The sequence below is a fragment of the Rhodococcus sp. A14 genome, from assembly GCF_011603105.1.
GTDB classification, from domain to species: domain Bacteria; phylum Actinomycetota; class Actinomycetes; order Mycobacteriales; family Mycobacteriaceae; genus Rhodococcus_F; species Rhodococcus_F opacus.
The window spans coordinates 1-230,686 of the sequence record NZ_JAAOQS010000003.1; the positions used below are offsets into that span (position 1 = coordinate 1).

Annotated in this window: 196 protein-coding genes and 16 pseudogenes (1 of these 212 cut by a window edge); 108 read left to right on the plus strand and 104 right to left on the minus strand. The window is 63.8% G+C overall.

The window, feature by feature from the left end:
• Positions 1-369 precede the first annotated feature (369 nt).
• Entirely contained in the window at positions 370-2,724 is a 2,355-nt protein-coding gene (locus G9373_RS02330) for an arylsulfatase (protein WP_167113753.1), read from the minus strand.
• Positions 2,725-2,942: 218 nt separating this feature from the next.
• Between G9373_RS02330 and G9373_RS02335 the strand changes: the two genes are divergently transcribed.
• The 7 genes and pseudogenes from G9373_RS02335 to G9373_RS02365 all read left to right on the plus strand — a co-directional run bounded on the left by G9373_RS02335 (position 2,943) and on the right by G9373_RS02365 (position 8,277).
• The gene (locus G9373_RS02335) at positions 2,943-3,599 is read left to right on the plus strand and encodes a hypothetical protein (RefSeq protein ID WP_043787570.1); all 657 of its coding nucleotides are present in this window, start codon (positions 2,943-2,945) and stop codon (positions 3,597-3,599) included.
• 5 nt (positions 3,600-3,604) lie between these two features.
• On the plus strand, positions 3,605-4,156 hold the full coding sequence (locus tag G9373_RS02340) for a potassium channel family protein (protein WP_005562167.1): 552 nt from the start codon (positions 3,605-3,607) through the stop codon (positions 4,154-4,156).
• A 79-nt stretch (positions 4,157-4,235) separates the two neighbouring features.
• On the plus strand, positions 4,236-4,649 hold the full coding sequence (locus G9373_RS02345) for a DUF1622 domain-containing protein (RefSeq protein WP_005562169.1): 414 nt from the start codon (positions 4,236-4,238) through the stop codon (positions 4,647-4,649).
• 224 nt (positions 4,650-4,873) lie between these two features.
• Positions 4,874-6,052: a DUF2254 family protein gene (locus G9373_RS02350; protein ID WP_005562171.1), complete on the plus strand. Its 1,179-nt coding sequence runs from the start codon at positions 4,874-4,876 to the stop codon at positions 6,050-6,052.
• 63 nt (positions 6,053-6,115) lie between these two features.
• Positions 6,116-6,475, plus strand: a complete 360-nt coding sequence (locus G9373_RS02355) for a hypothetical protein (RefSeq protein ID WP_054248419.1) — start codon at positions 6,116-6,118, stop codon at positions 6,473-6,475.
• A gap of 84 nt (positions 6,476-6,559) precedes the next feature.
• A pseudogene (locus G9373_RS02360) lies at positions 6,560-6,924 on the plus strand (ATP-binding protein); the annotation flags it as partial.
• 123 nt (positions 6,925-7,047) lie between these two features.
• A pseudogene (locus G9373_RS02365) lies at positions 7,048-8,277 on the plus strand (transposase family protein).
• Here the strand turns inward: G9373_RS02365 and G9373_RS02370 are convergent.
• The 6 genes from G9373_RS02370 to G9373_RS02395 form a co-directional block, all read right to left on the minus strand.
• The gene (locus G9373_RS02370) at positions 8,256-8,939 is read right to left on the minus strand and encodes a response regulator transcription factor (protein WP_167113841.1); all 684 of its coding nucleotides are present in this window, start codon (positions 8,937-8,939) and stop codon (positions 8,256-8,258) included. The pseudogene G9373_RS02365 and the gene G9373_RS02370 overlap by 22 nt on opposite strands.
• 122 nt (positions 8,940-9,061) lie before the next feature.
• Positions 9,062-9,214, minus strand: coding sequence for a DUF308 domain-containing protein (locus G9373_RS02375; protein WP_005562176.1), 153 nt, complete (start codon positions 9,212-9,214; stop codon positions 9,062-9,064).
• 159 nt (positions 9,215-9,373) lie between these two features.
• Positions 9,374-10,165, minus strand: coding sequence for an IS5 family transposase (locus G9373_RS02380; RefSeq protein ID WP_054248938.1), 792 nt, complete (start codon positions 10,163-10,165; stop codon positions 9,374-9,376).
• Positions 10,166-10,742: 577 nt separating this feature from the next.
• The gene (dmpG, locus tag G9373_RS02385; protein ID WP_054248939.1) at positions 10,743-11,771 is read right to left on the minus strand and encodes a 4-hydroxy-2-oxovalerate aldolase; all 1,029 of its coding nucleotides are present in this window, start codon (positions 11,769-11,771) and stop codon (positions 10,743-10,745) included.
• A complete protein-coding gene (locus G9373_RS02390; protein ID WP_043787598.1) occupies positions 11,768-12,751 on the minus strand; it encodes an acetaldehyde dehydrogenase (acetylating) in 984 nt (327 codons plus the stop codon). The genes dmpG and G9373_RS02390 overlap by 4 nt, the downstream gene beginning before the upstream one ends.
• 5 nt (positions 12,752-12,756) lie before the next feature.
• Positions 12,757-13,587, minus strand: a complete 831-nt coding sequence (locus tag G9373_RS02395) for a fumarylacetoacetate hydrolase family protein (protein ID WP_120660879.1) — start codon at positions 13,585-13,587, stop codon at positions 12,757-12,759.
• 146 nt (positions 13,588-13,733) lie between these two features.
• Here G9373_RS02395 and G9373_RS02400 point away from each other — a divergent pair, with 146 nt between their 5' ends.
• Together G9373_RS02400 and G9373_RS02405 are read left to right on the plus strand one after the other, a co-directional pair.
• On the plus strand, positions 13,734-14,501 hold the full coding sequence (locus G9373_RS02400; protein ID WP_082359769.1) for an IclR family transcriptional regulator: 768 nt from the start codon (positions 13,734-13,736) through the stop codon (positions 14,499-14,501).
• Positions 14,502-14,560: 59 nt separating this feature from the next.
• A complete protein-coding gene (locus tag G9373_RS02405) occupies positions 14,561-15,304 on the plus strand; it encodes an IclR family transcriptional regulator (RefSeq protein WP_005260582.1) in 744 nt (247 codons plus the stop codon).
• Here the strand turns inward: G9373_RS02405 and G9373_RS02410 are convergent.
• Together G9373_RS02410 and G9373_RS02415 are read right to left on the minus strand one after the other, a co-directional pair.
• Complete coding sequence (locus G9373_RS02410) at positions 15,267-16,511, minus strand: multidrug effflux MFS transporter (protein WP_167113754.1); 1,245 nt, start codon at positions 16,509-16,511, stop codon at positions 15,267-15,269. The genes G9373_RS02405 and G9373_RS02410 overlap by 38 nt on opposite strands.
• A complete protein-coding gene (locus G9373_RS02415) occupies positions 16,508-17,359 on the minus strand; it encodes an alpha/beta hydrolase (RefSeq protein ID WP_206031509.1) in 852 nt (283 codons plus the stop codon). The genes G9373_RS02410 and G9373_RS02415 overlap by 4 nt, the downstream gene beginning before the upstream one ends.
• 101 nt (positions 17,360-17,460) lie before the next feature.
• Between G9373_RS02415 and G9373_RS02420 the strand changes: the two genes are divergently transcribed.
• The 6 genes from G9373_RS02420 (at position 17,461) to G9373_RS02445 (ending at position 23,105) form a co-directional block, all read left to right on the plus strand.
• Positions 17,461-17,946: a hypothetical protein gene (locus tag G9373_RS02420; protein ID WP_054246831.1), complete on the plus strand. Its 486-nt coding sequence runs from the start codon at positions 17,461-17,463 to the stop codon at positions 17,944-17,946.
• Positions 17,943-18,362, plus strand: coding sequence for an acyl dehydratase (locus tag G9373_RS02425; protein ID WP_240482867.1), 420 nt, complete (start codon positions 17,943-17,945; stop codon positions 18,360-18,362). Before G9373_RS02420 ends, G9373_RS02425 begins: the two co-directional genes overlap by 4 nt.
• Positions 18,363-18,457: 95 nt before the next feature.
• Positions 18,458-19,774: a Rieske 2Fe-2S domain-containing protein gene (locus G9373_RS02430; RefSeq protein ID WP_167113756.1), complete on the plus strand. Its 1,317-nt coding sequence runs from the start codon at positions 18,458-18,460 to the stop codon at positions 19,772-19,774.
• Between the two features lie 125 nt (positions 19,775-19,899).
• The gene (locus G9373_RS02435; RefSeq protein ID WP_167113757.1) at positions 19,900-21,243 is read left to right on the plus strand and encodes a deacylase; all 1,344 of its coding nucleotides are present in this window, start codon (positions 19,900-19,902) and stop codon (positions 21,241-21,243) included.
• Positions 21,243-22,196 carry a catechol 1,2-dioxygenase gene (locus G9373_RS02440; protein WP_167113758.1) on the plus strand — a complete coding sequence of 318 codons (954 nt, stop codon included), beginning with the start codon at positions 21,243-21,245 and terminating at the stop codon, positions 22,194-22,196. Before G9373_RS02435 ends, G9373_RS02440 begins: the two co-directional genes overlap by 1 nt.
• A gap of 36 nt (positions 22,197-22,232) precedes the next feature.
• Positions 22,233-23,105, plus strand: a complete 873-nt coding sequence (locus tag G9373_RS02445) for an alpha/beta fold hydrolase (protein ID WP_005260591.1) — start codon at positions 22,233-22,235, stop codon at positions 23,103-23,105.
• A gap of 375 nt (positions 23,106-23,480) precedes the next feature.
• Here the strand turns inward: G9373_RS02445 and G9373_RS02450 are convergent, their stop codons facing one another.
• The 3 genes from G9373_RS02450 to G9373_RS02460 form a co-directional block, all read right to left on the minus strand.
• A complete protein-coding gene (locus tag G9373_RS02450; RefSeq protein ID WP_120660872.1) occupies positions 23,481-24,710 on the minus strand; it encodes a M20 family metallopeptidase in 1,230 nt (409 codons plus the stop codon).
• A 30-nt stretch (positions 24,711-24,740) separates the two neighbouring features.
• Positions 24,741-26,285: an AbgT family transporter gene (locus G9373_RS02455; RefSeq protein WP_206031511.1), complete on the minus strand. Its 1,545-nt coding sequence runs from the start codon at positions 26,283-26,285 to the stop codon at positions 24,741-24,743.
• A 681-nt stretch (positions 26,286-26,966) separates the two neighbouring features.
• Positions 26,967-27,137: a hypothetical protein gene (locus G9373_RS02460; RefSeq protein WP_005260595.1), complete on the minus strand. Its 171-nt coding sequence runs from the start codon at positions 27,135-27,137 to the stop codon at positions 26,967-26,969.
• Positions 27,138-27,424: 287 nt separating this feature from the next.
• Between G9373_RS02460 and G9373_RS02465 the strand changes: the two genes are divergently transcribed.
• From G9373_RS02465 to G9373_RS02495, 7 genes are all read left to right on the plus strand, one after another.
• A complete protein-coding gene (locus G9373_RS02465; RefSeq protein WP_346842792.1) occupies positions 27,425-28,378 on the plus strand; it encodes an ABC transporter substrate-binding protein in 954 nt (317 codons plus the stop codon).
• Complete coding sequence (locus G9373_RS02470) at positions 28,375-29,265, plus strand: ABC transporter ATP-binding protein (protein WP_005562204.1); 891 nt, start codon at positions 28,375-28,377, stop codon at positions 29,263-29,265. The genes G9373_RS02465 and G9373_RS02470 overlap by 4 nt, the downstream gene beginning before the upstream one ends.
• On the plus strand, positions 29,262-30,095 hold the full coding sequence (locus G9373_RS02475) for an ABC transporter permease (RefSeq protein ID WP_167113760.1): 834 nt from the start codon (positions 29,262-29,264) through the stop codon (positions 30,093-30,095). The genes G9373_RS02470 and G9373_RS02475 overlap by 4 nt, the downstream gene beginning before the upstream one ends.
• Before the next feature lie 228 nt (positions 30,096-30,323).
• Positions 30,324-31,334 (plus strand): NAD(P)/FAD-dependent oxidoreductase, encoded by a 1,011-nt coding sequence (locus G9373_RS02480; protein ID WP_005260599.1) that lies wholly within the window; start codon positions 30,324-30,326, stop codon positions 31,332-31,334.
• A gap of 2 nt (positions 31,335-31,336) precedes the next feature.
• A complete protein-coding gene (locus G9373_RS02485; protein ID WP_043787579.1) occupies positions 31,337-31,657 on the plus strand; it encodes a ferredoxin family protein in 321 nt (106 codons plus the stop codon).
• Entirely contained in the window at positions 31,657-32,487 is an 831-nt protein-coding gene (locus tag G9373_RS02490; RefSeq protein ID WP_005562211.1) for an alpha/beta hydrolase, read from the plus strand. Before G9373_RS02485 ends, G9373_RS02490 begins: the two co-directional genes overlap by 1 nt.
• Positions 32,488-32,576: 89 nt before the next feature.
• Positions 32,577-33,470, plus strand: a complete 894-nt coding sequence (locus G9373_RS02495; protein ID WP_005260602.1) for an IclR family transcriptional regulator — start codon at positions 32,577-32,579, stop codon at positions 33,468-33,470.
• 25 nt (positions 33,471-33,495) lie between these two features.
• Here G9373_RS02495 and G9373_RS02500 read toward each other — a convergent pair whose 3' ends face one another.
• The 6 genes from G9373_RS02500 to G9373_RS02530 form a co-directional block, all read right to left on the minus strand.
• Positions 33,496-35,040: an AMP-binding protein gene (locus G9373_RS02500; protein ID WP_005562215.1), complete on the minus strand. Its 1,545-nt coding sequence runs from the start codon at positions 35,038-35,040 to the stop codon at positions 33,496-33,498.
• A 40-nt stretch (positions 35,041-35,080) separates the two neighbouring features.
• Positions 35,081-36,025, minus strand: coding sequence for a zinc-binding dehydrogenase (locus G9373_RS02505; RefSeq protein ID WP_167113761.1), 945 nt, complete (start codon positions 36,023-36,025; stop codon positions 35,081-35,083).
• A gap of 54 nt (positions 36,026-36,079) precedes the next feature.
• Positions 36,080-38,422, minus strand: coding sequence for a CoA transferase (locus G9373_RS02510; RefSeq protein WP_346842793.1), 2,343 nt, complete (start codon positions 38,420-38,422; stop codon positions 36,080-36,082).
• 132 nt (positions 38,423-38,554) lie between these two features.
• A complete protein-coding gene (locus G9373_RS02515; RefSeq protein WP_005562221.1) occupies positions 38,555-39,535 on the minus strand; it encodes an ABC transporter substrate-binding protein in 981 nt (326 codons plus the stop codon).
• A gap of 31 nt (positions 39,536-39,566) precedes the next feature.
• Entirely contained in the window at positions 39,567-40,358 is a 792-nt protein-coding gene (locus tag G9373_RS02520) for an enoyl-CoA hydratase-related protein (RefSeq protein WP_005562223.1), read from the minus strand.
• Positions 40,359-40,890: 532 nt separating this feature from the next.
• Positions 40,891-42,135 carry an IS256 family transposase gene (locus G9373_RS02530; RefSeq protein WP_167113763.1) on the minus strand — a complete coding sequence of 415 codons (1,245 nt, stop codon included), beginning with the start codon at positions 42,133-42,135 and terminating at the stop codon, positions 40,891-40,893.
• 51 nt (positions 42,136-42,186) lie between these two features.
• On the opposite strand from G9373_RS02530, the gene G9373_RS02535 reads away from it, so the two are divergent.
• Together G9373_RS02535 and G9373_RS02540 are read left to right on the plus strand one after the other, a co-directional pair.
• Entirely contained in the window at positions 42,187-43,929 is a 1,743-nt protein-coding gene (locus G9373_RS02535; RefSeq protein WP_206031512.1) for a carboxylesterase/lipase family protein, read from the plus strand.
• Between the two features lie 306 nt (positions 43,930-44,235).
• Positions 44,236-44,588, plus strand: a pseudogene (locus tag G9373_RS02540) (transposase); the annotation flags it as partial.
• 115 nt (positions 44,589-44,703) lie between these two features.
• On the opposite strand, the gene G9373_RS02545 reads toward G9373_RS02540, so the two are convergent.
• A complete protein-coding gene (locus tag G9373_RS02545) occupies positions 44,704-46,110 on the minus strand; it encodes a DUF2252 domain-containing protein (protein ID WP_005562224.1) in 1,407 nt (468 codons plus the stop codon).
• A gap of 209 nt (positions 46,111-46,319) precedes the next feature.
• Between G9373_RS02545 and G9373_RS02550 the strand changes: the two genes are divergently transcribed.
• A complete protein-coding gene (locus tag G9373_RS02550) occupies positions 46,320-46,769 on the plus strand; it encodes a helix-turn-helix domain-containing protein (RefSeq protein ID WP_346842794.1) in 450 nt (149 codons plus the stop codon).
• A gap of 332 nt (positions 46,770-47,101) precedes the next feature.
• Here G9373_RS02550 and G9373_RS02555 read toward each other — a convergent pair whose 3' ends face one another.
• The 3 genes from G9373_RS02555 to G9373_RS02565 are packed head-to-tail and all read right to left on the minus strand — an operon-like array spanning position 47,102 to position 50,267.
• The gene (locus tag G9373_RS02555; RefSeq protein ID WP_054246808.1) at positions 47,102-48,292 is read right to left on the minus strand and encodes a YbfB/YjiJ family MFS transporter; all 1,191 of its coding nucleotides are present in this window, start codon (positions 48,290-48,292) and stop codon (positions 47,102-47,104) included.
• 41 nt (positions 48,293-48,333) lie between these two features.
• On the minus strand, positions 48,334-49,233 hold the full coding sequence (locus G9373_RS02560; protein WP_005562229.1) for a LysR substrate-binding domain-containing protein: 900 nt from the start codon (positions 49,231-49,233) through the stop codon (positions 48,334-48,336).
• A gap of 5 nt (positions 49,234-49,238) precedes the next feature.
• Positions 49,239-50,267: a nitronate monooxygenase gene (locus G9373_RS02565; RefSeq protein WP_054246838.1), complete on the minus strand. Its 1,029-nt coding sequence runs from the start codon at positions 50,265-50,267 to the stop codon at positions 49,239-49,241.
• Between the two features lie 105 nt (positions 50,268-50,372).
• Here G9373_RS02565 and G9373_RS02570 point away from each other — a divergent pair, with 105 nt between their 5' ends.
• Positions 50,373-51,242: a LysR family transcriptional regulator gene (locus tag G9373_RS02570; RefSeq protein WP_005260614.1), complete on the plus strand. Its 870-nt coding sequence runs from the start codon at positions 50,373-50,375 to the stop codon at positions 51,240-51,242.
• On the opposite strand, the gene G9373_RS02575 is transcribed toward G9373_RS02570, so the two are convergent.
• From G9373_RS02575 to G9373_RS02585, 3 genes are read right to left on the minus strand one after another with little or no spacing between them, the layout of a single operon-like run.
• On the minus strand, positions 51,230-51,919 hold the full coding sequence (locus tag G9373_RS02575; RefSeq protein WP_054246804.1) for a pyridoxamine 5'-phosphate oxidase family protein: 690 nt from the start codon (positions 51,917-51,919) through the stop codon (positions 51,230-51,232). The two genes, G9373_RS02570 and G9373_RS02575, sit on opposite strands and share 13 nt — an antisense overlap.
• Complete coding sequence (locus G9373_RS02580; protein ID WP_054246802.1) at positions 51,916-53,292, minus strand: MFS transporter; 1,377 nt, start codon at positions 53,290-53,292, stop codon at positions 51,916-51,918. Before G9373_RS02580 ends, G9373_RS02575 begins: the two co-directional genes overlap by 4 nt.
• Positions 53,293-53,350: 58 nt before the next feature.
• On the minus strand, positions 53,351-54,340 hold the full coding sequence (locus tag G9373_RS02585; RefSeq protein WP_005260617.1) for a nitronate monooxygenase: 990 nt from the start codon (positions 54,338-54,340) through the stop codon (positions 53,351-53,353).
• Positions 54,341-54,638: 298 nt separating this feature from the next.
• Here G9373_RS02585 and G9373_RS02590 point away from each other — a divergent pair, with 298 nt between their 5' ends.
• On the plus strand, positions 54,639-55,964 hold the full coding sequence (locus G9373_RS02590) for a hypothetical protein (RefSeq protein WP_167113767.1): 1,326 nt from the start codon (positions 54,639-54,641) through the stop codon (positions 55,962-55,964).
• Positions 55,965-56,156: 192 nt separating this feature from the next.
• On the opposite strand, the gene G9373_RS02595 is transcribed toward G9373_RS02590, so the two are convergent.
• The gene (locus tag G9373_RS02595) at positions 56,157-56,612 is read right to left on the minus strand and encodes a hypothetical protein (protein ID WP_005260619.1); all 456 of its coding nucleotides are present in this window, start codon (positions 56,610-56,612) and stop codon (positions 56,157-56,159) included.
• A 42-nt stretch (positions 56,613-56,654) separates the two neighbouring features.
• Positions 56,655-57,889, minus strand: a pseudogene (locus G9373_RS46155) (DUF6745 domain-containing protein).
• A gap of 202 nt (positions 57,890-58,091) precedes the next feature.
• Between G9373_RS46155 and G9373_RS48065 the strand changes: the two are divergent.
• From G9373_RS48065 to G9373_RS02620, 6 genes and pseudogenes are all read left to right on the plus strand, one after another.
• Positions 58,092-58,574, plus strand: a complete 483-nt coding sequence (locus G9373_RS48065) for a hypothetical protein (protein WP_346842795.1) — start codon at positions 58,092-58,094, stop codon at positions 58,572-58,574.
• A gap of 142 nt (positions 58,575-58,716) precedes the next feature.
• Entirely contained in the window at positions 58,717-59,313 is a 597-nt protein-coding gene (locus G9373_RS48070) for a hypothetical protein (protein WP_346842796.1), read from the plus strand.
• Positions 59,314-59,388: 75 nt separating this feature from the next.
• A pseudogene (locus G9373_RS48075) lies at positions 59,389-59,565 on the plus strand (FAD-dependent monooxygenase); the annotation flags it as partial.
• 38 nt (positions 59,566-59,603) lie between these two features.
• Positions 59,604-59,756, plus strand: a complete 153-nt coding sequence (locus G9373_RS48080; protein ID WP_005260621.1) for a hypothetical protein — start codon at positions 59,604-59,606, stop codon at positions 59,754-59,756.
• Positions 59,757-60,017: 261 nt separating this feature from the next.
• Positions 60,018-60,419, plus strand: coding sequence for an amidohydrolase family protein (locus G9373_RS45825; protein ID WP_240960314.1), 402 nt, complete (start codon positions 60,018-60,020; stop codon positions 60,417-60,419).
• A gap of 48 nt (positions 60,420-60,467) precedes the next feature.
• Positions 60,468-61,427 (plus strand): LysR family transcriptional regulator, encoded by a 960-nt coding sequence (locus G9373_RS02620; RefSeq protein ID WP_317612494.1) that lies wholly within the window; start codon positions 60,468-60,470, stop codon positions 61,425-61,427.
• A gap of 420 nt (positions 61,428-61,847) precedes the next feature.
• On the opposite strand, the gene G9373_RS02625 is transcribed toward G9373_RS02620, so the two are convergent.
• From G9373_RS02625 to G9373_RS02635, 3 genes are all read right to left on the minus strand, one after another.
• Entirely contained in the window at positions 61,848-62,282 is a 435-nt protein-coding gene (locus tag G9373_RS02625) for a MaoC/PaaZ C-terminal domain-containing protein (RefSeq protein ID WP_054247769.1), read from the minus strand.
• Positions 62,279-62,728, minus strand: a complete 450-nt coding sequence (locus tag G9373_RS02630) for a MaoC family dehydratase N-terminal domain-containing protein (protein ID WP_005260625.1) — start codon at positions 62,726-62,728, stop codon at positions 62,279-62,281. Before G9373_RS02630 ends, G9373_RS02625 begins: the two co-directional genes overlap by 4 nt.
• A 129-nt stretch (positions 62,729-62,857) precedes the next feature.
• Positions 62,858-63,100, minus strand: a complete 243-nt coding sequence (locus G9373_RS02635) for a DUF3263 domain-containing protein (RefSeq protein WP_005260626.1) — start codon at positions 63,098-63,100, stop codon at positions 62,858-62,860.
• A 389-nt stretch (positions 63,101-63,489) separates the two neighbouring features.
• On the opposite strand from G9373_RS02635, the gene G9373_RS02640 reads away from it, so the two are divergent.
• Positions 63,490-64,131 (plus strand): TetR/AcrR family transcriptional regulator, encoded by a 642-nt coding sequence (locus G9373_RS02640; RefSeq protein WP_162276224.1) that lies wholly within the window; start codon positions 63,490-63,492, stop codon positions 64,129-64,131.
• Positions 64,132-64,948: 817 nt separating this feature from the next.
• Here the strand turns inward: G9373_RS02640 and G9373_RS02645 are convergent.
• Positions 64,949-65,173: a hypothetical protein gene (locus G9373_RS02645; protein WP_147437010.1), complete on the minus strand. Its 225-nt coding sequence runs from the start codon at positions 65,171-65,173 to the stop codon at positions 64,949-64,951.
• Between the two features lie 134 nt (positions 65,174-65,307).
• On the opposite strand from G9373_RS02645, the gene G9373_RS02650 reads away from it, so the two are divergent.
• Both G9373_RS02650 and G9373_RS02655 read left to right on the plus strand, forming a co-directional pair.
• A complete protein-coding gene (locus tag G9373_RS02650; protein WP_240960315.1) occupies positions 65,308-66,789 on the plus strand; it encodes an MFS transporter in 1,482 nt (493 codons plus the stop codon).
• 464 nt (positions 66,790-67,253) lie between these two features.
• Positions 67,254-67,973: a strictosidine synthase family protein gene (locus G9373_RS02655; RefSeq protein ID WP_240960316.1), complete on the plus strand. Its 720-nt coding sequence runs from the start codon at positions 67,254-67,256 to the stop codon at positions 67,971-67,973.
• 187 nt (positions 67,974-68,160) lie between these two features.
• Here the strand turns inward: G9373_RS02655 and G9373_RS02660 are convergent, their stop codons facing one another.
• The 4 genes from G9373_RS02660 to G9373_RS02675 all read right to left on the minus strand — a co-directional run bounded on the left by G9373_RS02660 (position 68,161) and on the right by G9373_RS02675 (position 75,193).
• Positions 68,161-68,892: an SDR family oxidoreductase gene (locus tag G9373_RS02660; RefSeq protein WP_005260630.1), complete on the minus strand. Its 732-nt coding sequence runs from the start codon at positions 68,890-68,892 to the stop codon at positions 68,161-68,163.
• Positions 68,889-69,920 (minus strand): isocitrate/isopropylmalate family dehydrogenase, encoded by a 1,032-nt coding sequence (locus tag G9373_RS02665; protein ID WP_005260631.1) that lies wholly within the window; start codon positions 69,918-69,920, stop codon positions 68,889-68,891. Before G9373_RS02665 ends, G9373_RS02660 begins: the two co-directional genes overlap by 4 nt.
• A complete protein-coding gene (locus G9373_RS02670; RefSeq protein WP_005260632.1) occupies positions 69,920-73,477 on the minus strand; it encodes an indolepyruvate ferredoxin oxidoreductase family protein in 3,558 nt (1,185 codons plus the stop codon). Before G9373_RS02670 ends, G9373_RS02665 begins: the two co-directional genes overlap by 1 nt.
• A 276-nt stretch (positions 73,478-73,753) precedes the next feature.
• Positions 73,754-75,193 (minus strand): MFS transporter, encoded by a 1,440-nt coding sequence (locus tag G9373_RS02675; RefSeq protein ID WP_005260633.1) that lies wholly within the window; start codon positions 75,191-75,193, stop codon positions 73,754-73,756.
• Positions 75,194-75,504: 311 nt separating this feature from the next.
• On the opposite strand from G9373_RS02675, the gene G9373_RS02680 reads away from it, so the two are divergent.
• A complete protein-coding gene (locus G9373_RS02680; RefSeq protein WP_167113771.1) occupies positions 75,505-76,665 on the plus strand; it encodes an acyl-CoA dehydrogenase family protein in 1,161 nt (386 codons plus the stop codon).
• 103 nt (positions 76,666-76,768) lie between these two features.
• Here the strand turns inward: G9373_RS02680 and G9373_RS02685 are convergent, their stop codons facing one another.
• Positions 76,769-76,981: a hypothetical protein gene (locus tag G9373_RS02685; protein ID WP_005566777.1), complete on the minus strand. Its 213-nt coding sequence runs from the start codon at positions 76,979-76,981 to the stop codon at positions 76,769-76,771.
• A 173-nt stretch (positions 76,982-77,154) separates the two neighbouring features.
• Positions 77,155-77,946 (minus strand): N-acyl homoserine lactonase family protein, encoded by a 792-nt coding sequence (locus G9373_RS02690; protein ID WP_240482929.1) that lies wholly within the window; start codon positions 77,944-77,946, stop codon positions 77,155-77,157.
• 737 nt (positions 77,947-78,683) lie between these two features.
• On the opposite strand from G9373_RS02690, the gene G9373_RS02695 reads away from it, so the two are divergent.
• From G9373_RS02695 to G9373_RS02705, 3 genes are all read left to right on the plus strand, one after another.
• Positions 78,684-80,087, plus strand: coding sequence for an aldehyde dehydrogenase family protein (locus G9373_RS02695; protein WP_240960317.1), 1,404 nt, complete (start codon positions 78,684-78,686; stop codon positions 80,085-80,087).
• A 15-nt stretch (positions 80,088-80,102) separates the two neighbouring features.
• Positions 80,103-80,855, plus strand: a complete 753-nt coding sequence (locus G9373_RS02700; protein WP_167113773.1) for an SDR family oxidoreductase — start codon at positions 80,103-80,105, stop codon at positions 80,853-80,855.
• A 117-nt stretch (positions 80,856-80,972) separates the two neighbouring features.
• Complete coding sequence (locus tag G9373_RS02705; RefSeq protein WP_005260639.1) at positions 80,973-81,884, plus strand: IclR family transcriptional regulator; 912 nt, start codon at positions 80,973-80,975, stop codon at positions 81,882-81,884.
• A 51-nt stretch (positions 81,885-81,935) separates the two neighbouring features.
• On the opposite strand, the gene G9373_RS02710 is transcribed toward G9373_RS02705, so the two are convergent.
• Positions 81,936-82,856, minus strand: coding sequence for a PaaX family transcriptional regulator C-terminal domain-containing protein (locus G9373_RS02710; RefSeq protein ID WP_005260640.1), 921 nt, complete (start codon positions 82,854-82,856; stop codon positions 81,936-81,938).
• Between the two features lie 132 nt (positions 82,857-82,988).
• Between G9373_RS02710 and G9373_RS02715 the strand changes: the two genes are divergently transcribed.
• From G9373_RS02715 to G9373_RS02735, 5 genes are all read left to right on the plus strand, one after another.
• Complete coding sequence (locus G9373_RS02715) at positions 82,989-84,551, plus strand: AMP-binding protein (protein ID WP_005260641.1); 1,563 nt, start codon at positions 82,989-82,991, stop codon at positions 84,549-84,551.
• A gap of 129 nt (positions 84,552-84,680) precedes the next feature.
• Positions 84,681-85,592 carry a 4-hydroxyphenyl-beta-hydroxyacyl-CoA dehydrogenase gene (gene couN, locus G9373_RS02720; protein ID WP_120660846.1) on the plus strand — a complete coding sequence of 304 codons (912 nt, stop codon included), beginning with the start codon at positions 84,681-84,683 and terminating at the stop codon, positions 85,590-85,592.
• Complete coding sequence (gene couO / locus G9373_RS02725) at positions 85,589-86,479, plus strand: 4-hydroxyphenyl-beta-ketoacyl-CoA hydrolase (protein ID WP_120660845.1); 891 nt, start codon at positions 85,589-85,591, stop codon at positions 86,477-86,479. The genes couN and couO overlap by 4 nt, the downstream gene beginning before the upstream one ends.
• Positions 86,480-86,510: 31 nt before the next feature.
• On the plus strand, positions 86,511-86,984 hold the full coding sequence (locus G9373_RS02730; RefSeq protein ID WP_005565030.1) for a MaoC family dehydratase: 474 nt from the start codon (positions 86,511-86,513) through the stop codon (positions 86,982-86,984).
• Positions 86,985-87,134: 150 nt separating this feature from the next.
• Positions 87,135-88,346: a cytochrome P450 gene (locus G9373_RS02735; RefSeq protein ID WP_167113775.1), complete on the plus strand. Its 1,212-nt coding sequence runs from the start codon at positions 87,135-87,137 to the stop codon at positions 88,344-88,346.
• Between the two features lie 171 nt (positions 88,347-88,517).
• Here G9373_RS02735 and G9373_RS02740 read toward each other — a convergent pair whose 3' ends face one another.
• A complete protein-coding gene (locus tag G9373_RS02740; RefSeq protein ID WP_167113777.1) occupies positions 88,518-89,168 on the minus strand; it encodes a PadR family transcriptional regulator in 651 nt (216 codons plus the stop codon).
• A 126-nt stretch (positions 89,169-89,294) separates the two neighbouring features.
• On the opposite strand from G9373_RS02740, the gene G9373_RS02745 reads away from it, so the two are divergent.
• Genes G9373_RS02745 through G9373_RS02755 form a run of 3 tightly spaced genes read left to right on the plus strand, consistent with a single transcriptional unit; the run spans position 89,295 to position 91,865 of the window.
• Positions 89,295-90,416 (plus strand): aromatic ring-hydroxylating dioxygenase subunit alpha, encoded by a 1,122-nt coding sequence (locus G9373_RS02745; protein ID WP_167113779.1) that lies wholly within the window; start codon positions 89,295-89,297, stop codon positions 90,414-90,416.
• Between the two features lies 1 nt (position 90,417).
• The gene (locus G9373_RS02750) at positions 90,418-91,392 is read left to right on the plus strand and encodes a PDR/VanB family oxidoreductase (protein ID WP_167113781.1); all 975 of its coding nucleotides are present in this window, start codon (positions 90,418-90,420) and stop codon (positions 91,390-91,392) included.
• The gene (locus G9373_RS02755) at positions 91,389-91,865 is read left to right on the plus strand and encodes an HtaA domain-containing protein (protein ID WP_167113783.1); all 477 of its coding nucleotides are present in this window, start codon (positions 91,389-91,391) and stop codon (positions 91,863-91,865) included. Before G9373_RS02750 ends, G9373_RS02755 begins: the two co-directional genes overlap by 4 nt.
• Here the strand turns inward: G9373_RS02755 and G9373_RS02760 are convergent.
• Positions 91,855-92,538, minus strand: coding sequence for a TetR/AcrR family transcriptional regulator (locus G9373_RS02760; RefSeq protein WP_005254736.1), 684 nt, complete (start codon positions 92,536-92,538; stop codon positions 91,855-91,857). The genes G9373_RS02755 and G9373_RS02760 overlap by 11 nt on opposite strands.
• A gap of 152 nt (positions 92,539-92,690) precedes the next feature.
• Here G9373_RS02760 and G9373_RS02765 point away from each other — a divergent pair, with 152 nt between their 5' ends.
• The 7 genes from G9373_RS02765 (at position 92,691) to fdhA (ending at position 99,424) form a co-directional block, all read left to right on the plus strand.
• Positions 92,691-93,500 (plus strand): SDR family NAD(P)-dependent oxidoreductase, encoded by an 810-nt coding sequence (locus tag G9373_RS02765; protein ID WP_005254735.1) that lies wholly within the window; start codon positions 92,691-92,693, stop codon positions 93,498-93,500.
• A gap of 33 nt (positions 93,501-93,533) precedes the next feature.
• Positions 93,534-94,700 (plus strand): serine hydrolase domain-containing protein, encoded by a 1,167-nt coding sequence (locus G9373_RS02770; RefSeq protein WP_167113786.1) that lies wholly within the window; start codon positions 93,534-93,536, stop codon positions 94,698-94,700.
• Positions 94,701-94,712: 12 nt separating this feature from the next.
• The gene (locus G9373_RS02775; RefSeq protein WP_005254733.1) at positions 94,713-95,984 is read left to right on the plus strand and encodes a cytochrome P450; all 1,272 of its coding nucleotides are present in this window, start codon (positions 94,713-94,715) and stop codon (positions 95,982-95,984) included.
• A 36-nt stretch (positions 95,985-96,020) separates the two neighbouring features.
• A complete protein-coding gene (locus G9373_RS02780) occupies positions 96,021-97,001 on the plus strand; it encodes a PDR/VanB family oxidoreductase (protein ID WP_167113852.1) in 981 nt (326 codons plus the stop codon).
• Positions 97,002-97,062: 61 nt separating this feature from the next.
• Entirely contained in the window at positions 97,063-97,476 is a 414-nt protein-coding gene (locus G9373_RS02785; protein ID WP_167113789.1) for a hypothetical protein, read from the plus strand.
• Between the two features lie 172 nt (positions 97,477-97,648).
• Positions 97,649-98,065 (plus strand): zinc-binding dehydrogenase, encoded by a 417-nt coding sequence (locus G9373_RS02790; protein WP_081276639.1) that lies wholly within the window; start codon positions 97,649-97,651, stop codon positions 98,063-98,065.
• 135 nt (positions 98,066-98,200) lie between these two features.
• Positions 98,201-99,424, plus strand: a complete 1,224-nt coding sequence (gene fdhA / locus G9373_RS02795; RefSeq protein WP_167113792.1) for a formaldehyde dehydrogenase, glutathione-independent — start codon at positions 98,201-98,203, stop codon at positions 99,422-99,424.
• 731 nt (positions 99,425-100,155) lie between these two features.
• On the opposite strand, the pseudogene G9373_RS02800 reads toward fdhA, so the two are convergent.
• The 8 genes and pseudogenes from G9373_RS02800 to G9373_RS02835 form a co-directional block, all read right to left on the minus strand.
• A pseudogene (locus G9373_RS02800) lies at positions 100,156-100,671 on the minus strand (acyl-CoA dehydrogenase family protein); the annotation flags it as partial.
• Positions 100,672-100,967: 296 nt separating this feature from the next.
• Positions 100,968-101,915: a 3-hydroxyacyl-CoA dehydrogenase gene (locus G9373_RS02805; RefSeq protein ID WP_167113795.1), complete on the minus strand. Its 948-nt coding sequence runs from the start codon at positions 101,913-101,915 to the stop codon at positions 100,968-100,970.
• Positions 101,916-102,901: 986 nt separating this feature from the next.
• Positions 102,902-104,443: a long-chain fatty acid--CoA ligase gene (locus tag G9373_RS02810; RefSeq protein WP_167113797.1), complete on the minus strand. Its 1,542-nt coding sequence runs from the start codon at positions 104,441-104,443 to the stop codon at positions 102,902-102,904.
• Between the two features lie 186 nt (positions 104,444-104,629).
• Complete coding sequence (locus G9373_RS02815; protein WP_005565058.1) at positions 104,630-105,775, minus strand: zinc-binding dehydrogenase; 1,146 nt, start codon at positions 105,773-105,775, stop codon at positions 104,630-104,632.
• Between the two features lie 404 nt (positions 105,776-106,179).
• Positions 106,180-107,133 carry an alpha/beta fold hydrolase gene (locus G9373_RS02820; protein ID WP_005254725.1) on the minus strand — a complete coding sequence of 318 codons (954 nt, stop codon included), beginning with the start codon at positions 107,131-107,133 and terminating at the stop codon, positions 106,180-106,182.
• The gene (locus G9373_RS02825; RefSeq protein WP_005565062.1) at positions 107,130-108,677 is read right to left on the minus strand and encodes an NAD(P)/FAD-dependent oxidoreductase; all 1,548 of its coding nucleotides are present in this window, start codon (positions 108,675-108,677) and stop codon (positions 107,130-107,132) included. The genes G9373_RS02820 and G9373_RS02825 overlap by 4 nt, the downstream gene beginning before the upstream one ends.
• 136 nt (positions 108,678-108,813) lie before the next feature.
• The gene (locus G9373_RS02830; RefSeq protein WP_005565063.1) at positions 108,814-109,830 is read right to left on the minus strand and encodes an AraC family transcriptional regulator; all 1,017 of its coding nucleotides are present in this window, start codon (positions 109,828-109,830) and stop codon (positions 108,814-108,816) included.
• 340 nt (positions 109,831-110,170) lie between these two features.
• Positions 110,171-111,328 carry a helix-turn-helix domain-containing protein gene (locus G9373_RS02835; protein ID WP_120660840.1) on the minus strand — a complete coding sequence of 386 codons (1,158 nt, stop codon included), beginning with the start codon at positions 111,326-111,328 and terminating at the stop codon, positions 110,171-110,173.
• Positions 111,329-111,518: 190 nt separating this feature from the next.
• Here G9373_RS02835 and G9373_RS02840 point away from each other — a divergent pair, with 190 nt between their 5' ends.
• Positions 111,519-113,231, plus strand: coding sequence for an aldehyde dehydrogenase family protein (locus G9373_RS02840; RefSeq protein WP_167113855.1), 1,713 nt, complete (start codon positions 111,519-111,521; stop codon positions 113,229-113,231).
• 510 nt (positions 113,232-113,741) lie between these two features.
• Here G9373_RS02840 and G9373_RS02855 read toward each other — a convergent pair.
• Positions 113,742-113,906 (minus strand): annotated as a pseudogene (locus G9373_RS02855) (IS4 family transposase); the annotation flags it as partial.
• A gap of 13 nt (positions 113,907-113,919) precedes the next feature.
• Between G9373_RS02855 and G9373_RS02860 the strand changes: the two are divergent.
• Positions 113,920-114,411 (plus strand): annotated as a pseudogene (locus tag G9373_RS02860) (transposase); the annotation flags it as partial.
• Between the two features lie 385 nt (positions 114,412-114,796).
• Here G9373_RS02860 and G9373_RS02865 read toward each other — a convergent pair.
• Together G9373_RS02865 and G9373_RS02870 are read right to left on the minus strand one after the other, a co-directional pair.
• Positions 114,797-115,669: an enoyl-CoA hydratase/isomerase family protein gene (locus G9373_RS02865; protein WP_120660838.1), complete on the minus strand. Its 873-nt coding sequence runs from the start codon at positions 115,667-115,669 to the stop codon at positions 114,797-114,799.
• A gap of 12 nt (positions 115,670-115,681) precedes the next feature.
• Positions 115,682-116,842, minus strand: a complete 1,161-nt coding sequence (locus tag G9373_RS02870) for an acyl-CoA dehydrogenase family protein (protein WP_133986717.1) — start codon at positions 116,840-116,842, stop codon at positions 115,682-115,684.
• Between the two features lie 196 nt (positions 116,843-117,038).
• On the opposite strand from G9373_RS02870, the gene G9373_RS02875 reads away from it, so the two are divergent.
• A complete protein-coding gene (locus G9373_RS02875; RefSeq protein ID WP_120660837.1) occupies positions 117,039-117,710 on the plus strand; it encodes a TetR/AcrR family transcriptional regulator in 672 nt (223 codons plus the stop codon).
• 211 nt (positions 117,711-117,921) lie between these two features.
• On the opposite strand, the gene G9373_RS02880 is transcribed toward G9373_RS02875, so the two are convergent.
• Both G9373_RS02880 and G9373_RS46170 read right to left on the minus strand, forming a co-directional pair.
• Positions 117,922-118,281 carry a helix-turn-helix domain-containing protein gene (locus tag G9373_RS02880; protein ID WP_120660836.1) on the minus strand — a complete coding sequence of 120 codons (360 nt, stop codon included), beginning with the start codon at positions 118,279-118,281 and terminating at the stop codon, positions 117,922-117,924.
• Between the two features lie 643 nt (positions 118,282-118,924).
• Positions 118,925-119,122 carry a hypothetical protein gene (locus G9373_RS46170; RefSeq protein ID WP_166680577.1) on the minus strand — a complete coding sequence of 66 codons (198 nt, stop codon included), beginning with the start codon at positions 119,120-119,122 and terminating at the stop codon, positions 118,925-118,927.
• A 423-nt stretch (positions 119,123-119,545) separates the two neighbouring features.
• Between G9373_RS46170 and G9373_RS46175 the strand changes: the two genes are divergently transcribed.
• On the plus strand, positions 119,546-119,815 hold the full coding sequence (locus tag G9373_RS46175; protein WP_240960319.1) for a hypothetical protein: 270 nt from the start codon (positions 119,546-119,548) through the stop codon (positions 119,813-119,815).
• Between the two features lie 189 nt (positions 119,816-120,004).
• On the opposite strand, the gene G9373_RS02900 is transcribed toward G9373_RS46175, so the two are convergent.
• The 7 genes and pseudogenes from G9373_RS02900 to G9373_RS02930 all read right to left on the minus strand — a co-directional run bounded on the left by G9373_RS02900 (position 120,005) and on the right by G9373_RS02930 (position 128,691).
• Positions 120,005-120,604: a TetR/AcrR family transcriptional regulator gene (locus tag G9373_RS02900; protein ID WP_166680596.1), complete on the minus strand. Its 600-nt coding sequence runs from the start codon at positions 120,602-120,604 to the stop codon at positions 120,005-120,007.
• A gap of 483 nt (positions 120,605-121,087) precedes the next feature.
• Positions 121,088-123,392: pseudogene (locus tag G9373_RS02905) on the minus strand (FdhF/YdeP family oxidoreductase).
• 296 nt (positions 123,393-123,688) lie between these two features.
• Complete coding sequence (locus G9373_RS02910) at positions 123,689-124,771, minus strand: acyl-CoA dehydrogenase family protein (RefSeq protein ID WP_167113803.1); 1,083 nt, start codon at positions 124,769-124,771, stop codon at positions 123,689-123,691.
• 87 nt (positions 124,772-124,858) lie between these two features.
• Positions 124,859-125,626 carry a crotonase/enoyl-CoA hydratase family protein gene (locus G9373_RS02915; RefSeq protein WP_167113806.1) on the minus strand — a complete coding sequence of 256 codons (768 nt, stop codon included), beginning with the start codon at positions 125,624-125,626 and terminating at the stop codon, positions 124,859-124,861.
• Entirely contained in the window at positions 125,623-126,390 is a 768-nt protein-coding gene (locus G9373_RS02920; RefSeq protein WP_120660831.1) for an SDR family NAD(P)-dependent oxidoreductase, read from the minus strand. The genes G9373_RS02915 and G9373_RS02920 overlap by 4 nt, the downstream gene beginning before the upstream one ends.
• A 477-nt stretch (positions 126,391-126,867) precedes the next feature.
• The gene (locus G9373_RS02925) at positions 126,868-128,058 is read right to left on the minus strand and encodes a thiolase family protein (RefSeq protein ID WP_167113809.1); all 1,191 of its coding nucleotides are present in this window, start codon (positions 128,056-128,058) and stop codon (positions 126,868-126,870) included.
• A 165-nt stretch (positions 128,059-128,223) separates the two neighbouring features.
• Positions 128,224-128,691, minus strand: coding sequence for a PaaI family thioesterase (locus G9373_RS02930; protein ID WP_133984282.1), 468 nt, complete (start codon positions 128,689-128,691; stop codon positions 128,224-128,226).
• Positions 128,692-128,943: 252 nt separating this feature from the next.
• Between G9373_RS02930 and G9373_RS02935 the strand changes: the two genes are divergently transcribed.
• From G9373_RS02935 to G9373_RS02955, 4 genes are all read left to right on the plus strand, one after another.
• On the plus strand, positions 128,944-130,095 hold the full coding sequence (locus G9373_RS02935) for a CaiB/BaiF CoA-transferase family protein (protein ID WP_133984284.1): 1,152 nt from the start codon (positions 128,944-128,946) through the stop codon (positions 130,093-130,095).
• 182 nt (positions 130,096-130,277) lie between these two features.
• Complete coding sequence (locus G9373_RS02940; RefSeq protein WP_133984286.1) at positions 130,278-131,399, plus strand: acyl-CoA dehydrogenase family protein; 1,122 nt, start codon at positions 130,278-130,280, stop codon at positions 131,397-131,399.
• Positions 131,400-131,568: 169 nt separating this feature from the next.
• Positions 131,569-132,264 (plus strand): nitroreductase, encoded by a 696-nt coding sequence (locus tag G9373_RS02945; RefSeq protein ID WP_120660825.1) that lies wholly within the window; start codon positions 131,569-131,571, stop codon positions 132,262-132,264.
• Positions 132,265-133,738: 1,474 nt separating this feature from the next.
• On the plus strand, positions 133,739-135,235 hold the full coding sequence (locus tag G9373_RS02955; protein WP_133984290.1) for a carotenoid oxygenase family protein: 1,497 nt from the start codon (positions 133,739-133,741) through the stop codon (positions 135,233-135,235).
• Between the two features lie 1,678 nt (positions 135,236-136,913).
• Here G9373_RS02955 and G9373_RS02960 read toward each other — a convergent pair.
• From G9373_RS02960 to G9373_RS02990, 7 genes are all read right to left on the minus strand, one after another.
• A complete protein-coding gene (locus G9373_RS02960; protein WP_120660822.1) occupies positions 136,914-138,086 on the minus strand; it encodes an acyl-CoA dehydrogenase family protein in 1,173 nt (390 codons plus the stop codon).
• Complete coding sequence (locus tag G9373_RS02965) at positions 138,083-139,936, minus strand: NAD(P)/FAD-dependent oxidoreductase (RefSeq protein ID WP_346842797.1); 1,854 nt, start codon at positions 139,934-139,936, stop codon at positions 138,083-138,085. The genes G9373_RS02960 and G9373_RS02965 overlap by 4 nt, the downstream gene beginning before the upstream one ends.
• Positions 139,937-140,168: 232 nt before the next feature.
• Positions 140,169-141,233, minus strand: coding sequence for an LLM class flavin-dependent oxidoreductase (locus tag G9373_RS02970; RefSeq protein ID WP_120660821.1), 1,065 nt, complete (start codon positions 141,231-141,233; stop codon positions 140,169-140,171).
• 65 nt (positions 141,234-141,298) lie between these two features.
• Complete coding sequence (locus tag G9373_RS02975) at positions 141,299-143,032, minus strand: AMP-dependent synthetase/ligase (RefSeq protein ID WP_120660820.1); 1,734 nt, start codon at positions 143,030-143,032, stop codon at positions 141,299-141,301.
• Between the two features lie 53 nt (positions 143,033-143,085).
• A complete protein-coding gene (locus G9373_RS02980) occupies positions 143,086-143,517 on the minus strand; it encodes a MaoC/PaaZ C-terminal domain-containing protein (protein ID WP_166680599.1) in 432 nt (143 codons plus the stop codon).
• Positions 143,510-144,043, minus strand: a complete 534-nt coding sequence (locus G9373_RS02985) for a MaoC family dehydratase N-terminal domain-containing protein (RefSeq protein ID WP_133984292.1) — start codon at positions 144,041-144,043, stop codon at positions 143,510-143,512. Before G9373_RS02985 ends, G9373_RS02980 begins: the two co-directional genes overlap by 8 nt.
• Before the next feature lie 11 nt (positions 144,044-144,054).
• Entirely contained in the window at positions 144,055-145,212 is a 1,158-nt protein-coding gene (locus G9373_RS02990; protein WP_133986719.1) for an acyl-CoA dehydrogenase family protein, read from the minus strand.
• 426 nt (positions 145,213-145,638) lie between these two features.
• On the opposite strand from G9373_RS02990, the gene G9373_RS02995 reads away from it, so the two are divergent.
• The 8 genes from G9373_RS02995 to G9373_RS03030 all read left to right on the plus strand — a co-directional run bounded on the left by G9373_RS02995 (position 145,639) and on the right by G9373_RS03030 (position 153,291).
• Positions 145,639-146,802 carry an acyl-CoA dehydrogenase family protein gene (locus G9373_RS02995; RefSeq protein ID WP_120660817.1) on the plus strand — a complete coding sequence of 388 codons (1,164 nt, stop codon included), beginning with the start codon at positions 145,639-145,641 and terminating at the stop codon, positions 146,800-146,802.
• Positions 146,803-147,384: 582 nt separating this feature from the next.
• On the plus strand, positions 147,385-148,203 hold the full coding sequence (locus tag G9373_RS03000) for a hypothetical protein (protein WP_133984294.1): 819 nt from the start codon (positions 147,385-147,387) through the stop codon (positions 148,201-148,203).
• Between the two features lie 51 nt (positions 148,204-148,254).
• The gene (locus G9373_RS03005; RefSeq protein ID WP_120660815.1) at positions 148,255-148,740 is read left to right on the plus strand and encodes a nuclear transport factor 2 family protein; all 486 of its coding nucleotides are present in this window, start codon (positions 148,255-148,257) and stop codon (positions 148,738-148,740) included.
• Positions 148,741-149,038: 298 nt separating this feature from the next.
• Positions 149,039-149,866: an alpha/beta hydrolase gene (locus tag G9373_RS03010; protein WP_120660814.1), complete on the plus strand. Its 828-nt coding sequence runs from the start codon at positions 149,039-149,041 to the stop codon at positions 149,864-149,866.
• A gap of 97 nt (positions 149,867-149,963) precedes the next feature.
• Positions 149,964-150,719, plus strand: coding sequence for an enoyl-CoA hydratase-related protein (locus G9373_RS03015; RefSeq protein ID WP_259465789.1), 756 nt, complete (start codon positions 149,964-149,966; stop codon positions 150,717-150,719).
• 29 nt (positions 150,720-150,748) lie between these two features.
• On the plus strand, positions 150,749-151,234 hold the full coding sequence (locus G9373_RS03020) for a MaoC/PaaZ C-terminal domain-containing protein (RefSeq protein WP_166680601.1): 486 nt from the start codon (positions 150,749-150,751) through the stop codon (positions 151,232-151,234).
• Between the two features lie 432 nt (positions 151,235-151,666).
• Entirely contained in the window at positions 151,667-152,836 is a 1,170-nt protein-coding gene (locus G9373_RS03025; RefSeq protein WP_120660811.1) for an acyl-CoA dehydrogenase family protein, read from the plus strand.
• A gap of 32 nt (positions 152,837-152,868) precedes the next feature.
• A complete protein-coding gene (locus G9373_RS03030; protein WP_166680602.1) occupies positions 152,869-153,291 on the plus strand; it encodes a nuclear transport factor 2 family protein in 423 nt (140 codons plus the stop codon).
• 264 nt (positions 153,292-153,555) lie between these two features.
• Here G9373_RS03030 and cofC read toward each other — a convergent pair whose 3' ends face one another.
• Both cofC and cofH read right to left on the minus strand, forming a co-directional pair.
• Positions 153,556-154,257, minus strand: coding sequence for a 2-phospho-L-lactate guanylyltransferase (gene cofC, locus G9373_RS03035; RefSeq protein WP_133984296.1), 702 nt, complete (start codon positions 154,255-154,257; stop codon positions 153,556-153,558).
• Positions 154,257-156,587, minus strand: coding sequence for a 5-amino-6-(D-ribitylamino)uracil--L-tyrosine 4-hydroxyphenyl transferase CofH (cofH, locus tag G9373_RS03040; protein ID WP_167113812.1), 2,331 nt, complete (start codon positions 156,585-156,587; stop codon positions 154,257-154,259). Before cofH ends, cofC begins: the two co-directional genes overlap by 1 nt.
• Positions 156,588-157,799: 1,212 nt before the next feature.
• Here cofH and gnd point away from each other — a divergent pair.
• From gnd to G9373_RS03060, 4 genes are all read left to right on the plus strand, one after another.
• Positions 157,800-158,861, plus strand: coding sequence for a phosphogluconate dehydrogenase (NAD(+)-dependent, decarboxylating) (gnd, locus tag G9373_RS03045; RefSeq protein WP_120660807.1), 1,062 nt, complete (start codon positions 157,800-157,802; stop codon positions 158,859-158,861).
• Positions 158,858-160,492, plus strand: a complete 1,635-nt coding sequence (pgi, locus tag G9373_RS03050) for a glucose-6-phosphate isomerase (RefSeq protein ID WP_120660806.1) — start codon at positions 158,858-158,860, stop codon at positions 160,490-160,492. The genes gnd and pgi overlap by 4 nt, the downstream gene beginning before the upstream one ends.
• Positions 160,489-161,496, plus strand: a complete 1,008-nt coding sequence (gene fgd, locus G9373_RS03055) for a glucose-6-phosphate dehydrogenase (coenzyme-F420) (protein WP_120660805.1) — start codon at positions 160,489-160,491, stop codon at positions 161,494-161,496. Before pgi ends, fgd begins: the two co-directional genes overlap by 4 nt.
• 242 nt (positions 161,497-161,738) lie before the next feature.
• Positions 161,739-162,068, plus strand: a complete 330-nt coding sequence (locus tag G9373_RS03060) for a WhiB family transcriptional regulator (protein ID WP_166680603.1) — start codon at positions 161,739-161,741, stop codon at positions 162,066-162,068.
• On the opposite strand, the gene G9373_RS03065 is transcribed toward G9373_RS03060, so the two are convergent.
• From G9373_RS03065 to G9373_RS03110, 10 genes are all read right to left on the minus strand, one after another.
• Positions 162,023-162,664: a transposase gene (locus G9373_RS03065; RefSeq protein ID WP_206031517.1), complete on the minus strand. Its 642-nt coding sequence runs from the start codon at positions 162,662-162,664 to the stop codon at positions 162,023-162,025. The genes G9373_RS03060 and G9373_RS03065 overlap by 46 nt on opposite strands.
• 130 nt (positions 162,665-162,794) lie before the next feature.
• On the minus strand, positions 162,795-163,307 hold the full coding sequence (locus tag G9373_RS03070) for a winged helix-turn-helix domain-containing protein (protein ID WP_206031518.1): 513 nt from the start codon (positions 163,305-163,307) through the stop codon (positions 162,795-162,797).
• A gap of 144 nt (positions 163,308-163,451) precedes the next feature.
• Positions 163,452-163,865 (minus strand): WhiB family transcriptional regulator, encoded by a 414-nt coding sequence (locus G9373_RS03075; protein ID WP_166680604.1) that lies wholly within the window; start codon positions 163,863-163,865, stop codon positions 163,452-163,454.
• Positions 163,866-163,907: 42 nt separating this feature from the next.
• Positions 163,908-164,459, minus strand: a complete 552-nt coding sequence (locus tag G9373_RS03080) for a saccharopine dehydrogenase NADP-binding domain-containing protein (protein ID WP_265146125.1) — start codon at positions 164,457-164,459, stop codon at positions 163,908-163,910.
• A gap of 19 nt (positions 164,460-164,478) precedes the next feature.
• Positions 164,479-164,889 (minus strand): helix-turn-helix transcriptional regulator, encoded by a 411-nt coding sequence (locus tag G9373_RS03085; protein ID WP_120661450.1) that lies wholly within the window; start codon positions 164,887-164,889, stop codon positions 164,479-164,481.
• 208 nt (positions 164,890-165,097) lie between these two features.
• Positions 165,098-165,319, minus strand: a complete 222-nt coding sequence (locus G9373_RS03090) for a hypothetical protein (RefSeq protein WP_133984304.1) — start codon at positions 165,317-165,319, stop codon at positions 165,098-165,100.
• Between the two features lie 473 nt (positions 165,320-165,792).
• Positions 165,793-166,287 carry a DoxX family membrane protein gene (locus G9373_RS03095; protein ID WP_320443190.1) on the minus strand — a complete coding sequence of 165 codons (495 nt, stop codon included), beginning with the start codon at positions 166,285-166,287 and terminating at the stop codon, positions 165,793-165,795.
• A gap of 33 nt (positions 166,288-166,320) precedes the next feature.
• Positions 166,321-167,874, minus strand: a complete 1,554-nt coding sequence (locus G9373_RS03100; protein WP_120660802.1) for a succinic semialdehyde dehydrogenase — start codon at positions 167,872-167,874, stop codon at positions 166,321-166,323.
• 156 nt (positions 167,875-168,030) lie between these two features.
• Entirely contained in the window at positions 168,031-169,773 is a 1,743-nt protein-coding gene (locus tag G9373_RS03105) for an acyl-CoA dehydrogenase (protein ID WP_167113815.1), read from the minus strand.
• A gap of 237 nt (positions 169,774-170,010) precedes the next feature.
• Complete coding sequence (locus G9373_RS03110; protein ID WP_240960321.1) at positions 170,011-170,967, minus strand: helix-turn-helix domain-containing protein; 957 nt, start codon at positions 170,965-170,967, stop codon at positions 170,011-170,013.
• Positions 170,968-171,396: 429 nt separating this feature from the next.
• Here G9373_RS03110 and G9373_RS03115 point away from each other — a divergent pair.
• Positions 171,397-172,124: pseudogene (locus G9373_RS03115) on the plus strand (leucine zipper domain-containing protein); the annotation flags it as partial.
• Positions 172,125-172,214: 90 nt separating this feature from the next.
• Here the strand turns inward: G9373_RS03115 and G9373_RS46180 are convergent.
• Positions 172,215-172,351, minus strand: a pseudogene (locus G9373_RS46180) (IS256 family transposase); the annotation flags it as partial.
• Between the two features lie 331 nt (positions 172,352-172,682).
• On the opposite strand from G9373_RS46180, the gene G9373_RS03125 reads away from it, so the two are divergent.
• The 5 genes from G9373_RS03125 to G9373_RS03145 all read left to right on the plus strand — a co-directional run bounded on the left by G9373_RS03125 (position 172,683) and on the right by G9373_RS03145 (position 180,340).
• A complete protein-coding gene (locus G9373_RS03125; RefSeq protein WP_120660797.1) occupies positions 172,683-174,692 on the plus strand; it encodes a fatty acid desaturase in 2,010 nt (669 codons plus the stop codon).
• 26 nt (positions 174,693-174,718) lie between these two features.
• On the plus strand, positions 174,719-175,870 hold the full coding sequence (locus tag G9373_RS03130) for a hypothetical protein (RefSeq protein WP_206031519.1): 1,152 nt from the start codon (positions 174,719-174,721) through the stop codon (positions 175,868-175,870).
• Between the two features lie 37 nt (positions 175,871-175,907).
• A complete protein-coding gene (locus tag G9373_RS03135; protein ID WP_167113818.1) occupies positions 175,908-176,723 on the plus strand; it encodes an SDR family NAD(P)-dependent oxidoreductase in 816 nt (271 codons plus the stop codon).
• Positions 176,618-178,417 carry a GMC family oxidoreductase gene (locus G9373_RS03140; RefSeq protein WP_240960337.1) on the plus strand — a complete coding sequence of 600 codons (1,800 nt, stop codon included), beginning with the start codon at positions 176,618-176,620 and terminating at the stop codon, positions 178,415-178,417. Before G9373_RS03135 ends, G9373_RS03140 begins: the two co-directional genes overlap by 106 nt.
• Positions 178,418-178,504: 87 nt before the next feature.
• A complete protein-coding gene (locus tag G9373_RS03145) occupies positions 178,505-180,340 on the plus strand; it encodes an acyl-CoA dehydrogenase (protein WP_120660793.1) in 1,836 nt (611 codons plus the stop codon).
• 85 nt (positions 180,341-180,425) lie between these two features.
• Here G9373_RS03145 and G9373_RS46185 read toward each other — a convergent pair.
• Positions 180,426-180,578: pseudogene (locus G9373_RS46185) on the minus strand (IS481 family transposase); the annotation flags it as partial.
• Between the two features lie 126 nt (positions 180,579-180,704).
• Between G9373_RS46185 and G9373_RS03150 the strand changes: the two are divergent.
• On the plus strand, positions 180,705-181,031 hold the full coding sequence (locus G9373_RS03150) for a hypothetical protein (protein WP_206031520.1): 327 nt from the start codon (positions 180,705-180,707) through the stop codon (positions 181,029-181,031).
• Between the two features lie 601 nt (positions 181,032-181,632).
• Here the strand turns inward: G9373_RS03150 and G9373_RS46190 are convergent.
• A pseudogene (locus tag G9373_RS46190) lies at positions 181,633-182,131 on the minus strand (alpha/beta hydrolase); the annotation flags it as partial.
• 806 nt (positions 182,132-182,937) lie between these two features.
• The gene (locus G9373_RS03160) at positions 182,938-184,425 is read right to left on the minus strand and encodes an MFS transporter (RefSeq protein ID WP_037206655.1); all 1,488 of its coding nucleotides are present in this window, start codon (positions 184,423-184,425) and stop codon (positions 182,938-182,940) included.
• Between the two features lie 172 nt (positions 184,426-184,597).
• Between G9373_RS03160 and G9373_RS03165 the strand changes: the two genes are divergently transcribed.
• On the plus strand, positions 184,598-185,146 hold the full coding sequence (locus G9373_RS03165) for a TetR/AcrR family transcriptional regulator (RefSeq protein WP_206031521.1): 549 nt from the start codon (positions 184,598-184,600) through the stop codon (positions 185,144-185,146).
• A 523-nt stretch (positions 185,147-185,669) separates the two neighbouring features.
• On the opposite strand, the gene G9373_RS03170 is transcribed toward G9373_RS03165, so the two are convergent.
• A complete protein-coding gene (locus G9373_RS03170) occupies positions 185,670-185,957 on the minus strand; it encodes a hypothetical protein (RefSeq protein WP_133984314.1) in 288 nt (95 codons plus the stop codon).
• 122 nt (positions 185,958-186,079) lie between these two features.
• On the opposite strand from G9373_RS03170, the pseudogene G9373_RS03175 reads away from it, so the two are divergent.
• A pseudogene (locus tag G9373_RS03175) lies at positions 186,080-186,257 on the plus strand (ferredoxin family protein); the annotation flags it as partial.
• A 304-nt stretch (positions 186,258-186,561) separates the two neighbouring features.
• On the opposite strand, the gene G9373_RS03180 reads toward G9373_RS03175, so the two are convergent.
• From G9373_RS03180 to G9373_RS03190, 3 genes are all read right to left on the minus strand, one after another.
• Complete coding sequence (locus G9373_RS03180; RefSeq protein ID WP_005263069.1) at positions 186,562-187,395, minus strand: MBL fold metallo-hydrolase; 834 nt, start codon at positions 187,393-187,395, stop codon at positions 186,562-186,564.
• Between the two features lie 190 nt (positions 187,396-187,585).
• Positions 187,586-189,307: an acyl-CoA dehydrogenase gene (locus G9373_RS03185; RefSeq protein WP_133984316.1), complete on the minus strand. Its 1,722-nt coding sequence runs from the start codon at positions 189,305-189,307 to the stop codon at positions 187,586-187,588.
• Positions 189,308-189,320: 13 nt separating this feature from the next.
• Positions 189,321-190,103 carry an SDR family oxidoreductase gene (locus G9373_RS03190; RefSeq protein ID WP_120660788.1) on the minus strand — a complete coding sequence of 261 codons (783 nt, stop codon included), beginning with the start codon at positions 190,101-190,103 and terminating at the stop codon, positions 189,321-189,323.
• A gap of 268 nt (positions 190,104-190,371) precedes the next feature.
• Between G9373_RS03190 and G9373_RS03195 the strand changes: the two genes are divergently transcribed.
• A complete protein-coding gene (locus G9373_RS03195; RefSeq protein WP_037206660.1) occupies positions 190,372-191,196 on the plus strand; it encodes an enoyl-CoA hydratase/isomerase family protein in 825 nt (274 codons plus the stop codon).
• Positions 191,197-191,259: 63 nt separating this feature from the next.
• Here G9373_RS03195 and G9373_RS03200 read toward each other — a convergent pair whose 3' ends face one another.
• Entirely contained in the window at positions 191,260-192,243 is a 984-nt protein-coding gene (locus tag G9373_RS03200) for a zinc-dependent alcohol dehydrogenase family protein (RefSeq protein ID WP_167113827.1), read from the minus strand.
• A gap of 108 nt (positions 192,244-192,351) precedes the next feature.
• Positions 192,352-193,806 (minus strand): AMP-binding protein, encoded by a 1,455-nt coding sequence (locus tag G9373_RS03205; protein WP_167113830.1) that lies wholly within the window; start codon positions 193,804-193,806, stop codon positions 192,352-192,354.
• A gap of 451 nt (positions 193,807-194,257) precedes the next feature.
• On the opposite strand from G9373_RS03205, the gene G9373_RS03210 reads away from it, so the two are divergent.
• The 12 genes and pseudogenes from G9373_RS03210 to G9373_RS03265 all read left to right on the plus strand — a co-directional run bounded on the left by G9373_RS03210 (position 194,258) and on the right by G9373_RS03265 (position 206,513).
• The gene (locus tag G9373_RS03210; protein WP_167113833.1) at positions 194,258-195,043 is read left to right on the plus strand and encodes a crotonase/enoyl-CoA hydratase family protein; all 786 of its coding nucleotides are present in this window, start codon (positions 194,258-194,260) and stop codon (positions 195,041-195,043) included.
• Positions 195,044-195,157: 114 nt separating this feature from the next.
• The gene (locus tag G9373_RS03215; RefSeq protein WP_005263083.1) at positions 195,158-195,895 is read left to right on the plus strand and encodes an SDR family NAD(P)-dependent oxidoreductase; all 738 of its coding nucleotides are present in this window, start codon (positions 195,158-195,160) and stop codon (positions 195,893-195,895) included.
• A pseudogene (locus G9373_RS03220) lies at positions 195,892-196,348 on the plus strand (MaoC family dehydratase). The gene G9373_RS03215 and the pseudogene G9373_RS03220 overlap by 4 nt, the downstream one beginning before the upstream one ends.
• A gap of 482 nt (positions 196,349-196,830) precedes the next feature.
• Positions 196,831-197,736 carry an alpha/beta hydrolase gene (locus G9373_RS03225; protein WP_167113836.1) on the plus strand — a complete coding sequence of 302 codons (906 nt, stop codon included), beginning with the start codon at positions 196,831-196,833 and terminating at the stop codon, positions 197,734-197,736.
• Positions 197,737-197,953: 217 nt separating this feature from the next.
• Positions 197,954-198,832: an MBL fold metallo-hydrolase gene (locus G9373_RS03230; RefSeq protein ID WP_167113838.1), complete on the plus strand. Its 879-nt coding sequence runs from the start codon at positions 197,954-197,956 to the stop codon at positions 198,830-198,832.
• Positions 198,833-198,983: 151 nt separating this feature from the next.
• Entirely contained in the window at positions 198,984-199,628 is a 645-nt protein-coding gene (locus G9373_RS03235; RefSeq protein WP_240960322.1) for a hypothetical protein, read from the plus strand.
• A gap of 7 nt (positions 199,629-199,635) precedes the next feature.
• Positions 199,636-200,169, plus strand: coding sequence for a hypothetical protein (locus G9373_RS03240; protein WP_120660780.1), 534 nt, complete (start codon positions 199,636-199,638; stop codon positions 200,167-200,169).
• A 209-nt stretch (positions 200,170-200,378) separates the two neighbouring features.
• Positions 200,379-200,885, plus strand: coding sequence for a hypothetical protein (locus G9373_RS03245; protein WP_005265258.1), 507 nt, complete (start codon positions 200,379-200,381; stop codon positions 200,883-200,885).
• On the plus strand, positions 200,885-201,547 hold the full coding sequence (locus G9373_RS03250; RefSeq protein WP_005265257.1) for a hypothetical protein: 663 nt from the start codon (positions 200,885-200,887) through the stop codon (positions 201,545-201,547). The genes G9373_RS03245 and G9373_RS03250 overlap by 1 nt, the downstream gene beginning before the upstream one ends.
• Before the next feature lie 43 nt (positions 201,548-201,590).
• Entirely contained in the window at positions 201,591-202,130 is a 540-nt protein-coding gene (locus G9373_RS03255) for a hypothetical protein (RefSeq protein ID WP_100228469.1), read from the plus strand.
• A gap of 230 nt (positions 202,131-202,360) precedes the next feature.
• Positions 202,361-205,675: a protein kinase gene (locus G9373_RS03260; protein ID WP_133984330.1), complete on the plus strand. Its 3,315-nt coding sequence runs from the start codon at positions 202,361-202,363 to the stop codon at positions 205,673-205,675.
• A 106-nt stretch (positions 205,676-205,781) separates the two neighbouring features.
• Entirely contained in the window at positions 205,782-206,513 is a 732-nt protein-coding gene (locus G9373_RS03265) for a TetR/AcrR family transcriptional regulator (RefSeq protein ID WP_005265254.1), read from the plus strand.
• A 59-nt stretch (positions 206,514-206,572) separates the two neighbouring features.
• Here the strand turns inward: G9373_RS03265 and G9373_RS03270 are convergent, their stop codons facing one another.
• The 3 genes from G9373_RS03270 to G9373_RS03280 form a co-directional block, all read right to left on the minus strand.
• The gene (locus G9373_RS03270; RefSeq protein WP_005265253.1) at positions 206,573-207,607 is read right to left on the minus strand and encodes an AraC family transcriptional regulator; all 1,035 of its coding nucleotides are present in this window, start codon (positions 207,605-207,607) and stop codon (positions 206,573-206,575) included.
• 713 nt (positions 207,608-208,320) lie between these two features.
• Positions 208,321-208,728 carry an SCP2 sterol-binding domain-containing protein gene (locus G9373_RS03275; protein ID WP_120660778.1) on the minus strand — a complete coding sequence of 136 codons (408 nt, stop codon included), beginning with the start codon at positions 208,726-208,728 and terminating at the stop codon, positions 208,321-208,323.
• 307 nt (positions 208,729-209,035) lie between these two features.
• Entirely contained in the window at positions 209,036-209,383 is a 348-nt protein-coding gene (locus G9373_RS03280) for a hypothetical protein (protein WP_005265649.1), read from the minus strand.
• Between the two features lie 110 nt (positions 209,384-209,493).
• On the opposite strand from G9373_RS03280, the gene G9373_RS03285 reads away from it, so the two are divergent.
• A complete protein-coding gene (locus G9373_RS03285) occupies positions 209,494-210,627 on the plus strand; it encodes an IS630 family transposase (protein ID WP_120661449.1) in 1,134 nt (377 codons plus the stop codon).
• A gap of 153 nt (positions 210,628-210,780) precedes the next feature.
• Here the strand turns inward: G9373_RS03285 and G9373_RS03290 are convergent, their stop codons facing one another.
• From G9373_RS03290 to G9373_RS03315, 6 genes are all read right to left on the minus strand, one after another.
• Entirely contained in the window at positions 210,781-211,233 is a 453-nt protein-coding gene (locus G9373_RS03290; protein WP_166680607.1) for a hypothetical protein, read from the minus strand.
• 24 nt (positions 211,234-211,257) lie between these two features.
• Positions 211,258-212,292 carry a helix-turn-helix transcriptional regulator gene (locus G9373_RS03295; RefSeq protein ID WP_346842798.1) on the minus strand — a complete coding sequence of 345 codons (1,035 nt, stop codon included), beginning with the start codon at positions 212,290-212,292 and terminating at the stop codon, positions 211,258-211,260.
• A gap of 31 nt (positions 212,293-212,323) precedes the next feature.
• Positions 212,324-212,728, minus strand: a complete 405-nt coding sequence (locus G9373_RS03300) for an SCP2 sterol-binding domain-containing protein (RefSeq protein ID WP_005264917.1) — start codon at positions 212,726-212,728, stop codon at positions 212,324-212,326.
• A 157-nt stretch (positions 212,729-212,885) separates the two neighbouring features.
• Complete coding sequence (locus G9373_RS03305) at positions 212,886-213,323, minus strand: tautomerase family protein (protein WP_120660776.1); 438 nt, start codon at positions 213,321-213,323, stop codon at positions 212,886-212,888.
• 375 nt (positions 213,324-213,698) lie between these two features.
• A complete protein-coding gene (locus G9373_RS03310) occupies positions 213,699-214,862 on the minus strand; it encodes an NADH:flavin oxidoreductase (protein WP_167113866.1) in 1,164 nt (387 codons plus the stop codon).
• Between the two features lie 98 nt (positions 214,863-214,960).
• Positions 214,961-215,557, minus strand: a complete 597-nt coding sequence (locus tag G9373_RS03315; RefSeq protein ID WP_120660774.1) for a CGNR zinc finger domain-containing protein — start codon at positions 215,555-215,557, stop codon at positions 214,961-214,963.
• Positions 215,558-215,876: 319 nt separating this feature from the next.
• On the opposite strand from G9373_RS03315, the gene G9373_RS03320 reads away from it, so the two are divergent.
• The 5 genes and pseudogenes from G9373_RS03320 to G9373_RS03340 form a co-directional block, all read left to right on the plus strand.
• Positions 215,877-216,602, plus strand: coding sequence for an enoyl-CoA hydratase-related protein (locus G9373_RS03320; RefSeq protein ID WP_120660773.1), 726 nt, complete (start codon positions 215,877-215,879; stop codon positions 216,600-216,602).
• A 211-nt stretch (positions 216,603-216,813) separates the two neighbouring features.
• Positions 216,814-217,623, plus strand: coding sequence for a crotonase/enoyl-CoA hydratase family protein (locus G9373_RS03325; protein ID WP_005264912.1), 810 nt, complete (start codon positions 216,814-216,816; stop codon positions 217,621-217,623).
• Positions 217,624-217,671: 48 nt separating this feature from the next.
• Entirely contained in the window at positions 217,672-218,856 is a 1,185-nt protein-coding gene (locus G9373_RS03330) for an acetyl-CoA C-acyltransferase (protein ID WP_120660772.1), read from the plus strand.
• 217 nt (positions 218,857-219,073) lie between these two features.
• On the plus strand, positions 219,074-219,709 hold the full coding sequence (locus tag G9373_RS03335; protein WP_133984339.1) for a TetR/AcrR family transcriptional regulator: 636 nt from the start codon (positions 219,074-219,076) through the stop codon (positions 219,707-219,709).
• A 514-nt stretch (positions 219,710-220,223) separates the two neighbouring features.
• Positions 220,224-220,477 (plus strand): annotated as a pseudogene (locus G9373_RS03340) (chorismate-binding protein); the annotation flags it as partial.
• Positions 220,478-220,600: 123 nt separating this feature from the next.
• Here G9373_RS03340 and lipB read toward each other — a convergent pair.
• Together lipB and G9373_RS03350 are read right to left on the minus strand one after the other, a co-directional pair.
• Complete coding sequence (gene lipB / locus G9373_RS03345) at positions 220,601-221,068, minus strand: lipoyl(octanoyl) transferase LipB (RefSeq protein ID WP_206031522.1); 468 nt, start codon at positions 221,066-221,068, stop codon at positions 220,601-220,603.
• A 672-nt stretch (positions 221,069-221,740) separates the two neighbouring features.
• A complete protein-coding gene (locus tag G9373_RS03350) occupies positions 221,741-222,715 on the minus strand; it encodes an NAD(P)H-binding protein (RefSeq protein ID WP_005264908.1) in 975 nt (324 codons plus the stop codon).
• Between the two features lie 228 nt (positions 222,716-222,943).
• Here G9373_RS03350 and G9373_RS03355 point away from each other — a divergent pair, with 228 nt between their 5' ends.
• From G9373_RS03355 to G9373_RS46195, 4 genes are all read left to right on the plus strand, one after another.
• Positions 222,944-223,243 (plus strand): hypothetical protein, encoded by a 300-nt coding sequence (locus G9373_RS03355; protein WP_005264907.1) that lies wholly within the window; start codon positions 222,944-222,946, stop codon positions 223,241-223,243.
• 258 nt (positions 223,244-223,501) lie between these two features.
• Positions 223,502-224,281: an alpha/beta hydrolase gene (locus G9373_RS03360; protein WP_005264906.1), complete on the plus strand. Its 780-nt coding sequence runs from the start codon at positions 223,502-223,504 to the stop codon at positions 224,279-224,281.
• Positions 224,282-224,290: 9 nt separating this feature from the next.
• Positions 224,291-224,764 (plus strand): helix-turn-helix domain-containing protein, encoded by a 474-nt coding sequence (locus tag G9373_RS03365; RefSeq protein WP_133984341.1) that lies wholly within the window; start codon positions 224,291-224,293, stop codon positions 224,762-224,764.
• Positions 224,765-225,632: 868 nt separating this feature from the next.
• Positions 225,633-225,725, plus strand: a complete 93-nt coding sequence (locus tag G9373_RS46195; RefSeq protein WP_265146145.1) for an Rv1535 domain-containing protein — start codon at positions 225,633-225,635, stop codon at positions 225,723-225,725.
• 402 nt (positions 225,726-226,127) lie between these two features.
• Here G9373_RS46195 and G9373_RS03370 read toward each other — a convergent pair whose 3' ends face one another.
• A complete protein-coding gene (locus G9373_RS03370) occupies positions 226,128-226,940 on the minus strand; it encodes an oxidoreductase (RefSeq protein WP_133984343.1) in 813 nt (270 codons plus the stop codon).
• A gap of 177 nt (positions 226,941-227,117) precedes the next feature.
• Between G9373_RS03370 and G9373_RS03375 the strand changes: the two genes are divergently transcribed.
• On the plus strand, positions 227,118-227,696 hold the full coding sequence (locus G9373_RS03375; RefSeq protein ID WP_005264890.1) for a TetR/AcrR family transcriptional regulator: 579 nt from the start codon (positions 227,118-227,120) through the stop codon (positions 227,694-227,696).
• A 452-nt stretch (positions 227,697-228,148) separates the two neighbouring features.
• Here the strand turns inward: G9373_RS03375 and G9373_RS03380 are convergent, their stop codons facing one another.
• The 3 genes from G9373_RS03380 to G9373_RS03390 form a co-directional block, all read right to left on the minus strand.
• Positions 228,149-228,496 (minus strand): Lsr2 family protein, encoded by a 348-nt coding sequence (locus G9373_RS03380; RefSeq protein ID WP_133984345.1) that lies wholly within the window; start codon positions 228,494-228,496, stop codon positions 228,149-228,151.
• A 961-nt stretch (positions 228,497-229,457) separates the two neighbouring features.
• The gene (locus G9373_RS03385) at positions 229,458-230,540 is read right to left on the minus strand and encodes an IS630 family transposase (protein ID WP_133984347.1); all 1,083 of its coding nucleotides are present in this window, start codon (positions 230,538-230,540) and stop codon (positions 229,458-229,460) included.
• 114 nt (positions 230,541-230,654) lie between these two features.
• On the minus strand, positions 230,655-230,686 hold the end of the coding sequence (locus G9373_RS03390; RefSeq protein ID WP_133984349.1) for a hypothetical protein. The gene runs 448 nt beyond the window's last position; only the last 32 of its 480 coding nucleotides appear in the window; the start codon falls outside the window, past its right edge — the gene reads right to left on this strand; it ends in the stop codon at positions 230,655-230,657.

Sequence of the window (230,686 nt, forward strand, 5' to 3'; positions counted from 1 at the left end):
GAATTACGTGACGGCGGGGTGGGGAATTATGTGACGGACAAACCCCTCAATCTGGGGAATTACATGACCGCTGACATATGGCACCTTCCGGTACCGAAGCGTCGGCCGCCAGCTCGAGGCCGGGGTCTTCTCGAGGCCGGCGTTCGGCTCGATAGCCACGGCGACGTTACACGCGCTCATCGCAGTCGTGGTGCTGATCTGACGCGGCCGCAGCGACCGACGTCTCGAATCGAGTGTCACGCCGCCGCGGCCGACGATGGGCGGCGACGGACGACGCAAGAACAGTATGCGGACACGGCCGGAGTCCGATCCAGTGGTGCGGCGGCCAGCCGGGCCGGTGCTGATCGATCGACAATCGCGTGATCGCCGTCAGTCGATCATGAACCAGCCCCGGACCTGTGCCTCGTGGTCGACGTAGCGTTCGCCGGAGACGTCGACGACGACCTTGTCGATGGTGCCGCCGGTGAACGGGAACGGTGCGGTGTAGTCGGCGGTGACCGGGGAGGCGCTGTCGCGTCCCACACAGATACCGTCGCCGACGAGGCAGAACACGCCGGGCTGGGTGACGATCTCGCTGCTGGCGACCTGTTGGTCGTCGAGGTAGAGGTCGAGGGTGCCGGCGAATCCGGGCATGGTCGGGTCCTCGTTCTTGCCTTTCACGGTGAATTCGGCGGTGCACACGTGGGCGCCCGGGGTGAGGTCGCGGTCGGCGGCGACGTCCTCGATGCGGGTGCCGAGCCAGTTAAAGGTGTAGCGGAGTCGGTGATCCTTGACGTAGAGGCTGTGTCCGCCGGCGACGCCGCCGTGCGCGTAGAGCACGCCCTCCGCGTCGGGGGTGTCGACGTGGACTCCCGCCGCGATGGTGAAGGAGCGGCCGGTGATGGCGGCACCCGCGCTTTCGGGGACGTCCGCGCAGTTCGGGTAGTAGACGTAGTGGTCGCGGGGCTTGGCGGGGTGCGGGCGGTCCGAGAGGACCTGTTCGAGGGCGTTGCGGTCATCGAGGGGCAGGCCCTTGAAGACGCCGGCGTAGTAGAACCAGAGTTCCTTCATCTCGGCGAGGCGGTCCGGTTCGGTGTCGGCGAGGTTGTGGGACTGGGCTCGGTCCTCGTCGAGGTTGTAAAGCTCCCAGACGTCGTGGTGAAAGTTGCCCCAGCCCGAGATCGGCGGGTGCAGGGCACACGCGAGCCACCCCTCGTGGTACAGGGATCGCTGGCCGAGCATCGCGTAGAACTGCGTCTCCTTCCCCGGGGCGGAGGGGTCGGTCAACGATGCGGCGAAGCTCTCACCCTCGATCGGACTCTGCGTGTAGCCCTTGAGCACCGCGGGCGGGTCGATGTCGAGGAGTTCGTAGATGGTGGGCACGACGTCGACCGCGTGAATGTACTGGTGCAGCGGTTCGGGGCGGGGCGCCAGCTTCGCCGGCCAGGAGATCATGCACATGTCGGCGATGCCGCCCTCGTAGCCGGCCCACCGCTTCCAGTACGGGAACGGGGTGTCGAACGCCCAGGCCCATCCAGTGTTGTAGTGGTTGTACGAGGCGGGACCACCGAGTTCGTCGAGGTGCGGCAGTGTCACCTCGGTGGTGTCGGCGACTCCGTTGAAGAACCGCCATTCGTTGAACGACCCGTTCGGGCCGCCCTCGCCGCTTGCGCCGTTGTCGGAGATCACGACGAGCAGGGTGTTGTCCAGTTCGCCCGAGTCGGCGAGGAAGTCGATCACTCGGCCGAGCTGATCGTCGGCGTAGGAGATGAATCCGGCAAACACCTCGGCCATCCGGATGAACAGGCGCTGTTCGTCGGCGGTGAGCGAGTCCCACGGGCGGACGGTGTCGAGCATCGGCCAGAGCTGACCGTCCGGGCCTGTGGTGTTCGGCTCGCCGTGAGGATTGATCGGCGAGAGCTCGGTGTCCGCCGGTAACAAGCCCAGTTCTTTTTGGCGGGCGAGGATCTCGGCGCGGATGGCCTCGTAGCCCTGGTCGAATTTGCCCTTGTATTTGTCGGCCCATTCGGAGGGGACGTGGTGCGGGGCGTGCCCGGCCTGTGGGGCCAGGTACATGAAGAAAGGTTTGTCGGGGTTGACGGCCTTGGCGTCGCGGATGAACTCGATCGACTTGTCGGACAGGTCCTTTGAGAGGTGGTAGCCGTCCTCGGGGGTTCCGGGTGCCTCGATCGGGTGGTTGTCGTAGACGAGGTCGGGGTACCAGCTGTTGGACTCGCCGCCGAGGAAGCCGTAGAAGCGTTCGAAGCCGCGGCCGAGCGGCCACCGGCTCTTGACCGCCGACATGTTGCATTCCTCGCTCGGGGTCAGATGCCATTTGCCGACGCAGTAGGTGTTCCAGCCGCGTTCGGCCAGTACCTCGGAGATGAATCCGTTCTCGAACGGGATGTGGGTCGAGATGCCGGGGAACCCGGAGCTGAGTTCGGCGACCGTGGCCATCCCGTTGGAGGTGGCGTTGCGGCCGGTCAGCAGCGACGCACGGGTGGGCGAACACAGCGCCGTGGTGTGAAAGTTGGAGTAGCGCACACCCGCGTCGGCGATGCGCCGCATGGTGGGGGTCTCGATGGGACCGCCGAAGACGTCCATGCTGCCGTAGCCCACGTCGTCCCACGCAATGATCAACACGTTCGGGGCGCCCTCGGGGGCCTGGGCGGGCAGGTACGGCGACCAGTCCGCCACCGAGTCTCGAATGTCGACCGCGATCTTGCCCTTAAGGTTGCTGGCCATGGTGGTGCTCCTCCGGTCGACGGCCCGCTTGCGCACTTCTCGGCATGCGGGAACCCCACCTTTCAGCGTGGTCGGTGTGGTGTCAGGGCGTCTTCGCACCACCAGCACAAGCCGCGCGGGACTTATTCGCGCACAGTGCAGCAAAGCGCACCGCGGCCACGGCCGGGGTTCGGTGGCCCGCTGGCTTCCCACACCTGAGTTCGGTCATGATGGAACCCATGGCCCATCCGCGCAGCGAGGCCCAGTTCCACCACCTGCGGACGCCGCGGTCCGCGGCGATCGCGGGCATCATCTTCGGTGCGCTCTTCGCCACCAGCATTGTCCTACTGGTCACGGCGATGCCGACCACGCCGGGGGCGCCGTGGGTGCGCGGCGGTTCGAAGATCACCACCGCCCTGTTCCTCGCCCCGATCGCGGGCATCGCCTTCTTGTGGTTCATCGGGGTGCTCCGCGACCGGTTCGGCGACCTCGAGGACCGCTTCTTCTCGACCGTCTTCCTGGGCAGCGGACTGCTGTTCCTCGCCATGACCTTCGTGTCGATGGCGCTCGCGGGCGCACTGCTCGCCGTCTCCCGCCACTCGTCGGATGTCGTCGAGACCGACATCGTCTTCTTCGGGCGGGAGGTGATGCTGCACATCAACAACGTCTACTCCGTGCGCATGGCCGCGGTGTTCATGATCTCCCTGGCCACGATGTGGCTGCGGACCAGGCTGATGCCGAAGCCGCTGGTGATCGGGACGTATCTGCTCGCCGTGGTGCTCTTGGTGGTCGTCAGCTTCAGCTTCTGGGTGGCGCTGGTCTTCCCGGCGTGGGTGCTGGTAGTCAGTGTGTACATCCTCGCCACCGATCACCGGCAACCAGCTCGTCCGGACTGACACCGGTGGGGACGGCGCGTCGTCTGGCAGACCTGGATCACCGCCGCCGACGGTGGGCCGTCCTGCGTGCCGTCCTGGCGGTTGCGGCGACCTGGGCGCTGCTCGGCGCCGTCTACTACCTGGTGCCGGCGAGGAACTACCTCGAAGAGGGCGCCGGCGCCCGGGTGGTGGTCGGAGGTGCGCTCTTCGCCGGAGTTCTGGTGTGGCAGATCCGCCGGATCCTGCGCGCCCCGCTGCCCCAGCTGCGTGCGATCGAAGCCCTCGGCGCGATCATCGCGCTGTTCCTGCTCCTCTTCGCCACCACCTATCTGGCGCTGTCCCACACCAGTCCGGCCTCGTTCAACCAGCACCTCGACCACACCCGGGCCCTGTACTTCACCATCTCCATCTTCTCGACGGTCGGGTTCGGCGACATCGTCCCCAGAACCGACACCGCCCGCATCCTGGTCAGCGCGCAGATGCTCCTCGACCTGATCCTCCTCGGGGCCGTGGTGAAACTCCTCGTCACCGCCGCCAGGACCGGTCTCGGACGAGCACATCCAGGACCGCCTTGGTAGGTGGGTTTGCACCACATCGGGTCGCGCCCCTGAATCGGAAAAGCCGTCCCAGAAACGAACTCACAGGAAATGGACCGACATGAACACTGTCAGATTCTTCGAGCTGGCGACGGAATCGTTCGAGGTGTTGGGTGTTCTGTCGATGGTTGTCGGGTTCCTCTTCGCGTTCGTCCTCGCGGCGTGGACATGGAGGCGAACCGCTGATGGTGGTCGGGCGTTCACCACCCTGCGTCAATCACTCGGAGGGGCGATCCTGCTCGGTCTGGAGTTACTGGTCGCGGCGGACATCGTCAAGACCGTCACGTCCGCGCCCTCCCTCACGGACGCGGCCGTCCTGGGGGTGATCGTGCTGATCCGGACCGTGCTGAGCCTGTCCATCGAAATCGAGATCGACGGAGTAGCACCTTGGAAGAAGGCATTCGTCACCGGACCCCAGGTCCTCGCGCAGGCCACACGCCAGTCGACGCGACAGGACCCCGACCCGCACGAGTGAGGCCCGAACTGCCCCGAGTCTCGCACCCCCGCACCGACCGTGTGCAGGCATCGAACCCTCATTGCCGACCCTCGACGATCTGTCCTTCGGCGCCGCGGCGAGAGACGGTTCACCACCGCTGCTCTGGCCGACAGCGGGCTCGGAGTGCTTTGGTGGAACAGGAGGGGCACACCGATGCAGAGGCGGCTGGTCAGGTCGGGGTCCCCGCCCTAGGAGGGCAGGTCATGAGCAAAGCCGCCACCGCCGGTGCCTACCGTCATCGACGAATCCTGAACGCCGAACTCGCGGTGCTGTACATCCTCGCCGGGCTGGGTCTGGGACTGACCGTGCCGAGAATTCGGCGTGGACCCGACCTGCCGGCCCAACAGGTGATCGGCGTCCTGACCACGATCGGACTCGGCGTGCTCGGCCTGGTCGCCGTCATCTTTTCGCTGGGGATCCTGGTCGGACGGTGGGCGGCCTCGAACTACAGCCCGCGCCTGACCCAATTCCGCGACACCCCGATCTTGCGGCAGACCTTCGCGTTCGCCCTCGGTGTGACCGTCTTCTGCATCTCGGCGGCCTTCACCATCGGCCCCCGCGCCCGGGTATCGATGGCCGTCCTGATTACCGCCATCGTCTTGCTGGTTCTGATGGCGGGCCTGCTCCGGACACTCCAAGTGACAGTGGCAACCTCCATTCAACTCTCGCCCGTCCTGAGTTCCATCGCCGCCCGCGGCCGCAACCTCCTCGACGCCGCGTACCCGGACGACGCCGGCACCACGGCGTCACCCGCGGCGCCCCTGCCCGCGCCTTGCACGACGGTTACCTGGCCGAATCCCACGACCGTGCTGCAAAGAATCCAGGTCGACCGCCTCGTCTGCGCCGCGCAGGCCGCGAATGCGGTCATCGTCCTGCGCGCAGCCCCTGGCATCACCCTGCAGTGCGGCGTGCCCGTGGCCGACATCCACGGACAGCTCCCCGCCTCGGTAGTCCTCGGCGGGCTGGTCGTCGGCAGCGAGCGGACGTTCGAACAAGACCCGCTGTTCGCCTTCCGGCTGCTGACCGACATCGCGCTACGCGCCCTGCGGCCCAATGACCCGGCAACCACCGTCCAGGCCCTGGACTACATCGAGGACCTGCTCGGCCGGGCCGCCGCAGCACCGACCGAACCCCGCCGCGTCACCGACCAGCACCAGGTACTTCGGCTGGTGATCGCACGACCGAGCTGGGAGGAGTTTGTCCGGACCAGCCTCGACGATCTCATCCCCGCCGCGGCGACCACACCGAGTGTCCTGATCCGCCTCCAGCTACTGCTCGAACGCGTGCAGCATCGGGCCCACCCGGACCACCATGAGGTGCTCACCGCGCGGCTGACCCGGGTGAACGACCACCTCACCAAACTCCTTCCACCTCTCGCGTGAACAGCCTGGGACAGAACGAACCCTGGGCGGCACATCCAGTTAGCGACACGAAGCGAGGACATCATGACCGCAACCCGAGCCCGGCTGATTCGGTTCCTCGGCGTCACCCGGGCGACAGTGGGCGTGGCAGCCCTGGTGCGGCCCCGGCTGGTGTATCGCTGTCTCGGGGTCAGTGCCGGCGCCGACGGCGACACCGTGGCACGGCTGTTCGCCATCCGCGAGGTCGCAGTGGCCGCTGCGGCCCTGCAACCGGACCCCACCGGACGCCGGCTCGGATTGGCCGTGGGGGTGATAGTCGACTCGGTGGATGCGGTATCGGTAGCAATGGGCAGTCGGAAAGGCGTCAGCGCCACGGGTGCGGTACTCGTGGGAGGCGCGGCGGCTCTCTATACGGTCGCCGGCGCCTACGCGCTCATCAGCTGAGGACGTACGCGGTTCCGTGCACCCGACTCATCGAGGGAACCGACGAGATCGCCGCAGCGACATCACATATCTCGTACCGTCCGGGCCGGGGATCCGCAGCAGCTGGCCCAACTGGTCCGCAACCTCGTCGACAACGCCGCCCACCACGCCCACACCCGAATTTCCCTTGCGTGCCGCAGGTGCGAGGGAACGCCGTCATCGAGGTGGCCGACGACGGACCGGGCGTCGCCCCGGTGGACCGGGCGCGGATCTTCGAGGAATTCGTGCGCCTCGACACTCCCCGAACCCGCGAATCCGGTGGTTCCGGACTCGGTCTCGCCATCGCCGCCGAGATCGTCGCCGCACACCACGGGTCGATCGACATCCTCGACCGGGAAGGTGGGGGTGCGCAGTTCGTGGTCACGCTCCCGCTCGGCGACGACCCCTATATCTCTGAGGGCATCGAGTAACCCACGCCGCGCGTTGACTCACGAAAAATGCGCGCGTAACCCTATTCGTTGCCCCATCGACGAATGCGCGCGTACGGCGCGCCTACCCGGCCCGAGGATGGGTTGTCGGATAGGCCCGGGACGATGGGACTGACGATGAGTCAACGCAAGGCTGTGACGAAGACGGTCGCGACGAGGTACCGGCGGGCCGACAAGTCCGGGAAGGGCCGGATCCTCGACGAGCTGTGCGCCACGACCGGGTGGCATCGCAATCATGCCCGTAAGGCACTCGCCCAGGCGTGCACACCGCGGTTCGTCAGGCCCCGCGTCCCGCGGCCGCCAAAGTACGGGCCGAAAGTGGTGGCGGCGCTGATCTTCTGCTGGGCGGTGCTGGGTATGCCCGCCGGGAAGCGGCTGGCCCCGATCCTGCCCGAGCTGGTGGGAGTTCTGCGCCGCTTCGATGAACTCGACATCGACGACGGCACCGCCGCGTTGCTGGTGTCGATGTCGGCGGCCACCATCAACAGGCGCCTGGCCCCCGAACGGAAGAAGCACGAGCTGAGGGCCGCAGCCACACCAAGCCGGGGTCGCTGCTCGAGTCGCAGATCCCGATCCGCACCTGGGCGGACTGGGACGACGCGAAACCGGGGTTCGTCGAGGTCGACCTGGTCGGCCACGACTGCGGCAACGCTGCAGGTGAGCACGCCTACACGCTGACGGTGACCGACATCGCCACCGGGTGGACCGAGAACCGCAGCGTGCGCAACAAGGCCCGCAAATGGGTGATCGCCGCGCTGGACGAGATCGCGAAGATCATGCCGTTCCCGATACTCGGCGTGGACAGCGACAACGGTTCGGAGTTCATCAATCATCACCTGCTGGCGTGGTGCGAGAAGCGCAAGATCACCTTCACTCGGTCGCGGCCCGGCAACTCCAACGACGGCTGCCACGTGGAGCAGAAGAACTGGGCGATCGTGCGCACCGTCGTCGGCTACCACCGCTACGACTCCGAAGCAGAACTGTTGCTGCGGGGCAAGATCTGGGTGCTGCAGTCGCAGCTGGCGAACTACTTCTGCCCGCAACAGAAACTCGTCTCGAAGGGTCCGCAACGGCGCGAAGGTCGCCAAGAAGTACGACACGGCGACCACCCCACACCGTCGCGCCGAACACCACAAAGCGGTCGGGAAACACGACAAGGAGATCCTTGCCGACACCTACACCGGCATCAACCCTGCCGCCGGCCAACGGCAGATCCAGGCGCTGACCACGGAGCTGCTGACGCTCACCACCAGCAAGGCTGGGCCGGCCAAACGCCGCCCCTCCACGCGCGCACTCTCGAATGAGTCAACGAATCAGACTTCGCGCGCATCTTGACATGAGGCAATAGGCGCCCGGACGGTGTCGATGCTCGTCGTACCGAATGGGGCGTCGATCTTGCGCCGAAGATACCCGATGTAGACCTCCACGATGTTGTCGTCGCCCTCGTAATTGACACCCCAAACAGATTGCAGAATATCGTGTTTGGTGACGACCGCACCGGCGTGGCGCATCAGGTATTCGAGCACGCTGTACTCGCGGGGCGTGAGCTGGAGGCGGGTCTCCCCGCGGGTGACCCGCCGCATCGCCGGATCCAACGAGAGTCCCCCAGCGCGCAGGACCGGCGGCCGCGGCGGAGCCCCGCGCCGCACCAGCGCCCGCAACCGGGCCACCAGCACCACGAAGGAGAACGGTTTGACCAGATAGTCGTCGGCACCGAGGTCGAACGCATCGGCGAGGTCGTATTCGCCGTCCTTGCCGGAGAGCATCAGCACCGGCGTCCACACCCGCTGCTGACGCATCTCCCGCACCACGTCGTACCCGTGTTTGCCGGGCAACATGATGTCGAGGACCACCACATCGAAGCCGCCCTCTGTCGCGGCCGCCAACCCGGCGATGCCATCGTGTTCGACCTGCACGGTACACCCATCGGCCGTCAGGCCGCGGCGCACCGTCTCGGCCAGTCGCGTTTCGTCCTCGACCAGCAACACCCGCTCCACAACCTCCTCCACACCATCCCCGACACCAAAAGGCCAACGGTACGACCATCCACTGCCGACCACGCCGTCCACTTCACCGAGGCGGCCGACCTGAGGACGAGCGCCCGGGCAGTGGTGTCTGGTCAGCTCCGGATCCGCACCGCTCCGACGATCAGCACGACGCCGACCACGACGGCGTACCACGCGATGACCGGCACGATGCCCACGATGCCGGCGCCCGGGGCGAGCAGCAGCAGAACCCCGCACAGGGCCGCGAGGAGGCTGGCCGCCAGCATCCATCTACGCGCCGGCACCGAGCCGACTTAGGCGTCGTCGCCCAGATACAGGCGGTCGTAATACTTCGTCAGTGCCTCGATCGCCGCGACGTCTGAGAGAGTGTTTGAGAACCCGCGATGGGCGGGCGTGCGCCTCGCTGAGAATGTGATTGAGAACGGTCAGGTTCGGGCGAGTCGCCTGGTCATAGTCGCGATGGTGGCGACGAGAACCATCGCTTCGTGGTGTTCAGGCTTGGCTTCGTAGTCGCGGACACAGCGGCGATATTTAAGGAGCCAACCGAAGGTCCGTTCTACCACCCAAACTCGGGGCCGGACGTGGAATCCGGTATTACTGGGCTTGCGTTTGATGATGTCGACCCGTAGAGCCAGAACACTTTTCGCCCAGCCGAGCAGGCGTCCCGGGTAGCCGCCGTCGGCCCACACCAGCCGGATCGTGGAGAACGTGCCGCGCAGTATGGCGAGCAGCCGGTGCCCGGCGTCACGGTCCTGAATCGAGGCCGCGGTCACCACGACTCCCAACAACAGCCCGGTCACGTCCACCGCGATGTGGCGTTTCACACCGGTCGTTCGTTTCGCGCCGTCCCATCCGGTACCGGATCGGGGCACCGTGTCGGCGACCGGGACAGTCTGCGAATCGATGATCGCCGCGGTCGGACAGCGATCCCTTCCGGCTCGCACCCGCAACCGGTCGCGCAGGGTGTCGAGGATGCGATGCCAGACCCCGCCACGGATCCAACGCAAGAAGATCGCGTACACCGTCCCGACCGGCGGAAACTCCACCGGCAGTTGCCGCCACGCGATCCCACCGCGGACCAGGTACAGGATGGCGTCCAATATGATTCGGCGGCAATGCTTCTCAGGTCTGCCGCCGCGACCCGCGGTGTTGCCCGGCGCCGGCAGCAACGGTTGCAGGATCACCCACTGTGCATCGGTGACCGACGACGGGTACATCGCGCAACGGTGCCCGCCCGCCGCGTGGGGCGGACACGACGGCCACGGTGAGATGGCCGATGATGGCTTGGAAGTGGGCTCCTCGATTCGGCTTCGGGCGTCGACCCCACCAACTCAACCAGGAGCCCACTTCCACGCACCGACCACCGCAGACACACGCCGTCGACGAGTTCTCAATCACGCTCTGAGTGCAGCGGTAAACCACACCGAAACCGCCACGGCCGATCTCCTGAACATCAGCGAAGCCAACTCCACCGAGTTCGGCGGCCGGGGACGGCGGGTACCGCTGAGTGTCGAGCGGATCACCTTCACCCATCGGACGGTCTACTCACTCCGTCGGCTCATCGATCCCGCGCACTGGTCCCGACGGCACGAGCAGCGCGGATACCACCGTGGACACACCTCTCGATGGCGTGCTCACAAGGATCACGCGGGTATCGCGCCTCGACGGAACGCTGAGTACCAAGATCCAGGCTGCTCGTGTCCAGCGGCTTGCACGGACTGTCTGGCCGATGCCGGGCAAACTGGGACCGTCTCGAAGCGGCGGAGGGCCGATTTATCTCCGCCGCAACCGGACTCAGCTCCCCGCGGTCTCGGGGTTCGTGGCGATCAGGTCGAGGGCGATGTCGACGATGAGGTCTTCCTGTCCGCCGACGAGGCCGCGGCGGCCGACCTCGAGGAGGATGGTGCGCACGTCGATGCCGTACCGCTGGGATGCGGCTTCGGCGTGCCGGAGGAAGGACGAGTACACGCCGGCGTAGCCGAGGGTGAGGGTTTCCCGGTCGACGCGGACGGGCCGGTCCTGCAGCGGCCGGACGAGGTCGTCGGCGGCGTCCTGGAGGGCGAACAGGTCGCTGTTGTGCTTCCAGCCCTGCCGGTCCGCGACGGCGATGAACGGTTCGATCGGGCAGTTGCCGGCGCCGGCGCCGTGCCCGGCCAGCGAGGCGTCGACGCGGGTGACGCCCTCTTCGACGGCGACGACGGAATTGGCGACCGACAGCGACAGGTTCTCGTGGGCGTGGATGCCGATCTCGGTGGCCTCGTCGAGCACGTCCCGGTAGGCGCGGACCCGGTCGCGGACGCCGTCCATGGTCAACCGGCCACCGGAGTCGGTGACGTAGACGCAGTGCGCGCCGTAGGACTCCATGAGCTTGGCCTGGGCGGCGAGCTCGGGTGCGGTGGTCATGTGGCTCATCATCAGGAAACCGGAGACGTCCATGCCGAGCTCGCGGGCTTTGCCGATGTGCTGGGCGGCGACGTCGGCTTCGGTGCAGTGGGTGGCCACCCGCACCGACCGCACGCCCAGTTGGTAGGCGTGTTCGAGTTCGGCGATGGTGCCGATGCCGGGCAGCAGCAGGGTGGTCAGCCGGGCGTGGGTGAGGTTGGCGGCGGCGGCTTCGATCCATTCCCAGTCGGTGTTGCTGCCGGGGCCGTAGTTCAGCGATCCGCCGGCGAGTCCGTCGCCGTGGGCGACTTCGATGCCGTCGACACCGGCGGCGTCGAGCGCGGCCACGATCGTGCCGACGTCGTCGGGGGTGATGCGGTGGCGGACGGCGTGCATGCCGTCGCGGAGGGTGACGTCTTGGATGAACAGCCTGGTGGTCATCGGGTGGCTCCCTGTGTTGCCGTCGGGGCGGCGATCGTGTCGGCGACGGACTCGGCGTAGCGCACTGCGGCCGAGGTCATGATGTCGAGGTTTCCGGCGTAGGCGGGCAGGTAGTGGGCGGCGCCTTCGACTTCGAGGAACACCGCCACCTGGTGGGTGGGGGCTGCCGTGTCCCCGGACGCGAGCAGGGTGTGGACGGGTTGGCCGTCCGGGACCGGGGTGATCTGGACCTGTTGCTTGAGTCGGTAGCCGGGCACGTAGGTCGCGACGTGCTCGACCATTGTCTGGATCGAGTCGCGGACCGCGTCGTGGGTGGCCGGGTCGGGGGCGGAGATCAGGCACAGGACGGTATCGCGCATGATCAGCGGCGGCTCGGCCGGGTTGAGAATGATGATGGCCTTGCCGCGGCGGGCGCCGCCGACGGTTTCGATGGCGTGGGAGGTGGTTTCGGTGAACTCGTCGATGTTCGCCCGGGTGCCCGGTCCGGCGGACTTCGACGCGATGGAGGCGACGATTTCGGCGTAGGCGACCGGTGTCACGCGGGAGACGGCGGCGACGATCGGGATGGTGGCCTGACCGCCGCAGGTGACCATGTTGACGTTGGCGGCGTCCCGGTGTTCGTCGAGGTTGACCGCCGGCACCACGAAGGGGCCGAGGGCGGCCGGGGTGAGGTCGATCAGCCGTTTGCCGAGCGGTTCGAGCAGGGCGGCGTTGGCGGCGTGTGCCTTGGCGGAGGTGGCGTCGAAGATCACGTCGATGTCGTCGAAGTTCGGCAGCCGAAGGAGGCCTTGGACGCCGTCGGCGGTGGTGGGGACGCCGAGTCGTCGGGCGCGGGCGAGCCCGTCGGAGTCGGGGTCGATGCCGACCATCGCGCCCATCTGCAGGACGTCGGAGTGGCGGATCACCTTGATCATCAGGTCGGTGCCGATGTTGCCGGATCCGATCACCGCGACGGTGACCTTACGGGTGTTCTCGCTCATGGTGTTCACTCCTGGGTGAAGGTTGCGGTGACCGATCCGAGACCGGTGATGTCGGCGCGGACGGTGCCGGGGGTGTCGATGACGGCCATCGGTCCGAGGGCGCCGGACAAGATCACCTGGCCGGCCAGCAGTGGTTGGCCGAACTCGCGTGCGGTGCGCGCGAGCCAGGCCAGCGCCCGCAACGGGTCACCGAGGCAGGCGGCGCCGGTTCCGGTCGACACCTCGGTGTCGTCAACGAACATCTGCATCTGGGCGGCGACCGGGTCGAAGGAGTCGAGGGTGCGCCGGTCGGCGCCGAGGACGAACAGCCCGCTCGACCCGTTGTCGGCGACGGTGTCGCCGAAGGTGATGTCCCACCCGGCGATTCGGCTGTCGACGATCTCGAGGGCGGCCACCGCGTAGTCGACGGCGCCGCGGATCTGGGCGTCGTCGAGCGGCCCGTCCACCAGATCGCGGCCGAGGACGAACGCGATCTCCGCCTCCACCTTCGGCTGCAGCAGACGAGACAGCGGGATCGGGCCGGCCTCCGGGCAGTGCATGTCGTCGAACAGCACCCCGAAGTCCGGTTGGTCGACGCCGAGCTGCTGCTGGACCGCCGGCGAGGTCAGGCCGATCTTGCGGCCGACGACGCTCGCACCGGCGGCGATTCGGTCGGCGACAATCCGTTCCTGGACGGCGTACGCGGCCGCGGCGTCGTCGGTACCGATCAGGTCGCGGACCGGGGTGCACGGCGTGAAAGTCGCGGCGGCGGTGCTCAACCGCTCGGCGGCCTCGACGATAGCGTCGGCGGCGGCTCGCGCCGTGGGGGGCAGGCTGGTGCCCGGAGGTGTGCTCATCTGACGTCCCGATGTGATCGTGGGGAATGGACTGTGGGTTCCACTGTTGCCGCGGGGTGATCGCCGGCCAAGCATTGCGTTCCACTGAGCCGAACGCTGCCGGTATCGTGGACGGCGTCGCCGGTGGCAGCGGAGGTGAATCGGCAGTGTCCGATCAGGAGTTCGACCGCACGACGGTGCTGGGCAAGGTGATGATGGTGCTGCACGCGTTCACCATCGACGACTCGACCCTGTCGCTGGCCGAACTGGTCCGGCGGACGTCCATCCCGAAGGGCACGTTGCACCGGGTGCTCTCCGACATGGTGGCGGTGCGGATGCTGGACCGCACCGATGCCGGTTACCGGCTCGGGGGCTCCCTGTTCGAGCTGGGCATGCGGGCGTCGGTCGAGCGCAGCCTGCTCGAGGTGGCGATCCCGTTCATGGAGGACCTGTATGTGCGCACCCACGAGACGGTGCACCTGGGGGTCCTCGACGGGACGGAGGTCGTGTACCTGTCGAAGATCGGAGGGCATCGGCAGGCGAGCGCACCGTCGAGGATCGGGGGCCGGATGCCGGTGCACTGCACTGCAATCGGCAAGGTGCTGCTCGCCCACGCCGCCAGTGCTCTCCGAGAGCAGGTGCTTTCCGCTCCGCTGGCCCGCTACACCCCGCGGACCATCATCCTGCCCGGACCGCTGCGCACCCAGCTCGACCGCATCGCCGCCGAGGGCATGGCCTACGAATACGAGGAATCAGCAACCGGAATCGTGTGCGTAGCCGCCCCTGTCCGCGAGAGCGAGGACGTCGTCGCCGCGATCAGCGTGACCGGCCCCTCTCATCGCTTCCGGCCCGACAACCACACCAGCTCGGTCCGCGCCGCCGCGGAAGAAATCGGAGCCACACTAGCGCGGCGATCTCATCTGCTACGGAATTGAAGACCGGGGTATGCTCGACGGGCTGGTCCGCTGAGTGGACCGCCTGTCGGAGGATCCATATGAACGCGTCGTTGCTGGGAAAAGTGCGACTGCTGCTCGACAGCTTCGATGCAGATTCCGGAGCGCTGTCGTTGACCGAGCTCTCACGTCGGAGCGGGGTTGCGAAGGCGACCGTGTACCGACTTGCCGGGGAGATGGTCCAGATCGGGTTCTTGGAGCGGGTAGGAACCGACTACCGGTTGGGACTGCGCCTCTTCGAACTGGGCCAGCTGGTCCCGACACAACGCATCATCCGGGATGCCGCGGTTCCGTTCATGCAGGACCTGCACTCTCTCACCCTCGAGACGGTGCACTTGGCGATTCGGGACGGCCTCGACGTCATGTTCGTGGAAAAGATCTCCGGTCACCGCAGCGCGCGGCTCCCGTCGCGGATCGCAGGCCGATTCCCGATCGAGGCCACGGCGACCGGCAAGGCGATCCTCGCGTACTCGCCGTCGAGCATGTTCGACGAGGTCGTCGCTCGTGGGTTCGCTCCCCTGACGACTCGGACCGTTGCCTCGGCTCTGCGCCTTCGTCGGCAACTCGATCGGGTCCGTACAGAGGGTTTCGCGTTGGAGGTCGAGGAGGTCGGACTCGGTATGACCAGTATCGCGGTACCCGTGTTCGCCGGTTCGATGGTGGTCGGTGCGGTAAGCGTGACCACCACGACGTCGCGGATGAATGTCGGCCGGGTGGCGAAGCCGTTGACGGCCGCGGGATCGAACATCAGTCGTGCCCTCCGTGGCGTCGCGCGTTCGGCCTGACACCGAACCCGAGCGAGAGAACGGCAAGGACAGCGCACCCAGTCATCGTGACGGCCACGGCGAGCGAGGTGTTCCCTAGGGCGCCGACGACCGGGGCCACGACGGCGGCCGTACCGAACTGCGCGAACCCGACGATTGCCGCCGCGGTCCCGGCCGCGTCGCCGTGCCGGGTCAATGCCAGAGCCGGCGCATTCGGCATGACGAATCCGGTGGCACACAGTAAGGCCAGCACCGGCACCGCGAAGCCGGCGAATCCCACAGTGCCATGAAGAGCCACGGCGACGAACATGACTCCAACGACGACGCTGACGGCGAGCGCGACGATACAGATCCGGACGGGAGACCAGCGGTCCAGTAGCCGCACGTTGAGTTGGGCCGCCCCGATCAGGACGACGCCGCCGGCCGCGAACGCCATCCCGTACACGGTCGGATCCAGTTCGAACTCCCTCTGCATGACGAACGAGGATCCGGCGATATACGCCCACAGGACCGCACGGCCCAGTCCACACACGAGGACGAGCGTCATGAAGCCGCCGTCGCGAACGAGCCGGGTGTAGGTCCGGAGTGCAGGGGCAAGTCCGCGTCGGCTCCGGTGCGAGGGCGGCAGCGTTTCGGGCAATGCGACGGCACCGATCAGCATCAACAGAGCCGCGAGCACCGCCAGCACGAGGAACACACCGTGCCACGACATGGTGGTCATGAGGATTCCGCCGATGCTCGGCGCCAGGATCGGGGCCACACCCATGACCAGCATCAGATGGGAGAACATGACAGCAGCGGCGCGGCCCGAGAAGAGGTCCCGGACAACGGCGGTCGCGATGACCGCCGTCGCCGCGGCGCCCACCCCCTGAACAGTCCGGAACGCACCGAGCACCGTGATGGTCGGCGCGAAATAGCACGCCACGGACGCGACGACATGGACTGCCGTGCCCAGCAGGAGTGGGCGACGCCGACCGTAGCGGTCGGAGACCGGGCCGATCACCAGCTGTCCGAGAGCGAGACCGATCAGCGTCCCGGTCAGTGTCAGTTGCACCGTCGACTCCGAGGTCTCGAAGTCGACGGCGATGGCTGGTAGTGCCGGTAGATACATGTCCACGGTGAACGGGCCCAGTGCGGTGAGCACACCGAGGACGAGGACGAGCTGGATGCGTTTCGTCCCGACGGGTGGTGCGGGGATCAGCTCCGAGCAAGTGCTGCTCGTGGTCACGGGTGTCGCTGTTCGAGGAATCCCGTAACGAGCGAGTAGTAGTCGTGCGGACGTTCCTCCTGCAGGTGGTGGGACGCGCGGTCCATTATGTAGAGGTGGCCGTGCTTGATCATTCGGGCCAGCATCAGCGGATAGTCCGGCGTGAGGAAGGCGTCGTGCATTCCCCACGCGAACAGAACCGGCGCTTCGATCATCCCGAGTTCGGTCGTCAGATCCTGCCAGTCCCCACGCGGATTATCCGACGCCGCGGCCAGCGCCATCTCGTCGGGATCGAGACTTTGCCGGTACCGCATCTCGAGCGTGTCGTCCGGCAGCTGGTCTCCGTCGAACCATTCGAGGCGAGTGATGAGTTGCCGCATCTTCTCGCGGGTGGGACCGTCGCCGCCGTAGTACACGTCCCGGGCGTTGCGGCCGCGCCGGCCGTCCTCCGGCAACGGGGCGAGCGGTCCGTAGAAGACCGGCATACTTCCGGTGATCACCAGAGCCCGCACCCGCTCCGGGTACTTCGCCGCGAGATTCAGGGCGATCGTCCCGCCCCATGAATTGCAGACGAAGTCAGCTCGGGCGATGCCGAGCTCGTCGAGAAGGGCGACGATCTTGGCGGCGTGAAAATCCCACATCGGTCCGCTGATGGTGCACTTGTCGGACTTGCCGTATTGGAGGATGTCGACGAGCACGGCTCGACGATCGTCGGCGAAGAGTGGTGCGACGGGGCCGAAATCTGACCACGCCGTGCAGCCGGGGCCGCCGCCGTGCAGGAAGATCGTCGGAGACCCCTCGCCCATGTCGTGGTAATGGAATTTCACGACCGCGGCCGTGGCGTACAGACTGTTCGGTGGATGTGCCATGACCACACCTGACCCGATCTGCGGCGGTGGCGGAAGCATCTCGGTCCGCTGGACGGTCCGGGACCGTGGTGATGCCGCCACACCGGATCTAGCTTTCGCCCATGCGAACTGGTCTGGATTCAACCTTCGAACGCGCGTGCCGGATGATCGGTACCACCACACACCGCCGCCTCGGGGAAGTGCGTGCAGCAGAGTCCGTGGCGTTCGCGCGGGCGTCGGCGGAGCACGATCGTCGATTCCTCGACCCCGGCCGGGAAGACTTCCGGGTCCACCCGATGTACCTGCCCAGCCTGCTGCGAGGACCGGATGGCGCCGACACCGCTGAGTATCGCCCCGACGGCATGTTCGCCGATGAAGTGCCCGGCACGGCCGGGCTGGACGTGCGCCTGTTGGCGGGAGGGCAGACCATCGAGTTTTGTTCGACTCCCCCGCTCGGTGTGCCCCTCGAGGTCACACGCACCGTGAACGGTGTCGACTGGAAGGGCAGTGATGGCGGTGAGTTCCTTCTGATCACCGTGTCCAAGACCTACCGCGTCACGGGATCGGTCACGCTGGCAATTGTCACGGAACGGTTCATCGTCCGATGACGCCCAGTGGCGGATGGATGGTCGGCGATGCTATCGAACAGGTTGCGCTGCAGTGCGATCCGGTCAGGATTCTACGTTTCGGTGCAACCACCCACAATGCACACCGCATTCACTACGACACCGACTACGCCCGTGCCGAGGGCCTTCCCGACCCGGTGGTGATGGCTCAGCTGCAGGGGACGCTGTTCTTCCGGGCCGCCGCCCGCCTGGCCGGCGAGGTCGGTGCGGTGGCGTCCGTGACGTGGCGCAACCGAGCGCCCGCCCCCGTGGGGTGTGTCCTGACGGTCAGCGGAACCGTCACCCGGATCGAGGGTGACCGGATCGAGGTCACCCTCGTCGAACACGCCGACGACGGGGCATTGTGCGCGGAGGGCAGCGCGGTGATCACCACGACACCTCGATCGTCACGACGGTGAACCCGGTCTGCTGAGCGAACCGGATTTGTTGAGGTGCACGGCGATCGATCGGAAGATCTCCTGCATCACTTGATCTCATCTCGAGAGGACTTCACATGACTGGTGTCGAGGCGCCGGAGAACTCGCAGGTTCTCCCGGAGAGGCCGCGCGCGGCCGGTCGGCAGGACTGGACCGCCTGGCCTCGATACAACGAGGCAGGCAGTGGTTACCGCGGTTACTGGTACCCGGTGACATGGGCGAACCATGTAACAGGTGAGCCGACGAGCCACACCATCTGCGGCGAGAAGCTCGCGCTCATTCGCGACGCAGGCAAGGTCTACGCACTGCATGACCGCTGCCCCCATCGTGGCGTCCCGCTGTCGGAGGGCGATCAACAGTTCCCGGGGACCGTCAGCTGTCCCTATCACGGGTGGACGTTCCGGCTCACCGACGGCAAACTGGCCGCCGTCATCACCGACGGGCCGGATTCGAAGATCTGCGGCAAACTGTCCGTGCAGACCTACTCGGTGGAAGAACGCCTGGGCCTGGTCTGGGTGTACATCCCGATCGGCAACGAGCCCGTGCCGTCGATCGACGAGCAGTTGCCCCGTGAGCTCGTCGAGAACGAAGGCGTCGTCGGGGGCCGGATCCAACCGCGGGGCGGTAATTGGCGCTTCGCCTGCGAGAACGGATTCGACGAAGGGCATGCGAAGTACCTGCACCGCACCGCGTTGTGGCGGTTGTTCAAGCCGATGCCGACGTGGAACATCACCAGCATCGTCCCCGAAGGCCGGTGGATCTACCGGGTCCAAGACGAGGTCTACTGGGAGGCCGATTTTCCTGGCGTCGGGAAGTGGACGAACAAGCGCTGGTGGAAGAAGAAGCCCGACGAGAGCCAGATCTCGCAGATCGGCAACGTCGGCGCCGGCGTGAAGGTGAATCCGGTGATCGCAGCCCAGAACTTCCCGGGCTTCGCCTCGTTGTCGATGCCGGGTGTGCTGCGGATCGCCTATCCCAACTTCATTCACTACGAGTTCTATGTGCCGGTCGACGAGGATCACCACCAGTACGTGGGACTCATGGTCAACTTCGAGACCGGGGTGAAGAGGCTCGGCTTCTACGCCAAATACCTCGGTGCCGTGCGGTGGCTGTTCCACGGCCAGTTTTCGGGCCAGGACGAGTGGATGGTCCGCGTCACCGACGCTCCGCCGGAGAAGCTGTACCGACCCGACGTCTCGCTCACCACGTGGCGAAATCTCGCCGAACAGGAATATGGGGAGAAGATCGCGGCTGCAGTCGCTTTCGCGCCGGCAGCACCCGATAGACCGGTTCGTGAGCGCCGTGCCTCCGCGGCGCGGAAGACTGCGCAGCCGGCGACATCCACCGAGTCGGCCAATGGGGCGAGCGCACCCACTGCGGCCGACGCCGACTAGAGGAGAATTTCGATGTTCAAGACTCTGACCGGCGTGACGTTCGGCGTCCTGCTCGCCACCGGCGTGCCGAGGGCATGGCGTTTCGTCGCCGCACGCAGCAACACCCAGGTTCACCGGATCAACTCGTGACGGCCGCAACCGCAACCCCGCTCGCGGGCCTCGACGAGCAGCGCCGCGCCTGGACCGAACAGGCGTGGGCGACGGTCGATCGGGAGCGATTACGGGAGCTGATCATCGGTCTGGTGGACATCGCCAGCCCGACCGGCGACGAAACGCCACTCGCACAACACATCACAGAGACGTTCACGGCCAGCGGCATCGAAGCGCACACGATGGATCTCGACGACCGCCAAGCCAACTCGTGGGCACGGCTGCGCGGTGACGGGTCGGGGCCGGACCTCATGCTGTACGCCCCGATCGACACGGTCACCAGCGGCAACAGCGAGGAAGACGTGCCCTGGGCGGCGGAGACGCTCCGTCCCGACATGACGGCGCGAGCCGACAGCGAGGGCGACTACGTCATCGGCCTCGGCGCTTCGAATCCGAAGGGGCATGCCGCCTGCGTCATGGCGGCGATCGAAGCAGTGCACGCTGCGGGCATACCACTCACCGGCGACCTTATCGCGGGTTTCGGAGCCGGCGGAATGCCGACGAACCCTCGTCCGGGCGTAGGAAATCCGCGCCGGAACACCGGCCAGGGCGTGGGCTGTTCGTTCCTGCTCGAACAGGGAGTCTGGGCAGATTTCGCGCTCATCGCCAAGCCCGGGTGGACGGTCTCATGGGAGGAGGTGGGCCTGGCCTGGTTCGAGGTCACCGTGCACGGCACCCACACTTACGTCGGATCCCGGCATCGGCTGCCGTACCGCAACCCCGTCGCACTGGCGGGCGAGGTGGCAGTACGCCTGGAGCGATGGTTCCCGCAGTACTCGCAGGCGCACCGGAGCGGGCTGGTGCTTCCCCAGGGCATGGTCGCGAACATCCGGGGCGGGTGCGAGCGGACCGCCTCGTTCACCCCGGCTCACGTGCGGATGATGGTGGATCTGCGCCTGAGCCCACGGACCACACCGACCGCCGCCAAACGCGAACTGGTCGACGCTGTGCGGCGGATAGCCACCGAACTGGACGCCCGCATCGACGTGGAGCAGATCCTATCGATCCCGGGCGAGTCGTCCGACGAGCGGATGTGGCTCTGCCGCAGTGCCGTAGCAGCCTGGGAGGCGGCCGAGGGCCAACCGCACCGCGCGGTGCACGACGCCAGTGGCGCAACGGACGCGAACATCCTGCGCAGCCGGGGAATCCCGACCATACGGGTCGGCATGCCCAAGGTGGTGGACGCACCGTTCGAGGTGGACTTCGCCATGGGGATGAACACCGTCGACCTGGCCGAGGCCGAAAAGCTTACCCGATACCTGATCCGTGTTGCCGTCGACACGGCGACCCGCACACTCGAGGAAGTAGGAACAGGCTGATGGCCGAGATCGTCTTGGGGGTGGGTGCGTCGCACAGCACCCTCATGAACACCCATTGGGAGGAAACAACACACAAAGCCGAGGCGGAACGCTTCCGGGAGGCGCTGGTCACTGCGCGGGAGCGGATCGCCGCGGCGCGGCCCGACGTGGTGATCCTGCTTGGGTCGAATCACTTCAGAGGATTCTGGCTCGATCTCATTCCGCCCTTCACGCTCGGCGTGGGCGAGTGCATCGCGAGCGGCGAGTCGGGTACCCCGAAGGGCCCGCAGCGTGTCGACGCGCACCTGGCCGGCCACCTCGCCGCGCAGGTGGTGGAGAGCGGACGGTTCGATCTCGCATTCTCCGCCCGCCTGCAGATCGACCACGGGCAGTCGCATGCCATCCAGTACCTGCTGGCGGACCTCGACGTGCCCATCGTGCCTCTGGTCGTCAACGTCTTCGCACCACCGCTGCCGACCTTCGGGCGCTGTGAGGCGCTCGCACACGCGCTCCGCGCGGCGCTCGACTCGTATCCGGAGGACAAGCGGGTGGTCGTGATCGCGTCCGGTGGTCTGTCGCACCGGCTGCCATGGCCGGACTGGCGTGATCCGCACGGTGAGGACGACGACTTCATGGTGCAGGCCTGGCTCGACGGTCGCGAGAACTGGTCGGACTACGACGTGCGCCGGCGGGAGATCATCCGCGCAGCCGAGGCGGCCATCTCACCGGAGTTCGACGACCGGATCCTCGATCTTTTCGAGACCGGCAAGGCGGCCGAACTCGCGGAGTTCTCGACCGACGAGGTCGACACCGAGGCAGGTAACGGTGCGCAAGAACTCCGCACCTGGCTCATGATGGCCGCGATGGTGAACTACGTTCCCGCGGAACGCCTTGCCTACGAACCCATGCCGGAATGGCTCACGGGGATGGGCGTCGTCGTCCTCGATCCCACCACTCGGCCGCTCGCGCCGTGACTCGTCAACCCTTCACACCCGACAAAGGACACACACATGACAATCTGGAACGAACTCGCCGGACTCGACTTCGCGGTCAAGACGGTGGACGCCGCCGGAGTTCCCACCCGGTCGCTACAGGCCGGCGCGGGCGAGGAGGCAGTGATCTTCCTCCACGGCACCAGCGGTCACCTGGAAGCCTTCGCGCGTAACATCGCCGCACATGCTCCGTACTACGAGTGCCACGCGATCGACATGCTGGGCCACGGCTACACGGGCAAACCGGATTACCCGTACGAAATTCCGCGCTATGTAGACCATCTCGTGAACTACCTCGACGCGGTCGGGCTGGACAAGGTCCACCTCGTCGGAGAATCGCTGGGCGGCTGGGTTGCCGCGTACCTCGCAAGTGAGCAGCCCGAGCGAGTGCTGTCGCTACAACTGCTCGCCGCCGGAGGCACCGTCGCAAACCCCGACGTGATGCAGCGCATTCGCACTTCGACCACCAAGGCCGTCCAGAGCAACGACATCGAACTCACCCGTGCCCGGCTGCACCTGCTGATGCACGACCCGGTCAACGCCACCGAGGAACTGGTGGAGGCCCGGCACCGGATCTACCACCAGCCCGATTTCGTCGCCAACATTCACAACCTGCTGTCGCTGCAGGACATGGACACGCGTCAGCGAAACCTGCTCCGGCCCGATCGGCTCGCACGCATCCAGGCACCGACACTGGTCGTATGGGGCCACGAGAACCCCTTCGGGGACGTGCCGGAGGCCGAGAAGATGGCCGCGGACATCGCCGGTGCTCAGCTGCAGCTGTATCCGGAATGCGGCCACTGGCCCCAGCACGAACAGGCGGCACTGTACAACCCGCTGAGTCTGGAGTTCCTGGCGAAGGCGTCCGAGCGCGTGAAGAGCGTCGTCTGACCGGAGCCGACAACACGAAACCGTGAAGCCGGCCGCGTCCTCGAGCGCGGCCGGCTTCGTGCATCGAAAGGTCGGCCATGTGTCTGCAATTACTCAGCTTCTCGTTAGTTCAACCGAGGACGGCAATCGGGTGCCCGCAGTGAAATCGGCGCCGGCGCCAGTCCTCCCCCACCCCTCGGACCGGCGTCGATGTACCGAACCCACGACACGAGGCGGTTGAGGCTGCGGGGGCTACCGACCGGATCGTTGCCATCGGAAGTGCATCCCGCATCACGATATGGCACCGAGGTCAACGATCGCCGCATCAACGTACTGGTAGAGCCGAAGAGCCGAGCTGGCGAGCTCGGCTCTTCGGGTTGGCCATTCCTCCAGGGATCAGTCGACGCGTACCCCTTCGCTGAAGGCCGCTTTCACCTGGCCCACGAGTCGGTGGTTCGAGAACAGCTGGCTCGCGGTCATTGCAAGGATGAGTGAGCCGTCCAGCACGGCTTTGTCGCCTTCCGGCGCTCCCGCATACTCCGCGGCTTCGCGGGTGTGCATTCCCAGTCCCGGGACGAACTCGATGTTGGGATGAATCGACGGGATGATCTGACTGACGTTGCCCATATCCGTCGAACCCGGAAAGACCTCGGTACGTGGGGGTTCCGTTCGTCGACCGACGCGCGCGAAATTTCGTTCGACAAGATCGCCGAGTACCGCATTCGGCTGTAGCGCTGCGTACGTAGGCGATTGCTGAATAATGGACACCTGCGCGCCGGTAGCGATGGCTGCACCGCGGGCGCAGTTCTCGACCCTTGGTTGGAGGTCGTCGACCAAGGCTCGGGTATCGGCGGCACGAATGTACGCTCGGAGCACGGACTTTTCCGGGATCACATTCGGCGCTTCTCCACCTTCGAGCACGATTGCGTGAACTCGCACGTCGCTTGGGAGCTGCTGGCGCAGAAGTCCGATCGCGTTCAAGGTGAGGACGGCGGCATCGAGTGCATTGACTCCTTGATGTGGAGTGACCGCTGCGTGTGCCGCCTTTCCGGTGAACTCGAAGTCGAGCGCTACGCGGCCCAGCGTGGTCATACAGGAAAGGTTCTCACCCGACGGATGCATCATGAGCGCAGCATCGATTCCATCCAGGCACCCTGCTTTGATGAGGTACTGCTTACCTCCGCCGCCTTCTTCTCCGGGACTGCCGACGACCAGCAGCCTGCCGACTGCACGCCCGTGATCTCGCATCCACGCCTGCACCGTCAAGGCCGCGCCCAGACCGATCGTCGCAATTACGTTGTGCCCGCATGCGTGACCAATCTCCTCCAGCGCATCGTACTCGAGGAAGAACGCGATCGTGGGACCGTCCGAGGCCGAACCGTATTCAGCGAGAAAGGCGGTCGGCAAACCTCCGACCCCGAGTTGTGTTGCGAAGCCCGCTTCCTCGAGTTTCGAGACGAGGAGGGCACTTGCGGCGGTCTCCTCAAATCGGATCTCTGGATTAGCGTGAATCTCGTGACTGATGTCGAGTAAACCATCGGCGTTCTCTTCGAGAAACTTGCGATGGAAGGCCTCGTCTTCGATGTCGATAGCTTCGTCGATTTCGCTGTTCGCGATTGTGCTCACAGATTTCCTTCCGGGTGTTCCTAGTGTGCGTCAGTTGAGGTATTCCCCAGGTCCGATGGGTAGTCCGAAAACTGTCCAGACGACAAACTGGAGCATCCAAATCAGATAGAACGTTGCAGCGTACGGAATCATCAGTGCGAAGACCGTACCCACGCCGGCCCTCTTGTCGTACTTCTGGATGTATCCGAGTGCTACCGCCAGAATCGGGCTGAGGGGCACCAGCATGTTGGTCGACGAATCTGCGATGCGATAAGCGAGCTGGGCGTAGGCAGGATTGACGTCGTGCAACATCATCATAGGCACGAATACGGGAGCCATGACTGCCCACAGCGCTGAACCACTCGAGATGACGAGACTGAGCACGATCGTCACGAGGCTCAGCATGATGAGAGCGACGACACCGTCGACGTCTAGAGCCTCGAGAAGTCCGGAACCCTGCACGGCCACCCAAAGGCCGAGGTTGGTCCACTGGAAATAGGCGATCGTCTGCGCGACCGCGAAGACCAGAACCAGTATTCCAGCCAGATCTTTCGCCGATTCGATCATCAACTTAGGGACGTCACTACTGCTGGTGATCGTTCCCACTGCAATTCCGTAGGTTATGCCGACCGACACGAAGAACAGAAAAATGATCGGAACGAGGGAGTCCATGAATGGCGAAGTGATGATGGAACCATCTTCGCCGCGAAGAGCCGCGTTGGGTGGTGCCACGAGTGCAATGACAACCGCGGCATACAGAAGCGCGACGAGTCCCGCGTTACGCAACCCGCGACGCTGATCCGCGGTGATCAAGAATTCGGAATTGTCACGGTCGGATCCACTGCCATCGTAGGGACCGAGTCGAGGCTCGACCACCTTCTCGGTGATGAGGACTCCTACGATGGTCAAGATGAGAGTCGATGCGGACATGAAGTACCAGTTCGATACCGGAGTGACGACCACCGAACTGTCGACGATTCCCGCTGCGGACGTGGTGATTCCAGACAGTAGTACGTCGGTGCCGGCGACAATGAAGTTGGCGGAAAATCCTGCGCCTACCGCTCCGAACCCGGCTGCCAAGCCTGCTATCGGATGCCGCCCCACCGCCAGGAACAACATGGCCGCCAACGGGGGAATGACGATGGCTGCCGATTCAGAAGCGATGTTACTGACGATGCCGACGAAGATCACCACGAACGTCAGCATTCTGGGAGACGCCCGCACGACAATGGCTTTGAATGCGATCTCCAGCAGGCCGACTTGATTGGCCAATCCAACTCCGAGGAGCATGACGATGACCAGGCCGAGCGGCGGGAAGGACAAGAAATTGTCCAGCATGGTTGTCAGTGCGAACTCGAGTCCATCCGCGGATAGCAGGTTCTGGATGTCAACCTGTTCCTGCGACTTGGGGTCGATGACAGTCGCGCCGGCGAGCGACGCAATCAACGACAAAATGGCTATCGCAACCGCCATGTACAGGAAAAGTATAAAAGGGTGCGGGAGTCGGTTCCCCACCCTCTCCACTCGGTTCAGTACGTTCCCGGGCAACTTCTTCGTGTACTGCCTGATGACGCTCGTCATATGCAAGACTTTCATGTCAGTTTCGCTGGGCGGGCCGAAAGGCTCGATGCTGGGTTGGGGGCAGGAGGCCGTGTTCCGCGGCCGCTCGTCCTCGGGTCTCGACGTCGCCGCCATCCCGTTTGGCAACTTCGGATTCCGGGACCAGCCACAACTGTTCATCGGTTCAGATGCGGACACGAAGCCTGCGCGTAGGCACGTTCAGAACTCCATACATGGCCCTCGCCTCTCTGTGGTGTGGATCACCCTGGGCGACGAAAGTTAACACTGGGGCCGTACGGATGCGAACCTTCGTGGTCCGCAGAGCGGACTACAGGTGCCCGGCGGCCGTTGTATCGTTCGCAAGGGTGGCCAGCCAGGGTTGCGCGGGGAGAGGGCATCGACGCCGTTGGCTTCGATCAGTCCGCGCGCCACAGCGATTTCTCCGACTCCGCGTCCGGTGGATGGTGATTCCTTCACCAGTTCCGCGTTGGTTGCGTACTCGAGCAGCGACACCAAGGCAGTAGCAACAACGGCGGATCTCTCGACTGTCACCTCCAGTTCCGAAGCCAAAGACGAGGGAACACTATCTATTTCGTGAGTCGCTCGATGGCGCGATCACCGTACACAGGGTGAACGTTGATCACTGCCCCCAATCGCGGCCCGCCGATGAGATGACTGCGCTCGCCGAATCGGGTCGAGGAGGAATTGATCCGCGAACTACGCTTGCCGGATCTTCTTACCGGCGTCGATGACCGCACCGGCGCGTTTCTCATCAAGATGCCCGAGCTGTAGGTTCGTCTCGCGCGCCGCTCGCTCGATCATCGCCGACGCCGAGATCAGCAGAGGAAACTGCCTCGTGGTCGTTCCTGCGATCGCGAAATTCTCCACGCCACGTGCGGTATGAACTCCGCAGTAGGCGTGACTCCGCACCGACATTTCACCGACAGTGTCGCGCTCGATACGAAAGGCTCGGGTCATTAGTTCCGTACTCGTCAGTTCCGTACTCGTCGCGATGTTCCGTGCGCGTAAATTCTACGACTCGGTCCGCACGGTGGACCCGGTTGATTCACGCCCCATCGAGGTGGCATTAGGTTTCTTCACCACAACCCCACAAATGAGGTCCAGATCACAATAGGAGGTGTACAAACATGGCCTGGCGATCGATACTCGGCAAGGTGACACTTGCCTCAGCGGCGGTGGTTCTTACGGTCTCGACCGGGGCGTGCAGCCGCCCCGCCACGCAGACCGCCGCCGATTCCGCCGGCGGTCCGCTCCGGATCGCCGTGGGCATCGACGCGTCGTACGCGCCCTTCTTCGTCGCCGACCAGGAGGGCATGTTCGCCGATGCCGGCCTCGACGTCGAGCTGGTCCAGTTCGGCCGGGGTGGCGAAGCCGTCGACGCGCTCGCGACCGGCCAGGTCCATCTGGCCGGCAGTTCGGACACCACGACGATCGCGCAGCTACGCCAGAATCCGTCCCTGCGGGCGATGTACTCGTACGAGGTGTCCGGCGACTACCTCAAAGTGGTGTTGCGTAACGGGGTCGACTCGGCCGCTGACATCCGCAAGATGGGCATCGTCCCGGGGCTGAGCCAGATCTCGACCGACAGATACCTCCAGGCCAACGGAGTTCCTGCCGGCTCGGTCGAGATGGTCTCCGCCACCCCCACGGACATGCCGGCGCTCCTCGACCGGGGTGACATCGACGGATACGTCCTGTGGGAACCGTGGCCGTCCACCGCGCTCGCGCAGGGCAGCGGGCACGTCGCTGCCGTCACCGGTGACTTCGACTGGTTCTACCACCACTGGGCGATCACGACCGAGCCCTGGCTCGACAAGAACGAGGGCACCGCCCGTGCGGTTGCCCGGGTGCTCGTCGAGGCCACCGCGCGGGTGGAGTCCGATCCTCGAACCGCCGCCACCGCGACCAGGAAAGCCGTCAACGTCGCCGACGATCAGACCGTCACCGCGGTCGACGAGATCGACTTCGGCGTCGAGAACCTGACCGACAAGAGCATCGAGTCCGCACAGTCGATCGTCGACTTCTACGAGAAGATCGGCGTTCTCTCCGAGCAGCCGGATCTGGCCTCGGCCATGCTGCTCGATTGGTACCAGGAGGAAAAGAAATGACCGTCCCCACACGCGGCACAACCGCGGTCCCCAGCGGCGGCACGACCGCCGTTGCATCGGGCGGCCCGGCCGCCGTGCCCACTTCGGGCAGAACCGTCACCGGCGTCCCCGTCGAGGTCCGCGATCTGGGCATCAGTTTCGGAGCCGCCGAGATCGTGTCGGGAATCGACCTCGAGGTGCGACCAGGCGAGTTCGTATGTCTGCTCGGCCCGTCGGGGTGCGGCAAGTCGACACTGTTGTCCGCGATGGCCGGCTTCATCGAGCCCCGCGCCGGCGAGATCACTTGCAATGGCGACGAGGTGAACGGCAGCAACCCGCACGCCGGCATGGTCTTCCAAAGTTCCGAGGCCCTGTTCGAGTGGATGACCGTGACCCAGAACGTCGCCTACGGACCCAGGATGCACGGAGCCAACAAGGCCGACCAGGCGCGCATCGCCGCCGAGTACCTCGCGATGGTCGGGCTCCCACACGCGGGGAAGAAGTTTCCGGCACAGCTGTCGGGCGGTATGCGGCAACGGGTTCAGATCGCGCGAGTGCTGGCCAACCAACCGTCGCTGGTGTTGATGGATGAACCCTTCGGCGCACTCGACGCTCAGACCCGGCAGGTCCTGCAGGTCGAGCTCGACAGAATCTGGCGGCACACCGGGTGCACCGTCGTGTTCGTCACACATGACATCGACGAGGCCTTGACGCTCGCCGACCGTGTGGTGGTGATGTCAGCCGGACCCAAGGCGCGAATCAAGAGCATCTACGAGGTGCACGCACAGCGCCCACGGGACAGGGCGCACCCCGACGTGATCGACATGTACGAGAAGTTGCGTGACGACATCCGCGCCGAGGTCGTGGCCTCGCTCCGCAATCAGGGCATCGAGGAGGACCAGCTATGACCGCAGCGGTACAGAACACCGTCCCCACCCGCAGCGAACGAGCGCAATCGGCCCGAACGAGACGCTCGAGCGCAGGTGGGGCCGCCCTGCGCACGGCGGCGTTGTGGGTCGCTTCCGCGGTCATCGGTCTAGGGGTGTGGTCATTCCTCGCCTGGTGGTACGGCCCGACGACCATCGCCTCTCCCGCTCAAGTCGTCACAGCAGCAAGGGAACTGGCGGAAAGCGGTGTCCTCTGGACATCGATCTGGGCGTCGGCCCAGCGCATTTTGGTCGGGTGGAGTCTCGGCGTAGTGATCGGCGCCCCCGTCGGCATTCTCATGGGCCGCGTCAACCTCGTGCGTCAACTGCTCGACCCGTATATCGAATTCTTCCGTTTCATCCCCCCGATCGCGTTCGTGACATTGGCGGTGGTGTGGTTCGGCATCGGTGAGACGTCCAAGATAGTGCTGATCTTCTACACCTCGGTGTTCATCGTCACCGTGAGCACGATCGCCGCGACCGTCGCGATCAGCGAGAACAAACTGCAGGCTGCCGCCAACCTGGGAGCCGGCAAACTGCAGATCATGAAGACGGTGGTGCTGCCGTCGTCGGTGCCGGGCATCGTCACCGGCGCCCGTCTCGCGATGGGCAACAGCTTCCTGACCATCGTCTCCGCCGAGATCGTGGCAGCCGACCACGGCATCGGTTCGATGATCTGGCAGGCCCGGAACTACGGGCGCATCGACTGGACGTTTGTGGGCATCATTGTGCTCGGGATCATGGGCTTTCTGTTCGACCGTGTCCTGAGGGTGTTGTCGGGCCGGTACCTGACGCGGTACGGCGTCAAGTAGTAGTCCTCGCACCGTTACCCCGTGCACAGAGCACCGGGTAACGAGGCGTCGGACGACTCCGGCACAGACAGAGCAGAGCTACAGGCGGGTCCACCGGCATTTCTCCTTCGCCGGTGGACCCGCCTTTCCGTGTTCGTGTCCGTTCGTGTCAGCGGCAGGAATGAACACAGTCTGCTGACCGGACCGGTTTCATTTATCCGGCGCGGCAACATGATTAACGTTGCCGGCATGAACGCTTCGCTCAACGCGTCGACCGGCACGGACCTCGACGTCGACATTCTCATTATCGGTGCCGGCCCGGCCGGTCTCTACGGTGCGTACTACGCCGGCTTCCGCGGACTCCGGGTCGCCGTTCTCGACGCTCTTTCCGAGCCCGGTGGCCAGGTGAGCGCGATGTACCCGGAGAAGGCGATCCTCGACATCGCGGGCTTCCCGTCCGTGAAGGGGCGAGATCTCGTGAACGGATTGCTCGCTCAAGCCGCGCCGTTCGATCCGGCGTATCTGCTCGGCGAGCAGGCCCGGACACTGAATCACGCCGAAGACGGACGAGTCGTGATCGGGACGAGCAAAGGTCGCACCGTCACCGCCGGTGCGGTCGTGATCACCGGCGGGATCGGGACATTCACGCCGCGCCCTCTCGTGAAGGGGCTCGATTTCGTCGACCGCGGTCTCAGCTACTTCGTGCCCGACCTTTCCGCGCACACCGGTAAGGACGTGGTAATCGTGGGCGGCGGCGACAGCGCCTTCGACTGGGCGGCCCATCTCGAGCCGATCGCGTCGTCGGTAACCCTGGTGCATCGTCGCGACAAGTTCCGTGCTCACGCGGCGACGGTGACGAAGGTCCGCGAGAGCACTGTGCGCATGCTGGTCAATGCGGACATTGTCGCGGTCCGCGGCAACGGATGGGTCACGGAGGTGGACGTCGCCCACAAACTCGACGAGACCACCACCACGTTGCCGGCGCAATCCGTCATCGCCGCTCTCGGGTTCACCGCCGACCTCGGACCGATGATCGAGTGGGGACTCGAGATCGATTCGCGCCACATCGTCGTCAACACCCGAATGGAGACCACCGTGCCGCGCGTGTATGCGGCCGGCGACATCACCGACTACCCGGGGAAGGTTCGTCTCATCGCCGTCGGATTCGGTGAGGCGGCAACCGCAGTCAACAACGCCGCTGCCGTCCTCGATCCGGACGCTGAGATCTTCCCGGGCCATTCCACGGAAAAGGAGAGCTGACAATGGCATTCGTCATAGGCGACGCATGTATCGACTACATGGATCGCTCCTGCATGGAGGAGTGCCCGGTCGACTGCATTTACGAGGGCGGGCGCAAGCTCTACATCAATCCGAACGAGTGCATCGACTGCGGCGCCTGCGAACTCGCCTGCCCGGTCGAGGCGATCACGGTGGATCGGAAGGCAGACCCCGACTTCAAGGAGGACGCGAAGCGTTTCTTCCTCGAGGTCCTGCCGACCCGGGCGGAGCCGGTGGGCAATCCGGGCGGCGCCGCGAAGATCGACGTCATCGGCGTGGACACCCCGATGGTCACGGCCTACTGATGGCGATCCGGTTCGGATACGCCGACACGAGGTTCGGGCAACTGCACTATGCGGAATCGGGCAGTGGCCTGCCGCTCCTCCTGCTGCATCAGACCCCGCGGTCCTGGGACGAGTTCCGCGAGTTGATCCCGCTCCTGGCGGACGAGTTCCGGGTTCTCGCCCTGGACATGGTGGGATTCGGAGCGAGTGCGTCACTCGCTCCGCCGCAGACGATCGAGGCGTTCGCCGACGCCGCCTGGGAATTCCTCGACGCCGTGAACGCCGGACCGGTGGCGGTCCTCGGGCATCACACCGGCGCCGCGGTCGCGATGGAGATGGCTGCCGGCCGCCCCGGGCGAGTCGAAGCCGTGGTGCTGTCCTCCTGCCCATGGACGGAGAGCAACAACGAATCGGGTTCGGGAAGCGTGGACCGCGCCGTCCGCAAGCCTGACGGCAGCCACCTGCAGACCCTGTGGAACCTGAGACGACCGTATTACCCGGACCCGGCGACGGATTTGCTCGACCGCTTCCTGCGCGACGCCCTCGCGCACGGTGTCGATCCCGCCGAGGGACACCGTGCCTGCGCTCGTTACCAGGTGGCGGACCGCATCGGAGCGGTCACGACGCCGGTGCTGCTGCTCGCCGCCGGTGCAGACCCGTTCTCGATGCCCCACCTACCGACGTTGAGGAAACAGCTCACCGGGGCGCGGGTCGTACGCGAAGAGGTGATCGAGGACGGGACCGTTGCGTTGATCGAGCGCGAGGCACCGCGGGTGGCTGCTGCGGTCCGGTCCTTTCTGAACTCACCGGACGTGCGGGCCGTGCCCGAAAATTCGAGACGGGTCCGGTGACCGGACCCTGTGGCGTGCGATTCGCCATCGTCCAGCCCTAGCGTGGCTGTGATCGGGACGAATGCCCCGCCAATCGCCAGGAGGCAGCAGTGACTACAGAGGCGCAGCATTCGGTCGGCCTCGGCCCGGTCGTACCAATCCCGTCGGCGCACCGTGTTGCCGGACAGGACATGTCGTCCGTTCTCGGCAAGGCGCGGCTCATTCTCGACGCGTTCGGGAGCGAGCACAGCGACCTCTCGCTCACCGAACTCGCACGTCGAAGTGGTGTCGCGAAGGCGTCCGTGCACCGGCTGGCCGGCGAACTCGTCGAATGGGGACTCCTCGAGCGGGCGGGCACGAAGTACCGTTTGGGCCTGCGGCTGTTCGAACTCGGACAGCTCGTCCCCCGGCAGCGCATCCTGCGTGACGCCGCGCTGCCTTATATGGAAGATCTGCTCCTCGCGACGCAGGAGACGGTGCATTTCGCGGTTCGGGACGGTATCGACGTGCTCTATATCGAGAAGATCGTCGGTCACCGCGGATTGCAGCAGCAGTCGCGGGTGGCGGGCCGGTTGCCGCTGTACTGCACCGCGACCGGGAAGATGATCCTGGCGTTCTCGCCACAGTCGGTGTTCGACGAGGTGATCGAGCAAGGATTCACCGCCCTCACCGCCCGCACCACGATGTCGGTCGCCGTCCTGCGCCAGCAACTCGACCGTATGCGCAACGAGCAACTCGCAGTCGAAGTCGAAGAGACCCGCATCGGCTACATGAGTGTTGCGGTGCCGGTGTTCAGCGGACCCCGCACCCTCGCGGGTGCCCTGTCGGTAACAGGTCCGACGGCGCGGCTCAACGTCAGCCGGGTTGCCGGCGCCCTACGAACCGCGGGCATCGGGATCTCCCGAGCACTTCACGCGATGCGCTGCGCATACTCGGCGACCGACTTCGCCGGCGCCGAGGCGTGCACACCTGCGATGTGCTCGTTCAACGGGTGCGGCCGGTAGCCGGTGGTTCGAGGCGGCTGCCGGGTCACCGGGACGAGACGGCGTCGGCATCCCAGGTGCCGCTGCCGACCCCACGCGCCCGGAGTACCTCCTTGCGGACCTTGCCGGTCTCCGTCAACGGAAGTTCACTGACGACATCGATGAACCGCGGCAGAGCGAAGTACGCCAGCTGAGGCGCCGCATGGTGACGTAAGACATCGGGGTCCGCCTGCATTCCTTCCCGGAGGACCACCGCTGCCATCACTTCGTCCTCGGCGAGTTCCGACGGCACGGGGAAGACCGCGACCTGCGCGACCGCTGGATGCCGGGCCAAGGCCTCCTCGACCTCGGCCGAGGAGATGTTCTCGCCGCGCCGTCGGATGACGTCGCGGACGCGATCGACGAATCGATACCAACCGTCGGGTTCCCGGACTACCCGGTCACCGGTGTAGATCCAGTCGTCCGCTACGCGGGGAGGCTCGGACAGGTATCCCGTGGCAAATCCTCCGGGAAGGTCTGTGCGGACGACAAGTTCGCCGGGAACGCCGTCCGCGACGGTGGCGCCGGCGTCGTCGACGACCTTCGCGTCGTAGCCGTCGCGCACCGTTCCGAGACAGCCGGGTCGGCGATCGCCGGGCACAGTTCCGAGGACGAGGTTCGTCTCGGTGGTGCCGTAGCCGTCGACGAGTTCGACGCCGAAACGCTCACGAAAGGGAGTCCACAGGCGGGCCGGAGTCGCCGGCGCCAGGGCACGGGTGGCGCGGTGCTTCTTGTCGTCCGTGCCGGGTTCCCGGCCGGTGAGCATCGCGACCATCGCACCGAGCAGGTAGATCACCGTGGCGTCGCTGTCGGCCACCTGCGCCCAGTACCGCCGCACCGAGAAATGTTCGCCGAGCACGAATGTTCCTCCCGCAACCAGCGCCTGGAACAGTGTGTTGAGCGCATTCGTGTGGAACAGAGGAAGGCCGTTGTACAGAACGTCGTCGGGTCCCAAGCCCAGGGAGGCTCCCACTCCTGTCCCCCACCACAGTGATTGAGCATGCGGGCAGCGGACCCCTTTCGGGTGTCCCGTAGTCCCGGACGTGAACAATATCGCCGCCGTATCGAGCGCGGTTACCGCGGGGTCGGCCGCTCGTCCGGGGATTCGGCTGTCGTCCGGCCCGGGAACGGACGAGGTGCCGAGTATCCAGGATTCACCGGTGAATCGTGTCTGCTGGAGCCGCGAGAGAAAGGTGGGCTCGATCAACAGGTGACGCGCCCCGGACTGCTCGAGCACGCTGTGGAGGGCGGCGCCACGCAATGCTGTGTTCAACGGCACCATGACCGCTCCGAGCCAACTACAGCCGAGCAGCAGGTCGATCATCTCGATGCGGTTGGCGCACATCGCGGCCACCGCGTCACCCCGACCGATCCCATGTCGGGACAGCGCCTCGGCCGTCGTTGCGGCTCGCTGGACGAGTTCGCGATAGGACACCTCCACGTCCCCGGCCCGGACGGCGAGATGATCGCCCCGCTCGGTGGCACGCTGGACGAGCAGGGACGGAATCGTCATCGCCGCCGGGAGGAGCAGAGAATCCGATTCGGGCGTCACTGGTGTCACCTTCTTTCGGCGAACGTGCGATGGCGGACGGTCACGGTACGACGACCGCGCGGCCGGCGACCTTCCCTTCACGCATCATCTGCAGAGCAAACGCGATGTCGTCGAGCGGAAACTCCTGAACCGCCATGCCGATCTCGCCGTCGACGAGGCGCCGAATGAGGTCGGCTGCGAGTTCCGCCTGTCGCGCACTCTTGCGAATCATGTTGACCGGCAGCATCTGTACATCTTTGAGCAGCCAGTTCGGCAAATCGATCGTGAGTTCGGTCCCCAGCGTGTAGCCGATCAGCGCGGCCCGCCCGCCCGGTACGACGCGCTCGAGCAGGTACGGCAGCGAGTCGCCACCGAGGGTATCGACGAGCACATCCGCCACCGGATCGGGTCCCAGGGTGTCGGCCAGTTCACGCCCACGGCCGACGACCGGTCGGACACCATCGGGCACGAGCGGGACCTGGTCGGCTCGCGGCACCACACCGATCACGTCGGCGCCCGCGAGGAGCGCGAACTGCGCAGCCATGGACCCGACCGCGCCGGCTGCTCCGGCTACGAGGACCCGCTCACCCGCGGTGACGCGGGCGATGTCGTGCACCGCGACGAAACCGGTTGTGCTCGGGAGAAAGAACGTGGCCGCGATGGCCGGTTCGAGGGCTGAATCGAACGGAGTGAAAACCTTGTCGGCGGCCACGAGGTACTCGGCCCAGCATCCGGGCTTGAATAGGCCGACTCCGCCGCCCCGGACCAGCACCCGGGTACTGGCGTCGAAGATGTCCGATTCGATCACGGTGCCGGCCCCGTCGGTGCCTCCGACGTGTGGCAGGGCCGGCTTGATGTCGAAGTTCCCGCTGCCGACGGTGAGGTCGAGGTGCCCCAGCGCCGCCGCGTCGATCCGGACGAGGGTCTGTCCGGGTTTCCGGGTCGGCACCTCGACGTCGTCGATGATCGGGTCGTGTCCGAATGTGTGAAAGCGGGCTGCACGCATGTTCTGTCCTTCGGGAGTGCTGTCGAGTGGAAAAGTCTGATCGAAGTGACCGGCTCAGGTGAGGACCGAGTCGGCTCGCAGCCGCGCAACGGTCTCCGCGGAGTAGCCGGTGACCTCGCGGAGCACGGCATCGGTGTCCGCGCCCAGCACCGGCGCCGGTTGCCGGATCGTGACGGCTTTCCCGACCCGGATCGGAGCGCCCTGGTGGAGAAAGGCTCCCGGCCGGGGATGGACGGCGGGCACGTAGTAACCGCGGGCACGCAGATGCGGATCGGCTTCGACGAGGTCCCGCCCGTTCTGCACGGTCCCGGCGGGGACGCCCGCCTGCTGGAGTTGCTCGGTGACGAGATCGGCAGGCCGCGGCGACGTCCATGCCGTGATCGCCGCCGCGATGTCGGACTCGTGCGCCCGTCGCGCCTCGGGCGTGCGGAAACGCTCGTCCGTGGCCCATTGCGGGCGGTCGATCACCGCGCACAACCTGGTCCAGTCCGCGTCGTCACGAACGGTGACCGCGCACCAGCGGTCGGGTCCGAGGCAGCGGAAGACGCCGTGCGGTGACATGTCGGGATGAGCATTGCCGAGCGGAACAGGAAGCTGTCCGGCACCCGTCGCCTGCACGACACTGGTGCCCATGTGTGACGCCATCGCCTCCAGCTGGGAGAGATCGATGTGCTGACCGCGGCCGGTGCGATCTCTGTGCTCGAGGGCGGCGAGAACCGCTGCGGCGCCGTGTAATCCTGCGACGATGTCGCCATGACCGTAAATCACTCCGACGACGTCGTCGGCGCTCCACCCGGTGAGAGCGGTCAGTCCGGTGGCCGCGGAGACGATGTCCGCATAGGTGACCCAGTCGCGTCGCGGTCCGGTGTGACCGGTCCCCGACATGGAGACATACACGACGTCCGGACGTAAGGAGCGGAGCCGCTCGTATCCGAAGCCCATCTTCTCCATTACCGACGAACTGAAGTTCTCGACCACCACGTCGGACTGCGCCACGAGGTCGGCGAGCACGGCCAGTCCTGCCTCGGAACGCGTGTCCAGAGTGATGCTGCGCTTGTTCCTGTTGACGTCGTTGAAGTACCCGCTGGTGTTCGGGTCGTCGTGTGGTCCGCGGGACAGGTGCATGAACGGCGCGAACCGTGTCGGGTCGGGTCGGCCCGACGACTCGACCTTGATGACGTCGGCGCCGTGGTCCGCCAAGATCTGAGTGCAGTAGGGACCGGCGAGAACCCAGGTGAGGTCCAGGACGCGGACGCCCGACAGGGGCAGCAGGTCCGGCCCGGATGCGGTCACGGTCGGTTCGAGGACTTCGGGTTCCGGCTCGTCGAGGAGAACCTGGTGCGCACCGATCGGGGAAACCGGCAGGGCCCGGGTCCTCCCTCCTTCCGGGAAGGGGAAGGAGAAGCCCAGATCTCGAACGGTGGACCCGGGCTCGTCGACGTCGACGAAGAAGTCGCGGGCCTGGAGTTGGGGGTTCGACAACAGTTCATCCGGTCGGACGACGGCCGACCACGGCAGCTTGCGTTGCTGCGCTGCCCGCGCGAAGTCCTCCTTCGGCCACTTGTCGAGGAAACGCTGCAGCACGGCAAAGATGTGGTCCTGCTGCTCTTTCCGCTCGACGGGGTCAGCCCATCTCGGGTCGTCCAGATCCTCCTGGGCACCCTCTTCGACCAGCCAGGAGACCAGCGCGTCCCACATCCGGGGACTTCCGCCGAGCCCGCCACCGACATAACCGTCAGCGGCCCGGAACAGGCCGTGCGGTACCAACGGGTGCACCCGACCGGGTCGGTCCGGGACGCGATCCTCGTGGAGATAGGCCAGGGCGCCGGCCTCGAGGCCTGCCGCCACGCATTCCTGTGCGGAGACGTCGATCAGGGGGACCGGGCCCCGACGCCGCGCCTGGAGGCCGAGCAACACCGCGACCGCGGCGTTCACCCCTGCCAGTTGTTCGGCTTGCCCCTGAGGTAGCGACAGCGGGGGCCCGTCGGCTTCACCAACCTGGGCGAGCATTCCACCGAGGGCCGCGAGCGTCAGATCGGTGGCGCACCACTGGCGGCGCGGACCGTCGACGCCGAAGGGTGTGACCCGTACGTGAACGACCGATCCCGGTGCCGGCTCGATCGGCTCGTCGCCGACGGCGCTGCCATCGAGATATACGTCCGCCCCGGCCACCAGGCGCGCCAGTTCCGCACGGCCCACGGCTGTCTCGACGTCGATGGCGACGGATTTCTTTCCGGCGTGCCAGTGCGTAAATGTGTGGCCGTCCAGTTCCCGTCGCGTCGGATCACCCTCCGGCGGTTCGACCAGGACAACCTCGTATCCCAGTCCGACCAGGATGCGGCCGGCGAATCGGCTCAGCGGGCTGGACAACTCCACCACGCGAATTGCGCTTTCCACCAGAAGGACTCCGTTTCATAGTTCCCAGCGGGCGTCCGCCCGTTCACTGGAACCGAACCTACGTCGCATTCCCGTACCAGTGAATCGATCTGTTCTGCTGACCGAACCGGACGGACGCGTCGTCGCCGAGCGTCAGGCCGGGGGTTGGTTCAGGTGGTCTGTGACCCACCCACGGAGCAGAACGCGCGAGGTATCGACTTCTCCTGTGATCTTGCCCTGGCCTCGGAAGAAGGTGACCAGTTGATTCGCTCGTGCCACGTCGTCGTCCGTGAAGTCGCGCACCCCGAAATCGATCTGGGAGACGGTCCGACGGGCCTCGGCCGGATCCATCTGGATCGAGTCGGAGATCGCCTTGGCGGCCCGCTCCGGGTCGGCATCGGTGATTGCAGCGGCCTCGGCGATCACGTCGAACACCCGGGCGGCGACGTCCTCGTTCGCCGACAACCAGGAATCGGACGCCAGGATCCATTGTGAATACCTGGCTCCGAAGTCACCGGTCGTCGCGACGACACGACCGCCTGTCTCCACGGCCTGCTCGACCCACGGATCGAACGACAGGAATCCGTCGATGTCACCGCGGGCGAGCAGCGCCGGTTGCTCGGGCGGACTGGTGTTCACGAGCTTGACCGACGCCGGGTCTCGACCGAGGCTCCGCAGATACAAGTCGGTGAAGTAGAGCCCGATACCGGGGAACACACCCATCGTCTCGATGTCCTTGGGCTCCACACCCTCGCGGAGGGCCACCTGGAAGTAGCGGTCGGAATCTTCGAACGCGCCGAGCGCGCGCAGCGACGGATTCGCGGCCATGACGGTGAGCGCCGTGGAGTCGGCGTTCCCGGACAATTCCGAAGTCCCTGCCACAACGTTCTGCGCGCCGGCTGCTCCCCCTTCTGTCTGCATCACCTGAACGTCCAGTCCGGCGTCCTCGAACATGCCCTCGGCATCGGCGAGGAAAATCGGCGCATACGACGGGTCGACACCCACGGAGATGCGGATCAACCCGCTCCCCTGCGCTGCTTCGGTCGCGGGCCGGGTACAGGACGTCGAGGCGACGGTGAGAGCCGCCAGTGCCGCGACGGCGAGCAACGCGCGCCGTCCGATCGAGTGTGTCATGAGAATCCTTCGGGTGAGGTGGCGAGCCGGGTCAGCGGCCAGTGAAATGCGGCGGACGCTTGTCGAGGAAGGCTTGTAGCCCTTCGGCGGCGTCGGCCGTGCGAATGAGATCGAGGACACCGGCAAACTCCGCGTCCAGTGCCTGATCGAGTGGGAGTGTCCGTCCTGCTTCGACGACCCGCTTGAGGAGGCCGATTGCGGCCGTCGGTCTCGCCGCCCACTCGGCGGCGAGACGGTCTATCCGCGCGTCGAATTCGTCGTCCGCTACCACCTCGTCCACCAAGCCGATCCGGCGGGCCTCGTCGGCGGACAGGCGCCGACCCTCCATCATGAGGAGCTTCGCTCGATGAGCGCCGAGCAAGCGGGGCAAGCGCTGACTGCCGCCGGCCCCGGGAAACAGTCCGAGACCGATTTCCGGGAACCCGATCGACGCCGACGCCGCCATCACCCGCACGTCACAGGCCAGTGACAACTCCGCTCCGCCGCCGAGTGCATGCCCGTTGAGGGCTGCCAGCACGGGTTTCGGAGCGGTCTCGAGGACCTGCTGCACCTCGATCCAGGGCCGCATCGCGTGCTGCGTCTCCTCCGACAGTTCGCGCATCACTCGGATGTCGGCGCCGGCCACGAAGAAGCGTCCCGTTCCGCGCAGCACGATGCACCGCACGTCGGTGTTCGCCGCCAGCGGCTTCAGGGTGTCGAGCAATTCCGCGATCAGCGCAGGATCGAAGGCGTTGGCCGGCGGTCGCTCGATGCGCACGACCGCCACGGCGTCGGCCACAGCGGCATGGACCGATGCGGCGAGCGGAGGGAAGGAAGGCGTCATCTGTACTCCATGGGTCGGTCGACTGGAACTGAGAATTCGAGTATCAGTGCGCTCGCGCCCCGGCACACCCCCAGCGGTCCGGTAGGCGAACCCGCAAGACCCAACGAGGACCGCACGCGAAGCATTCCGCCGAATCGAATGAACTCTCCGACTCGCGACGGCTGAGAAACGGGGATGTACCGCCAGGAGGCTGGCGTGCGGTAGTCAACGCCCTATCTGTCTTTCGCCGATCTCCCACATCCATGCAGGTCAGCCTTTCGGGTCCGGCTACCGGGACGGTCTTGATGCGGCGGATGCCGCACCTGCAGATACTTGGCTGCCATTGGCGGGGCTCCAAGCCTTCCTGTACGCCTGCGAACTCTCGGGGTCGACCCTGCCGCCGTGAAACTGCTTGGTACCGGCCGTCCCGAGCAACCCGCCCTACTCGCCCGTGGCCACATCGACGCCTCCATTTCGTTCGACCGGGAATCATCCGACGGTCAAGTCCATGGGGGTGGTGTACGAGTTCGTCGCGTGACTCCTCGTTGGTGAGTTAGGCAGTCAAGGCCGGTGTCACCTCCTCGGTGGACTCGGTGCTGCTGTCGGTGAGCTTGTCGTTGCGGGAGCGGGCCAGAACATCCAGGCCGAGATAGCGGCGCCCTTCGATCCACTCGTCGTGTTGCTCGGCCAGGACCGCCCCGACGAGCCGGATCAGGGCGGTACGATCCGGGAAGATTCCGACCACATCGGTTCTCCTGCGGATTTCCTTATTGAGGCGCTCCTGCGGATTGTTGCTCCAGATCTGTTTCCAAATCTGCTTGGGAAATGCGGTGAACGCCAACAGGTCCGACCGTGCTGCGTCGAGGTGGTCAGCGACCTTCGGCAACTTCTCCGACAGTGCGCCGATGATTCGATCATATTGGGCATGAACAGAATCCGCGTCGGGTTGGTCGTAGACCGAGTGCAGCAACGTCTTCACCCAAGGCCACGACGCCTTCGGGGTCACCGCCATCAGGTTCGTCGAGTAATGGGTTCGGCACCTCTGCCACGAGGCACCCGGCAGGGTCCCACCGATCGCCGCCACCAACCCGGCGTGCGCATCGGAGGTCACCAACCGCACCCCGGACAGGCCGCGGGCCACCAGCGACCGGAAGAACGCCAGCCAGCCGGCACCGTCCTCGGCGGAGGTTACCTCGATTCCTAGGATCTCCCGGTAGCCCTCGGCGTTGACGCCGACCGCGACCAGGGTGTGCACGTTGACCACCCGCCCGTTCTCCCGCACCTTGAGCACCAGGGCATCGGCGGCGACAAAGGTGTACGGGCCGGCGTCAAGCGGGCGGCTGCGGAATGCTTCGACCTGGGTGTCGAGGTCCTTGGCGATCACCGACACCTGCGACTTCGACAGGCTGGTGATGCCCAACGAGTCGACGAGCCGGTCCATCCGCCGGGTGGAGACGCCGAGCAGGTAGCAGGTGGCCACCACGGTAGTCAGAGCCTTTTCGGCGCGTTTGCGACGCTCGAGCAACCAGTCGGGGAAGTACGAACCGGACCGCAGCTTCGGGATCGCCACGTCGAGGGTGCCGACGCGGGTGTCGAAGTCGCGGTGCCGGTATCCGTTACGAGAGTTGGTGCGCTCCTCGGAGCGTTGTCCGTAGCCGGCGCCGCACAGGCTGTCGGCCTCGGCGCCCATCAGGGTGTGAATGAACGTCGTCAGCAACTCGCGCAGCAGGTCGGGGCTTGCACCGGTGAGTCGGTCGGTCAGGATCTGCTGCAGGTCGATATCGTGGGCACTGGTCATCGCGTGGTCCTTCATCGAGTGACTTTGGTAGGTCTCTCGAAGAGTCACGCGATGGCCACCTTCGTTGGCTACGACACGCCGGTCAGATGCGGAACCGGTTCATACACCATCTTCATGGACGCAACCCATCCGACAATTCAAGGAGATTGGGTGAGCGTTACAACACGACTGTTCGCGAAAACAATTATCGTGCTGGCATTGACGGCGGCCCTGACAGGTTGCGGTACACATGCGGGACCCGAAGATGCAGCTTCACGTTCACAAGCAGAATCGGACAGTCATTCATTGGTCGTCACAACGAAAACTGGTGACGTGGAGGGGATATCAGCTGGACAGGTGGACCAGTTCCTCGGCATGCCTTATGCGGCCCCACCCATCGGCACCCTGCGGTGGGAGCCGCCCGCACCGGCGCCGACGTGGGACGGCATCCGTTCAGCAGCGGAATTCGGCCCGAGGTGCTATCAACCGGTGAGCAGTGGCAGCAACGATGTGCCTTATGGCGAAGATTGTCTGTATCTGAACGTCTATACACCGTCCGAACGAACGAGAGGGCCCCTCCCGGTCCTGTTCTGGATTCACGGAGGTGGCTTCATGACTGGTTCGGGAAGCCAGTCAGATGGGTCACAAATCGCGGAAAAGTTCAACACAGTCGTTGTCACCATCAACTACCGACTCGGCGCCTTCGGCTTCCTCCAGCTACATGGAGTCGATGACGGCACCGCAGGCAACTTCGGACTCCTGGATCAGCAAGCAGCGCTGCGCTGGGTTCGAGAGAACATCGCAGGCTTTGGCGGCGACCCCGGTCAAGTCACTATTGTGGGTCAATCTGCCGGAGGACACTCGGTGTGCGCCCAACTCGCTTCGCCGACAGCGACCGGCCTGTTCCAGGGCGCGATCATCCAAAGCGGCGGATGCCCGAGCCACTCAACTGAAGAAGCGCAGGCCGACGCCGTCTCGTTCGCGGGTTCAACAGGCTGCTCCGAACCCGGCGACATGGCCCGGTGCCTACGATCGCGATCAGGCGAAGAACTTCTCGCAGCGAGCGCGAATTTCGGGGGAATCCTCACCGGCCCTCTGCCCATCGTCGGGGGCCCCGAACTTCCGATTGCACCGGACGCGGCGATCAAGTCTGGTTCGTTCAACAATGTCCCCATCATGATCGGGGAGACACGCGATGAAACCCGAGGCTGGGCAATCCCTTTCGCAGACATGACCGAGGACCGTTACAAGCAGGAACTGCAAGAAGAATTCGGACCACTTGCACACGCTGTCGCCGACCAGTATCCGTACTCGTCGTTTCCGAGTCCGTACAGTGCGGCCTACGCACTCAGTACGATATGGAATGACAGCAGTGTGTTCTACGGGCTCGGAGGATGCCAATACCTGACGCTGGCGAACGACATTGCTGTCCACCAGCCACGAGTCTTCTTCTACAGGTTCGACGACGAGCACGCGCCCACACGCGAAACCAAACTCCCCAATTTCGACGTAGGAGCAGCGCATTCCACCCAGCTGCCGTACCTGTGGGGCGGGGAATTGGCGACGCGGTTCACTCCGGAACAGCAGCAACTGTCGCAAACGATGATGGCCTATTGGTCAGGATTCGCCGCGCACGGCAGTCCCACTGCTCCCACTCGGCCCGAGTGGCCGGCGATCGGTGACGGCAAAATCATGGTCCTGGACTCAGGCACCAACACACGCACCGTCAGCACGGAGCAGTACGCAGCGGACCACCGGTGTGGATTCTGGAACGAGCAGAACTACAACTGGCTCCCCACCACGCCCACTGCCTGACGATCGTCGACAACACTCTGGTTATCGTCACGCCGAGGCCCGTAGCGCCCACACACATACCGTGTCGTGACCAGGAAGGACGCAGGATTCCGGCCCCCAAGGGATCATTTGTGCCTTGGGGGTCTCGGGTGGTGGGTTCCATGCATGCCTAGATGGACGGGCCTCACAGCGAGCGCTATCGGTTGCGTCTATGAAGATGGTGTGCGGACCGGATCCGAATCTGACCGGCGTGTCGTAGCCCAATGAAGGCGGCCATCGCGTGACTCTTCGAGAGACCGACCAAAGTCACTCGATGAGGACCACGAGATGACCACTGCCCACGACATCGACCTGCACCAGTTCCTGCCGGACCGCCTCACCGACGCCAGTCCAAACCTGCTGCGGAGCCTGCTGGCCACGATCATCGACGCGCTCATGCGCGCCGAGGCCGACGCCCTGTGCGGTGCCGGCTACGTGCAGTGCGGTACCCCCACCCGCGCCGGCACTCTCGACGTCGCCATCCCCAGCTGCGGACCGGCTCGTACTTCCCGGACTGGTTGCTGCAGCGCCGCAAACGCGCCGAGAGGGCGCTGACCTCGGTGGTGGCCACCTGCTACCTGTTCCGCGTCTCCACCCGCCGGATGGAAAAACTCGGCGATTCCCTCGGCATCACCTCATTGCATCGCCAAGCTCGAGCCGGAGTAGGACGACTGACCCGTCCGCCGCGACACTGCCGCGAGGGGCGGGCGACCAGAGTGTGGCCGCCGCGAAACCGGACGACAAATACACACCGATTCACGTCAGCGGCTCACACGGCAACTTCCCCCGCTTGACCGCGTCGACCAAAGTCGCGTGGTCGCGTTCGGTCTGATCCGCATAGGCGTGCGCGAACCGGCTCAGTGCGACGTCGAGCGTGTCCGACTTTCCGACGTAGCCGCCGATCATCGACGCACCACTGGTCCGCGCGTGGCCCTTCGCGAGCAGGCGCCCGCAGATGCCGGCGTAGTCGGTCAGCGCTGCCGCGCTGAGGTGGTCGATCGGGATCGCGCCCTTCATGTTCCGGAATTGCCGCACGTAGTACTGCCGGCCCTCCACTGTGGTCCAGCCAAGCAACGGATCGCTGACGGTCTGCAGGGCCTGCTGGTACTCGACAACGCGCCGGCCCTGGTGGTCGTGCCAGGCGGACTCGCCGTGTACGAAGCGCGCCACGACGGAACGACGCGCCTGCTTGAGCTGCAGGAACACCACGTCGTCGGCACTGCTCCCTTCGCACAGCACGACGTAGGCACGCAGTCCGACGCTGCCCACGCCGACCACTTTGTGCGCGACGTCGACGACGGTGTAGCCACTGAGCAGTCGTGCCCAGTGGCTGGGCAGCGTGGTGAGGTATTCGTCGAGCCCGGCGGCGATTTGCTCGGCCTCCGCCTCGGACACCCGGGTGATCAGCGGCGGCTCCTCCACGATGCGCCGGCCGGTTTCGTCCTGCTCGGTGAATCGAGGCAGCGCCCGGTCGCTGACGCGGCGCCGAGCCCGCTCCGCGGCGCGGGTGATCTCGTGGCGCAGCGACTCGTCCGACGCCGTCGTCTGCAGCCGGTCGAGGTCGAGTCGCTCGAACGAGCGCGCCAGCAATGGTTGTTCCGCGAGCCAGCGCACATGCTTGCGATAGGTGGCGACGCAGGACTGCACCGCACTCTCGCACTGCCCCTCGGTCGCCGAGTTCTGCCGGCCCGCCACCCAGATGCTCGCAGTCAAGCGGCGCAGGTCCCATTCCCAGCCGCCGGGATGTGCCTCGTCGAAGTCGTTCAGATCCAGCACCAGGTCACGTTCCGGCGACGCGTAGAACCCGAAGTTGCCCAGATGCGCATCCCCGCAGATCACCGGCTGGATTCCGGTCACCGGCAGCCCGGCGAGGTCCTGGGCCATCACGATCGCGGTGCCGCGCAGAAAACCGTACGGCGAGGCCGCCATCCGCCCGACCCTGACCGGTATGAGCGATTCCACCCGACCCTGGTGCGACACACCGATCTGATCCACCACATCGGGGCGATCGTCCGGTGCGCGCCACTCGCCGAGCGCGGACCGCGGTGTCTGCTTGCGCAGGCGTTTGCCGAGTGCGTACCGCTCCGCCCTCGGCGTGGCCCGGCGGCGCAACGACGCGAACGACTGCCCGTCGATGGTCGGCAACACGATGTGCGCGTCCACGGTTGCGCGCCGACGTCGAGGATCGGGCCGTCCATCACGGCGTGCGGCTTGTCCGGGTTGGCCACGTTGCGCATCAGACAACTCGATCACCGTCTCTTCGCTGTGTGCAGTAAGGATGCGTGCAGCATATCGACGGGTACCTCACACTCGCGGCGAACGGTCACTAGCCGTCCACCCGGTCTGTCGATCCGCTCGACCATGTCGCCGCGGTGGGCGGCATCGCCGAGCAGATCAGGGAGCTACCTCGATTCCGGACCGAGGCGGTGTGCACATTGCAGTACCTGATGCGTCAGCAGTCGGTCACGCGAGACAATCCGACTCCCCAGCTCCCGGCAGCGGCTGTGTTCGAAGACTATTGGACCGAGCTCAACCTACTCGAGATCGGCAAGTACACAGCCGACAAGCATCTCGACAAGTTCGACGTCATCGATACGATCCGGGCGTACGACGCCACCCACCACACCGACTTTCTGATCACTCTGCGTGCGTACTTCGATTCGAACGCGAACGTGTCCACAGCGGCCGGCCGAGTGCATGTCCACGGCAATACCATTCGGTACCGGATCACCCGCCGCACCGAGGAGTTCCATCTCGACTTCGACGATCCGACCACTCGCCTATGGCTGTGGCTCCGACTCGTTTCGACAGACCCGATGTGACTGGACGCATGCGGGGTGGGTCCACTCCCCCGCGCTGTACCGGCTCTGGGACGTGACCGTTGCAGCCTGCACGCCGGGTGCCGGGAACGCGAGAATTGTCAGCGCCATGGCGCCGATGACGAGGCCGGCGAGACAGGCCGCGCCGCCTACGCTCGCGCGAATTGCGTGAAGTGGTTGAAATCTTCGACCTCTGTGTTGACTCACCATGACGATCTCCGTGTGCTCTCGACCGTGCCGCGGCGCCGGCGACGTGAAGCCAGCATGGCCGCGACTCGTCGTGACCACATCGGCCGAAGTACGCGTGCGCATACCTGCTTTTCGACTACCACTCCTCATTCGACCGTGGCTCGCTGACGAAACCGGGCGGTCAGTACCGCGGCGGCGAGTGCTGCCGCCAGAACGATGCCCGAAGCGACGAGCAATGCCAGGTGATAGCCATCGGAAAGCAGTGGTGTGACGATGAGCGGGCCCGCGATCTGACCGAGGCTGTATCCGGTCGTCAGGATCGCGACCGCGCGTGGGAACTGGAGGTGAGCGCCGATCGTCAGCGACATCTGACTGATGCCGAGGAATGTTCCCCCGAACAGGAAGGCGGAGACCAGGGCGGGCCAGATGCCACCTGCCACCGCGGGCAACGCGATGCCGGCGGCCTGAATGACGAGTGCGATCACCAGCAGGATCGGGCGAGACCATCGTCTGCCGAGCAACGCCCAGAGTGGACCGGACGGTAGCGCCGCCAGCCCGACGAGTACCCAGGCGCCACTGCCGGCGAAGCTGCCTGCGGTGTGGTCGATCGCTGCCACGAGAAAAGTGCCGGCGATGATGTACCCGACGCCCTCGAGGGAATAGCTGACGAAGAGCGCACCGAACCGGCGGTGCCCCTGATTGTGCGATCTTCTGCGCTCGGCCGTCGGCGCCGTCGGAGCGCGTTCCGGTGTGAGAGTCCACGCCGCGAGGGTGCAGATCAGGGTCAGCAGTGCGGCCGCCCACCACACGGAGCCCCACGTGCTCACCGACCGCAAGATGAGGACGACGAGCCCGGAAAGGGCAATACCTGCCCCGATTCCGCCGAACGCCCAACCCGACAGGTGTGCCGCGTGCCCACTCAGGTTGGAGTGCATGGCACTGACCGCGATGACGAAGACCATCGCGCTGGTGGCACCCGCAACACAACGCAGTACGGCCCAGGCGGTTTCGTTCGATGTCACCGGCATGAGCGCCAGCGTGGTGGTCAGGATCAGCATCGAGACACGTATGGCTGCCGCCGAGCGCATCAAGCCGGGTAGGACGATTCCGGCCAGCGCGCCGACGAGGTATCCCAGATAGTTTGCCGTCGCCAGAGCGGCGCCCGCCGACGGTGTCAATCCTGCCTGGGCCTCCATCAGAGGGAGAACAGGCGTGTAGACGAACCGTCCGATGCCCATGCTCGCCGCCAATGCGGCCCCGACCTGGCCGACCGTGATCCACGGCGATGTCGGCGTGCGGAATGCGGTCAGCTCGTCGGCGCTGTCTACTGCGTTCATGCGTTCTCTTTCAACAACATTCGGTCGGCGCGTAGGTCCCTCTAGCGAGCCACGGATTTCAGGGAAGCCGGGCGGCTGGACTCGTGGGTGTGGAACAGGAAACGCGACATCGCAGGGGTCATGGTGGAATCTTTACGGCGGATGAACAGGGTTTCCGCGCGCGAGTCGGCCGGCGCGAGGTGATGCACCTTCAACGCCGCCGCCAACGGCGAAGTGGTCACCACGCCCAGCGGCAGCAGGGTCACGCCCATCCCCGCGGCCGCACACCCGAGGATGCCCTCGAGAGTTCCGAACTCGAGGACGTCCGGGCTCGGCACTCCGTGCTGCTCGAAGAGCCGTTCCAGGCGGGCCCGGTAGGCGCAGCCGGCCCGGAGGACGAGAACCTTGTGCCGCCGGCCATCGGTCATTACGGAGTCCAGATCGGCCACGCGAACACCGCTCACCAGCACGAGTTGCTCGATGAAGACCTGCTCGGCGACCAGGTCCGGATGCCGTACCGGGCCGCAGACGAACGCGCCGTCGAGTCGATGCTCGATCACCTGGGTGGTCAGCGCGTCGGTGGTGTCGGTCGCCAAGGTGAAGTCGACTCGGGGGCACTCGTCGCTGAAGGCGGCCAGCACCCCGGGGAGCCGCAACCCGGCGGTGGTCTCCATGGAGCCGATCGCCAGTCGTCCACCCGGCTCGTGATCGTCGCTGACGACCTGCGTCACTTCCCGCACGAGCTGAGTGATCTGTTCGGCATAGGGCAGCAGACGTTCGCCGGAGTTCGTCAGGGTCACCCCACGGGCATGGCGGCGGAACAGTTCCACACCGAGTTCGTCTTCGAGCGCGCGGATCCGTGAGCTGATGTTCGACTGAACCGTCAGTAGTTCCTTCGATGCCCGGGAGATTCCGCCGGCGCGGGCCACGGCCAGGAAGAAGTTCAGATCGCCGATGTCCATGAGAATTACCGCGTTTCACTCCACAGGTCCCGAACGATCTCCCCTGCGGGGGCCGAACGAGCACTGCGATAGCCGGTGCCGGCCCAGAGTGCGAGGCCGTGCGGGTCGCCGGCGGCGCCTGCTGCGGCCCGCAGCCCACTGGTCAGCAGGTGTACCTGTGGATATGCCGCCACCGCGTGAGCATCGAAGTCGGTGATGAAGTCATTGACCAGGCCACGCGCGGGACGACCGGAGAACGCGCGGGTGACGACGGTGTCGGTGAAGCGGGCGTCGTGCAACGCGGCCCGGTGCGCGGGTTTGGTCCCTGCCTCGTCGGCGTCGAGGAGAGCGGTACCGATCTGGACGGCGGTGGCGCCGGCCGCGAGTGCCGCCGCGACGTCTGCTGCGGTCGCGATCCCACCCGCCGCGATGATGGGAAGGTCGATTGCCGAGCGGGCCGCCTCGACCAATTCCCTCGTCGAACGTGGGTCCGGCTCGGCGCCGGGGTCGAGCGTCGCCCGGTGCCCGCCCGCGTCGACTCCTTGTAGACCGATCGCGTCGACGCCCACCCCTGCGGCCGAGCACGCCTCGTCGACATCGGACACCGTGGCCACCACGGCGCTGCCGGCGTCGTGTAACCGATCGACGACGTCCCGCGGTGGAAGACCGAAGGTGAACGACACCACGGGAACGGCAAGCTCGACCGCGAGGCCGACCTTGGCGTCGAAGGCGTCGTCGTCGAAGTCGACGACCTCCGGCAGCGACACCTGCCAGTGTTCCGCGAGTCGCTGCAGTCGCGCCCGATAGGCCTCCACCGCGGCACGGTCTGCCAGGGGGCGGCCGGGGACGAAAAGATTGAGTCCGAACGGTGCACTCGTCAGCGCGCGGACCGCGTCGACCTCACGCCGAACCGCATCGAGGGTCTTGTACCCGGCCGCGAGGAAACCGAGGCCACCGGCGGACGAGACCGCGGCAACGAGCTCGGGCGTGCTCGGTCCTCCTGCCATGGGCGCCCCGATGATGGGAATTCGGAGGCCGTCCTCGAGATCGAACACCAGGATCCTTTCGGTCGATGTGTGCGTGGTCTTTCCGTTTCTCATCGTGCACCGCCGCAGTGCGGAGCGGAAATGCCTCTTCGGCCGGATCTATGCTTGGGAGTTATGTCCATCGAACTGCGGCATCTGCGGGCGGCCGTTGCGATCGCCGAGGCAGGCTCGTTCACCGCCGCGGCGAAAGCTCTCCACATCACCCAGCCGGCGCTCACCCGAACGGTGCAGCAGCTCGAGACCTCACTCGGCGTGCGATTGTTCGACCGGACCTCGCGGGCACTTGCCCTCACCGAGGACGGTGCCGGGTTCGTCGAGAAGGTGCGCGTCATCCTCGGCGATCTCGATTCCGCGGTTGCGCTGTACACCAACCGATCCCTCGTCCTCGGCTTCAGTTGGCTCCTGCCCGATCCGTGGGCGCAGCAGGTGATCGACGACGTCGAGAAGAATTCCCGCGCCACCGTCGTTCCGCGACGCTACGACGACCCCATCGCCGCACTGAACAACGCCACCGTGGACGCCGCCGTCGTCCGCCGGGATGTTCCCGGCGACGAGTTCGTACAACATCCACTGTTCGAGGAGCAGCGGATTGCGGCGGTCTCGACTGCGTCGCCTCTCGCGACCCGAGAATCGATCGACTGGGCCGAGTTCGGAACGCTTCCCCTGGTCATCAATACCCTCAGCGGCACCACATCCGAAGATCTGTGGCCGAACCACGACGGCCCGGTGGTGACGTGCTCGAACTTCGACGACTGGCTCGAGTTGATCGCCGCCGATCGGGGTGTCGGCACGGTTCCCGAAGTGGCCCGCAGGCGGGTAACCCATCGGAACGTCCAGTTCATCCCGCTGGTCGGTGCGCCGCCCGCGGTCGTGAGGTTCGTGTACCGCCGCAACCGCGCGACGCCGCTGCTGCGAGTACTGCGGGACGCCGCGATCCGGCACTCTCCGCCACCCGGCAGTGCGACGGTCGGTCAACGCGACTGACCGTCGTCGGTGTGCCGGCGAAGCCGGGCGACTTCCCGCTCCAGTTCTGCATTGCGGGATCGCAGTCGTTCGATTTCTTCCTGTAGACCCTTGCGGGCCAACGTGAGCGACTCCCGCATCCGCGCCTCGCCGTACTTCGGCGGGATGTTCTTCGTGCAATTCCGGTCGAGGGCCTCGACGTGGATGACGAACGCGCGATCGCATCCGGCCTTACCTGACCCGCCGGGTGTGGTGAGGAGCCGGGCGATGAGATCCGGATCGTCGGCACGCTCGACGACCTCCGCTCGACCGTAGACTTTGACTCTGGTACGGGTGGGGTAGTCGATGAAGAAGAGAGCCACTCGGTCGTTCTCGTCGAGGTTGCCGACCGTGACGAACTGCTGATTTCCCGAGTAGTCCGCCAGCGCAATCGTCGTCGGGTCCGGCACGTGCACGAAGCCGGGCGGGCCGCCTCGGTGTTGGATATAGGGCCACCCCGAGGGTGTCACGGTCGCGATGAAGAACGAATCGGTGGCTCGGATCAGGGCAGTGACGCGGGTGTCCAGTTCGTCGGGCAGGCCTGGGTCGTCCTCCTGCGCCCGCATGCGCCCGTACCAGTTGATGCTCCCCGTCGCCTTCTGCCGCTCGGCCACCGGAGCAGTGAACGCGATCGCGCCGTACCGGGTCGGGTGTCTCATGACGAGTACTCGGAATCGATCTGCTTCCACGCCCTCCGGACTATCGGGCTGTCCACGCCGCGCCGCAACGTCAGCACGAACACCACTGCGGTGACCGTGGTTACCGCGATGGGGTAGATCAGCCCGGCGAGCACGTTCCCGGTCGCGGAGTTGAGCGAGAGCGCCACCAGAGGGGTGAAGCCACCGAACACGCCGGTCCCGATGTGGTACGCCAGCGACAGTCCGGTGTAGCGGATCTGTGGTGGGAACAATTCGGACAGGAATGCCGCGGTGGGCCCGTAGACCATGGTGACGAAGATGACCTGAATCGTCAGCGGCACGATCATCTGGATGTGGTGGTCCTCGACCGCGGCGTCCCGGACCCACTGGAACAGCGGGAGGTAGCCGACTGCCGAAAGTACCAAGCCGCACAGGATGATCCGAGTCCGTCCATACCTGTCGGACATCTTGCCGAAGACGACGAAGAACGGTGTCGCGATGACCAGGGCGATTCCGACCGAGACATTCGCGGTGAGGAAGTCGATCTTCAAGATCGTCTGCAGGAAGTACAGCGTGTAGAACTGGCTGGTGTACCAGGCAACTCCCAGCCCGGCCGTGATTCCGAAGAGCACGACGAGCAGCAACGCGAAGGCCGGCTTGTGCGCAACCGCATCCTTGATCGGTGAACGCGAGAGGTTTCCGCTCCGTCGCATCTCCTCGAACACCGGCGATTCGTGCATCTTCATGCGGATCTTCAGCGAGAACAACACCAGGACCGCGGACAGGAGGAACGGAATCCGCCAGCCCCACACACTGAATGCCTCCTCGCCCAAGCCGACCCGGCAGAGCACGATGACGCCGATCGACAGGAGGAGGCCACCGGTCGCGGTGGTCTGGAGAACACTGGTGAGGGCTCCGCGTTTCCTCGCCGGCGAATTCTCCGCGATGTAAACGACTGCGCCCCCGTACTCTCCGCCGATCGCGAGACCCTGCAGCAGCCGCAACATCACCAGCAGTATCGGCGCCAGAATCCCGATGTGGTCATAGGTGGGCATCAGTCCGAGCATCGTGGTGGCGCCGCCCATGATGAGCAACGTCGTCATGAACGTCTTCTTACGGCCGACGCGGTCCCCCATTCTGCCGAACACCATGGCGCCGATGGGGCGTACGACGAAACCCGTGCCGAAGGCGGCAATCGTGACGAGAAGTGCTGCGGTTCCGTTTCCTTCGGGAAAGAACATCCCGGAGAAGACGACTGCGAGACTGCCGTAGATGTAGAAGTCGTACCATTCGATCAACGTTCCGACACTCGACGCGGTGATGATCTTGCGAAGGCTGCTCTTCGCGACACCGCTCGCGAGAGCGGGTGGTGAAACGGACTGGCTGGTGGTCATGGGGAATCCTTCTCCGGGACGCGCGGGGTGAGGGTTGGCGAGGTCGCACCGATGGGCGTTAGGAGCCGATCGCCGCCAAGTCGTGGGACGTGCGGCCCAGGATGGCGTCGGCGGTGTCGACCATGTCATCGATGATCGACACGACGGTGTCAACACGATCGATCTGTCCGACGACCTCACCGACGATCAGATTCGCGACGTCGTAGTCCTCGGCCTTCACTGCTGCCCGGAATTGCTCCTGCTTCTCCTGAAGCACGCCCCGGAGGCCGGACTCGTCGCCGTGCCATCGGCGGATGAAGTCGTTGTGCAGGACTCGGCCCGTGTATCGAGTCGGCCAGGGCTTCTCACGCACGATGTCGAAGGCGCTCTGTCTGATCGTGTCGTCCCCACTCGCCCGTAAGGCACGGTGCTGGGCCGCGCGGGGAATTGCCGCCTCCTCGGCCGCCCAGAACCTGGTCCCGACGAGGGCACCGTCCGCTCCGAGGGCGAGCGCGGCCGCCAGGCCTCGGCCGTCGCCGATTCCACCGGCTGCCAGCAGCATTACCTCCGGGGCCTCCCGCGCGAGAAAGTCGGCGATCTCCGGCACCAGGGTGAACGTCGATCGGGTTCCTGTTCCATGACCGCCCGCCTCTCCCCCTTGAGCAGCGATCACGTTCGCACCTACAACCACCGCCCGGCGCGCTTGTTCGAGATTGTGCACCTGGCAGATCAGCGGGATACCCGCGGCACGAATCGCAGGCGCATGCGGTGCCGGGTCGCTGAAGGAGAGGAAAATGGCCGCCGGACGGTGGCCGATCGCCTTCTCGAGGAGTTGGGGCTGCTGCGCCATGGACCAGGTGATGAAGCCACAGCCGACCGCCTCGGTCGTCACGCGGTCGAACTGATCGTGCAACCAGGACTCGTCGCCGTATCCGCCGCCGATCAATCCCAGCCCACCTGCCTCGGCCACGGCAGAAGCCAATCTCCAATCGGAGACGTAATCCATCGGTGCAAGGACGATGGGGTGTTCGATTCCGAATTTCTCGGTCAGGCGATTCTGCAAACGCATGCTGGGCTCCTCCACAAATTTCCGACGTGTCGCAGTGTGTCCCACGTGCTGCACGTCACACCGGACGGCTTTGCGACAACGCTAGAACCCGGCCGAACAGCGGTCCAACAGTTTGTACCGATACCTGCGTTCTCCAGAACAGAACGCTCGCGCGACCGTACGGACTCGTGAAATTCTCTGTCCTGCACTGCACTAGACTACGGACCACTCGAGCAACCGAAGGGCCGAGCTCCCGCACTTCGATACGGGACAGGTCGATCTGGGTTACCGTGAGTATCGACTTGCCGAGGGAGCGATCATGGTCGAGGACGGTGCCCGGAGATGGCGCGACAGCACATGGTTCGACGTGGTCGTCATCCTCTCGACCATCGCCGCCGGAACCGTGGTGGCCGGCCTGCTGAACGACCCTGGGACCGGTGAGCCCACCGCCGACCGCGAGTACTCCTACGTTTTCGAGCCCGCGCCGTACCCGGCGCAGATTCCGGGGTGCGATGTGGTCGAGCCGCCCTCGGACCCTGAACGCGTCAACTTCGCCACCGTCGGGTCGGGCGAGTACGACAATCCGAAGTATCCGTGGTTCTCGATGGCGAAGGCGGCGGCGATGACGCAGGCCGCCATCGACGCGCTACCGAACTCGACGGAGTTGGCTTTCGCCAGTCCAAGCCAGTCCCTTCAGTTCGAGCCGATCGCCGATTACGACCCCTCCAACTTCCCGCAGGAGGGGGACGCGGACCTGTTCAGCGGGTCGACCAACGCCCGCGGCTCGCTGGTCCGAGACGCGCACGTCGGTACCGTGACCGTCGATGTCCGGGCCTGGGACCGCCCCATCCTGCCGTGCGTGGCAGGAGCGCTGGATCGACGTGACACCCGCCCGGACGGCACGGTGCTCGATTCGCTGGACACCTGGTACGAGATCAACGGCGTCCGCACACTCGAACGCACTGTCGTCGCTTACCATCCCGATGGCACCCGGATCGTGGCTACCGCCAGCGACGCCGACAACACCGACCCGAAGGCGCGCACCCGGCACAGCGGACAGATCCCGTTGACCCTCGAGGAATTGACCGCGATCGCCACCACCCCGTCCCTGACGGTGACGGCGCCGGTCATCCCGGCCGTGCCGCTGATGCCGTCGTGCGGCGCGGACACCGATGGGAACGGGCCGGAGCTGACCCCCGAGAAAGTGGCCCGTCTCGATCGGGCACTCGAAGCCCGGTGGGCGACTATGCCGGGCAACAACGACCTCGCCCTGGATCGGCCGATCGGATCACTTCGATTGACCGACTTCGGCAGGGACAACGTCTGCGAGGTGATCACCGTGACATCGGCCGCCGGCGAGGGGCGCCTGGATATCGCCGTCGTCAGTGGCCGGTCCGCGCCGTCACCGCAGGATGAGTACCTGAACGAGATCAATCCGGATCGCATCACCACCACGTCGCCGGACGGAGCCACCGTCACCCGCGCGGACTACCCCGCCAACGGCGGCAGCGCCTACTTCTCGATCACTCTCCCCTCCACCCAACAGGTCATCATCAGTACCACCCCCATCGGAGGGTCCATCGTGCCGATGACATTGGAGCAGATCGAATACCTGGCCACCGCACCCGAACTCGACCTGGACTGAGAACCCGAGTACCGGGAATCGCACGTGCCGCCGTCGATGGCACTGCGAGCGGTCACCAGACAATCGCTTTCACCACCGGCCCCGCGGCCACCGTGCCCGGGAGGTCGACGCGTAGGGGTCCGTAATCGACAGCCGCGCGCGGCATTCCCGATACCGGTACTGACTCGGATGCCTCGGACGAGGTCCCGAACGCTAATCGGCGACCAACTGCGCCCTCCCGGAAGTCCGCCCGAAGCTTTGTTCTCGCTGCCGTCCGATGACATACCGGCCAGGGGCGATGCCGGTGGCTCCGTGCTCGGGGTGGATGAGGTAAGCCGTCGCTCGGCTGTCGAGGATACCGAGCGCGAGACGCCTGGGGTCGTTGACGGGCGTCGACCATGTGCAGCCCCCTTCGTCAGCGACCAGGCTGTGTGGGTTCCCGCCAGCAGCACTACGCAGCAACTCCACTCCTGAGAGCGGTACGTTCTCCGACCGTGTCCGCGGGGCGGACGTGACGATGTCGGCGAGAAGCGAATCCGGGATCACGATGAGATCTCCCTGGGCCTGCAGACCGTCGACGACGGGTATGGACACTTCCTGGGCGAGATAGTCGAACACATCGAGGCCGGTAAGGGCAGTGAGAGCGGACAGGGTCATGGTTGTATTCATGCGAATCACCTTCGAGTTCGGGGAGTCAGGTTTCGGTCTTGTTCAGGTGCGACGAACGAGGCGGGCGTAGTCGGCGCCGCCGAGGCCGTAGGTCCAGCCCGCGGCGTCCAGTGCGGATGAGATCCATGTGGGCACGTGAAGCCCGTATTGTCGCCGACGTCCGGCGCGTTCGGGAGAACCGTTGATCGCGAGCAGGATACGGCCAGTGCGCCCCCAGCCGTCCGGGGTCGCGTAGAGCCGCAGGGTGCAACCGGCATTGCCGGGATCGTCGGTTTGGTCGACCAGCGCGAGGTCGGCCGTATCGATGTAGGTGTCCCACCCGATGCGCGCTCGATCGCGCATCGGCGAATCTAGACATTGCGTTCGCGCGCGATGCGTTCGGCAGTCGGGTCGTGGACGACCCAGTCCGGGACGATGGTTCCGTGCAGAACGAACACTGCATCGCCGTCTTGGAATTCGAGCGCCGGGGAACCCGAGTGGTGCAGCCGGTGTTCGTTGTGCACACGACCCGGTATGGGCTCGGAATGAAGGGTGGTGGGACGCTCTGCCATGACACATACGCCGTCGAACGCCCACCACCATCCGGTTGCGCAAGTCAACGCGATGTCGGCGTCGAGTAGCGCATCGTCGTGGGAGTGGAATTTCGCGAGGCCGAGCCGACGGTACGTGTCGTAATAGGCGACTCGGTGGGCTTCTTGTTGTCCGTACCAGGTGACACCGAGGACAGCTGGAGGCAGAAGCGTCCGTATCGCAGCTGCAACCCCGTCGAAAAGCGTGGTGTGCAGCGAATCCCAGACGGTAGCTCGGATGATCCGATCGGGGCTGATGCCGACGCGGGCGGCATCCGCAGGCGGCTTCACCCGTGCGGTCTCGACCGCCCGGCGTTCGTTCGGCCAGTCGGATATCCTCCGCTTGATGCGTGCGTCCATACGTTTGCGTGATTCCGACAGCATGGTTGCGATACCGGCGGTAGCGCCACGGATTCCGTTGCCCTCGAGCGACATCGGCATCGCCAGGCCCTCGGCGGCGATCAGGCTCGATCCGGCTGAGGGAGACGGAACCCAGACGAACTCCGGCTCGCGGGATTTTGATTGTCGATACAGCTGCGCGACAGCCGATTCCGCAGTGGTGCGATCGGAGGGGTGTGCGCACAGCCCGTGCGTGAGCCATGCATCGCGCACGGCCTCGACCACGAGAATGTAGTCGGAGAGGGGATCAGCGTTCTCGGTGAATGCCGCTCGGGGTCGAGCCGCCGAGCGAAACGGGGCGGCGCTCACGCGACGGTGGCGGTGTCCGCCTTTCCGGTAGTCATAGTTCTAGAGCCTGACACGAGGACGCGGCGAGCGCAAGGCCCCGCGTTGACTCATCCAAAATGCCCGCGTAAGCCCCTTCGTTGCCTCACGTGAGAACGCCCGCGTAGCGGCGTGTCGATCACGTCGGTGTGGTGGTCGAGGGTAGGGCCGGAGGATGGGACTGACCATGGCTGAACGCAGAACCGTCACCACGGCGATCGCGACCCGCTACAAGCGCGCCGACAAGCCGGGCAAAGCGAAGATCCTCGACGAACCGTGCGCCACGACCGGCTGGCATCGCGACCACGCCCGCAAGGCATTGCGGGCAGCGTTGATTCCGAAGGTGGTCCGTCCCCGAACCGGGCGCCCACCGATGTACGGGCCGAACGTTGTTGCAGCGTTGATCTTCTGCTGGGCGGTGCTGGGGATGCCTGCCGGGAAGCGGCTTGCGCCGGCACTGCCCGACCTCGTGCCCATTCTGCGTGCGTTCGGTGAACTCGACATCGACGACGCTACCGCACTGTTGCTGGTCGGCATGTCTGCAGCCACCATCGACCGACGGCTGGCGCCCGAACGCAAGAACCATGAACTCAAGGGCCGATCACATACCAAGCCCGGTTCCCTGCTCGAGTCCCAGATCCACAATCCGCACCTGGGCGCAGTGGGATGATGCGGCGCCGGGGAACGCCCGAGATCGACCTGGTCGGCCACGAGGGCGGCAACGCCGTCGGTGAGCACGCTTACACGCTGACGGTCACCGACATCGCCACCGGTTGGACCGAGAACCGCAGTGTGCGCAACAAGGCCCGCAAATGGGTTCATCGCCGCCACTCGACGAGATCGCTGCCATCATGCCGTTCCCACTCCTCGGCGTCGACTCCGACAACGGCAGCGAGTTCATCAACCACCACCTGCTCGACTGGTGCAACAGACAGCAGATCACCTTCACCCGCTCGCATCCCGGAAACTCCAACGACGGGGCACACGTCGAGCAGAAGAACTGGGCCGTAGTACGCACCATCGTCGGCTATCTCCGCTATGATACCTCTGCAGAGTTGTTGCTGCTCAATCAGATCTGGGTTCTGCAGTCGCAGCTAACGAACTACTTCTACCCACAGCAGAAATTGGTGTCGAAAGAACGTGACGGCGCGAAGGTGACCAAGAAGTACGACATCGCCACCACTCCGCATCGGCGTGCAGACCAGCACGAGGCCGTCACCGGAGAGGACAAAGCCATCCTCGCCGACACGTACTCCACCATCAACCCCGCCGCCGTCCTGCGTCAGATCCAGGCATTGACCACCGAGCTCATCGCCCTCGCCACCGCCAAGAACACACCCACGAGGAGAGCCCCTCTCACGCGGGCACTTCTCGATGAGTCAACGAATCAGACTTCGCGGGCATCTTGACATGAGGCAACAGGGACGGACGGGCCCCTGATCTTCAAGAAACTCGCGGCCGGCTACGGCGGGCCATGGGAACAGATCGCCGACTCGGTCGACAAGAACACCCCCACCAACTACACCTGGTTCACCACCCATCTCGTCGAGGGACCCTGGCATCGCGACCAGGTAGTACTGATTGGCGACGCAATCCACAACTGCCCACCGACGATCGCCCAAGGAGCGGCCATGGCACTCGAGGACGCCGCGGTCCTCGTAGAGGAACTCCTCGCAGACGACCACACACCGCTCGACCAGTGTTCACCCGCTTCCGCCACCGCCGATTCGACCGAGCGAAGACAGTGGTCGACTCCTCCACCCAATTGGTGCAATGGATGATCGACGGCCACCGCGGCGATGTCGCCGAAGTCATCCAACGCGTCGCCCACATGGTGAAGGTTCCGGCATGAACGGCCCGGTCGTCGACGTCCACGCCCACGTTTTGCTGCCCGGCATCGAGGCATACGTGGCCGAGATCGACCCCGACGGGCTCGCGGCAGCGAAAGACCTCGATGCCCGGCGAAACGGTCGCGAGTCCTCCATCGAATCGGGCCGCATGATCCAGGATCGCTGGTCGCTGCTGACCGACCTGCCTACCCGTTTGGCCGTGATGGACGCCACCCAGGTACACGGTCTCCCAACCCGCCGAGAACGCGGTCGCACTGTCCCACTTGATCTTCAGCGGGGTCCTCGATCGCTACCCCGACCTCGTCGTCGTCGCCGCACACGGCGGCGGCTACCTCCCCACGACGATCGGGCGGTCCGACCACGCCTGGCGAGTGCGTCCCGAGGCTCGCGGATGCACGCATCCACCGTCGACCTACCTTCGGCGGTTGTGGTTCGACTCCCTCACCCATGACAGTGCCCAGCTCGCTGAGCTGGTCCGGGTAGCCGGGGCTGAGCGGGTGCTGCTCGGTTCGGACTACCCATTCGACATGGGTACTGATGATCCAGTCGCGGCGGTCCGCATGGCGGGCCTACCGGATGACGTCGTCCAGGCCATACTCGTCGACAACGCCGCCACTATGCTCCCCTCACTGTCGATAGGGTTCACGAAGAAACTGTTCACGTAGGGTTCGGGCAACGGGGCGGCACGTGATGTTGAGGATGGAGGAGTGTCGGTGAAGGAAGTCGACATGAACCTGCTTCCGAATCTGCACGCGCTACTCGAACTGCGGAATGTGTCCCGGGCCGCCGAACGGGCACATCTGGGCCAGTCGGCGATGAGCGCCGCGTTGGCACGACTCCGCCGTCATTTCGACGACGAATTATTGGTGCGCGCCGGCAGGGAATACACCTTGACCGCGTTCGCGCAGAATCTCGCCCCGGCGGTAGAGGAAGCGATGGCGAAAGTGCACGACGCCATGCAGATGCGATCGGAACTCGATCCCACGGACACCGACCGCACCTTCGTCCTCGCCGCATCCGACTACGCAACCACCGTCGTGGTCCGACCGCTGCGTGCCCTGATCACGCGGCAGGCGCCCCAGGTCTCGGTCGAGATCATGCCGATCGTCGGACTCGACGCCGGGTTGGAAGCATTCGGCCACGTGGACGTGATCATCGGGCCGATGGGCTACGACTTCGGCGGCAGCAACCGCCAACTGTTCCGGGACGAATTCGTCGCCGTCATGGACAGCGCGAATCCACTGCTCGACCGAGATCAGCTGACCCTCGAGGACATCGCGTCCGCGCCGCACGCCGCCGGCGAGTTCGGCCCCGGCGTCACAACCCCACCGATGCAATTCCTGGCCGACGCCGGGGTCACGCCTGTCATCGCCGCCCGAGTATCCGGATGGCAAATACTGCCCTTCCTCGTCGAAGGCACCGACCTAGTCGCGTTGGTACCGCGCCTCCTCGCCGGGCGGCTGGCAACGGGACTCTCCGTCACCGTCGTCGAGTTCGTTCCAGAATTGGAAATGCCAGTAGTGGAGGCCATGTACTGGCATCCCCTGCAAACCACCGACCTCGCCAGCATCTGGCTACGCGAGTCCATCCAACAAGTCTGTCGCAAGATCCGTGCCGAAGACACAGTACCGACGCATCCGGTCCGGATTGGCCCGCCACGCAACACCAGGTGACCATCGAGGAGATGGCTCTGCTTCCGCCAACATCGACAGCAATGGGCCGGCCCCTTCGCTCCACACCCATTACAGGCACTTCAGCGTTCGGGCAGCGAACCTCCCGACCCGGGCACCCGCCCCCACTGTCAACGTCAGCGTCGCCGTCATCGCCTGCACCCGAAACGGCCCGTTCTGCGACAGGGCGACCTCCCAGTAGGCGGCGACCTGCGCCTCCGTGTAGGCACAGACCTACTCCCGTTCATTACAACCTGCCGAACAGCCGGGCCACCGAGAGTCTCCACAGACCTCAAGGCACAACATCGATAGGCTCACTAATGCCGCTCTCCCGCGGCGAAGTGCGCCACGCCACGCAGACAACTATGAGCTCGCTCGCGGATCGAGTAGGCCACTGAGACGTGGGCTGTCAATGCCGCCAGCTCAGGCTGGGAAACGGACGTGCGCTTGTGACTTGCCGAGCACGTTCTGCGCCCCACATGAGACGGTGAGGTCAATGCGCGCGGTGCTTGTTCCCGGGTCGAGTCGAGCGACCTTCGCGGATATGGTGAGCGTCGCCCCCGTCGAGCCGTCGACGAGGACGGGTCGAGTGAACCGCGTCTCATAGGAGACAATCCAGGTGGGATCGCCGACCCAGTCGACAACAGGCTGCAGCGCCAATCCCGCGGTGAACATTCCGTGCGCGAGCACTCCGGGAAGCCCAGCGGCCTCCGCCGCGGCGTCATTGAAGTGGATCGGGTTCATGTCACCAGATGCACCGGCGTACCGGACCAGGTCACCTCGGGTGATCGCCAGGTCTGCCTTGGCGATGACCGCACCCAGTTCGAGCGAATCGAATGTCGGAGCCGGGATCGTCATGCGGCGCATCCTCGCACCAGCAGCGTCGACTTTACGGTAGCCACGAGTTCGTCCGAGCTGTCACGAATCTCGCAATGAGTCGCCAGGATGGCGTTGCCGCCCCGTTCAATGACGTCGGCGATGGTCAGGGTCGTCACCAGATCCACACCGCCAACTATCGGACGCCTTTGTTCGATCTTCTCCGAGCCATGCACGACTCGAATCGGGTCGACTCCCGTGTCGGGCGTTTCGACCAACTGGGTCACCGCCGTTTGCTGCAACACAGTGGTAAACGTCGTGGGCGCCACAACATCGGCGTAACCCGCAGCCTGTGCGGCTGCGACGTCATGGTGAAGCGGATGCGTCGCGCGGATTCCCCGTGCGAATTCACGGATCTTCTCTCGACCGACGAGGTACGTGGTGGCCGGGAAGACCCGGCCGGACAAATTCGGATTCAGTGCTGACACCTGCCGAAGCCTACCGGGTGTGCCTTGCGCACACGACCAGCAAGTTGACGCAATCATAACTGACACCGCTGATTTCGAGATCGTTGATTTCACGGAAGAGACATTCAGTCGACCGCTGTGCAGTCGGAATCATCGATTCAAAGTGCCACTGTCGACGTAGCGCGGCCCGCTATGTCGTCCAAGTCGAGCCAAGCAGATGGTTTTCAGATCCTGCGTCTCGGTCGGTGTCAGATATCGGGCAGCGATTGTGTCCAGGAGGCCATGAACTCGGCGGAAGTACTCCTGCGCCGAGAGCCCGAAAGTGACAAAAATGTCACCTTCAGGACCACCGCCCCAATGCTTCCACCGGCGGGCGAATTCAAGTAGTTCCATGTTGTGGTCCACCAACTATCCCTTCTCCGGGTTCCACGACGTCCGCCCACAGCGGTGGCGAAATCAGCGCCGGATTTGTGGTTCATGCTCTTGTTTCCCGATCGCACGGGTCGCAGACTCTGCCGACATCTCCTGCGTCGCGCCCAACGCAGCGGTACTAATCCGGCACCGCTGCAGGCTGCGCTCCAACCAAATCGACGTCAACCCGTCCTCATTTCGCCTCCTCAGCGTGCGCGACGCGCCCATCGCCGCGTGTTGTGACTACAACCACAATGCCACAGTCACTAGACTGCTGTCTAGTGAATAGACGCATGCTCGTCATGCGCTTCGTGCGAACAGGTACCGGGGAGGTCGCGGTTAGGGTAGCGAGATGCGTAGAGTGGTATGACATGTCAGCCACTACCCCGACCGGGAAGGATCCAGTGCGGTCCTCGTTGCGTGAGGTCCAGAAGGATCTCACTCGGGAGCGTCTGACCGAGGCGGCCCTGACCGCTTTCCGCGAGCAGGGTTACGACTTGGCGACGGCGGATTACATCGCGAAGTTGGCCGGAGCCAGCAGGGCGACCTTTTACCTGCATTTCAAGGGCAAGGCCGAGTTGGTTCTGGAGCTTCTTGACCGGCTCGAGCCGACGGTGGTTGCGGCCTACCGCGATCTAGATGAGTTGCGCCACGCTCCACGGTCGAAGATCCACAAGTGGGTCGTGCGGGAAACTGCGCGATGGGGAGCGGACAGTGGTCGTTTCGAAGCCCTCGATCGTGCTGCAGCTGTCGAGCGAAAGGTGCAGGAGCGGTGGTTTCTTTGCCTTGAACGTTCAGCCGATGCGATGACCGGCTATCTGTCGGAGTTCCCCTCCGGCACGTCACGCCGCCGCGCCCGGCAGAACGTCCTCATGCAAATGATCACCATGGAACGGGGAATGTTCCTATCCTCTGTCCGTGGCTTGCCACTCGATTCCAAACTGCTCCTCGAGTCGCTCACCGACCAATGGTCGTCGGTTCTCGGAAGCGCCGGCAATCCCAGCACTCGGTGAGGGCATAGTCGGTGTCGCCCTCGAAGGAGGATCAGGCTGGTTGATCCTGACGCTCCGCTGATGGTGTGCGCTGCGGACCACAGGAGCGGCACGAGCAAACCGATCTGCTTCGCCCTCGCGAGTTACGACCAGCGAAATGGCGGCGGTTGCGGTGTTTGTGGGCTGGAAGATGTGCGCGGCGGACAACGTGTCCACAGTGACGTGGCGATCGCTGATAGCGACTTGTCTGCGCCAAATCTCGGCCAATTTTCTTCTCAAACCGCTGTCGGTTCTGACGGTTTCACGAAAGACCTGGCAAGAGCCGAATCTCTCGACTGGCGTGGCGTAGGCAAGCAGAGCCAACCCCGTAGCGCGGTCGCGGTGACGGGAAATCGCCCACCGGCGCGTCCGTGAACTGGGGTGCCGGCATTTGCGGCGGCCCGCTCCACGAAGACGACGTCTGCGTCTCCACAGACGCCGAGCTGGAAACCCTGCCGTGTTATGAGCGCCAGATCCCTGCATGACTCGCACTGCAACATAGCGCAGAATTCGTGCCGAGCGTTAGTCTGGGTGAGAAGCAGTGTCACGGCAGCCGCGCCCTGGGCGAGACATTCGGGCCTACTCTGACTGACCGAATATTGCTGCCGACACCCAACTTCTGATATTCGGAAGTCGTTGTCCGCGTTCAAGAAGCGCCGGGTGCGAGGGGCATCGCGACGTCGGCACACAAACGATGGGTCCGCGGCCTGCATCGGGTGTGGCCCTCACCAGCCGGAAAGACCGGTTCGGGCGAGAACGCGACGTGTAGAACCTGCTCCGTGACGCGCACTGACCACAACTAGAAGTTCGCGCCCAGGTTCCAGAAGCCGGAAAAAGCGTTGACCGCTATTGTGTGGCGCACCGGCACCGGATACTGTTCGATCAGTTCGCGACCCGAACCACAGTCTGTCGTGGTGGTGAACGAGAATCTGGATGAAACCGAGCGGGCTTCAAGCCCGACGCAGCATTCCGACCGCCCATCGGATGCTCCCCGGAATCGATCCGACATCTCCGCGACGCTCACCTGAGAAGTCGACCGGGAGCCCTCCGCAGACGCGACCACGTGACTCGCGTCTGTATATCTTTCGTTCACCATTTGCGCACACGTGCTGTTCATCAACTCTGCTGTGCAGACCCAATTCCCTCAAGGATGCTGCAATGAACCCCTTGCCAGATTCAGCGCCTACCGCTGCACCTCCTACCGCGCTACCGCACACATTCATCGACTGGAAGCGTGCGGGTTTGTATATGGCCCTGACGTTCTCCACACTCCAGTTGCTCGGTGAAGTCGGCGCCATGATGGCTATTCCACTCTACGGACCGATGAGCGTCGACCTCAGTCTGACGCCAGCACAGGTGTCATGGGCACTTCTGGCAACCCTGCTGATGGGTGCCGTGTCGACTGCATTGCTCGCGAAGACCGGTGACCTCTTCGGGCACCGCCGCATCATCCTCGTCTGTACCGCCGTGATCGTGGCAGGCTATGCGGTGTCAGCGGTTGCGACTTCCTTTCCGGTTCTCTTGATCGGCCGGGCTCTGACTGGAGTCGTCGCGACACAAGCACTGTTCATCGCAATCATGAACGACCGGCTCTCACCATTTGACCGCAACCGCGCCGTCGGCATTATTGCCGGCGGACAGGCTGTCGGAATCACCATCGGATTCGGCCTGGGCGGTGCAATGATCGCCCTGGGCGCCTCATGGCGTACGACCTTCTGGCTCGGAGGCCTGCTGACCTTGGTCGGACTGGCAGCGATGTACCGCTGGGGGTCGGACTCAGACGCGGCGGTCCGCAATGTCGGGAAACCACGAAACCTCAACGCCGTCGGCCTGCTCATCATCGGCGCGTCGCTGACCAGCATCTGCGTAGGTATCAGCCAAAGCACAACCTGGGGTGTGTGGTCCTCCCCCACCCTCGCTTTCACGCTACTCGGAGTCGTTGGCCTGGCAGCCGGCCTGTTCTGGGAGTCACGCAGCCCTCGTCCACTCGTCGACACCGCACTGATCTTCAGCTCCCGCGTTCTACCCGCGTATCTTGTCTTCATTGCCCTCGGCATCGTCGGAATCATGATCTTGAACTTCGTGATGGGGTGGGCCCAGACGCCATCGCAACTCGGCTACGGTTTCGGATTCACGCCTCTCTTGGCTGGGCTGCTGTTCGTGCCGATGACGGTGAGCGGCATCATCGCCGGCCGTTTCGTACCTCGGATTCTCGGACGAACCTCACCGAGGTCAGTACTTCTGATCGGCGGCCTGTCGTACAGCCTTTCCTGTGGTCTGCTGTACTTCTGGCACGGCTCTGTTGCGGGAACCCTGGTCGGAATCTTCCTGTACGGCATCGCCTTTTCCACATTGGTAACGGTGGCCGTTTCGGTCATCGCCGCCCAGGCCCCCTCAGAATCTGGGGCAGGGACCGCATCAATTTATGTCAGTGTCGCACTCGCATCGTCAGCCGTGGGAACCGCCGTCTATGCCGCCATCATCGGCCTGGGGACCACACCCGCCGCTCCTCTGCCGTCCGCGGAGAATTACGGTATCGGGTTCCTCGTTGCGGCCGCTGTCGCCCTGGTGGCGGTACTGGCAGGTCTGACCCTATCCACGAACGTCAGCTTGACAGGTTCGACTGTCCACGGCCATTGACCGTACGACGCGAGAGCAGCCCCCACTCTCTATACCCAGTTCCTCAGTGCCACAGAAAGAAAGGCCATCCACTCCTTATGCACAAACGATCCATCACGACCGCCTCAACCTGCGTGATGCTGCTCCTGGCGGGTTGCAGTTCGCAGTCGGACGCAGGCTCCAGCGAACCCGGACCGTCAGGCGGTGCATCGCAGACCGCGACGGCGGCATCGACACGGGAGAGCTATATTTCCGGTGCCGTACGGCCCGAGGATTTGGTGTCCGTGCCAGGTACGCCCTGGGTGCTCGTCAGCGGAATGGCATCAGCGAAGCTCGGCACGGCGGGACATCTGTACTCGGTGAACACTGACGTCGGTCTCCCCGCCGAGGTATGGCCGACCACAAATCAGCAGATCGAGTGGGATCCATCCACCTATCCCGGTTGCCCGGGTCCCCCGGATGCTACCGAGCCGCACGGGATCAACGTGCGAGCCGACGAAGGTCAACCCCCTGTCCTCTACGCCATCAATCACAAGCGTGAGTCGGTCGAAGTCTTCCGGATCGACGCCACGACAGACATTGTCGGACTAATCTGGACAGGCTGTATTCCGCTGCCCCACAACGTATACGCGAACGGGATCGCCGCGTTGCCTGAGGGCGGACTCGCGCTGACCAGCATGTATGACCCGACCGAACCGGGAAACCCGTTCGAGCGGATGTTCACCGGCAAAGACACCGGGCAGGTCCTGACCTGGCACCGCGACAGCGGATGGGCTCCGGTCCCCAATTCCGGTCTCGGCGGGGCCAACGGCATCGCCGTTACACCGGACGGTCGGTCAATCATCGCGGCAGCGTGGACACAAAAGAAGGTGGTCCGGCTACCCCTGGACGGCAGCGGTGAGCGCTCCGAGGCCACTGTGCCGTTCCTGCCCGACAACCTCCGTTGGACGACGAACGGTACTGTCCTGGTGACCGGGCAGGACATCTCAGCCGACGACATCATGACGTGCAACGGTGGTGAAGGGACCGACTGCCCCACCGGGTACACGGTCGTCGAAATCAATCCTGACACCATGGCCAGCACTGTGCTGCACGACGAACCTGACTCACCATTCAGTCTCGCGACAACCGCTCTACCCGTAGCTGACGAGATCTGGGTTGGATCGATCGCTGGCGACAAGATCGCCCGCGTAAGCGGAACCTAGCCCGGGCCAATACTGATGGTGCTCGACCTGCTCCGGCGCGGAACAGGTCGAGCACCGACAGATTAAATTCCGTTCGGAGTAGTAGTGGGAAGGGCCGGCGTCGTCTCGTGCCCGGCACGACGCTCGCCGACCCGCGGAAAGCGTCTGCGGGTTCGGCGAGCAGCGGCAGATGGCTCATGGAGACCGGTTACAACAGGTGAAGTCCACCATCGACAGCGATCGTCTCGCCAGTGACGTACGGGGCGTTCTGCAGTGCCACGACCGCATCGGCGATGTCGTCGGGCATACCTGCCCGACGCAGAGGCGCTCGCTCTTCCACCTCGTTCCGGGCAGCGGCCCACTCGGCGGTTCGCTCGGTGATGACGAGCCCCGGTGCGACCGCGTTCGCCCGCACCTGGGGGCCGAGTGCCTTCGCGACGAGTGCGGTCATGTGACCGAGCGCTGCTTTGCTGACCGCATAGGGTATCGACGCACCCATGGGACGCAGCGCGGCAATGGAAGTGATGTTGACGATGTGTCCGTTCGCCGCTGCCAACGCCGGCTGCGCAGCCTGGATCGCGCACCAGGCGCCGATGACATTGACGTCGAACAATCTGCGCCACACCTCCGGGGTGACAGCCTCGAGATCCTCGTGAGGTATCTGAGCGAATGCTGCCGCATTGTTGACGAGCAGGTCCAGTTGCCCGAAGTGCTTGATCGTCTCGTCGACCAAGTGGCGTGCCTGCACCGGGTCGGTCAGGTCGGCGCGAATGTATGCGGCAGGAACGAGTTCGTCGGCCAGCCGCTGGCCCTGGGTGATCGAGCTGCTCGAACTGACCACGACACGCATTCCCTCGCGGTGCAGCCGGCGAGCCACCGCCGAGCCGATCCCCCCGGTCGCACCGGTGATCAGTGCGACCGGGGCTGCAGCGGAACTCACAACGCCGCCACGACCGCGTCCGTGAAGTCCGTGGTGCTTGCGTGGCCACCGACATCCACGGTCAGGCATGATCCCTCGGCGTACACCGAATGGACGGCCGAACGGACACGTCGGGCGGGATCGTCTTGCCCGAGGTAGTCGAGCATCATTGCCGCGGCGAGTATCTGGGCGGTGGGGTTGATGATGTTCTTACCAGCGATGTCCGGCGCAGTGCCGTGGGATGCTTCGAAGTAAGCGTAATCCGTTCCGTAACAACCACTCGGTGCCACACCCAGTCCCCCGACCAACGCTGCTGCCTCGTCGGACAGGATGTCCCCGTAGAGGTTCGGTAGCAGCACCACGTCGAGTTCTCGTGGCGAAATGATCAACCGGCGAGCGAGGTCGTCGGCGAGGTAGCTGACGACCTCGACGTCCGGGTACTCGGTTGCGACATCGAGTGCGACCTCCCTGAAGTGGCCATCGGTGACCGGCAGCACGTTGTGCTTGGTTCCGATCGTGACGCGTCCGGTCCGGCTGCGCTGGTGGGCACGGGTCCGGGCCAGTTCGAAGGCGCTGCGTGCAACTTGCTCGATGCCCGAGGTGGTGACGAGTTTGACGGCGAAGGTGCCGGCGCCGTGGTCGCCGATCGGCCGGCCGATTCGATCGGTCAGGCCGGCACCGGACAGATCGGCGAGGCTTCCCTCGATTCCGACGTAGAGGTCTTCGAGGTTCTCACGGACGATCGCGAAGTCGATGCCGCTCGAGTCCGCCAATGGTGTTGCCGCATTGGGCATCGTAGTGATCGGTCGGACGTTGGCGTACGTCTTCTTACCCCACCGCAGGTATTCGATCGCCGGGACCGATCGTGCGCTGGCCGAGCCGAACAGGGTTGCGTCTGAATTGTCGATGGCATCGCGCATCAGGGCCGGGTCGTCGGCGGTGGCGTGGATCCATTCGATGTCGGCTCCTGCCTTGTCGACGATCTGCACCGCCGACCGGACGACCTCAGGGGATGCGTCGTCTCCCTCGAATACTGCGATCCTGCTCATCAGTGTCCTCCGTCTTCCTCGCGTGCCGCGGTGAGCAGCAGCGGATCCACGTCCTCGTTGTTATTGCTGCGGGCGCTCCTCAGCGCGGCGAGTTCGCGGTCCAGTTCGGCGTGATAGCGCTCGACGTTGGCCAGTTTGACGTCGTCGTATCCACGCACCATGTCCGGTAGCGAGGCCACCCGAATGCAGGTGTCCAATGTGTTCTCGTCGAGGACGTCCACGAGTTCGGTGACGATCGCGCGGTACTCGTCGATCAGGGAGCGTTCGGTCTTTCGGACCCTGTCGCGGCCGAATGGGTCGAGCGCGGTGCCTCGAAGCCGGCGCAACGCATACAGGGTGCGGAATCCCGGTGTGAACCACGCACCGAATTGGATCTTGTGGTCGACACCGACGCTCTTGAGGATCGGCGGATGCAGGTTCCATGCCACTCGTGCGGGAGTGCCGCCGGCGGTCTCGACGACAGCGGCAAGGCCGGTCAGGTGCAGGCGTGCGACCTCGTATTCGTCCTTGTATGCAGTGAGCTTGTGCAGGTAGCGGGCGACGGTGGTGGTGAAGGTCTGGTTGCCGGGCAAGCGGGCCGACTCGGCCTGCTGCACTCGTTCGAGGAAGCCGACGAAGGATGCGGCGACGCGGGCGCTGTGAAACTCGACGAGGTCGGTCGCGAGATCGGCGACGATCGGCGGTAGCTGTTCGCTCACGGTCACCTTCCGTCGGATCCTGTCGGCGCGCCGGTCGATGACCTGTTGTTCCTTGCGACGGTCCGCGACGGCCTCGGCGACCATCTGGGGGTGCTCGACGGTGGCACGACCCCACTCGAATGCGGTGAGGTTCGCGGCCACTGCGGAACCGTTGAGCTCGAAGGCATTTCTGATCGCCGCCGAGGAGATCGGAATCAACCCACGCTGGTAGGCGGCACCGAGCAGGACCACGTTGGTGAGTACATGATTGCGGAGGAGGTACTCGCTGATCTGCGAGGCGGCCACGTAATGGGCGCGCTCCGCCGGTAGGAGGCGCCGGACCTGTTGTTCGAAGTCCGCAATCCCGTCCAAGGCGGCGTGTGGCGACGACGCCATCTGCCCGGTGGGGGTGACGTCGGTGTTGATGACTGCCCGGGTGTGATCGGCATCGAGGGTGGCCAGTGTGGCGGGGGCGAGGGCGACTACGGCGTCGAATGCGAGCAGTGCGTCACACCGGCTGTGGGAGACCTTGTTGCCGTCGGGCACCTGGTGGCCGATGATCACGTCGGAGATGACCGGGCCGCCTTTCTGTGCGGTCCCGGTCTGATCGAGGGCGGAGGTTTTGAGTCCGTCCAGGAGCGCGGCCGTAGCCAGCACCTGGTTGACCGTGACAACTCCCGTGCCGCCGATGCCGGTCATCCGGATGGCGTAGGTGTCCTTGGGTCCGATGCTTCGCCGCGACGGCTCGGTGGTCGGGGGCGGTGTCGACGCCCGGGTGGCCGCCGGGCGGGCAGGGTGCTGCTTGGGTGTGACGGTCACGAAGGACGGGCAGTTCCCGCGGATGCAGGAGAGGTCCTTGTTGCAGGACGATTGATGGATCTGAGTCTTCTGCCCGAAGGGTGTATCGACCGGGCGCAGGGAGAGGCAGTTGGATTGGACGCTGCAGTCGCCACAGCCCTCGCAGACCCGCTCGTTGATCACGATCACCGGTTCGGGTTTGGCGGAGCGGGTGCGGCGGAGCCGGCGCCGCTTTTGGGCGGTGCACTCTTGGTCGTGGATCAGGACCGTGACACCGGCGATCTCGCCCAGTTCTTGTTGTGCCCGTTCGAGTTTGTCGCGGTGCCACACCGAAGCATTCTTGGCCAGCTTGACGCGTTTGTAGCGGCTGAGGTCTTCGGTGGTGACGATCGTGCGCTTGACCCCTTCGAGTTCGAGGAGCCGGGTGAGTTCGGGAACGGCCATGGTCCCTGCTGGCGCACCGCCGCCGGTCATGGCGATGGCGTCGTTGAAGAGCAGTTTGTACGTCACGGTGGCGCCGGAGGCGACCGCTTGCCGCAGGGCCAGTTGCCCGGAGTGGAAGAAGGTTCCGTCACCGACGTTCTGGGTGAAAGGCACCGGACGCAGGAACGGTGACATACCTACCCACTGGGCACCTTCGCCGCCCATCACGGTGTTGCCGGTGATTTCGCCGAATCGTTCGTCCATTCCGGCGACCATGAGATGGCATCCGATGCCGGCTCCGACCAGTTGCCCTTCGGGGACCTGCGTGGATCGGTTGTGGGGGCATCCGGAGCAGAAGTACGGCGTGCGGCTCGGCACCACGGCGAGGTTGAGGTTTTTGCCGAGCAGTCCCGGGCGGTGCGCCTGAACGCGCGCAAGGACGCCGCGTTCGTGGGCTTGGTCGAGTACGTAACGCGCCAGTTGAGCGGCGTCGAGCACTCCGTACTCCGGGACCAGCGGGAGACCGTCGAGATCGTTCTTGCCGAGCAACTGGGGCCGGTTCGCCATGGGGTACAGCGCGCGGCTGATCTCGGGTTCGACGAACGCTCTCTTTTCCTCGACGACGAGGACGCGGTCCAGGCCGTCGGCGAACTCGCGGATCTGCTCCGGGTGGAGCGGCCACGGCGCGCGGAGCTCGAGGAGACGGATTCCGGCTTCACGCAGTTCGTCTTCGTGTAGGCCCGAGTCACGGAGTCCCTGAAGGAGATTGTGATAGGTCTTTCCCGCGGCGACCACGCCGAGCCAGTCGTTGTCGCCGCGGACGGTGACGCGGTTGATGCCGTTGACACGGAGATAGGCGCGGACCGCGGCGAGCCGTGTGGTGTGGAGGGTCTTCTCCGCATCGATGGTGTAGGGCGGCAGCAGGTGTCCGTCCGCGCGCGGGGTGTAGGTGATCGTCTCCGAGCCGGTCGGGGCGGTGGGGGGACCGAACTTCGGCACGAACACCGTCTCCGAACCGTCCGCGACATCGGTGACGATCTTCAAGGCCACCCACACACCGGTCATTCGGGACAGCTCGACAGCGTGGTGGGCCAGTTCGAGCACATCGGCCACCGAACCGGGAAAAAGCACCGGGAGAGCGAGATCCTGAAGGGTGTGTTCGGACGCACACGGCAGAGTCGAGGACTTCGAGGACGGGTCGTCGCCGACGAGGACGACTGCGCCGCTGTGTGCACCGGTTCCCGCGTAGTTGGCGTGCCGCAGGGCGTCCGCTGCCCGGTCGAGACCGGGAGCCTTGCCGTACCACCAACCCGTGACGCCGTCGACTTCAGCTTCGGGGCGACCCTCGACGAGTTGAGAACCGAAGACCGCGGTGGCGGCGAGCTCTTCGTTGACACCGTGCTGGTGCACAACAGCCAACGGCTCGAGGAGTTCGTGCTGACGGTCGATTTCGACATCGAGCCCGCCGAGGGGGCTTCCCGGGTATCCGGAGATGAAGCCGGCCGTGTGGAGGCCTGCACGAATATCGGTACGCCGACGCTCGGCGATAGCGCGCACGATCGCCTGGATTCCGGTCAGATGTACGGCCTCGTCGTATCCGTTGTATCGGAGTTCGATAGGTGAGAGTTGGCGGGTCTGCAACTCGGTGTCGGTGGTCATCGGTTTCGGTCGCCCCTGATTCGTTTCTGACGAGAATGGGTTTCGGTGCCGGAATACTCCGGCACGGCCGGGAGGTTCCCTGCACTGTTCTCGCCCTGTTGTGAGTGGTGATCGCGTGAGGGGTCCGCCCAGACGGAACAGCGGCCGGAGCTGTCGGACGGTTGCGTCACGCGATCACCACACTGAGAGCCCGTCCGCACCTGATGGTGAGGAGTGACCCCCAACACGTTAGACACATTTTGTACGGTCGGCAAGATTTCGCTGCAGTGTGGTGGGTCAGGCGGGAGAGACTGCTTCGTCGGTACGCCCCGCGGCCTTCCTCGCCTGCACATCCTCGGTCGGATCCGTTGTGGTCGCGATCTGTTCGAGGCTTCGATTGGTCGTGCGTTCACCGAAGACGCCCACTGTCATTCCCATCAGTGCCATCGCTCCTGCCGTCACGATGAAGACGGCCGCATAGCCGAGCCCCGCGTACACCCCGGCAATGAGGAACCCGCTCCCGAATCCGGCGATCCGACCGATGCCGTTGACGAATCCTGTTCCGGTTCCTCGCAGGCGCGTCGGGAAGATCTCGGGCAGGTAGGTGAAGACGAACGCCGTCCCGGTCTGCAACAGCAGGGTGATCAGCAGCCCGCTCGCGACGAGCACTACGGCACTGTTGGTGAATCCGAAGACCAACATCAATACCGCGACAATCGATTCGATGATCCACAGCATGCGACGCCGCTCCCACCGGTCGATGAACAACCAGGCGAAGAGGGCGCCGGGAACAGCCGCGAGCGACAGGATCGAGGTGTACGTCAGACTCTGCGACGCGCTCAGCCCGTGATCGACCAGGAGGGTGGGAAGCCAGGAATTGAAGCCGTAGAAGCCCACCGCCAGGAACGTGAGCATCACAGCTGCGACCAGGGTGCGTCTGATGTAGGCACGGCCGAACAGTTCACTCGTCCGAGCCTTGACGATGGGACCTTCTTCTTCGGGTTCGGGCAGTGCTCCGAACAGGCTGAGCGCTTCTCGCTCGAGTTTTTCTACGATCGGTGCCGCGCTGGCTCCGCGACCATTGGCTTCCTGCCAGCGCACCGACTCGGGCAACTTCCAGATGGAGACGATGCCGATCACGACACCACCGGCTCCGAGAACGAAGATCCATCGCCAGGCGGATGGACCCGTGGGAATGACGAATCGCGAGAACCAAGCCATGAGCGGGATGCCCGCGAGTCCGACAGCGAGGGTGAGCGCTTGGATGCGGCCTCGTAGATGTCGCGGAAACATTTCCGCGACGTAGGCGAGCAATACGGCCACCATCGCCTGGAGGCCGGCGCCGGTCAGCACTCGATAAATGGTCAGATCCACCATTCCGACAGCGAAGGCGCAGGCCAGTGAGAATGCCGAGTACCAGAAGGTGGCGCCGATGATGGTCCACTTACGGCCGTATCGGTCCGCGAGCCAACCACCGGCGGTGGAACCGACGAACATGCCGAAGAACGACGCCGAGGTGAGGATGCCGATGTCGCCGACCGACAGATCCCATTGTGCGCGGACGGCGGGTGCTGCATACGCAAACGCATTCAGGTCCGCCTGGTCGAAGAGCATCAACGCACCCAGGAGGACCAGCCAGCGTCGTTGAGTCGGTGTGGCGCTGGGCAATCGGCTCATACGTGCGGCCAGACTCGGCTCGGCGACACGAGAGGTCGCGGAATCTGCGGTGGAGGCCATGAACGGCCCTTTCTGTGGATCGGAGACGTGAGCGCGCCGAGGGCGCAAGATCCCTCGCAGCGAGGGGCCATCGGCCACCATGGGTGACCGCGCGCATACCTTCCCGGCACGGTGTGACGACTGTCTCCTTCGGCCCGACGGGTGTCAACGCGGCTTTCAACAGTTGAAAGCCGCCGTGCCCTCGGGGGCTCGGTCCGGTAGAAGGAGCAGTGTCGCGGCCGGCACGTCCTCTGGTCACGGTCGGCCGCTATTGACTTGCTTCCCAACCGCACCCACCGCCGACGGGGTGGCTACTCGACCTAGGAGTGCTCATGCACACTCGCCTCTTTTCCGACGAGCACGAAATGTTCCGCGAGACCGTTCAGAAGTTCGTGGCGCGGGAGATCACCCCCCATATCGACCGGTGGGAATCCGACGGCTCGATCGACAAGGACCTGTGGTCCTCGGCGGCCGAACACGGCCTCATCGGCCTGTCGGTCCCCGAGGATTACGGCGGCGCCGGGTCGGCGGACTACCGGTTCCGGTGTGTGGTGATGGACGAACTCGCACAGGTCGGTGCGGCGGCGGTCAACGTCGCGCTCGGCGGATTCGACGACCTGATCGGTCCCTACCTCGTCGATCTTGGCACCGAGGAACAGAAACGGCGTCTGCTTCCGAAATTGTGCAGCGGCGAGTTCGGTGCCGCGATCGCCATGACCGAGCCCGGTGCCGGAAGTGACCTGCGGGGTATCCGCTCGTCCGCACGGCGCGACGGGGATGGATGGATCCTCAATGGCAGAAAGACCTTCATCACCGGCGGGCGCCGCGCCGACCTCGTCATCGTCGTCGCACGTACCGACCCCGATGCCGGAGCACGCGGCTTCAGCCTGTTCTTGGTCGACAAAGGCATGTACGGCTTCACCCACGGCCGGGCGTTGGACAAGCTCGGCCAGCGTGCCGAGGATGTTTCCGAGTTGTTCTTCGATGACGTCCGCGTCCCCAATACCCATCTGCTCGGCGAGGAGGGGGCAGGATTCCGCCACCTGATGGAGCGGCTGCCGAAGGAGCGGATGTCGATCGCCTACTACGGTCTCGCCGCCGCCGAAGCCGCTCTGGGCTGGACGATCGAGTACGTGAAGGATCGGCACGCCTTCGGACACGCCATCGCCGAATTTCAGAGCACCAAGTTCACTCTCGCCGACCTGTCGACCGAACTCGACGTCACCCGCGCCTTCATCGACCGCGCTGTGTTGGACCTCAACGAGGGCAGACTGTCTGCGGTTGATGCCGCGAAGGCGAAATGGTGGGCAACCGAGCTTCAGCAACGGGTGATCTCTCGATGCCTCCAGCTGCACGGTGGGTACGGTTACATGCGCGAATACCCCATCGCGCGGGCATTCGTCGACGCACGAGTTCAGACCATCTACGGTGGCACGACCGAGATCATGAAAGAGATCATCGGCCGCGAACTGATCGCGCCCGCAGGGCGGTGAACGGGGCCCGGGCGGCCTCCATCCCACCACCCGGTGCACTACCCCGGATCGTCGATGTTGATGTCCCCGCTCTCCGCCGCGACAGCGGGGACATCACGTCATTTCAGTCTGCGCCCGCGGCACGTGGGGTGCTGTGATGGACGTGCCCGGGAGCAATCACGGACCCGAGGCTCGGCGGACCGGTCTTCTCGTACTCGGCGGTCTGGCGCTGCCGCTCCGCGGCGTAAGCCTTGTCGTCGCCGGTGGCCCGCGCGATCAGCGCGCTTCGCGCCGAGGGCCCCACGTGACACAGACCCGGAATGAAGGGATTGTCCACGCAATGCGTGGACCGGCCAGGTGACGACGTACCGACGAGACCAGCACTGGAATATATCCGTCGCGTACTCGAGCCGCAGTCCGGGCAGGCGTTGGTATCCGGGACGGGTTGTGCGACAAGACATTCCCGCATGACACCGCAGGGGGTGCATTTGTAGTCGACGAGGATCACGGTTATTCCTGGGGGACGAGAGCGCCGAAGTGTTTCCAGTCCTCCATGTCGTGGGCGATCCACAACCGGGCGCCGCCCTCCTCGAGTCTCCTGAGTTTTTCGATGCTGGCGCGCGCCTGGTCGTGGTCCCAGTCGAACGGATCCGGCTGACACTTGTCCAGTCCCTCCCGCAGATGAACGGTGTCGCCGGTGAGCACCAGCCGCTGGCTGGGAAGTTCGACGATCAGCGACAGCTCGCCAGGGCTGTGTCCCGGGGTGTGCATGATGGTCACCGCGCCGTCGCCGAAAAGATCGGTTTGCGGTGCGTAGAGGGTCGTCCAGTCGAAGTTCTTGACCGGTTCGAGGTCGTCGGCGAAGCGGTAGAACTGGGCACTGTCGGCCGGAGGATCCGCCGCGAAGTCGTACTCCCCGGGGCCGATATAGAACTTGGCCTGCGGGAACAGATAGAGCCCGCCGGAATGGTCGGAGTGCGTATGGGAAAGGATGACGTGGGTGATGTCCTCGGGGCGGAAACCGAGGGATGCGATCTGCCTGTCGATCCGCTGCCCGGGGTGAGACTGGACGTTGTACACGTCGACCAGGTCACCGAAGTACGCGTACGGATCCTCGTTGAGGATGGGAGCGAAGCTGGTATCGAACATGATCAGTCCCTGGTCGTGTTCGATGAGAAACGCCGGCAGTGGGATGGTCACCTTCCCTTCGGCCCCCACGACGAGCTCGCCGGCGTCCATGTCCATCGTCGGTGCGTCCAGCGCCCAGAGGCGCTTTGCCGTGTTCCTTGCATTCTTTGGCATCGATTTCTCCTTCTGATGTGCAGGGCGAGAAGTTGCTCGCGCGCGGAGCCGCGGCCGGAGTCGTCCAGAATCTGACTGTGGCGACGCTGCTCCAAGACCTGCTTGCGACTAGGGCTGACCGCAGGCCCTCCGCGCAGCAAGGGAATTCGACCGCAGTTGTCCGGTCGGAAGCAGAAACGCGGCCGCAAGATCGTCCTCTGCGGAGGTTGCTCGAAAGTGTCCACGACAACCGGGGTCGCGGGAAGGGGCGATCGAGTTCCTTCCGATATTCGGAAAACATCGCGGGCCGTAAGGGTTCTACGGCCTGCACCAAACCGATGCAGATTATTGCCGCGCGTCGCACTTTGATGTAGCTTCTTAGTGATGCAGGTCATCGTCGAGCTGCTCCCCGCGGCTGGTAGGCGCGTGATTTTTCGTGACCGGCTCCCGCCATAGGGAGACCGGAGTGGACTGCTATTCACTTACTAGACAGAAGTCTAGTTTTGGTGTTAGTTTGTGATCCACGTCCCATTCGGGCAGCTTCCGGGCCGCGCGAGACGAGGCCCCCAGGGCGTTCGAGCGCGCGGCCCGGGACGGCGCGGCGTTGGCCGTGGCGTCACCGGCGATACCTCTCCGAGAGATGTCGCAGATTTCGCTCTGGCTTCATCTCTATATACCTGCACTTCAACGCTTTTGATGCTCCCGACCATTGACTGGGTCAGTCGGCTCGGCACCAGACGGGCCACGAGAGAAAGACCATGATGATCAACTACGACCACTGGATTTCGGGAAAGGCCACCGCACCTTCCTCCGGCGCATTCATCGACTCCACCAGCCCCGTCGACGGACGACTTGTTGCCCGGATCGCTTCGGGGACCGAAAGCGACGTTGCGTGCGCGGTGGCCGCGGCTCATGACGCCGGGCACGCTTGGCGCGAGCGGCGGCCGATGGAACGCGGACAACTCCTCATGGCCCTCGGCCGCGCAATCCGGGAACGCGCCGATCGTTTCATCGAACTCGAATCGGCGGAGACAGGAAAACCTGCCTGGCAGGCCGAACTCGAGGTCGAGGGCGCCGCCCAGTACTGCGAGTTCTACGGCGGGCTCGTCAACATCGAGCAAGGCAGTGTCCTCGACGCCGGTCCCGGGACCCATGCATTCACCCGGCGTGAACCTTTCGGCGTCGTCGGGGTGATCACCCCCTGGAACTCACCCCTCAATCAGTGCCTTCGCTCCTCCGTACCCGCCCTGGCGGTAGGCAACACGGTGGTGGTCAAGCCCTCCGAGTTCACGTCGACGAGCACGCTGACCGTTGCTCAGTTAGCCACCGAAATCGGCTTGGACGACGGCGTTTTCAACGTCGTCACCGGGACAGGCAGCGCTGTGGGCCAGTCCTTGGTCTCCCACGAAAAGGTGCGGCGCGTGTCGTTCACCGGTTCCGTCCGTGCCGGTCGTGAGGTGGGCCGGATTGCTGCCGAACGGATCATCCCCGTCAGCCTCGAGCTCGGCGGCAAAGGCGCGAACCTCGTCTTCGCCGACGCGGACATCGACAAAGCGGTCGACGGTAGCCTCATGGCCTTCGCCTACAACACCGGCCAAGTCTGCTCAGCAGGCACGCGGTTGCTGGTCGAACGCACCGTGCACGATCGTGTGGTCGATGCCCTCGCCGCGAAGACGCCGTCGATGAGCAACAAACTCGGCCCCCTGACCACCTCCGCGCAGCGCGACAAGGTTGCGCACTACCTGGAGGTGGCAGCCTCGGAAGGCGCCCGTGCGGTCGTCGGCGGCACCCCGGGATCGGGAAATTTCATCGAGCCGACGATCTACACCGGTGTCACCAACGACATGCGCATCGCCCGCGAGGAGGTCTTCGGACCGGTTCTCGCCGTCATCCCCTTCGACAATCAGGACGAGGCGGTAGCCCTGGCGAACGACTCCGACTACGGGCTGTCCGCGGGGATCTGGACCCGAGACATCTCTCGTGCTCACCGAGTCGCCGAACAGCTCGAAGCCGGCCAGGTCTACATCAACGCCTGGCGCAGTTCCCTGATCGAAACCCCGTTCGGCGGCTACAAGAACAGCGGATACGGCCGTGAAAAGGGCCTTCAGGCGCTTCACGAATACGCCCAGCTCAAAAGCGTCATCGTCACGTACTCGCGGTAGAGAAAAGGAGATCCCATGTCGCTCTACAAGGACAAGGTCGTCATCGTCACCGGCGCAGCCAGTGGTTTCGGCAAGAACATCGCTCGCAGTTTTTCCGATGCCGGGGCCCAGGTGGTGGTTGCCGACATCGACGCCGACGGTGCGAAGGCCACCGCCGATTCGCTCGGCGAGGCGGTTGCAGTGGAAACGGACGTCTCGAACGTCGATTCGGTTCGGGACATGATCCATACCGCGGTAAAGGAGTTCGGCGGACTGGACGTCTTGGTCAACAACGCCGGTGTCCCGCACCGGTCGATGCCGATGCTCGACCTCGATCCAGCAGATGCCGACCGCATGTGGGCCGTCAATGTCCGTTCGGTTTTCCTCGCCTGCAAATTCGGCATTCCGGTGATGCGGGAGCGGCCCGGTGCCTCGGTCGTCAACGTGGCATCCATCGGTGCAATCCGTCCGCGTGGCGGAATGACGGTGTACAACGCCAGTAAGTCCGCGGTCATCACACTCACCCGGGGGCTCGCCGCGGAAGTGGCCCCCGATGTACGTGTGAACGCGGTCAATCCCGCGGTCGCGGAGACGAATTTTGTCAAGGGCGCACAGGGATTGGACAAGATTCCGGACAATGTCAAGGTGGCGATGCTCAGCGAGATTCCGATGGGCAGAACCGCTGCCACTCAGGACATCGCCGACGCAATTCTGTTCTTGGCGTCGCCGGCCGCAAGCTTCATCACCGGCGTCGCCCTGGATGTCGACGGCGGACGAAGCATCCAATAACTGTAGCTGTGGCCGTATCTGACCGATCAGCCTCCCTTCCCGGCGGACGAGTACTGGAACGCCGTACCCGTCCGCCGGGAGCCGTCAACGACATCTGATGGAGTTCCGAGACCCGCGATGGACGAATCGACTCTGGCCGCCCTGCGCTCGGCGGGTCCCGACTGCGGGCACATCGCAGCCGCGGCCGAGGCCGAGGAAGCTTATCCACTGGGCGGAAGGCCGTCTTCCCTTGCAGGACGGTCGGTCACGAACAAAGTTCTGGCGATCCTCGCCGCCTTCAGTGTCGACACACCCGAACTGAACTTGACCGAACTTGCCCGCAGGGCGCAGCTGTCTGTTCCGACCGCACATCGGCGAGTGGCGGAGCTTCTTGCGTGGGGCGCACTCGAACGGACGCCCCAAGGTCGGATTCGCATAGGCCTACGGCTGTGGGAGGTCGGGTCTTTGGCCCCGCGGGGCCTCGCGCTGCGCGAGGCCGCACTGCCGTATCTGGAAGACTTGTACGAGCTCACGCATGAAAACGTTCAGCTCGCCGTGCGTGAGGACACCGAGGTGGTGTTCGTCGAACGCATCACCGGGCGGCGCGCGGTCCCGGTCCACACCCGCGTGGGTGGACGATTCGACATTCATGCCACGGGTGTCGGACTTGCACTACTTGCCTTTGCGCCGCCCGATGTGCGCGACCGTGTCTGCGCCTCACCGCTCCAGCAGTACACCGAGTGGACCATCGCCGACCCGCTCACACTGCGCACATGCCTTGGCACGGTGCGTGCGAAGGGGTACGCCGTCAGCGACCGTCAGATCACCTCAGACACGCTCTCGGTTGCCGCGCCGATTCTCTCCCTCGACGGTACCGCGCGAGCAGCGGTGTCCCTCGTCGTGCGGTCAGACGGCGCTCATCCCGGCCCGCTCGCCATCGCCGTGCGAGCCGCGGCCCTGGGAATCACGCGTGCGTTGGCGTCATCCGAAGGTCGGCACCTCACCGGAAGGAATGCACCCGGTTCGCGTGATGTCGTCGGGATGGTGTGACTGGCATGCCATCCCGACGATCTGGCCTACCGGCGCCGCGGACGGGCCGTCCTACCGGCGCCGGGAATAGGACAGGATCATGTGATCGAGCATGTCCTCCGCGGGTCCCGCGAGACGCTTCACGGCGTCGTCGTGCACCGCCGCCGACTGCTCCGCGGGCCAGGGATCGGGCAGATACCGGGCAGGCAGTCCCGGGTCGCTGCGAAGAAGGCGAACCCAGTCCGCACCGAGGGCGGTAAAAGCGGCCACGGGATTCGGCGGATCGTTCGCCGGGTTTCGCCAGCACTCGACGAATCGCCGGTGCTGCTGCTCGATGTGCACCAAATCCCAGGCAGTGTGTACGAACTCGTTCGGCGCGATACCCGCGAGCGGTGTGCCCGCGAACGCGAATGCGCGAGCATCGGGTGCCTCGGTGCGGGCGAGGATGTCTGCGACATCGACTACACCCGGGGCGATCCACAACCCGTCCCGCAGGCGCCCGAAACCTGCCCACATCAGTTGCGATCGCAGGTGCCGGCGCAGGTCGCGATGCGTCTCCGGCACGGAGTAGCTCAGCAGAGTCCAGTTGTCGTCTGCAGGAGTGAACGGGTGGCTGGAGACCACCCTTTCGCGTCCCTGGCGGAGTAGTTCCTCCATGCCTGAACTCATGCCGAAGGCTGCGATCCGACCGGTCTGCGACCGGTCGAGTAGCCCCGTCCGCACCATGCGGTTCAGTGTTGCCCGAACGGCAGGCTCGCTGACATCGAGGTAGCCGAGGACGTCGATGAAGACACGCGCATTGACCAGTGCCCGGTCATGATCGAGCACCAGAGCCCCGAAAAAACTGAGCAACAGTTCCTGCGGTGTCCGCCGCTCGCTGACCTCGGCCCGCGGCGGGTCGACCGAGTCAGCCTCCACGTACGCCTGCATCAGCTCTCCCTTTCGCACCCGTGAGAGGTCCCCGCACTTCGGGTTCCACTCGTACAGTGCCATACGCACAATGCTAAGTGAAATATTGACGCTCGTCCTCCATTTGTGTAGCTTTTTGGTGACATGCGCCATTGCTCAGGCGCCGCAGCTCACAGTCCCGGTCCTCTCGTCTGGGATCACGCACAGGAGTGCATCGTGATTTATCGTTCCCGCATCGCATCGATCGACATCCCCGCTGTGACCATGCCCGAGCACGTTCTCGCCGGCGCCGCAAGCCGGGACGGCAAGCCGGCTCTGATCGACGGCGAAACCGGGGAACGACTGACGTATGGCGAGCTCGATGCACTGTCCGCACGGGCGGCCGCGGGGCTGCGTGCCCGCGGGATCGGGACGGGCGACGTGGTGGCACTCGCCAGCCACAACCAGCCGATGTATGCCGTTGCCGTACTGGCGATCTTGCGGGCCGGGGCGATCCTGACACCGCTGAATCCGGCGTGGACCGCCGCCGAGATGGCGAAGCAGCTCGGCGACTCGAACGCCAAGGCAACCATCGCATCGACCGATATCGCGGCGAAGGTCGCGTTGGCGGGGGACCACTCACGCTTAAAGACGCATCTTGTGCTCGGCGAGCGGGAAGGCTTCACGTCCTTTCACACGCTTTGTGCCACGGCGCCAGCACCACTGCCCCGCATCGAACCAGACGCGCTGGCCGTTCTTCCCTACTCCAGTGGCACCACCGGCGCCAGCAAAGGTGTGATGCTGAGCCACCGCAACATCGTCGCGAACCTCCAGCAACTCCGCGCAGGCTGGCGTCTGACCGAATCGGATGTGCTCTGCGCAGCCCTGCCGTTCTTCCATATCTACGGCTTCACGATCATCCTCAACTCCGCTCTCCTTGCCGGCGCGACCGTGATCACGCTCCCCCGCTTCGACCTTCGTACCTACCTGCGCACCGTCCAGGACTACCGAGTGACGCGGGGGCATTTCGCGCCACCGGTCGTGCTGGCACTTGCGCATTCTTCGGACGTCGCCGAGTACGACCTGTCTTCGATGACCATCGCCCTCTCCGGTGCGGCTCCCCTCGATGAAGAGGCGGTGGCCCGGGCTCAGGACCGCACCGGTGTGGTGATCCGGCAGGGCTACGGGATGACCGAAGCGAGCCCGGGAACCCACATGGTCTATGACGAGGATTTCGCCGACACCCCGGCGGGATTCGTCGGGCGCCTCATGCCGGCTACCGAGGCCCGCATCGTCGATCCGGCAACCGAAGACGATGTTCCGCCGGGAAACCCAGGCGAACTGTGGGTTCGGGGGCCACAGATCATGCGTGGGTACCTCGGCAATCAGGACCCCACCGACGCCACGATTGTCGATGGATGGCTCCGCACCGGGGATATCGCCGTCGCCCACGGCGAGAACTTCGCGATCGTCGACCGTCTGAAGGAACTGATCAAGTACAAGGGTTACCAGGTCGCACCAGCCGAACTCGAGGCACTGCTTCTCACCCATCCGCACGTACGGGATGCGGCCGTCGTCGCTATGCCCCATTCGACCGGCGGTGAAGCCCCGAGAGCGTTCGTCGTAACGACCGAGCCCATCGGCGGCGACGAGTTGATGACGTGGGTAGCCAGCCAAGTGGCGCCGTACAAGAAGATTCGAGCAGTCACCTTCGTGGACGCCATACCCAAATCACCCGCAGGCAAGATCCTGCGCCGAGTGTTGAAGGACGCCGCGGGATCCACGAGCGGTCTCCGGTAGCGCCTCGCCCCTGCACATTCACTTTTCTGTCCACTTTCCGACATGGCGGAAGCTGGTCGGCCCACTCGATCCGGCCGCCGCCAGTCACCTGCCACCCCACCACCTCAACGAGATCGGGAGATTACAGCTATGGACCTGACGAACAAGGTCGCCGTCGTCACCGGCAGCGGACAGGGCCTCGGGCTCGCCTACGCCAAGGACCTGGTGCGGCACGGCGCCGCGGTCGTGATCAACGACGTCAACCAGGCCACCGCCGACGCCGCCGTCGCCGAGATCACCGCCGCGGGCGGCCGGGCCGTCGCCGTCGTCGCCCCGGTCGGCAGCACCGAAACCGCCCAGAAGCTGGTCGCCGGCGCGGTCGACGCATTCGGACGCCTCGACGTCATGGTCACCAATGCCGGCATCCTTCGCGACAAGGTGCTGTGGAAGATGACCGACGACGACTTCGACGCCGTGATCAATGTGCATCTGCGCGGCACGTTCACCTGCGTCCGCGAAGCCGTCCTGAAGTTCCGCGAGCAGGGCGACGGTGGTCGCATCATCTGCATCGGGTCCCCCGCCGGCCAGCGCGGCAACTTCGGGCAGACCAACTACTCGGGCGCCAAGTCCGGCATCGTCGGCATGGTCCGCACCTGGGCGATGGAACTGCAGCGCGCGGGCATCACCGCCAACGCCGTCTGCCCCGTCGCCGCGACGGCGATGACGGAGACCGTCCCGTTCCTCGCCCCCTACATCGAGGGCATGAAGAACGGCGAGCCGCTCCCCGACATCATCCGCCGCGAGGTCGGGATGGGCACCCCCGAAGACGCCGCAGGCATCATCTCGTTCCTCGCGTCCGACGCCGCCGCGGACATCACCGGGCAGGCCTTCGCCGTCGGCGGCGACCGCCTCGCACTGTTCTCACATCCGCAGCTGACGACCACTGCCTTCCACGACGGCGGATGGTCGGCCGACGATATCGCGTCCGATTGGCAGCAGACATTCGCGGAATCGACCGAGTCGGTCGGCGAAAAGTTCCCCGACGAACTGGTGGCGCAGTGAGCCGCTACGAGTACGGCATCGACTTCACGACGATCGAGGCCCTCGATTTCCACACTCATGTCCAGTTGGACGGCTGTGGTCATCACGCGATGGACGAGGTGCTCCTCGCAGCGACCGCGAAATACTTCAAATCGCCCGAGGACCAGAACCCGACCGTGGACGATGTCGCCGCGCACTACCGGGCCAGGAACATGGCCGCCGTCGTGTTCACCGTCGACGCCGGCGCCGCCACCGGCCACGCCGCCAACTCGGTCGAGGAGATCGCCGAGGGCGCGGCCCGCCACAACGACGTCCTGATCCCGTTCGGATCCGTCGACCCCTGGCAGGGCAAGGCCGCCGTGCGGCGCGTGCACCGGCTCGTCGACCAATACGGTGTGAAGGGGTTCAAGTTCCACCCCAGCATGCAGGGCTTCGAACCGAACGACCGGCAGTTCTACCCGCTCTACGAGGCCATCACCGAGGCCGGGGTCCCCGCCCTGTTCCACACCGGTCAGACCGGGATCGGCGCCGGGCTGCCCGGCGGCCACGGCATCAAACTGCGCTACTCCGACCCGATGCTGCTCGACGACGTCGCCGCCGACTTCCCCGACCTCACCGTGATCATGGCCCACCCGTCGGTGCCGTGGGTCGACTCGCAGATCTCCATCGCCACCCACAAGGCCAACGTCTTCATCGACCTGTCCGGGTGGTCGCCGAAGTACTTCCCGCCGCAGCTGGTCAAGGCCGCCAACAGCAAGCTCCGCGGCAAGGTGCTGTTCGGCTCCGACTTCCCCGTCATCCAGGTCGACCGCTGGATGACCGACTTCGCGGTCCTCGACATCAAACCCGAGGTGCGCCCCCTGATCCTCAAGGACAACGCCCTGACCGCATTAGGCATCAAAGCCTGATCGACCACCACACCAACCTTTGGAGATTGACATGACCGCCAGCACAACGGCGTCCACCACCGTCGCCGCCGCTGCCGACCTTTTGACCTACGTGGGAAAGTCGCTGGGGACCAGCAGATGGCGTGACATCACACAGCCCGATGTCGACCAGTTCGCCAAGGCGACCGGTGATGAACAGTGGATTCACGTCGACGTCGAACGCGCGAAGACCGGTCCCTTCGGCGGCACCATTGCCCACGGTTACCTGACGTTGTCGCTGATAGCTCCGCTGTTCGACGATGTCCTGAAGGTCGAAAACCTCGGCATGGGCGTGAACTACGGGCTGAACAAGACTCGTTTCCCCGCTCCCGTCCCGGTCGGATCGCGCGTCCGCCTGAGCGCGACGGTCGCGAATGCCGAGGAGATCAAGGGCGGCGTCCAGATCGTCGCCTCGATCACGATCGAGCGCGAGGGCGGCGACAAGCCGGTCTGCATCGCCGAAGCGGTTCTGCGCTACTACAACTGACGCCGACAGCCACCCGCCGAATCTGCGCTCACAGCGCAGATTCGGCGGGCAGCGGGTCGAGATTCCACCTCGAACCCACGCACTGTGCGAGGTGGGGACTCGCGATCGAATCCGACAGCAGTGACACTGCGCTATCAGGAGAGGCCCTCCATGTCTACCGAATCCACGACCGCCACCGAGTTGCCCGTCCTCGACGACGATCCCTTCGGTACGGCCATCCTGACCGACCCGTACGACTTTCACCAACGGTTGCGTGATGCCGGGCCTGTCGTATTCCTTCCTCGATACGAGGTCTACGCCATGGGGCGGCACGAACACGTCCACGCCTCCCTGGTGGACTGGGAGACTTTCGTCTCCAGCCGAGGGGCCGGGCTCACGGACTTTCAGAAGGAAAAGCCGTGGCGGCCGCCTTCCCTTCTGCTCGAGTCCGACCCTCCGGATCACACTGCCGTCAGGACGGTGATGGGAAGTGTCATTTCCCCGCGCACCGTTCGTGGGCTGAGGACACAGTTTCAGGCCGAGGCTGACGCACTCGTCGACGCGTTGATCGAGCGCGAGACGATCGACGCGGTGACCGACCTCGCCGAGGTCTATCCCCTCAAGGTGTTTCCCGATGCCGTCGGGCTTCCGGCCGACGGACGGCACAACCTGCTCCCATACGGCGCGTTGGCGTTCAACGCCTTCGGACCCCACAACGCGCTCCTCGAATCGGCGATGGAGTCCGCGGCGGCGGTGCAGGAATGGATATGGTCCAGCTGTCAGCGCGAGGCCCTCACCGATTCCGGTTTCGGCGCCGACATCTGGGCGGCCGCGGACCGCGGGGAGGTAAGCCAGGAACAGGCTCCGCTGTTGGTTCGCTCTCTGCTCAGTGCGGGTGTCGACACGACCGTGTACGGCATCGCGAACACGATGTATGCACTGGCAAAAAACCCTGCGGAATGGGAACTGCTGCACCGTGAACCGAATCTGGCGAAGTTCGCGTTCGATGAAGCGTTGCGGTGCGAGTCACCGGTCCAAACATTCTTCCGTACCTCGTCGCGGTCGAAGACGGTCGGAGGTTACGACATCCCTGCCGATGCGAAGGTGCTCCTGTTCCTCGGCTCCGCCAACCGGGACCCGCGCAAATGGGGCGAGTCGGCGGACGAGTATCGAATCACCCGGTCCGGCGGTGGACACGTCGCCTTCGGCATGGGCGTGCATCAATGTGTCGGCCAGCCCATCGCCCGCCTCGAGGCGGAGATCGTTCTCGGTGCGCTCGCCCGAAAGGTGAAGCGGATCGAGCTCGTGGACCCACCGACGCCGAGACTGAACAACACGCTCAAGGGATGGGCCGCGATTCCACTTCGGTTGATCGCCCGCTAGCCGGTCTCTCCGGTGGTTCGCCGGAACCGCCGCGGTGAACACCGGAGAGCCGTGCTCGGCGGGTTTCGACATTCGGCATTTCGTGCGGGTCACATCGCGCAGGGCGCCGGTACGAAGGGTCGCCGGTGCCGGTGTTTCGGTAGGGAGTTGTCGGGCAAAACAGGTGGTGGATTACGAGTGCACAGTGACCGGGTGTTCGGTGGCCGTGCCGTCATCGCCGTGGTCCCGGTGTGACGACTCGGCGTGTGACAGCTCATCGAGGAGGACGAGACCTTTGTTTGCCCAGTCGATCTCGGACCGGCTACGGGCGATCATGCCGTCGTAGGTGTAGGCCTTGTACGCGATGATCCGGGCGTGTTCGTGTTGAGGGTAGTGATCGAGTCGCCGAACGATTGCTGGATCCGTGCCAGCCTTGATTCCGTCCCGGACGGCGGTGAGCAACTCGACTTGAGTGGTGTAGTACTCGATGTGCCTGTGCAGGATCTCCCGTGCACGCTCGGGGTCCGCCCATTCGAAGTAGGCGGCCTGCATGTGGTGGGCATCGCGTTCGGGGGCGTGGTCGAGCGGGGTGTTCATCCACTTTCGGAAGGCGGCGATGCCGTCGTCGGTGATGCTGTATTGCGTTTTGGTGCTCCGCGGCCCCCACCTGACCTGCTCGCCGTCGATCAGTCCGTCCTTCTGCATGCGGCGCAGTTCGGGATAGATCTGCGAATCGGGGGCGTGCCAGACGTGCCCGACGGAGCCGCCGAACCGTTTGGCGGCATCGTATCCGGTGAGCGGGCCCGCCGTGAGCAGGGCCAGCAGTGCATAGCGAAGGCTCATGTCTCCTCGTCGGCCGGGCTGTCTTGCCAATCACTATATCGATAGATAGTGTGTGCGTCACATCACCCAATAGCTATCTGCATAGTTATTGCGGTTTCTACTGGTGACGATCCCCAAGGACATCGCATGACCGATCTCGGCCCGGGCGGCGCGACCGCCAAGAACATGGCCTTCCCTCTCAACGCGTGGTACGTCGCGGCGTGGGACTACGAAGTGACCTCCGCGAAGCTGCTTGCCCGCAGAATTGCCGACAAGCCGATGACGCTCTACCGCACCACCGATGGCCGCCCGGTCGCCCTCGCCGACGCCTGCTGGCATCGGCTTGCCCCGCTGTCACTCGGTACCCGTATCGGTGCGGACGAGGTGCAGTGCCCCTACCACGGCCTGCGGTTCAACTCTGCGGGCCGGTGCACCAAGATGCCGGCGCAGGAGACGATCAACCCCTCGGCGATGGTGGCGTCCTACCCCGTCGAACAGCGTCATCGGTTCCTGTGGGTGTGGCCGGGAGATCCGACGCTCGCCGATCCCGCCACCATCCCGGACATGTTCCAGATGGATTCGCCCGAGTGGGCCGGTGACGGCCGCACCATCGACGTTCAGGCCAACTACCAGTTGGTGCTCGACAACCTGATGGACCTCACCCACGAAGAGTTCGTCCACTCCTCCTCCATCGGGCAGGAGGAACTCAGCGAGTCCGACTTCGTGGTGACCCACGGCGAGCGCACGGTCACGGTGACCCGTTGGATGCATAACATCGACGCACCGCCGTTCTGGCTGAAGAATATGCGCGACAAGTTCCCCGGCTTCGAGGGCACGGTCGATCGCTGGCAGATCATCGAATTCCAGGCACCGGGCACGATCCGCATCGACGTCGGCGTGGCCAAGGCGGGTACCGGTGCCCCCGAGGGTGATCGCAGCCAGGGTGTCAACGGGTTCGTCATGAACACGATCACCCCGGTCGACGAGAAGACTGCGCTGTACTTCTGGGCCTTTCAACGCAACTACCGCCTCGAAAGCCAACTGATCACCACTCAGCTGCGCGACGGGGTGCACGGAGTCTTCGGCGAGGACGAGGCCATGCTCACCGCCCAGCAGGCCGCTATCGAGGCCAACCCGGATCACGAGTTCTACAACCTCAACATCGACGCGGGCGGGATGTGGGTCCGCCGCATCATTCAGCGCATGATCGAGAGCGAGCGCCTGCACACCGCAAACATCGACGCTCTCACTGCCGAAACGGTGAACTGACATGACCGACAACAAGATCACCTGGCAGCAGGGTCAGGTTATTTCTGTCGAGCCGGCCGCCGATGGCATCGCCAAGATCGTGATCGTCACCGAACAATCCCATCGTTCAGCGCCCGGAGCGCACGTCGATGTCCGCATCGGCAGCGGCGCCGTCCGCTCGTACTCGATCGTCTCCGGCGCCGCCGACGGCCACAGCGTGACCCTCGGGGTCCACCTGTCCCCCACCTCCCGTGGTGGGTCCCGGTACATGCACACCCTGCAGGCCGGTGACCCGATCGAGCTCACCGCCCCGCTGCAGAACTTCCCGCTGCGGGTCGGTGCACCGCGGTATGTGCTGCTCGCCGGGGGCATTGGAATCACCGCGATGGCGGCGATGGCGGCGGTGCTGCGGCGGGTCGGGGCCGACTACCGTTTCGTCTACGTCGCGCGCAGTCGGACCGCGATGGCGTTTCTGCCGGAACTGCTCGCCGTGCACGGTGATCGTCTGGAGGTGCACATCGACGACGAGGGCACCGGACTCGATGTCCAGGAGCTCGTGGCCGGCGTCGACGAGGTGACGGAGTTGTACATGTGCGGGCCGATCCGGCTGATGGATGCCGTGCGCCGCACCTGGATCGAGCGGGATCTGCCGCTGCCGAACCTGCGGTACGAAACCTTCGGGAACAGCGGGTGGTTCCAGGCCGAGGAGTTCGTCGTGAACATCCCGCGACTGGGCATCGAGACCACCGTCCGGTCCGGGGACTCACTGCTCGACGCCCTCGAGCGAGCCGGCGCGGACATGATGTTCGACTGCCGCAAGGGCGAGTGCGGTCTGTGCCAGGTCGATATCGTCGACGTCGAGGGCACCGTCGACCACCGGGACGTGTTCTTCAGCGAAGAGCAGAAGGCCAACTCGAAGAAGCTGTGCGCCTGCGTGTCCCGCGTAGTGTGCGGCGAAGGCGGGCGCGGCGCGACCTTGACCCTCGAGGTGCCATGACCGCCGGCGTCGGACCGTGCGCGCTTCCCCGGGTCGGACTGACCTGGGGAATCAAGCGCAGCTTCATCCGCTATATCGCCACTCTGCCCGACGGTCGACATGCGATGTCCGAGGGCGCGCATCTGGGCGAGACGAGCTACTTCACCTTCCCGCCGGTTCCATCACCCGACGCGCCGCAGGTGGTGCGGTTCGGCGGAGACGTTCGGCTCGGTGGGCACGGTGGGATGCTCGACATCCTGATTGCAGAGCCGTGGGTCGAGATGACCGAGTCCGGGCCGATCCTGTCGGTGGTAGATCCGACCGGCTGGCCGGATCGATCTCGACGCATCCCCCTGGCCGAGCTGCATCTTCGGGAAGCAGAGCACGGGCTCACCGAACGCCGGTACGCCGCGACCCTGACCGGCGCCGGTGCGGTGATCTTCGACGATCACTACCCACCGGGCACCGAACTCGACACGCTCGTCATCGAGTAGGCCCGCGTTCGCCGCCGTGCGCGTCACCCCGGGTGCGTCGCCCCGGGGTGGTCGCGCCGGCGAGAGCGGCGTGCCATTGCGCCGTCAAGACGTCGATCACATCCGAGTGGTCGGCCGGGGCGGAGCGGACGAGCACGAAGTACAGGGTGCGCTCGAAGCCGAGCATCGTCGTGACCAGCGTCAATCGTGCCCGTTGCCGTTCCGGGCCGTCCGGGTAGCGGCCGAGGAAGGTCGTCATCGCGTCCGCCGCTTCCGACAGCGTCTGGTACCACCGCTGTGAGACGACCGGTTCGACGGACAAGGCATGCTCGAGGGTTTCGAGTTGCCGGCGCCTGTCCACCCACAACTGTGAGCTGTCTTCGACCCACCGCCGCAGGCTGTCGGTATCGGCCGGGTCGAGGGAATCGAGCGTTCGGTAGCTGTCCACGACCTCCGGGCTGAGTTGTTCGAGCATGGCGTCGACCAGCTCCGCTTTGGCCTTGAAGTGCAGATAGAGGTTGGCGCGGCTGATGCCGGCGGCCTTGGCGATCGACTCCATGGTGATCTTGTCGTAGCCGTATTCGGAGAACAGCGGAATCGCGCACTCGACGATGCGGGCGCGGGTGGCTCGCTTCTTCCTGCCCACGCGCGGTGCGGACGAGTCGGTCGGGGATGCGGTTTCCGTCGTGCTCATGATTCAAGCGTATCGGTGCCGCGATCAGCACACCCAACGGAACTAGACAATAATCCAGAAAAAAACTAGACATGGATCTAGTTTTTGGTATGGTGTGTCTTGCACCACTTACGAGCCGCCATTGCGCTCGCCCCCTCTCGAGGAGTCTCTCCATGAAGCTTGCTGGAAAAGTCGCATTCGTCACCGGCGCCGGGTCCGGAATCGGCGCCGCCACCGCCCGGTTGTTCGCCGAGCACGGTGCGACCGTCATCGGCGCCGATATCTCCGAAGCCAACGTCAAAGAGGTACTGTCCGGAATCGACAAGGGTGAAGGCATCGCCCTCGACGTCGCCGACAGCACCGCCGTCAAGGAGGCATTCGCGCACGTCGAAAACCGCTACGGCGCACTCCATGTGCTGATCAACGCCGCCGGCATCAACGCACCGACCCGCGAAGAGAACCAGCGCCTGGTCGATGTCAACGTGCAGGTCTTCGAGGCACGCAAACGCGGCGAGATCCTGCACCCGGACTTCCTGTCCGGTGTCACCGACGAGCACTTCGATCGCGTCCTCGCCGTCAACCTCAAGGGCCCCTTCTACACCATCCGTGAGGCTGCCCCGCTGATGAAACGATCCGGCGGCGGGTCGATCGTCAACATCTCCAGTGTGTCCGCGCTCGTGGGAACGCCGATGCCGCTGTACTACCCGGCCTCCAAGGCCGGTGTCCTCGGCATGACCCGTGCCGCGGCCGGGGAGCTCGCGCCCCACGACATCCGTGTCAACGCCGTCGCACCGGGCGCGGTGGACACCCCGTTGCTGCGCGCCCAGCCCGACGAGATCGTCGATTCCATCGCCAGCGTGCAGCCGATCTCGAGCCTGGCCAAGCCCGAAGACCTCGCCGCCACCATGCTGTTCCTCGCCTCCGACGACAGCAAGTACTACACCGGACAGACCCTGTCGCCGTCCGGCGGCCTCTACATGTAATTCCGCCCGGACGCACAGACGAAGAGAGCAACCATGAGCACACCCACGACCACCTTCGACCAGGACGCCCTGCGCCGCATCCGCACCACGGTCGGCGAGGACATCGACGCCGGACACTACGACGGCGCGGTCATCGCCATCGCCCGCCACGGCGAGATCGGCATGCACGAGGCCATCGGATACGCCGACCGCGCCACCGGACGCACCGCGACCGTCGACGACGTCTTCTGGATTTTCTCGATGACCAAGGCGTTCACCAACATTCTGGTCCTGCAGGCCATCGACCGCGGTCAGCTGGATCTGACCACCCGGGTCGTCGACGTGATCCCCGAGTTCGTCGGCCGCGACCCGTTCCGTGCCGCGAAGAAGGACCGCGTCAACGTCGGTCACCTGCTCACGCACCGCGCCGGTCTCGTCGCCACACCCACCCCCCTGCCGTACTCCGAAATCGGCAACCTCGACGCCGTCATCGACGCGATCAGTCAACTCGACGTCGTCGGCGAACCGGGGGGGACCTTCAACTACTCCCCCACCCTCAACCACGCGCTGCTCGGCGAGATGGTGCGCCGCGTCACCGGATACGGCAGTTTCGGGGAACTGCTCACCACCGAACTCTTCGCCCCCCTGAAGATGACCGACACCGCACTCGGCGCCCCCAAGGCCTGGGCCGATCGGATGGTGCCCATCAAGGCCCACTTCCCTCCCGGGGGATGGCTCAAGTCGTCGGACATCGAGGTCATGCAGGAGATCGTCGTCGAGGGCGCGGAAATGCCGTGGGTCGGCGCGGTCTCGACCACCAGCGACATCCTGCGCTTCGCGGAAATGATCCGCCGCGGCGGCGAACTCGACGGCGTCCGCATTCTCTCGCCGAGCATCCTCGATCTCGCCACCACCCTGCAGACCGGCACAGCACCGAACGACCTGTATGCCATGCTGTGCCACGCCCGCGGGTGGGACGTGCCCCCCGGCAACTTCGGTCTCGGCTTCGCGCTGCGCGGCGAAGGGGTGTACCCGACGTTCTTCGGCGCATCCACCAGCCCACGCACCCACGGCAACTACGGCGCCGGCTCCACCCTGTTCTGGGTCGACCCCGACAAGGACCTGACCGTCGTGTGCCTGACCGCCGGAGTGATGGAGGAAGGCGACAACCTCGCCCGCTTCCAACGTCTGTCCACCATGGCCGCGGCCACCGCCCTCTGAACGGACCCCGACATGACCAGCACCTACGGGCAGCGCCCCGCTGCACCACCAGAATTCAATCCGCTGAGCGAGAGCGCCCTGCTCGACCCGGCCTCGATGTACGACCAGATCCGCACCGAGCGGCCCGTGTTCTGGCACGAGCAGCTCGGCACCTGGGTCGTTACTCGCCGCGACGACGTCGACACAGTCCTGATGGACTGGAAGACGTTCTCCTGCAGGGGTAACGGCGGAAACCTTCCCGTGCCCGAGCAATTCACCTCTATCGTCACCTCCGAGCTGATGGCGCACATCTCCATCAGCATGGACCCGCCGATCCACACCGAAATGCGTCGGGTCGCGCAACGCGGCTTCCTCAAGCCGGTCATCGACGCCCTCGAGCCGGAGATCGAAGCCCGCGCCCACCGCATCATCGATCGGCTCGCCGACCGCGGCACCGCCGAGCTGATGGAGGACTACTGCCTCGAGCTCACCACCCAGACGCTGATGGCGCTGATGGATCTGCCGGACTCGTTCGAGCCGATGATGCGCCAACTACGCGACGACCACTTCGCGGTCCTGGCCAGCGGTCGAGAGCCGATGGAGGAGCCGCGCCGCACCGAGGTGTGGACGCGGTACACCAACGCGCAACTCGCGCTCCGCGAACTGGTGCGCGAACGCCGCGACAGTACCGCCTCCGATCTCATCTCGGTGATGGCCTCGGCACGCAACCGCGACGGCGAACCAACCCTGTCGGACGAGCGTGTCGCGCTTCATCTGTGCGAATTCTCGGCCGCCGGGACCGACACCACTGCCCAGGGCATGGCCAATGCTGTCATCTTCCTCTCCCGAAACGAAGACCAACTCGACCAGGCCCAAGCCGATCCGAGCCTGTGGCCGCGGGTGTTCGAGGAAACCCTCCGGCGGCGCCCGTCCGCCCCGTTCGCCTCCCGGCAGGCCACCCGTGACGTCGAGCTGTCGGGGGTCACCATCCCCGCCGGGGACATGGTGTGGGTGGCACTGGCCAGCGCCAGCAACGACCCCCAGCATTACCCGGAACCGAAGAAGTGGAACATCCACCGCGACGAGCCCACCGATCACTATGCGTTCACCAAGGGCCGACACACCTGTCTGGGACAGCCGCTCGGCCGGACGCAGGGCACCGCCGGGGTCCGTGTCCTGTTCGAACGACTGCCCAGCCTGCGCATCGCTCCCGACTTCGCACAGGACTTCCTCCCGCTGGTCATGCTTCCGATCCGGCGTAGCCTCGTCGCGACCTGGGACCCGGCCGACAGCACCACCGCATAACTCGCCGACAAGGACCTCCCCATGCAAACGACACCTGTGATCGACACCGACACGTCCCTGCCGACGTCGACGGAGAACCGCATGACGTTGACGGTCGCGGCACGGACCGTGGTCGCCGATGCTGTCGTGGAACTGACTCTGGCCCACCCTGCCGGGTGGCCGCTACCCCAGTGGACACCCGGTGCACACCTGGACCTGGTCCTCGGACCGAACCTGGTGCGTCAGTATTCGCTGTGCGGCGACCCCGGTGACCGCTCGGCATACCGGGTCGCAGTCCTGCGTGAACCCAACAGCCGCGGAGGCTCCCTCGCGGTCCACGACCTCCTCACCGTCGGGGCCACGCTCGATACCCAGGGTCCGCGCAACAACTTCGAGTTGGTCGACGCGCAGGAGTACTTGTTCATCGCCGGGGGCATCGGCATCACACCGCTGCTTCCGATGATCGCCACCGCCGAGGCGCAGGGCATTCCGTTCCGGCTTGTCTACGGTGGGCGCACCCGGTCCTCGATGGCATACGTCGAGAACCTCGAGAACCGCTATCCCGGACGGGTCACGATCTGTCCCCAGGATGAGGTGGGGCATCTGGATCTGCCGACGATCCTCGGGGAGCACCGGCCGGGCCGCCGGGTCTTCACCTGCGGGCCGGGTCCGCTGCTCGATGCCATCGACTCCTATTGCACCTCGTGGCCCGCGGGCGCGGTGAACATGGAGCGCTTCCGCGCCAAGGCCGCCGACCCGGGGAGCGTCGACACCGAATTCGAGGTCGAACTGGCCCTGAGCGGAGTCACGGTGTCGGTCCCGGCCGACCGGTCGATCCTCGACGTCGTCGAGGAGGCCGGCGCGCTCGTGGTCTCCTCGTGCCGGGAGGGAACCTGCGGCAGCTGTGAGACACCGATCCTCGAAGGTGAAGCCGATCATCGGGATTCGCTGCTCACCCAGGAGGAAAAAGACGCCAACGAGACGATATTCATCTGCGTCTCCCGGGCCTGCTCGAAACGGATCGTCCTCGACCTGTAACGCCCACCGCGGAGCAACTGCTCTGCACCTGACACACACAAGCAATACCGGAGGACTTGCCGTGAAGAATCAGAGTTGGATTGTGGACCGGGCGTCGACCGGCACCTACGATCCCAGCTGTTTCCGCCTGATAGAAGACCCGATTCCCTCAGCTCCAGACGGCAAGATCGTGGTCCAAACGCTGCTGATGTCCCTCGACCCGACGAACCTCAACTGGCTCAAACTCGATCCTCAATTGCAGGCGATACCGTTCGGCATCGGAGATCCGATGATCGGTGTTTCCATCGGTGTCGTCATCGAATCCCGCGCACCTGCCCACACCGTCGGTGACGTCGTGACGGGAATCTGGGGTGGCGACGATTCGACGTCGTCGATCCCCTGCTCGTGCGTCCCGCGAAACCTGCTACGGAAATATCGTTTGAGCAACAACTGGCGATCTTCTCGCACGTCGGGCGCGCAGCGGCCGGTGGCATGACTCTCATCGGTGAAGTGAAGCCGACCGATGCGGTGTTGGTGTCCGGGGCCGCCGGGGCCACGGGCTCGTTGGCCGCCCGAATCGCGAAGGCGCAGGGCTGCCGCGTGGTTGGCATTGCCGGTGGACCGGACAAGTGTGAGTTCCTTCTGGACGAGTTGAACTCGACGGTGCGATCGACTACAAGCAAGAAAACATTCGCGAGGCCGTCCACCGGCACTTCCCGGGCGGTGTCGACCTGTTCTTCGACAATGTGGGTGGGGAAGAAATCGATGCCGTCCTGACGAACATGGCAGTAGGGTGTCGCATTGTTCTGTGCGGAGCGATTTCTCAGTACAACATTAGCGAACCGTCCAATCTCTACGGTGTACAGAATTTACCGTTGCTCATTTTCCGCAGCGCACGCCTACAAGGATTTGTTGCGGACTTCGGTCCACGCAACCACGTCGTCGACAACCTGCTCGACGACCTTACACAACGCGGACAGTTGATTGCGCGCACACATGTCGTCGATGGCTTCGAGAATGTTCCCGACGCGTTGGCTCTGCTACTCAACGGGAAGAACCGAGGAAAATTGCTGGCACAGGTTTAATTCGACAATCCCAGGATAGTCGGCTGGGTCGCAGCCCCATGCCCGTCTGGGCGGACCGGCAGCTATCACGATCCGGTTCCCCGTCCCCCGCTGGCCGCTATTCGGCCTCGAAACCCCACACGCAGAAGGACAATGATGACAGCGAGTGCAAACCGCGCGGTGACCTATGTCGGCCCCGGCAAGGTCGAAGTGCGCGAGATCGAGTTCCCGAAACTCGAACTGCGGGACGGTCCCGGCGTCAACCCGGCCAACGTCGGACGCAAGTGCGAGCACGGAGTCATACTCAAGGTGGTCTCCACCAACATCTGCGGAAGCGATCAGCACATGGTCCGGGGCCGCACCACCGCCCCTGAAGGACTGGTCCTCGGGCACGAGATCACCGGCGAAGTCGTCGAAGTCGGCCGCGACGTCGAATTCATCAAGGTCGGCGACTTGTGCTCGGTACCGTTCAACATCGCCTGCGGACGGTGCCGCAACTGCAAGGAACGCAAGACCGGCATCTGCCTCAACGTCAACCCCGACCGGCCCGGATCAGCATTCGGGTACGTCGACATGGGCGGCTGGGTGGGCGGCCAGGCCGAATACGTGATGGCACCCTACGCCGACTTCAACCTGCTGAAGTTTCCCGACAAGGACCAGGCGTTGGAAAAGATCCGCGACCTGACCATGCTCTCGGACATCTTCCCCACCGGCTATCACGGCGCTCTCACGGCCGGCGCGCGCGCAGGATCGACCGTCTACGTCGCCGGCGCCGGCCCGGTCGGACTCGCCGCCGCGGTCGGTGCGCAGCTCCTCGGCGCCGCGGTCGTGATCGTCGGCGACCTGAATACCGAACGCCTTGCCCAGGCTCGCTCGTTCGGTTGCGAGACCATCGACGTCTCCGGGGGCGCCCCGCAGGACCAGATCGAGCAGCTGCTCGGCGTCCCCGAGGTCGACGCAGCAATTGATGCCGTCGGTTTCGAAGCGCGCGGTCACGGCGGCGACGCCGGGCACGAACAGCCCGCCGCAGTGCTCAACTCGTTGATGGAGCTGACCACCGCCGGTGGCGGCGTCGGCATCCCCGGACTGTACGTCACCGGGGACCCGGGCGCCGCCGACGATGCTGCCAAGGCCGGAGCGCTCTCGTTGAGCTTGGGAACCGGCTGGGCCAAGTCGCTGTCGTTCGCCACCGGACAGTGCCCGGTCATGAGCTACCACCGAGAGCTGATGAACGCGATCCTCGCGGACCGGGTACAGATCGCCAAAGCCGTCAATGCGACCGTCATCACGCTCGATGATGCACCGCGCGGCTACAGCGCCTTCGACAGCGGGGTGGCCCAGAAGTTCGTCATCGATCCTCACGGGATGATCGCCGTCTAACCCGGCGCTTCTCCGTTTGCACGCACACCGGCAGTCCGTCCCCCACTCCCGACTGTCGCTACCCATCCCCCGGGCGGCGGGGATCGGGTCGCCGCCGGTGACCTGCCTCCTCCACCCCGGCCGGTATGGCCTGTTTTCGATATCTCACCGGCGCAGAAACCCCGCCGTCTCCCCGGCCACACACCGGAGGGGACGGCGGGGCTTCATCCTCACCGGGCGGGCGTACAAGGGCACCGCTGAGTAAACACACCTGCGTCAGTGAAAACGTCCGCTCCGTCCGCTACAGGTAGGTCCGGGTTCTCCGGTAGCCGCCCCCAGCGGCGGCTTTTCATAGAGGCGTCCGGCACGCCACTGCGGAGCCGCACCATATCGATCAATGACAACAACGCCAGCAGGGCGCGCCGGAGCAGCGACGGCGCTCCGCGGAGGCCCCGGCCGGAGCACCGCTACGAGTCAGCACGGCGCTCGCGGATCTGCAACGAGCCGTCAACCGACAAACCGCAGGTCGGATGATCCGATCACCACGAGACCGCCGATCAGCAGTAGATCCGCTGCAGCACAGCTCACCATCTGCGACCGGTTCGAGTGGATGCCCGGCTGCCGCCGAACGCAACAGCACACATCACCACGTCGTCGGCACGCAGTTCACCTTTCACTGGACGGTCCCGGGACGCTGGTGGCCAAGCGTCCGGATGCAGAGTCGGCGTCGAACGCTCCACTCGGGCCATGGGTCAACACGATCGCGCTGGGCGGTGGCACCGCCCAGCGCGTCCGGGGTCCGATCGGCTCAGCGAGCTTTTCGGTAGTAGCCGGTCTGCGATGATCTTGCGCTGGATCTCGCTGGTGCCTTCGAAGATCGTAGTCAGTCGCGCATCGCGCCAATACCGTTCGACTCGTCGTTCGGTGGTGTAGCCGTTGCCACCGTGCAGCTGACTGCCCAGATTTGTCACCTCCACTGCCATCTCGGTGGCCAGTAGTTTCACCATCGCAGCTTCACGCACGCACGGCTGGCCGGCATCTATCTTGTGGGCCACACGCTGGTAGAAGGCGCGAGCCTGCTCGACCTTTGCGGCCATTTCGGCCAGGGTGAAGCGCAGGTACTGAAAGTCACCAATCGGCCGCCCGAACTGCTCCCGTTCTTGCAAGTAGACAATGCAATCTTCGACCGCACCGCGAGCGAGTCCCACTGCGCGGGCCGCAGTTTGCACCCGAGCAGTGTTGAGCTCCGCCTCGACCGCTTTGAAGCCGGCGGTTGAGACAGCGGCGGTCTCGGTGAGCGGAGTGGAATCTCCCGCCGGCTTGGGGAATTGGCCAACAGCTTGTTGGCCAATTGCGTTGCGATTCCAGGCTTGCTCTCCACCGTATGCACTGCAGAATAGTCCGAATTAGCCCGAGCATATCGGGTAAGGCTGATCGAAAACCGCCGGAGAGTCTGTCGATCACCTTCGTGTAAAAGCCCTGCATTGGTTGACATCTTGACCTGGACCAAATCTCACGGCATCTCTGCACGCCAAGATGTCAACAGAGTGGGCAGTTCGTGGCGCTATTCTGGGAGAATTGCGGAAACGAGGTTCGGGACAGCGGAAATGTCTGGAACATTAAGGAAATCCGGGCGAGCGTACGCGGGATTCGGGTACTGGTAGTAGCCTTCCCCGGTTTGCATACCAAGCAAATTCTTGTCGAGGAAGTTTTCCTTGATGTAATCAGCGTTGGCACTCATCTGCGTATCGCCACTCTCCTTGCCCCAGTGAGCAAGAACGTCGTACGTGGTCTTCATGCCGATTATATCGATCATGCCGAGCGGACCCATCGCGGCGCCGAGAAACATGAATGTACGATCGATGTCCTCAGGATCTCCGATGTCGTTGGTGACCAATGTCTGGGCTGCGTTGAGCAGGGGAACGGTCCACGTGTTGACGAGGTAACCGTTCTGTTCTCTACGTACCGGGATGGGCACCATCCCGATCTCGATCGCGAATTCGGTCACCTCGGTCACTGTTTTTCGGGCAGTACCTGCGTGGGCCATGATCTCTCCGAGGTTCATCCTCCAGATCATGTTCGCAAAGTGCAATGCACAGTACTTCTCGGGGCGACCGGTGTCCGCAGCGAAGTCGCGAGGAAGGAAAGTCGAGGAGTTCGTTACGACTAATGTATGTGAAGGTAGGATTTCCGCCATCTCCTTGTACAATTTGGTCTTCACGTCCGGGATCTCCGGTACAGCCTCGATCACAAGGTCCGCCTGCCCGACGGCAGCTGCAAGATCTGTTGTGTAGGTCAGTCGATCTCGCGTCGCGGCGATATCTTCTTCGTTGGCGCCGACGTCCGCTATGTAGATTGCAGCGTAACGCTCATGAGCTGCTTTACTGCGCTCGATGGCATCGTCTGAAATGTCGTAGGCGGTGACGGATTTACCCTTAAAGGCACTTTGCCAGGCGATCTGCCCACCCAACACACCCGATCCGAGCACTGTCACGTTATCTACATGAGACATAGGTTCCTTCTTTCGTCGACGAATATGGCGCAAACGCGCGCGGGAGGAAGTTCATCAATTGACAGCATCCGTGAGATCGAACACCGAGTTGACCGTCGGGTCGAATCAGGAAACCATCGATGTGACCGTTGACACAGGATACGATTGGTTTCCGAAAGTTCGCTTGTACCATGACGCCAAATGTTTTGCGCTGATTGTTATGGAGTGACAACGCCGCGCCCGGTCTCAAGCGAGGTCCGGCGCTTGGGGTACACCGCGGATAGTTTCGCTACAGTCATACGATCGCAGTGGAGGTGGCGCACGATTACCCATAGTTGGTCTACGAAGCGAGCCAATGTGGTTCCGTATCTTTCGAATACTTCTTCCTCGGGGACGCCTCCGTACGGTGCCCAGTTCAAAGCGAGATTGAGTAGTGATCCGGCGTCACCTGGGTGATTGTGTACGTGCATTTGCGGATTGTCGTTTGCGATCCTGCGTTGTCTCTCTTCGTGATAGCGATGTGAGAGTTCGTCGAATAGCACCTGTGCTAGTTGTGTGGGATCAGTTCTCGGTGAGTACGAACGTCGGTAGGTGGTCATGTGCTTTTCCGGCCGTTTGGGAAGCGCTGAGGCTTGGATAGTTGGTGAATGAGCCAAGGGTTCGATCAAGCGGGGCGGGTAGGCACAACCTCAGCGAATCATCCTCAATCCCGACTGTTTGCAGCGAACCGAAGCCAGCATTGGGAATACAAACTTTCATGCGTCGGACAATGTGCGGATGCCGAGTTTCCTTACGTGGGGCCGATCGTCGCGCGAAAATCTGAAAACGACGCGATGTCCGTTGCTAGTTTTCACCGAGATGAGCACCAGCACGGACATTCGTGTGCGTGTCCTGCGTGGACTCGAACCAGGTGGAGATTGTGCCGATGATTTGCGGGCGCCTCCATGCCAGGCCTTCACGGATCCCCTCGGGAAGTTCTGCAGAACGCCAACTTGAGCGGCGTACGGTCAGGTGAGTTCGCGTTTGAGGATCTTCCCGGTGGCGGTCGTGGGCAATGAGTCGACGATGTCGATGATCCGGGGATACTTGTATGCCGCCATCTGTTCTCTGCTCCAATCGATAAGCTCATCACCGGTTAGTGTGGCTCCGGCGTTGGGGATGACAAACGCCTTGATTTCCTCGCCATGACGTTCGTGCGGAACCCCGATGACCGTGGCGAGGCTGATACCTGGGTGAGTCATCAGGACTTCCTCGACCTCCCTTGAATAGACGTTGAAGCCGCCGCGGATGATCATGTCCTTGGATCGGTCGACGATGAAATAGAAGCCGTCGTCGTCCTTTCGGGCAAGGTCCCCGGTACGGAACCAACCGCCGCGGATGGCCTCCGCCGTGGCTGCAGGGCGCCCGTAGTAGCCCTTCATGATGTTGTGGCCTTTGACTGCAATCTCGCCGACTTCGCCGATTGCGGCAATCTCATTCCACTCGTCGTCGATGAGCTTGACCTCTACACCCCAGACCGGGAGACCGATGGAACCGGGGCGCGAACCGCGGTCGGGGTCATTGAAGGTTGCCAGCGGTGATGTCTCGGAGAGTCCGTAGCCTTCCAGAATCTGCACGCCGAACTTGTCTTGCACCCGGGAGATGATGTCGGCAGGAAGACTCGCGCCCCCTGAGAGACCGATCCGTAGGTTACGGGCGATCCGCTCGACGTCGACATCGTCGGTGAGCGATTCGAGCAATCCCCACCACATCGTCGGAACACCGGCGAAGAACGTGATGTCTTCTCTCTGGAAGAGATCGATGACCTGACTAGCATCAAAACGTGGGATCAGGTGCAGCGTGGCGCCCGTCGAGAAGCCGGCATGCATCTGTACCGTCGCACCGAAAGTGTGGAAGAGTGGGAGTGCCACGATGTGCGTATCCGTGGTCTTATTATCGAAGAGTCGATTGCAGGTGAGGGCGTTCAAGAGCGTATTGGCGTGAGACAGCTCCGCACCCTTGGGTTGGCCTGTAGTGCCGCTGGTGTAGAGGATGGTGGCGGTGTCGGTGGCCTCGGTGGGGACAGACTCGAATACATCCGACCGCCCGGAGAGGGCCTGTCCGAGCGTCTCGACGCCGTCGATTGGGCTTGACGCGGCTGGGTCTGCGGTAATGAGGAAGAAGTTCGCGGTGGTCGACTCCTGGAAGCCGGCGTATCCCACCATTCCGATTGGGAGTTCTTCGGTGCCCTCGAAACAGAAGAAGGCCACGGCGTCGGCATCGGTCAGGTGATAGGCCACCTCTCGTCTCTTGAGCAAGATGTTCAGCGGAACAACAACACACCCAGCCTTGAGGACGCCGTAGTAGACGATGGGGAACCAGGGGAGGTTGGGGCTGCTCAGCGCCACCTTGTCGCCTGGTTGGACCCCCCGTTCCACCAGCAGGTTCGCAACCTGATTCGCCGCTCCGTCAACCTGTGCGTACGTCAGCTTGGTGTTGCCCAGGACCAGCGCATCCTTGGATGGATATCTACGCGCTGAATCCTCAAGGAGGACAGACAGGTTCAACATGATTCTCCTGAGGTCGTCAATAGTTGTACTGCTCCGCGGTGAAGCCTTCACGCGAAGTCGGTTGAGTTCAGCGTGATACAGACGGGCAAACCTTGGCCGGACACGCAATCAGATCCGGCGGCACCGTGATGGGAGCTGAGATGGCATCGAGATGTGTGCGCGATCACAACACTGGGTGTTGCACTCTCACTGGAACGGATCGATGAGGATCTTCGCGTGGCGCTCGGGATCACTGAGGTCGTTGAACGCCTGTGCGACGCCGTCGAGGCCGACGGTCGCAGTGTGCAGGGGTGACGGGTCGACCTTGCCGGAGGCGATCATGCCCAGCGTTTGGCTGAACTCTGCGGGGTCGTAGCCGAAGACGAAGCGCAGGTCGATCTCTTTGCTGAGGGCAACAGCTGGTCGGAACCTGTCGACCTCGGTGCACATTCCCACCACTGTCACCAGTGTACGAAGCGGCGCGTTGGCGATAACGTGATCGATGATTCCGGGGACGCCGGCACATTCGAATACGACGGGGCCGCTCGGGGTTTGCCCGAGTCGATCGGCGCCGAAGAAGATCTTCTCTATCGAGAGCATCGGGATCCTACGCACGGCTTTGGTCATCTCGAGTGCGAACGCGAGGAGTTCCGGTGTCGAGTTGACCGGGCTCTTGAGTGTGAGGGTGTCCCAGGGCGATTGAACCTTGGGGTCGACGACCACATCGGCACCGCACTGGCTGGCGAGCTTCCGACGGCCGGGCGAGAGATCGGAGGCGATGACCTTTGTGACCCCCGCGGCCTTGAGCATCAGGATCACTGCCAGGCCGATGGGCCCGCATCCGATGACGACAGCGGGGCGCTTCTTGCCTATTCTCGATCGACGTACTGCGTGCCGTGCGACGGTGAGGGGCTCGGTGAACGCGGCCTTGTCGTGGGAGACGCCGTCAGGAACGGGGAATGTCAGCGCTTCCTCTACAAGGGTGTATTCGGCGTAACCGCCTGCTGCATGGCTGTCGAAGCCCGTCATATGCATTCCTACCTCCGTCTGCAGGACGGGCAACGCTGTCACCGTCGTCCCTGCGGCCCAACGGCCGCGGGTCTTCGGGCCGTATGACACCACCTCGCCTAGGAGCTCATGGCCGAGAATGACCTCTTGGTTCGGAAGGATCGCGGTCGCGTAGCCCGATTCGAGCAACAACGCGTTCACCTCGGTGGCGTCCTTTTTGGCATGCAGATCCGATCCGCAGATCCCGGTCCGCAGTACTTTGATCAGGACCTGGCCCGGACCTGGTTCGGGTGTCTTCACCTCACGAACGCTGAGTTCGCCCTCCGTACAGACAACGGCCTTCATCGCGTCCTTCTCCTATCGATGGAAATTGAGTCCTGAGCGCGAGAGACGCACAGGATCATGTGGTCGTCGCATTCGTATTCGGTCAGAACGTTGCGATACGGACTCATGATGTCGGGGCGTCCGCAACAGCGTCCGCCCGTATCGCCGCGGGCGACGTCACCAGATAGGCGACGGCCTGTTATGCCGAGCCCTCATGGGACGGATGATAGGTCGGCAGGAGTACTTCCAAAACCTTCACGAACCAGTGTTCACCTTCAACGAACCGGAGGTGACGGATGTTGATGTAGTACGAGGAGAAGCGCCCACCCGGCCTCGACTCGAACGGCAATCCGGCCGGCCGAAATTCACGTTGCGGGCGGGAAGCGCGACCTTACTGGGGTCGCTGCGGCGCTGTGGTCTGATGGTCATCTCGAATCTTCGTCCTGCTGCGTGATGGTGCTGATGAACTCGGTGACGAGGGTGGTGATCAGGGTGGGGTTCTGCTCCACCACCCAATGGTTGCCCGGAATCGCGTGCGTGCACAGGCGGTCCACGAACGGCTTTGGTGCTTCGAGTCCGAGCGGAACGGTCACGTGGGCGTCGTCGGTCGGGGCGAGAACCTGCACCGGACACACCGCTCGAGTGGGACGTGGCGTGAGCAGGTGGCGAAAATTGGCGCGGTACAACCCGATCCCGTTTATTGCGTCACGCCGTGACCGGCGTCCGGACGGGATCTGACGGTCGGTCGGCACGCCGATGTTCTCGGATCGCGAGACCATTTTCTCGACGACACCGCGCCGCACCAGCAGTTCGGGGAGGAAAGGGAGTTGGAACGCGACGATGTACCAGGAGTCAACCAGTTGACGTGCGAACTTACGCGGGTGACGGTGCCCACGTCGCAACCACGCACCGGCCATGTCCAGGCCCGGCCCCGAGACTGACGTGAAAGACGCCAGTTTGTTGGCAAACGCTGAATCGGATACGGCGGCCCAGCTTTGGATCGATCCCCAGTCGTGGGCGACCAGATGAACGGGTGAGTCGGGACTGGTCAGGGAGATGACGGTGGCGAGATCGTCTCGCAACTGGGACATCGCATACCCGCCCCGCTTGGCGGGTTGCCCTGATGCTCCGGTACCGCGCACGTCGTATGTGACGACGTGGAAGTCGCCGGCCGTTAGAGCGATTACCGGTTCCCAGACCGAGTGGTCGTCGGGATATCCATGGACGAACAGCACCGTTGGCCGATCGCTGTCGCCGTACTCGTAGATCGCGAGCTTGACGCCGTCGGTGGCGTCGGCGAATCGCGTTGGCTCACCTGGCCGAGTGGCTTTGTCGGCGGTGGGTGCGGGGGTCTCATGCGTGGTCGGTGCGTTGGTCACTGGACGGCTTCTTTGACTTGCTCGGTCGCGTCGTCCGCGAAACCGGCGGCAGGTGAAGCGGCCGACGTGAAGCGAAGCTCGGGGTCGTCGATCGGGTCCTTGCCGAGAACGATCCGGTCGTGGTTAAAATCCTGGGGAGCTTGCCACGGTCCGTGGGTGCCCTGTTTGGGGAACAAGTGCATCGCCCGGTTGATGTAGCCCGCGTCGAATTCGAAGAATCGCTTGACCGGCATCGAACTGTCCGAGACGACGGGTACGACGCTGGAGTAGCCGTTCTCGCTCATGTGGTCGAGAAGTCGGCAGAACCACTGTGCGACGAGGTCTGCTTTGAGAGTCCACGAGTGGTTGATGTACCCAACGGTGAACGCGAAGTTCGGGAGGCCGCTCACCATCGCGCTCTTGTAGATGACGTGATCGGGTAGATCGATCCGTTGGCCGTCCACCTCGAATGCGATCTTTCCGAAAGGCACCATATTCAGACCCGTGGCGGTGACGATGATGTCGGCGTCGAGCCGTGTGCCTGATTCGAGTTCGATCCCGGTTTCAGTGAACCGCACGATCTTGTCGGTGACAACCGCCGCGCGGCCCTTCGCGATTGCTTTGAACAGGTCACCATCTGGGACCGTGCACATGCGCTGGTCCCACGGGTCGTACTCCGGATGGAAGTGAGTGTCGACGTCGAAGCCCTCCGGGAGCGCGGCGGCCGTGATTTTGCGGACGAGTGCCCGAGCCTGTCGAGGGAACTTCCGGCTGCCCTTGTAGACGAGATTCCCTTTCCGAATGCTGATCTCACGGGAGATCGAGTAGGCAGTCTTCTCGGGGAGGATTCTTCGGAGAGTGTTAGCGAGCGGATCCTTGCGTGGGATGGGAATCACGTAGGACGGGGATCGCTGCAGCATTGTGACGTGCTCGGCCTCCTCCGCAATCGACGGCAGAAGTGTGACCGCGGTGGCGCCACTTCCGATGACCACAACCTTCTTGCCCGAGTAATCCAGGTCTTCGGGCCAATGCTGCGGGTGGACGATCTGTCCCTCGAAGTCATCACGGCCCGCGAAGTCCGGCGTGAAACCCTCGCCGGCGTCGTAATAGCCGGCGGCCGAGAACAACATCGACGCGGTCACGTCGTGTCGGACTCCGTCACTGACGCGCTCGAGGGTGACCACCCAACGCTGCTCGGGTGTCGAGAAATCCGCCCGAACGACCGTGAAACCGAGATGGATGTGGCGCTGCAGACCGTTTTCGCTGACGGTTTCCCGGAGGTAGTCGAGGATCTCGTGGGCGTCGGCGATCGAGTTGTCACGGCGCCATGGCTTGAAACCGAAGCCATACGCCTGCATATCGGAATCCGATCGAATCCCGGGGTAGCGGAATAGATCCCACGTACCGCCGAGCGATTCGCGCCCATCGACGATCGCGAAGGTTCGGCCGGGCTGTGAATGCTTGAGAGTGTATCCCATCCCGATCCCGGAGAGGCCGGCGCCGACGACGAGGACGTCGACGTGATCGAATGCGAGGCCCGAATCAGGCGCATGGGCTTTAGGCATGTCAACTCCCGTAGTTGAGCTTCAGTGTGACGATGCTTACAAGCCTCGCAACCAGGCGGCGGGAAAACTTGTCCTCAGACGACATAATTTTGCCATTTGGCGACAGTGCCAAGTGGGCGTCGGTTGCGCCGACCACCTAGAGGATCGGATCCTCCGGGCGGCTACCGCGGCGCCGTTTGAGCAGGTCGCGCGGCGATTCGCCGTACCAGCGGCGGCAGGCCCGGGTGAAGCTGCTCTGTTCGGCATAGCCCAGGGCCGAGGCGAGCTGCGAGGCCTGCAAGCCGGTTGCGGCGAGCTCCCAGGCTGTCGCCCGTCGAACCTCGTCGAGTATCTTCTCGAAGGTCGTGCCTTCGGCCGCAAGTTCGCGTTGCAGCGTGCGCTCATGCAGTGACACCGCTCGGGCCACCCGGCTGAGACCCGCCTCGCCGACCAGCAGCAAGCGCCGCGTGACGTCGCGGACATGCTCGGCCAGCGCCACGCCGGAATGGACCCGGGCCAGATATTCCTGAGCAAGTGCGAGTGCGGCTTCGTCGCGATCCTCGATGACGCGGGTGAGATGTGCCGGCGACAGGTGAATAGCGTTCTGACTCTGGCCGAACTCCACGGGGCAAGCGAACACGTCGAAGTAGGACTCCAATGGTGCGAGCCGTTCATGCTGGAACGTGACCTTTATCGGGATCACTCTGTCGCCGCTCATGACGTTGATCGCGTTCATGGCCAGTGTTTGGCTCTTCTCCACCGTCTGGCGCCGGTCGAAGTCGTTGTGGAGGATCGTCGAGTACGAGTAGATCGCCGATCCCGCCGAGGTGGTCAGCCGCGCAGTGTCGGCCGGAGCGAGGTTTCCGAGGAAGCGACAGACGTTGGTGATCGCTTCGCCCACTGTCTCAGCATTCCGCAGGATGACGCTCAGCGGTCCCAGCGATGCGATGCTCTGCATGCCACCGAGACGCAATCCGAAGTCGAGACAGTCGAACTCGCGGGCGGCGTGTCCGAGAACCGCGGCCGCGTCTTCGTAGCGGACATATCGGTCGAAGTCGCCGACTGCGAGCGGATCGATGCCGTGGGACCGGAGGAGAGCGTCGGCATCACCTCCGAGTTCGGTGATGAGCTCGTCTACCCGGGAGATCGCCGAACCTCGCGTCAAGACAGCCACGGATCCCAGTGTGGGCGCAGTGTCGCACAAAGACAAGTTTTTGGCCGGGGTGGTTCTCAATTATCGGGCGAGTCACTGCAGCCGCGTTTACCCTTGAGCTTGCCGGTGCGACGGCGCAGGTTCCGTCCGCATCACCACATCAGATCTGACTAGCAGGGTCAAATACCAGGGGTTCTCGTCAAGGTTAGATGACACAACTCAGCCTGTGGAGGCTAATAGGTTGTGACGCAATCAGTTTCATCGTCAGGAGCGAATGCACCCGAATCGACTGTCTCGATGTCGTGCCTGTGAGATGACATCCTGGAACGATGATGCGCTCGCGCCGCCCGTCTGTAGTTCGTCATCTCCCGTCTTCACCCAGCTGAAACGCGCGAAGCCCGACGAAGAGCTCCGCGGCCTGCGCCGGATTCATAAAATCCCTACCGGTCAGGTCGCCGATCCGCCGGAGTCGATAGAGGACGGTGTTGCGGTGGTAGTGCAGGCGCGCGGCGGCGTCACTCGTGGACCCCTTGGATGCGAACCAGGCGTCGAGCGTCGCCAGCAGGCTGTTTCGCTCGACCTCGGGCAGATCGAGTAGCGACCCGAAGATCTGACGGACAGCGATGCGGCTGCTGTCGGGATGGGTCGCTAGCAACAGCGGCACCGGAACCGCGCCAAAACGTGTGACAGCACTGTCGTCAACGCGCGCGCAAGCCCGCGCCAACCTGGCCTGGGCAACAGCCTTGGCCGTTCCGGACGGCGAAGTGAACATCTCGCTGACCCCCACCGCGCCGGATACGTCCAGATGCGCGACCACCTCGTTGACTATCGCGTCCGACCGCCCGAACAGCAGACCGAGAACGCCGTCGGCCTCCGAATCCCACACCGCGCCTACCTCACGCGTGGAGAACTCGAGCCGGTCCGAATCCGCGGAAATCACCACGAAACTGCCACGTTCGGGAATCCGCAAGGTATGCACAGCGGCTGCCACCGCAGACCGATTGGACGCGTGGTCGCCGAACAGTGCTCGAATAAGACGTCGCCGCGACTCGGCATCCTCCTCGCTTCGGGCGTCGACCGTGTGTCGATAGGCCTCGGCGGCCGCATCCGAACACACATCGACCATCGCCCAGATCTGGGCGGCCATATCGAGCAGCGCGCGCGTCGCCTCCGCCTCCGACCGGTTCATCAGTTCTTCCCAGATCAGCCGACCGCCCAGACGGAAGGCGTGCAACAGGGCGGCGAGCGGAACACCCTGTTCGGCTTTGAGCCGCCCAGCCTCGGCGGCCGACTCGAGCTCCGGCTCGACCTCGCCCGCCAAACAGGTGATCATCGCCAGCAGGTTGGCATGACACGCGTCATACAGCTGCTCGCGGGTCAGCAAGGATGACTCGAGGTAGCCGCGCTCGGCGGACAGTATGCGTGCAACCAACTCCGAAGCCATGCCATCCACCGTTGTCAGCAGCGGGAGAAGCAGGGTGTTCCGCACATGCACGGGTTTCGCGGCCGCTCTCGACATGGGGCCAGCCTAGACCCGAACTGGTGGACACCACGAAGTTGTGCAACGGCACAACCAGACGCGGATGTTGACGAGCAGCGGCCCATAGCGGACCAGGGCCCGACGAGACCACAATCCATATACCGCGCCGCGGTTCCCACCCCCAGCACAGAGACGAGTGATCGCAGTGCCCAACGAAACCGGTTCCGACATGCACGTCACGAACACCCCCACAGGACACCCGACCGTCGACCGGGCCCTCGACGAGCTGAGCACTGGCGAGAAAACATGGGCGTCGCTGCCCCTCTCTGCTCGACGGGCGCTGCTCGAGCGGGTTCGGGACCTCACCGCCGCCCACGCCGAGGAGTGGGTCACCGCCGCCACCGCGATCAAAGAGCTCGACCCCTCGTCCCCACTGGTCGGAGAGGAATGGATCTCCGGTCCCTACGCATTCGCCGGCGGTGCCGCCACGCTGGCACACAGCCTGGCCTCCCTCGAGACCGGCACCAGCCCCATCGCCGCCGCGACATTCGGATCCGCGCCGGGTGGTCGCACAACGGTCCGAGTCCTTCCCCTCGGCATCTTCGACCGGCTGCTGCTGAACGGATTCAGCGCCGAGGTATGGCTGCAGCCGGGAACCGACGTCGAGCGCGCCAGGCAGACCGCCGGCCTCGCCCAGCTCGATCCGGCCCACACCCACGGCATCGGCGCCGTGCTGGGTGCAGGCAACATCATGTCCATCGCACCGCTGGACACTCTCTACGAACTCTTCGCACACAACCGCGTCGTCGCACTCAAGCTCAACCCGATCACAGACCCGATGCTCCCGGTCTTCACCAAGGTCCTCGCACCACTGATCGAGGTAGGAGCAGTTCGTGTGCTCACCGGAGGAGCCGAGCTCGGCACCTACCTGGTCAACCACGCGGCGGTCCACCATGTGCACATGACCGGTAGCTCAATCACCCATGACACCATCGTCTTCGGCCCGGGCCAGGAGGGTGCCGCCCGTCGAGCGGCCAACGATCCCGTGCTGAACAAGCCGATGACGAGCGAGCTCGGCGGCGTGTCACCCACAATTGTGCTACCCGGCGAGTGGAGCGACGCCGACATCAAATACCAGGCGGAACACGTTGCCACGCAACGTCTCCACAACGGCGGATACAACTGCGTTGCCTCGCAGGTCGTCGTGCTCTCATCCAAGTGGAAGCAACGCGACCAGTTCGTGGCCGCCCTGCGCACGGCGCTGAACAACACTCCCGGTCGCAACCCCTACTATCCCGGGAGCGCCAACCGCGTCGAAGCGGCCCTCACGGCCTATCCTCATGCCGACAAGCTCGGAAGTGGACGGGTGCTGATCCACGACATCGACCCGACGGACGAGGCCACACTCCTGCAGACCGAGTACTTCGCGCCGGTTCTCGGCATTGTCGAACTCCCCCACGCTGATGAAGCATTCGCGGCTGCGGCCGTGCGCACGGCCAACTCCGACTTCGTCGGAACCCTCGGAATCAACATCATCGCCCACCCCCGATCGATCCAACAGATGGGCACCGGGTTCGACATACTCTTGGCGGAGCTCAACTACGGAACGATCGCGGTGAACGCCTGGACCGGTGTCGGCTTCCTGACCGCCGGCGCCACCTGGGGCGCATTCCCGGGCCATACAATCGACGACATCCAAAGCGGAATGGGCATGGTCCACAATGCCCTGCTCATCGACGGAGCCGAACGCACAGTTGTCCGCGGACCGTTCCGCCCGGCGCCGCGATCGATCGTCAACGGCGAATGGACCATCTCGCCCAAGCCGCCATGGTTCGTCACCAATCGAACCGCCGCCACCACCGGTCGACTACTGACGGCATTCGCCGCGAAACCGTCTTGGACGAAACTTCCCGGCATCTTCGCGTCCGCCCTCCGCGGATAGAAGAGGAACACCGCGCCGCCACAACATCTCCGCCAACTCTGTCGAGTCGGTAAGGGCTCCTCGGGGAACCGTACTCGCCAAACGGCTCAGCGCAGATCCACGCAACTCCGTCGTCACGCTGGAAGCGGGACCGGAAGACAACAACATATTCGCCCGCATGCCGACGGCCTTCTCCACACTATTCCGAAGCGACGTCGAGTGGAACTACCACACCGAGGCACAGCCGCAGCGTGTCATGCCTCAGATCGAACTGAGTCACCCAATCCCGGTTTAGCCTGTCAATACCGTTCAGTTAGTGAACAATGATGGTGCATTTCGGCGGCTGGGTGGGTTGTGGATGGTGTTGGTGGTGCGCACGTTTGGCTGCCCATTTGAGGACCTTCGTTTGACGACCCGGGGTTTGGCGCAGTGGCGGCGTACCGGGTTGATACGGCGCAGTAGTTTGGCGATGCCCTGATTCCACAATCTGGTGGCGACGTTGCGGCTAGGAGGGGGAAGAGAGCTGTGGGACAGTGATCTTCGGGTGATCCGCAAGGCGGCGACGAAGGACATCCGGTCCGGGTCGTGACTGCCGGCGGTCGCGGCATCGCGCATCAGGGTGCGAATGGCGTAGTGACAGCACAGGTGCCCCCAGATTTCCTGCCGGACCAACGGTGGGGATTTCGACCGCAGCACGGCGCGTGGTCACCAGATCCCGGGTCGGTTGGTGGTGTGCCGCATCCCCGACCTGCGACCGCCCAAGGACCAGGGACAGGGCACGTTGTTCGACGTGTGTCGGTTCCACACGTTCTTCACCACCACCGACCCCGACGACCTCGATACCGTCGCCGCCGACAAGACTCACCGTCAGAACGCCATCATCGAGCAGCTGCACGCGAACCTGAAGAACTCCGCTCTCGCGCATCTACCCTCGAACTCGTTTCCGGCGAACGCCGCCTGGCTGCTCTGCGCGGTGATGGCGTTCAACCTCACCCGTGCCGCCGGCACCCTCACCGGCGATCCCAAACTGACGAAAGCGACCACCGGCACCCTCCGGCGCACCCTCGTCTCAGTCCCCGCGCGCATCGCGTCCTCGGCGAGACGGTTGACGCTGCACCTGCCGACCGACTGGCCGTGGGAAACAACGTGGCACAACTTGTCCGACAACACCTTCGGTCACGCACACCCGATCGTCGCCTAACGCCCAGGGCACCTGCCCGCCCTCGACGCGAAAGCCTCAGTGGAACAACCCGACACGAGAGATCGGACGCTCAACCATGCCCACACACCGTTCCATGCCGCCCAACGAAACTCGCAGCGATCAGGTCAGCGAATCGGTGAATTCAGGCTGAGACAGTTGACCGTCGTTCGAGAGTTCCTGAACTGCTTGTATCCTCGTTATCTGCTGGTGCTCAGTGCATCGAATTTGAGACTTCCGGCTACTTGACGTCGGCATCTGGCCCTGTGAGTGACAACACTTTTGGGAGCCGCACCGAAATTCACCCGGGTGGGTCGGCGCTGCCCACCCGACGACTTCTACGCCGTTACAGTGTCGTTTCGCGGCGCGGCGATCATATTCTGATCGATTAGAATTGCTGAAGGTATGCCCGTACGCGGGGGCCCATGTCCGAGAACCCAAAGAGGCGTGTCTGATTGTGCCATTCGCGCTCGAGTTGGACATCGAGGGTCGATTCCAAGGACTGCCGCAGCAGGCGCTTGACCATACTAACGGCCACGGGCGGTAACTTCGCGATCTCATCTGCCCGAGCCAGGACCGCGTCCCGAAGCTCGGATGGTTCCACGACCTGATTCACGAGCCCGAGTTCTAGCGCCTCGTCGGCCTCGATGGGCGCGAGGCGAGTCAAGAGTTCGAACGCCTTCGAATATCCGACGAGCCGCGGCAGGATGTAGCTCAACCCCATCTCTGGGGACACGCCAAGGGGAATGAACGCAGGCACCAGCCTGGCCCTGGTCGACGCGATGCGAAAGTCGTGCATTAGCGCGAACGCCAGACCGCCCCCTGCCGCTCCGCCGTTGATTCCCGCGATGCTCGGTGTGCCGATATCCATCATCCGTTGAACCCAGCGGCCGACACCAAGCGTGTCTGCCCTGCGCTGCTCGCGCGACTGCGGCGGCATTCCCCAATCGCCTCCGAGCGCGCCCTGAAATCCCACCTCATTGAGATCGATGCCGCCGGCCTGCGCAAGGCTTGCGAAGACGTCGCGGTCAGCGCCGACGCAGAACGTTGACCCTGCGCCGATTGTCGCGATAGCGCGCACGTTTTCGTCTGCATGGGCTGCTTCGAAGGCGTTGACAACGTCCCGGAACAGGGCCCCGTGCACCGAGTTGCCGCGATCGGGCCGGTGGAGCGTAACCATGAGGGTGTTTCGGACACGCTCGGTAAGAACGTTCGGCCCGTCCGTCGATTCCGCGTCAACGTTTTTCAGAGTGTCTGTCATCGTACGGTCCAATCAGTAGGATTTGGGCAGCCCGAGTGAGTGCTCGGCCACGAAGTTCAGAACCATCTGATGCGAGACCGGCGCAATCTTGATGAGCCGCGCCAGCCACCACACGTCGGTGAGGCCGTACTCGAGGGTCAAGCCATTTCCGCCGTGGACCTGAATGGCCTGATCAATGCAGTGAGTTCCGGCCTCGCCGGCGGCGTACTTAGCCATATTGGCGACCTCGCCGGCCCGCGGGTCGGCCGCATCGTACAACGCACATGCCTTCTGGACAAGCAGCTTGGCCGCTTCGAGCTCAACCTTCGCAGCGGCCAGCGGGTGCGAGACACCCTGGTGCGCACCGATCGGCACCCCCCACACGTTGCGCTCCGTGGCGTATCTGACCGCCTTGTCTAGAGCGAATCTACCCAGGCCTATGGTCTGGGTAGCCCCCAAGATGCGCTCGGGATTGAGACCCTCGAACACGGCACGCAGACCGTTGTTCTCCCCTCCGATGAGTCGGTCGCCGCTCACGCGGACATCGTCGAAGAAAAGAGTCCACTGCTTTTCGGGGACATCCACCGCCATCGGGATGAGTTGCCGTTCCATGCCCACGGCGTCGGCGTCGACAATAAACAGTGAGAGCAGCCCACCACGTCCGTCTGGCCGGTCGCCCGTGCGAGCCACCACGACGATCTTGTCAGCGTCTTCGACGCCCGAGATGAAGGTCTTGGTACCGGATAGGACCCATCCTCCATCGGCTGACTTGACGGCGTGCGTGCTGATTTTATGTGAGTTGGTGCCGGCATCTGGTTCTGTGATCGCGAAGGAGAAACGAAGAGCGCCACTGGCGATACCCGGGATCCAGTCCTTTTTGTGCTGCTCGGTGCCGAACTTGGTGATGAGCTGGCCGCAGATCGCTTGCGAGAAAACCAGAGGGACCATGGGACAACCAGCCGCAGCAGTCTCCTCCATCACCGCTACCAGGGCGTGCAGGCTCTGCCCTCCGCCGCCGTATTCCTCGGGCAAGCACACTCCGAGGAATCCCTGCGCCCCCAACACGTCCCACATCTCTCGCGCACCGCCGCCATTGCGAACCTGATCCATGTACCAGGTGTGACCGAAGCCGTGAGCGATCTGGGAAACAGTCTCTCGCAGCGCCCGCTCTTCGTCCGAAGGAAACAAGTCCATGACAGGTGGCGCGGTGCCGGCGACGGTCGTGTTGGTCATAACTACCCCTAACAAGAGTGAATGGTGCCTCTGAAGTGGATGTGCGTCCGAGAGCGTAGATTGCAAACTTATATGACCATATAAGAATTGTGGAGAGCGGGCAAGTAGGCTGCGTCGCGGAACAAACACGCGGTGTTGGCGGGCGAGACGAGGAGTAATGACCGAGGGCGCGGAACCTGCAGCAGGGAGCACCACTGAGGGCAGAAGAGAGCAGGCCAAGCGCGAACGAATTGGACGAATCTTGACTGCCGCGCGGGGCCTTCTGCGCGAGGGGCCTGGGGAACGGCTGACGATGCCGCAAATTGCGGACCGGGCCGGTGTGTCCCAAATGACCATTTTCAACCTCATCGGGGCTCGAGATGACCTGTGGGCAGCGTTAGCCGACGATGCGCTTGCGGACTGGCAAGCGCACGTAGCCCCCATTCGGGACCCGCAGAACCGCGCCCGCGCGATAGTCGAGAGGGTCACACAAGCGGTCGTCGACGATGCGCCAGTGTTCAAGGCTCTCATCTCCTCGTGGGGTGACAGCGGCCGTGTAATCCAGCGCGAGCCAAGTCACGCCCTCCTAAATTGCCTTGAACAGGCAGTCGACGAACACCAGATCGCTGCTGGCATTGATCTGCGCCGCCTCGCAGCCACCATCTTCAGCGGACTTGTGGGCCTGGTACATCAGTGGGCAGCCGGCCTCCTCGACGACCAGGATCTGGTCTCCCGCGCAGGCGATCTAGTCGACGTCGCCTTCACTGCCGGTCGCCCCGGCTGCGAGCCGCGCCGTTGGCGGTTGGAGACGACCGCACCCGAACCTAGCTCGTCCCCCCCGCCAGATTGAGCCCGCAAAAGGCGGCATGCTAGCCGTAGCCGTAGCCCGCGACCTCCACCAGGCCCGCCGAATTTGGCCGCGCCACGTTTCATCGACCATCCCGGCTTCTGTCGCGATAGCTGTACAGATATCGAACCTTCGAGACTGTGACACAACATGTTCGCCACCAGTAACAAGAAGGAAGTGGAAATGGCGACGTTGACAGGGACGCGCGCTGGAGTCAGCTGGCGCCCGAGCCAGCTTCGTCAGACTTTGGCAGAGCGGCGTCGTGCTCGCGCAGGACAAGGTCCATCAGGCCAGGGAATATTCGGTCGAGTTCCTCACTGCGAAGCCAGTTCCGGTGGCGATTGCCGTCGACTTCCTGCTTGATGATCTCGGACTCGCGGAGCACACGCCGGTGTCTTGTCAGCGCCGACTTTGATACTCCGAAGTCTGAGTCGCTGCACGCCGTCCCGGGCTCCTGGGCGATGGAGTGAACGATCGCACGGCGGACGGGATCAGTCAGTGCAAACATCGCCTCGAACGGGTCGAGATCATCCTCGGCCGGGATTGAGAGCGGGCGCGCCAAACGACTTGCCATGGTCCGCTTCCTCACCGATCGAAACTGCGCTGTACACATTCGTGCGTACATCAGCTAGGTAGATGTACACGCATATGTGTACATCTAGTACGACGTTGGCCCACGCCCGCCGATTGCCTATCAACATCTGCTTGCCCGCACCCCGCTGAGCGGGAACACACGAAGGAAACGATGAAAATCACTGTAATCGGTGCCGGAGCGATCGGCAGTAACCTCGCACGTCGTCTCAGCGAATCCGGACACGATGTTGTCGCCGCCGATGCCCGCGGACCGGAAGCCGTTGCCGAAGAACTTCTGGCGGCGGGAGTGCGTGCGGATGAGGTGGACGCTGCAGTCGCGGACCGTGACGTCATCGCGCTTTCAGTCCCGTTCTCCGTCCAGTCGGATCTCGCTGACTTACTGGCCGGCGTGCCTGACGACACGATCGTTGTCGACACGTCGAACTATTACCCCTTCATGATGGGCCCGGTCGAGGCCGTCGACAATGGCCAGGTCGAGAGCGAATGGAGCCAGGAGAAGCTCCGCCGACCAGTCGTCAAGGCGTGGAACGCGGCCCTGGCGGCCACTCAACAAACGCAGAGCCGCCCGAAAGTCTTTGCCGTGCAATCAATGGTGTCAGAAGATCGACGCACCCGAAGGTCGATCATGACCGGATGCCCACCGATCGCGGTGTCGGCCAGCTGTCGGCGGTACCGGGAACGCACGCGAGCGGACTCACCATCACAGTGTCCATCGATCCCGTCACACCCTCCTTGGAGATCACTGACGCGGCGATCTCCAGAATGTGGGCGCGGTTCTTCACCGCGTCCGCACGCGTTCCCGCCGGTGTCGTCGTAGCCATCTGCCAGTCCACGTCCAGCCGAGGCTGTCATACTCGAACGGCCCCGAGCAGATCCTGGACCAGTGAGTCGTCTCCGTTGACCTGCAGCAACTCGAACGGGCGTCGACGCCACAATACGAGTAGCACATCTTGAGCCGGTCCACTCAACGCCGCAACGTCTTTCGCGTGGCCACGAGTAACTGCGACTGATTCGTCGGAGAACTCGAGTAACCATTCGGCGTCGGCTGCGTCGGTGCACTGAAGGTGGACCGACTGACCCCGGAGAGCTACCGGCGTACCACCGGATTCGAGGGCTCGCGGCAGCATTAATCGTGCCCACTCGTCGACACCGTCCGCGGCGACTTCCGTGTCGGCGCCCTCTGGCGCCGATCCACCTACACCGCGCACAGCATCGGCAGCGTCGAATCGATGCACGGTTGCCTCGTGGGCCTGCCGACGGGCCCACGAGGCGGCTGTGCCGGATCCACCGATCGTCGGTACAGGTCGCCCGGGGTCGACCCGCGCGAACTCAGCGAGCAACTCGTCGAGTACTCCGGAATACTCGACGAGGCACGCACGTCCGCGAGGCATCCCGCGGTCGGTCCGTATTTGACTGATCTCCGCATGCGGATCGGCTCGCAGCGCAGCAGCCACCCACAGCTGAACCTTCCCGACATGGCGAACCACCTGTTCCAGCGTCCATCCCGGGCATGACGGCACTGGAGCATTCAATGCGTCAACCGGCATGGCCGCGATTCGGCTGCCTTCCGTGCGAAGGACAGAAAGGAAGCGGTCGAATGTGACAGACGTCGATGTGCCCACGGTTTATTGTTGCCCGGCCTTCTAATAGGCGACGGTCGTATTATAGAGCGGCGAATCGCAACTTCTTGGTCCGTACATGCGCTAATGGTCTGTCGTTGAGACCGACCGTTTCGAGATCTTTCCGTTCCGCTCTCCCCCCAGAGCCTCCAGACTACGAACAGCCATGTCAGCCAGAAAGGGACCCACGTCCTTCGAACCCGCGGGACCACCGGACCTCGTGGCGTCTGACATCAGCAATGCTTGCACAGCGCGAGTTGCTGTGCGCAGTCGATCGGCTGACCAACCCGGATACAGCCGTTCCAGACAGTCCGTCCACCGCTCGACGTAGCGACGGAGTCGACGCTGGTAACGACGCTTGTACGGCTCCGCCAATGCACGATGTTCGCGCTCCCAGATTCCTGCCAGACGTCGATGCGTCAGCGCAAAGGATACGAGACCATCGATGAGTTGTCTCAGTTCTTGGTGGGGATCGTCGTGAGGTGCGGTTAAACCGACCAACATTGCGTCAATCGCTCGATCGAAGAGCGTCGCGAGGATTTCGTTCTTCCCCTCGAAGTGCCTGTAGATCGCCGATCCAGTGACGCCTGCGGCTTCGCCGATCTCGTCGACACCAACGGCATCGAAACTCCGCTCGAAGAAAAGCTCTTCGGCGACTTCGAGGATCTTCTCGTCTCTTCCCACCCGAGTATCGTACGTCACGAACGTGAACGACCGTTGCCGAGATGGTCTCAGAACCCATATCGACTCGCCCATTACGCCCCGTAGGGTGAATGTTGAAGGAGCTGGTCGAAGCTCGACAAGGTGCAACCCATCATCGGGAACTCCGATCAATGGCGGGGAGACGACGTCAGTCGCATCCCCACTCCGGTGTCGAACGGCAAAGCATGTCGCCCGCTGCGTCTCGACCAGGAAAGAGTCTTCCTTGTTGCTCGGATCGAAGGACACTCACGGTTCGCGCTGCTCAGACCGGGCCGGGCTTGGGCACGTCGAAGCAACATCGGTTGCGGAGTGAACGTCGGCGGTCTGGCCGGCACATCGCGCTCCATGCGTCAGCGTTCGAGCGCGCCCTTCACTGCGTAACGTGCGTTCTGTCGATACGAGTCTGAAGCCTGCAGCAGCGATTGGTCAGAGCGATAAGAGAGTCACTCGACATTACGCGTTCCATCACCGGCGCCTATCGAGCCGGATCAGCACGGCCTTCGACACCGGGGTGTTCGACTTGACCGCCACGTGATCGAGCGGGATCAGCGGATTCGTCTCCGGGTAGTAGGCGGCGACGTTCCCCCGCGGCGTCGGGTACGGCACCAACCGGAAATCATCCGCCCGGCGCTCCTGCACCGTCCCGTCCGGGGCCTCCCACTCGGAGATCAGGTCCACCCGGTCCCCGTCGGCGTACCCGAGGGCGGCGATGTCCTCGGCGGCGATGAACAGCACCCGCCGTCCGCCCTTGACGCCGCGGTAGCGGTCGTCGAGACCGTAGATGGTGGTGTTGTACTGATCATGCGACCGCATCGTCTGCAAGATCAACCGGCCCTCGGGCACCGGCAGCCAGGACAGTGCGTTGACCGTGAAATTGGCCTTCCCCGTGCCGGTGACGAACCGGCGCTCGTCCCGCGGCGGGTGCGGCCACCCGAACCCGTCCGGCCGGCGGACCCTGGCATTGAAGTCCTCGAACCCGGGAATGACCCTTGCGATGGAATCGCGGATGCGGTCGTAGTCGGCGGTGAACTCCTGCCACGGCACCGAATGGTCGGGACCGAACAGGGCCTGCGCGATCCCGCACACGATCGCCACCTCGCTGCGCAACTGGTCGCTCGCGGGTGTGAGGCTGCCGCGGGACAGGTGCACCACCGACATCGAGTCCTCCACCGACACCTGCTGCTTCCGACCGGACTGCACATCCTTGTCGGACGGCCCAACGAGGGCAGGATCAGTCCGGTTCGCCCGGTCACCAGGTGCGAGCGGTTCAGTTTCGTCGACACCTGCACCGTCAACGCACAGTTACGCAGCGCGGCCTCGGTGGTCTCGGTGTCCGGGGTCGCCGAGACGAAGTTGCCGCCCATCCCGACGAACACCGACGCCTTCCCGTCCCGCATCGCCCGAATCGAGTCGACCGCATCCCACCCATGTGTGCGGTGACCGGATACCGAATTCGGTGTCCAGCGCCGCCAGGAACGATTCGGGCATCTTCTCCCAAATCCCCATCGTCCGGTCACCCTGCACGTTCGAGTGCCCGCGGACCGGGCACACCCCGGCCCCGGGTTTGCCGATCATCCCCTGCAACAGCAGCAGGTTCACCGCATCTTGAATGGTCGCGACCCCGTGCTTTTGCTGGGTCAACCCCATCGCCCAGCAGATGATCGTCTTTCTCGAGGCGATCAACGCCTCCGCCGTGGCCTGGATCTGTTCGAGCGACAACCCGGTGGCCTGGACGACGGTGTCGAGATCGACCTGCCGCAGATGCGCCGCGCACTCCTCGAACCCGGCGGTGTGCCGGTCGATGAACTCGCGGTCCAGCACCGTCCCGGGAGTGCGGTCCTCCGCCTCGAGCGGCAACCGGCCCAAATCCCTGGAACAGGGCCTGGTCGCCGCCGATCCGGATCTGCAGGAACTCGTCGGCGATCTGCACACCGTCGCCGACCACCCCGTGCACCTTCTGCGGATCCTTGAACCGCAACAACCCGGCCTCCGGCAGCGGGTTGATCGCGATCACCCTCGCCCCATTCGCTTTCGCCTTCTCCAGGGTCGACAGCATCCGCGGGTGGTTGGTGCCCGGGTTCTGCCCGGCGATCAGGATCAGGTCCGCGTTCTCGATATCCGGAACGGTCACCGAGCCCTTCCCGATCCCGATCGTCTCCACCAACGCACTGCCCGACGACTCGTGGCACATGTTCGAGCAGTCCGGCAGATTGTTCGTCCCGAACGCCCGAATCATCAACTGATACACGAACGCCGCCTCATTACTGGTGCGCCCCGACGTGTAGAACACCGCCTCATGCGGCGATGCCAACGCCCGCAACTCGCCGGCGATCATCGCGAACGCCGCATCCCAGCCGATCGGCTCGTAATGCGAGGCCCCCGGCAGCAACACCATCGGATGCGTCAACCGGCCCTGCTGCCCCAACCAGAACTCGGTACGACCCAGCAGATCCGCCACCGAATGCTCGGCGAAGAACTCCGGTGTCACCGTTCGGGTGGTCGCCTCCTCCGCGACCGCCTTCGCCCCGTTCTCACAGAACTCCGCATGCTTGCGGTGCCCCGGAGTCTCCGGCCACGCACACCCCGGACAGTCGAACCCGTCCCGCTGGTTCAACTTCCACAACGTCCGGGCCGTGCGCACCGGACCCATCTGCTCGAGCCCACGACTCAACGACACCAACACCGCAGGAACACCTGCCGCATAGGATTTCTCGTGCGTGACGACGACATCGTCCTCGTCGAAGATGTACCTGTCGGTGGTGTCGATCATGGAATCAGTTTCCTCGTGCAATCCATTCGACGAGGTGCGGGGCCTCGACACCGCTTCGCGGTCACCGCACAACCCAGTCACGAGCCGCGATCCGTCCGTGCGGAACTGGTAAAGACATTCGGGACGCCCGTCCATCTCTAGGACCAGAGTGCTGCGCCTCCCGCACAGATCACCGAGATGAACTGGACAGGATTGGTCCTCGAACCGTAGGGGAGGATTCGGTGCCTGACCAACACACCGCTTTCGCTCTGTTGCCAGGAACCCCCGCCGCACGTCTCACAGTGCTGGCAACGACGCTACGTCGCGATCCGGTCAGCCAGCTCCGTCGCGAGTGCGGTACTCCCGTCGATTCCAAGCCGGAAGTAGCGTGCATCCGCGTACAATTGTGATATCGGATATTCCCGCATGTACCCGTACCCGCCGTGCAGCTGCATGCCCTGATCGGAAATCCGCGAGAAGAGTTCGATCGCCTGCAATTTCGCAACTGCCGAACGTTCGGTGGTGAGGGTCGATGACACTCGTTCCGCGATTACGGCGTCGATCAACGTCTCGGCGGCTTCGCATTGTGCGAGCGCTTCGCCGAGTACAATTCTGGTGTTTTCGAACGACGCCACGGGAGTTCCGAACACCTTGCGTTCTTTGACGTACGCGATCGTGGTGTCGAGAGCGGCACGAGTACCGGCGACGGCGAGAACGGCCAGCCACAGGCGGTCGTCCTTGTCGAAATCCGCCACTGCCGCGTGAGGGAGTCTGGATTTGGCCGGCACTCTGACTTCGTCGAATATCAGGTCGGCCAGGTTTGCACCGCCCAGAGCTAGCGGGGTCGCTACATCGGTGCGGGCGATGCCGGGAGACGTTGTATCGACCAACACCACTGCATCGTCGGCGGCAGGGTCGGAGACACGCAATACAAGCAAGCCTGCTTCCGGACCGTCGACGACAGAATGCGCGTGCCCGTACAGGATGAGTTCGTCACCGCTTGCCGTTACCCGTAGGGCGGTTCGACCGATTCCCACTCGGGTGACCCCGGTGGCCAAACCGGGCAACCACTGCGCGCGGGTCTCAGCGGTGGCGTGCTCGGCGATGAGCGGCGCTGCGACGCCGGCGTGAGCCACGACACGGACGGCATGACCTAGATGCCCTGCGCGGACGAATTCCTCAGCTACGGTGACGAGGAAGCGTGGGTCGGGTGATCCGCCCCCACCGTATTCCTCCGGTACACCGATTCCCAGGAAACCGTTCGTGGCCGCGTCGACGACGAGGTCGTCCGGATCGGCATCTCGTTGGAGCAACTTGCGGACGGTAGTGCGAATGTCTTCATGCTCGGCATCAAATACTGTGCGCATCTCAACACCGCCGGCCTGCGCGCCGAACCGCACACGTTCGTGCACGGCCTCTCACAACTGAGGAGGACCTCTCGAGGACTGAATAGACAATTGGCTCGGTCACAAAGCTCTCCCGGTCGGTCAAGTGTTGGTCCAGGCCGGCGCGCGCTTCTCGACGAACGCCCGTGCCCCTTCTGCTGCGTCGTTCGAGTTGCGGACCGCGTCGGTGTAGGGCGCTTGGTTGACAAACGCCTCACTGAGATTCCATTCGGTCGAACGATCGATCAGTAATTTGGCGGTGCGGACCGCAATCGGCGCATTCTTTGCGATAGTTGAGGCCATGGCCAGTGCGGTGTTCAGTGCATCCCCGGCCGGGACGACTCGGTTCACAAGCCCGAGTGCAGCTGCTCTATCGGCACCGATCGGTTCACCGGTCAGGGCAAGCTCCATCGCGATTGCGCTCGGAAGTTTGCGAGGAAGCCGCAGAACGCCGCCCGCCGCAGCGACCAGGCCGCGTTTGACTTCGGGCAATCCGAATTGTGCGTTGTCACTGGCCACAATGAGGTCACACGCGAGCGCGAGCTCGAACCCACCGCCCAGTGCTTTTCCCTCGACTGCGGCGATAATTGGCTTTGTCGGCGGGCGCGTGACGATGCCGAATGCTCCCCGATCCTTAGTGAGGGGACGCTCTCCCGTGGCACTGAACGCTTTGAGGTCCATGCCAGCGCTGAACACATCACCGACGGCTGCCAGCACACAAACCGCGATGTCGGTCCGCTGGTCGACCTCGTCCAGGGCCGCCGCGATGGCGTCGGCGGTAGCCTTGTCGATGGCGTTTCTCGACTCGGGGCGGTTGAGGGTGACCACCGCGGTTCCCTCAACCACCTCGAACGCGACGGTGGAGCTCATCGGGGCGCCATCCGGATCGCACCGTCGAGTCGGATAGTCTCGCCGTTGAGCATTCCATTGTCGATGATGTGGAGAGCGAGTTTGGCGTACTCATCCGGCTGTCCGAGTCGGCTCGGGTGAGGTACGGTCTTCGCCAGGGAAGCGCGGACGTCGTCCGACAGGCGATTGAGCAGTGGCGTTTCGAAGGTTCCGGGTGCGATGGTGCACACGCGAATGTTTTTGCCGGCCAGATCGCGAGCGGCAACTATGGTCATGCCGACGATTCCGGCTTTGGCGGAGGCATAGGGGATCTGGCCGATCTGGCCTTCGAATGCAGCGACGGACGCGGTGAGGATGCACACACCACGGTCACCATCGATCGGCTCGTTCCGTGCCATTCTCGCAGCGGTCAACCGCAGCACGTTGAACGTTCCTATCAGGTTGATACTGACGACGTCACTGTAGGTCTCGAGCGAGCCGGGCGTGCCGTCCTTTGAGACGAGCCGAACCGCTCCCCCGCGCCCTGCGCAGTGCACCAGCACCCGAACCGGACCGGACGCTTCAGCGGCGTCGAGTGCTGCGTCGACCTCTTCTTCGCCACGCACGTCTGCCGCGGCGAACCGCACGCGATCACCCAGCTCTTTGGCGATCGTCTCTCCGTCAGACGTTGCGAGGTCGACAATGATGACGGAACCGGCGCCTCCGTCGAGCAGCCGCCGCACCGTTGCAAGTCCCAGTCCCGAAGCACCACCGGTGACAACGGCCGAGATTCCCTTGAGGTTCACAAACTGGACCTTTCTAGTGCGGCGTGGTTGAAGTAGTTTGACCGTGGTTAGTGGCGGTGAAAGCCCGATGGATCCGCCGAAAATTGTTAGCACGAAATCGACGGAGGTCGGGCGGATGCGGCGGCCCGGAATGGCGGGACTAGGGGGTCGCGCGGTTCGCCTCGGCCAGGGCGTCTGTGAATGAACGACGGCTAGACGACTCGTGTTGTGCGCCGCCCGCTGCCACGGCTAACCATCTTGCGTTGGCTCGTGCGAGAGCGATATTCGTAAGGATTCGTTGGATCGATTCGGTGGCACGGCGAGGCGTGATCAGACTGACACATGCAATGACAGCATGAATGATGAGCAACGGCATTTGGGAGGCCTTCTAGGTTTGCGTCGCGATGCCTAGTCGGGGAACGGAATACCTCGCGCACGGAGGGTCCGATGCTACGTTCTGAGCCAGTACGACCGGCAGAAGTCTTCTAGCACAGGCCACTAGATTCGCTCGATAATGGTGGCGTTGGCCATGCCGCCGGCTTCACACATCGTCTGCAGTCCGTATCGACCACCGGTGGCCTCGAGAGCGCCCAACATCGTGGTCATCAATCGTGCTCCTGAGGCTCCCAGCGGGTGGCCCAGGGCGATCGCGCCTCCGCGCGGATTCAGCCTTTTGGGGTCCGCATCGAAATGGGCCTTCCAGGCGAGCGGTACCGGCGCGAAGGCCTCGTTAACTTCGTAATGGTCGATGTCGGAAAGGCTGAGCCCAGACCGGGCCAGCACCTTCTCCGTCGCCGGGATGGGCGCGGTAAGCATGGTAATCGGATCGTCCCCCGCGAGAGCGAATGAGTGGAACCTGGCGCGGGGACGCAGATTTAGCTGCTCTGCGCGTTCTTCGGTCATGATCAGGATCGCCGCGGCCCCGTCGGCCAGCTGCGACGAGTTCCCTGCCGAGACGGACCAATTGATTTCAAGGAATCGGTCGGACATTTCACTCGACTCGAACGACGGCCTGAGGGTCGCCAACGCTTCTACCGTGGTGCCGGGCCGGATCGTCTCGTCAGTGGAGACAAGCATGCCGTCGGCCGATGTAATCGGGACGATCTCACTCGAAAAGTCCGCTGCGGCAGCCAACTCGTGTGAGCGTGCCGAAAAGTCATCGAGTTCGTGTCGTGAGAACCGGTATCTCGCGGCGATCAACTCGGCCGAGATGCCCTGCGGGATGAGACCGGGTGCATAACGGGCTTGCACCTTGGGCCCGACAGGGTCTTGTCCGATACGTGAGGAGAACATCGGGATTCGGCTCATCGACTCGACGCCGGAGGCCACCACGATGTCGTAGACACCGGAGATTACGCCCTGCGCAGCGAAATCGGCCGCCTGTTGACTCGAGCCGCACGCGCGGTGGATGGCGACGGAGGGCACGGATTCGGGAAGTCCCGCCGCCAACCAGCCCCATCGACCGACGGGACCGGCCTGTTCCCCGACCTGGCTGACGCACCCGGTGATGACATCGTCGACCATAGCCGGATCGATATCGTTTCGCTCGAACAGGCGTGTGAACACTTGACCGAGCAAATCCGCGGGGTGGACGGACGACAGGGCCCCACCGGGCTTGCCGTCTCGGGGGGCACGCCCCTTACCCATTGGGGAGCGAACCGCATCCACGATGACCGCAGTACGAGTCATTCTTCATCTCCTTCAGCCTGGTCGCAGAGCGTGAACGCCACCCTGTCGAAACAGCCTCGGTCTTGTAAGGCTTGTCCCCGCAAACTTAGCCTCGCATCATGCAGTTGTCAACGATCGTTAACACGCTACACCTAGCTCACTGCAGCCCCTCGGTCGAGACGTCACCTATCCGGCCAAGTGGCGTGACGATCCGTCGAGCACAAGGGTTCCGTGCACCTTGGTCGTCAACTTCCCGGTCCGGTCCCGGACAAGCACCGTCACGAACGACATGGACGCACCGATTCGATCCACGACTGCCTCGAAGGTCAGCGGGGGAAACGCGGGACGCAGATAATCTGCGGATATCGAAGCAGTTGCCGGCAAGGTGGACGGAGCCAGCATCGTCATCGTGACGATTCCAAGAACTTGGTCCGCGCACGCCACGAGAGCTCCGCCGTGCACGGCACCGTTCGGGTTGAGTGGCCAGTCCGAGTGTTTCATCTCCACCACCACTCGGCCGGCCTCGATCTGCAGGCAACGGAGCCCGATTCGTCGGGAGACCGGCATTCCTTCCGCCCACCTGGCCCACTCGTCCCAGCTCGACCCGTGCGGCGGCGACTGAGGAACGTGGACATCATCTTGTTGCATCGTCATAGTCGCACCCTATCGCTTTGCGGAACGATCGTTTACCGTACTCTAGGGGTCAACGCAGATCGGACAACTTCGGGCACTTCACCGATAGGTTCGAGAGATCGGACAGATCGGATGAGCAACTCTGCTGTCGTGCTTCCGACTGGCGCTGGCGCATCGACCAGCTGCTACGAAGTCCGGTGGCCGACGCGCCGGCATGAGGGTGTTTGCAACACGCATCAACCGATCTCGGTCCATATCGAACGAAGGAGAAACATGACACCCACGGAGACCGTTGGGCCGCTGGCAGGGCTGCGAGTAGTCGAACTTGCAGGTATCGGACCCGGACCTTTCGCCGCGATGCTCCTCGCCGACCTCGGCGCCGAGGTCATTCGCGTCGACCGCCCCGGAGACGGCGCCAGTGCCATTCCCCCCCATCTCGACGCGATGCGTCGGAGCCGGAAATCGGTAATTCTGAATTTGCGTGACGAAGCAGGCGTCGGCGCGTTACTAGACCTCGTCGAGAAGGCCGATGTGCTCATTGAAGGCTATCGACCTGGCGTGACGGAAAGACTCGGCCTCGGCCCTGACCAGTGCTGGGCGCGCAATCCGCGATTGGTGTACGGACGAATGACCGGCTGGGGACAGGAGGGGCCTCTGGCTTCATCCGCGGGACATGATATTTCGTACCTTGCACTGACCGGCGCACTGCATGCCATGGGCCGCAGCGGTGAAGATCCTGCAGTCCCACTCAATCTGGTCGGAGACTTCGGCGGCGGTTCCTTGTATCTCGTCGTCGGTATCCTCGCCGCCGTCTTTGAGGCCGCGCGGTCAGGACGCGGACAGGTCGTCGATGCGGCGATCGTCGACGGTGCCGCATCCTTGACCACTGTCATGCACGGGATGATGGCGGCAAAGCTGTGGCGCGATGAGCGCGGCGCCAACGAACTCGACACCGGGCGACCCTGGTACGAGGTTTACGCGACTGCCGACGGAAAACACGTTGCAATCGGTCCCATCGAACCGAAGTTCTTTGCCGAGTTCATGACCATGATCGGACTGGACCCGAACAAACTCGACCGCCGCGACCCAGAGTCGTGGCCAGTTCTCAAACAACGTATCGCGGACGTCTTCAGGACGAGAACCCGCGACGACTGGGCAAAATTCTTTGAAGGCACAGACGCGTGCGTGTCCCCAGTGTTGAGTTTCACTGAAGCACCCTCCCATCCTCATCTTGCGGCACGAAAGACGTTCGTCGAGGTGGCAGGCGTCACGCAGCCCGCCCCGGCGCCACGGTTCAGCCGCACGCCGGGGGCTGTCCAGTCAGGTCCGTCCACTCCCGGAGCGCATACTCGCGACGTTCTGACACGCTGGGGGGTACGCGAAATCGACGCACTTTTCGACAGTGGCGCCGCCGTGCAGACCTGACCTGCACAGCGGACCCCTCGGAGGTCTCACCCACGACCTCCCGTCCGAAACGACGACTAACCACTAGGGCTCGGACGCGGCGCCACAGACAATGACCTTCGCCTGACGCTCTCCGGCCTCGAGGCCGCCACCGCGATAACCCGTTTACCTCGTCGCGATGACCCGATCAATCAGGAGGGCGCATGCGCCGCGAAATCTTCAGCAAAAAACACGATTCGTTTCGCACTGTGGTCAGGCGATTCGTCGATGAGCATATTGCACCCGAATACGACCTATGGGAGAAAAACGGCCGGCCGAGTCGTCGCTTCTGGCGCGCGGCTGGCGAACTCGGCATCCTTGGGATCGGAGTACCTCCCGAGCACGGCGGAACCCCCGATACGACTTTCACTCACAGTGTCGTAGTCACCGAAGAGATCCAGCGTCAATTCTTCGCGGTTGGCGGATTGAGGGTACAGACCGACATCTGCATGTCGTATTTCCTGCATTACGCAGACGAGCAGCAGAAGCAGTGGTGGCTACCCAAGCTCACGAACGGGGAGTACGTGGCGGCACTCGGCCTGTCGGAACCCGGATCGGGCTCGGACCTGAAATCGATGTCGACCCGCGCGGAGCGAGTAGGGGATCACTACGTCATCAATGGCGCAAAAACTTTCATATCTAACGGCGCCAGTGCGGACCTTGTCATCCTTGCCGTGAAGACCGACCCCTCTGCCGGGCGACACGGAATAAGCCTGATCGTCGTCGACACCACATTGGAGGGATTCGAACGAGGACGAAGCCTGGACAAACTCGGATTGAAAGCCCAAGATCTAGCCGAGCTATCGTTCACCAACGTTCGAGTGCCCGTCGAGGACCGCCTGGGTGAGGAGAACAGGGGATTCGAATACCTCATGTCGAATCTTGCACAAGAACGACTCTCGATCGCTGTCAATTCACAGGCAGCAGCCTCGGCGGCGCTCGACCATACTGTTGAACTGCTCGCCGGCACCTCACCCAGCCAACATACGAAGTTCGAACTGGCCGCCTGCGTGGCCGAGATTGCGTCCGGACAAGCCCTCGCTGACCGCGCACTCGCAGAGCTTGAGAATGGCACATTGTCTCCCGCGGATGCTGCGACCACGAAACTGTACTGCACTGAACTACAAGGCCGTGTAGTCGATCGGTGCTTGCAGCAACTGGGCACAGCGGGATACACCCGCGAATGCAACATAGGCCGTGCGTATCTCGATGGCCGAGTCAGCCGGATCTATGGTGGGTCGAGCGAAATCATGAAGGTCATTATCAGTCAAACGTTGGCTCTGTAGACCACACGCCGAGCAGGTCCCGACACCCATACAGGAAACGATCGTTTATGGAAGACAGGTTTCGCTGCTAGGCTTGGTGTTGCCTTCCGGCGGTCTTTAGACCTCGGCGGTGGCTTGCGCCAGAGATGCAGACCGATGCCGATGACGTCCCGACATCCCGAGAAAGACGATGAATATGACCACGCTCGAAACGACGGATTCTGCTGTTCTCACTCGATTGTTGCAAGAGCGCCGGAGTTGCCGAGGATTCCTGGATCGTCCTGTCCCACGACCTGTAGTCGAACAGATCTTAGATCTTGCGCGACTTTCCCCGTCGTGGTGCAATACTCAGCCCTGGCACGTGTTGGTTACTGACGGTGCCGGGACCGAACGTTTCCGGAAAGCGCTGTCGGCGCAGGCTGCAGCGGAAGAAATGACTCCAGACTTTGCGTTCCCCGCCCGGTACGCAGGCGTATATCAGAAACGGCGTCGTGAATGCGGCGTGCAGCTGTATGACAGCGTCGGAGTAGCCAGGGGCGATCGAGAGGCCTCAGCAAAGCAAGCAGCACGGAACTTCCAGTTATTCGGCGCTCCACACACAGCAATAGTGACGACAACCGCGGATTTGGGTGCTTACGGCGCCATCGACTGCGGACTCTACGTTCAAACGTTCCTCCTCGCAGCGCAGAGCCTTGGCCTAGGTGCGATCCCTCAGGCCGCACTTGCGGCACACTCCTCGTTCATTCGTGAACACTTCGCACTTCCCACTGATCGGCTCGTGGTATGTGGAATATCGTTCGGTTATCCGGATCTCGAGCATGCCGCCAACGGCTTCCGGACTACGCGGGCAGACCTCACCGAAACCTTCGATTGGGTCGACCGATAGGCTGAAACATAAGCGGTCAACGACGCCGGACGGGTTGGACTCTCACGCTCCCGTCCAGCGTTTTGCTACATCTGACATCCGGTTGATCAGCGAGCATTTGTCTCGTATGCACTCGAAGCTGCTATCTCGGACGGGTGTTCACCACCGTCCACTCGCGCAGGCACCGCGCCGAGGCGTGCGTACGCGATCTGCAGGATCTAAAACAAGCGAAAGCGACCGGGAAAGTCAGGCGGCGGGCGTGACGTCGAGAGTCGCAAGCCCCGCGAGCGCGATCTCGGTCAGTACAGTCGTCGCCCGGTGCGATCGTCGTCCCCCGACGGGTCGCACTGCCTCCGACATGAGCAGCGCATGAACGCCGCGAACTGCGGTAATGACGTCGGCGTCGCTACGGTTCGGGTAGCAGCGCGATACACACTCGACCCACAACTGTACGTATCCGTGCTGACGGCGCTGGTAGGAACGCCGGTACGGCTCTGCCAGGGACCGTTGCTCCCTCGCCCAGATGGCTGCGAGTCGGTGGCGTGAGTTCGCGAACTCCAGGTGCGCACTCACCAAGCCGGACAGTTCCAACCGTGGGTCCTCGCTCGGGATCGGGATCAGCGTCAGCAAGCCGTCGATGGCCTGATCGAAAAGGACGGCTAGGATCTCGTCTTTGCTATCGAAGTGTCGATAAATTGCCGACCCACTCACTCCAGCCGCTCTGCCGATTTCGTCGACTCCGACACCATCGAAGCTGCGCTGAAAAATCCGTAAGAAACGGAGAAGGCCACTGCAGGTGACGCCTGTGCCGACCCGTTCGGCGCAGGCGAGCCGTCAGCCATGCGCGCTCAAATCACCCTGCCGGGTGGACCGAACGTGGGGATCCCAGATCCTGCGTGCAGCCCACTTTGCTGCATGCACCCGTTACCTCAGGTACGACTGGTCGAGTGAAACGCAACCGGTCGGTATCGAGTGTAGGTCTGCGGGTTTGTACTCGCTGATCGGGACCGCGAGATCGGAAATCTGCTGTCGGTAAAAGCGGCTCGGTCGTGGCCGATCGCCAGACATGTCCCGCGCAAGCGCGTATCAGAGGCGCACTGGTGACGAGCGACCAGGCAGACTGCATTGCAGGTCCCATCCACGGGGTGACGTTCCCGTTAGTTGACGTCCTACAGATGAGCGATCTGGTGTCCGACCGACCCCATACGTAAACGTTCGTTCTCGCGCCTGGTACGAAGTTCGACTTCTGAGCACCATCTCTGGACCTGCGGCAGGTGTGGGTCGCTTCGTCCATCCCAATAGCACCGCAAACATGGTGCATCGACGGTAGCGGTGCTTACTTTTCGTGTCGGCTGATGGCGATGCCGCGCAGGTGACGACAGGAGCGAGAACGACCGTTTACGTTTTGCGATGAGTCGTACTACAGTGGAGAGCAACAACAGGAGGCCCGACGGGTCATCCGCCTACAATTTCGATTACGAGGAGACCAGACGCCATGGGTTACCCCCTGCCGCAGGAGGCTAGGCTCACGGGGCCGTTCCAGCCGATGCGCTTCGAAGCCACCGTTGACGAGTGCATCGTCACTCACGGCGAAATCCCGAAGGACTTGGCTGGTGGCTTCTACCGCACCGGCCCGACGTGGAAGCGGCCCACCCGGCAGGGCACTAACGGGCTCTTGGGGATGGACGGTATGGTCCAGGGTCTCGTCCTCGAGAACGGGCGAGCCGACTTCCGGAATCGTTGGGTTCGGACTCCGAAGTACCAACTCGAAGAGCAGCATGGACGCGGGATGTTCGAGTGGACCGACGGCGACTGGCACGACTGGCGCACGTATGGCTATGGGGACGTCAAACGAGACCAGTACACCTGCGGAGTTCCCCAAGGGACCAATAACGTCAACATCTTTCCTTTTGCCGGCGAGATGGTCGCGTCGGGTGAGCAGGGCGGTCCACCGATCGCACTTGATCCCATCACGCTCGAAACCAAGGGCATCGTCAATTGGTCCCCGAAGTTGTCACCCGGAATTCATGCTCCGACAGCATTCGGTGACAACTCTTTCACTGCACACCCGAAGTGGGACCATGAGACGGGTGTTCTCTACGGGTGGGCTTACCGCGACACGGCGCCTTATGTGACCGTGCACGTGGTACATCCGGACGGTGCAGTCGAGTCTCGTGAACTGTGGGACGCGCCGTACAATACTGTCGCACATGATATCTGGCTCACTCCGGAGTGGATGGTGATGCCGTTCCAGCCGATGTTGATCGACAAGAAGCGCATCACCGAGCGCGAACTCTCCGTTTTCGGGTGGGACCCCGAACTCCCCATTGTGATCGCGCTGATCCCCCGCCACGACCCCGCGGCACCAGTCCGGTACATCACCACGGACATTGAACCGCAGTACATCATGCACACCCTGTCGGCTAATGTGAGCGGAAATATTCTCACTCTGGACGGACCTATTTTCAACCGACCTCCATTCCCGTTCGAGCAAGACTTCGCCGCGGGTGACGACGTCGCACTGTTCTTCTCGATCGCTAAAAGCGCGTTGGGCCGTTGGACCATCGACCTGAACACCGGGCAGGCGAAATCCGAACAGTTGTCGGACCGTCCCTCGGAGCTGCCGAAAGTCGACGAGCGCTTTTACGGGAAGGGTTACCGCTGGGGATACCAGGTCGGCGGCGTCGTCAAAAAGGGTGGCATGAAGATGAACAGCCTGGTCGTCACCGATATGCAGACGTTGTCGGATCAGGAATTTCAGATCCGATCAGATGAACCCGCAGCCGTTCTGGAAGGAACCTTCGCCCCACGACACAAGGACTCACCGGAGGGAGACGGGTACATTATCGTTCCGGTCTCGTGGTGGGCGGAAAAGCGGGGCGAGTTCCAAATCTTCGACACACACGACATCACGCAGGGGCCGATCTGCAAGATCGAGTTGCCATTCATGATGGGGTGGACGCCGCACGGACACTGGATGGACTTCCGCTAGACACTCCAGGTCGCCGCCGACGCCGAAGTCGCGGCGTCCGACGATCGCGAGAACTGCCGCTGGTCACGATCAACCACGCTAGGACCGTTCACCAATTCTTCACGTCAGCACTTTGGCTCCCGTTCTCACCCTCAGGGAACGGGAGCCGATTCGGTGCCCGGGCTGGTCACGTCCAGGTCGGTGGGCCAGGAACGTCGGGTCACCCACCCGCGGGGCTCAGAGCCCACGCGAATCTCGCGTTCCCACTGACGCCACTCTGAAGAGTCCTGGATCTACCGAGACTCCCGTGGCCCGGAGGATGAGAGTCAGGGCAGGTCGCCGGGGTTCGTGAGCGTGTGACATGGACGGCGGTCGATGTGCGTCGAGAATCGGCGACACGTTTCGGATCATTCAAACGAGTCGTCGAGCATCCCAGTGTTCATTCAGAGGCCGAAATTTACGACGGTGTGGGGCGCCCGAGCTCGCCCAGCGAGGACGCGCGCCGAATCGCCGAACTCCAGCGGGAGAATCGTAAGTTGCGGAATACGTCCGTGTTCTGCGGAAAGTCAATGACCTACTGCGGACCGCGAATGCGTTTCGCGGCGGCAGAGGTCGGCCGTCGACGCGTTGATCATCGACTACATCGATGAGCGCAAGTAGTGGCCACATCGCCCGTCCAACTATCACGCGGCTAACAGCACGGACACGCCTCCGCTGCCGACCTGCACGATGCCTAAACGGCGAACGCCCTGGTCGACCTGCATCGGACCCTGCGGCGTCTACGGCATCCGCAAACTCTGGCATGCAACCCAAGGGCGGGACACGACGTCAGACGCCACAAAATCCGACGATTGATGCGCGTGGCCGGCATCGTCCGCGGCCCGAACCGAACCATCCTGATCGGACGCGAATGGTCGGCACCGTCGCGCCCTGACCGGTGGTATGTAGCCAACTTCACCTGGTCATTGTCGGGATTCTGACACCACATTCTACTGCGACGTCTTCTCCCGCCGGATCGTCGGCTAGCGAGTGACACCAGCAAACACCCCACTGGGCACATCGGTGCTCGACCGAGCTCTGTCACCCGACGTAATAGCGGAGGACGTTGTACAGCACCATATTTGGTACAACACCTCGCGGAAAGTCAACATCGCTGGCCCATCTGCAGGGCTGCAGGAAGCTGGCATCGTCGGATCCATCGGGAGCTCGGCGACGCCCTCGACAGGACTCATGGAATCGGCGATCGGCTTGTGCAAGACCGAGCTCATCGGCCCGCTACCCAATGCTGAAAGGGTGGGACGAACTCGAACACGAATCGGCTACGTGGTGCACTAGTGCAACGGCAGCCGGCTACATTTCCGCACTCGATTACCTGACACCGATCGAATATGTAGATCGGGACTTTCAACAGACCATCTCGAGTGAGGTGGCGTAAACCGGAGGCTCGACCGAATCCAGCGCTCACACTTGAAACGAGTGGTGGGTCGGCCTGCGTGCCCGCCGCCTAGGATCGTGGGCGCCTGCCTCGAGCACACTCCGACGACCCGCTTGGTGTACGGACGCTCCGTGGACTGGTCAACTGCCTCATCATAAATGTGAACGGTCGTGTATGTAAGTGTTCGGAAGGTTGTAGACTTAGTGCATGGCTCGCGATCAGCAGATACTCGAAGCCGCCGAAGAGCTGTTTTATCTCAGTCGGTCATCGTGCGCGGAGCCCCATGGTGCCGGTAATGATCTCACGTTGGATCTCGTTTGTGCCCGCCCAGATGGGAGTCACCAGTGCCCGCCGTACGTGGCCCTCCATGTCATATTCTGTGGCGTAGCCGTAGCCGCCCATCATCTGCATCCCTTCGAGAGCCACCTTCTTCGCGGTCTCGGATGTCTTGATTTTGGCCATTGATGTCAGGCGGGTGAGCTCAGGACCGGTTCCGCGGCCCACCTCGACACGTGCTGCGGCGTCGTAGGTGATCAGTCGTGAGCACTCGACCTCAATAGCCAAGTCCGCGATGCGATGGCTGAGTGCCTGGAAGGTTCCGATCGAACGACCGAACTGCTTCCGCTCCTTGACGTAAGCCACCAGATCATCGAGGGCGCGTTCGGCGATGCCCAGGGCATAGGCGGCGCCGATCAACCGCTCGCCGTTGAGTCCCGCCATGACCTGCGGCCATGCCTTTCCGACGGTACCGACAACATTCTCTTCGGGCACGAACACGTTAGTGAAGTAGAGATCGTTGACCTCCTTGCCACCCATCGTGCTGATAGGGCGAATTTCAAGCCCTTCACTGTCGGCGGGAATCTCGAACATCGTCAGCCCGCTGTGTGGCGAATCCTCATAGCTGGTGCGGGCCACCAAGAGGATGCGGTCGGCGATGTGGGCATTGGAGCACCACGTCTTCATTCCGTTGACCACGAATCCGCCGTCGTGCTGCTTCGCGGAACAAGAGATGCCACCGACATCCGAGCCTGCCTCGGGTTCGGAAATCGAGATCGACATGACGTGGCCTTCCGAGATGGCGCCCAGCACGTCCCGCTTCTGTTCCTCCGTGCCGTACCGCAGATAACAGCCGGCCACGGTGCCTGTCGAACCAGCAGCGTAGATCGGAAGCAGCCCTTTTCGGGTCTCTTCGTGGAAGATGCACTCGTCCACGAGCGTGCCACCCGACCCGCCATATTCTTCGGGAATAGCCACGCCCGTCCATCCGAGCCGTGCGACCTTTTCGTAGATCTCCTGGTTGTGGGTGTCCGCGCCCCCGTCCGTCAATGCATCACGCTGTTCCCGGGTGCCGGCCTCGTGTTCGCAGAAGTCCCGGATAGCGTCCCGGAATGCGCGCTGCTCGTCGGTGAACACGAACCCCTGTGTTGTCGCGGTCATGTTTCCTCGTTTTCAGTGGTGGCAGGTTCGAGGTGGTAGTCATTCAGGTCCACCTCTCGAGTGCGCCGCCAGTACGCGACGTACTCCCAGGGGCTGGTGCCGACGATCCGGCCGCTGCGGTTGCGGTAGTAATTCGTCACACTGGGGTGTGTCCACACGGTCTTGGCGAGTGCGTCGTCGACCTGTTCGTTGTAGTCCTGATGCACATCTGGGCGGACCTCGACAACGACGTAGTGCTGCTCGAGCATCGCCTTGATCAGTTGCATCAGGTAGCGGACCTGCATTTCCGTGGTCAGGAATGCGCTGCCCCCGTGCCCGGTGCTGGTGTTCGGCCCGAACAGCATGAAGAAGTTGGGGAAGTGCGGAACCGACATGCCCAGGTAGGCGCGGGCGTCGTCCTCGCCCCACACGTCACGAAGTCGTTCGCCGTCCCGGCCGACGACTTCCATCGGGCCGAGGATCCGCAACGTTTGAAAACCGGTAGCAAACACGATCATGTCGACGTCGCGTTCTTGCCCATCGTGACCGACCAGTGTGGAACCTCGTATCTCACGGAGTCCGCCGTCGAGGAGTTCGACATCGTCCCGGCGCAGGGTGCGGTACCACCCGTGGTCGATGAGTGGTCGCTTTCCGTAGGCAGGGTACTCCGGGACCGACGCGGCGATCAGGTCGGGGCGTCCGTCGAGTTCAGACTCGATGTACTTCGTGAGGAAGCGCCGGTGTGCGGCGTTGACCTCGTTGACGGCGAACGCGGGATCCGGGTAGGACTCGTCGATCTGCAGTGCCGGATGGAGGCGGTCCCCAAAGCGCCAGAATTGGCGGAGTCGATAGAACCCCGCGTAGTACGGCACATTTTCGAGCAGCCACTGCACCTCGGATGTGACGGCGCGTCCGTGGTTCGGATGTGGAACTGCCCATTGACGAGAACGCTGATACACCAACACGTTACTTGCCACTCCGGCGAGGGCCGGGACGATCTGCATGGCACTCGCTCCGGAGCCGATCACGGCGACACGCTTGCCGGTGACATCCAGGTCGTTGCTCCACTGCGCGGTGTGGACCGCGCGCCCCGGGAAGCTCGCCAGCCCGGGGATATCTGGAATGCTCGGGCGGTTGAAGTGCCCGACTGCGCTGACGAAGACCGGGGCGTCGAGAACCTCCTCGGAGCCGCCGCTACGGCGGACGTGGATGCGCCACCGCTTGTCCTCGCCGTCCCATGCCGCCTGAACTACCTCGGTGCCGAACTCGATGTTGTCGTAGAGGTTGTGCTCGCGCGCCAGATCGACGAAGTAGGCGTGCACCTCGTCCCGTTTCCCGAAGTAGGTGCTCCACTGTGAACTCTTCGCGAATGAGAACGAGTACAGGTGGCTCGGTGTGTCGACACCGCAGCCGGGATACCGATTCTCCAGCCACGTTCCTCCGACCTCGTAGTTCTTCTCGAGGATGGCGAAAGGGACACCCGCGGCCTTGAGCATGATCGCGAGATTCAACCCGGCCATACCCGCACCGACGATGAGCACCCGAAAGTCGGTTTTGTCGGTGGCGCCGGCGATCTCGACCTGGCGGCTGACGGTACCCATCTCCTCGGCGAGTAGGTCCGCATACGAGACGGGGACCTCCTCGGCGAGCGATATTCCCAGCAGTTCGACCAACTTCTCGGGCGTAGCGGGTGCCGTCGGCGGGAGTTCTTCCGTTTTCCACGCGGAGATCACCTTGAAGGCCGCGTCCCGGATCTCGTCCTGGACCGCGGGGGGAAGTCCGGCGTCGTCGTGATCGCTCAATCCACGCGCCGGTGTCGGTCGATACGGCGCCTCCAGCCACCGCTGGTCGCCGGTCAGTTGATGCAGCACCAATAGCAGTGTCGGTAAGTTGGCAACCGCGAGTGCTTGACGGAGTTCATCGGCGAACGCCGATCTCGCGGCGGCTGTGGATTCAACGGCTGACGACATGGCACCTCCCGGTGTCGTTGCCAGATCCCGACCTGGTGGACTGGGCGCAGGGCTCTTTCACCGTTGCAGGCTTCGGCATACTCTTCAACTCATCGTCGACAGTCACGATTGTTTCACTTCCTGGATAGGGTTATCAGGCGCGGGCGCCGACGGCACTGGTCTCTTCGGCCGCCCGGGCGATACCTCCGAACGTGTCGAGGATGTTCGCGAACGCGTCCTCGCTCTCCTCTGCCTCGATCGGCGGAACGTACGGGGTGTGCAGTACGAGGTGGTCGATGACGCCCTCGTATTGGGCGAGCTTCTGACGTGCTTCCTCTGGGGTGCCGGTGATGCTGAGTGTCTCGACGAGTCGGTCATCGGTGCGTTCGAAGGCTGCGATGCCTTCTCGGGCGAAGTTGCGGCGCAACTCCGTGACTGCGTCCTCCAGACCGTGCATAGCGGCCACCTGTGCCCCGGCGGGGTGGGTGGCATAGAAGCCGACCTGTTTGCGGGCTCGGCTCATTGCCAGCTCCCGGTCGGGGGACACGCTGCATACCGCTTCAGCGCAGATCTGGACTTCGGAAGGGTCGCGGCCTGCCTTCTTCGCCCCGGCTTCGAGGTGCGGGCGCACGAACTCGTTCACGTACTTGGTGGTGGCGAAGTAGCCGATCCAGGCGTCGGCCTTCTGTCCGCAGAGCTCGACCAGTTTCGGTCCCATGGCGGCCAGTGCAATCGGAATCGATGTCCGGGGTAGCTCGCGTTCGCCCCACGGATTGATGGGCGGTGCGACAAATTGGTAGTGCTGACCGTCGAGCGATTCGGACTTTCCTGTTGCGAGGTATTCCCAGGACAATCTCAGGACGTCGATGTACTCGGACAGGCGCCCGAGTGGGTGCTTCGCGTCGGTGGAGTGAAAGGCACGGAGAAATTCGGGGACACCGGTTCCGATTCCGAAAAACATTCGGCCACCTGATATGTCGTCGATGTCGGCGGCGGCATTGGCGGCTTCGAAGGGGCTGCGACTGAAGGCCGCAGCGAGACCGGTGCCCAAAGTCACCCGTTCGGTCGCCAATGCGGCAGCTGTCATCAGGTTAAAAGGATTGCGGTAGACCTCGTATCCGAAGACTGAGTGGAACCCGGCCTCCTCGGCGCGGCGCGCCTTCTCTCCGACCGACGCGATCGGTCCTGTTCGGCTGGGCAGTGTAACTCCGATGTGCATATTTGATCTCCTGGTATAGGTGACATCGGGTTCGCATCAACTGCGCCCGGCGTCAAAGGTTGCTATCAGCTGGTCTGCCGCAGATCTGCCGGCACGAGACCGCCGCCCGCGTAGAGCAGTTCGATGTCGGTCGCGTACTTCGACTCGATAACCCGTCGGCGGAGCTTGAGCGTTGGGGTAACTTCGTCACTCCCGGGTACCCACGGTGTGTCGACGACGACGAATCGTTTGATCTGCTCGACGCGGGCGAGCTCGTTATTTGCCCTGGCCACTGCCGCAGCGATGATCGCGGAGATATCCAAGTCGGAGTTATTGCTCTGGCTCAGCTGGCTCCGAATGTCCGGATCGGGGGCGATGACGGCGACGTTGTACGGCCGGTTGTTGCCCACCACGCAGGCGGAACCGATCAGTGGATGTGCCTGGGTGAGCTTCGATTCGATGCGCGAGGGAGACATGTTCTTGCCGCCCGCGCTGATGATGATCTCTTTCATGCGGTCGACGATTGTGACGTTGCCCTCATCGTCGATGCGGCCGATGTCGCCGGTATGGATCCACCCTTCCGCATCGATGACCTCGGCAGTTTTCTCGGGTTGGTTTCGGTAGCCGCGCATCGTGAACGGGCTCCGCATCAGGATTTCTCCTTCCTCGGTCAGCCGAAGTTCCACGCCCGGTAGCGCCTTGCCGCACGTGCCAACTTTGGAATCGCTGGGTCGGCCGAGAGCGCCGAGCGCTCCACCTTCGGTCTGCCCCCAACCCTCGACGAGGGGCAATCCGAGGTCGATCCAAAACTGCACCAGTGCAGGAGGTATCGGAGCACCGCCGGCAATGGCCACCCGAACCTGATCGAATCCGAAGCGCTCCAGAATGTCGGCCGCTGTGGTGCCGTCGGCCAGCATCGTCTTGGCCACGCCGCGGAGTTTGTCGAACAGCCGCGGCGGTGAGAAGAAGTAATGCGGATGCACGGCCTGCACCGTCTCCACGATTTCCCGTGGGCTCGGTGCGCACACCACCTCGAATGCCCCGGGAATCGCGCGGTAGTGGCTGAGCATCCGCTCGGCCAGGTGTGCATACGGGAAGCACGACACGACGCGGGCGCCGCGCAGGGTGCCAATGGCCTCGTGCAACCCGTAGGCGTTGCCCAGGAGACCCCGGTGGGTCAATTCGACGCATTTGGGGGTACTGGTGGTGCCGGAGGTGTAGATCAGCAGCGCGAGGTCATCTTGGGTCAGTGACCGCCACCTACCCTCGAAGTCGAAATCCGCCGATCCCGCGGCTATCACCTTGCGAAGCGACAGCGTTCCCGGATGCTCGCCATCGATGAGAATGATCTGCAGATCAGGGCATTCCTCACGCGCCGCGAGCGCGAGCGAGACGTAACTCATTTCGGTGAACAACACCGCAGCCTCGGAGTCCTGCATGGCCCATGCAATGTCCTTGGCCGGCAAGGTTTGGTACACCGAGAGGGTTGCCGCGCCGAGATGAAGAGCTGCCAGATCGGCGGGAAAGAACTCGGGTCGGTTACCGAGCAGATAGGCAACGGTGTCACCACGGCCGATTCCCATCGCGGCCAAGCCTCGGGCGATGGCCTCGACCTGTTCCGCATAGGCGGCCCACGTCAGCGAGGTGCCTCCGTCGAGGGTTCGCACCGCGATCCAGTCGGGGAAGCGTGCGGCGGTGTCCTGGAAGACAGCACAAACCGACGGCTGCGCAAGAAGGTCGAGATCACCGATCTCCTCGAGTCTGCCGGTTTCCACCGGCGAGCTGGAGGAGATGGGGGCGGCGCCCGTATGCGTCGTCATCTGCAGTTTCCTTTCGGGTCCTCGTGCAATGGGGTGTAGTTGCCGATCACGGATCAGTGGGTGAGCTCGACGGTCGCTACTGCCTGCGCGCAGGGTCCGCGATCAGTCCCGAGGTTGATCTCGAGATCAACGAGGTATACGCCGCCGTCCTGGCGGCGGCCCGTCACGATGCCCTCGGCGTGCAACGTGTCGCCTGGATAGACCGAACCGCTCATCCGGAGTGCGCGACGGGCGATTCGGGTCCGCGGGCCCGCCCAATCGGTGACGACCCGGTCTGCGAAGCTGAGGAACAGGCTTGTATTGGCGAATATGTCCTCGTGGCCGTGCGCCCGGGCGTAGTCACGGTCGTAGTGGCCGGGAAACACATCCCAGCCGGCTCCGGCGTTGACAATGAGCCGCCGAACCGTGATGTCGAGCGACACGCGAGGAACGATGTCGCCCTTGTTGACATCCGTCCATGTCAGATCCCGCGGTGTCTCAGGCATTGCGATCTCCCACGCTGAACCGGAAGAGGACATTCGTCTGCGTCGCGACGATGTCGTCATCCTGGGTGTAGTACGTGGCCGAGGTGGTCACGAAGTGCCCGGTACCGAGCTGTGTCGTCTTCTCCGCGGACACATCGACAAGCTCCTCGACCATTTTCAGCCGATCGCCGATTCGCACCGGCCGGTGATAGGTGTAGTCGACGGAGACATTGATGATCGTGTCACCGGGTAGCGGAACCTGGGTCATCAGGATTTGCGGTGCCAGATGACCGCCCGAAGGTTCGCCAGGCGACCAAGGTGGGGGCACCACCCAATGCACGAGCATCGAGGGTGGACTGATGATGCTCCCCCACTGCGCGTCGGCGAACTCCTCGTCCCAGTAACTGGGGTTGGAGTCCTCGGCGGCCGAGGCGAAGTACTTGATCATCGCCTCGTTGACCGGCCCCGAGGACACCGAGACCGCAGTCATTCGGCCGACCAGCGCGCGGGCCTGGTCGTAGGATCCCATCACGAGTGACTGAGCCATACCGATCGACCTCAGTATGACTTCGGGAGTCCGAGCGTGTGCTCAGATACGTAGTTGAGGACCATCTCGGCGGAGACCGGGCCGATCTTCGTGAAGCGAGCGAGCCACCACACGTCTGTCAGTCCGTACTCGAGCGCCACACCGTTGCCTCCGTGGACCTGGATCGCGGCATCCACGCAGTGGATACCCGCTTCACCCGCGGCGTACTTGGCCATGTTGGCGGCCTCACCGGCCTCGGGTGAGCCGGCATCGTAAAGGGCAGCAGCCTTGCGCATCATCAGTCCTGCCAGGTCGAGTTCGATCTTCGCCTTGGCGAGGGGGTGGGCGACAGCTTGATGTGTGGCGATCGGGACTCCCCAGACTTGGCGATCCTTGACATAGGACACCGCCTTGTTCAGGGCATAGCGTGCGAGACCGGTGGACAAGGTCGCACCGAGAATCCGCTCGGGATTGAGACCCTCGAACACGATCCGCAGGCCCTTGTCCTGTGTGCCGATCAATTGGTCCGCATCGACCTCGACCCCATCGAAGAACAGCATCCACTGACCCTCGGGTGCGTTGACAGCAGTGGGCACGTATGTGTGCTCGAGTCCAGGAGCGTCAGGGTCGACGAGGAACAGGGACAGCAAGCCCTTGCCCGTCTTCTCGTCAGTGCCGGTGCGAGCCACCACCAAGATGGCGTCGGCACTGTCGACACCGGAGATGAACGTCTTGCGGCCGTTGATCACGTACTTGTCGCCGGTGCGTCGAGCGACCGTGCTCAGATTGTGCGAGTTGGAGCCGGCGTCGGGTTCGGTGATCGCGAAAGCGATCTTGGCTTCACCCGCTGCGAGCTTGGGCAGCCACGTGTCCTTCTGCTCCTGAGAACCGTGGCGTGCGAGGACGTTCGAGACGATCGCTGCCGAGTAGATGAGGGGAAACATCGGGCAGCCCGCGGCCGCGAGTTCTTCCGAGACGATCGCCAGGGACCAGATTCCCTGGCCGCCTCCGCCGTACTCGGTCGGCAGGAACGCGCCGAGATATCCGTTGTCACCCAGCTTCTTCCACAGCTCCGTTACGGGTTCGCGGGCACGAGTCTTTTCCATGAAGTACTCGGCGCCGAACTCGCCGGCGAGGCGTGCGACGGACTCGCGCAACAACCGCTCGTCGAAGGACGGCTGCAGGCGGATGATCGGTCCGAGGTCGTCGAGATTCTGATCGGCTGTGACGCTCACATGTTCCTCCTCGATTGCGGGATCTCAGTCCCGGACCGCTTCTGGTTTCGAGTGGTCTGAGTCCCTCTTGGACCGGTCGACATTGGCTGTCCTGCCCGGTCGAAGTGCGAATGAGATGAGCGTAACATTAGTAAACGACCGTTTCCAGTACCAATCGCCATGTGACTCACGACCTGCAGGGCCGCTCGCCTTGGCCTTCCTAGCTGGATAGACCTATTGATCAACGAGAAGATGTGGCTAACACTCTTGAGGGTGGCCATGTAAACGGTCGTTGCAATGCACCGTGGTGCGTGCTCAGATCAGCGAGTCGCGCACCGCTGACCATCGGATAACCCCACAACGAACGTCGGCGCACCAGGCGCCGCCAGATCAGGAGAAGTAATGGACTTCCAACTCAACCGCGACCAACTCGACCTGCAGAACCGCGCCGAAGCGGTCGGCGCATCGTTCCGAGGAGAGGCGCGGGAGTGGGACGAGTCCGACAATGCCCCCTACAACGATATCTTCGAGCGCATCCGGGCTGCGGACCTATTGGGTATTGCGATGCCAACCGAGTACGGCGGCCAAGGCGGAGGTGCGATCGAGTACCTCGTCGTGGTCGAGGCCCTGTTTCGCAACGCTCAGTCCTGGCTTCCTTCCGAGCCGGTCTTCTGCACCAGCGGCCCCGGCCCCTCGATGCTTCTCCTTGGTGATGCGGCCGTGAAGGAGAAGTACCTCCACGACATCGTCGCGGGCCGGCGAGCATGCAACATCGCACTGACCGAGCCTGATGCCGGCTCAGCGCTGACGCACCTCACGACCACGGCCGTTCGCGACGGACACTACTTCGTCCTCAATGGGACCAAGAGCTACGTCACCGGTTCCAATGTCAACGATCTCAACGCCACCTTCGTGCGCTTCGACGACATCCCGGGAGCCAAAGGCATCGGTGCCGTCGTCGTCGATACCGCCATGGACGGCGTCACGGTTCAGCGCGGACCCACCTTCATCGGCGACCGCGGCATCGCCCACGGAAACCTGATCCTCGAGGACGTGCGCGTGCCGGCGGAAAACCTCATCGTAGGGCCGGGTCAGTTCGCGCGGCTCATGACAGCCTTCAACCTCGAACGCCTGCACAATTGCGGATTCTGGCTTGGTTTCAGCCAAGCCGCCTACGATGAGGCCTCTACCTACGTTCAGCAACGCGAGGCCTTCGGCCGTCCGGTCGTGGAGTTCCAGGCCGTCTACCACACTCTCGCGGACATGTGGGTGCAGATCGAGGCGCTCCGCCTGCTCGCCTACCGAGCGGCCGCCGACGCAACCGACGGACGATTCCCCAGGCTCGCAGAGGTTACCCAAGCCAAGCTCTTCGGAGCCACGATTGGGCCACAAATCAGTCTGAAAGCACTCGAGCTGCACGGCGGATACGGGGTCACCACCGATTTCCCCATCCAGCGTATCCATCGCGACTGCGTCACCAACGTCGTCGCTGGCGGTGCTCCCGCAGTAATGCGCAACGGGGTGGCGGCAGGGCTGTTCCCCCACCGCAAATTCCCGCAAACCTAGGCCTGCGCGATAAACGTATTCCATGTCGCCTCGTGCCGACCCTGTCCATGGTGCACGTATCTTGAAAATTTGCCGTGCGGGGCGGCAAAGGGGTCCGAAACCTGCCCTCCCGCGGGGCGCGATTCCGCGATCGGCGACGGCGACGGCGACGGGGCTAGCTGTTTGTATCGGCGCGACTCCAGCAAGGACGGTGTCACCTTCAGGACCGGTTGAGTACGCACGCGCACGCGGCGCCCGCCGCGTTAGGTAGGCGCGGACCGAGATCTTTCGATCACGTTGGCGCCGCACATCGACTGCTGATCCGAAGTGCCTTCCGTGCCCTCCGGGACGATCTCCCAGCGGCGAGGACGGACGCGGCTCAAGATCCCGTTTGCGGCAGCGGCATACGCCCCTCACCGGCGAAGTGGGCGCTTTCTGCTATTAACGACTGTTTCCGGCGTGACAATACTGAATCTCCACCTCACCGCAGTTCTATTCAACGATCGTTTACATTACAGCGATCGTCATCTACTGTGATGGCAGTCTCATCTGCATAGGACTGTGATGACAGTCTCGGTACTTTTAAGAGAGAGGAGCAGGTCGATGACGTTTGATCGTCCGATCTACGGGCTCAGTCCGGGATCACAGTTGGCAGCGGAAGTTGTGTTCGGGCTTGGCGCGCTGCTGGCACTGGTGTACTGCGCATGGCTGGCCCGCAAGGAGGGGAAGATCTGGCCCCTGATGGTTTGGATCTCCGGGGCTGTCATGACTCTGTGGGAGCCGATGCAGAACATCGTCACTCACGTCAGCTACCCGGAGATCGGTCAGCACACGGCCTTCGAGATCTACGACCTGAAGATGCCGGTCTACCTGGTACTGCTTTACGTGACCTACTTCGGCATCACCGTGCCGTGGCTCATGAAGAAGATCGAAGAGGGCGTCACCGTTAAGTGGCTGATGAAGATGTACTTCGGACTCGTGATGTTTGCTGCGGCGTTCGAACCGATACCCGTCCATGTGATGGATTGGTACCGCTACTACGGCGAAAACCAGCCGCTCAAGTTCTTCGGGATCCCCATCTGGTGGTTCTTCGTCAACGCCATGGTAATCATCGGTGTAGCGATGATCTTCGCAGTCGTTCGCAAATACGTGCTGACGGCGGACTGGCAATCCGTAGTGTTCATTCCGGCCGGTCTCTTGGTCTGCGGCGGACTGCACCACAGCGCTGGCATCCCGGTCTACACCGCCATCGGCAGCGAGTGGACCAGCGCGGCCACCATTCCACTATCGCTGGTGACCTGCGGGCTGGCTATCGCCTGGGTCTACCTCCTCGCCCGTCTCGTCGCCAGTCCATCGACCGCGACCCCGGCTCCATCTGCAACCGATGCTGCCGACCGCACGGACGGCCCCGTGCGCGCGTAGTACCGACCCGCAAACCCATTTCCCCTCCTAAGCGAAACGAAAGGCATCACCATGACAACCGACGACGACATCAAGTCCGCCCGCGAGATTCGCGAGCGCCTCAACGAGAAGGCCCGCGCCTACGCCGCCCGTGACGTCGACCGGGTAATGGATATGTACGAAAACACCTCTACAGTAAGCGTTTTCGATCCCGGACCGCCGGACGAGTACACCGGCTACCAGGCGGTAACCGAGACTATCGGCAACTTCATCAACGGTGCCGAAACGATGGAGCTGACCTACCAGGGGGATAGCGCCCTGGCGTCCGGCGATCTCGGCACGGCGTGGAGCCTCGTGCGGATCAAGACAAGACTGAAGAACGGCGTCGATGTCGACGTCATCTGCAGGCAAACCAACATCTGGCGGCGTGTCGACGGAGTCTGGAAGGTCGTCCACGAGCACAACTCAGTCACAATGAGCCCCGAACAAGCCGATGCGCTGTTCAGCCAGGACCCCGAGCTGGCACAGAATCTGTCGGCATCCGCTCAGACGGAGTGACGACTCCCTCACCAAAGCAGACCTTCGGTGAGACACCTTGCTGTGTACCGGCCGATCACACCAGGGCCGGTACACAGCAATACCCTCCTACATCCGGCGCAGGCGCCACAAACTGGTCAGCACTCGAAATGCTAGCCAGTCCACCCACCCGCCGAGAGTCGACAGTGATAAACCGTGCGATCGCTCAGGAGCCGATCGACGCGGTCGATCCCTTGCCCATCGTGCGCATGTCCCTCTGTTATTAGAATCGGGCCGCAAGTTGTGAACGATCGCTCACTTTTGATGTACTCTCAGTGCCATGCCTGATATCGAGGTCGAACCGGGTGTCCGCATCCACGCTCAGACGGTAGGGACCGGACCGCCAGTAGTCCTTCTACACGGCTGGGCGTTCGACCACCGCATCTGGGACCGTCAGATTCGCGTTCTCGCCGAAGCCGGATATGCCACTGTCGCGATCGACCTCCGCGGCCATGGACGCTCCGACCGTCCGTACGGTGACTACACGCTTGAGCGACTTTCCCGCGATGTGATCACTGTAATCACGAAACTCGGCCTCACCGATGCCGCTCTGGTGGGCTGGTCACTCGGCGGTGTCACTGCTTTCAAGGTCGCGGTCGAGGCTCCCCAACTCCTCTCCAGGTTAGTCCTTGTCGGCTCGAACGGTGTCGCCACCTCCCGGCAAACCGGCTATGAATTCGGCTATCCGGCCTCGGCGCACCTGCCAAGTCTCCGTGTTGCCGAGCTCGCCGATCGGCTCGCAGCGCGACGGTCACTCATCCGCGGCGCATTCGCGGACGTGCCCGCCGACGCTACCGTCGAGTACCTGCTCGGGCAGACGCTCGACACTCCCTCCTGGGCAGGTGCAGCCACACTCGCAACGCTATTGAACGCCGATCTGGTCGCGGAGGTTGATGGCATGACGGTCAAGACCGTCCAGATCATCGGGGAAAAGGATCCGGTCTTTTCGCGGCGCGGCGCGGCGTGGCTCGCGGAACGACTCCCTCAACTCGGACAAGTGGTACTGCCCGGATGTGGGCACTACCCGATGATCGAAGCGCCTGACGCGTTCGATGACGCTCTGCTCAGTGCGGTGCGGGGAGCTGCACCGGCCAATCGCAGCGATTAGTACGCAAGCGATCGTTCACAGACATTTTGGAGGTCAGATGGTTGAGAGTGCTACGAGTGCGGCCCGAACGGTGGAAGGTCATCGTAGATCGTTGCTTGTGGAGCGCGATGATGTCGACGAGACGGTCGCGATCCTCACGTTGAATCGTCCGGAGCGGTTGAACGCGCTGAGCCTGGACCTTGTCCGCGAGTTGCGTGAGACCGTGCAACGACTCGACTCCGACACATCGGTCCGGGCTATCGTGCTCACCGGCGCCGGTCGTGCGTTCTCCGCTGGCGCCGACCTGCGTGCCGGCCCCAGCGACGCGGAGGAAGCCCTGCGTGAGTTCTACAATCCACTCATTCGTGCGCTCATGGATCTCCGCAAACCGTCTATCGCCGCGATCAATGGAATCGCCGCCGGCGCCGGCCTTTCGCTGTGTCTTGCGTGTGATCTTCGCGTGGCGTCGGCGACCACGACATTCCAGATGGCGTTCGTGAAGGTGGGCCTTGTCCCCGATGCCGGGGCGACATGGTTGCTCCCGCGGGCGATCGGGAGTGCAAGAGCGTCCGACATGGCATTGTCCGGGCGGTCAGTGACTAGCGCCGAGGGCCTCGCCTGGGGCTTGGTCAACCAAGTTGCGCCCCAAGGTGACGCACTTGCTCAATCTGTGGAGCTCGCTCGGCATCTGGCCGCGCTTTCCTCGACGACTGGTGCCATCGCACGCCTACTACGCGAGGGCGCAGCGCGAACCTTGGACGAGCAGCTCGATGCCGAATCCACTGCGCAGGGATTAGCGCAGCGTGGCCCGGACTACAGCGAAGCCAAACAGGCCTTCGCGGAGAAACGAACCCCGGAATTTCGGCGCGGATGACCGCCCATCAACCAAGACCTGCAGAGGCGATGAGCGAATCCGAGACTTTCGTCGCCCCGTCGATGTACGCAGAGGACTTCCCGCCGGGAGCAGTGTTCGCACTGGGCTCCTACAACGTAACCGAAGCCGAGATCGTCGAGTTCGCCCGCCAATGGGATCCGCTCCCGATCCACACCCATTCTGAGACCGCACAACGGAGCTCCTTCGGCGGGTTGGTCGCTAGCGGTGTACATGTGCTCGGCATCTTTCAACGCCTCCACGTCGAAGCACTGCTCGGCCGGACTGCGGTCGTGGCGGGGCGAGGAACTCGCGAGCTGTGGCTCCGTGCTCCCACGCGCGGTGGCGATATCTTGACCGCTTCAGTCGAGTTCGTTGAAAACTCGCCACGCCGCCGACGCGGTGACGCTGCCGTCACCCTGCGAGGAACCATGGTCAATCAACACGGAACCCTGGTATTCGAAATGCTCGGAGAGCTTCTCATCCAGAGCAGGACAGGGCCAAGCGCAGAGGGCTAGCGTGTGGTCTCTACGCAGCAGTAATGCTGGACGATTTCAGACCTACCCGGCAATGCGCCCGAGCGGAGCTGGATCAGTTCTTGGTTGGGTTCCTTTTATCGCGCAGTGCTTCCGTGTCTCTTGGAGACACGTGCGAGGTACCAACGCCGAGCCCGAGAGCGCCCCACTGGACCGATCTCGCTGTCCCCGAACTTTTTTCTCCTGACGTTCAACGGCGCCGCTGCACGTCTCGGTCTCCGATCCGTACCCAGTACACCGACGATGGTTGCGTGCAGACAGACCGAACTACAGCTATTACGTCAACGACCGTATACTTCTGCGCGGATTGCTGACTTCGTGTTGGCCAATAGTTGCATTTCAGATCGTTTTTTGCTCGACAAAGTGGCCGTTCATGCATCGACATAGGGGAGAACGATTGATAACATCTCAGGCATGGACACTGCCGCTGCTCTTCTCACGGACGAACAACAAGACCTCCGCGCGATGGTGCGTAAGCTCGCCACCGAGCGCTACGCACCGCACGCGCGACGGTGGGATCGTGAACGCGCCTTCTTCCCCAACGACGAGCGGCGCTATCTAGGTGATCTGGGCCTACTCGGCATCACACTGCCCGAGGAGTACGGCGGGGGCGGGCGCCCCCTGATGGACGCGCTGGTCGTGCTTGAAGAACTGGCCAAGGCTTCTCCGCTGGCGGCGTGGCCGACCTTCGAGGCGTCTGCCGGGCCGGCACGGGTCATCCACATGTTCGGAACAGAGGAGCAGAAGGCGCGACTGTTGCCACCTGTGGCGGCGGGTGATGTCACCATTGCGGTATCGATTTCGGAGCCAGGTGCGGGATCCGCCGCTACCGATGTCACGACCCGCGCAGTCGTAGACGGCGACGAGATCGTCATCGATGGTGCGAAACGCTGGTGTTCGGGTGCCGGACATGCGGAGCAGTACCTCGTGTACGTGCGGCTCGGGCCCGAAGCCGGCGGCAAGGGGGTGGGCGCCGTGATCGTCGACAAAGACACTCCCGGTCTCACGTTCGGCCCCCAAGAGGAGTTGATGGGGCATCGCGGCGTCGGCTCGGCCGATATGTTCTTCGACGGCGTACGAGTGCCCGTGGAGAACTTGATCATCGAAAAAGGCGGCTTCAATAAGCTTTTCACCGCGTTCTCGATTGAGCGCCTGGGTAACGCCACGCATTCGTTGGCGATTGGACAGGCCTGCCTCGATCGGACAGCAGCCTACGTGCAGGAGCGTCAGCAGTTCGGCAAGGACATCGCCGAATTCCAGATGGTGCAAGGCTCATTCGCCGACATGGTGATCGAGGTTGAGGCGGCGCGTTTGCTGATCCATCGTGCGGCCACGAACGCCGGATGCGGCTTTCCCGCTCCATTGGAGGCATCGGTCGCCAAGTGCTTCGCGAATGAGATGGCGAAGAAAGTTTCCGACCTCGCAATTCAGTTGCATGGCGGATACGGCTACTCCGCAGAGTATGACGTCGAGCGACTTCACCGTGACGCCCATGGGTGGGCACTGGCCGGGGGCACGACCAATATTCAGCGTATGCGGATCGCTTCGGAGTATCTTGGGCGCCGCTTCGATCAGCGTGCATGATTCTTACCGTCGAACGACACGAAAGGTTCCCAATGGATGTGAACATCTCGTCACAGACCGTTGATCTAACGAGGCGGCTCTACGACGCGCTTGCGGCACTTGACCTTGCCGAGCTCGACGCACTCTTGGATCCCGACTTCATCGGAGTACTCGCGGTAGGCATGCCGTTCGGGGTCGGCGGGGCACATTACGGCGCCGATGCGATGCGGCGTAACGGTTGGGGCGCCATCGGCCAGCACTACGTCGCGCGTGCCGAGCCTGAACAGTTTGCGCCGTTGGTGGACGGGCGACTGTTGGTCACCGGACGCTACGTGGGCCGTGGTCGACGCGGCGGGGGCTCTCTCGACGCTCCGTTCGCACACATCATTACAGTGACCGACGGCCGGGTGAGCGGGTTGGAGCAGTACACCGACACCGCGCGCTGGGTCGCCGCCGCTCCCCCGGCTTCCTCCTGAGGCAGAACGTATAGGCGCAGCAGGCGGTGGTCACGATGGTCCACCGCCGAGAAAGTGGGTCGGGACGCTGGCGCGGCGGGTCATCCTGTGTGGGTCGACTCACAGGGCGTCCCGCCTATCCGTCGTAGTGGAGGCCGAATTTGACGGACACCGGTGTGACGGCCCGGTACCTATAGGTTGCCGACAGCTGAGGCTTCAGCCGAGAACGTGATTCGTTAGTGCTGAGCCGGCGAAGAGGTTGAGATGTGTCAAGTCAACTGTTGGTCAGCCTGTAGTGTGCACACTTGTCCCGGCGAATCGCATTTGGTGGGGGTCCATTGATTCGTCCGGTCGGGGCCAACCCAGACCTGCGACGACGCACAGGTCGTGCACGGTGTCGACGTCTGCCCTCAGCGATGGCCATTCACCCGTCAGCGACACCGCACCCGACTCCCGATGAGCCAGGGCTGATCCCGCCCCAAACGAGGGCCGCAGCTCCTCACCACACGCCGAGAGCAGCAGTGTGGTTCCTGATCCGTGCCTATCCGCGCAGAACGCTCGCCTCCCGGCCGCGGCTGCGATGAACGAAGTAAGCTCGTGGTGTCGAAGTGCCGGGAGGTCAGCGAGCAACGCTCCCGTGATTGGTCCTCCGCCGTCGTCCCGCGCGGCACATACGCCATGCATGATTGCCGCGTTCACCCCGCCACTTGGTTCGTCCGTCACGGCCCGGGCGCCCAGCGATTCGACACTGGACGCAATTATCGGATCCGGGGTGACCACAACTACCGCGGCGACGGCGTGTGAGCGTATCGCTGCGGTAACTGTCGCGTTCACCATCGTGAGAACGAGTTCCTCGTGAGCGTGTGAACGTCCTCCGGCCGTCCCCCGAAGTCTTGATTTCGCAATGCTCAGAGATTTGACCGGAATCACCAGGTCGACTTGACCTCGATTCTTGATCGGACGGCTCTGCGACGATGGGTGTTTCATCAGATCACCGCCGGTGATCCTTGGCGGCAGGGGTCTTCGATGTTCGAGTAATTCGTCGTCCGGCGTCGTAGGCGCCGACCGATCCCGTGCACCAACGCTTCCAGGTTGGTCTCGTCGAGTTGCTGTCCGTGGGCTGCGCCGGCGGCGCGGCTGATGTTCTCATCCATCAGGGTTCCGCCGACATCGTTGACTCCAGCCTGAAGTAACTGCCGGACACCGTCGAGTCCAAGTTTGACCCACGACGCTTGTACGTTGTCGATGAGTCCGTCGTAGACGATTCTCGCGATCGCGTGCACCAGCACGACTTCTCGCCAGGTCGGTCCACGGCGCGCACCTCGTTTGAGGTAGATCGGCGCCGCCATGTGCACGAACGGCAGTCCTACGAACTCGGTGAAGCCTCCCGTCTCACGTTGGAGTTCGCGGGTACGGATGAAGTGCCGTGCCCAGTGCACGGGTTCCTCGACGGATCCGAACATCATCGTCACGTTCGACGTCAGGCCGATCGAGTGGGCGACACGATGGCATTCGAGCCATTCCTCGGTGTCGATCTTGTCCGGGCAGAGGATTGCCCGGATCTCGTCGTCGAGGATCTCGGCGGCAGTGCCCGGCAGCGACTTGAGTCCGGCATCCACCAAGCGCTGCAGGTACTTCTCGAGCGGTTCCCGGAGCCGCTTGGCTCCTTCGGTGACCTCCAGAGCGGTGAATCCGTGCACGTGAATGTCTGGGGCCGCCTCCTTCGCCGCGCGGCAGACGTCGATGTAGTAGTCACCGTCGAAACTGGGATGTATGCCGCCTTGCAGGCAGACCTCGGTGCAGCCGAGGTCCCACGCCTCCCGGACACGTGTCGCTATTTCCTGCAGCGTGAGGAGGTATGGTTTTCCGCGCAGGTTCAGCGACAGCGGTCCTTTGGAGAATCCGCAGAACGTGCATTTGAAGGTACAGACGTTGGTGTAGTTGATGTTTCGGTTCCGCACGAACGTCACATCGTTACCGACTGCCTGGGAGCGGAGATGATCGGCGAACTCGGCGATCTCGGCGACTTCACTTCCGCGTGCTCCGAACAGGGTGACGATCTCGTCTACACCCGGTTCCTGCCCCGAGGCGACACCGTCGAGGACGTCCGTGACGCGACCCCGGGACCCTCGTGTGCGGCTCGGCACCAGATCGACGGGTGTGAACTCGGCGCCGGAGCTCCAGACGGTGGAGCGTCGACCGATCTGGACTACTTCCGCCCCGGTGCCGACGTTCTTTGCGTCGGCGTGGCTTTCCGGGAACATCGCGCCCGGGTCGTCGCGGCCGAGCGATTCGGCGTCCGACCGGTCCATGACCGCGAAGCGCAGACCGGGGTCGATCCATCGTTCGGGGCGGCGCGAGTATTCGGGGTACACGGTGAGGCGGGGTGCGAGGAACTTACCGTGATGTTCCGTGACCTCACGAAGCCGGCCGAGCGACGGCCACGGCCGTTCCGGATTGACGTGGTCGGCGGTCACCGGAGACACGCCACCCCAGTCATCGATGCCCGCGTCCAAGAGCGAACCGAAGTCTTCCGACAGATTCGGCGGTGCCTGGAGATGCACGTCCGGCGGCAGGATCAGGCGGGCCATCGCGATCGTGCGAAGAAACTCGTCCTCGGGGCACGCCGGTTCGTTGCGCATCACGGTGTCGGGTTTGGGCACGAAATTCTGGACAATCACTTCCTGGACATGCCCGTAACGAATGTGCAGGTCAGCGATGGCACGCAAGGCCGTGACACGATCGCGCGGCGACTCACCGATGCCGACGAGTACGCCGGTCGTGAACGGAATCGCGAGTTTTCCCGCCGCCTCCAGCGTCGCCAGCCGACGTTTCGGAGTCTTGTCGGGTGCACCGCGGTGGGCGATCAGCGCCGGGTTCAACGACTCGATCATCATGCCCTGGCTGGGACTGACCGCACGCAGCTGAGACAGCTCATCCGACGTGAGAGCGCCGGCGTTGGAATGCGCCAGCAGACCCGTCTCCGTGGTCACCAGCTCACACATCGCGGCCAAGTAGTCGACGGTCGCGCCGTAACCATGATCGGACAACCATTCGCCCGCGACGGCGTATCGATCCTCCGGCTGTTCGCCCAGTGTGAACAGTGCCTCATGACACCCGGCCTGTGCGCCCTGTATCGCGATCGCCAGCACCTGGTCGGGGGTGAGGTACGGTGCCTCCACGCGTGCTGGGGAACGGGAGAACGTGCAGTAGCCGCACCCGTCGCGGCACAGTGAGGTCAACGGAATGAAGACCTTCGGCGAATACGTCACCCTCGTGCCGAACAGCGCGTCACGCACCGCGGCTGCCCGTTCCATCAGCTCCGGCAAAGGAAGAGCGAGAACGGCCGCGTCATCAGAGCACGCTGTCTGGACATCTACAGTCGGAGGTGTCACAACTTTCTGAAAATTCACTTCTTCTCGCTCACAATGCTTTACGTCGGCGATGCGGATTGGCTCCGGTGATCGCTTAGCGGTGGCAACTTGAGGCGGGGCGCCCCGGTGACGATCGCGCCTGCTGCCGGGATTCGTTGTTGGATGGTTCGGCGACGGTGGCGCGGGGTTGTGACCGGAGAGCATCGCTGTCATGACAGGCGGTGTTCGGCGGTACTGATTGCCTCGGGACCCGCCCGCCTCGGTCGGCGGACTATCGGACGTTGGAGCGCGACTATAGGTAGGTTTCTCGAATCCGTTGAGCGATTTGGAAATCGCATTCCGGGCTAGCAACTGCATACGTGAGCAGTTTGAGGAAGCGAACTTTTGTCATTCCGAACTTGACGAAGATCTCGTCCGAAGGCGCTCCACCGTATGGAGCCCACATATCGGCGAACTCCAGAAGGTCGGCCGCGTCACCCGCGATACTGCGATAGCGCCTCCATCCCGGATCTGTCTCGAACCTGGTAGATCCTCGGTAAAGGCGGGCGTGAGATTCAACGGGCGACGGCGTCGCAAGGCGGGTCCCAGGAGAACCATCTCCGGCCCCCGCGCGCGTGTTCTGTTGGTGATATGCCGCCATAACGCACCATCTCTCGGTCAGGACAGTCCTGGGTCTGTCGTTGTGTGGTTGCCAATGATGCGCAGACGCCCCCAACCGGGTGAGTGAACGCTGCATCTCCGTCGGCGCAACTCAACTCCTCGTTTGGACGCGTGCGGAACGGGCTGAACCGCACTCCACGGTGTACGTGAAGGACTTGACTTACCGATCATCAACCTACGAGCGCGACCACCGATGTGTCAACGATCGTGCACTCATTGAGCGTTTAACACGCGGATCTGAGTTACGTAAGCTGTATGAACTGGGAATACCGATCGATTCCGGCACGCACGTACGTCGACACAGCAGAGAACGATTGGTAACATATGCCGCCATGGTCATTGGCGGGGTGGCACTCACCACTCGTGTGCGGCTGAACCGGTGCGCACCGTACGTCCCTGAGATGCAGAAGGAGAGAGCAACAACGCTCGACTTCAGCCGGTGTCTTCGGTGCAGTGACCTCCGAAACGGGATGACAGAAGCGACCGCGGGTGAACATGGACCAACGCTCAAGTCCCCGCTTTAGAAGAAGGGCTGAAATGCAGCTAGGAATTGTTGGTGCGGGCAGGATGGGGGCGAATATTGCTCGGAGGCTGTTGCGTGCGGGGCATGAGGTCGTCATTTACGACAGCGATAGCGCTGCGGTCACCGAATTGGAGACCGAGGGTGCGGTGGCGGCGGCATCGTTGCAGGATGTGGTGAGCGGTCTCGATCAGCCGCGAGCGGTGTGGGTGATGGTGCCGGCGGCGGTGACCGGGGCCGTGGTCGAGGAGGTCGCCGCCATGATGGACGTCGACGATGTCGTCATCGACGGTGGGAATTCCCACTTCCGGGAGAGTGCCCTGCGTGCCGACACGCTCGCGGAGCGGGGGATTCACTATCTTGATGTCGGTACCAGCGGTGGGGTGCACGGCCTCGATCGCGGCTACTGCCTGATGGTCGGCGGCGACGAGACCGCAGTGAAGCGGGTGACGCCGATCTTCGAAGCGCTCGCCCCCGGCGTCGATGCCGCCGCGCGCACCTTGACGGCGGAAGGGGCACCGACCGCGGCCGAGCAGGGCTACCTGCACTGCGGTCCTGCCGGCGCGGGACATTTCGTGAAGATGGTCCACAACGGCATCGAATACGGCCAGATGGCCGCGCTTGCAGAAGGTCTGGCGATCCTCCGCGGGGCCAACGTGGGTGCTGCGCGCAGAGATGACGACGCCGAGACCGCCCCGCTGGCCGCTGCCGGCGCCTACCGATACGATCTCGACGTCGCGGAGATCACCGAGGTATGGCGCCGCGGTAGTGTAATCGGGTCCTGGCTGCTCGATTTGACCGCCTCCGCGCTCCGAACCGATCCCGAACTGTCGAGATACTCCGGCCATGTCTCCGATTCCGGGGAGGGGCGGTGGGTTGTGCAGGCCGCCGTCGACGAGGGTGTACCCGCCCATGTGCTCACTGCAGCGCTGTACGAGCGGTTCAGCTCGCGCGGTGAGGGCGAGTACGGCAACAAGGCGCTCTCTGCCATGCGGCATGCCTTCGGCGGACATCACGAGAAAGTGACCACACGATGAACCCGACCATTACACCGGAATGGGGAAAGCTCCAGGCACATCATGATTCGATCCGCGGCGCGCACCTGCGTGAGCTGTTTGCCGCCGACCCCGATCGGGGATCAATGATGACGGCTGAGCACGACGGCCTCTACCTGGACTACTCGAAGCAGCGGATCACCACCGAGACCCTCGACCTGCTGGTTGCGCTCGCGAGCGCAACCAGGCTCGGCGAGGGCATCGAGGCGATGTTCACCGGGGAACGGATCAACACCACCGAGGATCGCGCAGTTCTCCACACCGCGCTGCGGCGCCCCCACGATGCGCAGCTTCGCGTCGACGGGGAGAATGTGATGCCCGCGGTGCACTCGGCCCTCGACAGGATGAGTGTGTTCGCCCAGCGCGTGCGCCGGGGTCAGTGGCGTGGCTTCACCGGCCGACGCCTCCGCACGGTCGTCAACATCGGAATCGGCGGTTCCGACCTCGGTCCAGCAATGGCCTGTCAGGCCCTCGTCGACGTCGCCGATCCCAATCTCGAGTTTCGGTTCGTATCGAACATCGACGGCAACGACCTCGCCAGCGCATTGCGGGTGCTCGACCCGCAGGAGACGCTGTTCATCGTATCCTCGAAGACCTTCACCACCGTCGAGACACTGACCAACGCCCACACCGCGCGCCGCTGGCTGCTCGATGCGCTCGGGACCACGTCTGCGGTTCGTGACCATTTCGTGGCGGTGTCGACCAATACTGCAGCGGTCGAGGACTTCGGAATCGCCCGAGACAACATGTTCGAATTCTGGGACTGGGTCGGCGGACGGTATTCGATCTGGTCCGCGATCGGACTTTCGGTGATGATCGCGATCGGGACCGACCAATTCCGCGGCCTGCTCGCCGGCGCACGCTCGATGGACGACCACTTCCGGACCGCACCGCTCGAGCGAAATCTGCCGGTCCTGCTGGGATTGCTGGGCATCTGGAACCGCAACTTCCTCGGATCCCAGACCCATGCGGTTCTTCCCTATGATCAACGTTTGGCACGATTCCCGGCCTATCTCCAGCAGCTGGAAATGGAGAGCAATGGGAAATCGGTCGACCGACAAGGCAATCCGATGACCGTGGACACGGCACCGATCGTGTGGGGAGAACCCGGCACCAACGGCCAGCACGCGTTCTTCCAGCTGCTGCACCAAGGCACCACGCCGGTTCCCGCCGATTTCATCGGGGTCCTCGACCCCGCGCACGACCTGCACACCCACCACGACCTGCTGATTGCGAACCTTTTCGCCCAGACACAGGCATTGGCGTTCGGCAAAACATCCGAGGAAGCGCGATCCGAAGGCATTGCTTCCGAACAGATTCCACACCGAACCTTTCCCGGGAACCGCCCGTCGTCGACGATCCTCGCCGACCAGCTCACCCCCTACTCCCTCGGACAGCTGGTCGCGCTGTACGAGCACAAAATCTTCACCCAGGGCTGGATCTGGGGTATCGACTCCTTCGACCAATGGGGGGTCGAGTTGGGCAAAGTACTCGCCACCCGGATCCTCGACCAACTGCAGTCCACACGGTCCGTCGGCTCGGAGTTGGACAGTTCGACGAGCGCACTGATCGGCCGCTATCGGCAGACGATCCGAGAAGGGACCAACGCATGAGCCTCAAATTCGGTTACAAGGCCTCCGCGGAACAGTTCGATCCCCGCGAGCTGGTCGAACTGGCCGTGCTGGCCGAGGCCCGCGGGATGGACAGTGCCACAGTCAGTGACCACTTTCAGCCGTGGCGGCACCAGGGCGGGCACGCACCGTTCTCGCTCGCCTGGATCACCGCGGTCGGTGAGCGCACCACCACGCTGCAGCTGGGCACCTCGGTGATGACCCCCACCTTCCGGTACAACCCCGCCGTCATCGCCCAGGCATTCGCCACCATGGGCTGCCTGTACCCAGGGCGGATCATGCTCGGCGTGGGCACCGGGGAGGCCCTCAACGAGATCGCCACCGGCTTTCAGGGCCCATGGCCCGAGTTCAAGGAACGGTTCGCCAGGCTGAGGGAATCAGTGCTGCTGATGCGCGAGCTCTGGCAGGGCGGACGGGTCGACTTCGACGGCGACTACTACACGACCCGGGGCGCGTCGATCTACGACGTCCCCGACGGTGGCATCCCGGTCTACATCGCCGCCGGTGGTCCGGTAGTCGCCCGATACGCAGGCCGGGTGGGTGACGGATTCATCTGCACCTCCGGCAAGGGCATGGACCTGTACACCCAGAAGCTGATGCCCGCGGTCGCCGAGGGCGCCGACAAGGCCGGGCGCGAACTCGGGCAAATCGACAAGATGATCGAGATCAAGATTTCCTACGACACCGACCCGGAGAAAGCGCTCGAGAACACCCGGTTCTGGGCACCGCTGTCGCTGACCGCCGAACAGAAACACTCGATCGACGACCCGATCGAGATGGAGCGCGCCGCCGACGAGCTCCCGATCGAACAGATCGCCAAACGCTGGATCGTCGCCTCCGACCCCGACGAGGCCGTCGAACAGATCACACAGTACCTCGACGCCGGACTGAACCACCTGGTATTCCACGCCCCCGGCCACGACCAACGCCGCTTCCTCGAACTATTCGAACGCGACCTCGCCCCGCGACTACGCATCCTGTCCTGAGTTCGCCACGAATCCGCTCGATTCATCGCTGTCGGAATCCATCGTCTTGTTTGACGGGAGCACTTATTGCACGTCCCTCAGCAGAGGAGCGACACGCCGCGCGCGACCAATTGACCCATCCGAAGCACAATTCCGTGTATGTCACGTCTTAACGGCAGCGAACGCCTCTCGAGAAATGACGAAGGACGCTGCATGTGCCTGGTCCACCTGGAGCTTCCTTGCCCGCACGAAAGATCGTAATTATGCCACTGCCGATCACCGAGGATTGGGATTGGCAACTGAACGCTGCATGCCGCGGCATCGACTCCACTCTGTTTTTTCATCCCGACAACGAACGTGGCGAAACTCGGAACAGACGGATCCGTGCTGCTAAACGCGTGTGTCGCACATGCCCTGTCCTGGAAGCGTGCCTCAGGTATGCGCTCCAAGCCGACGAGCGATACGGCACCTGGGGTGGCCTTTCAGAAGATGAACTGAGAATCTTGCTGCGTAGAAAGACAACACTTGACAAGTTCAACACTGTAAGTCAAATGTCCTCACTTTCAATGATGCTTGAGCACTCTGCGCCTTGACCCTCAATGCCCGTGCCCGTTCCAAAGGCGAAATTTCTCCCGCATCCGCACTCTCGCGCAGAACACACCAGCACCACGCAGCCAGCTGGCCAACGAGCGCAGTGGAGCGCCCTGCGGCGGCGCCACGTGCCTGCGTTCGTTAAAGATGTTTCGGTAATTGGGTGAGAGCCGATCATAAGGAAAGCCCGGTGTGGTCGAGGAAGCTGTGACACAGGTCGTAGCTCGAACCGATCCGAGTCAGACCGGACTCGGTCGCGATGCGGACCTCGTCGAGGTATCGGGGCACAGGTGGCCAATACGGTGGATTTCATATTGCCCCAGACCTGTTCGATGGGATTGAGCTCAGGAGCATAAGCCGGCAGGCGTTCGACGTGGAGCCAGTCGCGTTGGGTGGCCAGCCACGCGGTCATCGCCTTGGATCGGTGGGCCATGAGCCCGTCCCAGATCACGATTGCCTTCTCGCCGGTGAAATGGGCGCGCAGTTCGGTGAGGAACTCGATGAGCTTGTCGGTGTTGTAGGCGCCGTCGGTCATGGAGAAGACGAACGCGCTGCGACTGCGGTCGTGTCGATAGGCCAGGACTCCGGCCATAGACATGCGTTTGAAAGGAGAATCGGTGATGGGAGAACCGGTGTCACGCCTTTCGGCGCCCAGGTTGCGCGGACCACCGGGACCAGCGACACACCACTTTCGTCCTGGAAGCAGATCCACGCACCTCGGCGCCGCGCTATTTTTTTATCCGCGGCCACTCGTTCTCGCGCCAGGCGACGATGGCGTCCTCGTCGCGTTCGACTGCCCGCCGTGCGGGCCCCTGCCGGCTCCAGCCCAGCCGGGTCCGCGGGATCGTCCACGTCTGAGTGGGGAGGTAAATCACGCCGGTGAGCCGCTCGATCACGATCGCGAACCTGCCCAGGGTCCACACCCCGGTCGCGAAGCCGTGAGCCTGGGGTCCTTTGAGTAGTTCCTTTCCGATCGCGGCGATCTGGGCGTCATCGAGCCGGGGCCGGCGCCCCGCGCAATGCCTCGTTGCCCCTTCGATCCACTGTCGATGCCAGCGTGAGGCGGTCTGCTGGGAGACCTCCAACTCGACCGCGACATCGACCTGTCGTTGTCCTGCGGCAAACATCTCCGCGGCCTGCATCCGCCGGTCACGCAATGCGTCGAGATCACGGCGACCGCCGCGCTGCTTGACTTTCCGGGCGTCGGACTCCTCGCCGGAACCGGTTTCCTTCCCTGCCATTCATCATGATCAAGCAGCACGGTGCGAATCACGCGCAACGACACACCCTATTACCGAAACATCTTTAGGCGGCCGTCGGCAACATTCATCGAAGATGTCGGTCGGCGCGCGGTCACCCGATGATGGCAGAGAGAGGCACTCCTGTCAGCAGGTGTCCGACGTCTCCCGGGCTTCGCGTTGTGCTTGGATGGTGGTCATCAGAGCGGTGAATGCCGCATCGACGGAATCCCCGCCAATGCCTGCCGGGCGGCCGATCTGGAGTGCCGCGGTGGACGCATGGGCTCGGTGATCGGTCTTCGATTGGATCTCACTGCGGGTCTGGTGACCGAGCCTCGGGTATACCTCACCGGCCCATACTCCAGTTGGGTTCGCCGCGACCGCGACCTCGCTTCGGCACGTGTCGATCACCGAGCACAGTCGGCAGAACGTAATCGCCGCGCGGTGGCGGATAGAGCGCTGCGCCGGGGTCTCGACGCTCGTGTTCGCTGCGTCCGCGGTGTCGTCCCACAATGGCGGATTCCGGCGGCACAGTGCCCGGCTCCAGTCCGGTTCGATCACCAAATTTCTCCTGTCTGTGTCATCGTTGGGAGGGGTCAACAATCAGCTGGGCTGAGGGTGACGGCGCCGGTAGGCGAACACATCATCGGCCGCCGCAATGACCAGCGTCTGCCGAGTGCCCCGCGTGGTCACGGCGACGACGTCACGCAGGTCGCTTCGATAGCGCAGCGCGTCACCGTGTCCTGCACGGGTGAGGAAGTAGCCGAACGCCGGCACGATGGTCGCTCCGAGGGCTGCCGCGACGGAGTCCAACTCGAAGACACGCCGGACGAAGGTGCCCTCACCGGTGGAGTCGAAGTAGTGCGCCCCCGCCTGTACCGCTGTGGTGACCGTCGCCAGACCGAGCCGCACGAATGGCCCCACCGTGGAAATCACCACGTCGGTGGGTTCCAGGAGCCGCGCGAGGTCGCCCGTCGAGGTGATATCTACCTGGGCCAAGGGAATATTAGCCTCGAAGCGGTCGGCTAGGGCCACCATTTTGGTGCGGTTTCGGCCACCCAAGGTCGGCGTCTCACCGCGGGCGAGCAGTTCTCGGAGCACTCGTTGCCCGGTATATCCTGTCGCACCCAGCAAGACGATTCTGCGTCTTTCCACGGTTTCGCCTTTTCTTTACTTACCTGGTGCCTGCGGACGCCAGTTCTCTCGTCACCGACAGGCGTCGACGGAACGACTGTCGTGGCGGGGTTTGTCCGTCGCTGAACGTGCTTGGGGCCGATCCGGTCCACCGCTTGAATGCTCGACGGAAGGCCCGCGGGTCGGAGAAGCCCAGTTCGAGGGCCAGCACCGTGATTGGTTCACCCCGGTGCAGTGCCTCGACAGCCCGCGTGGCGAGGTGTTCATCGCGCAACTGACGTAGAGATGTCCCGTCCCGACGCAACAACCGCCGCAGGTGCGACTGGCTGATGAACAAAGCTCGGGCGATGTCGGCGGCCGAGGCGGTACCGACCTCGTGGGCGTCGAGCACACGAAGTACCCGATCCCGGATCTGCGGGGCCGCGCTCGTCGCGGCGGGTCCCTTCTCCAACGTGGCGCCCCCTTCGCACCTTCTGCGCGGCACCGCCTGCGGCATCAGAAGGTGATCTTTTCGAGTACCATTAGCTCGCTGCGCGGTCGACGAGATGTCGGTGTGCACGGCAGCTCGATCGAGGAAGGAAGCCTCGGTCCTTGGCGATGCATGACGTATGACAACTTGATGCGCGTCGGAAACTGACCGTCTCCAGCTGTCCGTGGCTTCACAATCCGACCTTCATGACGACCATACCCTTCGCGCGTCCCTGTTCAACGTAATCCTTTACTGCGTTAGCTGATTCGATGAGATGGACCTGATCGACGGTCGGAGGTATGGCCTCGAGATACTTGGCCGGTGGAATCACGAACCTGCCCTCCGGGGAGCCGAAGTGGCCCAGAATTTCTGTCCCGCTTGCAGGTTCGTCATCTCTGTCAGCGCTTGCCACGCGGTGACGCCGACCAGATGTACCGGCGCCGCATCTTCCATGTTGGATCCTCCTGGCTTGATCGGCAAGTCCGCCTCGCCATAGAAATGAATTCCGTGAACGCGCCGATCCGATCCTGCCGGGGCCGCGCGTAAACCTCGTCGCCCGGTCGGAATCATCGCACCGTGGGTCCGACACGGACGATGACACCATGCCAAGTCATTGCCCAGGCCTATCGGTAGACGTTACGGCAGAATGGGTTTGCGCTTCCCTCGCTGATCTTCCGATCCGAGGGATCCAGACTCGCGATAAGGCGGGAACCGAGGGGTGATCATCTCGCAACTGCGGGGCGGGCACTTCGCATGCCCGCACACCGTCAGTGTTTCCGTATCGGTTGAGAACGACTGCTGCATCGTATGTCTATCTCTTGTTTTCGTGCGGCCACGGCGGCTGTCCCTAGATGTGCGGCAGGCGCTGCGCGACAGAGGAGCAAGTTACAGTCCCCGATCCGCTCTTGGCCCCAGTCCATGGCGGCTCGACGGTATGTCTTCGCGCAACGCGTTTGGCTCAGCTGTTGGGGTCGGAATGGCGGTGGACCAGGGTGCCCAGGCGATGAGGGCGGGCGGAAACAGTAGGCGGATGAACCGCCGACGGTCGGTGTTGAGGACGAATGCGTCCCGATTGTTGCGGTATTGGGCGATGTTTCCCGGGAACACTGCGATGAAGAAGGCGGCGATGATCCGTCCGATTTTCACCCGGTCGCGGGTCAGGACCGCCAGGCCCGCGCCGAGCATGATCTCCATCCCGCCGGAGGCCATGACGACGCCGTCAGGGTCCAGGGGTATCGATCTGGGCACTTGGGCCTGGAAGTCCTCGCGGGCCCAGAAGAGGTGGCTCAGTCCGGCGAGGACGAGCACTCCAGAGAGGGCCAGTCGGGCGACCGTGCGCAGCGCGGTGGTGGGGGGTTCGGACAGTTCGTTGGATGTCATCGGTTCTCCATACCTTTATTTGGCGTCGAGGTCTCAGTGGCCTGGGATCCATTGCAGGGCTTTGACGAAGAGCGGCAGGGTTATCGCCCACAGCTTCTGCGGCACGCCGCGTGGGCCGCCGAGGTTCAGGACGCGGGTGGTGGCGATGGTCTGCGGTTCGGTGTATTTAGTAAGGCCTTCCGGGCCGTGGCGGCGCCCGGCCCCCGAGGTTCCCATGCCGCCCATCGGCGCGCCGGTGCTACCCCAGGTGGGGCCGTAGCCTTCGTCGACATTGACGGTGCCGGCGTGGATCCGGGCCGCGATCGCCTCACCCTCGTTCTTGGTGGCCGCCCATACGCTGGCATTGAGCCCATACTCGGTGTCGTTGGCCCGCTCGACGGCCTCGTCGACGCCTGCGACCGGGTAGATCGAGACGAGCGGTCCGAAGGTCTCGTCGCGGTGGCATTCGGCGTCGGCGGGAACGTCGGTGAGCACGGTCGGCTCGTAGAACAAGGGGCCGAGGTCGGGGCGGGCCTTGCCGCCGGTGATCACGGTGGCACCCTTGGCCACGGCGTCGTCGACGTGGCTGGCCACGGCTTTGACCTGCTCCTCCGATATGAGGCTACCCATCTCGATGCCGAATTCGTAGTCAGCACCCAGCGTCATCGCGGCGACCCGTTCCCCGAAGATGCGGGTGAACTCGGGCGCGATGGACTGTTCGACGTAGATCCGTTCGATGGAGACGCACAGCTGGCCGGAGTTGGAGTAGCAGGCGCGCACGGCGGCGTCGCTCACCTCGCGCAGATTGGCCCCAGCCATCACGATCATCGGGTTCTTGCCACCCAGTTCGGCGGAGAAGCCGATGAGACGGGCGCCGGCCTGTTCGGCCAGCAGCCGACCGGTGGCGGTGGACCCGGTGAACATCACAAAGTCGGAGTTCTCGACCGGGGCTGTGCCCACCACCGAACCTGGCCCGGGGACGACGGCGAACAGTTCCTGCGGGACGCCTGCCTGGTAGAGCAGCTCGACGCACGCCAGCGCGCAATACGGGTTCTGGCTGTCGGGTTTGAGGACCACGGCGTTGCCGGCGAGAAGTGCCGCGATGGCGTCCGATACCGCGAGCGTCATCGGGTAGTTCCACGGCGAGATCACCCCGACGATGCCCTTGGGCTGGTGCCGCACCACCGTCTTGGTCAGGCCGGGCAGCATTCCGGCTACGCGCTTTGGCCGCAACAGCTTTGGTGCGACGCGCGCGTAGTGCCTGGCGGTCAAGGCGATGTCGAGGACCTCTTCCTGGGCGGCGGCGCGCGACTTCCCGGTCTCGGCCTGCGCCATGTCCATCAGGTCACCGCGATTTTGCAGCACCAGGTCGCGGTAGCGGTGGAAGATCGCGGACCGCTCCGCAACCGGACGGTCGGCCCAGATCTTCTGTGCGACCCGGGCGCCGGTGATTGCGTCCTTGGCGTCCTGCGTGGTGCCGACCGGCACGGTGGCCAATTGCTTGCCGGTGAATGCTTCGATCACCGGCCGGGTCTGACGAGTGGCTGCATCCGGGATGGCGATCAGGTCGGCGAGCCGCATGAACGTGGCGGTGGACGGAGCAGGCATATGTACCCCTACGGGCTGGTGGGTTGGGTGTGTACCGCGAGGCGAGGGATCGCGGTGAGGGTGCCGGTCGGGACCAAGTTGTTCGCACGGTTCCGGTCATTCCTCGGACGCCTGCCATGACCATCGGCTGGGTGCGCGGCGCCGCGAGACGCGTGCTCAGCCATGGTGGGGTCCTTGGTTCATTTCATAGGCGCCGGACAGCGCGGCGACACGCTGCCAGATGAGGTCGAACCGCTCCGCGTCAACGACGGGTCTGCCGATTGCTGCCAGAATGAGCTTCTGCTGGGTCTCGGTGGTGGAGGGTTTGTCGTGCAATCCGACTGCCGCAGCATTGAAGTCGCGGACCAGGACGTCGAAAATTTGGTCCACCAGGTCGGCGTCGACGCCGACGATCTCGGCTTGTTCCAGGATCAGCTGCCCGTACACGACCAGTGTGAACAGTTCGGTCAGGGCGAGCCCGAAGTCGAGGTCGCCCTGCTGGGCGGCATCGGGGGCGGCCTCGGTGAGCAGAGTGACCAGGTGTTCGGCCTGTGCGGTGAAGCGGGCCACGTTCGGGATGGCGGCTGATGCGGCGTAGACCGCGCGCCAGTCGTGGAACCGGACCTGCGCCAGCCCGCGGGCAGGTCCCTGGCGAAACAGGAACTCGTCGTCGGCGGCATCGAGCCGGGTGGGCACTGGCGGGTAGGGCTGGGGGTCGAACAGGTAGGCGGGCATGAACTTCGCGATCAGCGCCAGGTTCACCGCGACGGTGCCCTCGAGTTTGGGTAGCCCGTCGATGTCCACCTTCGCGAGCAGCAGATACTGGTCCTTCTCGAAACCCTTGGCGGCCACGACATTCGACAGCAGCCCGATCACCTTCTGCGCCTCGGTGGTCACCTTCATCTTGGTGATCGGGTTGAACAGCAGGTACCGGCGGTCGTCGGGGTTTGCGGAGCGGAAGTAGTCCACCGCGCGGTCGGCGAACAGCCGCATTCCGATGAGTCGGGCGTAGGCCTCGACGAACTCGCGACGCACGTGCGGGAAGTCGGTGACGGGGTGCCCGTACAGGATCCGGTTGTGCGCGTGGGTGATCGTCTCATACAGGGTGTGGGTCGCCGTGCCGATACCGCCGAAGCACAGGTTGAACTTGCCGATGTTGACCGTGTTCAGTGCCGCGTTGAACGCGTCCCGGCCAGTGTGCAGGATGTCCTGCGCGGTGACCGGGTAGTCCTGCAGGGTGAACTCGGCGACGAACATCTGCGCCGGGACGAGGTTCTTGACTACGTGGAAGTTTGGGTGCCCGGAGTCGGCGTAGAAGAACACGTACTGATCGGGACCCTCGATTCCGGCCAGGCGCCCGAATACCGACACGGTGCTGGCGCAGTTACCGTTTCCGATGTAGTACTTCGACCCGCTCGCGCGGTACCCCCCGGCACCGTCGGGGGTCAGGACCATGTCGGTGGAGTAAATGTCGGCGCCGTGTTCCTTCTCCGAGAGGCCGAACGCGGCGACACCGCCATCGGCAAGGGCGCGCACCGCCCGGGCGCGGGCCTCGTCGTTGCCGCTTTGCCACACCGGGCCCAACCCGAGCACGGTGACCTGCCACGCATACCAGTAGCTGAAACCGTAGAAGCCCAGGATCTCCGAGAGCGCCGCCACCCGTGCGGTATCCCAGCGCTTGTCCGGATCGCCGGCGCCGTCCCGCGCGGGGGTTAGGAACGTCGCGAACAGGCCCTCCTTCGCGACGAACGCCAGAAAGTCTGCGTAGAAGACCTTGTCGTGATAGTCCTGGATCAACCGCTGCTTACCGCGGTGTTCGAACCAGTCGATCGTCGCGCGCAGCAGCCGCCGCGTCTGCGGATCGAAATGCTCCGGGGCATACTTCACTGGATTGAGCAACAACCCATCGCATGCTGGCATAGTGTGTCCTCTTCTTCGAGTCCTGGATAGTCCGCACATCGCGTGCGGTCACGGTAGGTCGGGGGTAGTAGGCCGATGGTCATCGGAGCCAGGGTGTGGCACAGGCAGTCGCGGGTCGGACGCCTCGGTCGTGCTTTCTGGATGAGATGCCAACCTACTAACGGCCGGTGTCCTCGACAAGGCCTTCCCAGCCCTCTTCGGTGTGCTGTCAGCACATTCTGCGCGCGTTGGCTCCGGTCAGTGACGAGATGAATCGGGCAACACCGAGGCCCCCAGCACGTCGCAGACGAGTAGGGCGGCGTGCAGTTCGGCGATGTTGATCGTTGCCGGCCGGCCCCTGCGCTCTTCGGCACGACGCACCCTTTGCAGGACCGTGTTCCGGTGGATTCCCAAGGCGCTCGCTGCGGTCGCCAGGCTCCCCTGCGCGTCGAGCACAGCCAAGAGCGCGGCGCGCTCGCCGCGCTCTTTCGCGTCGTCCCGTGCGAGAGCGCCGAGCTGAGCGGCGACGAAGGCCCGCGCCGCATCCAGGTCGCGCGAGATGGCGTCTACCAAGGCAACATCGCTGAACCGGGTGATCGATGGCGCCGCGCGCCCGGACAGTTCGATGATTCGGCGAGTGCGTAGGGCCTCGAGGTGGGAGGTGCGGAAGCCGGCCGCTCCCGGATGGGGTGAGCCCACCGCGAGGTGAACGTTGTCGCGTTCGCCGGGAATCTCCGTCGCCATGCCCGTGAGAAAAGTTTCCACGTCTCCCGTGATCGAGGCCCATCCCCACACCGCGAGTGGGCCGTCCGCCACGACGAGTGAGTGACCCGCCCCGAGGAACCGACCGACCCGCCTGGCGAATCCCTCGAGGTCGACGCCGCGGTCGTCGACCCAGCACACGAAACCAATCTGCCGACCGGTGAGCCGGTGGCTGAGCACACGTTCAGCGCGAGCGATGTCGACGCGTTCCCCAGCGAGTAGTGCCCGCACGACGTCGTCGCGCTCGGCTCGTGCCTGGGTCTGGCGTCGGTCGAGCTCAGCGACGTACTCGGCAGCCACCAGACTGGAGATGCGGTCGATGTATCGAAATCCGAAGCGCTCGAGATCGACAAACGTCCTCAACGCGACCGCGGGGTCCTCGATCCAGTCAGTCAGCGATTCGGAAAGCTTCTCGGTGAAGTACTCGTGGCCCAACCGATAGAACCGCAGCATCACATCGACGCTGTGCCCTCGTGATGCCATTGCGCGCGCGTGTTCGAGCGCCGTTACCGGCGCCTCCGCAGCCGCTGCATCGATCCCATGACGAACCATCGAAAGTACCGCTTCGAGATTCGACGAGCACGATCCCAAAGTCAGGCCGCGAAGCTCGGCATCCCCGCCAACCTCCGGTATCCGTTCGACTAAGTACCACAGCATGTCGTCAGCCAGGCTGGACACATTCGCCAGCAAATACGCAGCGATACCCCTTCCAGCCTCCGCAGCGTGAGCCGGCTCCAGCGCCTCCATATCTGCACACTAGTTGTTGCGAGTCATGACGTTGTAGACGCCGGGCGGGGCATGGGCTGAGCGAAGGGGACAGGACTTCCGACGGCAGGACGAGAAGTACCACAAACGCATCCGCAAAACAGGAAGAACCCGTCCGTGCTCCACCGTAACGCTCCGCTGTCCGGCGAAGGCCGCCGCCGACTCGTCGAACGTTGCCAGACCCGTCCCATCGCCCACGTCGCTGCCGAGATGGGCATCTACTGCGCCTGCGCCAGCGAATGGGTGACCTGCTTTCGCGAGTTCGGGAAACTGGGACTGCTGGATCGCGCGAGCGTGCCCCACTACCCACCGACCGCCACCCCGACCTCGGTGGTCGCACGAATGGAGAAGCTGCGCCGCGACAAGAGATGGTCAGCCCGCCGCATCGCCCACGAACTGAGCAGTGATGGCACCACGATTTCAGTGCGCACTGTCAGCCGGCACCTGGCCCTCGAATGCAACCGACGCAAGTTCCTCGATCCCACTGGTGAGAGCAATCGTGTGAACCAAGGCGAATTGCCCGCTGGCCGGGGCTCATGGTGCACGTGGATGTGAAGAAGGTCGGGCGGATACCGGAAGGCGGTAGCTGGCATGCCCACGGCAAGCGCTCTGACCAGGCGAAGGCCGTCGAACGCGCCAAGGCAACCGGAGCTCGCGCCGGCTACGTGTACTTGCACTCCGTCGTCGACGGGTTCTTCCGCTCGCATACACCGAGGCCTTGATCGATGAGAAAGCCTTGACGGCAATCGGATTCATGCATCGATCCCGGGTGTTCTTCGCAGCACACTTCCGTCGGCCACATCAATCGGATCGTCACCGACAACGGCTCCTGCTACCGCGCTCGATGCCGCGCAGCGGGACGGTGAGGAACCGCTGACGGCCGCTGAGCGTGACGAGCTGGCCCGGCTGCGTCGGCAGCTCGCCGAGCAGGAGAAGATCTCCACGTTCAGACCGCGTTCGAGAGCGATTTTCATCAGCGATCGCCCGAATCACCAATCAACACTTCGCCGACATCGATCTTGGCGAGCAACTCGTCCACGGCACCCGAGGTGGCAAGCGCATCGGCGACCTCGTTCTGACGGTGACCCCGCTCCTGTCGTGACTGCGCTCCTCGGCGCGACGCACCCGTTGCAGGACCGGTCAGCTGTAGCAGTTTGGTCGGCGCTACTGCGCCGATATGGAGGCGTTGGAGCCGGCCGGCAACGATCATCGCCGAACTACAGCCGTCCTACTCGTCTGCAATGTGCTGGGGGCCTCGGTGTTGCGCGGGTCAAAGCCACGCTGACCGGAGCCCGAGCGCGCAGAATGTGCTGACAGCACACCGAAGAGGGCTGGGAAGGCCTTGTCGACCGACACCGCCCGTATATAGGTTGTGAGGAATCTCATCGCGAAGGAGGAGTCCGATGTCGACTACGACTCGAGCACCCCAACCCCCAGCAGCGGCCTCCCAGCACGCCCTGCCCGATCCCGGCGAGCAGGTGCCTACGCTGTCCTGGCCGATTGTCGGCATCGGCACATTCGCCCTTACGCTCTTCGGCCTCTCGACCTGGGCCGCGCTCACCGACACGTTGCCTGCGATCGCCACCATCGCCGCGAGCTCCGCAGCAATCTTCGTCCTGTTCACCGTGCTGCACGACGCCTCGCATTACTCGATCAGCTCACATCGCTGGGTCAACGTCGCCTTCGGTCGCGTGGCAATGTTCTTCGTCTCGCCGCTGATCTCCTTCCGATCGTTCGCGTTCATCCATATCGAGCACCACCGCAACACCAACGACGGTGAGTCCGATCCCGATCACTTCGTCAGCGCCTCACCCTGGTGGCAGCTGCCCCTCCGATTCCCGGCCATGGACCTGCCCTACATCAGTTTCCTGGTGCGCAACCTGCGTCGCCGCCCACGCGCCGAAATTGCCGAAACGGCGGCCCTGATGACCCTGTCGGTGACGGTCATCGCGTCGGCCGCCTTCGCCGGACATCTGTGGACGCTCGCGCTGATCTACCTGATTCCCGAACGGGTGGCGATGTTCATGCTCGCCTGGTGGTTCGACTGGCTACCCCACCACGACCTGCAAGACACCCAACGCGAGAACCGCTACCGCGCAACCCGTAACCGCGTCGGCTCGGAATGGATCCTCACTCCCCTGCTCTTGTCGCAGAACTATCACCTCGTCCACCACCTACACCCCTCCATCCCCTTCTACCGCTACGTCGCGGCCTGGCGGCGCAATGAGGCCGCCTACCTCGAGCGCGACCCGGAAATCAGCACCGTCTTCGGGCAACACCTCGACGCCACGCAGTACCAGGAGTGGAAACGCCTCAACGGCACACTCGCCGCCCTGCTCCCGGTCCGCATGCCGCGTTCCTCCGCGGCACGCCATGCCACCACCTACCCGATCCCTGTCAGAAGCGTCGAGCCCCTCACTCCCGACAGCGTCAAAGTCACCTTCGACGTTCCCGATCATCTCGGCGACCAGTTCGCCTTCCAGGCCGGCCAACATCTGACCGTGCACCACCGCATCGACGGAAAGAAGGTGCGACGAAACTACTCGATCTGCACCTGCGCCACCTCGGGAGAACTGGCGATCGGCATCCGCCGCATCCCAGGCGGGAAGTTCTCGAGCTTCGCGGTCGACACCCTGCGAGCCGGCGACGTCCTGGAACTGATGACCCCCACCGGTAGCTTCGGCGCACCCCTCGATCCACTCGCCCGGCACCACCATGTCGCGGTAGCAGCCGGCAGCGGCATCACGCCCATCCTGTCGATCGTGCGCACCACCATGGAGATCGAGACCGAGAGCCGCTTCACCCTCTTCTACGGCAACCGAACCGCAGAGTCGACCATGTTCGCCGCCGAACTCGACGAACTCGAATCCCGGTATGCAGACCGGCTTCGCATCTTCCACATCCGCTCCGCCGAGGCACACCACCCCGCAGCTCTGCGCGGCCGGATCGACCTGGCGACAATTGAACGCCTGATCGCCACCGACCTCACCACGATCGACCGGTGGTACCTGTGCGGCCCGAGCGAACTCACCACCACAATCCGCGATGACCTCGCAACCGAAAAAGTGCCGACCGAGCGGATACACCTCGAACTGTTCCGCGGCACGAACCGACCCACACACCTCGACAACTTTGCCGCCTCCGAAGTGACCATCACCCTGTCCGGCGCAGATCACACCGTGGAACTCGCCCCCGGTGAGACCGTCCTCGAATCCGCGCTGAAAAACAACATCGACGCCCCCTACGCCTGCCTCGGGGGCGCATGCGGCACCTGCAAAGCCCGAGTCACCACAGGAAAAGTATCAATGGAGCAGAACTTCGCACTTCAGAAGGCCGAAACCGAGGCCGGCTTCATCCTGACCTGTCAATCCCATCCCACCACCCCCACAGTCGCAGTCGACTACGACAGCTGAGCCAACACAGATTCGAGGGTGGAACGATGAGTAACGCATTACACCGGAAGAGGACCGAACAGGACTTCACTGGGCCGTTCGTGACGGGTGAGCATTTCCGACACGGTCTGCCGATGCGTCGACAGGCACAACAGGCTTTGGCCGACTTGGAACCGGCACAGATGCCGCTGCTACTGGATGCACTCGACGACACCGCCACACCCGTCGTCGAACACCTCGAGCCATTCGCCTGGGTGGTGCCCGAGTTCGAAGAGTTCCGCGCCACCCGAACGATCGGCCCCACGATCGCGTGGTGGTCCGAATTTCACGGTCAATCAGCTGAATCACTGCTGGTCCACAGCGAGCGCTACTTCTGCTTCGGACCCGAAGGGTCCGCCATCGGCGCCATTGAAGAGCACGCGATGCTGGGAATGTACGGCGCATATCGGTGCACCAGCGCAGCTACCGCCGACCGGCACGCGTACTACGCCTCCGAGGAAATGACAGCCCACATCCTCGCGCGCAGGGAGACTTCTGCCGAAGTGAGCGTCACGCCCGAGAACCTGCCCTCACCTTCCGGAGTGGCGTACCTCGCCCGACCCGAAGGCGGACTCGTCCTCCTGTGGACGATCCAGCACGACACCCTTCTCTCCGTCCAACTCGTATCGGCATTCGAACTTGCAGAATTCCTCGGCAACGACGGTGAGGCACGCCCAGGTGCGGCATACCGATACCTCGACCACGTCTACCTGCCGCTCCCCACCGCGGAAGTTGAACTCAGCTCACCCGGAAGCGGCACTCCACCGGGCTTTAACAAGATCGACGGCCTCACCCCCGCCGGCACGGATACCGATGTCCCGCACGAAGCCCTCACGAACAACCACGGACGGACATCCGCGCAGATTCTCGCAGTGTTCGTCGCCTTCACTCACATGTGCCGGCAGCAGACGACCCAAACCGAATCAACCACTGTGTTCGCCGCGAACTCTGCGACCACCCCGCGACGCAAGAAGCCAACACAAATCACGCATATGTCCTACCGAACCCAGCCCTCAACGCGAACCAACGACGAGACACCCACGCGCCGTTGGACAGAGCAAGGTCACTGTAAAAGCAGTGGTATCCCAGCGAACGACGCCACCACCCAAGCTGGATCTCGCCTGACCTGCTCCGGGATCTCCATTAGCTACGACAGCTGATCATCCATCAACCCTCAATCAGAAACGAACCATCACAATGAAATTGCCCGGGAAACTAGCTGTAGTAACGGGAGCTTCATCAGGTATCGGTGCTGCTACCGCCGCGGCCCTCGCCGCTGCCGGCGCAGAAGTGATCCTCGTCGCCCGAACACCCGGGCCACTGACAAAAACCGCCGAGTTGATCCGATCTCGAGGCGGCCAAGCGCACGCATTGCCCGCTGACCTTACGTCGTACTCGGAGGTCAAAGACTTGGCCGACCAGGTGCTCGGAGAAATCGGTGTTCCGGACATCATCGTCAACAATGCTGGTGCCGGCCGGTTCCTGTTCCTCGACGAAACCGATCCGGAGGAAGCAGTCCAGATGATGGCTGCGCCGTACTTTGCAGCATTCTTTGTCAGCCGTGCATTCGTGACACCGATGATAGCCCGGGGCTCCGGTAACATCCTGCAGATAAATACTCCAGCTGCCACGGTTCCCTGGCCCGGGGCAGTCGGTTATGCATCAGCTCGTTATGCCGTCCGCGGTTTCACCGAATCTCTTCGACAAGATCTGCGCGGCACCGGCATTCGTGTTTCTTCAGTAACGCCCGCGAAGGTCGACACCCCCTACTTCGACCGCAACCCCGGTGCTGAAGATCGGATTCCGAGGATCGAGAAGCTCCTCGGAACTATGACTCCCGAGCAAGTCGCCGACGTCGTCGTCTCGGCGATCCGCCGCGATGCAGACGATGTCCATGCGCCATGGAGATGGGCTGCCCTGCACCCTATCGCGCGGGCGATCCCCCGCCCGTTTCATTGGTTAGCTTGGCATACCGGAACCAAGCATCCCTGGACCGTCGCGGGTGCCGCGTGAGCACGTTCGACTTCGATGTCGTGATCATCGGTTCCGGTTTCGGCGGCAGCGTAGCCGCTCTCCGTCTCGTGGAGAAGGGCTACCGTGTAGCGGTACTCGAAGCCGGCCGACGATTCGCGGACCACGAATTTCCCCGTACGAACTGGGATGTGCGCCGATATCTCTGGGCTCCGAAACTGCGCTGTTTCGGACTGCAACGTGTGCATTTACTGCCCGACGTCTTGGTCATGGCCGGAGCCGGAGTGGGAGGGGGATCCCTGAACTACGCCAATACGCTATACGAACCAACCCGCGCTTTCTACGAAGATCCTCAATGGGCGCACATCACGAACTGGCAAGAGGAATTGGCCCCCTACTTCATCCGAGCCAAGAAAATGCTCGGCGTAGTGCCCAATCCCCACACAACTCCTGCTGACCAGGCAGTTGCTGCCGTTGCGAAGAAAATGGGGGTCGAGGACACAGTCACAACCACCCCGGTCGGGGTATTCTTCGGGCCAGAGGGACGAACCGTCGACGATCCGTACTTCGGCGGTGCGGGGCCATCTCGAACCGGATGCACTCAGTGTGGATCGTGCATGACAGGGTGCAGAGTTGGGGCGAAAAACACCCTGGTCAAAAACTACCTCTACCTTGCCGAACAATCAGGCGCACACATCCGCCCGCTCACGACGGTGAGAGCAGTACGCCCTGGAACGGACGGCGGGTACGAGGTCCGAACGAGGCCGACCGGCCGAATCGGGCGGCGCAGGGACACCACGATCACTGCCGAGCAAGTCGTCGTTGCTGCCGGGACTTACGGCACGCAGCGATTGCTGTTGGAGATGGCCCAGACCGGTGAATTGCCAAGGCTCTCCAATCGACTCGGAACTGCGGTACGTACAAATTCCGAGGCTATTCTCGCAGCTACCGCGCGACAACCAAACGAAGATTACAGCCGCGGCATTGCTATCACCTCGTCCTTCCATCCCGATTCACATACCCACATTGAACCCGTTCGCTACGGGAAGGGCAGTAACGCCCTGGCTCTGCTCCAGACAGTGCTCACAGACGGAGGAGGCCGGGTACCTCGTGTTCTGAAGACTTTTGCTGTCGCGGCCCGCAACCCAGCCGCTTTTGCCCGTAGCCTATCCGTCCGCCATTGGTCCGAGCGCTCAATCGTTGCTCTCGTCATGCAAACGGGGGACAATTCGTTACGACTTGCCACCAAGCGAGGGCCTTTCGGTAGGCGAAGGCTCACCAGTCGCCCCAGCCCTGGATCCGCACCCCCAACCTGGATTCCGCAGGGGCACGAGGCTGTCCGACTCCTGGCGCAGGAGATCGGCGGCGATCCGGGTGGTTCCGTTACCGATATCGTCAACATCCCCATTACCGCTCATTTCCTCGGGGGTTGCGCAATCGGAGACTCCCCTGATTCAGGGGTCATCGATCCCTATCAACGCGTCTACGGACACCCTGGCCTGCATGTTATGGATGGCTCGGCCATCAGCGCGAACCTCGGAGTGAACCCGTCACTCACCATAGTGGCGCAAGCAGAGCGGGCTTTCGCTCTCTGGCCCAATCGCGGTGAACCCGACAATCGGCCGGCACTGGGAGCACCCTACGAAATCGTCAAACCTGTCTTACCCGCACATGCGGCCGATACGGCGAAGACCTTGCTGGGCATGCCGCTTTTCGATAGATCGTCCAACGACTGAGGCCCCGTCTCGGCTATCGCTGCCGCCTGTCAGAACCTGTCACGCAACCCTTCTTACGAACGATTAGTCAATCCAAGGTTGGAGAAAATGAATCACTACAAAAGCAACGTCCGTGACATCGAGTTCAATCTGTTCGAGGTACTCGGGATCGGTGAACTACTGGATACCGGCGCCTACGGAGACCTCGACACCGACACGGTGCGCAACATTCTTGCGGAGGTCGCGAGGTTGGCCGAAGGCCCGGTCGCCGCTTCCTTCGCCGACGCTGATCGGTACCCTGTCGAATTCGACGCACCCAACCACGCCGTCGTGGTCCCGGAGCCCCTACGTAAGACCGTCGAGGCGGTGAACGAGGCTGGTTGGTCGCGGCTCGGTCTACCAGAGAGTATGGGTGGTGTTCCTGCTCCTGCACCGTTGGTTTGGGCGATCAATGAAATGTTGGTCGCGGCAAACGGATCCGCAAGCTTTTTCAACATGGGTCCGGTGATGGCGAGCGTGCTCTACAGCGTCGGCACCGATCAGCAAAAATATTGGGCCAAAGAAGGATTCGAGCGCGGTTGGGCTGGAACGATGGTGCTGACCGAACCCGACGCCGGATCCGATGTCGGCGCAGGCCGCACGAAGGCGATCGCGCAGGCCGACGGCACGTGGCACATCGAGGGCGTCAAGCGGTTCATCTCCGGCGGCGACGTCGGCGACACTGCCGAGAACCTCTTCCACCTGGTGCTCGCCCGCCCCGAAGGGGCCGGTCCCGGGACCAAAGGATTGAGCCTGTTCTACGTTCCGAAGTTCCACTTCGACTCGGAGACACTTGAACTGGGAGAGCGCAACGGTGTGTACGTCACCGGCGTCGAGCACAAGATGGGCCTCAAGTCGTCCCCGACCTGCGAACTCACCTTCGGGGCAACTGACGTTCCCGCGGTGGGCTGGCTCGTGGGTGATGTGCACAACGGTATCGCCCAAATGTTCCAGGTCATCGAGAATGCCCGGATGATGGTGGGCACCAAGGCTACCGGAACGCTGTCCACCGGCTACCTCAACGCCCTCGCCTACGCCAAAGAACGAATTCAAGGTGCGGACCTCACAGAACTGACAAACAAAACCGCACCCCGCGTGGCCATTACCCACCACCCTGACGTGCGACGCAGCCTGGCGATGCAGAAGGCCTACGCCGAAGGGCTCCGTGCGGTCTACCTCTACACCGCCGCGCACCAGAATACCGATGTCGCCGATTTGGTTTCCGGCGCAGACGCCGAGTTGGCGGCTCGGGTGAACGACCTACTGCTGCCGATCGTCAAAGGTGTCGGCTCCGAGAAGGCCTACGAACTGCTCACCGAGAGCCTGCAGACCCTCGGCGGTTCCGGGTATCTGCAGGACTACCCGATCGAGCAGTACATCCGCGATGCCAAGATCGACACCCTCTACGAGGGCACCACGGCAATCCAGGCGCAGGACTTCTTCTTTCGAAAGATTGCCCGCGACCGTGGCGTTGCACTCGCACATGTGGCCGGTCGGATACGAGAGTTCATCGACAGTGACGCCGGCAACGGTCGACTCAAGGCCGAACGGGTGCTGCTCGAGACCGCGTTGACCGACGTGCAGGAAATGGCCGGGACATTGACTGGCTATCTGATGGCTTCCCAGCAACAGCCGTCCGAACTGTACAAGGTGGGGCTCGGCTCGGTGCGGTTCCTGTACGCAGTGGGGGACCTAGTCATCGCGTGGCGACTGCTGGTGCAGGCCGAAGTCGCGTTGGCAGCCTTGGACCGCGACGCGTCGGCAAAAGACCGGCCGTTCTATCGGGGCAAGGTTGTCATCGCGTCGTACTTCGCCAAGAACATCCTGCCTGTCCTGGCTTCAACGAAGGAGATCCTCGAGACCCTCGACATCGAAATCATGGAGCTAGAGGAAGAGGCGTTCTAGTTGCATGAGGCATGAACATTCGTGACGCGGCACCGGCGTACGCGGCGGGCGGTCGTCCTCCGCGTGTTGAATGCGGTCGGTGCTAATTGTCGTGAACGTTCCACACGCCGACGGCAGTGCGTCATTGCTGCTCGGCGGTGTATTCGCGGGGGTAGAACAGTTCTTCGGCGATGCGGTTGCAGCGTTCGACCTTCCCGTTATATTTCGGTGTGCACGGCCGGATTCGGTAGTGCCGCGCTTCCCCAGGGCGGCACGACTCGGTACCGTCGATCAAATTTGGACCGACAGGTTCCCGAAGAGCTTCCGGCCTTGTGACGCCGATATGTGCCCGCCGAACCGACTCGTCAACCACACGAAGGAGATCATGACCGCCGCCGTCCCCCGCAGCTCACGCGCCGCCCGTCGCGTGTGTACCTCCGCCGACAGCAACGAGAGAACGCAGCGACATGGATCGCGATTGCCTGCCGTGTCGATCACAATGGGGGCGCTGTCCATTGCTTCGTTCTGGGTGATCGGGCTTGGATTCATCTTGGGAGCGGCCGCGATTGTCTGCGGCGCCATCGCGACGTCGCGGTCGGCGGTTGCCGACGACGAGGCCGCATCCTTGCGGGCCCTACTGGGCGTCCTTGCTGGCGTCGCGGGGATCACCGTCTCCGCGATCGCCCTGTTCCCCATGCCGGCGCAGCTGTGAACCGCGAACATGGGCGCGGCATTTCCGGTCGACATCCGGTCTGACCCGCACCACCCTGGCACTGCTGCCCGGCTCACAGCCGACTCCATCGCGACCAAAACGTCGGCCGCTCTGGGCGGAATCATGTCTTCTGAGCTCATCGAGAACCTGGACGACCGCGGTCGCCGGGATACGGAAGTCTTGGCCTCTCGAAGCACGGAGGCGGTCGCGTACGTAGGCGAGCATGGCGAGTTCACGCTCGAGGTCTGCTGCGGTTCGGTTGCCCAGGTTCTCATCCTGCCCCGAGCGGGCGACGATCAGAACTGCACCACATAGCGGATTCGAGGAGCTGCCTGGCAGTGCGACATTCACAGCCACGACAGAGATTTCATAGACGTGCCGTCACCGCGCGTCGACGCCTCATTCATCTGGACCTGTCGTCGGTCGGACGAACCGCCGCCGACCTGTTATCCGGCATCGGGGCCCATACCCTGTCCCTTCGCGGAGGCATTCCGGGCGGGGGGCGACCGGTTTCGGAGCCAAATCCGACCACCGATGCAACCGACACGGATGCAGATCCGGGCTGAGCCTGTGCGGGTTACGTTCGAGGGTCTCGATGGCCTCAGTGACGCGACGCGACAACGTCGTCGTCGAGAAATCCCTTCAATCCCCCACTGAAGATGTCGTTGTCGTCGCCGGCGACTATGACCGGCCCCGGTGACGTCGATCAGTGTGGCGGTCGGGATCAGCTCGAGCAGTTCTTTGGCGCCTTCCTCGCTGACCACATCCGATTGCTTGCCACGAACGAGCATCGTGGGCACGGTGATCACCGTGGCGGCGTCCCGAGCGCGTTCGTATCGCACGACAGAGTCGGCTTGGCGAGTGGGTTCGTCGCCCTGGCGAAGGAACTCCGGGTCCCAATGCCAATACCAGCGACCGTGGTGAGGTCGGCGACCAGCGCATCGATGCCGTAGTCCCCGTCCGGTGCCCACTGACTGTCTCCATGCCCACGTGCATCCACAGCGATGGCGGACCAGCCGTCCGCCGCGAGGCTGCGCCCGGTATTCCGCCAGGGAATGCCGGGTCTGCCCGCCGCCGTGCAGCAACAGAACCAAGCCTTTTATGTCGGCCCAGGCGATTTCCTGGATCTGCCCGACCAGGGTGGCCAATCGGATAACGTCGACGTTCGCCAGGATCGACGCAACGAGTGCAGCGATCTGGGTGTCCCCGGGGGGTCCGGGATGACCGACAGTATCTGCGACACCCAGCACAGATCCACGACCGCGGCCATCTTCACCAACGGTGAGAATTGGTTGTACAGCTCCCCCGCCACCTGGTGCGCGCCGTGGGCGTCGGGCGCGGCGACCTTCTGCGGCAACACCGTGAGCCTGCGGAGGATGCCGGGTACGTCGAGAGCGCTTACCCCGGTCGCAACGCCCAGAACCTGATTGACCACCGTCGCCGGTTCAAGCACCGACAGCACAGTCGAGGTCGCCGACAGAGCATCGGCGGGAGTGGATGTCAGCGGGGCGTTTTGGCCGCCGAGGGTGTCGGCTGCGGTCGACAGCTGCGGCAAGTCTTCCGATGCCCCGGCCACCGGTCGACGACCCCGAATCGGCCAGCTTCCGGGGCGGTGTCGGCGATCGTCGTCACGATGGCCAGCACAGCGGACAGGTCGGATGGCCAGGCCTTCGAAAGCACCTCGAAGGGGCTGTGTTGGGGGCCACCCACCAATTCCTAGGAGCTTCTGAACGCATTCGCAATCGTATTCGACGGACGCATCACTTCGACCGGCAGCTAAACCCATGCACCAGAGCCAGATCCACCGAAAATCTGATAGTCCCCCACGTGCTGAGACCGCTCACAGAAAACAGCACCACACCCGCGTCATCACGACGCGTGCGTGGTGCTGTTCGAGCGGAACAGCTCAGTGCGCTATCACCAATTCGCCCTCCGACGGTGCAAGGGCTGCATTCGGCACCACTAACGCCGCGATCACCGCACCGACCACGAATATTCCGGTGCCCCACGTGAAGGTGGCCGTGTAGCTCGCGACGTGGGCCTGCGCCACGGTCAGCGGGCCGGGCTGGTGTGAGGTCAGGTATTCGGTCATCGCTGATGCGGCAACGGTAGTCAGCAGCGCCGTGCTGATCGAGCCACCCACCTGCTGGCTGGTGTTGATGAGCGCCGAGGCGACACCAGCGTCCTCGTGGTGCACACCTGCGGTAGCGCCCTGGAATGCGGTGGTCATCGCGCCACCGAGGCCGATACCCAGCAGGACCAGTCCGGGGAGGACGTCTGTGACGAAGCGGCTGCCCAACTCGAGCTGGGTCAGCCAAGCCATACCGGTTGCGGAGACCAGGAAGCTGCTGCTGATCACGATTTTCGGGCCGACCCTGGGCAGCAGCAGCGAAGGCACCGTGGTCGACGCAAGAACGATGCCCGCAACCATCGGCAGGAACGCCAAACCGCCCTTGATCGGCGAGTAGCCCAAGCTGACGATCAAGTAGAAGGTCAGGAACAGGAAGATCGAGAACATCCCCATACCCATGACGAACACCGCCATGAACGAACCACCGCGGGTGCGGTCCAGCACCAGGCGCAGGGGCAGCAGCGGATGTGCGACCCTCGCCTCCAGCCATACGAACACCGTGAGCAGGACCACGCCGCCGATCAGGAACCCGAGGGTGACCGGGTTGGTCCAGCCGGTTGATTCGGCGTGCGCGAATCCGTAGACGACGGCGAACAGCGCGGCGCTCACTACGACGGTGCCTGGAATGTCGAGCTTGGGCCGCTCGGTGTCCACATGCTTGGCGAGCAGCAGCACCGCACCGACCAGGGCGATGGCGGCGAATCCGACGTTCACGAACATCACCCAGCGCCAGGACGCCCATTCGGTAAGCATGCCGCCGAGTAGCAGACCGATCGCGGCGCCGGCACCGGACAACGCACTGAATATGCCGAAGGCCTTGGCCCTTTCGGATTTTTCGGTGAAGGTCACTGTGAGCAGCGAGAGCGCGGCGGGTGCCAGCAGAGCGCCGAAGACGCCCTGGCCGACACGTGCCGCGACGAGGATCTCGAAGCTACTGGCCGCGCCACCGACGACAGACGCGCCCGCAAAACCGATCAGACCGATCGCGAAGGTGTTGCGTCGGCCAAACAGGTCACCCAGTCGGCCGCCGAGCAGCAGCAGGCTGCCGAAGGCGAGCGCGTACCCGGTGATGACCCACTGCCGGTCGCCGTCGCTGAAACCGAGGTCCTGTTGGGCCGCGGGCAACGCGATGTTCACGACAGTCGCGTCGAGCGTGACCATGAGCTGCGCCACACCCAGCACCACAAGTACCCACCAGCGCACGGCGTGTGAGCCGCGACGGCCTGCTTTACCTGAGGCAGGTGCCCCGATCGTGGTAGTCATTTGTCCCCTTTGTTGCTGGTCATGTACTGATCTTTCGGAAACCGATCTGTTTCCACTTAGAGAAACAGATCGGTTTTCAAAGCGCAAGCCGAGGGGTAGCCTGTCGTCTATGACCAACCCGACAACGTCCTCGTCTATGGCAGACGCTGGTGCTGTCTCCTCGCGCGACCGGTTGCTCGACGCCGCGGCGCAGCTGTTCTACGAACAGGGCGTCCACATCGGCGTCGATAGTCTGTGCCGAGCGGCCGGTGTATCCAAGCGTTCGATGTACCAGCTGTTCGACAGCAAGGATGACCTGGTCGCCGCCAGTCTGCTGGAACGCACGGCACCGGATTATCAGGCTTCGCTGCTGCCAGCCGAAGACGACAACCGTCGCCCGCGAGCACGGATTCTGCATGTCTTCGAACGATTGGAAGACTTAGAGCGGAGACACGACTTCCGCGGATGCCCGTTCGTCGCGGCGGCTGTCCAAGTCAAGGCACCCGAACATCCGGCGAGTGTGGTCGCCCGTCGACAGAAGGACAAGCTGACAGCGTTCTTCCAGCAGGAAGCGGAACGCGGCGGCGCAGACCACCCCGCGCGGTTAGCCCGACAGCTGACTCTCGTATTCGACGGAGCCAGTGCCCGCTCTGTCGTACAGGCACAGCGTCTCGACCGTCTCGCTGTCGAGACCGCCGGCACACTGCTCGATGCCGCCGGCATCAGCGATCCCCCGGCCTGATCAGCGCTATACACAAGACTTCCGGGCGTACTCCGGCAGCCTGCGGGGGTGATCCGGCGGAGGCTGTCGCGAAGGCTTCAGACGCCCGAATCCATATTCCCGTGGGCGCACATCGGCCTCCGTGCAAATGCCGAAATGGGGCATCATTGCCAGAGGGATATCGCTGACGCGTGAAGAGGTCGGCGGTGACGAACTCGTTGACCGTCAACCTGATCGGAGCTCTGGCTGTACCCGTCTCGAGAATTGTGCGCATAGTGGCGAGCGAGAGGTCGTCCGCGGCGCCGGTTTCCTTGATCTAAGCTACCGAGACCGCGAGGAGCAGGTGGTAACCCCTGATCGAGGATCGGGCGCGCCCTGCGCGGCCATGAGAGCGGTCCACTGAAAGCGCTGAAGTAGTGTTTCCAGTGCCCGCATCCACTGTCGTAGCGCCTCATCGGTATCCGTGACCAAAGGCCAACCTCGAGCAGGGCCAACCCGTCATCGTCCAGGATGTCCGTCACCGACAAGTCAGCGCGTTCGAGGATCAGCGCCCACGTATTCGAGAGAGCTCCCCAACCGCGGCTCCAGACTGGGCAATCAGCGGAATCGTCCGCGCCAACCGATGCACACCGTTCACAAACGCACATACTCGGGAAATTGCGTTGTGCAGTGCGGCAACCGACTCGGTATCATTGTCACTGGTGGGCGCGGTTTCGCTCGGTCGTGGGCCGTCCCCCCTCCTGTGCCCTTCCTCGATCTGCCATTCGACGAGTGCGTCGATCTCGTCGATGATGCGTTGTTCGCGGTTGCGGGCGGGGTTGTGTTCGGTCATGCGGGATACTCTCTGATAGTCGCTGTGCAATGATCGCCGCGTTACGCCGGATTGGAGCGTCGAGTGCAGTGCCCCCGGATCTGGATCTCTACGCCGTTGAATGCGGCGGTGCCCGAGAGCGAATCAATTCCGCCTGTGTCGATCTTCTCGTCAAGGCGTGCATCGAAGAATGTCCAGTCGACTGCATTCACGAAGGCAATCGCGTGATGTATCTACCCTGACGAGTGCGTCGATTGCGCTGCATGCGAGCCTGTATGCCCGGTCGAGGCCATCTATCCGGCCGAAGACGTACCCGCCCAGTGAGCCGCCTACATGGAGGCCAACGCCGAGTCCTCCGAGGAGGTCGAACCCTCCTGTGGTGCAGCGCATTCGGAAAACACGACGGTGATTCCCGCTTGGTCGAGGCGCTCTCGGCGCACGAGGTGTAAAGACGCCGATTCACGGCGTGCGGGTGCTGTCACACTCGACCCGCTCATCGGTCACTTTCCATGAAAAAACTCGGTGACAGCGATCTGCAGTAGCAGTTGCAACTCCCCGAGGGAGAGCAGATCGAAATCGGGGAGTCAGTCGAGTCATCAGCGCGTATGCACATGCGATCACGGCTTCACGCGTTGTTGTTCTTCTTCTGTTTGAATGCCGTCACCGCCGACACCACCAGCGTCGAGGGGTTGGCATGGTCCGGGAAACGCGACTGCATATGTGCGACGAGTTCGCGCGCGTGCGCAAGTTCGTCGACGTTGGACACGAATTCCTGCAGGTAGTACCGCGTTTCGTCGATGCACTCGGCCAGGTCGTCGAGTTCGGGGCGCTTGTGTCCGGCGACCACCGTGGTGGGGTTCAACGAGGCGAGGTAGTCGACGCTGGAAATCCAGTTCGGCCAGTCGTTCCGGTTGGTCATCGCCAGCATGGGATTGACGCCGTTGTAGACGACGTCTCCGGCGATCACCGCCTGCAGGGTCGGGATATGGATGATCGCGGTGGGTGAGGTGTCGGCTTGCTCGATCTCGATGGCCAGCACTTCCGTGCCATCGACGGTGAGGACCAGGTTGTCGAGCGGTTCGGGTACCGCGGTGTTGTCGAGGGCCTGTCCCCCGAAGAAATCGCGGACGTAGGCGCGATCACTCTCGAGGTTGGTCGCGATGGATTTCGCCACGGACGGTACTGCGACGGCGCGGGCTTCAGGGAATCGGTTCAGCAGCCGCTCGAGGCCGAAGTAGTGGTCGAAGTGGCCGTGGGTGAGGAAGACCGCGGTCAGCTGTTTGCCGGAGTCCTCGATCTGCTCTATCACCTCGTCGACGTCGGTGGGCAGGAACTGGGTGTCGACGAGTATGGCTTCGGTCGGCCCGGTGATCAGGGTGGAGGTAGTGGGTGAGAACCAGCCGCCTCCAGGCAGTTCGAACGCTTGGCAGGTATAGACGTCGATCGCGAGGTCGCTCATGCGGATTCGCCTCCATTGATTACGACGCGCGACGGGTCGACGACCTGCACCGCGCCTTCCCGCCAGATGGTGTGTGTTTGGTATGTCATCAGTCGTGCTTTCTGTGAGTTCTTGCGTGGGCAGGGTTGGTGATGCGCGCTAGTTCATTGGGCTGGAAGTTGTGATGGCCAAAGCATAGGTTTCAGGCCGCTCATCCGATTTCACCTGCATGGATCGCCTCGGCCAGCGAATGAACACGGCTGAGATGATGGGCGCCGTAGAAGTCGGCCTCGGTCAGGCGCTGCTGGTCGGCGGTGGACATTTCGGGGTGGGCGAGCGCAGCCGCGACGATGCGGCCATGCATCCAAGCGCCGACGAGAAGGCTCAGAATCGTCAGATAGTCAACCGATGCGGCGTAGGCGTCACGAGGATTTGTTGCCGCGTGCGACAGGAGTGTTTCGGTGGTGTCACGCACGGTATGCAGGGCGCGATCGAGTCGTTCCGCCGTACGGGCCGCCACCGGGTGCTCGATCACCCGCAGAATCCCGACGCTGGAGTCGATCCGATCGAAGAAGCGTCGCGCAGTCGCTCCGCCGTCGCGAATGAGCTTGCGGCCGAGCAGATCGTTGGACTGGATCGCGGTAGTGCCCTCGTAGATCGGCATGATCCGAGCATCGCGATAGTGCTGCGCCGCACCGGCTTCTTCGATGAAACCCAAGCCGCCGTATACCTGGAGTCCGTCGGAGGCGATGCGCACGGCTTCCTCGGTGAACCAGGCCTTGAGGATCGGCACACAGAATTCTGCCAGCTCCGCGGCGTCGGTCGAGTCGGTGCGCTGCCAGCGGTCGAACCACTCGGCCACCTGCATCGAGAAGGCGCGCATCGCCGAAATGGAACTCGACATCGACGTGAGCAGGCGAGCAACGTCGGGATGCTCGGCGATGGGGGTACCCGACGGGCGTCCGACGACTGTGCCCTGCACTCGCTGCTGGGCATAGTCGCGAGCCTGCTGGTAGGCGAGGTCCGCCAGTCCAAGCCCCTGCAGACCGATGCCGATGCGGGCGGTGTTCATCATGACGAACATCGCCGAGAGGCCGCGGTGCAGGTCTCCGACGAGATAGCCTGTCGCGTCGACATAATCCAGCACACAGGTTGGACTGGAATGGAGGCCGAGCTTGTGCTCCAGGGAGAGAGTGGTGACGCGGTTACGTTCACCGATACCGCCTCGGCCCTCGGGGAGGAACTTCGGCACCACGAACAGCGACAGCCCGGCCAGTCCCGCGGGAGAATCCGGGGTACGTGCGAGAACTAGGTGCACGATGTTCTCTGTGAGGTCGTGATCTCCCCAGGTGATGAAGATCTTCTGCCCTGTGACTGCCCACGTACCGTCCTCGTTGGGACGGGCGATTGTGCGGATCGCGGACAGATCCGTACCGGCATCCGACTCCGTCAGGTTCATCGTGCCCGTCCATTCGCCGGACACCATCTTCGCGAGAAACACGTCCTTCAGTTCCGGGCGCGCGGCCGAGTGCAGCGCCGCGGCCGCACCGGTCGACAACAGCCAGCACACCGAGAACGCGGGATTAGCTGCGGACCACAACTCCGAGACCGCGTTATAAAGGAGGAATGGCGCACCTCCGCCGTCTATCGCGGGATCGAGGCCGAACCCGACCCACCCGGCCTCGGCGAAGGAACGGTAGGCCTGCTTGTACCCGACCGGGGTCGTCACAGCACTATCGGCGAGCACGCTGCCCGCACGATCACCGACAGTATTGAGCGGATGCAATATTTCGATGGCGAAATCCGCTGCCGTAGTGAGCACTGCAGCCGCGTCGGCGGCTTTGATTTCGCCGTTTGTCACGGTCTCGAGAATGTCTGTGCCGAGGACCTCGGTGTAGAGGAAGTCGTATTGAGCAAGTGGTGCTATGTACACGGCAGTGGTCCTTCTAGAATGTGAGGCCGATGGTTGTGCTCAGACCGCCGTCGAGCGGAATGACCGCACCGACCACGTAATTCGAGGCACGAGAACTCAGGAAGATCGCGGTCGCAGCGATGTCGGGGGGCTCGCCGATCCGGCCGGCCGGGGAGGCGTCTTTCAGCTTATCACCGACGTCCGTCAACATCGCGGCCGTCATTTTCGACGGGAACGGCCCGGGCGCAATGGCATTGACCAGAATCGATGGCGCCAGTTCCGCGGCCATGTGGCGAGTGAGGTGGTGGATGGCGGCCTTGGACGCCGAGTAGGAGAAATTGCTGACGCCCGGCACTGCAAGCCCGTCGATCGAGCCGATGTTGATCACGCGGGCAGGGTCGTCTTGGTTGGACGCCTTCTCCAGAAGCGGGCGCGCCATCTTGGTCAATGTGAAGGGAGCCTTGACGTTGGCGGCGAGCACCCTGTCCCACGCGGAGTCGGGGAACTCGTCGAAGGGCGCACCCCAGGTTGCGCCGGCGTTGTTGACCAGCACGTGAAGGCTCGGCTCCCGTGCCCCGAGGGCGTCGATCAGCGCCGCACACTGTTCCTCGCTGGTGACGTCGCACGGAATGGCATGCACCTCACCGTGTTCCGAGAGGCGCTTCGCTGCCTCGGCACACGCGGCTTCTTTACGGGAAGAGATGTACACGCGGGCGCCGGCCCGGAGATACCCTTCGGCGATCATGTAGCCGATGCCGCGAGTACCCCCGGTGACCAGAACCGTCTTACCTGACACCGCGAACAGTTCGGGGAACATGACGTCCTTTCCGAGACGTGAGGTGGGGCGACGCATACACCCATCCGGCAGAAGAAGAGACCGCTCGCGATCGGGGGCCAAGTGTGAGCCTGATAGCGGACCGACCAGAAAGTACCACCACCGGCAACCTTAATGCAACTTGTTGCATAATGTAGGTCTGAGGTCGATGATCATTTGGTCCGCTGCACTCCGTCGGGACTGCAAGCCGAGCGCCGTAGTGCGCACCTAACTGGGAGAAGCGAAGATGACTGGGGTGAACCGTCTTTCGATGGCAGGACCGTCCGAGGCCGAGTTGCAATCGGCAGGCCTCCGATTCACACAGAGCGGACCGATAGCCGAAATCACGCTGTGCAGACCTGAACGACGCAATACACAGAGCCCGGCAATGTGGCGAGCACTCGCCGCGTTGGGGCAGACGATGCCGACTGACATTCGCGTTGTCATCGTTCGCGCTGAAGGGCGTAGTTTTTCGGCCGGTTTGGATCGATCGATGCTGAAAGACCCTGCCTCGCCGCACGAGGCTGCCGACGGCGAGACCATTTCCGGCCTACTCGACGGTTCCGACATGACCGTCGCGCGCACCATACGTGAATATCAAGACGGCTTCCTGTTCCTGCGTAACTCGAACTTCATCTCGATCGCCGCCGTCCAGGGACACGCAGTCGGTGCCGGCTTCCAGCTCGCACTCGCGTGCGATCTTCGGGTGGTGGCCGAGGACGCAACATTCTGCATGAAGGAGGTCGCACTCGGGCTGGTGCCCGACCTGACCGGGCTCACACCCCTGGTCCGGCAAGTTGGATACGGCCGCGCACTCGAAATCTGCGTCACTGCACGCAATGTTGTTGCCAAGGAGGCGCTCTCACTGGGACTTGCACACAGCGTGGTACCTGTCAACGATCTCGAAAGCGAAACTCGGGCCATGGCTCACACTCTCCTGCAGGCAGACACCGCCGCCGCGCGAGAGGTCAAGCAGCTGGTGCAGTCGGCCGAGGTCTTGCATGTCGAGCATCAGCGGCAGCTCGAAGCTGCGGCCCAGACGCGTTTGCTGCGCGCGCGCAGCGCTACGGCGGACGGCTCCGACCGAGGGTTCTGAACCGATATCCCGACACATCTGTCGTGTTCGAACAGTGGATCACCATAATTCGCCGCATAGCCGTCACCACGCGAAGAGCACCTTGCCGACGCGGTCGGCCTGGGTGGCATGGATCAGGGCGTCCTGGTACTTCTCGAGCGGGTAGGCGGCCGCGATGGGGACCCGCAAGGTGCCGTCGGTGACGAGGGCGGCGAGCCGGGCATAGGCGGCGGTGAACTCCTCGCGAGGCGCTGTGTCGAGCCAGCCCTTTTGCCAGAAGCCCCGGACATGAAGATCGCGGAAGATGAGGTCGCCAGGTCGGACGACGACCGGGGCGCCGCTCATTCCTCCGTAGCTGACGAGGGTGCCCCCATGGACGAGCCAAGGAGCGAGTTCCGCGACCACGTCCCCGGCTGTCGCGTCCAGCAGGAGTGAGATCCGCTCGTCCCCGAGCGCCGTCTTCAGTTGCACACCGAGATCCGGTCCACTGACGACGACGGCGTCGGCGCCCAACTCCAGCAGCTCCGCGGCGACTTCGGGGCGGCGCACTACATTGAGAGTGCGGTAGCCGGTCTGCTTGGCCAGGGTGATGACGTAGCGGCCCACAGCAGAATTACCGGCGGTTTGTCCGACCCATCCGCCCAGCGGGACATCGACGAAGCGACGGAGCAGGAGGTCGGCCGTCACAGGGTTGACGCCGAGCATCGCCAGCTGAAGGACATCGGCCGCCGGATCGACCGCAATGGCGTCGTCCTCGTCGATCGCGATCTGGTCCTGCCACGTGGCGTGCTTCAGGGTAGGGATTATCAGGACCCGCTCGCCGATGCGGGCAGGATCGACGGCAGCGCCAACGGCGACGATTCGACCGACGCCTTCTGTGCCCAGCGCTGCGGGCAGGGTCGGGCGATGCCCATAGAGACCTCTGATGAGAAGCACGTCGGATGGGTTGATGGGGGCGGCTTCCAACGCCACGAGCACCTGTCCTGCTCCGGGTTCGGAAGTCTCCGACTCGATCAGCTCCGGAGCCGTGCTCGGCTTCCCGAATGCCCGCATGTGCAACTTCTTCATCGTGACCTCCGGTCAATGGTCGAAAGACCAAGTAGCGTGTTCATTCCCGCGGCATCGTGCGCATCACCTAGGTCGAGCGCACGCTTCTCGTGCCCGTATCCCCTTTGGTCAGAGGGCTGCTGCGTAGGCGGCCCGTAGCGAGACCTTGTCGATCTTGCCGACGGCGTTCTTGGGGATGGCGTCAATCACGAAGAACGAGGTCGGCTGCTTGTAGCCGCTGAGGTGTTGCTCAGTCAGCGCAGTCAGCGTCGCAGGATCGACGCTGACGCCGGCTCGCGGTTGGACGTAGGCGACGACCACCTCTCCCCATTTGTCGTCGGGTACACCGATAACGGCCGCCTCCAGGACAGACGGGTCAGCCGTCAGGACGTCCTCGATCTCCTTGGGGTAGATGTTCTCGCCACCACGAATGATCATTTCCTTCAATCGAGCGACCAGGAACAGGTAGCCGTCCGCGTCGAGGTAGCCGACATCGCCTGTGTGCAACCAGCCATCCACGATCGTCTTCGCCGTCTCCTCCGGCCGACCGAGATAGCCAGACATGACATTGCGGCCACGCACGATGACCTCACCAATCGTGCCGGGCTCGAGCGCCGTGCCCACCTCGTCGATGATTCGGATCTCTTGACCCGGGAGGGGACGCCCCACGCTGCCGAGTCGCGGAGCCGCGAGGGGGTTGATGGTAGAGACGCACGTTCCTTCGGACAGCCCGTAGCCCTCGATGAGGCGGAACCCGAACCTCGCTTCGAAGCGGGTCAGCAACTCGGGCGAAGCGGGTGCGGCACCGCAAAGCCCGTACCGCAAGGACGATGTGACGGGTCGAACGCCGGCCGGCAGCGCATCGAGCATGTTGTAGATCGTGGGCACCGCACTGAAGTAGGTAGGACGCTCCTGCTCCACGAAGTCGAAGAAGGTCTTGGGATCGAACCGGTCGGCGATGGCGACACTGCCGCCTGCGCGCAGCGGCGTGAGTACATTGATCATGATGCCGAAGACATGGAAGAGCGGCAGAATAAGCAAGCAGCGGTCCGCCGGGCCCACGTCGAGCCACTGGCATGCCATGTCCGTCATTGCGTCGATGTTGGAGTGGGCGAGCATCACTCCTTTCGGTACACCCGTCGTGCCGCTGGTGTAGATCAAGAGAGCCAGCGCGGACGGGTCCAGTTGTGGTGCCGGATCCGGCCCCATCCCCTCTGAGTACAGGTCGTCGACGGCGAGCGTGGCGACGCCCGCCACTGTCGAACCGTCCTCGACGACAATAAGACGTGCGCCCGAATCGTGCAGCTGTCGTGCGACCTCGCCGTCGGTAAGGCTCGGATTGACCGGGGTCACGACGGCGCCGAGCCGCCAGGCCGCGAACAACAGGAGCACGAACTCGATGCGATTCGTCAGCGCGACCGCCACGACATCACCAGACCCGATTCCGAGGTCGGAAAGATGACGGGCCGCGGCCCGGACTCGGGTCAGCAGCTGGGCATTGGTGAGCGACTGGCGCCCATCGGATACCGCCGGCCCATCCGGGCTCGATTCGGCGAGACGGTCGGGCAGAGACGCGAAGTTCATGGCAAGGCCACCTAACCTGGTGTGCGAGTGTGATCTAGGTCGGAAACGCTGCGTATTAGACGTATTCCGTCGGCGGCAGGGCGGAGCCGCCCACTCCTCCATGGAACCCCCGGACGACGGAATCGGTTTAGGCACAGTTGGGGCGCTGTCGCCGCCTGCGGTGACCCGATTCTCCGACCGCCTTGGAGGTCCACCGCAGGTGGCGTGGTGGGGACGCACACAAACCTACGAACGCGCGCGCGGCGACGCATAGGACGATTGCGCCGCACTCAGGTATGGGTGTGCCACCGCTGGTGAGCGAGTACCCGTCAGGCGGCACTTCGGTGCGAACCGCGCCGCTGCGCGTGGATGTGTGCTGCTGTTGACATTTGACCACAACGACTAGACGATTCAGTCCAGTCGCCGCCACCGACGTCTCCGGCGCGAACTCTCCACGGACAAGGAGCCATTCATGAGTCAAGACCACAAGCCCGGTGAGGTCACCCTCGAGAGAGACGGCAACATCGCGATCATCACGGTCGAAAACGAATCCAAGATGAACTCCTACACGCCGGACATGATGCGCCAGCTCGCCCAGCGTCTGACCACATTCGACGAGGACGACTCCCTGTGGGTCGCGGTGTTCCGCTCCGCCGGGAAAAACACCACCGCAGGCTTGGACTTGCCGAAGTTCTTCGGTCCTGGAGCAGACGCGGACATCGACCCGACTCTGGTCGATCCGTTCGCTCTGGGGCGGCGGGCAACCAAGCCGATCGTGACCGTGGTTCAGGGCATCACCCTCACCGTCGGCATCGAGATGATGCTTGCCGCCGACATCGTGGTTGCCGCCGACACCGCGCAGTTCCAGCAGCTCGAGGTCGCCCGCGGCCTCGCACCCCTCGGTGGCGCCCATTTCCGCTACCTGACCCGGACCGGCTGGGGCAATTCGATGTACCACCTGCTCCGGGCCGACAAGTTCGACGCCCAGCGCGCCCTCGACCTCGGTTTCGTCCAAGAAGTCGTGCCTTTCGGCCAGCACATCGAGCGCGGGATCGAACTGGCCCGTGAAATCTGCGCTAATGCCCCACTCGGCGTTCGAGCCACCAAGGCGTCCGCCCTGAAGTACCTCGAACAGGGCGAGTCCGCCGCCATCGCCGCGATCGACGACGTGAAGGGCGCCGTCTTCGACAGCCACGACTTCCAGGAAGGAATCCAGTCGTTCGTCGAGCGCCGCCAGGCCTACTTTCAGGGCAAGTAGTCGCAGCGCGAACGACCCGAACTCCATTACCACCCAACCAGTTCGCCGAAGATGTAAGGAAATTGACATGAGTTGCAACCTGTTTTCCGTGGCCGGTAAGAGCGGGAACCCGACATGACGAATCTGCGCTTCGACTACACCGGCCGCACCGTGATCGTGACCGGCGCCGGACAGGGGATCGGCAAGGAGATCGGCGCGCTGTTCTTCGGCGCCGGCGCCGACGTGTTCCTCGTCGATCTCGACAAGGAAGCCCTCGACCAGGCCGTCAGTGAGATCGCCGCCCGCAGCGTGGTCGCCGACGTGAGCGACACCGACGCGGTTCAGCAGATCGTCGACGCGGCGGTGTCCGAGACCGGGCGTCTCGACGTGGTCGTCAACAACGCCGGCATCCTGCGCGACAACATGCTGTGGAAGCTGACCGACGATGACTTCGAGAGAGTTCTCGCGGTCCACGCCGGAGGCACGTTCCGGATGACCCGCGCGGCTGTCCCCCAATTCCGCGCCCAGAACTACGGCCGGGTCATCAACGTGACCTCCTACACCGGTCTGCACGGCAATATTGGACAGTCCAATTACGCCACGGCCAAGGCAGGGATCATCGGCTTCACGAAGACTGCCGCCAAGGAACTGGCGGGCTTCGGCGTCACGGTCAACGCGATCTCCCCCAACGCCGACACTCGCATGATCGCCGGCATCCCAGAAGCCAAGAAGGCCGAAATCGCACGGCAGATCCCCGCGGGACGCTTCGCCCCACCCAGTGAAATGGCCGCGGCGGTCGCCTTCCTTGCATCCGAGGAAGCCGCATATATCACGGGCACCGTGCTGCCTGTCGACGGCGGGATCTCGATGTGACCACGACATTCAGCTCGCTCGACGACATCCGCGTAGCGGTCGGCACCGACCTCGGCAGCAGCCGCTGGTTTGAGCTCACCCAGGACCGCATCAACAGTTTCGCCGACACCACCGAGGATCGCCAGTGGATCCACGTCGATCCCGAGCGAGCCGCCGGTGGTCCGTTCGGGACGACCGTGGCCCACGGCTTCCTCACCCTGTCCCTGGTCGCCGCCATAATCGGCGATGTCATCCAAACCCACTGGGCCACCGCGGGGATCAACTACGGCCTCAACAAGGTCCGGTTCCCCGCCCCACGCACCGGTTGGCAGCCGTGTGCGAGGACATATCCGGCTACTGGAAGTCACCGACATTTCCGGTGGCGTCCAGATGATCAGCCAGGTCACCATCGAGCGCGAAGGATCGGACCGGCCGGTGTGCGTAGCCGAGTCGGTGACCAGAATCCTCGCCTGAACCGTCCAGATGGGTCCGGTCCTCCACGCCGACCGGCGCGTCCGGCAGGATGACCGGACCCGGGGGTTCACCGGCTTCGGCCACACTCCCGAGCGCTAACGCGCGGGGATTTTCCGACAAGCAGCTTCGCTCACGCACCAACTGCCCGCATGAGACCGATTCACCCTGTGCTGCAGTCAAACCGGCACCGCGGCCCATCGACTCGGCGTGCCGGTGTCGTCCACGCGCGGTACACGACGGTGAGAAACAAGCTCCTCTTTCTTCGAACTTCCGCGGGACGAAGTTCCGCGACCGGCATGACCCCACCTGTGGGACACACTCACCAACCTCCGGCCACAGCGCGGAGACCCCGGTTGACCGTTCCGGCGTCAAGGTTGGCGCATCGGTACCAGTGACGGGCGCGCTCGTTCTATCAGAGCCCGCTCACCGGTTCCTAGGTTGGCAGTGTCCGACACACAACCCGGCGTGAAGAGGAAAAGCACATGAATCGCGAAGACATCGAATTCCAGGGTGAAGGCGACGTCACCCTCCGCGGCTGGTTCTACCCGGCGCAGAACACCACCACCCCGGCACCGGTCATCGTCCTGACACACGGGATGTCCGCCGTCAAGGAAATGTACCTCGACGACTACGCCAGCGTCTTCGCCGAAGCCGGCCTAAACGCGCTCGTCTACGACCACCGCAATTTCGGTGACAGCGACGGAACTCCCCGCCAAGAACTCGACCCCGTCCTGCAGTACCGGGACTATCGGAACGCGATCAGCTACGCCACCACCCGCCCCGAGGTCGACGCGAACCGGGTCGGCGTCTGGGGCTCGAGCTTCTCCGGTGGAATCGGTCTGATGGTCGCGGCGGTCGACAAAAGGGTCAAGGCGGTCGTCGCCCAGGTGCCCATGATCTCGGGTCCAGCCACCTTGGACCGACTGATCCGCCCCGACTTTCTGCCCCACGTCCGTGGAAACTTCGACGCCGACCGTCTCAACCGGTTCGCCGGCGGTGAGCCCGCGATGCTCCCGGCCGTCTCCCCCGACCCGATGGGACAGGCCGCGATGCCCCAGCCCGACGCCTACGAATGGTTCACCAAGGTATCGGCGGACCGGGCTCCGAACTGGAAGAACGAAATGACCGCGCGGAGCCTGGAGATGGCCGGCGAATTCGACCCCGGCAGCTTCATCAGCCAGATCTCGCCCACGCCGCTGCTGATGATCATCGCCGACGAGGACGCCTGTACGCCTTACGCTCTCGCATTCGACGCCTACGAACGCGCCCGCGAACCCAAACAACTCGTCGTCACCCACGGCGGACACTTCGACTTCTACGAAGGCCCCGGCTTCGACGAGGTCTCCGGCGCCGCACGCGACCACTTCGTCACCCACCTACGCGCCTGACCGATGCGTGGCTTCCAGGCGACAGCCTGGAAGCCACGGCTGCGTCCCGTAGCCACAAGGACCTGTCCGATCAGGGCCGGTACAAGGACCTGTCACTTCCGTACCACCACCGGACGCGTTGGTTCTATCCACCGGCAACCGCATCTTTCTACCGTGAAGTGTCGACGCTGCCCACCACCGCGGCCACTGACCGACCACTGCAACTGGAGGTTTCCCTATGACTACTGACACCAACGCTCCCGCGGTCCCGATCCGCGCGACGGTCTTCGTCAGCCGCTGGCCCAACGTCCCCGCCGTGGAGTTCCCCGGCATCCCGGACGGCACCTTCTCCCCCACCACCGCCATCCTGATCAGCGGCGCAACCGAAATCGTCCTCATCGACGCGCTCTACCTCAAGGACGACGTCCAGGACCTCGGCGACCTGATCGAGCGGACCGGCAAGAAACTCACCACGATCTACATCACCCACGACCACCAGGACCACTACCTGGGCATCGGACCGCTCAAGGAGCGGTTCCCGGACGTCAAATGCGTGGCATTGCCGCACGTGATCGAGTCCATGAAAGAAACCATGGACATTCAGACCATGCAGTGGAATTTGCTGTTCGGCGACGCCTGCATCCCGGCCGGTCCGCTTCCGGAACCCCTCGAAGGTCACACCCTGTATGTCGACGGCTCCCCGCTGAACATCATCGAGGTGAAGCAGGCCGACGTCCACCCCACGACCATCGTGCACATCCCCGAGATCGACACCGTCATCGCCGGTGATTCCATCTACAACGAGATCTACCCGATGCTCGGCCTGTCGACTCCCTCCGAATGGCAGGACTGGCTCGACACCGTCGATGTCGTGGAAAAGCTTCAGCCGAAGATGATCGTGTGCGGACACCGCAGGCCCGACGGCGACGACTACGCCGTCGAGACCATGATCGCCCAAACCCGTTCCTACATCCAGGACTTCATCGCCGCCTTCCCGACCGCGAAGGACGCCGACGACCTCGTCGCCACCATGTCCGCGAAATACCCCAATCACGCCAACCTCTGGACCCTGCAGTTCTCCGCCATCAACGCGATCGCGGCCCGCGACGGCGCGTAATAACACAAACACCACGCCCCGACCGGGGTCAGAGTGCCCTTCTTCAGGATCCACACGACCCAGGAGGACCAATGTCACCCGCCATCACCCCAAACCATTCCGTCACGCACAACGACAGCGACAACCTGGCCGCGCCTGTGCCGGTGGTGTCATGATGGCGGCCCTCTCGCACAGGCTCGGCGCCCTCGTGCACCATGGCGCGGAGCCCGAAGTCGGGGCCGACACCACCGTGCTTCGATCGGTGTCGTCCGGACCTGAAGTTTCCCGCAGTACCTGGATCGGGCGTGCTGTAGTGGTATTGGTATTGATCCCACTCGGCGTTTTCTATCTCGGCCCTAGAATCTACGATCTCACCGCAACGCCTGGGCGCCTGCAACAGTCTGTCGAAGCGGCAGACCGCTACAACCCGTCCCTGACTCGGCTCGTCGAGCACGAGCGCGTGACAGTGAGTGCCTTCGCGGCACTGGACAGGGTGCGTGAGTGCCTGACCGATGTTCTCGGCATGGGCGAAGCGGTGTCAGTTGAGCTCAGCACCCTCGTCGGAACAATTTCGGTAGATCTACAGAAAATTCTCGACCATACCGGCGTCGACGTCGCCGTTCTGGTCGGTTCACTCGAATCCCTCAGCACTCGCGTCGGCGCATTGCAGGCACCGGCGAACGGTGCAGCCACGGCCTTGTCGGATAATCGCGCGACGATGTCGGCCATCCTGGACGACGTGCGTGTGACGGCCGGCCAGGTGCACGACACCCGTCTTTCCGTGGAGTCCGCAGCCGCCGATCTGTCCGGAGGGTAAGTAACTGATGGTGTTTTTCGGACGACCTGGTGGACCGGCCAGAACGGTTCTCGCACTAATAGCCGTCGCCGTACTCGGCCTGTTTTCCATCGTGATCTTCAACCTGAACAGGAGCCTGGACAACCAGCAACGAGTCAACGCGACCAGTGTCGGAATTTCCGAGAGCTTCCTCGATGTCAACGATCAGCTCACCGCGGAGCTCGGAGAACTGACCCAGCTGACCGGGACTGTGGAGTCGGCGCTCGAATCCATCAGGGCGTTAGGGCCACTCCTGGCGGAACTGCATCACGCCATCACGCCGGTTGCCGGCTCTCTGTCGAGCACCGCTCGAGGCGCCCAGATCACCAGTGAGCAACTTGCCGTGATTGCGCACATCCTCGGTGAGGTCCACAACGTCATCCTTCCCCTGGTGGACTCCGCTCAGGCGTTCGGTCAGCAGGGCGAAGATTTGTTGGCGGTGATCGAGGGATTGATCGCCGACTTACAGAGTGCGGTTGAATCCGCGGCGACGATCAATCAGATGCTTCCATTGCCGGGCTGAATACCGACCGGCCCGCCACCCCTGCCTCTCGACCGACTGGACGTGACATGCGACGTAAAGACCGAAGACCGAATGGTCCTGCCGACCTGACCGCACCACGAAGTGCCGTGTTGCCCTCGGCTGGCCCGCAATCAGAGGGGTTCGCGGTCACTCGCCCTGTCACCAGGTACTCGATTGCCACCGAATGGCTGGGCCGACTAGCGGCGGTCATGTCTGCCGTGCTGCTCGTGCTCGTACTGAACGCAATCTCCGAGGGGCTGGCGGTTCGGCAAAGCACCCGCGCCATCGTGGACAACTTCGGGCAGGCCAATCAGTACTTCGACGAGCGGGCCGATCTGGCCGCGCCTTCCCGTGTGCGGAGCGAGCTTGCAGACCTCAGAACAGTTCTTGCCGAGCTGAATTCGGCGACGGCCGTGGACGTTGATCTGCTGGCCGCAATGCTGCCCGACATGCATACGTTGGTTGCTGCCGGTCACAACGACGTCACTATCGCCCACCAGCTCCATGGCATTTCCTCGTCGCTTCAAGGCGCGGCCGGATCGCTACACGCCATCTCCGCCGACGCGGACGTGGCGGTGGTCAAGGTGAACGATCGGCTTCTGGCTGCACTGCAACTGGCCGATCAGCTCAACGCCGAACTCGAGCGTACGACGGTCAAACTCGCGCCGCTTCCGGCGCAGGGAAATCTGATCCCCGCACCGACGGGAGGGAAGTAATGGTGGGCAGTCGAACTTTCGCCGCGGTTGTGCTGGTACTCGGTGTGGCGCCCGCCATCGGCTTGTGCGCAATCAACGGCTTCTTTCCCACGTTCCGTGATATCAGCGACCCTCTCGGTCGGCCGTCGGCCTTGAGCGTGCAGATTATCGATTCGGCCCAACGACTCGACGAACTGACCGTCGAACTGGAACCGAAGCACGCGCAGCTGGCGGCGGACATCCAGGTTCTCGGACCCATGTCGAACGACCTGGCCGTGTTGGTCGGCCGGAGTGTCGAACTGTCACCGTTGTCAGCGACTTTGGAGGGCAATGCATCGAAGGTCGCGGACATCTCGGCGCCATTGCCGAACGTGGTGACGAGCGTTACCGCGCGTTCCGACGAGGCCGGCGCCACCGTCGACGGACTGTCGACGGCGGTCGGTTCCGTCGCGACCGAGCTGCAGGGAATCCACGACGGTTTGACCACAATGCAACTCACTCTTCTCGCACTCGGCCCGAAGATGTCGGGGATCGCCTCGACGCTGGCGACGATCCAGGAAGAAGCTGAGCATGTTCGGGAGTTCGGTCCGCTCCTCGCAGTGGTAGGCCCTCCGTTCAACAGTCTCGGTATCCCGTCCTTGGGTTTCGAGGCACCACCGTTACCGCCGCTGCCTCTTCCCTGAGCATCCGGATACCCTTTCTTCGTTCGACGGAGTGAACATGCAGATGCACATGCAGAAAAGATTTCGGTTGTCCTGGGCGATCACCTTGGCATTCACCATTGCGGTGTTGAGCGGCTTGTTGATCCTCACGAGAGACCTGGGCATCACGAACGACACGTTCAAAAACGGTGTCGTGCAGGCGCAAGAGCTCGACGCGACGACCGATGCCGCGCTCGACGGGGCGCATCAATTGCCACCCGCAGCCGAGGCGGCGCGGCAAGGGCTGCCGGAGGTGGTCGGCGTCATCGATTCCCTCACCCGGGCGAATCAGGTGCTGGGCACTCTCAGTGACCAACTCGGCACCCTCGGTACCACGCTGACCGAGGCTGACGCCCCTTTGGCGGGCACAATTTCTGCCGGTCGGGGGGCAGGCGGAGAGGCCGGTGCGGCCGTTGTGCCGCTCGGCGGGATAGCGGCAACCCTGGATGATGCGAACGTCAACGCGCAGGCTCTCGGCCAGAAACTGGATGAGACGCTCACCCTGTCGCAGACGATCGACCAGAAACTACGCGTCGCGTTGCTGCTGCCGAAAGTCGGCAACTGACAGAAATGAGATCACCGTGGGGTCATGCTGTGGGCTGCGGTGACCTCGAAGACGACCTGGCATCGTGGATGCCCGTTTGTTGCCCCGATGCTCGACCACAATCCCATTTGCCTGCCAGGCGGCGATATCCTGAAGTCACATTCTCCTCGAGATGAGGCAAGTTGCCTCATCGAGGATGGGATCGTCCAGGTCCTGTTCTCGCTCTGCGGGGAGACGGTGAGGACACTCCGATGGCCGCAGGTGATCCGCTCGAGACCCAGCGCGGCGTGGCCCACACGGTCACGGCGGAGTTGAGCGCTGCGGGATTCGAGGACGCCCACGAAATCGGCCGGGGCGGGTTCGGTGTGGTCTACCGGTGTGTGCAACCGGCGCTGGACCGCATTGTGGCGGTGAAGGTCCTCGCCGCGGACCTGGACGAGGAGAACCGGGCGCGGTTCTTCCGGGAACAGCGGGCGATGGGCCGCCTCACCGGACATCCTCACATTGTGAGCGCACTCCACGTCGGTGCCACCGACAGCGGTCGCCCCTACATCGTGATGCCCTACCACTCGCAGGATTCGCTCGACGCCCGGATCCGCCGTCACGGTCCACTGCCCTTGGAGGAAGCACTCAGGCTCGGGGTGAAGATAGCCGGAGCGCTCGAGACGGCACACCGTCTCGGCGTCCTGCACAGGGACCTCAAACCCGGAAACATCCTGCTCAGCGACTACGGGGAGCCGGCGCTGACCGATTTCGGCATCGCCCATATCGCCGGCGGATTCGAGACCGCCACCGGCACCGTGACAGGGTCACCGGCTTTCACCGCACCCGAGGTACTCAGCGGCGAACCTCCGACTGAGGCCTCCGATATCTACGGTCTCGGTGCGACAGTGTTCTGCGCCATCACCGGTCACGCGGCGTTCGAGCGCCACAGCGGTGAGCATGTGGTCGCTCACTTCCTCCGAATCACCACCCAGCCGGTTCCGGACCTGCGCGAGCACGGCGTTCCCGACGACGTATCGGAGATAGTCGACCGCGCCATGGCCGCCGATCCGGGGCAGCGTCCTGCCACCGCCGCCGACTTCGGCGACGAACTACGGCGGGTCCAGCTCCACCATGGCTTCCCCGTCGACGAGATGGCCCTGTCCGGCGAACCGGACGCCCGCCGACGCGATCCGGATCCGGCGCGCGCCCGCCCGAGGTCCACGGCGACTCCACCACCTACTCCATCGATGGCACCCGCCGTGAGGACTCCGGTGAGTAATCTGCCGCTCGAGCTCACCAGCTTCGTGGGCCGCCGCCATGATTCGACCGAGGCGAAACAGCTGCTGTCGTCCGCTCGTCTGGTGACGTTGACCGGGATCGGTGGTGTCGGGAAAACGCGTCTGGCGCTTCGGCTGGCTGCCGATGTCCGGCGGAGCTTCGGTGACGGAGTCTGGTTGGTCGAACTGGGCGAGTTGCGGGATGGGTCACTCCTGACGGACACGGTTGCCGCGGCCCTGGGGCTGCGGGATCAGCCCGCGCGACAGCTCGACGACGTGGTGGCGGAGTTCCTCGCCTCCAGGCACCTTTTGCTTGTACTGGACAACTGCGAACAGGTGGTGGAGGCGGTCGCGGCATCCGCCGAGATGCTGTTGCGCACCTGTCCGCAGCTGCGGATCTTGGCCACGAGCCGCGAACCCTTGGGTATCGGCGGGGAGGCGGTGCTGCGGGTTCCCCCGCTGAGGGTCCCGGCCCCAGACCAGGAGCCCTCGCTGCGGGCGCTGACCGGGTACGACGCGGTGGCGTTATTCGTACAGCGCGCCGCGGCCGCCGTGCCCGGATTCGAACTCACCGACGACAACCGGATGGCGGTGGTCCGAATCTGCCACCAACTCGACGGCCTACCGTTGCCGATCGAGCTGGCGGCGGCACGGTTGCGGGCGATGTCGCCCGAGCAGATCCTGCAGCGGCTGACCGACCGGTACACGCTGCTGACTCTCGGCAATCGCGCTGCACCGACGCGCCAGCAGACCCTGCGGCTGTCCATCGACTGGAGTCATGAGCTCTGTACGACTCGGGAACAGCAGCTGTGGGCCGAGCTGTCGGTGTTCGCGGGAAGTTTCGAACTGGATGCTGCCGAGGCGGTCTGCGGGGAGGACTTGACCCCGGAGGAGTTGCTCGACACAGTGACGGCATTGGTCGACAAGTCGATCCTGATCCGGGAAGACGCCGGCTCGGCGGTGCGGTTCCGGATGCTCGAGACCCTGCGCGAGTACGGCAAGGAAAAGGCCGAGCAGACCGGTTTCCATTCGATATTGCGACGACGGCACCGCGATTGGTATCAGCGTTTGGTGTTGCAGGTGGAGGCCGAGTGGATCAGTCCGCAGCAGCTGGAGTGGATAGCGCGGCTCGAGAGGGAACAGTCGAATTTGCGTGAGGCGATGGAATTCTGCCTGTTGGAGGAACCCGGCACCGGCGCCGAGGACGGTCTCCGGATAGCGGCGGCCCTGTTCCCGTTCTGGCTCTCCCGCGGACTGTTCCGGGAGGGACGGCACTGGCTCGACCGCGCCCTGGCGCATAACTCCGAGCAACCGACCGCTTCACGAGTAGGGGCGCTGTACGCCGCCAGCGTGTTCGCGGGCGTTCAGGGTGACCTTCCGGCCTCGAGGACTCTGGTGGATGAAGCGCAGGCTCTGATCCCCCAGATAACCGACCCGCTGGTCCGCGCCCGCGTCACCCATGCAGACGGTCTTCTTGGCCTCGTCAGCGGCGACCTACCCCACGCCTGCACGCGTATGGAGGAAGCCCTGGAGGTATTCGGCGACCGCGGCGACCTGTCATTGCGGGTGTGGGCGCTGATGATGCTCGGGTTGGTGTACGAATTGCAGGGAGATGTTCCGCGGGCGATCGAGTGCCATCAGAAGGTTCTGGACATCACAAAAGCACACGGTGAATCGGTATACCGGTCGTACTCCCTGTGGGCGCTGGGAGTGGCGGCCTTGCAGCAAGGCGATCGCGGTCAGGCGGCGGAACTGCTAGAACAGTGCTTGCGGCTGAGCCGGTTGGTGGACGATCCATTCACTGCCTCGATGACCCTGGAGGCTCTGGCGTGGATCGCCGGCACCGAGGACCGCGCACGACGCGCCGCCATCCTGATGGGGGCCGCAGAGGCGCTGGGCCGTGCCCTGGGAAGCACCTCGGTGCTGTTCCCCACCTTGCTCGTACGCCACGAGGACTGCGAACGGCTCACTCGCACCTCACTGGGTGAGCGGGCATTCGAGGCGGCCAGACGGGAAGGTGCGCTCATGGGTTTCGAGGGAGCGGTCGCCTACGCCCTCGGCGAGCGCACCGAGGCCACGACACAGCCCGCCGGTAGCAGTGCGACGGGCCTGACCAAGCGGGAGCAAGAGGTCGCAGAGCTGGTAACGCAGGGCCTCACCAACAAGGCCATCGCCGCCAAGCTGGTGATATCGCCGCGCACCGCGCAGGGCCATGTGGAACACATTCTGACCAAGCTCGGGTTCACCTCACGAACACAGATCGCGGGTTGGGTCCTGGAGCACGCGCAGGACAAGCGCGGCTGACCGGTACGGCGTCGCCGTTCTGGCCAGCACGCCGCGTGCAGCTTCTTGTAACCTCGTTCCCAGGCCCCTCATACGGGGCGATGCGAACTGGGGAAGGTGGACGCGGATGCCGAGCCCCGACAAGGAGGCCACTGTTCGGTTGACGTCCGAACAAATCATCGAGCGGCTGGTCGACGCGGCGACGACTCTGCTCGCAGAGGCGGGCCCATCCGAGATCAAAGCACGGTCGGTCGCTGAAGCGGCGCAGGTGTCCACGATGTCCGTCTATTACCATCTCGGGGGCCTGCCTGAGCTGCTTCAGGCCGTAGTCGACAGAGGCTTCCGAGATCTCGCCCTTGCCTTCGAGTCGGTACCCGCCAGCGACGATCCCGCCGCGGATCTCTTCGGTATTGCGTTGGCCTGCCGACAACTGGCCCAGGCCAATCCGCATCTCTACGACCTGATGTTCGGCCTCGCGACGCGCCGTGGATACCGTCAGCTCAGACCAGCCCGCTCGGGTGCCGCTGCCCAGTCCGAGGCGTTTCGGACTGCGTATTCGCTTCTGGTCGGCCGATGTGCCCGATTCGTAGGAAGCGGCCGCATCCGCGGCGGCGAGAATCCGGAAGTGATCGCCACGCAGCTCTGGAGCTGCGTGCACGGATTCGTCACCCTGGAGTTGGGCGGTCACTTCGCCCAGTTCCCTGATCCGGTCGCTCAGGTCCTGCAACCGACAATGGTGAACTTGCTGGTGGGACTGGGCGATACCGCGGAGTCGGCACAGTCTTCGCTTGTGAATGCACTCCTCGCGAATTCGCGCGAGTCGGACCGCAGCGCCGCGGATCCACAGGCGAGAGGGTAACCAGCAGCAGAACCGTGATCAACTGCGTGAGCGTCCAGTGCTTGCCGCTCCGGTCCGATTCAGCTGGCCAAGTCATCAATTGTCGACGTAGAGTGCGGGTTCAGGGTGTCCGTTTCCGCCTGCATCTCGACACTGGCAATGCCGAAGCACTCCCGATAGTCGCTGGGCGACATCGACAGGAACTTTCGGAACTCGCGACCGAAATGGCTTGCGTCGTAAAACCCCCAGCGGTGGGCAATAGACCCGATCGGAATGTCAGTGGCGACCACGTCGCGGCGTGCGCTGGCGAGTCTCTGCATGCGTACAACCGACCCGACGGTGTCGCCCGTGAGGGAGAAGGCGCGATGGACCGTGCGGCTCGAGACGTTGAACGCTCTGGCCATGTCAGCGACGCGGATCGGGCCGCTCCGAAGGTGCTGCTTGATCCACTGATCGAGCTGTGATCGGAGGGCGGGCAGGAGCGTAGGACCGTCGCATGCCGCACGGGTGCTGCTCCGGATCACCCCGGCCACCAGCGTGAGCAGCGCCTCTCGGGCCGCCTCTGCGTCTGCGGCGTCCATGGACGACACGTGCGAACCCATGCTTTCTACGAAACCGATCAGGACTCGCGCCAGCGGGCGGGATTGATCGAGCATCACACAATCGGGGATCGAACCGCCGGTGTCGTATGACGCCAGTGCGGACAGGGGGATGATTACACTGCGTTTCCGGAGGCCGGGCGATACGGTGGAGTTGTACGCCACTCGACCCGTCGAGATGAGGCCGGTTCCAGGTTCGATGCGAGCGGAACCCGATTGCAGTTCGAAGTGTTGAGTACCGGAGGATGCTGTGAGCAGCATCAGCACCTCGGTGTCCGACGTTTCGATCAATCGCTTCGTGCGACTCACTTTCAGTGCGGGGCAATCCCACTTAGTGACTTTGATGTCGCTGAGATCGAGAGATCGTAGTAATCCGTGGCCTTCGCCCTCTGCGTCGGACGAAATATCGATTCCCATCGGCACGAGCCGCCCCGCCATCGCGTTCTCCCAAGCCGACCGGCGGTCCCGACGCTCGACTTGGCGGAGGTCGAGCGTCGGGACCGAGTCGTCTTTCATGACGCTGTGCTTCAGCGGCCTCGAACGAGGAGGTCGGTCCGTCCAGCGTTCTTCAGCAGCATGACGCACTTCCGAAACAGCTGTATGGCCGCCGGAAAGGCTCTGAGCGAGCTCGGCATACCCCGGACGGTCATTGGGCCTGCGGTCACACGACCGAGAAGTTCCGGCGCTGCGTGGAGTAGACATGTGATCGATTCCAATCCTGATGGCCGTGGCGCGACCGGACGGCAACGAGGTTGCTCGCAGTCCATAATGAAAGTTGTAACGAAGTTAGGAACACGCTACGCGGTGGACTTTCCTGTGGCAAGGGTCACATTGATGTGCCAATTTCGCGAGTCTCCTGCAGGTCGCGCGACGTGCAGCAGAACACCGCGACGTCCGTCGCCATCGTCAACCGCGCCGACTGAGCGCGGATGCGCCAGCATAGACCGAAGCCACTCCTGCACAGCGGTTTGCGAGGCGTCAGCTGCCTCCCGCCGGCTCGGCGTGACCATGGCCGACCGCAAGTGCATGCATGAGACCTACGACTACCATTCCTGAACTCGCGACCCGAAATAGCTGGCGGCAATCATCCTCAACGGTGGGAATGGAACGTCCGTGGCGACCACATCGCGGCGTGCACGGCCCGCCGGTCTCGACGCTCGACCTGGCGGAGGTCGAGCGTCGAGACCCAGTCGTCTTTCACGATGTTGCGTTCTATCGTTCAGGCGGCGTCACTTAACGAGCAGGTCCGTCCGTCCATCTTTCTTCAGCAGCTCGATGTAAGTCGGGAAAAGCTTCGTTTGCGCGTTAATCGCTTTGGCCACGATTTTCATGTTCCCTTCCATGCCGATGTCGCCCCTCATCACAGCCATGGTCAGATTGAGGTCGCCCTGCCAGAAGCGGTTCGCATATTCGCCGGTCATCCGGAAGGTGCAATCTGCGTTGCCGTCCGCTGCGCCGGGAACGGCGGTCAGGTTCGGCATGTCGATGATCATGGAGCCGTCGGGTTCGGTGGTGAGGATCTCGAAGACACCCGGGATGTTCGAGAGCTTCTCGAGGAGGATCGGGTCGCTCTTAGCCTGTTCGAAAGCCAAGCCGATGTACTTGTATAGTTCCTCGGCGGTCGGTGTTGCGGACATCTGTTGGTTGTTCCTCTCGTGACGGCCGTGGCACGACCGGGGCGGCAACAAAGTTGCCCCTCCTTTAAAGCGGGCACTGTGACGAACCAAAGTATGTGGTCTGTGTCGCAACTTAGGCTACGAGCGGAACGTGGTGCTCAATAGGACCAGGACGCCCGGTGGCGGTATTCCCACGCCACGCCAGCCAGTTGCTTTGGCGACAACTTCCAGGAGACGATCTCGAGGGTGTTTGCACCCTATTTCTTCCTTCGGGAGTGTGAAATAACCTCCATGACAACGGTTCCGGATATCTTAGTGGTCTGATTCGTTAATTCGTCGGGGGTTGTTGCCAGGCGGTCGGGTCGGCGAGGTAGAGCCCGCAGGCGCAGTCGAGGGCGTCCTCGGGGGTGCCTGCGAAGTCGCCGCTGGGCAGGATCGAGTCCTGGTACTTGCCGCTGCTGGCGAGGTGGATCGCGAATCCCCACGAGCGGGCCGATCCTCCGTAACGCAGCCGCATCAGCGGTAGGACGGTGCCGTCCGGCAGTGTCGCATCGACGTAGGCGAAGGATCCTCGAAATCGGGCGTCGACGTCACGCAGTTGCGGCCAGCGGGCGCGAGCATGGTCGAACAACCGAAGGCGCAGCGAGTTCTTCGTCGATTCCGGTGGTGTCGGCACAGTGTTCATCGTGCCCGATGACCACCCGTGTCGGTCGCCAACCTCGGGGGTGTCGCACGCGAAGGCTGGGGCATGTGTGGTGAATGTGACCTGATGGTGCTGCTGTGGTGATGGTCAGTCCGTTCCAGGTCGCGTTGGACGACGTCGACCGCGTCGAGCTCGAGCGGCGGGTGCGGGCGGGCAACACCCCGCACAAGGTGGTGCTGCGCGCGGTGATCGTGTTGCTGGCCGCCGACGGCGCCTCGAACGCGGCCATCGCCGACGAACTCGGCATCTGTGTCGATACCGCCCGCAAGTGGCGGGCCCGGTTCTGCGCCAAGGGCATCAAGGGATTGGCCGACGCGCCCCGTTCGGGGCGCCCACCGGTGTACACCCCTGCAGAGGTGGCCCGGGTCAAGGCGTGGGCGTGCGAGTTGCCGGCCGAGCACCAGCTGCCCCTGTCGCGGTGGAGCGCCCCGGAACTGGCCCGCCAGTTGCTGACCGACGGTATCAGCGCCTCGGTGTCGACGGTGCGCCGCTGGCTCACGCAGGACACCCTCAAACCCTGGCAGTACCAGTCGTGGATCTTCATCCGGGATCCACAGTTCGAGACCAAAGCCGCTGTCGTCCTCGATCTGTATGCCCGCAGGTACGACGGCATCGAGCTGGGCGCGGACGAGTACGTGATCTCCGCGGACGAAAAACCCTCCATCCAGGCCCGTCGCCGTTGCCATGACACCCAGCCGGCCGGCAAAGGCCGTCCGATGCGAGTCAATCACGACTACCGCCGCGGTGGGGCGTTGGCGTATCTCGCGGCCTACGACGTCCACCACGCCCGGGTGTTCGGTCGATGCGAACAGTCCACCGGCATAGTGCCGTTCACCGCCCTGGTCGATCAGGTCATGACCTGCGAGCCCTATGCGTCGGCGCAACGCGTGTTCTGGATCGTCGACAACGGATCCTCGCACCGGGGCCGGGCCGCGATCGATCGGCTGTCCGCGAGGTATCCGAACGCGGTGATGGTGCACACCCCGGTGCACGCGTCGTGGCTCAATCAGGTCGAGATCTACTTTTCTATAATCCAACGCAAAGTGCTCTCACCCAACGATTTCGAAGACCTCGATGCTGTCGAACGGCGCCTACTCACCTTCGAGGAACGGTACAACGCCACCGCCGTGCCGTTCAAGTGGCGCTACACGATCACCGACCTGCACCGGCACCTCGAACGACTCGACCACCACGATCGAACCCTGCAAGCGGCATGACCCCCGACAAATTAACGAATCAGACCACTAAGGGCCAACCGCCGCCGGTTGGCCCACCGCACGGGAAAGATTGGCGAATAGGAATTTCGCGAAGATGTGCTCCCCGATCACCGCAGTGCGCGTGGTTTTCGGAGCTCTCGTACTGGAACCCGCTTACGCGATCGACATCAGTGCAATGAACCGGAGAACCGTAATCGGGTGTGTGATCAATCCCTTGACGATGAGCTCTTGGCGGAGGATTGCGCGGATTACAGCCATACCTTGCCTGCTGAAGAAGCCTGTCGGGATCAGTCCGCCCGCCCGCATCTTCAGTTGGGACACGGCCATAAGCTGATCGCCCGTCGTGTCGATCACAGTGACACTGGGTAGCCCGGCTATATCGTTCAGGACCAAGGCCTTATCGGATCCGAAGAGAATTGTGCATGCTGTTCCGGATCCGCCTTCGCGTAATGCAATCGGCCGTGCAATTCTACCGGCTGTCTTGCGCCGTCCCGGGAAACTGTCAAAATTCTCTTGGAGTAGTATTCCAGTCAACGATGCCAAGCCGTTGGGATCACCATCAGCGTAAAATGTACACTTGTACAGGTCTTTGGTTGCTTGTGTCATGCGGGGAGCCTTTGCAGAGTTGATTTAGCTGGCCAAGTCGTTCATGGTCGATGCAAAGCGCGGATTCAGCGTTTCCATCTCGGAATGCTTGTCGACGTGGGAGATCCCAAAACTGTACCGATAGTCGCTCGGCGACATGGACAAGAAAGTTTTGAACTCGCGACCGAAATGGCTGGCGCCGTAGTATCCCCAACGGTGAGCAATGGACCCGATCGGGAGATTGGTGGCGACTACATCGCGGCGTGCGCCGGCGAGTCTTTGCGTACGAACGACCGATCTGACGGTGTCTCCAGTCAGGGAGAAGGCGCGATGCACTGTGCGGCTCGAGACATTGAACGCCTTGGCCATGTCGACCACGCGGATCGGGCCACCGCGCAGGTGTTCCTTGATCCACCATTCGAGCTGTGATCGCAGGGCCGGGAGCAGGGCCGGTCCGTCGTACGCCGCGCGGGTGTTGCTGCGGATCACCCCCGCCACGAGCGTGAGCAGCGCGTCGCGCGCGGCGTCGACCTCGGCGGGGTCCATGCACGTGATGTGTGTGCTCATGCTGTCCACGAAGCTGATCAGCAGGCGCGCCAGCGGACGAGATTGGTCGAGCATCAGGCAGTCGGGGATCGCGCCGCCGGTGTCATAAGGGGCGAGGGCAGCGAACGGGATGACCACGCTCCGCTTCCGGAGCACGCTCGACACAGTGGAGGAGTACGCCACTCGAGTCGTCGAAATGCGGGCGGTCCCGGCTTCCATGCGCGCGGTTCCCGAATCCAATTCGAAGACTTGACTGCCCGCCGACGCGGTGAGGAGCATCAGCGCCTCAGTGTCCGTCGTCTCGACCAGTCGCTTCGTGCGGACGAGTTTCAGCTCGGGGCACTCCCATTGGGTCACCTTGATATCGCTGACGTCGAGGGATCGGAACATCCCGTGGTTGTCCTCGTCCGAGTCGGCCGAGAGGTGGACGCCCATCGGCACCAGCCGGCTCGCCATCGCTCGCTCCCACGCTGCCCGCCGGTCCCGACGCTCGACCTGGCGAAGGTCGAGCGTCGGGACCGAATCGTCCGTCACGACGCCGTGTTCCATCGTTCGAACGGCACCATTAAACGAGTAGGTCCGCTCGGCCGGCGTCCGTCAGCAGCTTGATGTAGGTCGGGAACAGTTCCTTGGCTGCCGGAATGGCCTTGGCCAATGTGCCCATCTTCCCCTCGATGCCGATCGCGCCCGACGTCACGGACAAGAGGAGATTCAGGTCGCCCTGCCAGAAGCGGTTCGCGAATTCACCGGTCATGCGGAGGGTGCAGTCCGACTCAGCGTCGGCGCTCCCCTGGACGGCGGTCATGCGCGGGATGTCGATGATCACGACGCCGTTGGGCTCGGTGGTGACTACCTTGAGTACCCCCTCGGTGCTCGAAAGCTTCTCGACGAGCTTCGGGTCACTTTTGGCTTGTTCAAATGTCAGTCCGATGAACTTGTACAGGTCCTCGGCGCTGGGGGATGGGGACATTCTTGTGATTCCTCTCGTGACGGCCGTGGCACGACCGGGTGGCAACAACGTTGCCTGTGAACTCTCAGTGAAAGGTTCGGATGTGTTGACGCGGTTGCGTAGTCGAAATGTCCGGCGGTATCTGCGCAGACGCCCACTTTCGATGCGGCTCCAGCCGCTAGACCATCTCCCACTCGACGGCGGCGTTCAGGCGCGCCCATTCCCGCTCTGCGTCCGAATCTCCGGGTGGAGGCTTGATCCCATTGGTCCGCCACAGTTGGATCGGGGTTTCATCGATATGGATCTCCCAGCGGAAACCGCGGTCCTTGACGTGGGGTGCGATTGCGTCCTCGAAAGCGGCCATGGTCATATCCCGGAAGTCGTCCGACTCCGGCATACGGCGGGCAATGTGATCGATCGTGATGCGGACGAAATCGTTCGCCGGTTCCCCGCCGATCCAGATGGAGTCGACCGGCTGGTCGTGAAACACGACCACGACGTAGAACCGCGGCAGCCCCGCGAAGTCCACGTAGGTGTCGGTGATCGCGTCCGTGAACGCCTTCTTCTGTTCCTTGCTGTACGCACCTTCGGGCACGTAAATCTTCCACATCGGCATGTCGTTCTCCCTGTCCTTCGAAGCTGGCAGCCTGGCCATCGGTGTGGTCTAAGCCACAACCAAGATTACGAACGCCACGTCCCCGTCAATAGGACCAGGGCGACGGGTGACGGTATTTCTACGCCCGAGAACCGCGCCGACGAGGTATGCCAATAACGCGCACAACGGCCGGTCCAGGCGAACTTGCCCGGATCCGGCCGTCGAAGAACCGTTTATTATTTCGGTGTAAGCACGTCGGCAATGTGGCCGGCGTCTCGTTGATTCATGCTGCGCGAGAGAGTGATACCGCCAACTCGGACGTCGATCATGCAAACCTTGTCGTGTCGAGAAGGCTTGCGGTGCAGGCGTGGATCGAGAGTCACCTTCACGCGGAAGTCAGTAGAGAGACTCGAGGAGCGCAGCGTCGTACGGATCGGCATCGTTCAGGCGACCCGCGAACGCTTTGCGAGCCCACTCGGGGTCGGCGATCAGCGCGCGGCCGACTGCAACGAGGTCGAATTCATCGCGTTCAGCACGGTCGAGCAGTTCAGCGATGTCCGCGACCGCAGACTTCGTTGGCCTGCCATCAGGCCCGGCGAACTCCTTGTCCAGACCGACGGAACCGACCGTAACTGATGCTTTACCCGTGAGCTTCTTGGCCCAGCCGGAGAGATTCAGGTCGCTGCCTTCGAACTCCGGAAGCCAGTACCGGCGAGTAGAAGCGTGGAAAACATCGACACCGGCGTCGGCCAGCGGCGCCAAGATTGCCTCCAGTTCCGTGGGAGTATGGGCGATACGCGCGTCGAACTGTCCCGACTTCCACTGCGACAGCCGGAAGAAAATAGGGAAACCGGGTGTGACTGCCGCCCGGACGGCCTCGACGACCTCGGCGGCGAACCGCACCCTGGATGCGAGGTCGCCGCCATAGGCATCGGTACGCCGATTGGTCCGTTCCCAAAGGAATTGGTCAACGAGGTAGCCGTGGGCACCGTGCAGTTCCAGACCGTCGAATCCTAGGTCCTGGGCGGCCGCAGCCGCGGTGGCGAAGCTTCCGATGACGTCATCGATATCAGCGGCACTGAGTGCAATTCCGTGGGGCACACCATCGAGGGCCAAACCGGAAGGACCCACGGGCGGCGCCGTACTGATGGGGCCAGCCCCTTCGGTGCGAGTAGAGCCCACGTGCCAAAGTTGGGGAATTATCCTTCCTCCGGCCTGATGCACAGCCGACACCACATTCCGCCAACCGGCGAGGGCTTCGCCGCCCCAGAAGCGTGGGACCCGCTCGCTAGTGCCTGATGAGGCGTGCTGCACCAACGTCCCCTCGGTGATGATCAGGCCGACCTCCGCGGCAGCGCGACGCGCGTAATACTGGGCCACGTCATCGCCGGGGACTCCGCCCGGCGAGAAGTACCGCGTCAGCGGCGCCATGACGATGCGGTTGGGTACTACCAGGTCACCAACACTGAAGGGGCGCCCGAGAACCTGCGCTGTCCGCACGACACCTGGGGTTGTGGTCACGTCTTTCCTCCTGAGAATCCGAAGATGCCGGCTAGGCATGCAAGAAATGACCGTATCAGTTTTGATCCTTTCACGCCTTGGCGCCATTTCATCGCCCCACCTCACGAGCGACTATGCACCCTCGCTGTCTCGGCGCATTACGATTCGGAGGTTCGGGCCCGCTGACGGGCCCTGTGCGCACGCAGGTTTTCCGGGTTTCCGCACAGCTTGGCGGAATGCCACACCGCACTGTTATTGCGCGAGGAATCGTAGAAAGCCGCCCCGCAGCGCGCATTTCGGCAGACCTTGAGTCGGCGCCACGCGCCCGCCTGTTGGGCCTGGAAGACCTCGAGCAAGACCACAGCGGCGAAGTACCGCCACCCTTGACCGCGGGGCTCGAGAACCGCGTGTCCACCGCGATCGAGCCGTAAGGCCGCCGCCGCGACATGAACTGCCGGTGCGTCGTGGCCACCGCCGCCAACGCGCGGCTCGAGTAGCCGCAGCAATTCGGAGCGCAGCCCGACGAGTTCCTCCAGGTCATGGGCGTCGAGACGGACCGGCGCAGCCGACTGCCCTGATCGCGCCGCCCAGGTCGCCAGCGCTCGATCGAGCCAGGCCTGCGCGTCAGAAAGGCTGCCGAGTAGGTCGATTTCTCGCGGGCGTCCGGTCGAGATCGTGTTGACGAAGTCGTGCACCAGCGCCAACCCGGCCGGCGCCGGCGCAATCTCGTACCGCGCGCAGGCAGACCACGTCATGGCTGAGCCTTCTCCGGGTTTTTGTTCCATTGACATGACTGTAATCGGTTAGGCCACTCGTTCGATACCCCATCGAAACGACGCTTTCTCGCCCTGCGCTCTTGACGGTCTGGTCTAGACGCCCTAGTCTAGGGTGCATTCGGTCGGGCGGGGATTGCAGTACACCGTCCCCCGCGCGGCGGCGCACTTCGAATGCCGAACGCGTGGACATCGACACCGGCTCCGTGCACTCCATCGGCCGCGCGGCCGCAGTTTCGGCAAATGTGGAGGTCCACCGCCAGCCGCACCATATTTGCGCACCAAACCTCGAAGGAACAAGATGTCCCTCATTACCGATACGGTTTATCCCGGCATTCGCCTGTTGACAATCGACAGACCAGCCAAACGCAACGCCTTCGACATCGAAACCTATGTTGCACTGGCCGAGGGCATTGTGGAGGCCGACCGCGACCACGAAGTACGCGTCATCGTCATTACGGGTAGTGGTGGCGTTTTCACCGCCGGCAATGATCTTGTCGATTTTCGGGATCAGCCCGATTCGATGGCCGCATTCGATCTTCTGCGTACGTTGGTCGCGACAGAGAAACCGATTGTCGCGGCAGTCGAGGGATTTGCGGTCGGCATCGGGGCGAGCATGCTCCTGCACTGCGACTTAGCTTTCGCGGGCAATTCGACCGTCTTTTCGCTGCCGTTTGTCACTCTAGGACTGACCCCTGAAGGCGCCACAACGCTTGTGTTGCCCCGTATCGCCGGTGTCAAGCTGGCCACCGAGTTGCTGATGCTCGGGAAGAAATTCACCTCGAAGCGGGCAGAAGAGGCCGGCCTCATCAACCGCGCAGTCGCCGACGGGACCGCACTCGCTGCTGCCCTCGAGACCGCAACCTCTCTTCAAGAACTGCCCACCGAATCGGTGCGGATCACCAAACGCCTTCTCCATCGCGACCGACTCGAGGTCCTCCAGGTAATCGACGAGGAAGCAGAGTTTTTCCGAAAACGTTGCCATTCAACAGAAGCCAAGGCTGCAATTGCACATTTCCTCAATTGATTCGTGGCCGGCTCCCCCGGCGGCGATAAACAAAGGCCTGTCGGCCCAACACTCGGGCGGCGCAGAGCCGACGGGCCGCGTCATGGCCGATCTCTATTTCAGTTAGCCGCGTTGCCGATATCGGAAAACCCGAACCGGCGACGTTCGTCCCGCCAACAACAGCTCGCCCCTGGGTGGGCCGCATTTCAGTCCAACAGAAGGAGCGAAGAGAATGCCTGAATCGACGATCGAAGCCGGCGTGAAGTCCAGCACTGTCACCACCGAGGTACGCGGAAACGTGCTGTTGATCGGCCTGAATCGGCCCGACAAGAAGAATGCGTTGACCGGAGAGATGTTCTCGGCCCTGGCCGACGCGTACAAGCGTTACGACAGCGATGACGATCTGCGCTGTGCCGTGTTGTACGGCGAGGGCGGGGTCTTCTGCGCCGGCGCGGATATGACGCAGCTGAAGGAACTCGTCGAAAGCGGCGCGCTGGTCTACAACGAAGGAGAGTACGACCCCTTCGGAATGGAGGGTTCTCGGTTGTCGAAGCCGTTGATTTCCGCTGTTCATGGCATGTGCTTCGCGGGTGGACTCGAGCTCGCTCTCGCTGGTGAGTTCATCGTCGCCGCCGAGGGCACGCTGTTCGGCCAGCCAGAGGTTCTGCGCGGTGTCTTTGCGTTCGGCGGTGGGGCGGCGCGATGGGCCGAGCGTGTCGGCTATGCCAATGCGCAGCGGTACCTGCTCACCGGCAATCACTTGGATTCGACCGAAGCGTTCCGGATCGGCTTGGTGCAAGAGGTCGTTCCGGCGGCCGAACTCTTCGATCGCGCCCTCGGGTTGGCCAATGAGATCGCAGCAGCGGCGCCAATGGGAGTGCATCACTCGCTGGCCGTGTCCCGCATTGCAGCCGCTGAGGGAACTACGGCCGCACTCAAGGCAGTTCCTCAGCTGCGGTCCGAGGTCGTCGGAAGCAGCGATGCCGCCGAAGGCGTCGCGTCGTTCCTGGAGCGCCGGGCCGGCGTCTACACCGGCAACTGAGTCGGAACGCACCGGCCGACAACATCAACATCTAAGGACAGAAGAATCATGAGAGAAGCAGCAATCGTCTCGACGGCGCGTACACCCATCGGAAAGGCGTATCGCGGCGCGTTCAACAATACTCATAGTGCGACGTTGGGCGGGCACGCCGTCGAGCACGCGCTGAAGAAGGCCGGACTCGAGCCCTCTCGCGTCCAGGACGTCGTGATGGGAGCCGCCCTCACGACGGGAGTGCAGAGCGGTGATATCGCGCGTCAGGTCGCCATCCGCGCCGGAATCCCCGTCACTACACCGGCAATCACCGTCAGCAAGTTCTGCACGTCGGGGTTGGAAGCGATTGTCGCGGGTTCCTACCGGGTGCTCCAGGAGGGGCTCGATGTAGTCGCCGCCGGTGGCGTCGAATCGATCAGCCAGATTCAGGTCCCGGGCTACGAGTTCATGATCGAAGAGCCGTGGATCAGGCAGAACAAGCCCGACTACTACATGCACATGATCGAAACGGCCGAGGTGGTCTACGATCGCTACGGCGTGAGCCGGGAGTCTCAGGACGAGTTTTCGTTCCAGAGCCAGCAACGTACAGCCGCCGCTCAGGCCGCCGGTCTGCTGGACGACGAAATCGTTCCGATGGAATCGGTCAAGCGAGTCGTCAACAAGGAAACTGGCGAGGAATCGTTCACTACGGTCACCCTCGCACACGATGAAGGCAACCGGCCCAGCACCACATTGGAGGGCCTGCAGGCCCTGAAGCCGGTGATGCGTGCCGATGGGTGTGTCACAGCGGGTAACGCCAGCCAGCTCTCCGATGGTGCGTCGGCGGTTATCGTGATGAATCGCGATACCGCGGAGAAAGAAGGTATCGAGCCGCTCGGATACTTCCGTGGCTACACCAGTGTCGGCGTCGAACCCGACGAGATGGGCATCGCGCCGGTATACGCGGTACCGGCGTTGTTGGATCGGTTCGGCCTGAGCGTCAACGATATCGGTCTGTGGGAGCTCAACGAGGCCTTCGCGGTTCAGGCGGTCTACTGCCGTGACAAGCTGGGCATCCCCGACGAACTTCTCAACGTGAACGGTGGCGCCATTTCGATCGGCCATCCCTACGGCATGAGCGGAGCCCGCATGGCGGGACACGCCCTGATCGAGGGCAAGCGGCGCGGCGCGAAGTACGTCGTCGTGACGATGTGCGCCGCGACCGGCCTGGGTGGTGCCGGCCTGTTCGAGGTTGCCCTGTAATCGGCACGTAGCCGGACCAAGACGTGGCCGACCGGCCGCACTGAGTCTCGCGGCGATCCGGCTCTCGACCCGCCGGATAGCCGCGAACCCAAGCCCCGCGCTCTCCGCAGTACGGGAAGGTCGGGAACGTGATTTTCACACCGTCCGCGGGGACCTGACCATCTTTGTCTAGACTGGATGGTCTAGGTGTTTTCGATCAGGACAGGTGGGTGCCACTATGCGGGAGTCGACGAAAAAGCGCGACAGTGGGAAATCTGAAGGCGAGCGGCGTAACCGCAAAGACCTCCCGCACAAAGAACGACTGCTCCGACAGGGGACGAGCCAGTTTTATGCCAGTGGTTTCAGTGGCACCACTGTCGATGCCCTACTCCACGCGACTGGCGTGCCGAAGGGATCGTTCTACCACCATTTCGGGTCCAAAGAGGCGTTCGGCCGAGCTGTGCTGGAGCGATACTGTCACTTCCAGATGGACTTGCTCGCCTCCTGGGCAGCTCGCCCCGGACTCGGCACGGTGGAGAAACTGACCGGCTATTTCGACGCAATGGCTGATGGTTTCATCGCCTCCGGGTTTCAACGGGCATGCTTGGTCGGAAAATTCTCCACCGAAGTAGCCGCCACCTCCGAAACCTTTCGGCACCACCTCGACGAGGACCTTCGAAACTGGCACTCCGCATTGTCCGACATCCTCACCACAGGCCAAGCCGAAGGAGACGTTCGCGTCGACCGGTCTCCCAACGAACTGGCCGACGCACTCCTCGCCCTGATTCAGGGCGCATTCGTGGTCGCGTTGTCGACGCGCAATGCCGCGTCACTACGGTCAGTCTGCGCGACCATCCCAGTAATCATCACCTGAGTGCAGATCGTTCGTTGCAGCTGGCGTCCACTACTCTCACGCGAATCGTGCACCGGATCGTCGTACCGGTCGACGGCGGGGTAGGTCACCTCTGCCGGAAGCCGCCCCTGCGAGCCCGATGCCGTCACCCGCGCCACGCCCGGAGCGGGCATGGGCGATATCCTCACCGGTCGGCCTACCACCTTCGGTACCAGCCAGCACATGCGGTGGTCAGCAAACCCAGCAGAAGCAGCACATTCCTCCTGTCCCCCTTATCTTGTCAGCACGGACCTGTCTGGCCGACCAGGCGACGGGCGTCGGCGAACATGGCCTCGATCTCGCTTTGATCTCCGCGGTGCTTATCGCACCGCTGCTGCGCCGCATCGGCCGCCGCGTGGAGATCGAAGACGCCGGATCATCGAGGCTGTGCTCATGCCGACGTTGCCGCCTGAAAGAAATACATCCGACAGCGTTCCATAGCGGCAGTTCCAAAACTAGCTGCGCCGCTACACTTTCAGTCAGCGCGACAGTGCCTTACTGCGGCACCGTCGGTATGGTCAGCCCCTCGCCGGGCTCGGACTCAACGTTGCCATTCGCACCGACGAATTCACTCCTACCGGCGCCGTCGTCCTTGGCGTCGGTGACGGCATCACCATCGTCTCCGAGCCCGCGGCCGAATGGCAGGAATGCCTCGACAAAAGCCCAGTCCATCACCCTCGCCAACAATCTGACCCGTACACTCGCACCCAATGTGACCGAACGGCCACTGCACCTTCGCGCACATCGTGACCGTCGGCTGAACAGCCCGAGTCGAATGTCGGGTAGCGGGGCGTCGCATCAATGCTGGCGACCGAGTCGCTGCCGGTGCTGGAGGCATTGACGCCTTCGACGAATCGCCTCTACCACAACATATTAGCCGTTGGCGACCTCGGAATGCGACGTGGCCCCGAACGCCGTTGCAGTGGCATCTCGCACGATGTGTTCCCGCGGCGCCGATCTGCCCTGTTCTGCAGCGATCTCGGCGAGTGAGGTCATGGTCACCCCGGGCAGCCCGCATGCAGTGAACTTGGTGAATTCGTCAAGATCCGGGGAGATGTTGAGCGCGAATCCGTGACTTGTTACACGGTCACGGATTCGCATTCCGATCGATGCGAGCTTTTCGTGCCGCGGCGTCCACACCCCGACCAGGCTCTGAGCCCCTGCCGGAGTGTCGTGCCGCACGGATTCGAACCCGAGTGAATCCAGGGCGCGAATAAGCCCCTGCTCCGTCCAGCGCACAATATCACCCGGACCACCGTTCTTCTTCAGCCTCATCACCAGATAACCCATCAGCTGACCGGGACCGTGGTACGTCGCCTGTCCGCCGCGGTCGACTTCCACCAGCGGGATTGGAGAGTCGGCTCGTGGCAACTCCTGCTTGGGCGTTCAAAAATACAAGTCGGTCACAGATCTTGCCCGCACGACGGTCCTGCACCCATTCCCGCATCGCCCCGACGGCCTCGATGTAGGGCACCTCTCCCAGATCGATGCGTTCCAGCGGATGCTGCGCCGCCGATTGCTTACTGCCTGACATGTAGATTGATCCTCTCGCGAAATTGAGGCCGACGGGCCGTCCATAGTTGCAGTGGGTGGTGCGGGGAGGGGTGTGCCGTCAAGGCACTGCGGGTCACAACGTTACAGGCGCCGCACGAGGGGCACAGCGAAGCGGATGGGTCTTCCGCGTGGAGGACCGGAGCACCACCAACATCCGACGACGACAAGAACCCGTCTGCTCCGCAACTTGTTCAATCCGATGCAGGAGTCGTGTGATCCACCCATGACACCTGGGACGGTGGCCTGGTAAGGCTCTGCATCCATCCGTCATGCGGGTCGACCCAATTACGGCATGCGGTCCGGCCACCACCGAGCCGTCGGAGGTCGGACTCCGCGCAGACGCTTGTCGTGGGAGACCGCCGGCCGCGGCGATCACGCGTTGGGCAATCTGCTCGTCCCGTGAGGAATGATTCGACACCAGCGGCATCGAGAAGTGTGCTGGCGGTCGCTACAACGAGCTCAGTCAGCCGCCACTTTCTGCAGGCGAGGATTGTTCTCCAGCGCCCACCGCACGGTCTTCGGCCGACGCCCGAGCAGGGTTTCCAGCTGATCGGTGACGACGTCGTAACGTCCACCGGCTATCAGCTTGGTCAGGGTCTTCAGGTGCTCGGCAACATGCGGATATTCGGTCAAGGCACTGGCGACGAAGGTTTCGTTCCAGGCGTCCACTTCCTCAGGGATATAGGAGATCTGGCGTCTCAGCACAGCTGCGTAGTCCTCCGCAAAACCGTGCATGTCCTTCAGCTCCGGTCCGGTGAGTTCATAGGACTTCGAGACATGCGCCGCAGGGTCGACGAGGATTCGCACGCACACCTCCGCCACGTCATACCCGGCGACGGGCGCGATCCGCTGAAGACCGAAGGGGAGCCGCAGTTCACCGTTGCTCAGCGGACCCAGTGTCAACCAGGTCAGGATCGGATTCTCGACGAAGATGGTCGCCCGCACGTTGACGGTCGGGACACCGGACCAGTCCAGCACCTGCTCGGCGATCCAGTGGGCCCGATGCTGCGGTGACCAGTCCGTCACAAGTCCACCGAGCCACGAACGCCGTTCCTCGCTCGGTACGGTCATCTTCTCGAACGTCATGAAACCCTGCTCGAACTCGGAGATGTTGACGAAGACCTCGATGTCGCCCTGGGCCCGCGCCGCCGCAGCCATCAGTGTGACGGCATCGGTGTAGTACGGCGACAGGCTCATGCTGAAATAGATTCGCCGGCAGCCCTTCAGGGCAGCTGTCACGTCGGCGACGTTGAGTAGGTCGCCGACGAAGATGTCAGCCCCGGCCTGGCGCAGCGAGTGCGCGCGTTCGTCGTCCCGTCGCACGAACGCGCGCACCGGGTACCCCTGCTCGAGCATCATCTCGACCATCGTTCTGCTCACGCCACCGACTTCGCCGGCGGCTCCGGTGATCAGGATGGGATTGCGCTCTGACATTGATATGTCTCCTCTGACTGGTCTGCGGTGCCGCGTAGAGTCCCTGACTCTCACTGAAAACCGATCGGTTTCGACCCACCGTAAACCGATCGGTTTTTTGATGCAACCTACCACTGGCGGCATGAGGCAACCAGCCCCGCTCTGGGCCAGCGCGATGACGGCCGGATGCCACCTGCTCCGCAACCTTCAGTCCGCATTTGATTGCAGCTCAGAAGAACTCGCGACCGTGTGGGACGCCACGGAATCTGGCGAAACCTCGAAAACTCGTCGTCCGAAACCCTCGACCTCACCGACATCACACCCGTCGCTCCGCAGGAGGAGTTCGTCTCGACGAGGGGTCCGGTGGAACCCGCACGCCGCATCGAAACCGGCGATCACGTGATGACCATCGGAGTTGTCGCGCAGATAGAACGCAGCGACTCGGCATCCCGCGTCGACACCGCGACCACGATGCACCCAGAATCAGGGGCAGGAGTGCGTCCTTCGCACATCCGCGCCGTGGACCGCTATCGCGAAGGCGCTCGATGACCCGGCCGCCGTTACCCGTCAAACCAACCGGACGGGTCTACCAGGTAGCGCATCATCCACTTCTCTCGGCGAAATTACAAGGGTTAGTTTCTTCATGAGACTCATGTTACTGTCACCGCGTTGCGTGAAACAACTCACCTCGATGTGGAGCAGACCCCGATGGATACCAAGACCAAACCACCCTCAGTACCGCTGTCAGTCCGGCGAGGACAGCACCGGATACACGCCGAGGTTACGGACGGGCCAGGAGCACCACTGGTGCTCATGCACGGCTTTCCCGACAGCATGCATCTCTACGACCGCCTCATGCCGCACCTTGTCGGTCGCCGGCGCGTGGTGCGGTTCGACTTCCTCGGGTGGGGCGAGTCGGACAAACCGGCCGGTTACCCGTACACCGCGACCAACCAGGTGGGCGACATCGACGCGGTGGTGAAAAACTTGCCGGACGAGCGAGTGGTCCTGGTCGCACACGACGCATCCGGTCCGCCGGCCATCGACTGGGCACTACGGAATCCCGACCGGGTCGAGGAGCTCGTGCTGCTCAACACCTACTACGAATGGACGATCGGGCTTCGACGGCCACATGCCATCGTGCTGTACTCGACCCCGGGGCTCAACGTGATCGCCCGTAAACTGTCGACGATGCGTCCGGACCTCGAGCGGCGGCTCTTCCACTACCAGGTGGGCTCATTCATCCGCGACGGCGACGCCCGCGCCGAACTCGTCCCGCGGCTCTTCGAGCAGTTTCACGCCTCACGGCCGGCGTTCTGGCGGCACACCTCCGGCATGCTCGGCCAGGTCGCTTCCCGGCGGCTCAAAGCCCGCCAACTGCAGCACTTCCACCGACCCGTACGGATCATCTTCGGCGTCAGCGACCCCTTCCTCAATCCGCGGTTGGCGAAGCGGTTCGCCGGACAGTTCCCCAACAACAACCTGCATCTGATCGAGAACTCCGGGCACTACGTCCAGGTCGACGAGCCCGAACTGGTCGCCAACCTCATGACTGCCGAGTTTCGTCACGCAACCCTACCGGCGTAGAATCAGCGGATGCTCAACCGCACGTACGACGGCCAGGTGTGCTCGATCGCACGCACGCTCGAAGTGCTCGGCGAGCGATGGACACTGCTCATAGTCCGCGACGCGATGCTCGGCCTGCGCCGCTTCGACGAGTTCCAGCACAGCCTGGGCATCGCCCGCAACGTGCTCACCAACCGGCTCAAGCTGTTGGTCGAGGCGGGCGTCCTCGAACGCAGCGAGTATCAGCAGCGGCCGCCTCGCTTCGAGTACCGGCTCACCGCGGTCGGCCTCGAACTCTGCACGCCGGTGGTCGGGCTCATGCATTGGGGCGACCGGCACCTGGCGGGACCGGACGGCTTACCACGGCTCACCCGGCACCGTGCGTGCGGCGGTCAGCTGCACGCCGAGCTGGTCTGCGAGCAGTGCGGCGCAACTGTTGCCGACACCGACCTGGAACTGCCGCCGGGACCCGGACTACGAGCAGATCCCATCGCTGCCCGCTAGCTCGCAGGTAAGCGTGGCAGGGCATCCCAGCCAATCGCCAAACCAAAACTTCGAGTGCACGTTGACATCGGAAGAAGGTCGTCGCAAGGGCCCGCGACCTGCTCGCGGCGTAGATGGGCGTCGATCGCTGCCGGATCCCCGAGCAGGTCGACCGCACCGGTCGGCGACCGCAGACAGCCTTTCCAACGCGCCGCCGACTTCCTGCCGTAACAACGGCAGGACCTGCGCCAACGCGGCCGGCGGCCTCCGAGGGGTCGGTGGACAGTTCAGCCTCCGCCGCGGCCGAGGCGGTCTCCTGCTTCTGCCGTGCCCGCCAGGCCCGGACCCTGTCAGCGTCCGACGCGTACTCCCGGGGCCTACTGTCGTCGTGTCGGTTCTCGGGGGGCCCGATCTGGCGCGTTTCTCACATAGGCGGCGCGGCGTTGGCGCAGTTTCTCGCCTGGCGTGGCGCATGATGCCTCGGTCCTGGAGGAGAGGTTGCGCCAGTTGAGCCGTGCCGATGACGAGTTTGGCGGTGTTCGTCACCGGGTCCGGGGTGGAGCGTTGTCCGTGGGCCCCGTCGGCCATTCATGTTCCGGACATTGACGTATATAATTTGGCAAGCCGAACTTCGGCAGGTGATGAGGCTCATCGAGGTGCGAGATGTGATTGTCGACCGACCGGGGGCGGGTCGGTGAGCGCGCTGGTGCGCGGTCCGTTGCTGCTTGGTGGGGCGCTGGCGAGTTCGGCCGGGCTAGTATCGGGGGCGGGAAAGGCGATTCGTCTGCCATTGCCTGCCTCGGGATAGTCTGCGATTCACCTCGGGTCGGTTTCGGGTCCACAGGGTGGCCGTGTGGCGAATCCTGTGGTTGATTCGGGGACGGATCCGGTGGCTTCCTTGGTGGCGCGGATGTTCACGCCGCCGTTGCGGGAGCTGTACGCGGTGCTGGTGCGGGCGGGTGTGGTCGAGATCATCGACTGAACCTTCAATCCTTTTCGCCTCCCGACGACGTCGAGGGGACGACAGTGTGCGGTCGTTGGTTCCGCCGGTGCGGAGTAGTTCATCAACTGCGGTCATCGGTCTCACTTGCTCTCAGAAGGCCTGGTAGTCGCCACCTCCCGTGCGCGGATATTGCAGGCCCTCGCGGTGCTTGTCCAGGTCGGGTCGGGGCATCTGTCTGAAGCTCATGAAACAGTCCCCCCCCCGCACGGGAATAGCAACGTGCCAAGAACTTTGGGAAACCGGCGTCTCGCAGCAGCTGCGCTCGGGAGCGACGAGGACCGGTGGGATACCGCCCCGGTGGCCGATGCCACCGGTAGGTGAACGTCGCGGAGGGGCCGTCGACGGTGAGATCCTCGGCCGCAACCGCCAGTTAGCCGCGCATCACACGGGCAGCCGGTTGAGCTTACGCACCTGGCGGTCGAAAATGCGCGACGGAACCAAGCGGCGCATGATGCTGACGCGCCCGGCCATGCCTACGGGGTAGCGCATTTTCGGCTTGGAATCGGTCGACGCGGCGACGATCGCCTTGGCCACGAGGGCTGGGTCGTCGCCGCCCTTGATCTGATCCACCATGTACTGCTCGAAGACCTCACGCTGCTTGGCGTAGACCTGCAGGGGCATGTCGGCTCGCACGCTGTTCGCTTCGAAAGCCGTGTTTGTGTAAGCGGGTTCGACGAGCAGGGCTCGCACGTCGTACTCGCGGACCTCGTGGTCGACGGATTCTGAGTAGCCCTCGACGGCGTGCTTGGAGGCGACGTAGATCGCCATGTAGGGCTGAGGTATCAACCCGAGGAGCGACGAGATGTTGATGATGCGTCCGCTGCCCTGGGCGCGCATATGCGGTAACACGGCGTTCGTCATGCGGATGACGCCGAAGACGTTGATATCGAAGACAGTTTGGGCCGCGGTTATCGAATTCTCCTCGGCGGCGCCCGCCGAACCGATACCGGCGTTGTTGACCAGCACGTCGATTCGCCCGAACCGCTGGATTACCTGACCGACCGCCGCGGTGACCGAGTCGTCACTGGTCACGTCGAGGTCCAGGAAGGTCACACCTTTCACCGGGGCGAGTTGAGTGGTGGTGCGGCTGGTTCCGATCACCTCGAACCCTGCTTGGACAAGGGCGGCCGCAGCCGTTTTGCCGATGCCTGTTGCGCCGCCCGTCACGAGTGCTACCGGCCGATTTGTCGTCATCATGAACTCCTCACTCAGTGGATTGCATCGTCCCACTCCGGAACGACCAGTGATACATTAACGTATCACTTAGGCATGTAACCGCAACCATGCAGGATCTATTTCCTGCATATCCATAGCGATGGCGTATCGTCTATCGCATCTGGAAGATATGACCCACAGAATCAGGAGGCAGGCATGGCTCGAGCGCTGCGTGCGGATGCCGAGCGCAGTGTCCGCGCGATCCTGGAGGCGGCCGAGCAGGTGCTCGCCGAGGACGCTGGCGCGTCGATGGAGCAGATCGCCGAGGCGGCGGGGCTGACCAGGATCACGGTGCATCGCCGGTTCGCGAACCGGCAAGCGCTGCTTGAGGCGCTGTCCATCTCCGCCATGCAGCAGCTGCTCGAGGCCATCGACGAAGCCCGACCGAACTCCGCACCTGCGCTCGTCGCGCTGTACCGGGTGACCGCTAACGTCCTGCAGGTCAAGAGCGCGTGGCGGTTCACTCTCAGCCAAAACACGTCCCACAGCGAAGTGGCCGCAGCGCTCTGGGCCGACATCGAAGCCCACACCGTCGACCTTCTGGCCCGGGCGCAGCGTGAAGGACTCCTCGCTCCCGCAACGGATCTGGAGTGGACGCGTCAGGTGTACTACGCCCTGCTCAGTGAAGCCCTCAATAGACGAGGTACAGACCAGGATTCCTCGGCGCAGGATCCCGACGCCTTGGCCACACTTGTGATCGACACACTGCTGCATGGTGGCGGACCACACCACTGAGTGGGCCCTCGTACTGGCGCTATCCCACGGGGAGGACTCGGTGCGCGATCTTCATCGAATCTTTGTCGAACCAGTACTGCAGGCTTACCGCTGACCGGAAGGCTGTGCGATTGAGATGCTGAATTGCCTCACGGACACGACGATGATGAGCCGGCGAGCTCGGCGCGGCTAACAACAGTGGCATGCCGCCACAACCGCCGCAGGCGGGTCGCAGGCGGGGCAACCCACAATCGGCAGCGGTCGTGGTGGACGAGTTGCACCGTGGCCGCACCCAAGTCGAAGCCCGAGTGCGTATCCTCGCCGGGCGTGGGCGTGGGCTCCAGCGACTACAGCATCGGCTCCAACGCCGGTGGGCGAATGGAGACAGCGCCGTCGTCACCAAGACCGCACTTCGACGGCGGATCCGACTGCGCGTGTCCACTCAGGGAGCGATGTGCCTGCACGGTCACAGGTCAGTGGGCGTCGTAGAAGGCTTGCTCGATCACTGCCGGGATGCGGCCGCGGGAGGACAGCTTGTGCCCCTGCTCGAGCGCCCAGGCCCGGATCTTCTTCGTCTCGCCTGACGAGCGCCGCGCGGCGACCGGGGTGGCCGACCGATCCGAGCGGTGCTTGCGGCCACCCACTCGGGTGGAGTAGGCGATGTAGTACTCGAACGTCTCGCGAAGCTCTTTCGCGTGCTCGTCCTTCAGAGCGATGACGTACTCGACGCCGTCGACGGTGTAGCTGATGCTTTCGCCGTCCTCACCGAACACGGTGCCCTCGATGTCGTCGACCAGCTCCACCACGACCTTGCGCGCCACAGATCCACTCCTCGGTTCTTCGGTACGACCAGATGACAGTACTGGAAGAACCAGGTAGCCCCGACGAGCTCGGCAGGGCGGGAACGGACCGCGATTCGCCGCCCTGCCCCGCCACCTTCGGGTCCGAGGCCCCTCGGTGACGGTGTCCGACCACGCTCGACCAGCCGAATATTCAGCGGCTGTGGATGATTCCTAGTTTCCGGAACCTACCGGTGCCGAACCGCACAGGGTGTCTGACCCTCAGCCGGTGCGGGCAGTCACGCACATCGGGCACCGGGTGGTCTCGCCGACGACCCACCCATTGTGTCCACTGGATTGGATTACCTGCACAGTCATGTCACCCTCGCGACGAACACCGAATCCGAATCGTGGCAACACGAATCGCACAGCCAACCGACGAAGCAGAGCCCCGGAGTCCGAACCCGACAGATTCGTGACACCCAGCATTGGCCGGCACCAAGGCCTCGAGTCGGCGCCACCACACTCACCTTTTGGGGTGGTCCGTGCCGGACGACGCACCATCGCAGGCGCTGCCACCTCAGTCGACGTTACCTGCTAGCTACTCTAGCTATCACAGCTTCGCTAGCAGTCCACTCGGACGGGCGGGCGCCATGCCAGCGCACTACACGACGGTGCGCACCCTGCCGGCCGCCACCACCCCGTCTCGGCATTTACGTCACCGTGATGAAATTTGCCCTTGCCAGTCCGTCTACCCACCGAGACTCGGTGCACCGCCAAACACCGGTGACGCGGCCGCCTCATACCGATACTGGCGACGCGGGTCGGTCCCTGGGAAAAGGGGACGTGTCGTCGGTGCAGTTCATTGGCCTGCAACGCAACCAATACCTGCGTCTAGCAGCGGGAACGACACGTCCCCACTGATCAGCAAATCGACTCTCCGCTGAAATGCAAGCATTAATGGCAATGCTGGCAGGTCGCTCCCTAGTGGTGCGTCTCTGAATTAGCTGATCTTTTCGAGAGCAATTCGTCCACGGGCGACTTTCGCGAGGATGGACTCGGCGGTCGCGGTCCAGACGTACGGACGTGGATCGTCATTGTGCGCGTCGAGATATTCCTGGATCGAATCGATCAGATCGGGTACCGAGTGAAACACCCCGCGCCGCAGCGCTTTGTCCGTCAACTCGCGGAACCAGCGCTCGACGAGATTGAGCCAGGACGAGGAGGTAGGTGTGAAATGCAAGTGGAAACGCGGATGTTTGGCGAGCCAGGCTTGGGCGTTCGGGTGCTTGTGCGTGGCGTAGTTGTCGAGGATCAGATGGATGGTCAGCTCGTTGGGCACTTCACGGTCGATGGTGCGCAAGAACTTCAAGAACTCCTGATGACGGTGCCGGGGCAGGCATTGGCCGATCACCATGCCGGTGAGTACGTCGAGTGCCGCGAACAAGGTCGTGGTTCCGTGACGCTTGTAGTCGTGGGTCATCGTCTCGCCGCGGCCCCTGACCATGGGCAGCGACGCCTGCGTGCGGTCGAGGGCTTGCACCGACGACTTCTCATCCGCGCACAACACGATCGCCTTCTCCGGCGGATTCAGGTAGAGCCCGACGACGTCGACGAGCTTCTCCTCGAACCGAGGGTCGTTCGACAACTTGAAGGTGTCGACCCTATGCGGCTTGAGGCCCCGGGCCGACCACACGCGCTGCACGGTGTCTTTCGAGACTCCGACTGCGTCGGCCATTGTCCTGCAACTCCAATGAGTTTCGCCCTCGGGGCGATAATTCTGCGTCAGATCGAGAATCTTCTCGATCGTCTCCTGCGGAATCGACGCTTTGCGGCCACGGCCCTTACGGACTTCACCCAACCGGGCAACCCCGTCCTCTGCGAACCGTGCCCGCCAGTTCGACACCGACCCAGGCGACACGGACAACGCCCGTCCGATCGCGGCATCGGCCTGACCGTCGGCTGCCATCAATAACGCCTTGGCGCGAACCACCTCACGATGAGCACCCGACTGCGACCGAGCCAACAACTCGAGCACCTCACGCTGGCCCACGGACATCTCCAAGGCAGGAACCGGCTCTCTCATGCGGAAATCCTACCCAACAAAAGGGCATTCATTTGCGAGACACACCATACTAGTTGTGGCGGTTCGCCGTCCAACCCTGTGGCTCGCGTCTGGCACCGGCTCCCGCGGGTGGGGTCACGCCAGGGCCAGAACTCGGGAGCGTGCCT

Coding starts and splice junctions, on each gene's coding strand:
- G9373_RS03150 (WP_206031520.1), top strand. CDS start 180,705: ATGACCGCCGCCGTCCCCCGCAGCTCACGCGCCGCCCGTCGCGTGTGT.
- G9373_RS03245 (WP_005265258.1), top strand. CDS start 200,379: ATGTCTGCCGTGCTGCTCGTGCTCGTACTGAACGCAATCTCCGAGGGG.
- G9373_RS02805 (WP_167113795.1), bottom strand. CDS start 101,915: ATGTCTCATGTAGATAACGTGACAGTGCTCGGATCGGGTGTGTTGGGT.
- G9373_RS03025 (WP_120660811.1), top strand. CDS start 151,667: ATGGACACTGCCGCTGCTCTTCTCACGGACGAACAACAAGACCTCCGC.
- G9373_RS02705 (WP_005260639.1), top strand. CDS start 80,973: ATGGACGAATCGACTCTGGCCGCCCTGCGCTCGGCGGGTCCCGACTGC.
- G9373_RS03385 (WP_133984347.1), bottom strand. CDS start 230,540: ATGAGAGAGCCGGTTCCTGCCTTGGAGATGTCCGTGGGCCAGCGTGAG.
- G9373_RS48065 (WP_346842795.1), top strand. CDS start 58,092: ATGGCTGAACGCAGAACCGTCACCACGGCGATCGCGACCCGCTACAAG.
- G9373_RS03210 (WP_167113833.1), top strand. CDS start 194,258: ATGAGTCAAGACCACAAGCCCGGTGAGGTCACCCTCGAGAGAGACGGC.
- G9373_RS02810 (WP_167113797.1), bottom strand. CDS start 104,443: ATGTTGAACCTGTCTGTCCTCCTTGAGGATTCAGCGCGTAGATATCCA.
- G9373_RS03250 (WP_005265257.1), top strand. CDS start 200,885: ATGGTGGGCAGTCGAACTTTCGCCGCGGTTGTGCTGGTACTCGGTGTG.
- G9373_RS02350 (WP_005562171.1), top strand. CDS start 4,874: ATGAGCAAAGCCGCCACCGCCGGTGCCTACCGTCATCGACGAATCCTG.
- G9373_RS02425 (WP_240482867.1), top strand. CDS start 17,943: ATGACGCCCAGTGGCGGATGGATGGTCGGCGATGCTATCGAACAGGTT.
- G9373_RS02515 (WP_005562221.1), bottom strand. CDS start 39,535: ATGACACACTCGATCGGACGGCGCGCGTTGCTCGCCGTCGCGGCACTG.
- G9373_RS03140 (WP_240960337.1), top strand. CDS start 176,618: ATGGGCTGCCCTGCACCCTATCGCGCGGGCGATCCCCCGCCCGTTTCA.
- G9373_RS02405 (WP_005260582.1), top strand. CDS start 14,561: ATGAACGCGTCGTTGCTGGGAAAAGTGCGACTGCTGCTCGACAGCTTC.
- G9373_RS02735 (WP_167113775.1), top strand. CDS start 87,135: ATGTCTACCGAATCCACGACCGCCACCGAGTTGCCCGTCCTCGACGAC.
- G9373_RS02650 (WP_240960315.1), top strand. CDS start 65,308: ATGAACCCCTTGCCAGATTCAGCGCCTACCGCTGCACCTCCTACCGCG.
- G9373_RS02960 (WP_120660822.1), bottom strand. CDS start 138,086: ATGACCGCGACAACACAGGGGTTCGTGTTCACCGACGAGCAGCGCGCA.
- G9373_RS02640 (WP_162276224.1), top strand. CDS start 63,490: ATGTCAGCCACTACCCCGACCGGGAAGGATCCAGTGCGGTCCTCGTTG.
- G9373_RS02870 (WP_133986717.1), bottom strand. CDS start 116,842: ATGGACTTGTTTCCTTCGGACGAAGAGCGGGCGCTGCGAGAGACTGTT.
- G9373_RS02985 (WP_133984292.1), bottom strand. CDS start 144,043: ATGGCTCAGTCACTCGTGATGGGATCCTACGACCAGGCCCGCGCGCTG.
- G9373_RS02765 (WP_005254735.1), top strand. CDS start 92,691: ATGAAGCTTGCTGGAAAAGTCGCATTCGTCACCGGCGCCGGGTCCGGA.
- G9373_RS03180 (WP_005263069.1), bottom strand. CDS start 187,395: ATGAGCGACCTCGCGATCGACGTCTATACCTGCCAAGCGTTCGAACTG.
- G9373_RS02345 (WP_005562169.1), top strand. CDS start 4,236: ATGAACACTGTCAGATTCTTCGAGCTGGCGACGGAATCGTTCGAGGTG.
- G9373_RS03020 (WP_166680601.1), top strand. CDS start 150,749: ATGAGCGAATCCGAGACTTTCGTCGCCCCGTCGATGTACGCAGAGGAC.
- couN (WP_120660846.1), top strand. CDS start 84,681: ATGGACCTGACGAACAAGGTCGCCGTCGTCACCGGCAGCGGACAGGGC.
- G9373_RS02770 (WP_167113786.1), top strand. CDS start 93,534: ATGAGCACACCCACGACCACCTTCGACCAGGACGCCCTGCGCCGCATC.
- G9373_RS02760 (WP_005254736.1), bottom strand. CDS start 92,538: ATGAGCACGACGGAAACCGCATCCCCGACCGACTCGTCCGCACCGCGC.
- G9373_RS02695 (WP_240960317.1), top strand. CDS start 78,684: ATGATGATCAACTACGACCACTGGATTTCGGGAAAGGCCACCGCACCT.
- G9373_RS02375 (WP_005562176.1), bottom strand. CDS start 9,214: ATGCTGGCGGCCAGCCTCCTCGCGGCCCTGTGCGGGGTTCTGCTGCTG.
- pgi (WP_120660806.1), top strand. CDS start 158,858: ATGAACCCGACCATTACACCGGAATGGGGAAAGCTCCAGGCACATCAT.
- G9373_RS02580 (WP_054246802.1), bottom strand. CDS start 53,292: ATGACCACCAGCCAGTCCGTTTCACCACCCGCTCTCGCGAGCGGTGTC.
- G9373_RS02680 (WP_167113771.1), top strand. CDS start 75,505: ATGCACACTCGCCTCTTTTCCGACGAGCACGAAATGTTCCGCGAGACC.
- G9373_RS02875 (WP_120660837.1), top strand. CDS start 117,039: ATGACCGAGGGCGCGGAACCTGCAGCAGGGAGCACCACTGAGGGCAGA.
- G9373_RS02535 (WP_206031512.1), top strand. CDS start 42,187: ATGGCCACCTTCGTTGGCTACGACACGCCGGTCAGATGCGGAACCGGT.
- G9373_RS03200 (WP_167113827.1), bottom strand. CDS start 192,243: ATGAAGAAGTTGCACATGCGGGCATTCGGGAAGCCGAGCACGGCTCCG.
- G9373_RS02455 (WP_206031511.1), bottom strand. CDS start 26,285: ATGAAAGTCTTGCATATGACGAGCGTCATCAGGCAGTACACGAAGAAG.
- G9373_RS02880 (WP_120660836.1), bottom strand. CDS start 118,281: ATGGCAAGTCGTTTGGCGCGCCCGCTCTCAATCCCGGCCGAGGATGAT.
- G9373_RS03375 (WP_005264890.1), top strand. CDS start 227,118: ATGGCTCGAGCGCTGCGTGCGGATGCCGAGCGCAGTGTCCGCGCGATC.
- G9373_RS02520 (WP_005562223.1), bottom strand. CDS start 40,358: ATGACGCCTTCCTTCCCTCCGCTCGCCGCATCGGTCCATGCCGCTGTG.
- G9373_RS02775 (WP_005254733.1), top strand. CDS start 94,713: ATGACCAGCACCTACGGGCAGCGCCCCGCTGCACCACCAGAATTCAAT.
- G9373_RS03300 (WP_005264917.1), bottom strand. CDS start 212,728: ATGTCCCCATCCCCCAGCGCCGAGGACCTGTACAAGTTCATCGGACTG.
- G9373_RS03060 (WP_166680603.1), top strand. CDS start 161,739: ATGCCACTGCCGATCACCGAGGATTGGGATTGGCAACTGAACGCTGCA.
- gnd (WP_120660807.1), top strand. CDS start 157,800: ATGGACCAACGCTCAAGTCCCCGCTTTAGAAGAAGGGCTGAAATGCAG.
- G9373_RS02380 (WP_054248938.1), bottom strand. CDS start 10,165: ATGTACCCGTCGTCGGTCACCGATGCACAGTGGGTGATCCTGCAACCG.
- G9373_RS03255 (WP_100228469.1), top strand. CDS start 201,591: ATGCACATGCAGAAAAGATTTCGGTTGTCCTGGGCGATCACCTTGGCA.
- G9373_RS03330 (WP_120660772.1), top strand. CDS start 217,672: ATGAGAGAAGCAGCAATCGTCTCGACGGCGCGTACACCCATCGGAAAG.
- G9373_RS02955 (WP_133984290.1), top strand. CDS start 133,739: ATGGGTTACCCCCTGCCGCAGGAGGCTAGGCTCACGGGGCCGTTCCAG.
- G9373_RS02840 (WP_167113855.1), top strand. CDS start 111,519: ATGCACGTCACGAACACCCCCACAGGACACCCGACCGTCGACCGGGCC.
- cofH (WP_167113812.1), bottom strand. CDS start 156,587: ATGGAACGGGCAGCCGCGGTGCGTGACGCGCTGTTCGGCACGAGGGTG.
- G9373_RS02635 (WP_005260626.1), bottom strand. CDS start 63,100: ATGGAACTACTTGAATTCGCCCGCCGGTGGAAGCATTGGGGCGGTGGT.
- G9373_RS02710 (WP_005260640.1), bottom strand. CDS start 82,856: ATGGCACTGTACGAGTGGAACCCGAAGTGCGGGGACCTCTCACGGGTG.
- G9373_RS02700 (WP_167113773.1), top strand. CDS start 80,103: ATGTCGCTCTACAAGGACAAGGTCGTCATCGTCACCGGCGCAGCCAGT.
- G9373_RS03010 (WP_120660814.1), top strand. CDS start 149,039: ATGCCTGATATCGAGGTCGAACCGGGTGTCCGCATCCACGCTCAGACG.
- G9373_RS03305 (WP_120660776.1), bottom strand. CDS start 213,323: ATGCCGATGTGGAAGATTTACGTGCCCGAAGGTGCGTACAGCAAGGAA.
- G9373_RS03205 (WP_167113830.1), bottom strand. CDS start 193,806: ATGAACTTCGCGTCTCTGCCCGACCGTCTCGCCGAATCGAGCCCGGAT.
- G9373_RS02980 (WP_166680599.1), bottom strand. CDS start 143,517: ATGCCTGAGACACCGCGGGATCTGACATGGACGGATGTCAACAAGGGC.
- G9373_RS03365 (WP_133984341.1), top strand. CDS start 224,291: ATGCTCAACCGCACGTACGACGGCCAGGTGTGCTCGATCGCACGCACG.
- G9373_RS02335 (WP_043787570.1), top strand. CDS start 2,943: ATGGCCCATCCGCGCAGCGAGGCCCAGTTCCACCACCTGCGGACGCCG.
- G9373_RS02390 (WP_043787598.1), bottom strand. CDS start 12,751: ATGAGCGAGAACACCCGTAAGGTCACCGTCGCGGTGATCGGATCCGGC.
- G9373_RS02530 (WP_167113763.1), bottom strand. CDS start 42,135: ATGACCAGTGCCCACGATATCGACCTGCAGCAGATCCTGACCGACCGA.
- G9373_RS02930 (WP_133984282.1), bottom strand. CDS start 128,691: ATGACGATGCAACAAGATGATGTCCACGTTCCTCAGTCGCCGCCGCAC.
- G9373_RS03005 (WP_120660815.1), top strand. CDS start 148,255: ATGACAACCGACGACGACATCAAGTCCGCCCGCGAGATTCGCGAGCGC.
- G9373_RS02925 (WP_167113809.1), bottom strand. CDS start 128,058: ATGACTCGTACTGCGGTCATCGTGGATGCGGTTCGCTCCCCAATGGGT.
- G9373_RS02745 (WP_167113779.1), top strand. CDS start 89,295: ATGACCGATCTCGGCCCGGGCGGCGCGACCGCCAAGAACATGGCCTTC.
- G9373_RS46170 (WP_166680577.1), bottom strand. CDS start 119,122: ATGGCTACGACGACACCGGCGGGAACGCGTGCGGACGCGGTGAAGAAC.
- G9373_RS02490 (WP_005562211.1), top strand. CDS start 31,657: ATGGCGATCCGGTTCGGATACGCCGACACGAGGTTCGGGCAACTGCAC.
- G9373_RS03275 (WP_120660778.1), bottom strand. CDS start 208,728: ATGTCCGCAACACCGACCGCCGAGGAACTATACAAGTACATCGGCTTG.
- G9373_RS03190 (WP_120660788.1), bottom strand. CDS start 190,103: ATGTTCCCCGAACTGTTCGCGGTGTCAGGTAAGACGGTTCTGGTCACC.
- G9373_RS03130 (WP_206031519.1), top strand. CDS start 174,719: ATGAGTAACGCATTACACCGGAAGAGGACCGAACAGGACTTCACTGGG.
- G9373_RS03235 (WP_240960322.1), top strand. CDS start 198,984: ATGATGGCGGCCCTCTCGCACAGGCTCGGCGCCCTCGTGCACCATGGC.
- G9373_RS03290 (WP_166680607.1), bottom strand. CDS start 211,233: ATGACACAAGCAACCAAAGACCTGTACAAGTGTACATTTTACGCTGAT.
- G9373_RS03270 (WP_005265253.1), bottom strand. CDS start 207,607: ATGAAAGACGACTCGGTCCCGACGCTCGACCTCCGCCAAGTCGAGCGT.
- G9373_RS02730 (WP_005565030.1), top strand. CDS start 86,511: ATGACCGCCAGCACAACGGCGTCCACCACCGTCGCCGCCGCTGCCGAC.
- G9373_RS02690 (WP_240482929.1), bottom strand. CDS start 77,946: ATGCCAAAGAATGCAAGGAACACGGCAAAGCGCCTCTGGGCGCTGGAC.
- G9373_RS02750 (WP_167113781.1), top strand. CDS start 90,418: ATGACCGACAACAAGATCACCTGGCAGCAGGGTCAGGTTATTTCTGTC.
- G9373_RS03370 (WP_133984343.1), bottom strand. CDS start 226,940: ATGACGACAAATCGGCCGGTAGCACTCGTGACGGGCGGCGCAACAGGC.
- G9373_RS48070 (WP_346842796.1), top strand. CDS start 58,717: ATGGGTTCATCGCCGCCACTCGACGAGATCGCTGCCATCATGCCGTTC.
- G9373_RS02975 (WP_120660820.1), bottom strand. CDS start 143,032: ATGACGACGCATACGGGCGCCGCCCCCATCTCCTCCAGCTCGCCGGTG.
- G9373_RS02585 (WP_005260617.1), bottom strand. CDS start 54,340: ATGCGTTTGCAGAATCGCCTGACCGAGAAATTCGGAATCGAACACCCC.
- dmpG (WP_054248939.1), bottom strand. CDS start 11,771: ATGACCACCAGGCTGTTCATCCAAGACGTCACCCTCCGCGACGGCATG.
- G9373_RS03215 (WP_005263083.1), top strand. CDS start 195,158: ATGACGAATCTGCGCTTCGACTACACCGGCCGCACCGTGATCGTGACC.
- G9373_RS03230 (WP_167113838.1), top strand. CDS start 197,954: ATGACTACTGACACCAACGCTCCCGCGGTCCCGATCCGCGCGACGGTC.
- G9373_RS03170 (WP_133984314.1), bottom strand. CDS start 185,957: ATGACCGAACACAACCCCGCCCGCAACCGCGAACAACGCATCATCGAC.
- G9373_RS02740 (WP_167113777.1), bottom strand. CDS start 89,168: ATGAGCCTTCGCTATGCACTGCTGGCCCTGCTCACGGCGGGCCCGCTC.
- G9373_RS02670 (WP_005260632.1), bottom strand. CDS start 73,477: ATGACCACCGACACCGAGTTGCAGACCCGCCAACTCTCACCTATCGAA.
- fgd (WP_120660805.1), top strand. CDS start 160,489: ATGAGCCTCAAATTCGGTTACAAGGCCTCCGCGGAACAGTTCGATCCC.
- G9373_RS03315 (WP_120660774.1), bottom strand. CDS start 215,557: ATGACGTGGTCTGCCTGCGCGCGGTACGAGATTGCGCCGGCGCCGGCC.
- G9373_RS03285 (WP_120661449.1), top strand. CDS start 209,494: ATGGTCAGTCCGTTCCAGGTCGCGTTGGACGACGTCGACCGCGTCGAG.
- G9373_RS02395 (WP_120660879.1), bottom strand. CDS start 13,587: ATGAGCACACCTCCGGGCACCAGCCTGCCCCCCACGGCGCGAGCCGCC.
- G9373_RS02970 (WP_120660821.1), bottom strand. CDS start 141,233: ATGCACATCGGAGTTACACTGCCCAGCCGAACAGGACCGATCGCGTCG.
- G9373_RS03260 (WP_133984330.1), top strand. CDS start 202,361: ATGGCCGCAGGTGATCCGCTCGAGACCCAGCGCGGCGTGGCCCACACG.
- G9373_RS02815 (WP_005565058.1), bottom strand. CDS start 105,775: ATGAAGGCCGTTGTCTGTACGGAGGGCGAACTCAGCGTTCGTGAGGTG.
- G9373_RS03100 (WP_120660802.1), bottom strand. CDS start 167,874: ATGCCTGCTCCGTCCACCGCCACGTTCATGCGGCTCGCCGACCTGATC.
- G9373_RS02430 (WP_167113756.1), top strand. CDS start 18,458: ATGACTGGTGTCGAGGCGCCGGAGAACTCGCAGGTTCTCCCGGAGAGG.
- G9373_RS03145 (WP_120660793.1), top strand. CDS start 178,505: ATGAATCACTACAAAAGCAACGTCCGTGACATCGAGTTCAATCTGTTC.
- G9373_RS02445 (WP_005260591.1), top strand. CDS start 22,233: ATGACAATCTGGAACGAACTCGCCGGACTCGACTTCGCGGTCAAGACG.
- G9373_RS02330 (WP_167113753.1), bottom strand. CDS start 2,724: ATGGCCAGCAACCTTAAGGGCAAGATCGCGGTCGACATTCGAGACTCG.
- G9373_RS02995 (WP_120660817.1), top strand. CDS start 145,639: ATGGACTTCCAACTCAACCGCGACCAACTCGACCTGCAGAACCGCGCC.
- G9373_RS03135 (WP_167113818.1), top strand. CDS start 175,908: ATGAAATTGCCCGGGAAACTAGCTGTAGTAACGGGAGCTTCATCAGGT.
- G9373_RS02570 (WP_005260614.1), top strand. CDS start 50,373: ATGTCCATCGAACTGCGGCATCTGCGGGCGGCCGTTGCGATCGCCGAG.
- cofC (WP_133984296.1), bottom strand. CDS start 154,257: ATGAAACACCCATCGTCGCAGAGCCGTCCGATCAAGAATCGAGGTCAA.
- G9373_RS02675 (WP_005260633.1), bottom strand. CDS start 75,193: ATGGCCTCCACCGCAGATTCCGCGACCTCTCGTGTCGCCGAGCCGAGT.
- G9373_RS02555 (WP_054246808.1), bottom strand. CDS start 48,292: ATGAACGCAGTAGACAGCGCCGACGAGCTGACCGCATTCCGCACGCCG.
- G9373_RS02355 (WP_054248419.1), top strand. CDS start 6,116: ATGACCGCAACCCGAGCCCGGCTGATTCGGTTCCTCGGCGTCACCCGG.
- G9373_RS02945 (WP_120660825.1), top strand. CDS start 131,569: ATGAATATGACCACGCTCGAAACGACGGATTCTGCTGTTCTCACTCGA.
- G9373_RS03240 (WP_120660780.1), top strand. CDS start 199,636: ATGGTGTTTTTCGGACGACCTGGTGGACCGGCCAGAACGGTTCTCGCA.
- G9373_RS02665 (WP_005260631.1), bottom strand. CDS start 69,920: ATGAGCAGGATCGCAGTATTCGAGGGAGACGACGCATCCCCTGAGGTC.
- G9373_RS03195 (WP_037206660.1), top strand. CDS start 190,372: ATGGCAGGACCGTCCGAGGCCGAGTTGCAATCGGCAGGCCTCCGATTC.
- G9373_RS03350 (WP_005264908.1), bottom strand. CDS start 222,715: ATGTCAGAGCGCAATCCCATCCTGATCACCGGAGCCGCCGGCGAAGTC.
- G9373_RS02915 (WP_167113806.1), bottom strand. CDS start 125,626: ATGAGCTCCACCGTCGCGTTCGAGGTGGTTGAGGGAACCGCGGTGGTC.
- G9373_RS03325 (WP_005264912.1), top strand. CDS start 216,814: ATGCCTGAATCGACGATCGAAGCCGGCGTGAAGTCCAGCACTGTCACC.
- G9373_RS02595 (WP_005260619.1), bottom strand. CDS start 56,612: ATGAATACAACCATGACCCTGTCCGCTCTCACTGCCCTTACCGGCCTC.
- G9373_RS03070 (WP_206031518.1), bottom strand. CDS start 163,307: ATGGCAGGGAAGGAAACCGGTTCCGGCGAGGAGTCCGACGCCCGGAAA.
- fdhA (WP_167113792.1), top strand. CDS start 98,201: ATGACAGCGAGTGCAAACCGCGCGGTGACCTATGTCGGCCCCGGCAAG.
- G9373_RS02940 (WP_133984286.1), top strand. CDS start 130,278: ATGCGCCGCGAAATCTTCAGCAAAAAACACGATTCGTTTCGCACTGTG.
- G9373_RS03095 (WP_320443190.1), bottom strand. CDS start 166,287: ATGACATCCAACGAACTGTCCGAACCCCCCACCACCGCGCTGCGCACG.
- G9373_RS03030 (WP_166680602.1), top strand. CDS start 152,869: ATGGATGTGAACATCTCGTCACAGACCGTTGATCTAACGAGGCGGCTC.
- G9373_RS02560 (WP_005562229.1), bottom strand. CDS start 49,233: ATGGACATCGGCGATCTGAACTTCTTCCTGGCCGTGGCCCGCGCCGGC.
- G9373_RS02470 (WP_005562204.1), top strand. CDS start 28,375: ATGACCGTCCCCACACGCGGCACAACCGCGGTCCCCAGCGGCGGCACG.
- G9373_RS02625 (WP_054247769.1), bottom strand. CDS start 62,282: ATGACGATCCCGGCTCCGACATTCGATTCGCTCGAACTGGGTGCGGTC.
- G9373_RS02415 (WP_206031509.1), bottom strand. CDS start 17,359: ATGGCACATCCACCGAACAGTCTGTACGCCACGGCCGCGGTCGTGAAA.
- G9373_RS03310 (WP_167113866.1), bottom strand. CDS start 214,862: ATGCCTAGCCGGCATCTTCGGATTCTCAGGAGGAAAGACGTGACCACA.
- G9373_RS03320 (WP_120660773.1), top strand. CDS start 215,877: ATGTCCCTCATTACCGATACGGTTTATCCCGGCATTCGCCTGTTGACA.
- G9373_RS03105 (WP_167113815.1), bottom strand. CDS start 169,773: ATGCCAGCATGCGATGGGTTGTTGCTCAATCCAGTGAAGTATGCCCCG.
- G9373_RS03335 (WP_133984339.1), top strand. CDS start 219,074: ATGCGGGAGTCGACGAAAAAGCGCGACAGTGGGAAATCTGAAGGCGAG.
- G9373_RS02865 (WP_120660838.1), bottom strand. CDS start 115,669: ATGACAGACACTCTGAAAAACGTTGACGCGGAATCGACGGACGGGCCG.
- G9373_RS02420 (WP_054246831.1), top strand. CDS start 17,461: ATGCGAACTGGTCTGGATTCAACCTTCGAACGCGCGTGCCGGATGATC.
- G9373_RS03265 (WP_005265254.1), top strand. CDS start 205,782: ATGCCGAGCCCCGACAAGGAGGCCACTGTTCGGTTGACGTCCGAACAA.
- G9373_RS02835 (WP_120660840.1), bottom strand. CDS start 111,328: ATGTCGAGAGCGGCCGCGAAACCCGTGCATGTGCGGAACACCCTGCTT.
- G9373_RS02480 (WP_005260599.1), top strand. CDS start 30,324: ATGAACGCTTCGCTCAACGCGTCGACCGGCACGGACCTCGACGTCGAC.
- G9373_RS02505 (WP_167113761.1), bottom strand. CDS start 36,025: ATGCGTGCAGCCCGCTTTCACACATTCGGACACGACCCGATCATCGAC.
- G9373_RS03000 (WP_133984294.1), top strand. CDS start 147,385: ATGACGTTTGATCGTCCGATCTACGGGCTCAGTCCGGGATCACAGTTG.
- G9373_RS02575 (WP_054246804.1), bottom strand. CDS start 51,919: ATGAGACACCCGACCCGGTACGGCGCGATCGCGTTCACTGCTCCGGTG.
- G9373_RS03065 (WP_206031517.1), bottom strand. CDS start 162,664: ATGTCTATGGCCGGAGTCCTGGCCTATCGACACGACCGCAGTCGCAGC.
- G9373_RS02590 (WP_167113767.1), top strand. CDS start 54,639: ATGGTCGAGGACGGTGCCCGGAGATGGCGCGACAGCACATGGTTCGAC.
- G9373_RS03160 (WP_037206655.1), bottom strand. CDS start 184,425: ATGACTACCACGATCGGGGCACCTGCCTCAGGTAAAGCAGGCCGTCGC.
- G9373_RS02440 (WP_167113758.1), top strand. CDS start 21,243: ATGGCCGAGATCGTCTTGGGGGTGGGTGCGTCGCACAGCACCCTCATG.
- G9373_RS02755 (WP_167113783.1), top strand. CDS start 91,389: ATGACCGCCGGCGTCGGACCGTGCGCGCTTCCCCGGGTCGGACTGACC.
- G9373_RS02475 (WP_167113760.1), top strand. CDS start 29,262: ATGACCGCAGCGGTACAGAACACCGTCCCCACCCGCAGCGAACGAGCG.
- G9373_RS02935 (WP_133984284.1), top strand. CDS start 128,944: ATGACACCCACGGAGACCGTTGGGCCGCTGGCAGGGCTGCGAGTAGTC.
- G9373_RS03225 (WP_167113836.1), top strand. CDS start 196,831: ATGAATCGCGAAGACATCGAATTCCAGGGTGAAGGCGACGTCACCCTC.
- G9373_RS02485 (WP_043787579.1), top strand. CDS start 31,337: ATGGCATTCGTCATAGGCGACGCATGTATCGACTACATGGATCGCTCC.
- G9373_RS03125 (WP_120660797.1), top strand. CDS start 172,683: ATGTCGACTACGACTCGAGCACCCCAACCCCCAGCAGCGGCCTCCCAG.
- G9373_RS03110 (WP_240960321.1), bottom strand. CDS start 170,967: ATGCTGCGGTTCTATCGGTTGGGCCACGAGTACTTCACCGAGAAGCTT.
- G9373_RS02825 (WP_005565062.1), bottom strand. CDS start 108,677: ATGCCTAAAGCCCATGCGCCTGATTCGGGCCTCGCATTCGATCACGTC.